Origin of the sequence: Roseibium sp., from assembly GCF_965229775.1 — a bacterium.
GTDB lineage: Bacteria > Pseudomonadota > Alphaproteobacteria > Rhizobiales > Stappiaceae > Roseibium.
The window spans coordinates 1,532,804-1,758,326 of the sequence record NZ_OZ245929.1; the positions used below are offsets into that span (position 1 = coordinate 1,532,804).

The window sequence follows — 225,523 nt, forward strand, 5'->3', positions numbered from 1 at the left end:
GGGCCAGCCCTTCTCTGCGGCCAATTTCGTCGAACCCTACCTGCGTTTCCTTCTTTCCTTTCTTGGCATCCAGGACATCCGCTTCATCTCGGTCCAGGGAACCACCGGGGATACGGAGACCGTCACGGCACGTCTCAATGCAGCCAAGGATGAGTGCAGGATTGCGGCATGAGTTTGCCGTGAAGCGCGAGGACACGAAAAATCTGTCGCCGGGCGGGAAATCCGCCCCGCGACTTTCGACGCGTTCTGCCCCGAATCCGGTTGCAATCCGCCGAAACCTCCCATATAAGCGCCCGGTCCAGAGTCGTCCGGCTCGTCGTGGACTGGACTTCTGCATGCAAATGCAGGTCCTCCCGGCAGAAAAGGGCATGCCGTGTCGGCTCTGAATGCTCCAACAAAAAAGCACCCGCTCGATGCGGATGCGCCAAGGAAAGGATGCAAAATGCCCAAGCTGAAGACGAAATCCGGCGCCAAGAAGCGCTTCAAGGTGACCGCGACCGGCAAGGTGAAAACCGCGCAGGCCGGCAAGCGCCACGGCATGATCAAGCGCACGAACAAGTTCATCCGCAACGCACGTGGAACAACCACGCTCAGCGATCAGGATGCACGCATCGTGAAGCAGTTCCTGCCCTACGCATAAAGCCAGCCCCAAGGAGATCATCTAAATGTCACGCGTCAAAAGGGGCGTCACCGCCCACGCTCGCCACAAGAAAGTTCTGAAGGCCGCCAAGGGTTATTACGGCCGCCGCAAGAGCACCATCCGCGTTGCCAAGCAGGCCGTCGAGAAGGCAGGACAGTACGCCTACCGCGACCGCAAGGCCAAAAAGCGCACGTTCCGCTCGCTTTGGATCCAGCGCATCAACGCGGCAACCCGCCAGCACGGCATGACCTACGGCCGTTTCATTGACGGTCTGAACAAGGCCGGCGTTGAAGTCGACCGCAAGGTCCTGTCCGATCTCGCCATCAACCAGCCTGACGCGTTCAAGGTTCTGGTCGACAAGGCACAGGGCGCTCTGACCGCTTAAGCCATCAGACAAGAGAATTTACGAAAAGCGCGGCTGCATCGGCCGCGTTTTTTTTGTTGCGTCCCGGCGGCAAATTTCCACCGGGATTTCGGGACATGCACCGGACGCAACGGCGGTCTTCTTCTTCTCCGATCCGCTGATGGGCGTGCTGGCTGTCGTCAACTTGCTGGCACTCATGATGCTGTTCCCGACGGCGAAGCGGATCCTTGACGACTTCAAGGAGCAGATCCGTGCGGGTGTCGACCGGCCGGTGCTCAATCCGGACAAGTTCGCCGATCTGGATATCGACCGGACCGCGTGGACCGGCAAGGATCCGGAAGCAACCTGAACAGGCCCGGATTTTTCCGGGCCGCAACCGGTCGCAATCCAGCGCGCCGCTTCGTACTCGCTCCGAAATTCACCCGCAACGGTAAATGCAGTTGCGAGTGTAAGCAGGGTGACCGCCCCCCAACCGGTAGGCGTCAACCAGGCTGCGGGCGGGTCTGCTTTGCCCGGAATTGCGCGCTCCAGCACGCCGTGTCCATGGGCTCGTACGCCCCGCGATCACGCAAACTGTCTCCCAAAGCACCAAGCCGTTAACTTTTGTGACCTCGTTTTGGCCGGATTCCGCGGGCAAAAGGTTAACGGCATCTTATATTGGCATAAGGATTGCGGCGTTTCAGGCAGGAAGGCACTGAGCGTGCCATTTTGAAACAACGAGGCGTTTTTTAGTGCGAGTGAACCCGGTAAGTGCAACAGGCCGTTCCATTGTGAGGCGCCAGCGTCCCTCTTCGGGAGAGGCGCGGTCCGGGTCCGAGGGCGATTTTGCAGGTTACCTGCCGCCGCCGCCCGAGCCGGAGCACCGCAGCGAGCCTGAGACCTTCTTCCGGGACTATCACCCCAATTCGGTTTTCCTCGCCCACCTGCTCGCGTCAGGCGAGATCGAGCTTCAGGAGCGGCCGCGCCGCCGATCGGTTCCAGAGCTCTGCGCCGACGCCTATCGCGCCACCGCCGCGCTGCCGAGGCAGCGCGCAGCCGGGCATCTGATCCGGACCGACCGCTGACACTTTCTTGATTTCCAGAAGTACCACTGGAGTTCCTGGCCCGGAGCAATTTGCTCCGGGTCTTTTTTTCACGTGGCAGGCAAATCTGCGTCAAGTCGGCACATAAGTGATCTCCAGCACATTTGCCGGCTGATTCGATACCTATATTGAACCCAGATCCGGAAACACCGGACCTCCGACACGATGGCCACGGTCTGGCCCAACACGGAGTATGGAATATGATTGTCACACCTGTTCCCGCCGTCCATGCGATGCGTACGCGGCAGAAACCCCTTGATGCGCCGTTGACACAGATGGAAGACGCCCTGGCGGTTTCACGCCAGTTTTCCGATCTTCCGATGGTTCCCGTCCATGTCGCCTCCGCCGCGCTGCGCAACACCTATCACGGCGCGGACGCGGAATACGCAACGCAGTTGCTGGCCGGGCGCGAATTTCATCATGAAACACTGCTGGAACGCGAAGACCATGTCCGGCAATACGCCGCTGCGTCCGCCTACGAGGACGACGAGCGGACGCACACGGTGTCCCTCTCGGCCTGAGTCCGCTTCCCTCCCATTGATTCCAGCCGCCGATCTGCAAACAGGGACAAGCACCGCTGCGCTAGTAACCGGCGGCGTGCCCGTCCTTGCGCGGATCGGAGCCTGCGGTCAGGAGATGACGTGCCTTGTCGATCATGATCGCCTGGCTGCCGCCGATAGGACCGGACGCCGGAACGACCGTATGGCCGCGTGCCTTCAGGCCGTCGACGGTTGACGGAGGCACGAGCCGTTCCGCCTGGAGGTCGTGGGTGTCCAGATCGAAGAACATGCGCGGAAAGTCGATCGCGGCCTGCACGTCCATGCCGTAATCGATGATGTTCGTCAGCAGATGCGCGTGACCGCAGGCCTGATATTGTCCGCCCATCACCCCGAACGACAGAAACGGGGCACCATCCTTCAGCACCATGGCGGGAATGATCGTGTGCAGTGGCCGTTTGCCGCCATCGATCGAATTCGCGTGTCCCGGCGCGGCCCTGAACGACTTCCCGCGGCTATGCAGCAGCACGCCGCTTGCAGGGGCGACGATCCCCGAGCCGAAATCGCTGAACAGCGAATTGATGAAGGAAACCGAAAGGCCGTCCTTGTCGACGACGCTCAGGTAGACCGTGTCTGTCTGCGGCGAAAGGGAGGCCTCGGGAATCGGGAAGGTGCGGCTCTCCAGCGACACCAGGCTTGCGAGCTGGTCGATGTAGTCTGACCCGATCAGCCGCGTGTGGCACACATCCATGTAGTTCGGGTCGGTGACAAACTTGTCCCGGACCGCGTAGGCGATGCGCGAGGCCTCCATTTCCAGGTGAAACCGTTCCGGGCCGAGCGGGTCCATGTTTTCCAGATCGAACTTTTCGAGAATCCCGAGGATCACCAGTGCGATGACCCCCTGTCCGTTCGGCGGAAGTTCGGCGACCGAGTAGCCCTTGTAGTCGCGCATGACGGGGGCAACGGCGGTCGTGTGACATGCGGCAAGATCGTCTTCGGTCATCAGGCCGCCCTTGGCCTGGAGCGCTGACACGATGTCACGGGCGATGTCGCCGCTGTAGAAAGCGTCCGCGCCGCCTTCCGCGATCCGTTCGAGCGTGTCGGCCAGATGCGGGTATTTCAAGATGGTGCCGGTTTCCGGTGCCGCGCCGTTGATCAGGTAGCGCGCGGCCGAGATCTCATCCTCTGAAAGCTTGGCAACGTTCTGCGCCCAGTCGCGCGCAACTCTCGGAGCCACGGGGAACCCGTCGCGGGCATATTCGATGGCGCGCTTGAAGAGCTCCTTGAAGGATCGCGTGCCATGGGCCGACAGCAGCGTTTCCCACGCCCGGACGGCTCCGGGCACGGTGACGGCATGGGCAGACGTGTCGGTAATCTCCTTCACACCCAGTTCCGCGAGGCGTTCGGGCGACGCGGCCTTTGGCGCCGCACCGGACCCGTTGAAACCGGTGAGCCGGCCATCGGGCTCGGTCACGATCGCGAAGCAGTCACCGCCGATACCGGTCATGTGCGTTTCGACGACACATTGCACCGCGACCCCGGCGATTGCCGCATCGACGGCATTGCCGCCGTTTTGCAGAACTTCCAGAACGGCGCTTGTCGCCAGGGGGTGAGAGGTTGCAGCCGCCGCGTTACGCGCAAAGACCGGCGAGCGGCCCGGGGCCTGAAAATCACGCTTCACTGAATTCCTCCAACCCGAATTTCACATCACTTGTTCCGTTTCGCCGCAGAAGTTTCTCGGCGAAGCCACCTATTCGCCTGCGCTCTTGTCTGCTAGCAAGCCCTGATTGAGGGCAGCACCTTAAGGAGTGACCGGCAAATGCGCAAACATGCAAATGGGGCGCACACAGCTGAGCGCGGCTGGTGCCGTACGTAGCGCGACTTGAGAAAAGTGTTTGCCCCGCCCCGTTATGAACCTTCAAAAGGACGACATTCAATGGCAAATGGCATTTCACTTTCAACGGCAGAGACCATCACTTCCGCCGCATTTGCAAAAGCGGCCGAGCTGGGCCTGAAGCCGCTCACTGTTGTCGTTCTGGATGCGGGCGGTCATGTCGTGACCCTGAAGCGGCAGGACGGCTCGTCCAACCTGCGTCCCCAGATCGCGACCGGCAAGGCGAACGGCGCGCTTGCGGTCGGCACCGGAACCCGGTGGCTGAACGCCAACGCGGAAACGCGTCCTCATTTCGTCAATGCGCTCAACGGCGCCGCGGGCGGCAACATCATACCGGTGCCGGGCGGCGTTCTGGTCAGGAACGATGCAGGTGAAACACTCGGCGCTGTCGGCATCACCGGCGACACCTCCGAAAACGACGAAGCCTGCGCCGTGGCCGGGATCGAAACGGCCGGTCTGGTCGCCGATTGCGGCTGACGCTCAAATGTGAAAACAGCGCCCGGAAAAACAACGGCAGGAAGCGGCAACCCGCTTCCTGCCGTCATTCATTCTGATCGGCAACCTTGGCCGGATGTCAGGATTTGTCCGAAAGCTGGTTGATCTTCTTCTGCATTTCTTCCAGCTGCCGCTTCATGTCATCAAGCTCGCCGGGGCCGGATGCACTCTTCTTGGCATCGGCGGCGGGCGTTGATCCGGCGGTCGAGGAATTTCCCGATTCGCCGGTCGGGAACGGCATGAACATTTTCATGGCCCGCTCGAACATCTCGGTGTTCCGCTTCACCTGATCCTCGATCGCGTCGAATGCGGTCGCCCCGAATGCCTCGCTCATTTGCGAGCGCAGCTTTTCCTGTTCCTTGGTGAGCGATGTCATCGAATATTCGAGAAAGCTCGGAACCAGTCCCTGCATGCTGTCGCCGTAAAAGCGGATGAGCTGCCGCAGGAAGGTGACGGGCAGAAGGTTCTGGCCCTTGCCTTCCTGTTCGAAAATGATTTGCGTGAGCACCGACCGGGTGATGTCCTCTCCCGTTTTGGCGTCGTAGACCACAAAGTCTTCTTCTCCCTTCACCATCACCGCAAGATCCTCAAGCGTGACATAGGTGCTGGTGCCCGTGTTGTAGAGCCGCCGGTTGGCGTATTTCTTGATGATTGTAGGCTCGGTTGTCTTAGCCATTCGTCATTTCCGCCTGTCAGCCTTACGGCTAGTTTTCCATGTGGCGACAGTGCTTTCGCCGACGTGCCGCCTCCTCCGACTAAGAGACTAAGCCAATCGTATCGGATCGTGCCACTCTTTTTATGTGCGCTGACGAAAGGATTATGCCGCAAATGCGAAAAGACCCCCCGGATAAGGGCTGTTACGGTTGACACCGTATCCCGGGCAGTTTCTAGTCCTCCCATAATTGAGGATCGAAAAGTGCCCTCTAGGCACCGTCCGTCTACGGCCATTCGGCCATCAGTTCTGGAGAGTAGTATGAGCGCTTCCACAGATATCGTCATTGTCAGCGCGACCCGCACGCCTGTTGGATCTTTCAACGGTTCATTCGCCAACGTTCCGGCGCATGATCTGGGCACAATCGTCATGAAAGCCGCAATGGAGCAGGCGGGCGTCGAAGGCGGAGACATCGACGAAGTCGTGTTCGGTCAGGTCCTGACAGCCGCGCAGGGACAGAACCCGGCACGCCAGGCCGCGATCAATGCCGGCATTGCCGACAGTTCATCCGCCTGGACCCTGAACCAGGTTTGCGGATCCGGTTTGCGCACCGTTGCTATTGCAGCGCAGCAGATCCAGACCGGCGATGCCACGATCATGATGGCCGGCGGCCAGGAAAACATGTCGCTGTCGCCCCATGCTGCGCATATGCGCAATGGCTACAAGATGGGCGATTACAAAATGATCGACACGATGATCAAGGACGGTCTGTGGGACGCCTTCAATGGCTACCATATGGGCCAGACGGCGGAGAACGTTGCCGAGAAATGGCAGATCAACCGCGATCAGCAGGACGAATTCGCCGTCGCCTCCCAGAACAAGGCCGAGGCTGCCCAGAAAGCCGGCAAGTTCAAGGACGAGATCACGCCCGTGACCGTCAAGGAACGCCGGGCCGAGAAAGTGGTCGAGGACGACGAATACATCCGTCACGGCGCGACCCTTGAGAGCGTTGCCAAGCTGCGCCCGGCCTTCACCAAGGAAGGCTCCGTGACCGCCGCCAACGCGTCCGGCATCAATGACGGTGCCGCTGCGATCTTGGTCATGAGCGCTGCCGAAGCTGAAAAGCGCGGTCTGACGCCGCTCGCCCGGATTGCGTCCTGGGCAACCGCCGGCGTCGATCCGGCCATCATGGGCTCGGGCCCGATCCCCGCCTCCCGCAAGGCGCTGGAGAAAGCCGGCTGGGCCGCAGCCGATCTGGACCTCGTTGAAGCCAACGAAGCCTTTGCCGCACAGGCCTGTGCCGTCAACAAGGACATGGGCTGGAACCCCGACATCGTCAACGTGAACGGCGGCGCGATCGCCATTGGCCACCCGATCGGCGCATCGGGCGCGCGCATTCTGACGACCCTGCTGCACGAGATGAATCGCCGCGACGCCAAGAAGGGCCTCGCAACCCTGTGCATCGGCGGCGGCATGGGCGTTGCCATGTGCCTGGAGCGCTGATCGCGCGGATTTGACAAGGATCATGGCCGGCACCGTCCGGCCGTGGTCCAAGCACCGAAGTTTTAGACAAAACACTCTGTTGAAGAGCCGGGAGCCATAGCTCCAAGAGGCCAACTGGTAGTCAGGAGGAAGGGGAATGAGCAAGGTCGCACTGGTCACGGGCGGAACACGCGGCATCGGCGAGGCAATCTCGCGCGGGCTGAAGGACGCCGGCTACACCGTGGCAGCCACCTACGCGGGCAACACCGAAAAGGCGGAAGCCTTCAAGGCGGAAACCGGTATCCATGTCTATAAATGGGATGTCTCCGACCCCGAAGCCTGCGCTGCCGGAATTGCCCAGGTCGAAAGCGAACTCGGCCCGGTCGAGGTGCTGGTCAACAATGCCGGCATCACCCGTGACGGCATGTTCCACAAGATGGACTTCGACCAGTGGCGCGCCGTGCTGTCCACCAACCTGGATTCCATGTTCACGATGACCCATCCGGTCATCAACGGCATGCGCGGACGCGGCTCCGGCCGCATCATCAACATCTCGTCGATCAACGGCCAGAAAGGCCAGATGGGCCAGACGAACTACTCGGCAGCCAAGGCCGGCGTGATCGGCTTCACCAAGGCGCTGGCCCAGGAAAACGCCTTCAAGGGCATCACCGTGAACTGCGTCTGCCCGGGCTACATCAACACCGACATGGTTGCCGCCATGCCGGAAAAGGTGCTGGAGTCGATTGTCTCCAATATCCCGGTCGGCCGCCTCGGCCACCCGGAAGAAATCGCCCAGACCGTGGTCTACCTGGCCTCCGACGCCGCCGCCTTCATGACCGGCGCGGTCATGACCATCAACGGCGGCCAGTACGTCGCCAACGGCTGATTGGACGTCTGCGGACATCTACAAATCTGAAAAGAGCGCCCGCGAGGCGCTCTTTTTTTGCCAGTCATGCCGGAGTTGATTCCACTGCTGTCCGGGTGGGAAAGCGCTTTCGAATGTAAGTATATGAGAAAGCGGCATAGTTGCTTGAGGGGCCAAATCGGGATACGGAAACGCTTCCCCGATTTGTCATCAGATCATTTGAACACAATTGAGCGCGTCGTCGTAACGAGCCCAAGTGGACCGTCGTTGTCGGGCGTGACGTTCCCCAACTAGCATTCCAGACAAGTGAGGCGATGCCGAACGCTGATCTGGAACCTGTGCCCGGCTTGATCGGGTATCCAGAAATCTGCGTGAGCGAAGCGAACACTCTTGTCGATACGACCAGAACAAGCCGCGCCTTCGGTGCAAAATACATCCGGTTTCCGGATCGGCGCGCAGCGGGCGCTGCACTTGTCCGGAATGACGGGTTCTCCCAGCCATTTGCCATCCCGGCCTTCCGCTGCGCTTCAGCCGGAATGACAAGTTTATTGACTGCGGACCGCCTTACCAGATCAAGTCCGACCTAAACCGGACTGCGGCGGCAGCTCACAGCACCTTTGACCAGATCGGCCGGCCGAAGCCGCTGTCCTTTTGCGGGTCTTTCAAGATACCGTGGATCGAGTATTTGTCGCGTTGCACGATGGTGAGCGGCGCGAACGTGTCGTTGACCCGGAAATTGACGTTGCCCTCGATTGTCGTCAGCTCGTCGCCGTTGACCTTCACCACGAGGAAGTGGTGGTTTTCACCCGGTTTCTTCGTGACCGGGTCCTTGCCCCAGTTCGCAACCCCGTAGTCGCCGGGCTTCACGTCCGACGCCTTCATCACGGTCGTGAACAGCGTTTGCTTTCCTTGTTTTGGTGCTGCCGTGCTCACCATGGGCCAGGACCCGATCTTCAGCCCGGCAAGCTTGTAGACAGCAAAGACAAAGGCCCCGCACCACTTGCCGATATCCATCGGCGGCAGTGCGGCGGCATAGCGCTGGACGTCGGCGTCCGAAATATGAAGACATCGATGCGCCTGGATACCGGGGTTGCCGGTCAGCATGGCGATCTGCGCAAGGATGGCGCCGCCCTGGCGTTCCTTGGTGGTGCTGTCGGCCTGATAGTTCATCGCGATCCGCTGTCGGTCCGCCCCGAGCTGGTCGGAGAGCCGCCAGCCATGTCTTGCATGCATCTTGCGCGCAATGTCGACGATGCGGTCGCGCGCGGCCTGCTCATCGGCCGGCGGTGTCAGTGTCTTGATGTGGTTGAGAAAAGCCTCGATGAACTTGTCCAGCGCCCCTTTGGTCTTTTGTCCGACGATGCCGTCCTTGGCCAAACCGTTCTTGCCCTGGAACTCGACCACCCTGGCATGGGTCTTGCCACCGAAGATCCCGTCCGTCTCCAGCTCAGGGTAGATCGAGGCACCCGCGTGGTTCAGGCCGCCTTGCACCTGTTCCACGGCCTCGCCTTGCGAGCCGATTTTCAATAGCATCATGGCCGCTCTCCTCCGAAGCACACATCGCATCTTACCTTACGAGAGGCGCTGGAACACAATGCGTGTCCCAAGGCAGTCTGGCAACGGGGTGTAGATTTCGAAGACGCTTGGCTCGTCTCACCGGGACCGAGCGTCGGAAGGTGACGCCTTCATCGCGTCTGCGGAGGCTTGAAGTGGAGAAAAGACCTCTCCGCCGTGCCGGGTTCTTTCTGCGCACGCGGCACGACTGCCGTGACCTGCATGTCGAAGACGGCGATCATCTCCACCTGTCCGTCGATCAGGGTGATCTCCTGCCGGGTCGGCCTGATACTGAGCGTGCCGACAAGTTCGACCGGTTCGTAGAGGGAATCGGCCGTCCAATCCGTTGCTAGTGTGTAGCGGATCATCTGGTTCGGGTCCGGAGCGGGCGTGTGGGAACACATGCCCCGTTCCGGAACAAGATAACCGGTGGAGGATGCGTTCTCCGCGCCGAGAACGGGAATAACATAGCCGGCGATCGAGATGCGCCTGCCGTCAAGATCGGGATTTCCCGCCATCACCGCTTCCGCGCGCTTGCGGCCGATTTCCTGCCGGCGCGACAAAAGCCCGTCAGTGTCGACGCCGGACGCTGCCAGTTTCGCCTCTTCGCGATCGAGCCGATCCGCGGCATCCGCCCGCGAATTATTTTCAAGACCGGGATCTGCGAGCAGCTTGCGCAGCCGCAGAACCGTGCCGAGTGATCTCAGCTCGGCGAGACCGAGCGCGGCGAAGGGATCATCGAAATCGGCCGCGACCGGGTCGATCAGATCCTGCCAGTTCACCTGTTTCACCGCCCATGCCGGTTGCATGAGGCCAATCAGCAGGACCAGGCAAAGGATTGCGCGCATTTCGGGGACCCGTGTGTTCTTTTCAACTCGATTGCCTGATAGATAGCAGATTCCGGCCCGCAAGGCATATGACATCAGCGCAAGGACAACGCCATGACCTTTCTCGCAGACGGTTTCAGACGGGTGGACAATGCCGTCAACCTGGCAAAGCTGGAGACCTGCCTGTCATTGATGGAGCGCCTGCCGGACTTCCAGACCTACAAGAGAACCTCCTATGAGGCGCTGGTCCTTGGCCCGGACAGCAGGGTTGCCGACCTCGCCTGCGGCCTCGGCTTCGATCTGCCGCGGCTGAAGCAGCTGGTGCCTGGCGGCGGCGTCACCGGGTTCGATCTGAGCGACAGTTTCGTCAAGGCCGCACAGCGCCATGTCGCCGACGTACTTGGGGCCGCGGACCCGTCCATCACCGTGCGCCAGGGCGACATTCATGCGCTTGGATGCGATCCGGCTCTGTTCGACGCGGCGCGGATCGACCGGTCCCTCCAACACATCCCAGATCCCGCAACGGCGATCGGTGAAATGGCGCGGATCGTGCGCCCCGGCGGCATCGTCTGTGCCTCGGAACCTGACTGGAGCAGTTTCGTCATCGGGTCGGATCTCGCCGGGATTTCCCGCCATGCCGAGGACGCCTTCAGAAACGGATTTCTCAATCCGATGATCGGCCGGGAGCTTGTCGACCTCGTTGGCGGCCACCTCGCCATTACCCACCACAGCGTTCATCCCGTTCTGTTGAAAAGGCTTGCCGACGCCGAGATCATCTTCGATCTCACCGAAACCCTTCAGCGCTGTGTTGCGGAGGAGAGGATCCCGGCAGCCGAAGCCGGGACCTTCTACGCGGACCTGGAAGACCGCGACAAGAACCATCGCTTTTTTGCCTTGCTGAACATCCACGTGGTCGCCGGGCGGAAACGATAGACCCGGGACATTTTTGCGATTCTGTATTCCGCTGAGCCTTGACCTCGGTGCCCCCTTGCCCCTATTTCCCGGAAACACCTGATCTGGAGCATCGGCATTATGGAATTGGAACACGACCCGAACGATCCGACCCGCAAGGAGCTGTCGCCGCTCCTGAAGCTGGCGCTTGAACTGGGTCCGCTCGGCGTGTTCTTCCTGTTCAACTCGCGCGGCGAGCAGATTGCCAACGCGTTTCCGGTTCTGCAGGTCGTCGGCGAGCCGATTTTCCTGGCAACGGCGGCCTTCATGGTCGCCATCTCGATTTCCCTAACCGTCTCGCTGTGGCTGACGCGCCGCCTGCCGATCATGCCGCTGGTTTCCGGCGTCGTCGTCCTGGTCTTCGGCGCGCTGACGCTGTGGCTGCATGATGAACTCTTCATCAAGCTGAAACCGACCATCGTGAACTGCCTGTTCGGTTCCGTCCTGCTTGGCGGCCTCTTCTTCGGCAAGGCATTGCTCGGCTACGTCTTTGACAGCGCCTTCAAGCTGACGGACGAGGGCTGGCGCAAGCTGACCTTTCGCTGGGGTATCTTCTTCTTCGTGCTGGCAGCGATCAACGAGATCGTCTGGCGCAGTTTCTCGACGGATTTCTGGGTCAGCTTCAAGGTGTTCGGCATCATGCCGATCACGCTGGTGTTCACCCTGACCCAACTTCCCCTGATCCAGAAATACGCGATTACCGACGAGACCAAGGACGCCTGAGGCTAGAGTTCAAGCTTCAGCGTCAAAGATGCCCGTCACCGTGACCGAAGGAAACGTCGCGGCGCGCGCCGGTGATCGAGATCGAAAAGCCTGCGATCACGTCGATCAGCGATATCACCATCAGGATGAAAAACAGCGACGTGGCCGCCTGCGGCAGCACCAGAAACTCGACAAGGTAGGCGACGAAGACCAGAACCGAGAACATGTGGTCGAGCAGCGCCGTCGTGCCGATCCGCGTTGCCTTCAGGATTTCGATGAACAGAAAGAACAGGCCGAGCGTGATCAGGAGATCGCTCGCCAGGAGTTCGAACGTCGCGCCGGAAACCATCGCGATCGAGATCATCGGCTCCGACCAGAACAGCGGATTGCCGGCGCCCGTCGTGAAAGCAAGCGCGTTGTAGATCAGCAGCGAAAAGAGCGTGAAGGGAAGTGCGGAAAAAAGGCGCATGGCGCGGCTCCCGGTAGAGGCGGACACGGAGTGCGCCGACCTGACACGATCAAAGACACGATTTCAAGGCAAGATTTCAGGGCACCAATTCAGGACAAACGAAAAAGGCCGGCCTGTCGAAACAAGGCCAGCCTCAATCTGGTTTGCCAAGCGGCGATCCACCCTGCGGAAGAGCTTATGCGTCTTCTTTCGGGGAAAGGATCTGACGGCCCCGGTACATGCCGGTCTTCAGGTCAACGTGATGCGGGCGACGCAGTTCGCCTGAATCCTTGTCCTCGACGTAAGTCGGCTGCTTAAGGGCGTCCGTAGAACGGCGAAAACCGCGCTTCATACGCGAGGTTTTTCTCTTTGGAACTGCCATTTTGTTTTTCTCCGTGGTCCATAACCGCGCGGCCCGGACCGGGTCAGCCCGGGGCGTGGCGTCACGCAGCGTGTTGGAATGCGCGGCGTTATACAGGCAACGCCGGCGTTTTGCCACCCCAAACACAAAAAATTCTCGGTCATTTTCAGGCGCAACCGTTTGATCCGTCTTGTATCAGGGTTAATTCGCCAGAACACAGCCGAAAATCGGACCCGAAGACCGGACACGGGCGAGATTGGTCGCCGCCAGACGGCGGTGCCCGGCGGACGGATTGGCAGGGTTTCGACCGAGCGGATTGGGCAGTGCGGTGGCCAGACGCGCGGCTTCTGTCCGCGTCAGGTCCTTCGCCGGCTTGCCGAACCAGGCCTGCGCCGCGGCTTCCGCACCGAAGATGCCTTCGCCCCACTCCGCGATGTTGAGATAGATTTCCAGAACCCGCTTCTTGGTGAGGATTGCGTCCAGCATCAGCGCAAGCGGCAACTCGAGCGCCTTCCTGACATAGGAGCGTTCGGCCCAAAGAAACAGGTTCTTCGCGGTCTGCATGGTGATCGTGCTGGCCCCCCGGGGGCGTTCGCCCTCGCTGAGCGCCTCGACCTGGTCCTGGAGCGCCTCCCATTCCACGCCGTCATTGGTGCAGAACCCGCTGTCCTCGGAGGTGATGACCGATCTGACGAGGTTGGGAGAAATCTCCTCAAGGGGTACCCATTGCCGGTCGACCCAGAGGAACTGGACATAGCGGGCGAGCATCAGGGTGCTGACCGGAGGCACGACGGAATAGACAATCGTGAGAACGGGCGGCAACAGGATCACAACCAGCAGCAGCTGCAACAGCCGCCGCCGGACCCTTTGCCAGAAAGAACGCTTTTTGCGGGTGTCCCGGGAAGAGCCCTTGCCGCTCCCGGCTGCCGCCTTACGTCGTCCCATTCAACTTCCGTTCATTGTCCTGAATGAAATCGCGGATGATCGGTACGGCATCGCGTTCCTTCGACAGGAGCAGCTGGAAAACCATGTTCGAGCCGTGCAGAAACCCGAGTTCGACCGCGCACAAATAGAACTCCCACATCCGGCAGAAGGCATCGTCATAGAGCTCCGCTGCCACAGCGCGCTTCTCCTCGAAGCGGATGCGCCAGTCCCGGATCGTATAGTAGTAGTGCAACCGCAGGATCTCGTTGTCGCAGACCCATAACCCGAGGCGCTCGGTCGATGCAAAGACTTCGGACAGGGCCGGGACGTATCCGCCGGGGAAAATGTATTTCCTGATGAACGGCCCCGTCGTGCCCGGCGGCGTCATGCGCCCGATGGAATGGACCACGGCATAGCCGCGATCCGTCAGGCAATCCCGGATCTTGCCGAAATATTCATCCAGGTGGCCGATGCCGACATGTTCCATCATGCCGACCGAGATGATCCGGTCGAACTGCCCTTCGAATTCACGGTAGTCCTTGAGCACGAACCTGACCCGGTCCTCCACGCCCGCCGCCTTGACCCGTTCTTCCGCGATCTTGACCTGTTCCGGTGACACGTTCAGCGACGTGACGCACGCACCGGCCTCCGCCATCCTGATAGCCAGCGATCCCCAGCCGCCACCGATTTCCAGGACCTCCATGCCGTCTTCCAGGTCGAGCTTGGCCACCAGGTGCGTCAGCTTCGCGTCCTGCGCCGCCTCGAGGCTCACGTCCGGGTCGGTGTAGTAGGCACAGCTGTAGTTCAGGCCCTCGTCAAGAAACAGCCGGTAAAGGTCCGTCGACAGATCGTAGTGATGCCGGGCCTGCTTCTTTGCCCGTTCGACGCTGTTTTTTTGCTGATGCCGCCGGAATGCCTTCCACCCCTTGCGCAGGAGGCCCTGCACGGGATGCGCGCCAAGCGGTGCCCTGTTGATGGAGAACAGGAACATGAAATCGTAGCATGTCGACCCTTCTTCCATCGTCAGCGTGCCGTCCATGTAGGCTTCGCCTGCGGCCAGCTCCGGGTTCAGGAACAGCGCTGTGTAGAGCTTCTTGTCATGCAGGCGGATGGTCACCGTCGGACCATCCTCGCCGGAACCGAACGCGTGAACCTTTCCCGTCACGTCGATGACGCGCATGCGGCCCCGTTTGATGAAGGAACGCAACAGGTTCGACAGCAATTTCATGTGCGGGTCTCCAGGTGATGGCCCGATCCGGGCGCGGTATGTGGCTGGTCAAACTAGCCGGTTGATCTATTTTTTGAAATTCCGGTCTTGACGATACAAAGAATTGGTCTCAGGGAAAGCCGAACTTTGCAATTGCCGGAAATACGGTCTGGAGTACCTCGTGACGATTGAGCTGACGCAGCACCTGAGCGAACAGGGCGCCCGGATTGAAACCGTTCTGAAACACATTCTGGACCCGGCGGCGATTTCCGGTGAGATAGCACGGCCACCCCGTCTGGTCGACGCCATGCGTCACGGCGCGCTCAACGGCGGCAAACGCCTCAGACCCATCCTTGTCGTCGAGGCCGCCAGACTGTTCGGCCGCGATGATGACGGCGTCCTGCAGACGGCTTGCGCGCTGGAACTCATCCACTGCTATTCGCTCATCCATGACGATCTTCCCGCCATGGATGATGACGACCTGCGCCGCGGACAACCGACCGTGCACAAGGCCTTTGACGAGGCAACGGCGATCCTGGCGGGCGATGCCTTGCTGACGCTCGCATTTGATGTCGTCGGCAGCGAAACCGTTCACGACGATGCCGCCGTCCGGCTCCGGCTGTCGAGAGAACTGTCGCGGGCAGCCGGTGTCGGCGGCATGGCCGGCGGCCAGATGCTCGATCTTGAATCGGAGCACCGGGACCGTTCGGAAACCGAAATCCGTCTGCTCCAGTCCATGAAGACGGGCGCGCTCCTGCGCTATGCCTGCCGCTCGGGCGCCATCGTCGCCGACGCGTCCGATGACGACATCGACAGGCTGACACGGTTCGGCGAGGTGATCGGCCTGGCCTTCCAGCTGGCCGACGACCTTCTGGATGTCGAGGCCAGCCCGGAAGTCATGGGCAAGGCGACCGGCAAGGACGCCGAAGCGGGCAAGGCCACGCTTGTGGGCCTTTGGGGCGCGGAAAAGACCCATACCGAACTGAAGACGCTACTGCAGGAGTCCGAACAGCTGCTGGCACCCTACCGGGAAAACGCCCGCACTTTGTCGGCGCTGGCGGATTTCATCGTCAGTCGGTCGAACTGACCGGTGTCCCGGCCGCATGGCGGCCGAAGTCCGGCGCGTCCGTTTCCTGGCCCGCCTCGATGATCGAGCGCCGGATGCCCCGGGTGCGGGTAAACAGGTCGAACAGCATCTCGCCGTCACCCCAGCGGATGGCCCGCTGCATGGCGGACAGGTCTTCGGAGAACCGGGCCAGCATCTCCAGGATGGCTTCCTTGTTGTTCAGGCAGACGTCCCGCCACATGGTCGGGTCGGACGCGGCCAGGCGCGTGAAGTCGCGGAAGCCCGATGCGGAATACTTGATCACCTGCGATTTGGTCACGGTGGCCAGGTCGTCAGCGGTGCCCACGATGTTGTAGGCAATCAGGTGCGGCAGGTGGGAGACGATCGCCAGAACCAGGTCGTGATGCTTGGGCTCCATCAGATCGACATCGGATCCGCAGCCTTCCCAGAAGGCCTTGAGCCTGGCAAGCGCGTCCGGGTCCGTGTTTTCCGGCGGCGTGAGAATGCACCAGCGCTGGTCGAACAGGGTCGGGAAGCCGGCATCCGGACCCGAATGCTCCGTACCGGCGATCGGGTGTCCCGGGATGAAGTGCACACCGTCCGGAACATGCGGGCTCACCTGCTCCACCACCGATTCCTTGGTGGACCCCGCGTCGGTCAGGATCGCGCCTTTTTTCAGGGCCGGCGCAATCCATTTGGCAACGGCCTCGTTGGCGCCTACCGGCACACAGAGAATGACCAGATCCGCGCCTTCGACAGCCTCTGCGGCATCCAGCGCGTAGTGATCGCCAAGGCCGAGTTCTTCCGCGCGCTGCAGGGTCGCGGCCGAGCGGGTCGAAATGGCGATCTCGTTCACGAGGCCGCGTTGCCGCGCCACTTGCGCGAGCGAGGAGCCGATCAGGCCTATGCCGATCAGGGCCATCCGGTCGAATATGGGAGCGCCAGTCATGTCTTCTTGTTCTGCCTTCAGGCCTGTCCCAGGAATGTCTTCAGATGTTCGACGACCGTCCGGTTTGCTTCTTCCGAACCGACGGTCATGCGCAGGGCATTCGGCAGGCCGTAATTTGCGACCTGTCGCAGCACGCAGCCATGTTGCAGAAGATAGGCATCTGCATCTGCCGCCCGCTTGCCGTCTTCATCGGGAAAGTGGACGAGCACGAAATTGCCGACGCTCGGCGTCACCTTCAGGCCGAGCTTTTCCAGCTCCGCAGTCACCCAGGGCAGCCATTCGTCATTGTGTTCGACGGCCCGTGTCAGGAATTCGCGGTCCTGAACCGCGGCGATCCCGGCCGCGATGGCCATACCGGAAACGTTGAAGGGGCCGCGAATCCGGTTGAGCGCATCGATGATATGCGACGGACCGAAGCCCCAGCCGATGCGCAGATTGGCAAGCCCGTAGACCTTGGAGAAGGTCCGGGTCATGACGACATTGTCGGACGTCGCCGCGAGCTCGATCCCGCTTTCATAGTCGTTCTTGCGCACGTATTCGCCATAGGCCGCATCGAGAACCAGAAGCACGTGTGCAGGCAGACCCTCGTGCAGCCGTTTGACTTCCTCGAACGGCAGGTAGGTTCCGGTCGGATTGTTCGGATTGGCGATGAAAACCATCTTCGTCTTGTCGCTTACCCGGGCGAGGATGGCGTCGACGTCGGTTTTCAGATCCGTTTCCGGCGCAACGACCGGCGTGGCACCGGCCGCACGGATCGCGATGTCGTAGATCAGGAAACCATGTTCGGAATAGATCGCCTCGTCGCCGGCCCCAAGATAGGCGTAGGCGAGAAAGCTCAGGATTTCATCCGAACCGGCGCCGCAGATGATGCGGTCGGGGTGCAGCCCATAGGTCTCCGCGATGGCATCGCGCAGTTCGTTGGCGGCGCCGTCGGGATAAAGCTCAAGGTTATGCGCGACCGTTTCAATGGCGGCCTTCGCCTTCGGGCTCGCACCGAGCGGGGTCTCGTTGGACGACAGCTTGTGCAGCGTCTTGCCGTGCGTGCCCTTGGATTTGCCCGGAACATAGGCGGCAATTTCCATGACACCTGCGCGCGGTTGCGGGCGCTCGGATCTGGTCAAGTCTGCTTCACTCATCGTCATCTTCCCGCTCAGTCTTGCGGCTCTTCGCCGCCGAACTCGTCGTCGCCATCGGTTTCGCCGTCGATCGGCGCGGCATAGCCGCCGACCCGGCGCAGCACGTCCGGTCTGGCCCCGGCTGCAGTGCAGGCAGCCAGCGCATCTTCCTCGGTCAGTTCTCCCGATATCGCCAGCAATGCGTCAACACCGCTACCTGATCGGAAAAAGCTAAGAACTTCAATACCCTGATCCATAAGCTTGCCGGGCAGAACATCGGACCAGCGCGCGTCATAAACCGTAACGTCGGTGTTGTCGACCAGGTTGTCCGCCCGCGACAGAACCAGCGCCGGCAGATCGGCCGGGCGTTCATCGAGCATCACGAACGGCAAGCGCGCCCTCACGAGCGCGCCCGTCTCGCTGAGCCCCCGCCACCAGGGCAGGTCCGCCCGGTCGTTCAGGGCGACGAGACCGATTGCACTCCCGGATGAAAGACCCACCGCATCAACGACGTCCGAGGCGTCGCTGCAGGGGTCGAGCTCCGTCGAAAATCCGAAATAGAACCTGGCAAGGTCGAGCATGTCGATCAGCTCGGCGCCGCCGTCCAGGTAAATGACGGTTTCGGCTCCGTGCAGCGTGCAGGCACAGATAATGTCGCGCCAGATCTGTTCGACCGCGGCGATCGGCAGCGTGCCCCGGTGCCGTTCCAGCATCTGCCGGACACTGTCCGCATCCCGGTCAGGGCGGTAGGTGAGGGCCGCGACCGCGGTACCGCTGCCGGCATTCTGGAGCGCGGTTTCCACCTCCGCCCGCTCCATCAGGGCCTCGTGGATGCGCATGTCGATCTCGTCGACGCGAGTGCGCAGATCGACGGTTTTCATGCCATCGTCCGGTGATTGCGGCATCTGGGGTCCCAGCCTCGTTTCATGGTGCAGCGGCGCATAGTCATATTCATGTGATCGCCCAAACGCAAAAGAAATCATTGACTCATCGAGCCGCGCACGGCTAGGTCGCTCGTCTGGCTGATTTGCCGAACCCGAACCCTCGAACCGGATTTAGGGCACGCTCAGTCCTGTATAACATCATCACCCGAGGTTCCCCGGTTAATACAAGAAGAACGCCCGACCTGTCATGCCAACTGAGAGCAAAAATCCGGAAGCGCTTGACCATGTGAAAGCGAACGAAGCGGAGGCACCGTCGAGCAGGCTTGCGCGCTTTTCGGCGGATGAACCGCTTGAACTGGATTCGGGCGTCCAGCTGGCGCCGTGGCAGATTGCCTACGAGACCTATGGCACGCTTAACGCGGACAAGTCGAACGCGATCCTCGTCTGCCATGCGCTCACCGGCGACCAGTATGTTGCTTCGACCAACCCGGTGACCGGGAAGCCGGGCTGGTGGGAACTGATGGTCGGTCCGGGCAAACCGATCGACACCAACCACTATTTCGTTGTCTGTGCCAATGTTCTGGGCGGCTGCCTGGGCACCACGGGCCCGGCATCGATCAACGTGGAAACCGGTGCTCCCTACGGACTTGATCTGCCGGTGATCACCATCCGGGACATGGTCCGTGCACAGGCCCGGCTGGTTGATTTTCTCGGCATCGACACGCTCTTTACGGTTATCGGCGGATCCATGGGCGGCATGCAGGTGCTGCAATGGGCGGCGAGTTACCCGGAGCGCGTGTTCGCGGCCGTCCCCATCGCGGCCTCGGCGCGGCACACATCCCAGAACATCGCCTTTCACGAAGTCGGGCGCCAGGCGATCATGGCGGACCCGAACTGGTGCGGCGGCGGCTATATCGGAGAGGGCGTCCGGCCGACAAAAGGGCTCGCGGTCGCCCGAATGGCGGCGCACGTCACCTACATGTCGGACGAATCCCTGCACCAGAAATTCGGCCGGAACCTCCAGGACCGGGACAGGCTGACCTTCGGCTTCGACGCGGACTTTCAGATCGAAAGCTACCTGCGCCACCAGGGAATGACGTTCGTCGACCGGTTCGACGCCAATTCCTATCTCTACGTGACCCGGGCGATGGATTACTTCGACCTGGCGCATGAATTCGGCGGTTCGCTGCCGGCGGCCTTCGCCGGCACCAAGACCCGGTTCTGCGTCATGTCGTTCACGTCCGACTGGCTGTTTCCGACCTCCGAAAGCCGCAGCGTGGTCAAGGCGCTCAACGCGGCGGCCGCGAACGTGTCCTTCGTGGAGATCGAAAGCGACCGGGGGCACGATTCCTTCCTTCTGGATGTGCCGGAAATGTTCGAGACCATTCAGGGTTTCATGACCGGCGCGGCCCATGCGCGCGGAATACCAGCGCCGGGGGAGGCCGACTGACATGAACCTGGCTCCCAGACAGACCCGCGCCGGCGAGGTGCGCGGAGACCACAAGGTCGTCGCCTCGCTTGTTCCGCTCGGCGGGCGCGTGCTCGACATCGGCTCGGAAGATGGCGCGCTGCTCGACTATCTTGCGCGCGAACGCCAGGTTGACGGCCGCGGTGTGGAGCTGAGCCAGGCCGGTGTGAACCGGTGTGTCGCGCGTGGCCTGTCGGTCATTCAGGGCGATGCCGACAAGGACCTCGCCGACTATCCGGACGATGCTTTCGACGTGGTCATCCTCAGCCAGACGCTGCAGGCGACGCGCGAGCCGAAAAAGGTGATGAGCGAGCTTTTGCGCATCGGCAAGCAGGTGATCGTGTCGATCCCGAACTTCGCCCATTGGCGCAACCGTATGCAGCTCCTGTTCCGCGGGCGGATGCCGGTGACCAAATACCTGCCCTATGAGTGGTACGACACACCGAACATTCATTTCTGTTCGCTGCGCGACTTCGTGGAACTCTGTCACGAACTGGATGCGGATGTCGAAAAGGCGATCGCCCTGAGCGCACAGGGCAACAAGATCCCGGTCAATGCGCCCTGGTGGGTCTGGAACATCGTCGCCGAGCAGGCCGTTTTCCTGCTGAAAAGGTGATCCTGCGCCACATCACGAACCTTCCGGCACCTCACGTGACAGAATGGTCTTCTGGGACCGCACTGCCCTGACGGGCTTCAGACCCGTGGCAACGCCTTCGGGAATGAACACCGGGCGCAGGACCCGGAGACGGCTCTTCTTGCCGTCGGCAGGAAGGCTCTGAAAGACGACTTTTTCCGCTTCCACGACAAGCACGCCGCCGAAGACAGGCCAGATCCGCCGGCCGATCCCTTCCCAGGTGCGCGCGGCGCGCAGGATCGTGCGCGCCTTTGACGGCGGCATGAACAGCGCTTCCTTGTCGTCGACGACATTGAACTCGCAGCTCTTGAGCAGATCTTTCAGCTGGCCGCTCGAATAGGGGCGGCCGTAACCGAAGGGCGACAATTCGGATTGTGCCCAAAGGCCGCGCCGGTTTGGCACCACGGCAATCAGCCGTCCGCCGGGACTGAGCAGGCGCCAGGCTTCCTTCAGAACCGCCTCCGGTTCCGAGCAGTGATCCAGCGCATGCACCAGCATGATCCGGTCGAAGGAAATGTCCGGGAAGGGCAGGCTGGCGTCTTCGACAAGCGTGCAGGCACTGTCGCGCTCGCGCGGCCAGGACACGGCGCCCTGGGGCGCCGGCATTGCCGCGATCGCACGTTCCGCCGACTCGAGATAGGGGCGCATGAACGGTCCGGCATAACCCACGCCAAGGAGCCGCTGCCCGTTCAACTCGGGCCACATCTCGCGGATCGGCGCCCCGATCAGGCTGCGCAGCAGGCGCCCGAGCGGCAGATCGTAAAAGGCGCGCAAATGAACGACGTCGAGATACATTCAGGTCCGAACTGGCTAGGGTTCGGGCACCGACCGAAAGCGATCGCTTCCCGTCTTGCCCTCCGGCCTCCTGTTTGCCACTGTGGCAAACAACAAGTCAATCACTTCGGAAACCTTCGACATGGCCTTGAGCGACACAACCGAGATCCACCAGTTTCCCTGCCTTAACGACAATTTTGGCGTCCTGGTTCACGACAGCGAAAGCGGCACGACCATCGCCATCGATGTCCCCGAGGCCACCACATACGAAAAGGCGCTGTCGGAAAAGGGCTGGAACCTCACCCATATCCTGATCACCCACCATCACTGGGATCACGTTCAGGGGCTGGGCGATCTCAAGCAGGCAACCGAAGCAACCGTTTACGGCCCGGCGCGGTCGCGGCAGAAGATCGCGGAGCTGGACCGGACGGTGGAAGATGGCGATCACATCAAGTGCGGTCCGTACGAAATCAAGGCGATCGCAACCCCGGGACACACGCTCGATCAGATTTCCTGGTCTGTCCCGGAAATCAGAATGGCCCATACCGGAGACACGCTGTTCTCACTCGGTTGCGGCCGGGTCTTCGAGGGCGACAAGGAAATGATGTGGTCATCCCTCGAAAAACTCATTCACCAGCTTCCTGATGACACCAGCATCTATTGCGGCCACGAGTATACGGAGGCAAACGCGAAGTTTGCGCTTACCATCGAACCCGGCAATGCCGACCTGCAGGCGCGCGCCGAAGAGGTCGGCCGGATCCGTGCGAGCGGCGGGGCGACGCTTCCCACAACCATGTCTGCCGAAAAGGCGACGAACCCCTTCCTGCGCGCGGGCGAAGCTTCCGTCGCCGACGCGCTCGGCATGAGCGGAAAGTCTGCTGCGGAAATATTTGCAGAGATCAGGACACGAAAAGACAACGCCTGACGCGGTTTCTTTGCCGAGCGTTCAATAGGCAAAAATACGAGGCTCATTTCTTCGGCAAAAGCCTTATATCGCCGGTTTCCGTCCCCATATGCACCCAATCGTGATCATGTCGGGGCAGAAACCATGACACCAGCAAATGCCGGAACGTCCACCTCACGCACTGCCGAACAGCGCGCCAAGGACGTCGTGCACCGTATCCTGAGCCAGGCCGAGGCGATCCCCATGCACCATGGGGGCGGCCACAAGCTGGACATGCAGGTGCTTTACGAGGAAGTTGTCGCCGCTTTGCGGGAAACCATTGATGACCTCGCCTATTGTACGGATACAAACCCCTCATGAGCCGTGTTTGACCGCGTTCGGTCCTGAACGGTACACTCTTTGATTATGCAGGACTTTGCCACCATGACGGCGGACGTCGTCGTCAGCCTCCTCAACATGCAGCCGCATCCCGAGGGCGGCTACTATGTCGAAACGTTCCGTGACGAGGTCACCGACGAAACCGGCCGGGCTGCGTCCACGCTCATTTACTTTCTTCTGCCGGAAGGCATCGTCTCGCGCTGGCACAAAGTCGATGCCGTTGAAACCTGGCACTGGTATGCCGGAGCGCCGCTGGAGCTTTCCATCAGCGCCGACGGCAGGCAGAGGCAGGATCTCAGGCTGGGCAACAACCTTGGCGCTGGCGAGCGTCCGCAGGGAATCGTGCCGCGCGACGGCTGGCAACAGGCACGCTCGCTTGGTGCCTGGACACTTGTCGGCTGCACCGTTGCCCCCGGGTTTCAGTTCGAGGGTTTCGTAATGGCGCCGGACGGCTGGGAACCGGGTCGATGACTTGGTTGTTGCGGCTTGGTTCTGCAATTGAGTCAACGTCCAGATGGCCATGGTTCTTGCGAGTGGCCGCCGGCTACCTGTTTAGCGTACTAACATCGTGCAGCCTTCTTTTGATAGGCTGCGTTGCTTTTTCAATTGTTCGCTCAATTGATGGCTTATTTCGTTTAATCTTATTCGCATATACACTGATATTCGTTTATTCGATTCCGGTTTTTCTGATTTGCAGCTTATCATCAGAATATTATAAATTTCGAAGTATTGGCTACTACTTTTTCTTTGGCGCGGTGAATGGGATGTTGATGAGTTATTTGTTATTCCTGAGAGCCCGCCACGTTTTCGAAACGCCATACAACTTCAGTGATTTTTTGTTTTCTATTATGTCCGTTGTCGGCTGTATTTTCGGACTTGTCTCTGCGACCGCGTATTGGTTGGTTTCGGGCAGATTTGCGGGCTCTAGCCGGGACGGAGAGTTGCCCGACCCGCTCGACCGGAAGATTTTCTGATCGGCTCAATTCAATTTGGAACAACGCACAGCTCGCACCATCGTTGGGAGTGTTAGCAATCAGTCAATCTAGGCCGGTAGCGAACGCGGCAGGCAGTGGCCTTCTTGGCCACCGCCGTCGTCAGGAACGGTCCCCGGTCAGGCAGCTGCCCTTGCCTGTGCGATCGCCCGTTCCAGGTCATCAGCCGGTGTGGCCGTCAGAATGCTCGGCTGGTGCCGCGTCGTCAAAACCCTTTCGATCCCGACGAGCCCGAACCACCAGTTCATGTAGGCCGAGTGATAGTCCTCGCCGTATTTCCTGTCGGCCCCGGGCGCAAAAACGCCCGAACTGTAGAACACATGCGCCGCCTTGTTTTCCAGAAGCCCGAAATAGCCGCGTTCCGGTTCGAAGCCGAACAGAAGACCCGGCTGCGTGATCACATCGATATAGTGCTTGAGCTTGTACGGGATTCCGCCGTTCCACATGGGAATATTGAAGACATATTCGTCGGCGGCCATGAACCGCTGCGTGACCTCCACCACCTGGTCCCAGGCGGTCTTGCCGGCCGCATCCATCTCGCCGACGCCGAAGAAGGACAGTTTGGCGGCATTCTTGTCGCCGTCGAACTCCGGCAGGTCTTCCTCCCAGAGCGAAAGGGTATCGACGTCAACGGCCGGCTCCCTTTGTCTCCGCGTGTCGAGATAGGCGTTTGCCAGTTGGGCCGATTGCGACTTCGAACCGCGCGGCGAGGCATTGATATGCAGGATCTTGGTCATTCCGAAATCTCCTGGAAATGGGAAAGGATATCTTGCAACCTTCAAAATGCATATTTGACGGTTACATACAAGTTGAGCAACCTGCAAAATAACCGTTTGATGGTTTCAAAAACCCGTGAACGCGAAAAGGAAACCGAGTGACTGATCCGGCCGGAACGCCGCCCATCCTGATTGCCGATCATCCGGCGCTCGATTTCCTGAATTCGATAGGCGCGCCGCACGGAACCGAGATCGAGTGGATCGCGGACGGCCCCGCGTTGATCTCATGGATGACGGCCGCAGGTGTTCTGGGAGAGGCTCAGGCCGCGGACGTTGTTGCCCGTATCCCGGCGAAAGACCTGAATGAAGCGGCGGCGCAGGCGCGGGAGCTTCGCGAATGGTTTCGGGCGCTCGTCATCCGGCAGGACGGGGGCCCCGGCTGGCAGCTCACGGCGGAAGAACTGGAAGGGATCAACAACCTCATGTCCGCGGGAACCTACCGGTACCGGCTGCTGCCGGACGACACGGGCAGTGCAGGACTGCGGCTTCAGGGCGGCTATGAAATCAGAACCGCCGCGGATCTGCTCGTGCCGATCGCGCAGCAGATTTCGGAGCTTCTGACGGAGACGGATTGCCGGCTGACACGCAACTGCGCAGGGCCCAACTGCACATTCTGGTTCACGGACGTGACCAAAAACAGGAAACGCCGCTGGTGCGACATGAAGCTGTGCGGCAATCGCGCCAAGACAGCCGCCTTCAGAGAACGAAAAAGGAAAGCCTGAAGCGGCCCGAACCGTCAGGCGAGGCCGGCGATGGCGCTGGCAAAGTCCTTGGCCGAAAACGGCTCCAGGTCCTCGACACCCTCGCCGACGCCGATGAAATGCACCGGCAGACCGTGTTTGGCGGCAATCGCCACCAGGATGCCACCGCGCGCCGTGCCGTCGAGCTTGGTCATGACCAGCCCGGTCACGCCGGAAACCTTGCCGAAGATCTCGACCTGGTTGAGGGCGTTCTGGCCCGTGGTTGCATCGAGCGTCAGAAGAACCGTGTGCGGCGCGTCGGGATCGTGTTTCTTTATGACCCGGATGACCTTTTCCAGCTCATCCATCAGCTCGGCCTTGTTCTGGAGCCTGCCCGCCGTGTCGATCAGGAGCACATCGACCTGCTTCTCCTGCGCTTCCTTCATGGCGTCGAAGGCGAGCCCGGCGGCATCGGCCCCCGTATCCCGGGCGATCACCTCCGCACCGGTCCGTTCACCCCAGATCTTGAGCTGTTCGACGGCCGCCGCGCGGAAGGTATCGCCTGCGGCGAGCATCACTTTCTTGTTCTCGGACCGCAGTTTGCGGGAGAGTTTGCCGATGGTCGTCGTCTTGCCCGTCCCGTTCACGCCGACCATCAGGACAACGTGAGGTTTCTTGCCCGTATCGAGATCGAGCGGCTGTGCAACCGGCTCCAGAACTTTCTCGACTTCCTCGGCGAGGATTTCACGGACTTCTTCCGGGGAGATTTCCTTGTTGTAGCGCCCGTCCGACAGCCGCTCCGTGATGGCCATGGACGTGTCGACGCCGAGATCCGCCTGAATCAGAATGTCCTCCAACTCCTCCAGCATGGAGGCGTCCAGCTTGCGCTTGGTGAAGATCGACGTGATGCCTTCCGTCAGCGACGCGGACGATCTGGAGAGGCCTTTCTTCAGCCTTTGAAACCAGGTCTGCTTCGGCTCCTCGGGGGCAGGTTCCGGCTCGGCCACCGGTTCCGGTTCTTTCACGCTTTCCGTTGCCAATGCCTCTTCCGGTTCTTCGGCGAGATCTGTCGACAGGAGTTCTTCCGGACCGGCGGGAACCTGTGGCGGTGGCATGTCCGGGATCAGCTGCGGCTCCGACCCGATGCCGAAAGGCTCGGTGGGCGCACTCATCGAAGCGACCGGCTCGACATTCATTTCAACGGATGCCGTCACATCGACGGCATCTTCGTCGATCCGTTCCTGGACCTGTTCCGGAGTTGCCGTGGCTTCGGCAACAGCATCCGGCTCCGCGTCCGGCTTGTCCTTTCCGCCGAAGAGCCGGCCCAGAAATCCGCGTTTTTTCTCGCTCATGAATTTGCCCTAAAACTCGTCCGTCGCGCTCGCTGGCTGCCGGACTGACAGGTGACCCGATGTGAAACCGAATGCTGTCCGCAGGTCACGCGGCCTTCGAAAGGGCTTCGCCCAGCAGATGCCGTCCGGTATGACCGATAATTCGGGTTTCGACAATATCACCGGCCTGTCCGCCTGCGAGTTCCACCTGCGTGAACTGTTCGGTCCGGCCAAGGCCTTCCTTTTCGATCAGGACGGGACGCACCTTGCCGATTTCACTCTTCAGATGACAGAGCAGCACGTCTTCGCCCTTCGCCCGCAGACGCGCACCGCGCTCCTTGACGATGCTGCGATCGAGCTGCGGCATCCGCGCAGCCGGTGTGCCGGGCCTCGGTGAAAACGGGAAAACGTGCAGATGGGTGAGTCCGCACTCATCGACTATGCGGAGCGAATTTCCGAACATATCCTCGGTTTCGGTCGGGAAACCGGCGATGATGTCCGCGCCGAAGACCACGTCGGGCCGCATCCGCCTGACCTCTTCGCAAAAGCGGATCGTGTCGGCGCGAAGGTGCCGGCGCTTCATCCGCTTCAGGATGAGATCATCCCCGGCCTGCAGCGACAGATGAAAATGCGGCATCAGCCGGACGTCGTCCGCGATCACCTTCATCAGGTCCGCGTCCGCCTCGATGGAATCGATCGACGACAGGCGCAGGCGCTTCAGCTCCGGCACCATTTTCAGGATCTTGGCCGTCAGCGTCCCGAGTTTCGGCGCACCGGGCAGGTCCGCGCCGTAGGACGTGATGTCGACGCCGGTCAGAACGATTTCGTTGTAGCCGTTGTCGACAAGCCGCTTGATCTGGTCGACGACGACACCCATCGGCACCGAACGTGAGTTTCCGCGGCCATAGGGAATGATGCAGAAGGTGCAGCGATGATCGCAGCCGTTCTGGACCTGTACGAAGGCGCGGGCGCGCCCCGTCAGGCCGTCAATCAGGTGTCCGGCCGTTTCCTCGACGCTCATGATGTCGTTGACGCGGACTTTTTCGCTGTCCGAAATGCCGAAGGCAACTACGTCCTGGTAAGACTTGCGTTCAAGCTTTTCCGTGTTGCCGAGAACGAGGTCCACCTCTTCCATGGAGGAAAAGGTCTCGGTTTCCGTCTGCGCTGCGCAACCGGTCACGATCACCCTCGCGCCGGGATTGTCGCGCTTTGCCTTGCGCACGGCCTGGCGCGCCTGGCGAACGGCTTCATTGGTGACGGCGCAGGTATTGATCAGGATCGCGTCCTTGAGCCCGGCAGCCTCCGCCTCGCGCTTCATCACCTCCGACTCGTAGGAATTGAGCCGGCAGCCGAATGTCACCACATCGATGCTCATGAAGCCTCTCCGGCCTCGATTGCGTCCCCGGATCCGGTCTTGCGCCACTCGAGCGTGTCCAGATCGACCTCGCCCTCGAACTCCACCTCCGTCAATCCGGTCATGAGCACGTGATTATCGCTCTCGCGCCATTCGATGCCGATCGGACCGCCCGGAAGATGAACCGTCGTCTTGCGGCCGGTCTTGCTGTCGCGGGCCGCGGCGACACCGACCGCACAGGCAGCCGTCCCGCACGCCAGCGTCAGGCCGACACCGCGCTCCCACACTTTCAGGCGGATCTGGTTCTCATCGAACACATGCGCGAGTGAAATGTTGGCCCCTTCGGGAAAGATCGGGTGATGTTCGAGCAGGGGCCCGAACCGCTCAAGTTCGTAAGCTTCAACGTCATCGACCCAGAAGATCGCATGGGGATTGCCCATGTTGACGGCGGCTGGTGTATGCAGAACGGGATCGTCGATCGGTCCGATCTGCAATTCGATGGCACGCGTATCCGCAAACTCCTCGGCGAGCGGGATCTCTTCCCAGCCGAGCCGTGGCGCGCCCATGTCCACCGTCACGTTGCGCGGTCCCGGGCTGTCGAAGGCATGCAGAAGCCCGGCGCTCGTCTCGATGGTCACGAGATCCTTTCCGACCTCTTCCATCAAGAGGCGTCCGATGCAGCGGGTCGCGTTGCCGCAGGCCGAGACCTCACCACCATCCTGGTTATGGATGCGCATGAAGGCGTCGACACCGAGCGATGACCGTTCAACGGTGATCATCTGGTCGAATCCGATGCCGTTTTCCCGGTCACCGAGCCTGGCAATCACGTCGCCGGAAAGCCTCAACGGCTCCGCGCGCGCGTCCCAGACAACAAAGTCGTTGCCCAGGCCATTCATCTTCAAAAAGGGTCTGATCTCAGACGCCATACGAGGTGCACTTCTTTCAGGTTCTTGAAAAACGGATCGGTTTTTTGCGATCTGGCGCCTTATATGGCGGAAAACACGGCAAATTACCAGTGTGCGGCCGCTTCAGACCTGCCATGCGTCCGGCGCCGGGGTCGGCATCACTAAACGATTCTAAAGCTGCGCGGCCTTGAACGTGTCGCAGGCGTCGATCGCGCCGGCTTCGAATCCCTTCCTGAACCACCTTGCCCGTTGCTCGGAGGTGCCGTGGTTGAAGCTTTCCGGCACGACGTAACCCTGCGCCTCGAGTTGCAGGGTATCGTCGCCGATCCGGCTGGCCGCGTTGAGCGCCTCGTCAATGTCGCCTGCCTCCACAAAACCGCGCTGGCGCGCGGCATAGTGCGCCCAGATCCCGGCAAAGCAGTCCGCCTGCAATTCCACCCGGACCGACAGGGCGTTCGCCTCCGTCTTGCTGAGCGTGCGCCGGATCTTGTGAAACTCCGGCAGAATGCCGAGAACGTTCTGAATGTGATGGCCGACTTCATGCGCCAGCACATAAGCCTGCGCGAAATCGCCGGGTGCATTCAGCTGGTCGGCAAGCTGCTTGTAGAAGGACAGGTCGATATAGAGCTTGTCATCCGCCGCGCAGTAGAATGGCCCGGTCGCGGCGCTGGCATAGCCGCACGCGGACGAAACCGATCCGGAAAACAGAACCAGCGTCGGCTCCGGATAGTCACCACCGAGATCGGAGAAGATGGCACTCCACGTATCTTCCGTATCCGCGAGGATGACGGAAACGAACTGCGCGGTCTCGTCGTTCGCCGCCGATTGCGGCGCCTGCGACTGAAAATCGGGCGAATAGGATCCGCCGCCGTCGAGCTGGCTGAGCACGGTCAGCGGATTGATGCCCATGAGCCAGGCAACCCCGGCCACGATGATGAGCCCGGTCAGTCCGATGCCGCCGCCGGTGCGCGCGCGCCGTCCACGGGGCATGCGCAGGCGCGGGCCGCCGCTCCTGCCCCGCCTGTCATCGATATTGCTGCTACCGCGGCGGCCTTTCCAGCGCATGGCTTGCGTATCCGTCCGTTGTCCCTGCGTCATCAATAGCAGACCGGGCGTTCGTCCGGTACGCCAAAAAGACCCGGCGGCGTCCTGATTGTGATCCCAATTACAGCAATTTGGCGCTTTTCGTCGGAGAATGCGCGTCGTCAGGGCTGCAATTGAAGGACGTTTGAAATGCGCGATGTCACGGAACAGGAAGCCCAACGGCTCATCAGCTTCGCACGCGACCGCCTCGGGCGGCAGGAGGGCGACGGCCAATGCTGGACACTGGTCGACAATGGCTTCAGCGCGCTCGATTTTCACAAACCCTCGTCAACCTATGAATGGGGACGGGAAATCGAACAGCTGCATGGTGCCAGGCCGGGTGATGTCTTCCAGTTCACCAGCTTTCGTGTCGACGTCTCGGTCGATAATCCGGACGGCAGTGGTTACGACGAGTTCGCCGAACGCGGCACACCGAGACACACCGCGATCCTTGTCAGCATCGACGCCAACGGTCTCGCGACCTTCCTGGAATGCAATATCGGCGGCAGCTTCAGCGTACAGCAGCACGCGTTCCATGTCCGCACGGCCGACTGGACCAATGACGAGGGCCGGCGGACACGCGTTGTCACCCGCGGCTCGTTCACGGTGTACCGGCCGCAGACGGCGGCAGAGTGAACCCGAAGGAGCGCACGCGCCCCGGACCCTCTACCGCGTGATTGTCATGCACGACCCGGGCGCGGCGCGTTCGAGCAACAGGCGCATATGCGCGGGCGAGACCGCCACGCATCCTTCCGTGGGTGTGTAGCTCTCGCGCGCAATGTGAAAGAAGATCGCGCTGCCACGCCCCCTGACGGCCGGATACATGTTGCAGTCAAGCACCACGACGACATCGTAAAGCCGGTCGTCGCGCCACATTTTTTCGTGACTTGCCGCAAAGGGCAGTTTTACGGGACGGTTGTAGAGACGGTGCCCGGGATCGTCGCACCAGCCGGCATCAATTGTGATCGGCTCGACGGGCAGCACTGTTTTCGGCGGACGTCCCCTGTCGGGCCGGTAGAAGACATGCAGGAGCTCGAAGCAGCCCAGCGGCGTTGCACCGTCGCCTTCTTTCTTGCGGGCGATCACACCCGACCTCCCGAGGGCACACGGAACCGTGATCGGACCGAGCCGGATTATTCCCCTGGTCCGGTCACGCGCCAGGGGTCTGACTTCCAGTGTTTCCGCCGGTTTGCCCGAATTAAGCATGATCTGGGTTCCCGCCCCGCAAATGCCGATTGAAGATATTGATAAACCAGACCTAAACCCCGCGTGAAGAAGAATTGACGAATGCCTGCTTGTGCGGCGACTATTTCCCGCGCACATAGAGGCAGGAACACGCATGTGACGTTTGCACAAGTTGGCGTGATCAATTGAAGACACTTGGCGAGGACCGCACCCATGACCGCCCGCACGATCTTGATTGTCGATGATGATACCGAACTGCGCGAAGCGCTCGTCGAACAGCTCTCCCTCTACGATGAGTTCGAAACCATCCAGGCGGATTCGGCGACATCCGGTATCGGGCTTGCCAAGGACGAACATGTCGACCTGCTGCTGATGGATGTCGGTCTTCCGGACATTGATGGCCGGGAAGCCGTCAAGCTCCTGCGCAAGAACGGGTTCAAGGCACCCATCATCATGCTGACGGGTCATGACGGCGACAGCGACACTATTCTGGGTCTTGAAGCCGGCGCGAATGACTACGTCACCAAGCCTTTCAAGTTCGCGGTCCTGCTGGCCCGCGTGCGCGCCCATCTGCGTCAGCACGAGCAGAGTGAAGACGCGACCTTCGCGATCGGCCGCTACTCCTTCCGTCCGGCAGCAAAGGTGATGCAGGACGACGCCGGCAGCAAGGTGAGGCTGACCGAGAAGGAAACCTCAATTTTGAAGTTTCTCTATCGTGCCGGCGAAAAACCGGTCACCCGCGATGTCCTCCTGCATGAAGTGTGGGGATACAATTCCGGTGTCACGACACACACGCTGGAAACCCATATTTACCGCCTCAGGCAGAAAATCGAGCGGGATCCGTCGAATGCCGAGCTTCTGGTGACAGAAGCCGGTGGATATAAGCTTGTGCCCTGACCGCTATTCAGCGTAAATCTTGGGCATGAGCCTTGCCCAAGACATTGCGATTCTCAGACAAATCCCGATGCTCTCGGATTTCCAGGACGATCAGCTGCGCCTGCTCGCCTTCAGTGCCGAGAGCATGGATTATCACGACGGGCAGCGCCTCTTCGAAGAGAACGAGCGCGCTGACGGCGGGCTTGTGATCACAAGCGGAACGGTTGTTCTTCTGAAGAAGAAAGAAGACAGCTTCGAGGAAGTCGACAGGGTCAGCGCGGGCACGCTCATCGGCCAGACGGCGCTCCTGACGGAAAGCAGGCGGCCGTGCCGCGCCGATGCGGTCGGGACGGTCAGCATCATCCGCATCCGGCGCGCGCTCTTCAAGCGCATGATCCAGGAATATCCCGAACTCGCCCGCCGGCTCTTCGAACAGCATTCACTCAAGTACCGCGCCACGATTGCAGCCCTGCGCCCGATCGGCGACAAGATGGCGGAACTCGAACAGCTCAACGCCGAACGGCGCCTCAGGGATGATGCCAAGGGGGAGTGACCTCTCCTGATCCCAAGCTCCCGCGACGTTGCCAAAGTTTAAGGTTGCCGCCGGTTCGCCGCCACATTTCGTTCCCACCTCCTGATCAACCGCTCACGAAGAGCGTTTCCGATGAGAGAGGAGATGACTGAAATGATGAAATCCCTGCTTCCAGCTGCCGTCCTGGCAGGTGCATTGACTGCTGCCCCGGTGGCGTTCGCCGCAAACAACGACACCACTGCCATGGAGGGAACCTACCTTCTGGTGCAGCCCAATGAGAGCCAGCGGCTTCTCGCACTCAATCCCGGCGGCTCCGTCAGCCTCGTCAGCCAGGGCCAGCAGGTCCGCGGCTATACCTCCGGCCTCGGAACCTGGGAGATGACAGGTCCCGACAGCGCCCGCGCCGCGATTATCGACTTCAACGACCCTGCGCGCGAGAGCGACAGCAACGGCGCGACCCAGATGGTCTACGACATCAGTTTTTCCAGGGAGAAGGACGGCCGTTTTGAAAGCGTGTCCGGCAGCTTCACCGGCAAGGCCTATGCCAAGGGACAGAACCCGCTGGCGGACGATGCCGAGCCGAAGCGCAGATTCGCCAATCAGTTCGATGGAACGCGATTGACCGTGAACTGAAACCGGACCGGCAGTTCCACAAAGCCATACGCCTCTCCGCTTGCGCGCTTGTGGAGCTGCCGACGTCCGGACGAATCGCGTATTGATGACCATCAGTCGCGCTGCACCGGCCCGGCCTGTCACCTTCAGGGCCGACACGTTCCACCTGCAAATCCGGAGCTTCAGGAGAACCGCTGGATGCGTCCCAACCCGGCGTGTTCGGTTCCGGGATGCCAGAAGGCGCCCCCCGTTTCGGCCAGGCGTTGCTGCAGATCGTCCGCGCACATCGGTTTGCCGAAATGAAAGCCTTGCAGGTAGTCGCATCCCATGGCACTCGCGAACTGCGCGTGATTTTCCGTTTCGACGCCTTCGGCGACGATGCTCATTCCGAGGCTCTTGCCGATGCCGATGATGGACGCGACCAGAGCACGGGCGGTCTCGTCCTCAACGATCGGCTGGATGAACTGGCGGTCGATCTTCAGCACCGCGGGCTTGATTTTCAAAAGGCCCTGAACGGACGCATGGCCCGTTCCGAAATCGTCGAGCGCGATCGTCACGCCCAGCGCCCTGAGTTCGCCGAGCGTCCACTGAACGACATCGCCGATCCGTTCCAGGTAGACCGACTCCAGGATCTCGATGGTCAGTCTCTGCGGATCCATTCCGGAACTCTTGATGTCGTGAATGAAGGTCGGGTCCGCGAGCCGCCCGGCCGAAATGTTGATCGAAAGGCGTGGCAGCTCGACGCCTGCCTTGTCGAAGGAAGCCAGGATGTCCGGAAGCGCCGCAAAGGTGATTTCGTCGATCCGCTTCAGGATGCCCATGCTTGCCGCAGTCTCCAGAAACGCAGAGGGCGGCAGAAGACCGAGCCTGGGATGCGCCCACCTGACGAGCACTTCGGCGCTCGCGATCCTGCCGGTGGCAGCGTCGATCAGGGGTTGGAAATGCGGTACGAATTCACGTTTCTCGCATGCAACAAGGAGGTCCGACACGAGCCGCTTGGTCGCGATTGCCTCGGCATGCATTTCCTCGGTGAAGAAGGACCACCTGCCCTTGCCTTGCGACTTCGCGTGATAGAGCGCGATATCCGCGTCCGCGACAACCTGCTCCGGGATCTCCATTCTAGCATTCGCGATGGCAACCCCGACGCTTGCGCTGCAGAAGGTCGACTTTCCCTCGAATGCGAAGGGGGCGTGCATCTCCTGGACGATCGCGTCGGCCAGGCCGCTGATGTTGAGGGCACTGTCGCCAAGCGGTCTCAGGACGACGAATTCATCTCCGCCGAGACGTGCAACAAGATCCCTCCCGTCTGTCAGCCGGCGCAGCATGCCGGCAACCGAGATCAGCAACCGGTCTCCGGCATCATGGCCCAGGGTGTCGTTCACGGATTTGAAGCGATCCAGGTCGATGTAGAAGACGGCAAAATCCCGGCCACCCTGCTTGAGATCCGATATCCAGGACTTCAGCTCGATTTCAAAGTGCCGCCGGTTGGAGAGCCCGGTCAGCGCATCCTCGTTCGACTCCTTCGCGACGATCTTTGCAAGTTCGTGCAGCCGCGCATTTTCCTTTTCGAGCCGCTTGATCTTTTCGGCGAAGTCCGCGAATTGCGCCTGGTCCGGTTCCACCGCGGGATAGGGTCTGCGCCGCGCTGTTTCGCGAGGTTGGTCTTCCAGTTCCACCAGGGAGCAGAGCCACCAGCGATTGCCGGTTTGAGCGTCTGAAAGAGGCACCCAGCTCATCTTCTGCCAGTACTGTTCCCCGTTGCGTCGATTGTTGCGCACCTTCACGGAGAAATGCTCCCAGTTCATCAGCTTCTCGATGATGATCAGGTGATCGCCCTGGTCCATGCTCGACCCGATCAGGATCGTCCCGCGCTGGCCGACAATCTCATCGAACCCGTAGCCGGTGATCCGGGTGAAGGCGCTGTTGCACCATTGAAGCTCCATGATGGCGCCGTCTTCGTCGCAAGCCAGCGCAAGTGCCAGGCCTTCGGTGCACTTGTCGGTAATCTGGTCCAGTATTTGCGCAGGTATCACGTGTGGGCCTCGAATGAACACACAATCAATGGAGCACCAAGAGATTAGATAAGTGCTAACTTGGAATCATTTGAACGTCTTAAGCTTAGTTTGACCCATCGCATGATGCTAGTAAGCAATTTTCCCGGAATAGGATTCAGATAGGGCGACAAGGCAGAAAAAAATCAAGCATAAATCGGAACACTGCCCCATCGAGCTAAGTTGCATGCGACTTGCTCTATCGTTTTGCTTGCAGATTTCCGGCAAACGTTACGCAAATTTTTGCCCGACAACACCCCGTTACAGCGCACCACCCAGCACAGATCCCGTCGACCCGAGTCGCAGAAGCAGGTCAATTTGACGCAATCAGGTGCGGAAAAACACGTGGAATTGCGGACGGAACGGACAACCGCCGTGTGCTAGCGTGACCCTATCGAATGCAAGCAGATGGGGGCACGCGTGAACGTTCTGATTGCCTATGCAACCACTGAAGGACAAACCGACAAGATTGCCAGGTTCATGGCCGCGGCCTTGACCGAAGAAGGTCACGAGGTTCGGTTTCACAATGTGAGCGATCTGTCCGGAGGACTGACGGTCACCGACTACGACAAGGTGATTGCCGCAGGCTCCGTGCACTCGGGCAAACACCAGCCGGATCTCGAACTGTTTGCCTTTGCAAACAGGGAGCGGTTGAACCAGATGCCCGGCCTTCTTGTCTCCGTCAGCCTCGCGGCCGCATTTCCCGATACGCTCGACGAGGCCCGCGGATATGTCAGCACCTTTCTTGAGGCAACGCACTGGAAACCGGCCCAGACCATCCTGATCGCCGGGGCGGTGAAGCCCGGCAATTATGACTGGTTCCAGAAATCGGCCCTGCTGGAAGGCGACCTGGCGGGACATCTCAATGAAGACCTTCAGGAGATGCGCGAGTTCACCGACTGGGAAACCCTGAAACAGACGGTCACGGACTTCGCCGGCTCCTGAGGCGCGGTGTTTCGCGCGCACCGGTCATGACCCCAAGAAGTCAAACGCCTGCAAAAACGAAAAAGCCCTGCGCCCGGTGACGGGCAGCAGGGCTGTTTCGGTCTTGATCCGGTTGCCCGGGTCATTTCGGGGGCGTCAGCCGACGCGATGGGTTACACCCAGGGACGGCTTTCGCCCAACTTGCCTTCAAATGTGTCGATCTGTTCGGACTTCGCCATGGTCAGGCCGATATCGTCGAGACCGTTGATGAGGCAGTGTTTGCGGAAATGGTCGATCTTGAAGGCGATGTCGCCGCTTTCAAGGCCCCGGATTTCCTGGTTTTCCAGGTCGATCGTCAGGGTGAAGTTTGCGCCGCGCTCCGCCGCATGCAGCAGCGTCTCCAGCTCGTCTTCGGACACTTCGATCGGCAGAATGCCGTTCTTGAAGCAGTTGTTGTAGAAGATGTCGGCGAAGGACGTCGAGACGACGCAGCGGATGCCGAAATCCAGCAGGGCCCAGGGCGCATGTTCGCGCGACGAACCGCAGCCGAAATTGTCGCCGGCGATCAGGATCTTCGCGTCGCGATACGCCGCCTTGTTCAGAACGAAATCGACATTCTCGGAGCCGTCGTCATTGGTCCGCATTTCGTGAAACAGGGCGGTGCCGAGGCCGGTCCGCTTGATCGTTTTCAGGAACTGCTTCGGAATGATCATGTCGGTGTCGATGTTCACGATCGGCATGGGCGCCGCGACACCGGTCAGGGTTTCAAATTTTTCCAATGTTCTTTCTCCTGAAGAATCAGCCGGTCGCGGCCGCCGTGTTTCGGGCTCAGGCCGCGAGGCTTGTGGTCTGATCGACACCGAGCATCAAGTTGAGGTTCTGGACCGCCGCTCCGGACGCCCCTTTGCCGAGATTGTCGTAGACCGCGATAATGGCCGCCTGCGCGCGCGCATCGTTTGCAAAGACATGCAGACGCAGCAGATTGGTGTCGTTAACGGCCTGCGGATCCAGGAAATCGGCCCGCTCGAGTGCCTCCAGCGGGGCCACCTCGACAAACCCGTTGGCGGCGCCGGCGAAGTGATCGGCGAGCACGGCATGCAGCTCTGCCCCGGTCGGGATCCGGTCAAGACCGGCCAGGTTCAAGGGAACAACGGTCAGCATGCCCTTGTAATAGTTGCCGACCGCAGGCGTGAACAGCGGCGCCGAAGCGAGCAGCCCGTAGGCCGTCATTTCCGGCAGGTGCTTGTGATTGAAACCAAGACCGTAGGGCGCGTGGACATTCGCACTCGTGCCCTGTCCTTCATAGTCGGCAATCATTCCCTTGCCGCCGCCGGAATATCCCGAAACGCCATGGTAGGTCAGCGGAAAATCGGCCGGCAGCAGTTCCGCGGCAACAAGCGGGCGAACCGATGCAATCAGGCCCTGGGGCCAGCAGCCCGGATTGGTTACGCGCATGGCGCCGGCAATGACATCCGCCTGGCCTGGTTCCATCTCCGCAAACCCGTAGGCCCAGCCATCGGCAACCCGGTGTGCGCTGGACGCGTCGATCACGCGGGTCGTGTCGTTCTCGATCAGGGCAACGCTTTCGCGGGCAGCCGCATCCGGCAGGCACAGGATGGCAACATCCGCCTTGTTGAGGAAATCGGCGCGCGCCGCCGGGTCTTTGCGGCTCTCATCGGGAATTGAAATCAGCTCCAGATCGCGGCGCATGGCGAGGCGCTCGCGGATCTGCAGACCCGTCGTACCGGCTTCACCATCTATGAACACGCGCGCGGCCATGACCCGCTCCTCTCCTCGACTTCAGTAAAATCGAGAGCGTCATACACCCAATCGGCCGTCTTGTCACCGATTGTCGGCGCGACCAGATTTCAACGGGCCCTTGAGTGATACTCATCATTCGGCCGCATGTCGGTTGCCGCCGCGACCCGGTTGCTCATGTTGAAGAAGGCGGCCACGGACGCGATGTCCCAGATATCCCGGTCGCTGAAACCCGCATCTCGCAGGGCCTGCCGGTCGCTCTCCAGAATTTCGGCAGGCCGTTCGGTGAGTTTGACCGCAAAGTCGAGCATGGCGCGCTGCCGGTCGCTCAGATCGGCAACACGGTAGTTCATGACCATCAGCTCACCGAGCACCGGATCGCCGGACAGCTCGCGAACAGCCGCGCCATGAGCGGTCAGGCAATAGAAACAGCTGTTGACGGCGGATACCGCAACGGCAATCATCTCTCTCTCAAGTTTGGTGAGTCCACAATCCGCCAGCATGAGATCGTTGTACATGTCGGTGAAGGCGCGCAGTTTCGTGTCATCAAAGGAATAGGCCTTGAGCACATTGGGGATCAGTCCGAGCTTCTCCTCGCACAATTGGAAATAGGCCCTGGTTTTTTCGTTCAAAGGTTCGTTTGAATCGATTAGCAAGGCCGTGACTTTACTTGACAATTTGCCTCTCCCGTCATGAAAACTTTTATGTCGCAGCAATACAAAATCATATCATGCGGCAGAGCCACAACTAAGATCGCCTAGGGGGTATGAAATGCCGGACAAACATGACGTCGAGAAACAAAAACTCATCGACGCAGTTCATGCTGGTCTGAACCAGGAAAGTCCCGCCCTGGCGGAGTTTGCGGCCGCCTTCTATGACCGGGCCGCCGCCGAGGATCTGGTTGCCTACACCGCCGAGGAACTGAACGGCTTTGCCCGGAGCGCCTGGCAGGATTTTCAGGACCACGAGCTCGGCACCCATCGCGTCAGCATCACCAACCCCTCGACACAGAACAAGAATCCCAAGATCGACAGCCTGACGATCATCGAGATCGTCAACGACAACATGCCGTTCCTGGTTGATTCGGTCATGGACGAGCTGCAGAACAGCAAGCTCGACGTTCATCTTGTCCTCCACCCGATCTTCATTGTTGAGCGCGACGAAAGCGGAAAACTGCTGTCTTCGGTCGCCCGGAAGAAGCCGCCCAAGCGCAAGGATCGCCAGGAAAGTTTCATACATATCCACGTGACCCGGATCGATTCGGATGAAGCCCGCGACGCCTTGCTGGCGAGGCTCGACGCCGTGCTGACCTCCGTCAGGTCGGTTGTCGACGACTTCAAACCGATGCAGGAGCGCCTCGCCGAAGCGATCGACACGTTTAAGACCACGCAGATCCCCGGCAGCAGCGACGATCTCTGGGAAGCCATCCACTTTCTGGAGTGGATGGAGAAGAACAACTTCATTTTCCTCGGAATGCGGGAATACAAGTTCGAGGGCGGCGTCGACGAGGGCGAACTCTCCCCGTCCGAAGGCACCGGTCTCGGACTGCTGACGGATCCCGACGTCCGCGTTCTCAGGCGCGGCTCCGAATATGTCCAGATCACGCCCGAAATCCGCGAGTTCCTGAAGAACCCCGAACCGCTCATCATTGCCAAGGCCAATGTACGCAGCACGGTGCACCGGCGCGTGCACATGGACTATGTCGGCGCCAAGATCTATGACGATGACGGCCGGCTGACGGGGGAGCTGCGCATTGTCGGCCTGTTTGCCTCGACCGCCTATACCGAGCCGACCAGCACCATCCCCTTCCTGCGCCGCAAGGTTGCCAGCGTTCTGGCGCGCGCCGGCTATGGCTCTGAAAGTCACTCGGGGCGCGCACTCCGCAACGTGCTCGAAGCCTTTCCGCGCGACGAACTGTTCCAGATCGAACGCGAGCGCCTTTACGATTTCGCCATTGCCATCCTGCAGCTCGACGAGCGCCCGCGCATCCGTGTGCTGTCGCGTCCGGACAAGTTCGACCGCTACGTCTCGATCCTGGTGTTCGTCCCGCGCGACCGGTACTCGACCGAGGTCAGGATCAATATCGGAACCTATCTGGCATCCATCTACGAAGGCCGTCTGTCGGCCTGGTATGTCACCTACCTGGAAGGCCCGCTGGCACGGGTCCACTACATTATCGGCCGCGACACCGGCGAAACGCCGAAACCGGAACAGGAAGAACTGGAGACCGCCGTCGCCGATATGGTCCGCACCTGGTCGGACAACGTCAAGGACGCCCTGAACAAGGAATTTCCGCCGGTCCAGGCACGCCAGCTGGCCGAGCGTTACGCGCTGTCTTTCCACGGCGGCTACAAGGAGGTCTACAACGCCCAGTCCGCGCTTTCCGACATCGTGAAACTGGAAACGCTGAGCGAACTGGACGATACGACGATCACGTTCCACCGTCCGGCCGGATCGAGCGGCAACCGCCTGTCGCTGAAAGTGTACCACTGCGGTTCGCCGATCCCGCTTTCCGCCCGTGTGCCACTTCTGGAAAACATGGGCTTCAAGGTGATCAACGAGCGGACCTACCGGGTCACACCGGCCGACACGCCGATGTCGTACCTGCACGAAATGACCCTCGAGAGCCACTCCGGGGAAGACTTCGATCTTCCGGAGGAGCTCCAGACCCGGCTCGAAAGCATGTTCATGGCGATCTGGATGGGCCGCGCGGAAAACGACGGCTACAACCGTCTCGTCCTGACTGCGGACCTCGCCTGGCGGGACGTTGCCGTCGTTCGGGCGCTGTCGAAATACCTGCGACAGGCGGGCATCCCGTTTTCGGAAGACTACATGTGGAGCACCTTGAACAACTATCCGGCGATTACGGCGAAGCTGGTGGAACTGTTCCACCTCCGCTTCAATCCGGATGTGACCGAAAAGGACCGGGAACTTGGCTCCGATCGCCTTGCCGGCGAACTGGGCGAGGATCTGGAAGACGTTTCCAGCCTCGATGACGACCGCATCCTGCGCCGGTTCCAGAACGCCATCGGATCGGTCTTGCGGACCAACTTCTACCAGCTGGACACAGACGGCCAGCCCAAGCCGACATTCGCGTTCAAGATCGACAGCCGCCAGATCGACGATCTGCCGCAGCCGCGGCCCTTCCGCGAGATTTTCGTCTACAGCCCCCGCGTCGAGGGCGTCCACCTGCGCTTCGGCATGGTCGCGCGCGGCGGCCTGCGCTGGTCCGACCGTCCACAGGATTTCCGCACCGAGGTGCTGGGGCTGGTCAAGGCCCAGCAGGTCAAGAACGCGGTGATCGTTCCGGTCGGCGCCAAGGGCGGTTTCGTGCCAAAACAGCTCCCCTCGATCACCGATCGGGATGCCTGGTTCAAGGAGGGCACGGAAAGCTACAAGATCTTCATCAACGCCCTTCTGGATGTAACGGACAATCTGGATGAAGACAGGATCCTGCCGCCGGAACGGGTACAGCGTTTCGACGTCGACGATCCCTACCTGGTTGTCGCCGCCGACAAGGGAACCGCAACGTTCTCCGATACCGCGAACGGCATTTCGGAAGGCCGCCATTTCTGGCTCGGTGACGCCTTCGCCTCCGGCGGCTCCGCCGGCTATGACCACAAGAAAATGGGCATCACCGCGCGCGGTGCCTGGGAGGCCGTCAAGCGCCACTTCCGCGAGATGAACCGGGACATCCAGACCGAACCGTTCACGGCGGCCGGCGTCGGCGATATGTCCGGCGACGTGTTCGGCAACGGCATGCTCCTGTCCAAGGCGACCAAACTGGTTGCCGCGTTCGACCACCGGGACATCTTCATCGATCCGGACCCGGACCCGGCAAGGACCTGGGACGAACGCAAGCGCATGTTCGATCTCGGCCGGTCGTCCTGGAACGACTACAACACCGATCTGATTTCCAAGGGCGGCGGCATCTTCTCCCGTCAGCTGAAGTCGATCCCGTTGAGCCCTGAGATCCAGGCGCTGCTCGGCCTCGAAAAGGCCGCGGCGACCCCCCAGGAAGTCATGACGGCGATCCTGAAGATGAATGTCGACCTGCTGTGGTTCGGCGGCATCGGCACCTATATCCGTGCAACGACGGAGACCGACGCGGATGCCGGCGACAGGGCCAATGACCCGATCCGGATCACGGCGCCGGATGTCGGCGCGAAGGTCATCGGCGAGGGGGCGAACCTGGGCCTCACCCAACTGGCCCGCATCGAGTTCAACAAGAACGGCGGCCGGTGCAATTCCGACGCGATCGACAATTCCGCCGGGGTGAATTCCTCCGATATGGAAGTCAATATCAAGATCGCCCTCGGAGCAGCGGTGAAGTCGGGAAAACTGAACGTCGAGGAGCGGAACACGCTGCTCGCCGACATGACGGACGAAGTCGCCGACCTGGTTCTGCGGAACAACTACCTGCAGACACTTGCCATTTCGATGACGCAGCTGCGTGGCCTCGAGGATTTCGGCTTCCAGGTCCGCATGATGCGCCAGCTCGAACAGGCGGATCTGCTCGACCGCGTCGTCGAGCAGCTTCCCGACGAGGCCACCTTGCGCGAAATGCGAAAGGCCGGACAACTCCTCACGCGGGCCGAACTGGGCGTCCTTCTGGCCTATGCCAAGATCACCCTCTACGACGCGCTCCTGGACAGCTCCGTGCCCGATGACGCCTATCTCGCGCGGGAACTGTTCCGCTATTTTCCCGAGCAGATGGCAGCCGCCTACGAGGACGAGATCAACGGCCATCGCCTGCGCCGCGAGATCATTGCGACCATGCTGGCCAATTCCATGATCAACCGGGGCGGCGCAACCTTCCTCACCCGGCTGATGGATCAGACGGGCGCGACACCGACGGAAATCGCCCAGGGGTTTGTCGCGGTGCGCAACAGTTTCGACCTCACCGACCTCAATACGGAAATCGACGCGCTCGATACGAAGATCGACGGCGGCTTGCAGCTCGATCTTTACACCGAGGTTCAATCGTTGCTTCTGGAACGGGTGGTCTGGTTCAAGCGCAACGTCCATTTCGACAAGGGCCTGTCGGCGGTCGTCGACCGGTTCAGAAACGGCATCGCCGACCTGCGCGAGCGCCTGGAAAGCCTTCTGCCGGAGGAACCGGCAGAGCTTCTCAATGCGCGCGCTGCCGAATACGAGGAGAAGGGCGTTCCCGCCTCGCTCGCCCGGCGCATTGCCTGGCTGATCGCGGAACAGGCGATCCCCGACATCGTCATCGTGTCGGAGGAAACCGGCGCCGATCTCGAAACGGCGGCGGAGGCTTATTACCAGGTCGCGCATCACTTCAAGATCGGCAACATGCACGAACTGGCCAGCGGACTGGAAGTCCGCGACTACTATGACGGCCTTGCACTCGACCGGGCACGCGCGATCCTGTTCTCTGCCCATCGCGACCTTGCAAGCGCCGCCATCAGGGCCGGAAGTTTCGCCAACTGGCTGGCAGAGCATGCCGGTGAAGCGGAAAGCCGGCACGGCGCGGTCAACGAGATCCTGGATGGCGGCTTGAGCGTGTCCAAGTTCACGGTTGCGGCCGGCCTGCTGGCTGAAATCTGCGGGTCTGCATAACGGTCGGCAAGGTGACGTTGTAAACTCGGGGCCGGCAGTCTTTCTGCCGGTCTTTGCAATCGAAGAAGGACGTCACGTGACGGATGTTTCCACTGACTTTCCGGACAACACGGATCGCCGCGCCATCTGGTCCTGGGCGCTGTTCGACTGGGCGGCGCAACCGTTCTTCACCCTGATCACGACATTCGTCTTTTCCCCCTATTTCGCGTCCGTTCTGGCGGCGACACCCGAGGAAGGTCAATCGCTCTGGGGGTTTGCAACGGCAACGGCCGGTCTCGGCATCGCCTTGCTGGCACCGATCCTGGGGTCGGTGGCCGATGCGACCGGCCAGCGCAAACTCTGGATCTTCCTGTTTTCCATCCCCTTCGTCATCTGCTGCTGGATGTTCTGGTATGCCGCGCCGGGCGGAAGCAACAGCGTCGCCATAGCGCTCGTCGCCTTCGCGATCGGCACGCTCTGCATCGAGGTGGCCACCGTCTTCAACAACGCGATGATGCCGTCGCTCGTCCCCCATGAGAGGGTCGGCAGGCTGTCGAGCTTCGGCTGGGCCATGGGCTATGTCAGTGCGCTCATCACACTGGCAATCGCCCTGTTGCTGTTTTCCGCCAACGCGGAGACCGGCAAGACGCTGGCCGGCATCAGTCCCGTTCTCGGCCTTGATCCGGCAACACAGGAAGGCGACAGGGTCACCGGCCCCTTTTCCGCGCTGTGGTATGTCGTTTTCGTGGTGCCGATGTTCCTCTTCGTGCCGGACACGCCCGCACGGCGGAAAATCGCGACAGCCGTGCGCGAGGGCCTGTCGGAGCTCGCAGCCAGCCTCGCCCAGGCAAGGACAAACCGGAACATCTTCCAGTTCCTGATTGCCAACATGATTTTCAAGGACGGCCTGGTCGCCCTTTTCGCCTTTGGCGGGATCTATTCCGCCGGTCAGCTCGGCTGGGGTTCGATCGAAATCGGCGTCTTCGGCATCATCGTGATCATCACCGGGATCGCCGGTCTTCTGCTGGCCGGTCATCTCGATGACAGGTTCGGCGCGAAACCGGTGATCCTCGTTTCACTTGTCGTTCTGATGATCTGCGGACTGGGCATGATTTCCATCGACAGGACGACGGTCCTGTTTTTCATCAAGACCCAGGAGGCTCCGGCGGGCGCGCAATTCGCCTCCCTGCCGGAACAGATGTTCATCGGCCTCGGCGCGGTCATCGGCGCCGTGTCCGGTCCGCTGCAGGCCTCCTCGCGCAGCCTTCTGATCCGCCTCGCGCCGAAACAGCACATGACGCAGTATTTTGGTCTGTTGGCGCTGTCCGGAAAGGTCACCAGTTTCCTTGCGCCGCTTGCCGTCGGCATCGTCACGGCCCTTTCGGGCAGCCAGGCCGGCGGCATGTCGGTGGTGCTCGTGTTCTTCGCGGTCGGCTTTGCCTTGATGCTCAGCGTGCAGGAAAAACGCGCCGGATAAGTCTCCGGCGCGCGGCAACGGTCCATTTCAGGACGCGGCAGAGTGCTCTTGATCAGTGGCGGAAGTGACGCATACCCGTGAGCACCATCGCAAGTCCGGCCTCGTCCGCGGCCGCGATCACATCGTCGTCTCGCATGGAACCGCCAGGCTGGATGACGGCCGTCGCGCCCGCCTCGGCTGCGGACAAGAGGCCGTCCGCGAACGGGAAGAAGGCGTCGGACGCAACCACGCAGCCCTTGGTCAGCGGCTCGCTCGACCCTGCGGCCTCCGTCGCGTCCAGAGCCTTGCGCGCGGCGATGCGCGCTGAATCCACCCGGCTCATCTGACCGGCGCCGACGCCCACGGTGGCGCCGCCGCGGGCATAGACGATCGCGTTCGACTTCACGTGCTTGGCGACCCGGAAAGCGAATTTCAGGTCGGCAAGCTCCTGGTCGCTCGGTGCGCGCTTGGTCACCACCTTGAGATCCAGGTCGTCGACCACGCCGTTGTCGCGCGACTGCACCAGGAGACCGCCTGCGACCGACTTGACGAACAGGCCTTGCGCGCGCGCATCCGCCAGGCCGCCGGTCACCAGAAGCCGCAGGTTCTTCTTGGCGGCAATGATCTCCCGCGCAGCCTCGTCGGCATCGGGTGCGATGATCACCTCGGTAAACACCTTGACGATCTCTTCTGCTGCTTGTGCATCGAGTGTTTGGTTGAGCGCGACAATCCCGCCGAACGCGGACACGGGATCGCAGCGCAGCGCTTTTTCGTAAGCGTCCCTGAGGCTTGCGCCTTCCGCAACGCCGCACGGATTGGCATGCTTGATGATCGCAACCGCGCTCGTTCGTTCCGGATCGAACTCGCTGACCAGCTCGAACGCGGCGTCGGTGTCGTTGATGTTGTTGTAGGAAAGCGTCTTTCCCTGGATCTGTCGTGCAGTGGCAACGCCGGGCCGGTTTTCCCCGGTCTTGTAGAAGCCGGCCGTCTGGTGCGGGTTTTCACCGTAGCGCATGACCTCGGCAAGCGCCCCGCCGACCGCCCGATGCGCAGGCGTCGTTTCTCCGAGCTGGTCTGCCATCCAGTTGGAAACCGCCGCGTCGTAGGCCGCCGTGCGCGCAAACGCCTTGAGTGCGAGCCGCTTGCGCAGGCCGATCGGTGACTGCCCCTGATTGGCATCCAGTTCCGCGATCACGCCGTCATAGTCGGACGGGTCAGTCACCACGGTGACGTAGGCATGGTTCTTGGCGGCGGCGCGGGTCATGGCCGGCCCGCCGATATCGATGTTCTCGATCCCTGTGGCATAGTCCGCACCCGAGGCGACGACGTCTTCAAAGGGATAGAGATTGCCGCAGAAGAGATCGATCCCGACGATGCCGTGATCCGCCATCGCCGCCTGATGGTCCTGATCGTCCCGGATCGACAGCAGCCCGCCATGGACATTCGGATGCAGCGTCTTCACGCGCCCGTCCATGATTTCGGGAAAGCCGGTCACCTCGGAAATGTCCATGACCGCCAGTCCTGCATCCGCCAGGGCCTTGTAGGACCCGCCCGTCGAAACAAGCTCGACGCCACGTTCGCAAAGCGCGCGCGCGAACTCGACAAGACCGGTCTTGTCGAAAACGGACAGGAGGGCACGCTTGACGGGCACAAGCTCGGGAACGGGAACGGCTTTGGACACAATGGCCATGAATTTGCCTCGCAGAAGGGGACGATCGGGGGGTTCGACGACGCCCTAACATGTCTTCGGCAAAATCGGAAGGTCCGCAGGCGCTGCGAAGCGCGCTTATTCTTCCAGCGGCAACTCGTCCGGTTCGTCGAATTCGCTGGTGCCGCGGCGGCTCAGCTTGGCGGTCGCTGTTTTTCTGAATTGCCAGCCGACCGCCGGTTTTTCGAGCAGCGACCCTGTGACGACGATCTGGTCGGTCTTCCGGTGGCCGTAGACATCGGAAAGATAGATGCTTTCCTCCAGCGACAACTCGCTTCCCGGGGCTTCGAACTCCCAGGCCTCACCGTCCCGGCAGACCATGAGGACAGCGGAGCCGCCCCGCAACATGGAGGTCCTGAGCCCGGGATAGAGATGAAACCGCAGCGCGTAGCGGTGCTCGGCGTCGATCGACCCGAGCGCTCTCACGGTGTCGATGCCGTCAAGGACGGTCCCGTCTCCCGAAAGACGCAAATCGCGCTCGTGGAAGACGTTGAAATCCGATTCATAGCCGTCATGAGAGGCGGTGATGCGGCTTCCGGCCATGTCGTCTTCCCGCTCGAGGGGGACGTAGGACGGACCGGAGAGGATCGGAGAGCCGAGCATCTTTCCGAATGGCTTTTCCGACAGGAACCGGCAAGAGGAGGTGTCCTCGATGGTCAGGGTCGAGTGGGCCGCAGTCGACCGGCTGACCTTTCGCCAGAGCGGATTGGACCGAGGCGATACACCGCAATTCACCACGAGCCTGTTATTGCCCGAGGAAAACTCGAACGACAGGCACCCCGCATGTGCATCGCCGGAGACCGAGAGTGCGGGAACGGGTCCCGTGTCCATCAGAACGACCGAGCTGCCCCCGCTCAGCCTCTGGTAACCCGAGTGCGGCGCGTTCAGGGGCGGGGCACCGCGTGCATCGTCATAGGCAAGGATCGTCGCCACGAGATCGCTCGGCGTCGACCCCATGCCGTTGAAATGGCCCAGCGCACCGTCGCCGTGACGAAAGAAGCGGAGCATTGGCATCATGCGATCCACGGACTGAAGCATCGCCTGCGGCATCTCCAGCCCCTGTGCGACGAACGCCTGCCGAAGCGGCAGAAGATCCGCCAGAATGTCGATCAGCGCGCGCGGATTGCGCGAAACATGTCCGCCGTCGGGCAGGATCTGCCGCGTCAGCTCGTGATCGAGGCGCCGGAAGCTCTGGCGCGCAAACCGGCCCTGGCCCGCCATGGAGATACAGGCGGACGCGATGGCCATGGCAGCCCGCAGCCGGACCACCCCGTCCTCGGTCTCGTTAATCGTCTGACGCAGGTAACGCACCTGTCTTGCAAGCGATTTGACGAACCGCCGGTAAAACTCGTGATCACCATCCTGCAGAATGAAGGGCGAATGGGCCAGCCAGGAGATGATCCGCTGGGTCACGACCGGCGCCTCCCAACCGATCGGATGCCGCCGGCCGCTGTATTTCATCCAGTCTTCGACCAGGACACGCGCATTCTGCCGCGCGATCTGACTGTCGGCGGCCCTCAGGTCCCGCAGCCAGCCGAAACCGTGCAGCTCGCGTTGCCAATCCTCGTGAACGGCGTTCATCTCGAACGGAGACCGTCCCTGCGTTTCAACGAGATGCCCGGAAAACAGGAATCGGCCGCCGTAGATGTCGGCAGCGTTTGTCTCGTCCGCAGTGCGCAAATCCTGCGGAGCGATCAGCAGGCGCGAGGGCACAGACGAAAACGGCTGCAGGCGGAAGAAAGGTCCGCCATGCATCCATTTCAGGGTACGGTGCCAGATATGCAGGGCCACGAGCCGCCAGACGCGGCTTCTTTCGTTCAGGCTAGCTATATTCACCAAACCATCCCCGAGACTGATGGTTTACGCGCAACTATCGTGAATTCTCCGGTTTTCGAACCCTTCAGGGCTCTTCAGTTCTGAAACAGACAATTAAGGTTAGCATTTCATTTAAGGAAACAATGCAAGTGAACGGTTTAAGCTACGTTAAGAGCGCCTGAATCGGGCCGCAAAGAAACCGTCCATTCCGCGGATTTCCTCGCTCTCACCGGCCCTGTGCTGCGGAAGGCAGCGGAGATAACCCTCTTGGGTGATCAGGTGTTCCAGTCCGCCGGCTTCCGCCGCCTCCAAGGGCACAAGATCCACTTTGTCCCGATTGCGGGCTCTGAAATCATCGGCCTGAAGTTCTCCCTCCGCTTTTTCGAGCGAACAGGTGCAATAGACGATGAGGCCGCCCGGCTTGACCCAGTCGAGAACCCTGTCAAGCAACTCGCGCTGGATCTCACCGAGTTTCTCGATGTCATAGGGCTTCTTGATCCATGCCACATCCGGGTGCCGCCGGATCGTTCCGGTTGCGCTGCAGGGCGCATCCAGCAGGACGGCGTCGAACGGGCTCTCTGGCACGTAGGTCCGCAGATCAGAGACAACGGTCGTCACGTCGAGCCTGAGCCGCCGCATGTTGTCTTCAAGCCGCTTCAACCTGCCTTTCGAGATATCGACAGCCGTTACCTCCGCGCCGGCCGCTGCCAGTTGCGCGGTCTTGCCTCCGGGAGCCGCACAAAGATCCGCGACCTTCAGACCCTGGACGTCTCCCAGCAGACGCGCCGGCAGCGATGCGGCCGCATCCTGGACCCACCAGGCACCTTCCTCGTACCCCTCAAGCGCTTCGACCGCTCCTTTCCGGTCCAGTCTGACGCTACCGCCCACGACAATCCGGCCACCCAGCCGTTCGGCCCAGCCCGCCGCATCAGACTTGACGCTGAGGTCGAGCGCGGCCTCGCCCTGATGCGCGGTCGCAATCGCTCTGGCGGTCTCCTCGCCATACCCTTCCGTCCAGCTCTGCCACAACCAGTCCGGCGTGTTCAGCATCTGCGGATCGAGATCCGAAACAAGATCGGCCCGTTCGCGGCCAAGCCTGCGCAGAACCCCGTTTACGAGACCCTTGTAGGGGCGTGCCCTCCGGTCGAGCCCTGCATGATCGACAGCCAGGGAAACGGCGGCCCTGTCCGGCACATCCAGGAAAAGCATCTGCGCGATCGCGATATGCAGGATATCGATCACCCTGCCGGTTTTTTCCGGGATCGGCCGGTCGAGAAGCCGGTCCAGGATTTCGGAAATCTCACCGCGTCGGCGAAGCGAAGCCCCCACGATCGCCCTCACGAGCGCACGATCGTTGCCGGGCAGCGCACGAAACCCCGAATGTCCCGACGAGGCGTCAAGTTCTCCATCCAGCGGCCGCTTCTTGTGGACGACGTTGCCGAGGATGTCCGCCGCGACCTTTCGAGCCGCAAATCCGGGTCTGTCCGGTTGCTCGCTCTCTTTTTTGCCGGACGGACCCGGCCGCCTGTTGCCGCGATTGTTCAAGACGTGTTCCTGCTGAGTGTCGCATGTTCGCGACGAAATCGAAGCGCCGCAGACCGGATCTCCGGCTGCGGCGCGTGTGACAGATTTTACGGCGAATACCAAGGCCGGAAAAGAAAATTCTGAACCTCCGGCAGGCGCTTATCCCCACGGTCCTTTCGAACGCTCCGGCGAACTGTCTGCCGGCCGGCTGCCCATTCCCGACCAGGGACCCGACTGGGGGGCGTTGCCACCGGTCCGGAAAGCCGCATTACCGCCGGTTCCAAGGCCGGAATTCGCCAGCTTGCGCAATTCGTCGATCCGGTTCTGGGTGTTCGGGTGCGTTGAAAACAGATTGTCCATGCGCTCGCCGGACAACGGATTCATGATGAACATGTGCGCCGTCGCCGGGTTGGCTTCCGCATCCGGGTTATGAATGCGCTGTACACCGCCCGCGATCTTGCCGAGCGCGGAGGCCAGCCACATGGGTTCACCGCAAATCTGCGCGCCCATCCGGTCGGCGGCATATTCGCGCGTTCTGGAAATGGCCATCTGCACGACCATCGCCGCCATCGGCGCAACGATCATCATGAGCAGCATGCCGACGATGCCCAGAGGATTGTTCCGGTTGCCGCCGAAGAAAAACGCGAAGTTGGCCAGCATCGAAATCGCACCGGCAATCGTCGCCGTGATCGTCATGATCAGCGTGTCGTGGTTTTTCACATGTGCAAGTTCGTGCGCCATGACACCCGCCACTTCCTCGGGCGTCAGCATGTTCAGCAGGCCTGTCGTCGCGGCGACGGCCGCATTCTGCGGGTTCCGGCCCGTTGCGAACGCATTGGGCTGCGGATTGTTGATGATGTAGACCTTGGGCATCGGCAGGTCGGCGTTCTGCGCCAACTGCTTCACCATTCGGTAGAAATCGGGCATAGAGCGCTCATCGACTTCCTGCGCATGGTGCATGCGCAGCACCATCTTGTCCGCGTTCCAGTAGCTGAACAGGTTCATCGCCGCCGCAATCGCAAGAGCAATCATCATGCCCGCCTGACCGCCGATCATGAAGCCGATGCCCATGAAAAGCGCGGTCATGGCTGCCAGCAGCATGGCTGTGCGTACGTAGTTCATCGCGTGTGGTGTCCGTTTCCTGTTCCGTCTTGCCGGCATCGGCGGTGCCGCCGGCCTGTCAAAATTCCAGACTGAAGATGGGTATTGCCGGCAATCTTGGCAAGTTTGCCCTCTGCGCGCGCCGACATTTCGCTCTCCCGGGCGCATTCGGCACAGCACCGCCCACGCCATAAATTTTTTGAGAAATTGCGAGACGGAACAACGTTTTCGATCGGATTTGATGGTCGGGAAGACGGTTTGCAGGCAGGCGAATAGTGCACAACTTAATCTTGTGCAATCTAGAGTTTAACGGAATCTTCAATCATTGCTGCAACTTAAGGTTTTTACGATTTTCTTTTCACTCTCTTCCGCTGGGTCATCCAATTGTCGTCATCACGAAGCCTTTTGCCCTTCTGGGAATCGCGCGCCATCAAGACCGGTTTCGGCGGCCCGGTCTTCCTGTGGCTGCTCATCATCACCGCGTTCGGAACCCTGGTGTGCCTCTTCAACACAAGAGCTCCTCTCCTCTACCTTCCGTCATCGTTGAAAGACGCCCGGGTCGAGGATATGGCCGCATTCTACCGGGCCTCGGAGATGTCAAATTATGACGCTGTGTCATATGTTTATGACCCAGGCCTATTCCGAGACGGGTTGTCGGAGCGGCTTTCGGATCTGATCTTCCTCAATCCGCCGCACGCCATGCCGGTGTTTCATGTTTTTGCCTGGTTCGACTTCGCGACAGTCAAGATCGCCTTCATCTGCCTCACGCTGATCGCGCTTTTTGCGATCCCGCGCATGGCCGGGCAGACCTTCGCCCTTTCCGCCTTGTTCGCCGCCTCTGCGGCACCCGTTCAAATCCTGCTCAGATTGAACCTGTCCGTCTTCGTGATCGCGCTGATCGTGTTTGCAACCGTCCACGCCAAGTCACGGCCCGTTTTGTCCGGTCTCGCACTTTCGGTTGCAACGATCAAACCGCAATATGGCCTGCTGATCCCCTTCTTCCTGGCCGGCATCGGCGCGTGGCGATGCATTGCCTGGGCGACGCTCGGAACCCTGTTCATGGTTTTGCTGACGCTGATCATGTTCGGGCCCGGTCTCTTTGCAAGCTACCTCGCCTCGTTTTCGACCCCGCTGTATCAGGCTTACGCCTTGACGGCCCTGCAATGGGACACGTCCTTCCGGTCCTTTCTCGGCCGGCTGGATGTCGCGGCGGACCTCAGAACGGCGCTCGTTCTGGCAGCAATTCTTGCCGGCGCGATCTGCGCGTTCCGTCTTCCGAGGACGTGGCCATATGAATTACGGCTCGGCACGGTTCTGCTTCTCGGCGTACTCGTCGCGCCATCCTTCATGTATTACAGCTGGCCCTTGTTTGCGGCCGGTGTTCTGTTTATGGCCCGCGCGTTGCCCGACTGGCCCGTGGAGTTGCAGTTCCTGGCCGGCCTGACCTGGATGCAGCCCCTGATCTACATGCTGCTGCTGTCCCTCGTGCCACCGTCTCTCACCGCGCACGCGGCCGCGGTCTTCGTGTTGACGGCGCTGCTGGTTACGGGCTTCTTTCTGCTCATACGGCGAAGGGCGTCCGGACCCGTGCAACGGGACAGTGAGGTCCTGCAACGCGTGTGACGGTTCGATCAAGCCCGGGCGAGGGCCGCGCCTGGCTGCAATCAGCAAGCTGACGGCGCCCCGTTTCTTGATCGCATGAGGCACCATACCGCTGCAAAAGCTGCCAAGCTTGCCCTATATTGCGTCCGACAGCGCGTTTTCAGCGCATGAACCGAACCTGCCGCAGGCGATCATGACAGACGAACAAGACAATCCGACACACGCCTATCGCCAGAGCGATGTCCCGAGCCTCGCCACCGATATTGAAGACAGACCGAAAAAACGCTTCGAGGATCTGCCGCCCGCCGCCCAGCGCGCTCTGAAAGAGGCCGAGGCACGGCGCCGGGAGATCGACGCGAAACAGGACGCCCTGCCGGACGAAGTGAATGGCCGCGGCGGCCTTGAACCGACCCGTTACGATGACTGGGAAATCAAGGGACTGACCGTCGACTTCTGACGCCAGCAGTGCGGCCATCATGCGCGACGCGCTTGAACAACTCGTGTGCAATTGGGACGGCAAAACCACGTCCACGCTCAAGACCGCCTACGAGAGATTTCATCATCACCCGGATTTCGTCGATCACCTGATCAACCTCAGCGCTGATCGAAGCTGCGACCGCGGTGCAACCTGGCTTCTCAAACATGCGTTCTCGAATGGTGAGCCGAAGCTTTCCGGGGAACGCAGTGCGCGGCACCTCGCGGCCCTCGCCCATCTCAGCCACTGGGAAACCCGCCTTCACCTCCTGCAATATCTCGACCATCTGACAATACCCGGCGAGGCCGAACGTCTCCTTCACGGTTTCATTCTGGAAACACTTGAGGCAGAGAACAGGTTCCTGCGCGCCTGGGGGTATTATGCGCTCGCGCTGCACGCCGAACGGTTCCCGGCACATCAGAATGAGGCTTTGAACCGGCTGAACGAGGCAATGACGAGGGAAACGGCGGGTTCGGTAAAGGTGCGCATCCGCAAGGCCCTGGAGCGCATCAACCCCTGACATCACCCGTCGACAAGCGTCCGAACTTCGGATGCAATCACCCGGGCAAGCTCTGCCTGTGGCGCAGCCTCGAAATGCACCGCGTCCAGGGGACTCGGTGACATGATGCGCCCGACATCGAGAAATGCCGTTCCGTACTGCTCGGCAAGTCCGGCATAGACCCCGGCCAGCCGTCTCGACTGCACACCGCCATGGGCGTTCGAATAAAGGCCCTCATACTCGAGACCCGTGAAATCTCCGAGGGGCGGCGGGGCCATCAGCAGCACTTTCGGCGCACGGCCCTCGACATCGTCTGTCGCCTGGGTTGCCGCAAACAGCACTCTGCCCATCGCAAGGCCGATCGCGTTCGCGCTCATGTTGAAACGGTCCTGCAGATCATTCGATCCAAGCATGATGATCAGGACGTCGATGGGCATGTGGGTCTTGCGCACGGTCATCAGGTGCGCCAGCCCGTTCTTGTCGCCGCGTGTCGGGTCTTCAAAAACGGTGGTGCGGCCGTTCACGCCTTCCTCGATGACGAAGAAACCGGCGCCGAGTTCCTGCTGCAACCGGCGCGTCCAGCGGACATCATGGCCGTATCTGGACTTGTCCGTGGGATTGAACCCCCAGGTGAGCGAGTCTCCGAAGCAGACGACGGAAACGGGATCCTTTTTCAGCGCCATGAACAACCTTTTGCGATCACAATCGGATTTTCTCCCACGAGCTTAAAAAAGAACGGCACGGCAGGCAATCGGCCATCATGAAAGTCACCATTTGTTCCTTGGTTAATCAGAGATTTACCAAGAAGGCGATAGGGTCGGCTCAAAGTACTGCGTAACGACTGCCGGATATTGCATGACTGCCAGCTCTCAAGCCTATACGCGCGGCGCTGTTCTGCCGAGCTCCAATCCTTTTCAGCGCCTTGCCGAACTTCTTGACGGTAAGACCCCCGGACTTGACCCGATCATCATGACGATCGGCGAACCTCAGCACGCCATTCCAGGATTTACGGCAGAGGTTCTTGCCGAGAACATGGCCGATTTCAGGCGCTACCCGCCGATCAACGGCTCGGACGCCTTCCGGAGCGCGGTCGCCGGCTGGCTTGACCGGCGCTACAATCTGGATGGCGCGATCGATCCAAAGGACGGCGTTCTGCCTCTGAACGGATCCCGCGAAGGTCTCTCGTTCGGTGCGATTGCCGCCAGGGACCAGCTGGCCAAGGGTCTGGACCATCCGGTCGTGATCCTGCCGAATCCGTTCTACCAGACCTACGCGGCGGCGGCGCATGTCGCCGATGCGCGCGCCGTGCTTCTCGATGCCGTTCCGGGGAACAATTTCCTGCCGGACCTGGACGCTCTGGATCCGGACCTCCTTGAGGAAACCGTCGCGTTCTATGTCGCCTCGCCGACAAATCCGGAGGGCTTCCCGGCCGACCTCGATTTCTGGACCCGCCTGATCGGCCTTGCACGCAAACACCGGTTCTACATTTTCGCCGACGAATGCTATTCGGAGATCTACCGGAAGACACCGCCAACGGGCATCCTGGAGGCTGCCAGGGCGATGGGCGGCGGCTTCGCCAACATCATTGTCCTCAATTCGCTGTCCAAGCGCTCGAACCTCGCGGGCCTGCGCTGCGGCTTCGCCGCGGGCGATCCCGACTTTCTGCGGAAATGGGCGAAATTCAGGGGGTTGGCTGCGCCGCAGGTTCCGCTGCCGGCGCAAGCCGTGGCGGTCAGAGCCTATCAGGACGAAGACCACGTCATCGAAAACAGGCGGCTCTACAATCAGAAATTCGAGGCTGCCGAGCGGCATCTCGGCCCGATCATGGGCAACGTGACCGCCGAGGGCGGCTTCTTCCTCTGGCTTGACGTCAGCCGCTGGGGCGATGGCATTTCGCTCACCAGCCGGCTTTGGAGCGACTGCGGGGTCAAGGTGGTGCCAGGCGGATATCTCGCGTCCGATCAGTCGGACGGCACCAATCCGGGCCGCGATTTCATTCGCGTCGGACTGACCGCACCGCTCGAGCAAACGGAAATCGCACTTGAGCGGATGGCAAAATGGTTTGGAGAACAGGCATGAGACGCGCCAGCGCAATCCGCGGCAACGGCCGCCGGTCACCCGTCGACCTGTTGGACACCGAAAGCCCGATCAAGCGTTTCCTGAGGCGGAACCTCGTCGGCGCATCCGGGTTGGCCCTCATCGCGCTCGCGGCCATGCTCGCGGCCGCCCTGGCAACATGGTCGGTGAACGACCCGAGCCTCAATCACGCCACCGACGGCACGGTCCGCAATGCGCTCGGCACGCCCGGAGCTGTTGTCGCGGACATCCTCATGCAGACGATCGGGCTGGCGACCGCCGTTTTCCTTGTACCGCTGGTGCTGTGGGGCTGGCGGCTCATGGCGGGGCATGCGCTCGGCATCGGACGCAAGCGGCTGGTGTACTGGCTTGCCGGGTCGGGACTCTCAGCCGGCGCACTCGCGGCGCTGCCGGTCCCGGACAGTTGGCCTCTTCCGACCGGTCTGGGTGGCTTTTTCGGCGACTCCGTCCATCAGGTGCCCGCACTCATCACCGGGAACATGACCTCCGGCGCCGCGACCATCATCGGTGGTCTCGGGCTCGGCGTTCCAGCCATTTTCTTTCTCCTGTCGGCAGCCGGATGGCTGGGTGGCAAGGACAGCTACGATGCGGAAACGGATCCGGCGCATGGCACCCGCGCTGCAGCCGCAAAGGGACACGGCCGGTCGGTTGAAGAGGAACTGGGCCTTGATGACGACGACGCTGAATCAAGAATGTCCCTCTTTTTCAGCGCCATGGTTGGACAGGTCGAGCACTTGCGTCTTCAGGCAACCGCCAAACTCCGCCGTCTCACCGGTTTGAACCGCACCCGGCATGTCGACGAGGACGAAGACTGGGACGAAGACGGTTTCGATGAGGACGACGTCGGGATCGACAGCCACGGCCACGGCGACGGCCGGCGCGGCAGCAGGTTGTCCGCCTTGCGGCGCGCGTTGACAGGGCGGCTGATGCCGAACGACGACGACGGTCTGGACGAATTCTATGACCGCGGCCGCGACGCGGAAGATGAGGATCTGGACGATCCGCTGATAGACGCACCATTCGATGAGGACGGCGAAGGTTTCGAACCCGATGACCTCCTGATCGACAAGGGGCCGGTTGCGGGCCAGCAGGCGATGCCCGTCGGGATCGCGGCACCGAACCAGTCGCAGGCCGCTCCGGGACAGCCTGTTCCCCAGGTGCCTGCCGGCCGTGTTGTGCCGCCCGCTCCCAGGCCGAAACAGAGCAAGCGGGCGATCGAGGAAGCCCAGCCTTCCTTCCTGGGCGCTCCGGAGGAATACGAACTGCCGCCGTTGCGGCTGCTTTCCGAACCGAAGGCAAGCGGCAAGGTTCCCGGCCTGTCGGCCGATGCCCTGGAACAGAACGCGCGCATTCTGGAAGGCGTCCTTGAGGATTTCGGCGTACGCGGCGAGATCATCGAAGTGCGTCCCGGCCCGGTCGTGACCCTCTATGAACTGGAACCGGCTCCGGGCATCAAGTCCTCCCGCGTCATCGGTCTTGCCGATGACATCGCGCGGTCCATGAGCGCGATCTCAGCGCGTGTCGCCGTCATACCCGGGAAGAACGCGATCGGCATCGAGTTGCCGAATGCCCGGCGCGAGACGGTTTTGCTGCGCGAATTGATCGCCGCCCAGGATTTCGAAAAGTCCAAGGCCAAGCTGCCGCTTGCGCTCGGCAAGACGATCAACGGCGAAAGCGTCGTCGCCGATCTCGCACGCATGCCGCATCTGCTCGTTGCCGGGACGACCGGCTCGGGCAAGTCCGTGTCGATCAACACCATGATCCTGTCATTGCTGTACCGGCTGACGCCGGAACAGTGCAAACTGATCATGATCGACCCCAAGATGCTGGAACTGTCCATTTATGACGGCATTCCGCACCTCCTCACACCGGTCGTGACCGATCCGAAAAAAGCCGTCGTCGCCTTGAAGTGGACCGTCCGCGAGATGGAGGACCGCTACAAGAAGATGTCCAAGATGGGTGTCCGCAACATCGACGGATACAACACGCGCATCAAGCAGGCGCTTGAAAAGGGCGAGAGCTTCACCCGCACCGTGCAGACGGGATTTGACCGCGACACCGGCCAGCCGATCTACGAGGAAGAGGAACTGCCGCTCGAGAAGATGCCCTATATCGTCGTGATCGTCGACGAGATGGCCGATCTGATGATGGTCGCAGGCAAGGACATCGAGGGGGCGATCCAGCGCCTTGCCCAGATGGCACGCGCCGCCGGTATTCACCTGATCATGGCCACACAGCGCCCCTCGGTCGACGTGATCACCGGTACGATCAAGGCCAACTTCCCGACCAGGATTTCGTTCCAGGTAACCTCCAAGATCGACAGCCGGACGATCCTCGGTGAGATGGGCGCCGAACAGCTCCTCGGCATGGGCGACATGCTGTTCATGCTGGGCGGCGGGCGGATACAGCGCGTTCACGGCCCCTTCGTCTCCGACGACGAGGTCGAGGACATCGTCAAGCATCTGAAGGTCCAGGGCACGCCGCAATATCTTGAAGCCGTTACGGAAGAGGACGAAGAAGCCGAAAGCCCCTATGATGGCGGCGGCGGCGGCGGACTTGCCGGCGGCGGCGAGGGCAACGAGCTCTACGACAAGGCCGTCGCGATCGTGCTGCGCGACAAGAAGGCGTCGACATCCTATGTCCAGCGGCGGCTCTCGATCGGCTACAACCGGGCCGCATCGCTCATCGAGCGTATGGAGCAGGAGGGGCTGATCAGCTCGGCCAACCATGCCGGCAAGCGGGAAATTCTCGTGCAAAACGGTGTCGAGGAAGAGTTTTAGGCCGCAAATGCCAAAGCTTTGCCACACAGGCGCATTACCTGGGGTATAGTATTCGCGTCATTTAACGACTTAGGACATTGCATCATGCCGACACGCTTTGCCTCCCGTCTTGCCGAACACATTGGCCGCCTTTTTTTGGCGGCATGCCTGGTGCTCGCCTGTCTGCTGCCGGCGCACGCGCTGACACAACAGGAACAAAAGACGCTCAAGGAGCTGAGCAGCTTTTTCAACTCCGTGAAAACCATGCACGGCGACTTCATCCAGTTCGGTCCGGACGGCAGCCAGTCCGACGGCAAGTTCTACATGGCCCGCCCCGGCAAGGTCCGCTTCTACTACAACAAGCCGTCCGTTCTCGACATCGTCGCCGACGGCAAATCCGTTTCCGTCCGGGACCGCAAGCTCAACACGCAGGATATCTGGCCTCTGGGACAGACCCCGCTCCGTTTCCTGTTGTCCGATACCATAGATCTCGAGAAAGACACGAATGTCACCAACGTCCTTGTCGAAAAGGACCTGATCACCGTCACGATTTTCGACAAGACACGGTTCAATTCAGGGACGTTGACGCTGATCTTCGACACCGACAACTTCGCCCTGAAGCAATGGACCGTGACCGATCAGCAGGGCTACGACACATCCGTTGCCGTCTATAACGTCGTTTCCAACGCCCCGACCAACCCCGATCTCTTCAAGATCGACTATCTGGCCAATGCCAACCAGCGCAAAGGCCGGAATTGACCGGGACGGCGCGGCCGCAAGAACGGACACAGGCGGCCGGTCGCTCGTTTTCGAACTGCTTGAGCATTACTGCGCCGAACACGGTCTCCGCCTGACCGCCGGCGACAGCCGTGGCCATGCCGGCTGCGTTGAGGACGGACGCGGCAAGCGCTGGTTCTTCAAGGGGACACGCTTTGACATCAATTCGCTCGGCAGTGCCGAGATCGCGAATGACAAGGCCTATTCGCTTCGCTTCCTTGAACATGCAGGTGTTCGCGTCCCCGAAAGCCTGCTTGTCTTCGGCCCGGAAATCCGCACGGGCCGTCAGCTGCCCGCAGCCGTTTTGCAGTTCGTTGAAGACCACGGCTTTCCCCTCTTCCTGAAACCCAACATCGGCCAGGAAGGGCAGGATGTCTTGTGCATTCACGACATTGCGGAATTGCGCGACATGCTGCATCGGCTTTCAGATACGCACCCGCAGCTGCTTTTGCAGCCGGAAGTTTCCGGCCGGGATCTGCGCGTCATCATTCTTGACGGCGAAGTCCTGTGCGCCGTCGAACGCCGGGCAGCCCGGGTGACGGGCGATGGAAGACAAAGCATTGCCGCGCTGATCGGCACTCACCCCAGGATCGCGCCGTCCGACGGCAGGATCGATGCCGCACTTGCCCGCCAGGGGTTCACCCGCGATAGCATACCCGGCGCAGGCGACAGGGTGGCACTTCTGCCCGTGACCAATCTTTCCGCCGGCGGAACCGCCGACATCGTGACCGGCCAGCTTGCACCCGGGATCCTGGAGGCCGCGCGCAAGGCAGCTGCCGTGCTGGGTCTCAGATATGCGGGCGTCGACATGATCCTCACCGGGAGCGCTCCATACGCCGCTGAGGCTGTCATCCTGGAGGTCAACGCTGCCCCCGGGCTGAGCAATCTTTATCGGCAGGGCTCCAGCGAGGCGGCATGCGTCAGGGCCGTCTACGGCTCGCTTTTCAGTAGATTGTTTGAAAACTAATTCGAATTTGTCAGTATTAATCGTCGATTATAAATAATCTAAAATAGACTTTAGATCTAAATTCGTTGTTTCAAATTAAATTTTGCAAGATTTGATTGCAATTCTTCCCTTCAACAAAAAACAGCCATGTTTCGTGTTTCACTTCTCTAGATGCCGCTGATCGCCGGCTGTGAACGCTGCTCGACAGGAACAGATTTCTGACACTCGAAATCGGGCGGGCGTACCGAAGGTGATCAATGGCAGGTGGTTGGGGTATGGCGCGTTTCGTCGAACGGAAGAGTTCGGGTGGGAACCGCTCGATTAGGAGATCAAGAAGATGTCGAATGTATTGCCGCTCCGGGAGGACAGTTTCCAACTGCACAGGCAGTATCCTTCGCTTTATTTTCCCAGGGACGGGTACGTCTTTGTCGTGGCGTTCGGGCGGTCAGGATCGACGCTGACGCAGCATTTGCTGAATTCCATTCCTGGCTATTTCGTGCGTGGCGAAAACTGCAATGCGCTTGTCCATCTCTGCCGTTCGGTCACCGCTATTCGCGGCGAAGGGAATTTTCAGCAGCGGCAGGAACCGCAGCGGTCGATCATTTCCAGCGAACGGCCCTATTTCGGCAAGATGGTCGGTACGTCGCTCGATCCCTGGTACGGCATGGAGGACGTCAGTGTCGACGACTATGCGCTGAGCCTCTTCGATACCTTCGTCTCGAAGGTGCTCTGTCCGAAAGGGGATGCCCGCGTTCTCGGTTTCAAGGAGATCCGGTATCACAACGATCCGAAATATTTCCCGAAGTTTCTCGATACCATCCGAACCTATTTTCCGGGCAGCCGCTTCATTTTCCAGAACCGCGCCTTTGAAAATGTGGTCAAGTCGTCGTTCTGGAAAAACATGCAGCCCGCTGACGTCCGCCGGAAATGGAACAATTTCGAGGAACTGACCGCAGCCTATGCGGAGACGAATCCCGAGGTCTGCCACCGCCTGAGATACGAAGATTATCTGGAAGGCGCCGGCAAGCTCGAACCCTTGTTCGACTTCCTCAAGGAGCCGTTTGACGCGGTCAAGTTGACCGAGCTCCTCGAAACCCGGCTGAAACACTAGAGCAGTTTCCGACCAATTTGAATCATTTGATGCGGATATCCGGTTCACTCGGCCAGGCGGGTCACGAAGCGCGATGCGGTGCATCGTGCAAGTGGCACAACGCAGCCGATGGGCTGGATATCCTCACCCTTTGTGGAACGCATTCAAGCGACAAACATCAAGATTGGCCGGGCCCTTTTCCGCTCTGGCGTCGTTGGTTCACCCTTGTGGTGGGCAACACCACGGCGGGCGAACCGTCTCGCCAGCGCGAAAAAGGGCCTCGGTCAAATGATCCAAATTGGTCGGAAAATGCTCTAGGTTCTGGTCAGGATTTAACGAATAGGGATTCCCTTTTGGCAGCAAATCAGATTCAAGACTGATTTTTGGAGATCAGTCATGTCTGAGACGCGTTACGAGGATGAACTGACGGACGCTCAATGGGCTCGTCTTGCACCGTTGATGCCTGGAGGGTGCCGAGGCAAACGCGGTCCACGAACGGATAACCGGCGTTTTCTGAACGCAGTCTTGTGGATCGCACGCTCGGGAGCCAAGTGGCGTTATCTGCCTGAGCGCTATGGCCGTTACGGCACGGTCAAGCAACGCTACTACGACTGGATTTCAAGAGGCGTTTTTCAAAACATCTTCAAAGCGTTGAATGAGGACGCGGACTTTGAATGGCTCAGTGTCGATGCCACCGTTGTCCGGGTTCATCAACACGCCAGCGGCGCAAGTCGCAAAAAAGGGGCTCTGAAGCCCAGGGTATCGGGCGCTCCAAGGGAGGGCTGACAACCAAGCTGCACGGCGTATGTGACAGTTTAGGGCTGCCCTTGCGCTTTGTCTCCAGTCCAGGACACCGGGGCGAGGTTCTGTTCGGGGCTGAGCTGATCAAGGGCTACAAACCCGGCTATGTTATCGCGGATCGGGCATACGATGCGGAGCATTTCCACGACGCTATTCTTGATTTGGGAGCAACACCCGTCATTCCGCCACGCCACAATCGCCTGCGGCCCCATGCTTGTGACTGGACAATCTATAAAGAACGGAACGCCATAGAGCGTTTGTTCAATAAGCTCAAACACTTCAGACGCGTCGCCACTCGCTACGACAAACTCTTAGCCAACTTCATGGGCTTCGTGACGATTGCCGCAATTCATATCCTGATCAGGTAATCCTTAATTCCTGACCAGAACCTAGGTTTTTGACAGCAATCGGATGCTGCGGTTGCCGCCTTGGAAAACCGCAGCGGCCGCCTACTGCTCGCCGAGCTTCATGTCGGGTGAATATGTACCCTGGGCTTCCTTGACCACGGCTTGCCCGCAGATGGTGGTTCCCTTGGCCGAGTCGAACGAAACTGTCGGCGATCCGTGAAGGTCCCAGCCGTTGTTGAGCGCCTGGGTCACACGGTGGCAGAAAGCGCTGTCATCCGTGCCTGTGATCAGCCTGTAGAGTTTCATGCGTGTGTCCCGTCAACCGCGTGCGGCAATGGCATCGGCGATCGCGATAACCCTCTTGCCCATCTCTGCATGTAACCTTTCAACCATCTTCCCGTCTACCTGGATCGCGCCCTTGCCGGCATTTTCGGGCAGCTCGAACGCGTCGTTGATCCTGCGCGCCCATTGAATTTCCGCCTCTGACGGACTGAACGCGTCGTGGCACGGCGCGAGCTGCTTGGGATGGATCAGGGTCTTGCCGTCCATGCCCATGTCCGCACCCTGTGCGCACTCTGCGGCGAACCCTTCTTCGTCCTGAAAGGCATTGTAGACACCATCGAGAATGTCGATGCCGCCCGCACGCGCAGCAGCGACACATGTCATCAGCCACGGCATCATGGCTGCCCGGCCCGGTGACAGGCGCGCACGCGTTTCCTTGGCCAGGTCGTTGGTGCCCATGACGAAGCAGTCGAGCCTGACTTCCGGGTCCCGGCCGCAGGCACCGATGGCGCCGGCGTTCAGCATGGCTTCAGGCGTTTCCATCATCGCCCACAGCCGCAGGGCCGCAGGCGCCTTCTGGAGCGACAGCATGTGCGCAACCCGCTGCAGATCTGCGGCCGAGTTCACCTTGGGCACGAGGATTGCGTCCGGGCAGGCCTGGATGGCCGCCTGCAGATCGGTTTCGCCCCAGGGCGTGTCAAGCGCGTTGATCCGGATGACGACTTCCCGGTCACCGTACCCGCCGGCGGCGATCGCCTCGCTGATCTGCGTGCGTGCGAGATCTTTGGCATCGGGCGCGACCGCATCTTCGAGATCCAGAAGCAGGCAGTCGACGTCAAGGGTTTTCGCTTTCTCCAGCGCCCGGGCGTTGGAACCCGGCATGTAAAGGGCTGAGCGGCGTGGCCTGATCGTTGCGGTCATCGGGTCATCCTGTGGATTTGGACAAGTTGGCGCAGCCTAGAAGATTGTGCCGCGCTGCGAAATTCACCGAAGGGAGAAGAAAAGGCACATGTCAGACGCCGTTTCTCCCTCTGTTTGCCTTTGCGAAAATCATGTCCTTGGCGGCGATGACGGCGCCCAGCGTGATCGCGAGGCAGGCGATCAGGACCGAAAGCGTCAGCGCACCGAAGCCGAAGGCGATGAGCAGCAGCGTCGACAGCAAGGGTGCCGAATAGGCTGCGGCACCCAGAACCTGGATGTCGCCGCGCTTGACGCCGATGTCCCAGGTGAAGAAGGCGAGCCCGACCGGAAACAGCGCAAGCGCGGCAACGGAGGCCCATTCGCGCCCCTCATCCGGCCAGACCGTTTGTTCCAGCATCAGGTGACACAGAGCCGACAAGACAGCCGTCATCAGGCAGAACCCCGCGACGGCTTCCGTCGGCACCTTGCCGAGCCGTCTGGACAGAACCGAATAGCTTGACCAGAAAAGCGAGGACGCGACCGCCGCACCGTAACCGATGGCATGACTGCCTGAAAACCGGACACCGTCGCCACCGCTGATCAGAAGCGCCGCGCCGCCAAGGCCGAGCACCGTTCCGAGAAGATGGTGCGCCCGCAGCTTCTCGCCCGGGAGAAATGCCGAGAACAGGACGATCAGCAGCGGCCAGGTGTAGTTGATGAGGTTGGCTTCCACCGGCGGCGCATTCCGGATCGCCGTGAAGTAGAAGAAATGAAACCCGAACAGACCGACCGTCCCGAAAATCCAGACCCTGAGCGGTTGCCGGAGCAGCCCGAGGCGTCCTGAACAGGCCAGCCAGATCACCGCGAGCGAACCGGAAATGCCGAAACAGAGCGCATTCAGCAGAAAGGGCGGCACGGCTCCGGACCCGGCGCCGAAGACGCCAAGCGTTGCCCACATCAAGACGGCGCTCAAGCCGATTGCCGTCGCCCTTATGCGTCCGTTTTCCACCACACCCCCGCAGCTGCGCGTGTACCTTCCGCGCTCTTGGCATGAATCGACCAATATCGAAAGGGGAACCTGAACCCCCAGAAGAAATTCAATCAGGTCCTTGATCCCGGCTCCCGTTTCGGGACATGTTGGGACACCAATTTTGACCTGTGAATTCCGGGGACTTCATGACAACTGCGGAAATCAGAACGCTGGGGCAGGACGATGCTCACAAGCTTGCGCCACTTATCGCGGAAAACGCGCAGGCCCTGAAGCGCGGCGCACCGCGGCGACCCGACGACTACTACGCAGAACGCATCCTGTCGGACAGGAACGCGGAAGTGCTTGGCGCTTTTTCGGGCGAGGATCTGATCGGTTTCGGTGTCTATTTCGATCTGCCCGAGCTGATCACGGGTCTGCGCATCGGCCAGCTCGATGAAATCTATGTCCATCCTGAACACCGGAACCAGGGAACGGGCCGGAAGATCATCGAGGCTCTCGTGGCCGAAGGCAAAAACCGTGGCTGGCTTCACCTGCGCTGGATTGTGCCGGGCAAGAACGCTCCAGCTGTAGCGCTCTACGAGAAGATTGCGGAGCCCGACCATCGCAAGAGCTACGTGATCCCGATCGATCGTATCGCCGGCGACTGAGCAGCGCCCGGATCGCGGCCGGGTCATGTTCCCGCTGAAAACAGCGGCGGGATCCGGCCGAGCGTCAGGAAACCGATCCGTATCACACCTTGATCTATCGCGACGGGAAGCGTGATGGATGGCTGGCCGTCAACCTGCGTTTCCGCACCTTTCAGACTTTGAACGACGCTGCGGACAAGGGAGAAGCTGTTGTCCTGGGGTGGAAACATGGGCTGCACCAGGTCGAGCAATCCATCCGCGTTGCCGATGGTCAGATCAAGCTTGCCGGAGACCGTACCGTCACCGTTGATCGCCAGATCCCCGGCGGCATTGACACGGCTGTCGCCCAGCACGGTTTCGAAAAGCACCAGTTTCACCGGAAGGCGGCCTTCCCGCTGCCGGACCAGCAGCGCGAGATTGCTGCCTGCCAGAAGCGCCGCCCCGCCGGTGACCTGCACGTGCGCGCGCATGTCGATCGTCGCGCCGAATTCCGGCAGTGACTTGAGTTGCAGCGCATCGACGGACACGAACCCATCCACCGCATCGGCGGTCTCCGGAGTATTGCGCAGATGGAGTTCCGCCTTGTCTGCCGCAAACAGGCCTCGCGACAACGGGTTTTCAAAGGCTGCTTCGGGATTGCTCAAAACGGCATCGAACGCGCCAAGCGCCGAACTGGAGAACTTGACACTTGCGCGCGCCGTGTCCCAGCTCATCTCGCCAAGCAGACCGCTGAGGGGTTCGGCGATCGACGCCGGAGCCTTGGCTTCGAATATGATGTGCCAGGGGTTGTAGATCAGCGCGACCGCATTGAGCCCGCCGAGCGAGCCCTTGGTGCCGTAACGGTCATTCGATGCGAGATCCCGGCAATAGACTTCATAGCGGAACGGGTAGCCCGCAATGGCAAGGTCCGAGCAGGAAATATCCAGCCCGTTGATTTTCATCGCCTGCAACTGCGTATCCAGTTGATCGGCCAGGACCGACCGCCCGAAGAACCAGGCGCCGGACCATCCGGCAATGACCAGTCCGATCACGCACATAAGCAGTATGTACCGGCGTCGTGTCGGCTTGCTCGGTTTGGTCTCGTGTTCTGACACAGTATTCATCGCTTTCGGTTCGGGCGCTCTTGATCGGGTCGGCCTGCGTACTTCATTTGAAACATCGTGCGTGTATTGCTATCTCCCCCGGCGGCACAATGATAGACAGGACGATATGAGCAATTTTTGGGTATTTGGCTACGGGTCGCTGATGTGGAACCCGGGATTCGACCATATTCGATCCGAACCGGCCCTTTTGAGAGGCGCGCACCGGGCGCTGTGCGTCTACTCCTGGGTTCATCGCGGCACCCAGGAACGTCCCGGACTTGTGTTCGGGCTGGACAATGGCGGAGCCTGCCGCGGCATGGCCTATCAGGTGGCGGAAGACATCTGGCCGGACACTCTGGAATACCTGCGCGCGCGCGAGCAGACCACGATGGTCTACAAGGAGCACTGGCACAATATCGAGATCGGGAGCGGCGAGCAGGTGCACGCGCTTGTCTACATGGTCGACCACGGCCATCCGCAGTATGCGGGCGCACTGCCGCTCGAGGAGCAGCTGGAAATCGTGAACGGTGCAGTCGGAAAATCCGGGGAAAACCCGGAATATGTCATCAACACCGCCGCCCACCTGGAAGAAATGGGCATCGCCGACACAAACCTGGCCTGGCTCGCGGAACGGCTCAAATCACTGTGACGGCACCGCCTCGGCGGCGGTCTGCCTGGCCGTATCGACATCCTTGAGCACCGGAGACGGGTTCGGCGCGCTCCTGGCTTCCTCGATCAGCCTGTCGCTGGCCGTTTCAATCGTCTCCACCAGTTGTTCGTAAAAGACATCGTTCGAAAGCCCAGGCTCGATCGGCGGCAGGATCTCGACGATGACCGTCCCGGGGTAGACCTTCCAGGACGACCGCGGCCAGTAGAGCCCGGCATTGTGTGCAATCGGCACTACGGGGCATTTGAGATCCCGGTACAAGTGCGTGATACCGTATTTGTATTTCGGTTCCGCGCCGGCCGGACGGCGCGTCCCCTCCGGGAAGATCATGATCTGGCGCTCTTCGGCGATCGCTTCCTTGGCCGCTTCCATCATTGCTGCCAGCGCTTCCGAGCGTTTGCCCCTGTTGATCGGGATCTGCCTGTACTTGGCCGTGTACCAGCCGAAAATCGGTATCCAGCGCAATTCCCGCTTCAGGATGAAGGTCGGACTTGCAAAAAGCGGGATCAGCGCCACGGTTTCCCAGGCCGACTGGTGTTTCATCGCTGCGATGTAGCCCCCGTCCGGCAGGTTCTCCCGGCCCCTTATCTCCACCTTGAGGCCGGCAACCACGCGCATCAGCCAGATGAGCGTGCGTGACCAGAACGGCACGATGGGCCAGCCCCATTTTCTCGGCAACAGCATCACCGGTGAAAACAGGATCATTTCGATGAGGGTCACCGCGTAGAACAGCACCTGAAAAAGGGTAGATCGCAAAAGAAGCATGGCACCAGAAAACCAGAACAGAGCAGGATCGCCGCTGAGCCAGGTTCCGAGTGAGCTCAGTTCATGGCCCTGACGGTGTTGCGGAGTCTGGCGAGGATATACTTCACATATTCGCGCATGAGAAGCCGGATCGTCGCAGGCTTCGTGTACCAGGTGTCCAGTTCAAGACCCTTGGAGAAGACAGGATAGGCAATCAGATCGACGTCGGGCAACACGTCGGACAATTCCGCTTTCGCGCGTGGAATGTGATAGGCACTGGTCACAACCAGCAGCGAACCGAACCCGTTCTTCTGGACCCAGACGGCGGTTTCCGTTGCATTTCCGGCAGTATTGAGCGCGACCCTGTCGAGATCCACGCTCGCCTTCTCGAGCGGCATGGTCGACGACGTCACCGCTGCCAGCTGCTCGCGCGTCGTACCCGGGTGAACACCGGAAATCAGAAGCCGGTCGGCATGGCCTTCCTCCAGGAGGCGCAGCCCCTCGCTGACGCGCGCCTGTCCGCCCGTCAGCACGACGATCGCATCTGCGTTGACCGTGCTTGGCACCTTGGCTGTCGAGATCTGATGCGCGAAATAGAGGAATTGACCCAGAACCCCACCGGCAAGTGCCAGCAACACGGCGACAAAGGCGATACGCAGACCGAACCGTTTTTTCCGCACCGCACCGGACGCGGGCCGGGCTGTGTGCGCAGACACGTTTCCGCGGCCGGCGCCGCTTTCCTTGGCTGCACCGGTCTCCAGGCCATTCCCAGTGGCCGAATCAAGAGCCGTGTCTACACGCATCATCCAGCAAGTTTGGACTTCGATTGAGCCAATTTCGCGGCATTGACCAATAAATTCAATCCACTTTCGCCAAATGAGCCTTGACGGCGAGCCCGGATGTCAGGGCAGTCAGGATCGCAACAAGGAAAACAACGGCCAGCACGCCCAGGTAACCCGGCAGGCTCACGGAGACCGAGCCGAACAGGGCCGAAAGCTGGTCGGACCCGGCCTGCCCGGACGCCTGGCGGGTCAGAAGATCCACGATTACGAAACACAGGATTGCTGCAACGCCACCAGAAACGCCGCCCTTGAGACCGAGCAGCAGGAAGTGCCGTTGAAACTCCCGCGCAATGAAACCGTCCTCTGCGCCGACAAAATGCAGCACCGACACCACGTCCTTGTTGCCCGCCATGGCGGATTGCGTCGCGAACACCACGCTGAGCACCATGGATCCGAGAACGAGGATCATGATCGCGACCCCTCCGGCAACGACCGCGCCGGCCATGGCGGACAGGCGCGACGTCCAGATGGAATGATCGTCAACGCTCGCCCCCGTAACCTGCTGCGACACGGATGTGCGCAGCTGTTGCAGGTCGAGAAGTGCGGGGTCGCCGACAGAAATCTGGATCAACCTGGGGACCGGCAGCCCCTCGAGTTCAAGGCCTTCTCCGAGCCAGGGCTCCAGGAGGGATTTCGTTTCCGCATCCGAAAGCGCCCGGACGGAGCCAATGCCCGGAAACTCCTGCACCAGGGCGACGGCCTTGTCGATCTCCCGCAGCATGTCGACACCTTCGGTCGGCCGGATCTGGATCGTAATCTCCCGGACAAGGTCGTTCTGCCAGGCGTCGGCGGCGTCCCAGACGATGGACACTGCGCCGACCGTCAGGCAGGCGAGGAAGCTCATGATGGCGACCACGAGCGTCAGCGCCCGGCCGGCGACCGATTGCGGCGGCACGATTGCCGCGGATGGACGGAGCTTGGCATCGTCGCCCTGTTCCGGCTTTGCGGCTTTCGGCTTCGGCTTTTTCTTGGCCCGCTTGGGACGCCCCGGCCGGTCCGGCGGTTTGACCGCGACGACAGACGCCTGCTTGTCATCTTCTGATTCTGGTTGGGCCATTCTGTTGCCTGGTTGTCTGTCTGCAGCCGAACCCGTTGCCTTGACGGGGTTTGTTCAGTCGAAAATCGAAAGGCGTCCGTCCGCCAGCACCATCCGCCGCGCATCCACCTGTTCCAGCAAGGCAATGTCGTGCGTCGCAATCACCACGGACGTGCCGAGTTTGTTCAATTCTATGAAAAGACGCAACAGACGGCGCGCAAGGGGCGGATCGACGTTGCCCGTGGGCTCGTCGGCGAGAAGAACCTCGGGCCTGGTGATGAGAGCTCTTGCGATCGCCGCACGCTGCTTCTCGCCCCCCGACAGGACGGGCGGCAGCACATGCATCCTGTCTCCGAGCCCGACCCATTTCAGGAGGTCTATCACGTCCGCCCGGTAGTCGGATTCCTGCTTGCCGACAACGCGCAGCGGCAGGGCGACATTCTCGTAGGTCGTCAGATGGTCCAGCAGGCGAAAGTCCTGGAAGACGACACCGATCTTCCGGCGCAGCCGCGGCAGTTCCTGCTTGTCGATCACGCTCAGGTCGCGATTGAAAACCTTGATCAGTCCGCGCGTTGGCCGGAGCGACATGAACAGAAGCCGGATCAGGCTGGTCTTCCCGGCACCCGAAGGTCCGGTCAGGAACTGAAACGACTGCGGTTCGATCTGAAAGGTCAGATCACGCAGGATTTCCGGTCCCATGCCGTATCTCAATCCGACATTCTCAAAGCGGATCACGAATATGTCTCCTGTTGATGGAGCGACGCTATAGCCATGCCGTTAACGGTGCATTAATCATATAAAGGTCCATTAGAATCCGGAAAGCCCATCATTGGAATTGCTGGCATTTGTCCAACATTTCATGCCGGATTCCGCCCGATCGGTCACACGAGAACAGCACTTGAGCACGCCATGACGAAAGGTCTTCACAGATGAAGATCACATGTCCGGATTGCAGCACGTCCTACGAAATCAAGGCGGAAGCTGTAGGCCAGCAGGGGCGCAGCGTCAAATGCGCCAAGTGCGGCAACCGCTGGTTCGTGTCGGCGGATGAGGACGATACCGCCGAATTCAAGAACAAGGATGCCGGATCGGAACCCGGGCCGGACGATGACAGCGCCGGTCAGGACGAGGCGCAATGGGAAGCGGACGCGCAGGACGATGCCGGATCGTCGGCTGAAGACACCGGGGAAGACAGCGACGACACGTTCGAGCCCGCTGATGACGAAGCGGACTTTGCAGCGGACGACGACGAGGACGATTCGACCTCGAAAAAGGACGAGGACAAGTTTGCCGCGGACCTTGAAGACGACGAAGGCGGCGACGGCAACGAAGACATCGAGTCTCAGGCCAAGAGGCCGAAGATCATCGTCAACCCGGACAAGTTCCGGCGCAATCATATCGGTGCGGTCATCGGGTGGTTTGCGCGCCGCAACTTCCGGCGGATCGGCGGCGTCCTGATTTTCGGTGTCGCACTGGCCGCGGTGGCGTCTTTCGTGTTCCTGCGCGACAACATGGTCAAACAGTCCCCGGATCTTGCCAGTCTTTTCCAGATCATCGGTTTCGAAGTCAATTTGCGCGGTCTTGAATTCAGGAACCTGCGCACGTTTTCGGAGATCGAAGGCGGAAAACAGATCCTCGTCGTCGAGGGATCGATCAGAAACATCCTCGATGAAACCAATTCGGTTCCGGCCGTCAGATTGTCGATTCGCAATTCGGACGTCCAGGAAGTATACGCCTGGACCGTCGAACCCCGGACCAAGACACTGAACGGGCTCGACGAAACCCGGTTCAGGACAATACTGGCCGACCCTCCGCAGGAAGCCTCCGACATACAGGTCCGTTTCGTCGACCGCGGCCAACGCCAGATAGTACTTGAGTGACCATGACAACAAACATCCATACGCTTTTCGACGAAGATGCCATCGCCACGCGGGTCGCAGCGCTCGCGCAGGAAATTGCCGAAGGCCAGCCCCGGGATCTGCTTGTCGTCGCGGTTCTGAAGGGCAGCTTCATTTTTGCCGCCGACCTTGTCAGGGCCATGCATCGCGCCCAGCTTGAGCCTGAAATGGAATTCATCCACCTGTCGTCCTACGGCGCCGGTACGGAAGGTTCGGACAACATCCGCGTCCTGCGCGACGTGGAAAGCGACGTGACCAACCGCGACATCGTCCTGGTGGACGACATCCTGGAATCGGGCCGCACGCTGGCCTTCGCGCGTGAGCGGCTGATGGAGCGCGGTGCGCGGTCCGTCAAGATCGCGGCGCTGCTGGATAAACCCGAGCGCCGCAAAGCTGCCATATCTGCAGACTATGTCGGGTTTGCCTGTCCTGATAAGTTTGTCGTCGGATACGGTATGGATATGGGCCACGCGTGGCGGCAGTTGCCCTATATTGGATATGTTGCGCCTTCGGAAAACGAAGCGGCGGCTGACGGCAAGACAGGAGAGTGAGCATGGCTCGCATTCTTCTCACAGAAGACGATGACGCGGTAAGAAGCTTCGTGAAACGCGCGCTGGAGCTGGACGGACATACTGTCAGCGTCGCCGAGGATGGCGGCGAGGCCGTTGAAGTCCTGACGGACGAAAACGGCGGTTTCGACCTTCTTGTCTCCGATATCAAGATGCCCGTCATGGACGGCATCGCGCTTGCGCTGCACACCGCCCGCGACTTTCCCGACATGCCGATTCTGCTGATGACAGGTTTCGCCGATCAGCGCGAGCGGGCCAACGGACTGGACGCTCTGGTTCACGATGTCATCACAAAGCCATTCTCGCTGGCCGACATTCGCAAGGCCGTGCGCAACGCCATTTCCGGCGTTCTGCCGGAGGACACGCGCAGATACGCGTAATCAACGCGAAGTTTCCGGAGTGCCCAACGCGATTGGAAGAAGATCTGCCAATCGAAACCCCTGATACTTGCACCCAACAGACCTGCGCCAAGACCTCAACCTGGAGAAAGGACCCTGAAAGGCCTTTTCGCCACACAGCTGCTTTCCCCGACATGGCTGCTTTTCTCGATCTTGCAGTTCGTTTATCGTCAACTGAATAAATTTTATCTTCCTTGCGAAAAAGGAGCAGACGCATGCTTCAGGGTTCGAAGGCATTCAGGTTTTTTGGCTTATTCGCAACTATCGTTTCCCTGGCTTTGCTTGCCGGCCCGGCCAATTCCGAAACGCGCGTCGCACTTGTCGTCGGTGTCGGCGCGTACGACAATGCCACCTATCTGGAGAACCCGACCCGCGATGCATCCGCCATTGGGCGGGCATTGATAGCTGCCGGGTTTGATGTCGATATCAGTCTGAATGCCGATCAGGGCGGCCTGGGGCAGGCGCTTCTCAAATTCATCAAGAAAGCCGAAGGGGCTGATGCGGCCGTTTTCTATTTCGCCGGACACGGTATTCAGATCAACACCAAGAACTATCTTCTCTCGAAAACCGCAAAGGTGGAAAATCCGCTCCTGATAGATCAGGACGGTTTCGAACTCGGAAGAATTCTCGAGCTGATGACGCGAAATGCGAAAACAAGTATCGCGATCATCGACGCGTGCCGGAACAACCCGCTCGCCAATGCCTTGCAGGCTGCGACAGAACCAAGCGTGCGCAGCGCCTGGGGCATGTCCCGTGGATTGGCGCCGCTTCACAAGGCTTACGCCAACTCGTTCGTGGCCTTTGCGACGTCTCCGGGACGGGTAGCCTACGACGGCACCGAAGAACATTCGCCATTCACATCTGCGCTGCTGCGTCACATTTCGACGCCGGGCATTGAGATTTCAGCTCTCCTCAAACGGGTCACAGGTGACGTGCTGGACACGACTTCCGGGAGTCAGCGCCCCGAAATCGTGGCGTCGATGGCCAGAGAATTTTACTTCTATCAGCCGAACGTCACGATCGAAGGCGATGTGGTGGTCCAGCAGCCGGCCTCGAAGGAAACGACCGCTGTCGAATTGCTGCGCGCTGCGATGAACCTTCCTGCGGGCAGCAAGCGCAGTTCGTCGCTCCGGCTGATTGTTGAGCGCTTTGAGGGCACGGCCACGGCTGAAATTGCCAAGAACCTCTTGGATGCCGCATCCGAACAAACAGTCTCATCGAACGGGTCCCAAGAAAAATCCAACCCCGACGTGGTCGCAAAACTCGGGGACAGCGAGCCCGAAAAGGACCTGTCCAAAGCGCAGGACAAGCCCGTCGCGCTCACCCCGGAGCAGGCCGAGCGAGCCTTGAGCCTCGACACGGATCGCATTGCGGAAATCCAGAAAACCCTGAATCTCCTGGGGTATGACCTGGGGCGTGCCGATGGTGATTTCGGACAAAGATCCAGACGTGCACTCAGGAGCTTCCAGGTTGCCAATCGCGTTCCCCAGACAGGTTACCTGGATGCAAAGACCATCAATGCCTTGTCAAAGGCCATCGACGCCGCTCCGAAAACATATGAAGGCGAATGGCAACTGATTGTCTATCGGGAGTGGCTCATCGACGACAAGAATTGGGCGCCTAACAAGAAAGGGACGCGAGAGGTTCTGGTTTCCGCAAGGCTAAACGCGCGGGACAACAGGTTCTACATTCGCTCCTATCACTACCGGACGATTGAACCCTACGAACCCTTCTCCGATTTTGACGCAACCTATACAGATTCCGGCCGGGTTTCGCTGAGGGGCGGCATAAGCACCCATTTCAAGGACGCGCAGTTTGTCGTGCCGAACATGAAGCGTCTGTCCGCAACACTTCAGTTGCCCGAGATCGCACTTGTCAGAAAAAATATCGACGCCGGCGCCAACAGAATAGATCCGCACTTGAAGTTCCATGTCAGTCTGAGCCGCGTCAAATGAGGACTTGCAAATAGCGGTTGCCACGCGTTGATTGACGCGCTCGGCCGCATCTTCTAACACGCAGGCATGATCATTTTCGCGCTTGCGGTTTTTGCTCTCATCATCACACCCGGACCCGGCGTCCTGTCGGTGGCGGGCGTCGGTTCGGCCTTCGGCTTTGCCCCGGGCGCGCGCTATATCGGCGGATTGTTCGTCGGCACCAATCTGGTTGCGCTCGCGGTCGTGTCCGGCATGGCGGCGGTCATCCTCGCGAATGAGAACATCCGGGCCGTTCTCATGGTCGCGTCGATGGGATACCTGATCTATCTCGCCTACAAGATCGCGTTTGCAGGTTCGCGCATCGGCTTCAGCGAAGCGAAAAAGGCACCCGGCTTCTGGTCCGGCATCATTCTTCAAGCAGTGAATCCGAAGGCCTATGCGGTGAACACGTATTTCTTGACCGGGTTCCCATTCTGGCCAGAGAGCCTGTTTGTCGAACTGGTCCTGAAGTTCCTCATCATGAACATGATCTGGTTGCCGATCCATTTCATCTGGCTTTATGCGGGTATCGCGTTGCATCGTCTCGATCTGGACCCGCGCGTGCAGCGCCGCATAAACCTCGCGATGGCCGCGTCGCTCCTGGCCGCTGTCGCCCTGGCGTTTCTCGCGCAATCCTGATCCCGGTTGAAGCCGGCCATTGCGTAACATTCCTGGTCGGAACTGCGCGTTTCTGCGTCATCTTGAGGTGTTTCGGCCTCTTGTTATAGACTTCCCGAGGTGCAGGCGATCGCCCGGCATCCGGCGCTCCCGCGATCGATACGGGACCGGGAAGACCGGAAGAGGGCGGTTCGCGGACATGCACTAGTGACTGGGTGGGGTGATGCGTCGCGTTCTTCTGGGACTGTTCGTGTTGATGTTCCTGGCAACGGCCAAGGGTCTTGCCGCGGAAAAACGCGTTGCCCTGGTGATCGGCAACGCGACCTACGAACATGCCGGAGAGCTGGCCAATCCCCTGAACGATGCCGACGATATTGCCGGAAAACTCGAGACCCTCGGCTTCGAGGTCGTGAAGGGGACGGATCTGGACTTTACCGGCATGCGGCGCACGGTCCGGGATTTCGTGAACTCTCTGAAGGACGCGGATATCGCGCTTTTCTACTACGCCGGACACGGACTCCAGGTTCGGGGCAGGAATTACCTGGTCCCCGTCGACGCCCAGCTGCGCTCGGAAAACGATATCGATTTCGAAGCAATGCCGATTTCGCTGGTCATGTCCGCAATGGAGCGCTTGAGCAAGACCAACCTGATTTTCCTGGATGCCTGTAGGAACAACCCGCTGGCCCGCAACCTCGCCCGCTCGATGGGAACCCGGTCCGCCTCCGTCGGCAACGGCTTGGCCCGGATCGGCTCCGGGGTCGGTACACTTGTTTCCTTTTCAACCCAGCCGGGAAATGTCGCCCTGGACGGTGAAGGCCGCAACAGCCCGTTCACGGCGGCCCTCGTCGAGCATCTCGGGCATCCCGGAGAGGATATTTCGCAGAGCCTGGTGCGGGTCCGCGTCGATGTTCTTCAGGCAACGGGCGGCCAACAGATCCCCTGGGAAAACTCCTCCTTGACCGGAAAAGTCATCCTGAAGCAGGAAGAGACACAGGCGAGCGCAGAAACACCCGATCTTCAGATCGAACTGGCCTACTGGACCTCCATCAAGGACGCGACCGACGAGGATTATTTCGAGAGCTATCTGGCGCAATATCCGAACGGAAAATTTGCAGCAATCGCGCGTCTGAAACTGCAGGATCTGAAACGTTCCGGAACGAAGGCGAAAGAGCCTGCCGAAACACCGCAATCTGGAGACAGCACAAAGACCGAAGACCTTCAGGTCTCGGCGCTCCAGCGGCCCGAAGAAGCCCGTCGGGAACAGGCGCTGCCCGAACCAGGTAACGACAAAGCCCTCGTCCGGTCCCTGCAGGCCGAACTCAACCGTCTTGGCTGCAAGGCCGGAACGGCCGATGGTGTCTGGGGCCGCAAAAGCAGGCAAGCGCTGGAAAACTATGCCCGGCATTCGGGCCGCAACGTCGCGGCACTGGATGTGTCACCGGATCTTCTGGAGCGGCTCAAACGCGATCCGTCGCGCGTTTGCCCGGCTGCCAACGGACCAGGTCTGAACGGCACCTGGTTGCTTGTCAGAACCGCCAGGGCTTCATGTGGTTGGAAGAGCATGCGGTCACCTCTGCGGATACAGAACGGTGTGATCAGCGGCGGCAGTTCCTGGAAAGGCACGATCAGCGAATCCGGCCGCATCAGTCTCAAGCATTACTTTTTCTACGAGGGCACGAACCAGAGCAACACCCTGACCGGGACCATGGGTGAGGATGGCGGCAGCGGGACGTTTCGGCACGATCAGGGCAGCTGCCACGGCCGGTTCACGCTCACGCGTCCTTGATTGCGCTCCCGGGATTGCACACCCGGAACCTTCCCATTGTTACGAGAACCGCTTGCGAGGCCGCCGGAGATGCCCAGGCTGCCTCAAACCCGATTTGGCTGAGAACATCATTGCGGCAGATCCTCGGGTTTGAAGCCAGCCGACCGCAACAGATCGCCAAAGCCCGTCTCATCCCTCACCCGCACCCGTCCCGAAGGCTCGTTATCCGTCAGGAAGCCGAGCGCGTCGAACCAGGCCCCACGGGACGCTGCATCCGCGGCGTCTTGCGCCAATCGGCCCTCGCGCCGCTCGACAAGGCCTTTCACAGGGACGAAAAGTTCACCCGTTTTTTCATCGGCGATCATGACCCTGAACTCGTAAATCTGCCCCGGCGCCAACGGCCCGCCGGACGTGGCCAGATCCAGCGCGTAGAGGCCGGGGCCGAGATCTCCGCGCATTGTCCTTTCGGCAACGGGATCGCCGCCGCTCAGCGGCACGAGTTCGGCACGCATGACCCCCTGTTTCGGAGCGTTGAGTGACCACAGCAGCGCTGGAGAGGCCGCGAGGCTGACCCCGCCGCCTTCCGGTATCAGGATCTGGACAACCCCGGGCGCCGAGAGGATTTCCCGGGTTCCGGCCCCGATCCTGTCCGCAGGCGCACCGGCCGCAGGCGGCACGAAGACAATCTTTGTGGCAGGCAGGTCCTGATCCGGGGCACCGGTCGTCCAGAGGAACACAAGCGCACCCAAGCTCCCCACTGCTGTCGCAGCGAGCATCAATAAGAGGGTGCGCAAAACGCTTCTCACGGATATGCCCTGACGAACATGTCTATAATAGCCCCTTTATCAGCAGGATCCGGTGTTTTCTCCGCCCGTCGTCGTGCAACAACTCTCCAGCCGGTTCGAGCGCGGCAAAGCCATCCAGGAGCTCCGCAAATTCTTCCGAACAGCAGATCGTCACGCTCTCGCCGGCCCGGTCATTGACCGTCTTCCCGAAACTCTCGATCCGGGCGGCGGTATTCACCGTGTTTCCGATAAGATTGTATTTCATTGCGTGCGTTCCGCCAATCGCGCCGCCAAAGACCTCTCCGCAATGCAGGCCGATACGCAGGTGGTAAGGCCAGCTTGTTTTGCCTTGCGCATTCAGGCGGTTAATCGTGTCGCGCATCGCCAGCGCGCAACCGCAAGCGGCACGGGCATCGGCCCGTTCCGGGCAATCGACCTGGTTGGGCAGAGGCGCGCCGAACGCCACCAGAATGCCGTCTCCGGTATATTTCTCCACAAATCCGCGGTGATCTGCCGCATCTGCTCCCAGAGCGTCGAGTACCGTGCTCATCCAGTCCATGAAGTCCTCGGGCTCAGCCCCACCGCTCACGCGGGTCGACCCTGCGATATCCGCATAAAGCAGACTGACGGTCAGCCGGCGTGGAACGGGCTTCCCGCCAATCAGGATCTGCTCCCGCTGCAACCAGATTTCCTGCGAAAGTTCCGGTGACAGCTGGCTTTGAAACAGCTTTGACAGCGTGGTTCGCTGACGGCGCGCCACGATCGCGACGATTGAGAAGCACATCAGGAACGAAACCAGCCAGGCAAGCACGACAGGCACGGCGGGCAGCCAGGTTCCCAGGCTCAAGGCGCCCGACATCAGGATCAGAACCGACAGCGCACCGCCCAGACTTAGTGCGAAGGTCAGGGCGGCATTGCGCAGGAACAGGGCTATCGCAGCACCGATCAGGGCCGCGACGGCGACAAACAGGCTTTGAAGCGGTTTCGGAACATCCCTCAGCGGCTGCAAGTCTCCCGCAGCATGATCGAGAATTTGCTGAACGATCGTCGCGTGCAGTTGAAGGCCGTAGACGAACCTTGCCCCGGAGCGCCGGTTCACCGGTGTGACGAAGTGGTCCTTGATCGTGTCGCTGATCAGTCCGATCAGAACGGCCTTGCCCCGCAGCGCGCCGACCTCGATGGTTCCCTCAAGCAGATCGCGTGCGTCGACAACCGGTGACATCGGCAGCGTGTGCGGAAACCGTGTCATGACCTGGTAGCCCGTTGTATCCACCTCATCGTAGCTGCCGAACCCGGGGGTCAGGGGCGGGACAGGCATCTGGCCGAGGAGAATGACACGGTTGTCGGCCGGCGACGGCACCGGGTCCGTGCTGCCGAGCATGTTCATCGCGAGTTTCATCGCAAAGGACAGGTGCAGGGCTTCGCCATCCCTGACAAGCAGGAGGGATCGCCGCGTGACACCGTCGACATCAAGGGGCACATCGGAAAACCCGAAGGTGCCCGCCTGCTCCGACACGGACGGCGCCCGGATCAGGATGCTGCCGTCTTCCGCGAGCTTCGTGATCGTGACGACACGGCTGTCTTTCAGAACCGCATCAAGCGTTTCGGACCCGGGTTTGACCGGCCGGTCGCGGTAAATGTCAATGCCGACAGTGGCCGCATTCGCGTCAAGCGCCGCGACCGTGATCTCAGCCAGCTTGTCGTCCGAGAGCGGCCAGCCCCAGTCGCCGAGATCCGATTCATAGATCGCAACGACAACGACGTCCTCGGTCTGGCCGCTTTTGGCCAGGTAAGACGTCGTGAAATCATAGTGAGCCAGTTCGAGAGACTGCAGCAAACCCGCATGACGGAGCAAAATCACAGCGAGAAACACGAAGGCGGACACTGCAAGCCACAGCGCGATCGACATGTTTCGCGACAGAATCCACCCCGGCATATTCATCCCTGGTCAGCGTGTTTCCAGGGATCATATCCCGAGTCCGGATAAAAGCCACTGCCGCTGCATACAGGTACGAAAAGCGCCGATCGCTGACGCCCGATGCCTGATGCATCATTGTTTGTCTGTCGTGGAGAACGCCGCGATCCGGCCCGCCGCGCAAGGTGCCGGCTCACAGGTCGATCAATACCGCTTCAGAAGCCGTTCCAGATAGTCCAGTTCCAGTTGCGGCCGGGATGGGTCGGAGAAGCGCCTGCGCAATTCCTCCAGGATGCGGCGCGCCCGCTGCACGTCGATTTCATCCGGGATCTGGACGCGGTTGTTGAAATCAGGCCCTTCGGTGCGCCGCGGCCGTCCGAGCGGATCCTCGTCGAGCGGTGAGGGCCCGTTGGGGTTTCCGGCGCCTTCGCCCTGTCCCATCATCTGCTCGGTCATGCTCTGGGCACCGCGCCGCAGCGCATCCAGCGCATCGCCCTGTTGACCGAGAGCCTGCTGGCCCTGTCCCTGTCCGAGGGATTGCTGGGCATCCCCCATGGATTCGCCTGCCTGGCCGAGCGCCTCGTTCTGGCCCATGCCGTTTTGTCCGAGCTGGTCCATCAGCTGCTGCAACTGCTGCGCCAGGTCACCCTGGCCCTGCTGCAGCTGCTGAAGCATCTGTTCGAGCTGCTCCTGGGTCAGTTGCTGTCCCTGGCCCTGTTGCCCTTGTTGCTGCTGGCCCTGCTGCTGATTGCCGCGCTGACGCTGCTGGTCCTGGTTGAACCGGTGGGTTTCATCCATCAGTTGCTGCTGTTGCTGGATCATCTCACCAAGCTGGTTGAGCATCTCCATCATTTCGCTGTTCATGCCTTCCGGCATCATCTGCGGCCTGCCGGCCTGGAGATTTTCCAGCATTTGCTGCATCTGAGCCAGAAGCTCGCGCGCGGCATCGCGCGACCCCGTCCGGGCAAGTTCCTCGATCCGGTCCAGCATCTCGCTCAGATCCTGCTGATTGAGCGTTTGCTGGTTTCCGTCGAACGGCTGCATCGCCTGCGGGTTCTGGCGCATCTGTTCCGCCAGCGCCTGCATGTATTCGTTCAGTGCCTCGCGCAGCTCCTGCGTCAGCCTGGCGATTTCCTCGTCGCTCGCACCTTCTTCCAGGGCCTTGCGCAAGGCTTCCTGGGCATCTCTAAGTTTCCGTTCGGCTGCGGACAGGTCGCCATCCTCGATCGACAGCGCCAGATCCCATAGAAGCGGCAGCATCGCCTTCAGGTCTTCATCGGTTTCCGCGCTTGTCAGCTCGCCATAGGCAAACCGCATGCCCAGATAGTTGCGCGCCCTGAAATCGAACAGTTCGGGCGCAAGCATCAGGGCGTCCATGGCCGTGATCACCTGCGCGTGGTTCTGCGCGTCGAGGGCAAGGTTGCGGCGCTGTTCGACGATCGCCCGCGCCAGCGGCTTGGCGAAACGGCGTTGCGGCAGCGTGATGCGGTAAGGCGGTGACAGGCCTTCCTGCGAGGCCTGGTCGCGGGCAAGGAGGGTGAGGTCGACTTCGGACCCCGCCCAGGGGTGCGAGGTCAGATCGCGGATGGTCTCGGCCGTTTTGGCCGTTCCGGAACGCGGCGGCAGGGACAGCGGAAACTGGGGCGCCTCGACGAGCGGGCGCGGAACCCGGTCCTGATGATCAGGATTGGGTAGGGGCGTAATCCGCGCTTCGGCGGCGACGACGCCATAGTCGTCATTCACGAGATAGGAGAACTTGAGCGCGCCGCTCAGCTGCGCTTCAGGGTCATCGGTCAGACGGATTTCAGGCGCATCGTCCGGCTTGACCGCAAACACGAACCTCAGGAAGGGCTCCTCGGGTGCGTCCGTGTTGGAGAGTTCGACGACCCCGGTCGTTTCAAGTGTCAGCCGCCTTTCGACGGGCAGCAGCTTGGCAAGGTCGGCGTCGGTTTCATCGCCGGGGGCCTGGTCCGGCTCGATGACGGTCGGCTCGGCGTCATCCGGGCCGGCAAAGGTCATGCTGATTTCCTGCGACCCTTGCGAGCGCACCACCAGCACCGAGCCCTCGGGCACGTTGACCGGTGCGCCGGCATCGCGCAGCTGCGCACTCTCGCCGGTAAGGTAAACGGGCGGCTCGCTCGTATAGATCGGCGGCGTGACCCAGGCATCCAGACGGCTCGGTGGTTCGACGGTCTTGAACGGGTTCTGGAATGCGGATGTCAGGCGGCCCATATGGTCGCCCTTGGCAGCGGCAAATCCGATCACGAGCAAGCTGGCGGCCAGAACCCGCAGCGCCCAGGGGTCCCGCCGGAAAGCCTGCGGATCCGGTGCTTTCGAGCGGATCGACGCAACGGCCTCGGCGGTTCGCCGCTGGTGCAGGGCCCATATTGCCCTGCTTTCCGCGTTGTCGGAGCCAACCGAAAGATCGTCTTCGAGCGTCGTCAGCGGCCGGTGCTTGTAGCCTGAGGTTTTTTCGACACGCTGCAGCGCGTCGTCACGCGACGGCCATGTCAGGCGGAACAGGTCCTTCGACGCCCAAACCACCGCGCCGGCGAAGACCGCAATCCCGGCCAGCCCGATCCACACGGGCAACATCGTCCAAAGCCCCAGCCAGGACAAGCCGACATAAATGCCGACGACGACAAGCACGGGCAGCACCGCGCGCCACAAGAGTTCAACGAACAGGGAAACCCGGCTTTGGCCGATCAGTGTTTCAAGGCGTGACTGGATGAAGTCCCGCCAACCGGATGCCCCGGCATCTTTCGACCTGCCTGTATCCTGATCGCTCTCTATCCGGCTCAAAGGCACCTCCGGTTCGTATCCCGAAGCCGAGGCAACCGCGGTTACCGGCGTCAGGATTGGCCCACCACCCTATAAGGTGAGGCATAAGGAGCCATCCGGCAACCGGTCGGAGCAACTAATTGCGGACCGATTGCGTCACGAAGCCTTGAGCCAATCCGGCATTTGATCGAGTCCGAGCAGCTCGTCATAGGACGGACGCGGGCGCACGACCGCGAATTGATCTGCGTTTACGAGCACTTCCGGGACCAGAAGACGCGAATTATAGGTGCTGGACTGCACCGCGCCGTAGGCACCGGCGGAATAGATCGCCAGGATATCCCCAGCCTCCACTTTCGCCATGTCGCGATCCTGCGCGAGAAAATCCCCGGTTTCGCACACCGGCCCGACGATATCCGCCCTGATTCGGTCAAGATCGCCGAGATCTTCCTTCATCGGCCGTACCTCGTGATGGGCTTCATAGAGAGTTGGCCGGATCAGGTCATTCATGGCCCCATCAACAATGACGAAGGTCTTGTCGGCGCCGTCTTTCACATAGATCACGCGCGTCACCAGAATGCCGGCATTGCCGGCGATCAGCCGGCCCGGTTCGAACATGACGGTACAGTCGAGCTCACGGACGTGTTTCTTAACCACTTGTGCGTAGGCATCGGGATGCGGCGGCGGATCATTGTCGCTGACATAGGGAATGCCCAGACCGCCGCCCAGATCGACGTGATCGATCTTGTGGCCCTGACCACGAAGGTCGGATATCAGCTCTCCGAGACGCGCAAAGGCATCATCGAACGGTCCGAGTTCGGTGATCTGGGACCCGATATGCATGTCGATGCCGGTGACCTCGATGCCCGGAAGATTTGCCGCATGGGCGTAGACTTCACGGGCACGCTGCCACGGAATGCCGAACTTGTTTTCCGCCTTGCCGGTGGCGATCTTCGCATGGGTTTTCGCATCAACATCCGGGTTGATGCGCATGGAAACACGCGCGACGCGCCCCATCTCGCTCGCCACGCGGGAAAGCTGCTGCAGTTCCGGCTCCGACTCCACGTTGAAGCACAGAATATCCTCTTCCAGGGCATAGGCCTGTTCGGCCTCGGTCTTGCCGACACCGGAAAACACGATCTTGCTGGCGGGAACGTCTGCGGCCCTCGCCCGGCGCAACTCGCCTTCCGACACCACGTCCATGCCCGCACCGAGCTGTCCGAGTGTTTTCAGGACGGCCTGGTTCGAGTTCGCCTTCATCGCGTAGCAGACCAGCGACGGAATATCGTCGAAAGCGGACGCGAACACCTGGTAGTGCCGGGTCAGCGTGGCGGTCGAGTAGCAGTAAAAGGGCGTGCCGACCGCGCGCGCAATCTCCTCGATTGCGACGTCCTCGGCATGAAGCGCGCCGTTTTTGTAGTCGAAATGATGCAAGACTGCCTCGCTGAGCTGTCTGAAAACCTCGTGAAAACCGGGATGCCCCGCGGTCCTCGCTGTAGTTGGTGTCAGTTGATCAGGAAATCCAGAAAGAAGGACCTGTCGTCGGTTTCCGACTCAAGTTCCGGCGGTGCCGGCGCTGTCGCGGGATCAACCGGTTCCGACAGTGTGTTTTGCTGTTCCACCGGTGTCCCGGGAACATCCAGATCGCCCTTCCGGCCGCATGCGGCCAGGGTTGTGCTCAGGCACAGACAGACCACCGCCAGAGTTCTGATCCGGATCACCATGCGACACTTGCCCTTTTCGGAATTCACCTCGTTCGTTCTTCTCCTCGCACGGCGCGAGCCATTCGGCAAGACCATTGGCTTGAATGGGTGGTGCGCGAGGAGAGATTGCAGAGCTGCTAGAGCATTTTCCGACCAATTTGGATCATTTGACCGAGGCCCTTTTTCGCGCTGGCGAGACGGTTCGCCCGCCGTGGTGTTGCCCACCACAAGGGTGAACCAACGACGCCAGAGCGGAAAAGGGCCCGGCCAATCTTGATGTTTGTCGCTTGAATGCGTTCCACAAAGGGTGAGGATATCCAGCCCATCGGCTGCGTTGTGCCACTTGCACGATGCACCGCATCGCGCTTCGTGACCCGCCTGGCCGAGTGAACCGGATATCCGCATCAAATGATTCAAATTGGTCGGAAAATGCTCTAGTCCCTTGAAAGGTCCTTCAGCCAGCGGCGCGCCTGTTTGCGAACGTTGACCGGAGACGTGCCACCGTAACTTGTGCGGCTGCGGACCGACTTGTCCACCGACAGCACCGAGAACACTTCCGCGGTGATCTTCGGATCAACCTGCTGCATGTCCTCAAGCGGCACCTTGTGCAGCTCGACGCCCCTCTCCACCGCAAGACCGACAATGCGGCCGGTGACATGATGGGCATCGCGGAACGGCATGCCGAGCACGCGCACCAGCCAGTCGGCAAGGTCGGTCGCGGTGGAATAGCCTGATCCGGCCGCCTTCTTCATCGACTTGGTAACCGGTTCGAGATCGCGCACCATGCCGGTCATGGCGGCAAGAGCAAGCGAGACGCTCGCCAGACCGTCGAAGGCCTGTTCCTTGTCTTCCTGCATATCCTTGGAATAGGCCAGCGGCAGCCCCTTCATCATCACCAGCAGCGCCTGCAGCGACCCGTAGATGCGCCCTGTCTTGGCGCGCACGAGTTCGGCGGCATCCGGATTTTTCTTTTGCGGCATGATCGACGAGCCGGTCGAGAACTTGTCCGAGAGCTTGACGAAACCGAACTGGGCGGAACACCAGACGACGATTTCCTCGGCAAGACGCGACAGGTGCATTGCCGTCAGCGACGCCGCCGAAAGCGCCTCGATGACAAAATCCCGGTCGGACACCGCGTCCAGCGAATTGGCGGTCGGCCGGTCGAAGCCCAGCGCCTCGGCGGTCATCTTGCGGTCGATCGGAAAGGACGTTCCGGCAAGGGCGGCCGCCCCGAGCGGGCATTCGTTCATTCGCCTCCGGGCATCACGTACGCGGCCACGATCGCGGGAGAACATCTCCACATAGGCAAGCAGGTGATGCCCGAACGTGACTGGCTGTGCGGACTGCAGATGGGTAAAGCCGGGCATCACGTCGGCTGCATGCGTCTCCGCCTTAGCGGCCAGAGCCTGCATGATCTCACCGAGCTGCTGATCCAGCGTGTCGAGCGTATCGCGGACCCACAGACGGAAATCCGTTGCAACCTGATCGTTTCTGGAGCGCGCCGTATGCAGGCGTCCCGCCGCCGGGCCGATCAGTTCGGCAAGGCGCGCTTCCACATTCATGTGGATGTCTTCGAGCGCACGCGAGAACTTGAAATCGCCTTTTTCGATCTCTGACAGGATTGTGTCTAGACCCTCGACGATCTTGTCGGCATCGTCCTGCGTGACGATCTCTTTTTGAGCGAGCATGCGCACATGGGCTTTCGAGCCGTCGATGTCCTGCCTATATAGCTTCCGGTCGTAGTCGATAGAGGCATTGATCTCCTCCATGATGGCGTCCGGTCCTTCGGCGAACCGGCCGCCCCACATGCGATTGCTCATGTCCTGTCCTTTAAAGAGGCGCCCCTTGCGAGGTGTGAACGAATGAATAAGCCAACCGAACCCGTCAAGAGCCCGAAGCGCGGCGTGATCCTGGCCGGTCTCGCGGGTGCGGCAGCTGCTGTAGCGGCTCTATACGTGATCGCCGGTCCGAATGGCAACATCGCCAGTGCGCAAAGCTGCACTGCAGCCCTTTCGGCCGCCGCCGCGGCAAAGCCCCATGCAAAGGGGGAAGTGGCCGCATTCCTCCCGGCCAGCGAGCCGCTGGGGCTGAAAACGCTCGCTTTCAAGGGCCCGGACGGTGAGGACATGACCATGGAGGACTTCAAGGACAAGACAGTCCTGCTCAACCTCTGGGCCACCTGGTGCGCGCCCTGCCGCGAGGAAATGCCGGCGCTTGACCAGCTCCAGGCCGAACTCGGGGACGACAGCTTCGAGGTTGTGGCCGTGAGCCTCGACCGCGGAGGGCCGGAAAAGCCGAAGAAGTTTCTCGATGAAATCGGTGTCGAAAGCCTGACCTTCTACCAGGACAGTTCGAACGGCCTGTTGAAGGACTTGCGCAAGGTCAGCCGCGCCACCGGCCTGCCGACGACAATTCTGATCAATGAAGAGGGATGTGAAGTCGGCACGATGTACGGACCCGCCCATTGGGCGTCTGGCGAGGCAAAGACGCTGATCCGGTCAGCACTCGGGAAGGACGGCGCCTGACCGAGTGGACCGGTTTGATGCCATGAAATGGGTTTCTATCTATGAAGGTTGGTATCAGACCGTAACGTCGACAGCTTCGCCAAGACCGGGAATCTTCCGGTTTTCGCGGCGCTCTTCTTCCTGGGTTGCCTGGGCATCCTCGAGCCGGCTGGCGACCTGACGTTCCTGATCCGCCTGGTCCTTGACCGCATTGATCGCAAACTCGTTCCGGATCTTGGCAACGTCATAGGACGCCGAGGAGCTGTCTGAAACTGTCGTCATGCCTGCAGGGCCTCTTGTCTGGCGCGTGTTAGATCGAGATATCGAGCCTGTTGCCCAGTCCGTCCTCCGGACTGCGGTTCTGCGCCCGGTTTTCAAGCTTTTCCGCCTGATCGCTGAGAAACTCGGCACGGCTCGTGCTGAACTCGGCCTGTCTCTGAACGGTTTCGGCTGCCGCTTCGGACTGGCGCGCACTGAGCACCTTCACCTGCTCGGCGGTCTTCTCGATACGAGACGCGCTGAGCGACGGCTGAAATGCCTGCGTTGATGTGCTTGCGATTGCCTCAGACATCTTTGGTCCAAACACGGGGTTCAAGTTGAAGACCAGTTTGCACCATCTACCTGAATTAAAACGTAAAAATCAGGTTGTTCTTGAGGTCTTGCTCAAGATTTGCCTAAATATGCCGGAAGAATTAACTTAAAAGTTTACTATTTTGACGCCAAGTGCCTGAAACAAGGAACAGCTTTTACGCCGGGCATCTTGCAGCGCCGGACCAGGGCCCACACGCGTAGGGACGCGGCCGCACCGCTCGGGTGCAGTTTCCCGCCTGAAAACGCTGGTTCCTTTTAACGAATGGCAATGCCGGAAGGACTTCAGGCCGTCACATCGACCTGGGTGCCCAGTCCCGGGGGAGGGGCGCTCGCCGCCGTTTCGAGATTGGCAGCGCCTTCCTGCAGCAGGGCGACGAGATTTGCGTCCTGGTGCGCAGCGATCTTGAGCATCTCCGACTGCAGTGCCTGCTGCGTCTGCGCCTGAGACGTCGCGGCGTATGTGCTGGCAATGCCGACGCTGTCCATGAATGCTCTCTCTGCTGATGCCGTCAAGAACCGGAAGCCTAGCTGCACCGGCCTTAAGCCTGCGTTAACAAAGCTCTAAACGAAAACATAAGGTTTTAAGGTCAGGGCCCTAGCTGTCGGTGGTGAGTGCCTTGCGCCGGACCTTGCCTGTGCGGGTGCGCGGCAATTGCTGCAATGCCTTGTAGATCCTGGGCCGCTTGTAATCCGCAAGCGATGCGGCGGCGAAGGCAGCAAGGTCGTCTTCGTCGAACCGCTCCGGATCATGCGCGACGATGTAGGCGGCGATCAGGCGCACACCCGGCCGGACCTCCTGTTCCGCAACCGCGACTTCCTGCACATTCGGGTGCTCCAGCAGCAAACGCTCCACTTCTTCCGGGGCGACCCGGTAACCGAACGCGTTCATCAGGTCGTCGGCCCGGCCTTCATACCAGAAATAGCCATCGCCATCCCGGCGCATCCGGTCGCCGGTCACAAACCAGGGACCCTTGAAGGCCGCCCGGGTTTCCTCCGGTCTCTGCCAGTAGCCGAGCATCAGGCCCGGTTCGTCACGGTGAACACACAAGAGGCCTGTTTCGCCCGCTTTCGTCTCTGCCATGCGCGAGTCTGTTTCCTGCAGCAACGCGACCTTGCGTCCGGGCTGCGGTTTTCCGGTTGCGCCCGGTTTGACCGGGACGCCTGGTCCGCTGGACAGATATGTCGAGACTTCGCTCATCCCGAGCGCCTCGTAGAGCTCCCGCCCTGTCCGTACACGCCAGTGCCCATGAAGATCGGCCGACAGGCCCTCGCCGGCGGTAAGACCGTGGCGCAGGGCCGGAAACGCGGTCTTCGAGACGTCGCCATATTTCAGGATCCTGCGATAAAGGCTCGGAACCGCTGCAAACAGGGTTGCCCCACTGGCCTCGAGAATCCCGGGCCAGACCTCGGGTTCGCGCGGACCCCTGTAGATCACGCTTGTCGCCCCTTTGATCCAGGGATCCATCAGGCCGACGGTAAGCGTGTAACTCCAGTTGAACGCACCCGAATGAAGCAGACGGTCGGCGGCGGACAAGCCGATCCAGCCGACATGAGCCGCAAGCCGGGCGGTGGCGGAACGATGCGCGTGAAGGACACCCTTGGGTGTTCCGCTCGTCCCGGACGTGTAGATGAGAAAGGCGGGATCTTCGTCCTGCGTGACGGCGAATTCACTCGGTTCGGCCTTCTTGAGAGCATCGATCTCTGCGGGACCGGCAAGCAATCCCCCGATCGCCTCCGGGACGGCGCTCGAGCCGTCATGAAGAACAAGCGAGGCCCCGCTGTCCTTCAGAATGCCCGCAACCTCTCCTTCCGTGAGTTGATCCGAGGTCGGAACGGGAACGAATCCGCCGGCGATCGCACCGAAATACATCAGCGGGAAATCACTGCTGTGACCGATGCGCAAGAGAACCCGGTCGCCCGGTTTCAACCCGCGGGCCTTGAGCCCCGCAGCCACCGACAACACGGCGTCTCTAAGGTCACCGAATGTCCAGGTTTCCTCGATGGCGCCGCCCGGTCCGACGACCTCCAGCGCCGTCTTGGACGCATCGGCATTCGCTTGCGTCAGACAGAACTCGGCGAGATTCATGAAGTCTAGCGGGTCGGTACCGGCGTTTCCCCGCGATAGTCATAGAAGCCGCGCTGGGTCTTGCGCCCCAGCCATCCGGCCTCGACATACTTCACCAGAAGCGGGCAGGGCCGATACTTGGTGTCCGCGAGACCTTCATAGAGCACCTGCATGATGGAAAGGCAGGTATCGAGACCGATGAAGTCGGCGAGCTGCAGCGGTCCCATCGGGTGATTTGCGCCCAGCCGCATTGCCTTGTCGATCGATTCAACCGACCCGACGCCCTCGTAAAGCGTGTAGATCGCTTCGTTGATCATCGGCAGCAAAATGCGGTTGACCATGAAGGCCGGGAAATCCTCGGCCACGGCAATCTGTTTCCCGAGCCGCACACAAAACGCCTTCGAAGCTTCAAAGGTCTCGTCTTCCGTTGCAATGCCGCGAACCAGTTCGACGAGATCCATGATCGGAACCGGGTTCATGAAATGGATGCCGATAAACCGTTCCGGACGGTCCGTTGTCGCGGCAAGACGGGTAATGGAGATCGAGGACGTATTGGTTGCCAGGATCGCTTCCGGCTTCAGGATCGGACAGAGCTGCGCAAAGATCTTGCGTTTGACCTGTTCGTTCTCGATCGCGGATTCGATCACCAGATCCGCATCCGCGAGAAGGTCCAGTTCCTCGACCGCCTTGATCCGGTCGAGCGCGGCGGTCCGCTCGTCTTCCGCAATCAGCGACTTGCTGACCTGCCGAGCCATGTTGCCGTTGATCGAGGCCAGGCCCGATTCGATCCGCTCCATCGAGATGTCGCTCAAGCCAACGTCGAACCCGGCGAGCGCACATACATGCGCAATTCCGCTGCCCATCTGACCCGCGCCGATCACGCCGATTTTTTTGATTTCGACTGCCATCCTGAACTTCCGTCTGAGAGAAACACCCGGCGAACCGGTTTGCGGTTATTTTTGGCAAGTCTTGAGCCGAACAGCAAGAACCCCGGAGCGAAAACTCGCATTCGCCCCGGGGTTCGTGATCAATTTGCCGCAGGTGTTACTCGACGGCAGCCTTCAAATCCGGCAGTACGTCGAACAGATCGGCAACGAGGCCATAGTCCGCAACCTGGAAGATCGGAGCTTCCTCGTCCTTGTTGATCGCAACAATGACCTTGGAGTCCTTCATGCCCGCAAGGTGCTGGATTGCACCGGAAATTCCGCAGGCGATGTAGAGATCGGGGGCAACCACCTTGCCGGTCTGCCCGACCTGCCAGTCGTTCGGCGCATAGCCGGCGTCGACCGCGGCGCGCGACGCACCGACGGCAGCGCCCAGCGCATCGGCCACCGGCATGATGACTTCCTGGAATTTCTCTTCCGAACCGAGCGCGCGGCCCCCGGAGATGATGATCTTCGCGGATGTCAGCTCCGGACGGTCGGATTTGGAGAGTTCTTCACCCACGAATTCCGAAAGGCCCGTGCCGTCGGTCCCCGCAATGCTCTCGATCGCTGCCGATCCGCCCTCTTCCGCTGCCGCGAATGTGGACGTGCGCACTGTGATCACCTTTTTCGGATCGCCCGACTTCACGGTCTGGATCGCGTTGCCCGCATAGATCGGCCGTTCAAACGTTTCTGCGTCGATCACGGCGGTGATGTCGGAGATCTGCATCACGTCGAGAAGGGCCGCAACGCGCGGAAGCGTGTTTTTGCCGTTGGCGGTTGCCGGCGCGACGATCGCGTCATAGCCACCGGCCATGCCGACAATCAGGTCTGCTGTCGGCTCTGCGAGCTGATGCTCCAGTGCGTCGCTTTCGGCCACCAGGACCTTGGCGGCACCGGAAAGCTTGGCAGCTTCCTCGGCAACGCCCTGTACGCCTTTGCCGGCCACCAGGATATGCACATCCGATCCGAGCGCCGCTGCCGCGGTGAGGGCTTTGGCTGTTGCGTCGTTCAGTGCGCCACCGGCATGTTCTGCCACAAGAAGTGTTGTCATGAGTTTGTCCTCCTGCAGCGCGTCCTAAAGGACACCGGCTTCGTTTTTCAGTTTGTCGACGAGTTCGCTCACCGATGCGACCTTGATGCCCGCCTCGCGGCCGGCCGGCTCGGTGGTGGTCACGACGGTCAGCCGCGGCGTGATGTCCACGCCGAAATCTTCCGGTGTTTTCTCGTCGATCGGCTTTTTCTTGGCTTTCATGATGTTCGGCAGGGACGCATAGCGCGGCTCGTTGAGGCGCAGGTCCGTGGTCACGATCGCCGGCAGCTTCAGCTTGACCGTCTGCAGGCCGCCATCGACCTCACGCGTGACGTCGGCGGTTCCCTCGCCAAGATCGATATTGGAAGCGAAGGTGCCCTGGCTCCAGCCGAGCAACGCGGCAAGCATCTGGCCGGTCTGGTTGCAGTCATCGTCAATCGCCTGTTTTCCGACAATGACGAGGCCCGGCTCTTCCGCCTCGACGATCGCCTTCAGAATCTTGGCGACCGCAAGCGGTTCCGTGGTTTCGTCCGTCTTCACCAGGATGCCGCGATCGGCACCCATGGCAAGCCCCGTGCGGAGCGTTTCGGTGGCCTGCTGCGGTCCGACCGACACCACGATGACCTCGGTCGCCTTGCCTGCTTCCCTCAGACGAAGGGCTTCTTCAACGGAGATTTCGTCGAACGGGTTCATGGACATCTTGACGTTGGCAAGATCGACACCCGAACCGTCCGGTTTGACACGAACCTTAACATTGTAGTCGATGACCCGCTTCACGGGCACGAGGATTTTCATTTGCTCTCAACCTCTTTCAGGGCGGTTTTCACCGCTCCGCATTGCAAGGCCCGTCCGCCGATGTAACTCGAGGTCACAAACGGCGGAAACAAGCCAATCGTGGCGCATGGCGCGGGACGGTACTTACCAGCAGGTCGGCTGTCAATTGCGCTATAGGGCGCAAGGCCGAAAATTGCCGGGCTTGGAAAAACATGCGTCGTAATGATGATAGTTCGGACCGAAAAAAGGCGGCGGACGCACAGCCCACCGCCGTCATAATGCTGCCTGCCGCAAAAAGCGCTAGATGCCGGTATCGTCCCGCTGCGGCGTGAACTTGTCGGAAACCGGTTCTGCAAACACCGTTGTCCAGGTGCCGTTTTCATCCCGGCACGCCGTTCCCTGGATCGTCAGGTCGCGTCCACTGAACGTCGTCTGCCTGACATATTCACGGCACCAGTGACCGCTCTTGCTCTTATAGGTTTTGATCGGTGTCAGAACGTCCGTCCAGGACCCTTCCTGGCCGATATAGACCGGCTCGCCGCTGACCCGCGTTTCCAGGGCTTCCTGAACGGTTTGCGCCAGCAGGACGCGCTCCGTTTCCATGTGGGCCGCGAGCGATGCAACGGCATCATCCATGCGGGACTGCATCCAGAAGGCCGTGAACATAAACGTTCCGGCGACCAGCACCACGGCTGCGGCAACCTGCACCATCGGGCTTGACCAGAAAGGCTGCGCGCGTGCAAGCGGAACGCCATCCCGCTTGTCGAATTCGCTATCTATGACGCTCTGAAACCGCATCATCGCCTGGTCGGGCACGGGCGCAAACACCGCGCTCTGAAGCAGCGCATTGTCCGCCGCCATGTTGTGAAGAAGTTGATCGGCGTCTTCGACATTCGAGATGGCGTCCTTGAGCGCGGCGGCTTCCGCCTCGCTCAGCTCACCATCCAGAAGTTTGCCGATGTCTTCCGCCAGCAAAATCTGCTCGCGTTTCCTGTCAAATGTCATGACATACCCCCTGGCATGCTGCGCAGCGTCACCCCCGGCGCAGTATCCTTGGCCTCAAGAAATTCCCTGAGTTTCAGGCGCGCGCGGGCCAGCCGGCTCGTGACCGTTCCGATCGGAACCCCGAGCTCCTCCGCAACGTCCTTGTAGCTTTGCCCCTCGATTGCGATCTTCAAGAGAACCTCGCGATTGTCCGCATCCAGCTGTCCGATAAAGGACTGAACCTTCTGCAATTCCAGACTGCTCGCGGCAGCCTTGGCGCCGTCGTAGCTGTCTTCGAAATCCATCATCGCCAGATCGAACAGCCGCGCCCGATTGGCACCATCCCTCACAGAATTAAAGTAAAGGTTTTGCAATATTCTGAACATCCAGCTATCGAGACGCGTTGCGGGATCGAACTGATCCAGAGAGCGGATCGCACGTTCGCAGGTCGTCTGGACCAGATCGTCGGCCTGGTCCGGATTCCGGCATAGTCGCAGCGCAAAACTCCTCAACTTGGGGAGCAAACGGATCATCTCCGTTTTCAATGCTTCGTCAGACAAGAAGTTCTCCGCAAAACCGCTCTCAAGGGGACAACACGCGAACCCGCCTTTCAATCCCCACTTTTTTTGAATTATGTTGCGGAAGAAGAAAGGCCACCACGTGTTATGGGTGCGAGGGGAAAAAGTCCATTCCCGAATTTTGTCATCATAGCAAACCGCCGAAGAGCTGAAACCGAATGAAACGCACTCGCCAGAATTCATTGCAAGACCGCCTCTCTGCGATGTTCCGCATTCTGCCGAGTGTCGCGGCCTCGGCGTTGGTGTTCTCTCTTGTCTTCTTCAGCCCCTTGTTTGACCTGAAAGATACCATCGCCGCGGCTGCGCAATCCGGAGACGGCGGCAGCGGCAGTGGTGGCGGCGGCGGCGGAAAAGGTGGCGGCGGCGGCACCGGCGGCGGCGGGTCCGGCGGCGGTGGCGGGTCCAACGGAGGTGGCACCACATCCGGCGGCGGCGAGGACTTCGCGGACGAGACCCGCAAGAAGGCGCAAAAGCAAGCTCAACCGAATTCCCCGGGAAATTCGAACAAATCTGCCTCAGAAAAGTCTAGATCTGACGATCTCTTAGACCGTATCATCGGGCGTCGTCAGTTCCAGGGCGACAGTGAGCCTTCCGGCGGACCTTTGTCCAGGAATCAGGAAAGGGAGGCGATACAAAACGGCTGGCGCTAGATCCAAGAGGCAGGATCAAATTGGGAATGTACTTCAATCTGCAGCCTGCAAGGCTTGTGCTTGCGGTGACCTGTCTGGCAGCAGCACCTTCATGCACAATGATAACAGCCCAGGAGCAGACTGAGCCCCTCGTGCCTGCGGTCGCCTCTTCGCTTGAAATGTCGGACAAATCCCTGGCGAACAAACAGCTTCAGGCAGCCTTGGAAAAGTCGGTGTCAGGCCAGTCGACGCGCTGGCAAAACCCCGCAAGCGGTGCAAGCGGCACCGTTACGCCGCTCAAGACCTGGAAAACGGCCTCAGGCACCTATTGCCGCTCCTACAATGAGAAAATCGTTCTTGCCTCGGGCAAATCGCTGAATAGGCAAGGCGTTGCCTGCCGCGCATCCAATTCGAGATGGGAATCGGCGTAAGCGCCCGCTCAGCCCAGATCCCGGTCGAAAAGCTGCACACCGGGCCGGCGCATGAACAGCACCAGGACCGCCCCCGCCGCAAGCCCCCCGACATGCGCGATCCAGGCAACCTGGCTTTCCTCCGCAAACACGAGATTGCCGATCTGGAACAGCACCCACGCACCCAGAAGCCATTGCGCCGTCAGGCGCAGCGGAATCCGGCCGAACACCAGAACCCATACCTTGACGCGCGGATGCAGCATCAGATAGGCGACAACGACACCTGAAACAGCACCGGATGCACCGATCAGGGGCGTGTCGGAATTCAGGTCCAGAAGCGCATAGGCCAATCCCGAGAGGATTGCGCAAGCCAGATAGAAGATCAGATATCTGGAGTGCCCCAGCGCATCTTCGACGTTGTCGCCGAAAACCCACAGGAAAAGCATGTTCCCGATCAGATGCGTGAAATTCCCGTGCAGGAAGGCGTAGGTGACCAGCGACATCCAGTCCGGCAGCACCTGAAATTGCGGCGCCAGGTCCCGGATGTCGAAAAGGACGACCGGGATGAGGCCGTGCGAGACGGAAGATGCGTTGATCGCCCTGTATTCACCGGCGTCCTGAAGCACCAGAAAGACCAGAACATTCACCGCGATCAGCGTCAGATTGACGTAGGGCCTTGCCACATGGTCAAGGCTGTTCTGATCGTGAAGCGGGATAAACACGTGTCAATCAGGCCCCGGTTTTCGGCAAGCTCACGGCGTCAGCGGTTCTGACCGGGAACCCAGAGAACATCTTTTTCTCCCTTGTCGTTCAGATAGCGAGAAGCGACAAAGAAGTAGTCCGACAACCGGTTCATGTAGCGCACCGCGGCGGGATTTATCGTCTCTACCGCCGCAAGCTCGACCATGAGCCGTTCGGCACGCCTTGAGACGGTCCGGGCCAGATGCAGATAGGCCGATGCTTGACTTCCACCCGGCAATACGAAGGAGCGCAACGGTGAAAGATCAGCGTTCAGTTCATCGATCGCCGCCTCGATGGCGCTCACCTGGCTTTCGGAGATGCGCAGCGGTTCGTAGCCGAGATCCTGGTCCGTCTCCGGGGTCGCCAGATCCGCCCCGAGGTCGAAAAGATCGTTCTGGATACGGCCGAGAACATCATCCACAACTTTTTCGTCCGGGCCGGCATGAAGTCTGACGAGGCCCACGACGGCATTGGTTTCGTCCACCGTTCCGTAGGCGTCGATCCTCAGATCGTTCTTGGGGCGGCGTTCTCCCGTTCCCAGCGCGGTCGTGCCGTCGTCACCCGTCTTCGTGTAAATCTTGTTCAGAACAACCATTTCTTCTTTCTCCCGGAAACAGCTTCAAATCCGCGACATCAGCCGGAACCGAAGAAATAGAGCCCACTCATTACGAGAACAACCACCAGAAACTGCAATCCGACCCGCCAGCGCATCAGCATCTGCGACCGGTTCGAGGGGCCGTTCCGGAACATGTTCCATATCCCGAGAAGCAGGACGATCGCCACCGCGGCCATGCCGATCGGGACAAGTATGTTGAAAATCTCCGCCATATTTTTCCTCGCGAGGCTCAAGCCTCTGTTCTGGAACAGTATTTATTCTTCGGCATCGGCCGCCCTGATGCAAACCTTGTCCAGCAGACGTGTCGGAAGCAAGCGCTTTGCGACCGACATGAGGGACGTCGGCACCGTGACATGATAGCGCGCTTTCGGCCGTCTCGCTTCCAGCGCATGAATGAGTTTCCGGACAACCGCACTTGCCGGAAGCTTGAACGGCCCGGGCTCCCCGGATTCCATGCGAACGCGCCGTTTCTCGTAGGTTTCCCGAAACACGGACGATTCCAGTCCTCGCGCACCGATCCACCGGTCGAAATTGGCGAGCGTATTCTGTGTGAACCTGGTGTCGATCGGCCCCGGTTCGATTAGGCAGACATGCAATCCGCTTCCATGGAGCTCCTGCCGCAGCGTGTCAGTATACGCCTCGACCGCGAACTTGGATGCGGTATAGGCCCCGCGAAACTTGAGCGCGACAAATCCGAGCACGGAGGAACACTGCACGATCCGTCCGGATCCGTTGGCGCGCATGGACGGAACCAGTTGTCGCGTCAGATCGTGCCAGCCGATGAAATTCGCCTCGAACAGGGCCCGCATCGCCTCTGTCGGAATATCCTCGAGCGCGCCTGGAACCGCGTAAGCGCCGTTGTTGAACAGCGCATCCAGTTTTCCGTCGGTCAGATCGAGAACGGCATCGGCGGTCGCGCGAATGCTGCCGGCATCCTCGTAGTCCAAGTAAAAGGCCTCGAACCCCTGTGCCGACAGACGGTCCAGGTCTTCCTGTTTCCGGGCTGTCGGAAAGACACGCCAGTTCCGCCCACGCAGGATATGCGCCGCCTCCGCACCGATACCGGACGAGCATCCCGTAATCAGGATCGAGCGAGGCTTGCTGTAACCCTCTGGCGTATCAATCATGCAGGGCTGGTCCAATCACGTCGAATGCAGGAATCAGGCCGACGCAGCGGCAATTACTGAAGTCCTATCAGATTGGCTCCCCGGAAAGCAATTTCGGAACCGGTCCGGCAAATCCGGCCGCTTCCTTGATGAACATGCTCTTGAGCCCCGGCATGCGATCCACAAGACCAAGGCCGAAGTCACGAACCGCCCGCAACGCATCGTTGTCATTCGAAAACAACCTGTTGAGCACGTCGGTGACGACACCCATCTGGAACGTGTCGAACCGCCGCCAGCGCTGGTACCTTTCAAGAACGTCGAACGCACCGACGTCCTGCCCGAGGCGGCGCGCATCTACAAGGACCTCGGCCAGTGCCGCGACATCCTTGAACCCGAGGTTCAACCCCTGGCCGGCGATCGGGTGGATGCCATGGGCGGCATCGCCGATCAACGCGAACCTGGGTTGCACGTAATCGCGGGCAAGCTTCAGACCCAGCGGATAGGCGCGCCGCGGTCCGTCGACCTCAAGTTTGCCCAGATGGTGTCCGAACCGCCGCTCCAGCTCGATTTCGAATGTGAATTCGTCCGAGCGCACCAGCCGGTCTGCATCCGCGGTCTTCTCCGTCCAGACCAGTGACGAGCGATTGTCGGGCAGCGGCAGGATGGCAAACGGTCCGGCAGGCAGAAAGTGCTCTTCGGCGCGCCCGTTGTGCGGACGTTCATGTTTCACCGTGGTCACGATGCCCGACTGGCCATAGTCCCAGTTCACGGTCCTTATGCCGGCCAGCTCCCGCAGTCTTGAACGGACACCGTCGGCAGCCACCAGCAGCCGGCTCTTCAGCAGCTTGCCGTCTTCCAGCTCGATTTCGCTGTGATCCGCAAGCGTCCGGAACGTGTCCACCGTGGACGGTGCGAAGAACACGACCCCGAGCGATTTGGCGGCCTTGAAAAGCGCCGGCATCATGACCCCGTTGGGCATCATGTGGGCGAACGGTTCTCCTTCCGTCGCCTCGCCGTCAAATGTCAGAAACACCGGGCGCACGGCATCGCGCAGCTTGCTGTCCGTGACGATCATTTCCGCGATCGGCTGGGATTTTTTCTCGATCCGGGTCCAGATCCCGAGTTGCGTCAGCATGCGGGAGGCCGCCGCGGCAATGGCCGATGCTCTCGGATCCATGTGCAGCTGGTCCATGGGTTTCGGATCGACGACGGCGCAGTTCAGGCTCGGATCTCCCTGCTTCAGCGCCACCGCAAGTGACAGGCCGACATATCCGCCGCCGGCGATCACGACGTCGAACATGTCCGTCGATTTTGGTTTCTTGGCCACTTGAATACTCCCTGCCCCGAGCTTCCCCAAAGGCATCTTGACTTTAACGTCATCTCCCGTCCAAGAGTGCTGGCCGGGCAAAACGATTTCAACAGCGACATGGCTGGTCCACGCAAAGGAATACACCGATGAACACGGCCATTGACAACCTTCTGCAGATACTTGACCTGGAAGCGCTGGAAAGCAATCTGTTCCGTGGTCGCAGCCCGCAGGTTGGCTGGCAGCGGGTTTTCGGCGGTCAGGTCATCGGCCAGGCGCTGGTCGCGGCCTCCCGGACGGTCGTCGAAGATCGTCATGTCCATTCCCTGCACGGCTATTTCCTGCGCCCCGGTGACCCGCAGGTTCCGATCATCTACGAGGTCGACCGGATCAGGGACGGCGGCAGCTTCACAACGAGACGGGTCGTTGCCATTCAGCACGGCGAGGCGATCTTTTCCATGTCCGCGTCTTTCCAGCTGCACGAAGACGGGCTGGAGCACCAGTTCGACATGCCCGATGTGCCGAAACCGGACGAATTGCCGAGTGACCGGGAACTGAAGGAAAAGTTCCTGGCGGTCGCACCGGAGAACGTCCGGCGCTACTGGGAGCGCGAGCGGCCGATTGAAATGCGCCCGGTCGAATTGACCCACTATTTCAGCAAGAAACCCTTGCCGCCCCGTCAGTATGTCTGGGTGAGAGCAACGGGAAAATTGCCTGACGAAGAACGCATTCACCAGTGCGTCCTCGCCTATGCGTCCGACATGACGCTTCTCGACACCTCCCTTTTTCCCCATGGCACGTCGGTTTTCAGTCCGAAGATCCAGGCGGCCAGCCTGGATCATGCCATGTGGTTTCATCACCCTTTTCGCGCGGACGAATGGCTTCTCTACGCAACCGACAGCGTGTCATCATCCGGTTCCCGCGGCCTGAACAGGGGCTCCTTTTTCACAATGGACGGGAAACTGGTTGCCTCGACGGCCCAGGAGGGACTGATCAGGCTGCGCAGGAAAGACAAGTAAACACCATCGGCACCCGGGAACGCTGCGAAACGGCGTCCTGGCGCGGACCTCTTGCAGGCCTGCCGGCTTTTAAGCGCAAGTCACCTGAATCTGGCGTTCGCTTCAGAGACTGCTGGAACAATGATGCGAACTTCAAATTCACCGCACTAGCGCACGGGGCTGGTGAATCCGGAGACGGCGAGCGGATTGTCCGTCAGCGCCTTGTGATCCGGCGTGTCGGGACGCAGCGCGCCGGAAAAAGCCTCGAACATCTTCCGCACGAACCCTTCGGGCAGATCCTTGGTGATGAAAACCATGCGTGTGCGCCTGTCGTCATCCGGCCACGCTTCGAGCGTCGCGGGCGGATGGAACACATGCTGGACACCGTGGATGACCACCGGCCGGTCGGGATCTTCGGCGAGCTGCACGATCCCCTTGACCCGCAGGAGCTTGGGGCCGTGCGCCGAACGAAGCAGATCGAGAAACATCTCCAGGGCCGATGCCGGCACCGGCCGGTCGGTTGCGAGCGTGAAGGCCCGGATGGCGTCGCTGTGCCGGTTGATGTCATGCGCATGGCCATGTTCGTGATCGTGGTCATGTCCATGCGCATGGTGGTGGTGGCCGTGCCCGCTCTCCGCATAGGCTTCCTCGTTCAGCCAGGCGGCGACATCCGGTATCTTGCTTTTCGGATCATAGAGACCTGCATTGAACAGCTTGTCCGGTGCGGCGTCACCGGACTGGGCATCAAGCCGCAACGCGCCCGGATTCAGGGCCTGAAGGCGATGCGTCAGTGCATCGAATGCCGTGTTCCCGGTTTCCGCAGTCAGGAGATCGGTTTTCGTGAACACGATCCTGTCCGCAACGGCGGCCTGCTTGCCGGCTTCTTCGTGTTCATCCAGTGTCGAAAGACCATTGACTGCGTCTAACAGCGTGATCACGCTGTCGAGCCGGTAACGCATGACCAGGTAGGGATGCAGCATCACGGTGTGCAGAATGGGCGCAGGGTCGGCGAGACCGGTGGTCTCGATGATCACCCGGCTGAGCCGATCCGTACGTCCGTTGTCCACGTGCCGCAACAGGTTTTCCAGCGTCGTGACGAGATCGCCCCGGATCGTGCAGCACAGGCAGCCGGAAGACAGCTCGATAATGCCTTCTCCAGCCTGGTCGACGAAGAGATGATCAAGGCCAATTTCGCCGAACTCGTTGATGATGACCGCCGTATCGGCCATCGCGGGATCCTTGAGAATTCGATTGAGGAGGGTGGTCTTTCCAGCTCCCAGAAACCCAGTCAGCACAGAAAGCGGGATGGGAGGTTTCGGCCCCTTTTTCGGAGCGGATCCGGACGGTTCGTGGGAAGCCATGCAACGCGACTCCAGTTGTGATACCGGAAGCCCGTCGCATCACGCGCTGGAACATGGCGCATCGACAGACCCGGCTTCGGGACAGGCCGAACCGCTAGCATCCTTTCCGGGAAGACGTCAAAGGGAAATGTAACTTTGTAACTGCTCTAGCTGGCGTTGAGAACCGTCTCTTCCGGCTCGCTTTCTTCCGCGTCGGCGCTTTCGTCCACACCTTCCGCGCCAAGATCCATCGGCGTCAGGTCCTGGACGATATCCATGTCCGTAAACGCAAAGGTCGAATCGCCCTGTTCTTCCGAATCGATCACGTGCCGCACCGCTTCCGCGGCCTTTCGAAGAGTGGCAATCACTTCCTCGACCGATGTGCCGTCTTCCAACTGATCTGCCGACAGCTCTGCCAGGCTGGCAAGCGCCCTGATTGTTGCTGTGGATCTCGGTTCAATCATCATGCGAATTCTCGATCTGGTTAAGGACCGGCATTCCAATGCCTGACGGAGTGCACGTCCGGTGCCCGGCGCTTTGACGGCGTCGCACGCATCGACAGCAGACTTCTTACCGCAGTGTTAAGGAACTCGGTAAACAAAGTGTTAACTGTCCGGAACGGCCATTCCCGGATGCAGCCGCAAACCGGGTCTACTTGCGCGGACTGGGCGCTGGCACGGGCACGGTGAAATCGAGCCCTTTCCGGAAAATTGAGCCAGGCGCGGCCTGCGCAGTTTCACCGGCTCCCTCCGCGCTTGCCGATGCGGCCTGCGTGATGCCGCCCGCTGCGCTGCCTTGCGCCGTATTCTGGAGTTTCGCCCGGATCTCGATCTCGGCCCGGCGCAGGGGATTCGCTGAGGGGACGGGAACGTCTGCAGCCGGTATCGGCGATCCGGCGATATTTGCGGCCGGTTTCGGCGTTCCGCTCGGTTTTCCGAGACTGATCTGCAGCGGCTTGTAGGCGATGCGGCGCGGACCGAGCGTCCGGTCCAGTATCTTGGCCCAGTCGGGTTTTCCGTTCGCGAGCGTGAACCCGCTTTCATCAACCTGCTTCAGCTGCTTGTCGCTCGCGCTCCGGAAGAAGAGGAAACCGCCCGATGGCTCGTTCTTCATGTCGAACCGCGCCATGTAGGCCTTCGCGCCGGGGCTTCGGTTGCGCCGGCAATACCCGTTCGCCGGTGGATTTCCCGAGGATCCGGTCATGCTGGCGACTTTTTTGCCGCCACCGCCGCGCTTCCTGAACCCCTTGTCGAAAAGCTGGCGCGCAAACGCGGTCCTCTCCAGTCCGGAGCCTGCGCCCAGGATAATGGCGATCAGGGTCCGTCCGCGGCGCGTCACGGAAGCCGCGACGTTATAGCCGGAATTGCAGATGTAACCGGTTTTCATCCCGTTCGCGCCGGGAACGCGCAACAGGAATTCACGGTTCGCCGAACGCAGCGTCTTCTTGCCGAAGCGCAGTCCCGGATGATTGTAGAATTTTTTCGATTCCGGGAAATCCCGCCGCAGCGCCATGGCGAGAATGGCCATGTCCCGTGCCGTCGTGACCTGCCCGTTGTCCGGCAGCCCATGCGGATTGGTGAAGCGCGTATTGTTCATTCCCAGACGCCGGGCTTCCGCGTTCATGGCCGCAAGGAAAGCCGATTCAGATCCGGAGACGGCTTCTCCGAGCGCCACGGCAACATCATTGGCCGACTTGACCAGGATGATCTTCAGGGCCGTATCGATCGTGAACCGCGTGCCCACCTTGAAGCCCATTTTGCTCGGCGGTTCGGACAATGAATTCTTGGACTGCACGACCGCCGAATTCAGTGTCGCGCGGCCCTCCCGTATCGCCTTGAAGGTGACGTAGGCCGTCATCATCTTTGTCAGCGAGGCCGGGTACCACTTCCGGGTGGCATTTTTTTCTTCCAGAACCTTGCCCGTCTTGGCGTCGACAAGGATGAACGCACCGATATCGGCACGCGCGGACCCGCCGCTCAGGACCGCAGCACCAAGGAAAAGGGTCAGTAAAAAGACTGTCAGGCGGCCAATTGGGCTTGAGAACACGTGTATCCCTCGCTGGTCACACCGCTATATGAACGCACACTGGTTAAAGACTGTTTTCCGTCTTGCCGTTCTTATTAAAAACCGGATCATGTCACGCAGGGCAACCCCCCGGCCGAAATCAGGGCCTGATTGTACTTTGTGCAATCGCCTAACTTTTATGCAGACAAGCCTTGCAGCAGCGCTGCCACCTGCGCATTTCCGCAACCGCGTGCCCGGATTCCGGCGCTCCGGGCAAATCGAACTTTTTTGGCCCGGCCCTTGCTAATATGCTCGCAACCGGAACCGGGGAACGTCGCCGACATTCCCGGCCAGAATTCGGAAGAAAGGCGCCGGCATCAGCCGGACCGGCAAGATCCAGGGGCGGAGAAAGCATGTATGATGCTGCAATGGCATCAGTTTCAGGCCTGCAAGAAGAAACTCTGCAGCGAGTTTCCGGCACGGCGCGTATCCGCTTCGCGAACACCGGGGAACGCACGCGTCTGGCGGACCTCTACCAGCAGGGCTCCGCGAAGATCAGATTGCCAAGGGTTTATGACGCCACTGCCACCGCGGTCCTGATCAACACCGCCGGCGGCCTCACCGGCGGCGACAGACTTTCCTACGATATCGCGATCGACGAGAACGCACACGCGATTGTGACCAGCCAGACCGCCGAGCGCGCTTACCGCAGAAACACCGGCTCGGCAAAAGTGACAGGCTCGCTGCGGGTGGGTGCAGGCGCGACGCTGGAATGGCTTCCCCAGGAAACGATCCTGTTCGACCGGTCCGGACTGACACGCGCGCTGAACGCCGATCTAGCCGCAAACGCCCGGCTGATGCTGCTGGAAACGATCGTCGTTGGCCGCACGGCCATGGGTGAAACCGTGAGGCAGGTCGACTTCAGGGACCGCTGGCGGATCCGGCGCGAAAACAGGCTCGTTTTCGCAGACGACGTCCGCTACCAGGGCGACCCGGCGGACTTCCTGAGCGGTCCCGCGACCGCGCACGGCGGTCACGTGGTCTCGACCTTCGTGGATTGCGCGGTCGATGCCGAAGAGCGTTTGCCGCTCGCGCGCTCGTGCCTTGAAAGACTTCCGGCGACATCGACACATGGGGCGGCGACTGCCTGGGACGGCTTGCTGACGGCGCGTTTTGTGTCTGATGATAGCCGTAACCTGCGCAACGCGCTCATTTCGTTTTTGACCGGTTACCGCTCGGCCGATCTGCCGCGCGTCTGGTATTGCTAGTTTGGAGGATATGACGTGAACCTTACTCCGCGCGAGAAGGACAAACTGCTCGTTTCAATGGCGGCAATGGTTGCCCGCCGCAGACTGGAGCGGGGGGTCAAGCTCAATCATCCCGAGGCCGTCGCACTGATAACCGATTTCGTTGTCGAGGGCGCAAGAGACGGGCGCTCCGTCGCCGATCTCATGGCCGCAGGGGCAACCGTGATCACCCGCGGCCAGGTCATGGAAGGCGTGGCCGAGATGATTCACGACGTTCAGGTGGAAGCGACCTTTCCCGACGGAACGAAACTCGTGACCGTCCACGAGCCGATCCGCTGAACCTTTCTCTCTTCCAGGATTTCAGGAGTTTGCAAATGATCCCGGGCGAAATCTTTCCGGCCGAAGGTGAAATCGAGCTGAACGTGGGGCTTGAAACCGTCGAACTCGACGTCTCCAATACCGGGGACCGGCCTGTCCAGGTGGGCAGCCACTATCACTTCGCGGAAACCAACAGCGGCCTTTCCTTCGATCGTGAAAAGGCCAGGGGCATGCGCCTCGACATTCCGGCTGGCACCGCCGTCCGGTTCGAACCCGGTCAGACGAGATCCGTGACCCTTGTGCCGTATCGCGGCAACCGGACCGTCTACGGTTTCAATCAGAAGGTCATGGGCGCGCTATGACCGTCCCGGCCAAGGCGCTTCCTGTCCTTATCGGCCCGGGTCCGGATCAGCGCCGGCGAACTGGAAGAGCCTGCGGGGGTCTTGGGATCTGATGCGCCTCTTGTTCGCCGCCATCTTCTGTATCTGCCTGACCCCTGGCGTGGTCGCGCAGGAGAACATCGATTGCGGCTATCCGCTCAACAACAACGAGCGCACCTACTGCGCCGAAAAAGCACTTACGGACGCCAACGCCAATCTTGACACCGTTTACCGGGACCTCCTCGCGAAGACCGTTCAGATGGATGACGCCTTGCCGGACCACCTGAAAGGCGCGCCGGCAGCACTTGAAGAGGCTCAGGCCGCCTGGGTCTCCTATCGCGAACTCGACTGCAGGGCCTACAGCTTTCCCTTCAAGGGAGGCACCCGGGGCAATGACCTTTACCGGAACTGCATGATCGTCATGACGATGCAGCGCATCGACGATCTGACCGCAACACTTGAAGACTACGGCAACTGATCGCCGACAGGAGCAAACATGGCCTACAAAATGCCACGTGCCGCCTACGCGGACATGTTCGGACCGACAACCGGCGACCGGATGCGCCTTGCCGATACCGAGCTGATCATCGAGGTGGAGAAGGATTTCACCACCTACGGCGAGGAAGTGAAATTCGGCGGCGGCAAGGTGATCCGGGACGGCATGGGCCAGTCGCAGGCGCCCCGCTCGGCAGGGGCCGTCGACACGGTCATCACCAATGCCCTGATCGTCGATCACTGGGGCATCGTGAAGGCAGATGTCGGCCTGAAGGACGGCCGCATCGTCGGCATCGGCAAGGCGGGCAACCCGGACGTCCAGCCGGGTGTCGACATCATCGTCGGACCCGGGACCGAAGCAATCGCAGGCGAGGGCAAGATCCTGACCGCTGGAGCGCTCGACGTACACATCCATTTCATCTGTCCCCAGCAGATTGAAGAAGCCCTGATGTCCGGTGTCACGACGATGCTTGGCGGCGGCACCGGACCGGCCACCGGCACCAATGCGACGACCTGCACGCCCGGGCCCTGGCACATCACGCGCATGCTTCAGTCGGCCGACAGCTTTCCGATGAACCTGGCCTTTGCCGGCAAGGGCAACGCCTCTTTGCCGGCGGCGCTGGAAGAGCAGATCATGGCCGGGGCGTCGGCCCTGAAACTCCACGAGGACTGGGGCACGACACCGGCGGCAATCGACACCTGCCTGTCCGTCGCCGACGAGTACGACGTCCAGGTCATGATCCACACCGACACGCTGAACGAGTCCGGTTTCGTTGAAAACACGACGGCCTCTTTCAAGGACCGGACGATCCATGCCTTCCATACCGAAGGTGCGGGCGGCGGGCACGCGCCGGACATCATCAAGGTTTGCGGCGAGCTGAACGTGCTGCCGTCCTCGACCAACCCGACGCGGCCCTACACGGTCAACACACTGGAAGAGCACCTGGACATGCTGATGGTGTGCCATCACCTGGACAGCTCGATCCCGGAAGATGTCGCCTTCGCCGAAAGCCGCATCCGCAAGGAAACCATTGCCGCGGAGGACATTCTCCATGACATGGGCGCGTTTTCGATCATCGCCTCCGACAGCCAGGCCATGGGCCGCGTCGGCGAAGTCGTGATCAGAACGCTGCAGACGGCTCACAAGATGAAGGTCCAGCGCGGCCGTCTCGCGGAAGAAACCGGCGAAAACGACAATTTCCGCGTCAAGCGTTACATGGCCAAGATGACCATCAATCCGGCCATCGCCCACGGACTTGACCAGCATGTCGGGTCCGTCGAGATCGGCAAGCTGGCGGATCTGGTGCTCTGGGATCCGAAATTCTTCGGCGTCAAACCCGACATGGTGCTGAAACTCGGCACGATCGCGGCCGCGCCGATGGGAGATCCGAACGCGTCGATCCCGACCCCGCAACCGGTCCACTACCGTCCGATGTTCGGCGCCTTCGGCAAGGCCATGACGGAAAGCCGGGTGACCTTCGTCTCCCAGGCGGCCTATGACACGAATATCGGTGAGAAAGCCGGGCTAGACAGTCTCGTGCTGCCGGTGAAGAACGTCCGCGGCGGTATCTCCAAGAAATCCATGGTTCTCAACGATGCGACCCCGGACATCGAGGTACACCCGGAAACATACGAAGTGCGCGCCGACGGTGAACTTCTGACCTGCGAACCGGCGGAGGTTCTGCCCATGGCCCAGCGGTACTTCCTGTTTTAAGGTCCGACCGAATACGCGTTTGGGAGAGGACAATGTACAAGATCGTCGGATTTCCGAGGACCCGGGCCATGCGGGTGATGTGGCTCCTGGAAGAACTTGGAGAGCCCTATCAGATCGATCCTGCCTTGCCGCAGTCGGGAGACGCCCGCAGCTTCAATCCGAGCGGCAAGGTGCCGATCCTGATCGACGGCGAAGCGGCCATCACGGACTCCGTCGCCATCTGCACATACCTGGCCGACAAGCACGGCCGCTTCACTTTTCCGGCGGGAACCATTCAGCGCGCGCTGCAGGACAGCTTCACCCAGTTCGGCGTTGACGTTCTGGAAGGCGCGCTTTGGACCGCGTCCAAGAACACGTTCATTCATCCCGAAGACATGCGTGTCCCGGAGATCAGGAAGGTCTGCAACATGGAATTCCAGACCGGGTTGGAAACTCTGGAAAAGCGCATTGGTGCAGGCCCCTATGCAATGGGAGAAACCTTCACGATCGCCGATATCATCATCGGACACTGTTCAGGCTGGGCGGTTGCCGCAAAGTTCGACCTGCCGAAGGACGGGCCTGTCTACGACTATTTCAAGCGCCTGCGGCAGCGCCCGGCGTTCAAGGCCATGAAGGCGAAGGTCGACGCAGCATAATGATACGTGTCCAGAAAATTCATCCCGCCGGTAGTTGGCAGGGCGGCCCGGCAGACCGGATTTCACTCGATCTCGATGACCGCTATCGCCGCCGGGCGGTCCTGAGCGGAGAGGGAGGACTGACCTTCCTGCTCGATGAACCGAGCGCGGTGCATCTGCGGCATGCAGATGGTCTTGAGCTGGAGGATGGCCGGATTGTTGAAGTGGTGGCGGAACCGGAGGATCTTGTCGAAATCGAAGCCGACGGCACGGCGCATCTCATCAGGATCGCCTGGCATCTGGGCAACCGGCACCTGCCGACGCAGCTGATGGGCGAAACGCTCAGGATACGCCGCGATCACGTCATCGAGGACATGGTGGCAAAGCTCGGCGGACGCTTGACACCGCTGCAGGCACCTTTCGATCCGGAAGGGGGCGCCTACGGACACGGCCGCACCCACGGTCACGATCACGGGCACAGTCATGATCACGGGCATGATCACCATCATGGCCACGGGCACGGCCATGACTGAACAGATCTCGCCCGCCGCGCTGTACCGATTGATGACCTTTCTCTCCCCGGCCTTCCCGGTCGGCGCCTTCACCTACAGCCACGGACTGGAGCAGGTGATCGAACAGGGCGTGGTGACGGATCGCGTTGAACTCGAACGATGGCTGCAGGATGTCCTGCGCCACGGGGCAGGGCGCACCGACGCGATCCTGCTTGCCGAAACCTGTCGCAAGTTTCTGGCAAACGACAAAGACGGCGTTCAGGATCTTCGCGAGCTCGGCCTCGCGTTGCAGCCCTCGCGGGAGAGACGTCTGGAGACCGCCGCTCAGGGCACGGCTTTCATTCGGACTGTGCAAAAAAGCTGGAGACCGCAAGGCGTCGGGTCGGCCGCCCACTTTCACGAACTTGTCGACGCCGATCAGGACGACTGGCCCTATCCGGTCGCGGTCGGTCTTGTCTGTGCGGCACATGGAATCCCGGCCGGGACGGCGGTCACGTCCTTTCTCCAGGCGTTTGCCGCCAACCTTGTTTCCGCTGCAATCCGGGCTGTTCCACTTGGTCAGAATGACGGGCAGCTTGTCGTCGCCAACCTGGAGGCGGTCATATTTGGCGTCTCCGAAGAAGCGCTCCGGTCGGGGCTCGACGATCTCGGCAGCTCTGCCTTCCTCGCGGACATCGCCTCAATGGCGCATGAAACACAGTATTCGAGGCTTTTTCGCTCATGACATCACAGAACGGTCCCTTGCGCGTCGGTATCGGCGGCCCTGTCGGTTCCGGCAAGACAACCCTGACCGACCGGCTTTGCAAGGCGATGCGCGACACCTTTTCGATCGCCGTCATCACCAACGACATCTACACAAGCGAAGACGCCGAAGCCCTGATGCGGTCCCAGGCCCTGTCCAGCGACCGGATACGCGGCGTGGAAACCGGCGGCTGCCCGCACACGGCCATCCGCGAAGACGCCTCGATCAACCTTGCGGCCATTGATGATCTGACACGATCCATTCCCGATCTCGATCTGGTGCTGATCGAATCGGGCGGTGACAATCTGGCCGCCACCTTTTCCCCCGAACTTGCCGATCTCACCATCTATGTCATCGACGTCGCCGCAGGGGAGGAAATTCCCAGAAAGGGTGGCCCGGGCATCACCAGATCGGACCTGCTCATCATCAACAAGACCGACCTTGCGCCTTACGTCGGGGCTGACCTTGATGTGATGGACCGGGACGCAACGCGGATGCGCAAGTCACGTCCCTTTGTCTTCGCCAACACCAAGGCGGGAGACGGGCTTGACCGTGTCGTCGATTTCATCATCCAAAAGGGTGGGCTCGCCGCCTGACCGGCCTCGGACCGGATGCGCGCAGAACAACATCACGCTTGATCTTTCAACCGTTTCCACTCACCCTGCATCCTCAAAAATGCGGAGGGCGGAACCATGATGTTTGACGGTATCAATCTCTTGGCTGTGGCGGTTGCCGGCGTGGCATCGTTCATATTCGGTTCGATCTGGTACGGCGTTCTGGGCAAGGCCTGGATGGCGGCAGCCGGCCTGACCGAGGAGCAGACCAAACCGGATCCGGTGACGCTCGGCCTGACTTTCGTCTGCCAGCTGGTGATGGCTTTCGTGTTCGCCGGCGTGATCTACCACACCGGTCAGACATCGATCCGCGCCGGACTGATTTCCGCGCTGATGATCTGGGTCGGCATTGTCATGACGACACAGATCATCAACCACCGCTTTCAGGGCAAACCCTGGAGCCTTACGCTGATCGACGGCGGTCACTGGCTCGGTGTGCTGATTGTCCAGGGTGTGGTGATCGGCTGGTTCGGCTCCTGAAACCGCACGCGTACGGAGCAGGGCAAACTCCGGGTCAACCACAAGACTTACACCTAAATCACTACGTATTTGAACGCATTAGACCAAGGACTCGGCGACTAAAGGACTAAAGTTTGGTTCTGGACGCCTACGGGGGCGATCAGCATAATGGCCCCCGGCAAACAAACTGGCAGCGGGGAGGATGATGTGTGCCCGCGCCGGTTCATATTGTTTCGGGAGGTTCTCATATGTCAGACTCTGTTTTCCCCGTTCCGGCGGAGGTTGCCGCACGGGCGCATGTCGACAACGCGAAATACCTGGAGATGTACCAGCGCTCCGTGGAAGACCCCGACGGGTTCTGGGGTGAACACGGCAAACGGGTCGACTGGATCAAGCCTTACACGAAGGTCAAGAATACCTCCTACGACTACCACAACGTCTCGATCAAGTGGTTCGAGGACGGCACGCTCAACGTTGCGGCCAACTGTGTCGACCGGCATCTGGCAACGCGCGGCGACCAGCCCGCCATCATCTGGGAAGGCGATGATCCGAGCGAGCACAAGGTCATCACCTACAACGAGCTTTCCCGGGAAGTGAACAAATTCGCCAACGTCCTGCACGGTCAGGGCGTGAAGAAGGGGGACCGGGTCACCATCTACCTCCCGATGATCCCGGAAGCCGCCTACGCTATGCTGGCCTGTGCCCGCATCGGCGCGATCCACTCCATCGTTTTCGGCGGCTTTTCGCCCGACAGTCTTGCCCAACGCATCGAAGGCTGTAAGTCCGAATGCGTCATCACCGCGGATGAAGGCCTGCGCGGCGGCCGCAAGGTGCCGCTGAAGGCCAATGTCGACAAGGCAGCGGAAAAGGCGCCGGTCAGATCCGTCATCGTGGTCAGGCGCACCGGCGGCGATATCAGCATGACGGACGGGCGGGACGTCTGGTATCACGACGAAGCCGGGCGTGTTTCCGACCAGTGCGACCCGGTCGAGATGAACGCCGAGGATCCGCTGTTCATCCTGTACACTTCCGGCTCGACCGGACAGCCCAAAGGCGTGCTGCACACGACGGGCGGCTACCTCGTCTATGCGTCCATGACCCATGAATACGTGTTCGATTACCACGAGGGCGATATCTACTGGTGCACGGCGGATGTCGGTTGGGTCACCGGTCACAGCTACATCGTCTATGGCCCGCTTGCGAACGGTGCCACCACGTTGATGTTCGAGGGTGTCCCGACTTATCCGGGCCCGGGCCGCTTCTGGGAAGTCTGCGACAAGCACAACGTCAACATCTTCTACACCGCGCCGACCGCGATCCGCGCGCTGATGGGCGCAGGCGACGAGTACGTCACGAAGACATCCCGCCAGTCCCTGCGCCTGCTCGGTTCGGTCGGCGAGCCGATCAACCCGGAGGCCTGGACCTGGTATCACAACGTGGTCGGTGACGGCCGCTGCCCGATCGTCGACACCTGGTGGCAGACCGAGACCGGAGGCATCCTGATTACCCCGCTTCCGGGCGCAACGGATCTGAAACCGGGCTCAGCGACACGGCCGTTCTTTGGCGTCCAGCCCGCTGTCGTTGACGCGGAGGGCAAGTTCCTGGAAGGCGCGACAGAAGGCAATCTTGTCATCAAGGACAGCTGGCCGGGACAGATGCGTACGGTCTACGGCGATCATGAACGTTTCGTGCAGACCTACTTCGCGACCTACAAGGGGCTTTACTTTACCGGTGACGGCTGCCGGCGCGACGAGGACGGCTACTACTGGATCACCGGCCGCGTCGACGACGTGATCAACGTATCCGGACACCGCATGGGGACGGCGGAAGTCGAAAGCGCCCTGGTGGCGCACCCGCAGGTGTCCGAGGCGGCGGTCGTCGGCTACCCGCACGACATCAAGGGGCAGGGCATCTATGCCTATGTCACGCTGATGGAAGGCGAGGAACCGACGGACGAGTTGAAGAAGGAACTGGTCAAGCACGTGCGTGCGGAGATCGGTCCGATCGCCTCGCCTGATCTCATCCAGTTCGCCCCCGGACTGCCGAAGACGCGTTCGGGCAAGATCATGCGCCGCATCCTGCGCAAGATTGCCGAGGACAGCTTCGATAACCTGGGAGACACATCGACGCTGGCCGATCCGGCGGTGGTCGACGATCTGATCGACAACCGCCAGAACCGCGGATGAGACCCGGACGCTGACAACGGAAAAAGCCCGCCGATCCGGCGGGCTTTTTTTAAACGTCGGTTCCAGGTTATTGCGACAGGAAGACCTGCTGGATCTTCTTGGCAATGTTGGAGAAGGCCGCGATCAGATCGTCGGACGACGTCGCGACGTAGTATTTGCCCTCATCGGCGCATTCTTCCATGACGCGTGCCTGGCTCGAAGACGTGGCGGTTCCGAAATAGACCGTATAGATCGTGATCCCGGCATCCTTCATCGCCGAACACAGCCGCAGGGCGCGCTGCGAGGGCTGACCGGAATAGCCGCTCCCGGCCTTCTCAATCCAGTAGTCATTCGTTCCGCTGTAGCACGGCCCGTAATACCGCCTGAAATTGTCACACTCGGAGTAGGTCAGGGTGTGCTTGTCATAGTAGGTGTTGAACGCACCATCGGTCATGATCAGTGCGAATTTCAGCACTTCACTGTTCGAATAGGCTGCAGGCTCGGAGTCGGTCGGCCAAAGGTCTTTCCAGTTGGGAGACAGCGTGTACCAGCCGATGCCGATCCCTGTCTGGGCGGCGGTGTATCCTTCGGTCTCAAGGTTGTCGATCGCCGTCAGGAGGGTGTCCCGGTTGTCCGTCAGCGGCTCCAGAACCGAGTCCGAGCAATCCTGGCTCCGGCGCGTACCCGAGCCATCTCCGGCCGGTTCGACCGTGTAGCTGGCATCGGTGTATTTTTCGTCGCCATCACGCTCGGTCACGCATCTTGTGCTGATACCCCCGGTCGCTGCCGACGCGTAGGTGTCCATGTTCACGCCGACGCTGTACGGCACCAGCGAAATCTTGACCTTGCTTTCCTCTCCGTCTGCGGGAATGAGGATGTTGACCACGGATTCAGCCGCGTCCTTCAAATCGTTAAGCGCCCAGCCCATCGAACCGGTCACGTCGACGACCATCGCCATTTCAACGTCGAAGCGCGAATAGGTCACCTGCGAATTCGTTCCGAATGTGAAGGTTTCCGGACCGAATGCCGTCTGGCCGTAGCCGCCGAAGTCGATGAAGAGATTGTCCATCGTGGCGGCGGAACTGACGGTGATCAGGCCGTTGTCGGCATCGACAGTGAAGGAAAGATTTTCGATCGCTTCATCAAGGAACTCGGCGTCTGCAAGGTTGGCGTTGAACGAATCCGTGATGACGTCCTTGATCTGGTCGTTCGTCATTTCCTGCGTCGACAGGTCGGTGGCCGCGGCAAGGGCCGCCGCATCAAGCGCGTAGGAAAGTTTCTCGCGCGCGTTCACGACCCGGGACACGTCTACCGCGGCACCGGCCATCACCACGATGATGATGAGCATGATACCGAAGAGGGGAATAATCGCGCCGTCCCGATCTTTTCGGAACCGTTGGATCAAATTGTAAAAGTACGGAATTTGTTGCTTGCTCATGACTGCCTCACAGCTCTCATGAGACAGTTATTACAGAAAAGTACCTAAATTCTTAAATGAACCTTCGAAAAGAAGTAAAGGATCTCTTAATTCGAACGGCAAAATGCAAACAATCAAGACATGACTTGATCGAACACAGGCGCGAACTCTGCGTATGTTACGGTTCCAGCTCTGTATCCCAATAAAGAAAATCCATCCAGCTTTCGTGGAGATAGTTTGGCGGAAACCCACGCCCGTTGTTGTGAAGATCCTGGATCGTCGGCTGAAACGGCATGTGCATCGGCCACATGTTGAGCTGTTTGCACGATTTGTTCGATTTGCGCAGGTTACAGGGTGAACAGGCCGTAATCACGTTTTCCCAGGTGGTCAGGCCACCCTTTGATCTCGGAATGAGATGATCGAATGTGAGCTCGTCTTTCGAACCGCAATATTGGCACTGAAATTTGTCACGAAGGAAGACGTTGAAGCGGGTGAAGGCGGGATATCTGCTGGGTTTCACAAAGGTCTTGAGGGAGACAACGCTCGGCAATCGGAATTCGAAGCTCGGACTTCGGACCGCGGCATCATATTCGGCAACGATGTTCACCCGATCAAGAAAGACCGCCTTGATCGTGTCCTGCCAGGACCACAAAGACAAGGGATAGTAACTCAAAGGCCGGTAATCCGCATTGAGTACCAACGCCGGATGGGCTCCCGGCGAAACCGCAATCGTCACCTTCCGCTCCTCACACCTGCTCAGTTCTTCCGGTGTCCGGTCAATCGGACAGCGGAATATGTCCTTTTGTGACGGGAGTATTGTAGTGCCGAGGTGACAGTCTTGTGAAGCCCGTGAAATTCATTTCTGAAGGCTGTTGCCGAAACGTGTTTTGCGACTCGTGATTTTTCTTAAAACTATGAATCAGTTAGACAAATCTCGCATATCCGGGGAAAATTATTTGACTTTGGCGAAAAACAACAAGGGCGCCAGCGGCGCCCTTGGAACATGATTTGCGAACCTTGCGGCAATTCGAATCAATTCGAGGTCCATTCGCGAATATCGACGAAATGACCTGCAATCGCTGCTGCTGCCGCCATGGCGGGAGAGACAAGATGCGTGCGGCCCTTGTGTCCCTGGCGCCCCTCGAAGTTGCGGTTCGAGGTCGAGGCACAACGCTCACCCGGCTTCAGCTTGTCGGCATTCATCGCAAGACACATGGAGCATCCCGGCTCACGCCAGTCGAAGCCCGCTTCCTTGAAGATCAGGTCGAGACCTTCCTCTTCGGCCTGCTCCTTGACCAGACCGGAGCCCGGAACCACCATCGCGTCGACATGGGACGCCACCTTGTGATTTCCGATCACCGCGGCCGCGGCGCGCAAGTCCTCGATGCGGCCATTGGTGCAGGATCCGATGAAGGCGCGGTCAATCTTGATGTCTGTGATCTTGGTGCCCGGCTCGAGCCCCATGTAGTCCAGAGCGCGTTTCTTGGATTCGCGGCGGTTCTCGTCGTCAATCTCTTCCGGATCGGGAACAACCCCTTCAACCGAAACCACATCTTCGGGCGATGAGCCCCAGGACACGATCGGAGGCAGGTTGGCGGCATCCAGCTCGACAACCTTGTCGAAATCGGCGTCCGCGTCGGAATGCAGCGTATGCCAGTAGGCCATTGCCATGTCCCAGGCTTCACCCTTCGGCGCCTTGGGGCGATCCTTGACGTAGGCGAATGTGGTCTCGTCCGGAGCAATCAACCCGGCCCGCGCGCCTGCTTCGATCGACATGTTGCAGACGGTCATCCGGCCTTCCATCGACAGTGACCGAATGGCGTCGCCGGCATATTCGATGACATAGCCCGTTCCGCCGGCGGTTCCGATCTTGCCGATGATCGCAAGAACAATGTCCTTCGCGGTCACACCGTCCGGTATCTGGCCGTTGACCTTGACCAGCATGTTCTTCGCCTTCTTCTGGATCAGCGTCTGCGTGGCCAGAACATGCTCCACTTCCGAGGTTCCGATCCCGTGTGCCAGGGACCCGAACGCGCCGTGGGTCGAGGTATGGCTGTCGCCGCAAACGATCGTCATGCCGGGCAGCGTAAAGCCCTGTTCGGGTCCGACAATGTGAACCACGCCCTGGCGCATATCCAGTTCGGAGTAATACTCGACGCCGAATTCGCTTGCGTTTTTGGCAAGTGTCTCGACCTGGAGAGCGGATTCGGGATCATCGATGCCGTGGCGCCGATCGCTTGTCGGCACGTTGTGATCGACAACGGCAAGGGTTTTTTCCGGGCTGCGAACCTTGCGGCCATGCATGCGCAGACCTTCGAAGGCCTGAGGGCTGGTCACCTCGTGGACAAGGTGCCGGTCGATATAGAGCAGCCCGGTTCCGTCCGGCTGCATGTCGACAACGTGATCGTCCCAGATCTTGTCATAAAGCGTGCGCGCTTTCGCCATCGATCTCTCCTCGTCTGTTTCCAGTGCGGTTCCGCCTGCGTCGGGGCGTCCGCCTTCGGTCTTCTTGCCGGGCAACACGCCCGGCTTCAAGCGTTTCGTAAAAATCTGGCTAGTCATCTGGATCTGAAGTTCGTCTCATTGTGCAGCCTGCTCGGTGCGAACTTCAGATGCAAAAAGATGACTAGCAAGTTTATGTTTCTAGTGTGGTTTTCAAATTTGAAATACGCTCCGGCGTCTGCTGTGAAAATGAGGCGCATTTCAAATTCACCACACTAGTGAATGGCCCAGGCGGGCAAAAACGTCAAGCGTCACCGGGTTGAGCTGAATTCAACTGAGATTGACCGGCGGTCCGGCAAATGAAAAAGGCGGCCCTGAGGACCGCCCTTTCAAATCTCGTTCGATGCGCCGGATTACTCCGCGGCGTCTTCTGCAGCTGCCTGCTCGGCCTTCTTGGCTTCCGCCTTTGCAGCCTTGGCGGCAGCGGCTTCGGCGCGGGCTTCTTCGTTGAGGCGCTTGGAGCGGACGTTGGTGTTTTCTGTGATGCGGGCGGATTTGCCGCGACGGTCGCGCAGGTAGTAAAGTTTCGCGCGGCGGACCTTGCCGCGGCGGACAACTTCAACGCCTTCCAGCATCGGGGAATATATCGGGAAGACACGCTCGACGCCTTCGCCATAGGAAATCTTGCGGACCGTGAAGCTCTCGTTGATGCCGCCGCCGGAGCGGGCGATGCACACGCCTTCATAGGCCTGGGTACGGGTACGGTTGCCTTCGGTGACCTTCACGTTAACGCGAACCGTGTCACCTGGCGAAAATTCCGGAAGCTTGCGTTGCGCTTCGATCTTCGCCATTTCTTCAGCGTTGAGCTGCTCGATGATATTCATGGCATTTTTCCCTTTTCAATTACAAAGCGGCCAGAGCGTTTCCCTGTGACCAGGAAACGGAATTCGCCGACTTTGGGCCATGTTGCATATCAGCCGGTTTGCCTTGGAGACCGGATAAAACACCGGACCTTCAGGCCCTGACGTCGTATATCAGGAGAAAACGTCACCAGCTTTCGCGGGCGTATACAGCAAAAGACGGGCGATGTCATGTGGTTTTTGTGGGTGCCTGGTCCGGGACAAGCGCGGCCCCGTCAAGCAATTCGGAACACCCGGTAAAGATCATTACCGTTTATCACTGTCCAAAAGTGCAATAGTACAGGCGGGCGTTAAATGCTCGTATTGAAAAGAAAAGCAGCGGCACAAGTGCCGCCGCTGATGCTCAGCATTGCCTAAAGTAATTATTGTCGTGTTTCTTCAGCTTTTTACAACTGAAGAGACAACTTTGGTTGCAATGGTCTTCGTATAGCACATTCTTAAAAAAATGTCACGCTGGTATTTACTAATTTAATGTTTTAGGTTTGCTCATTACGGTAAAGTAAGGCGCCCTTACCTTTAGGAAATGTCAATCGATGAGGGATCACTCCGGTTTACTACATAAACTCTATAGTGGTGCTTTGCTCGAGGGCGGACTTACTGGTGTGCTTTCGGATCTTGCAACCCTTTATCCCGATCTGCCGATCTCCTACCAGGCCCAATGCGTTTACGAGAACAGGCACTATGACTGCGCGATGTTCAATCATGGCGAGGGCGCCGAATTCGAACTGAGCCGCGCGGTCTCAGCCAATCCGTTTCCGCCGATCGCGCTGCAATGCGATCCCTCGGATGTGGTCTACACGGGCGATTTCATCTCCACGTCGGATGTCGAAAATACGGATTTCTATCATGAGTTCCTGAAAGACCATGGCGAGATCAACCGGGCTTTCGGTGTCATTTTGCATCGTCATGGCAAGGACTCCGCCTTTGTCGCGGCCAACCTGCCCAGAACGATGAAGCTCCGTGAAGAAGACCATATCCGTCACCTGTTCTCATTTCTGCGGCCGCATCTACAAAACGCATTCAGCCTGTTGCTCGAACTGGCAAAACGCGACTGTGTCCCGGCCAACACCGGCTTCTGGCTGAACCAGATCCCGACGGCGGCCCTCCTGGTTCTGCCGGATGGCAAGGTCACGCATTTCAATGGACAGGCGGAAACATTCCTGCGGACCAGTCAACTGATCTACACGGATCGCACGGTTCGCCTCGCCGCACGAACGCAGGGGCTGCAGAACCAGCTGCACTCCGCGCTGAAAAGGGCGTCTGCCACATCACTTCCCGTCGGTCCGATACCGATGCAGGCGACAGGCAATGGCGGACCGTTCTTCTTTGTCATGCCTGTCCGGCACAAGGATCAGGTACATCCCGGCCTGTCCCCTTTTCTGACGCCGGCCATGCCGCTGCTTGTCACCCTGTTCGACCCCGCAGATGCGCCAAGGCCCTCGGAAAAGATACTGTCCGCCGCGTTCGGCCTGACCGAACGGGAGTGCCTCGTCATTCAGCAGCTGATTTTGGGATTTTCGCTGAAAGAGGCGGCGGACACGTTGCAGATCTCCTACAACACCGCGAGAAATCATCTGGCCAGCGCGACGTCCAAAACCGGAGCACGCTCCCAGGCGGACATTGTCCGCCGCGGGACGCAGCTGCTTGCCAAGCTCGGTGACGGTCCGTCGTAGGGTACGGCCTCTAGTCGACGTCGTCTTCGTCCGCCATGTAGGCGTCCCAGAGATCCGGCCGGCGCTCCCGTGTCAGGCGCTCTGCCTCGGCCATGCGCCAGTCATGGATTTTGCGGTGGTTTCCGGACGTCAGGACATCAGGGATCGCCGACCCTTCGAAATCGGCAGGGCGGGTATAGTGCGGATGCTCCAGCAGCCCTGTTTCGAAGCTCTCCGTTTCCGCGCTTTCCATGTTCCCCATGACCCCGGGAATGAGACGGATGATAGCGTCCAGCATCGTGAGCGCCGCGATTTCACCACCCGAGAGGATGTAGTCGCCAACGGAGACTTCCTCGAGCTGCCGGCTGTCGATGACCCTCTGGTCGACGCCTTCGAACCTGCCGCAGATAATGATCGCGCCGGGCCCGGAGGCCAGTTCATGTGCACGCTCCTGGTTGAACGGACGCCCGCGGGGGCTCATCAGGAGCCGCGGCCGCGGATCGTCCTCGGGGGCTGCGGCATCGATTGCCTTCGCGAGAATGTCCGCACGCAGCACCATTCCGGCGCCGCCGCCTGCCGGCGTGTCGTCGACGCTGCGATGCCTGTCTGTCGCGAAGTCACGGATCTGGCTGGTCTCGACCTGCCACAAGCCCTTGGCAAGAGCGCGTCCCGACAGGCTGTGGCCCAGCGGGCCGGGAAACATGTCCGGATAGAGCGTCAGGATCGTGGTCTTAAAGGGCATCAAGACAACATTAACCTAGAAGATCGAAAATTGCGCCCGCCCGGCGGACAAAAACGTCATGGAAAGAACTGATTAAGCCTGAGAGCGCATGCTGGCAAGAGCGTTTCAATCAGGTCCATTATCGTGTTCCAGTTTCCCGTTCTGCGTTTGAGAATACCCGCCTTTATCCAGAACAAGGTCGATCAGCATTATCTCGACATTTCGGTCAGCCGTGTCGTGCCGCTCGCCGCACTGATAACGTTTGGCGTCCTGGTCGGGCTGGTGTTCGAGACCGGCGTGGGACACCCCTATGACAAGGTCATCCATATCGGCTTTTTCGCCCTTCTGACACTGTCCATACACGCGCTTTTCTGCTGCCGTCTCAGGATCTCGGCCGTGGTCGCATTTGGCATGGGGATCGCCGGGGAGCTCGTACAGGGTTTCCTGCCGCATCATGCAATGTCATTGCCCGACCTGGTGGCAAACGGAATTGGCGTGGCACTGGTCGTTGCACTCATCGCACTGATTCGCTCGGAGGTCACGCAGGCCGTCAAGGATCCCGAGGAGGATCTGAACCTCGGCCGCATGGGATTGCAGCCAATGCCGGTGCGCTACTTGTCCGGCGAAGCTGTCTCCGAGGAATCCGAACTGTCATCGGAAAAGTAATCCTCGGGAAGGTGAGCCGTCACCTGTCCCCGTGACAGGGACACCTCCGGAACAAAGTCCTTCGTGAACGGAATATAGAAGGTGCGCCCGCGCGTCGGGCGGATTTCCAGAAGATCACCGGCGCCGAAGTCCTGCACGGCGATGATTTTGCCAAGATCGTTGCCGTCCCGGTCCAAGACACTGAGCCCGTTGAGATCCGAGTAGTAGAACTCGTCTTCTTCGGGCTCCGGAAGCTGATCCCGCCGGACATAGAGCTCCACGCCATTCAGGTCTTCGGCCTGGTTGCGGTTGTTCACGTTCCGGAATTTGGTGACGACCACCGTTTTCTGAACCCGCGCCCTCTCCACCTCGAACGACGTCACGCCGTCCTTGCTGGTCAGAACGCCGTAGTCGGCAAAGGAAAGCGGGTCATCACCGAATGGTTTGACCCGCACTTCGCCGCGAATGCCGTGCGCGGCGCCGATCTTGGCCATCAGGACCTTCTGACCGTCATCTGAAGTCATGTCAGCAAGCCCTTTCCGGAATAGTCAGCGCCACCCGGATCCCGGAATTACTCGGCTGCTGCTTCTTCCGCAGCACCTTCGCTCGCGGCTTCCGAAGCTTCTGCAGCAGCTGCAGCGGCGTCTTCTTCGGCCTGGCGCTTGGCTTCAAGACGTTCCTTGGCCTTCGCGCCGAGTTCTGCCTTCTTCGGGTTGTTGCGCGGCTCGCGCTTCAGCAGGCCGGCTGCATCGAGAAAACGGTGCACGCGGTCGGTCGGCTTTGCACCGTTGCCGAGCCAGTACTGGATGCGCTCGACGTCGAGCTTGACGCGATCTTCGGAATCCTTCGGCAGCATCGGATCATAGCTGCCGACTTTTTCGATGAAGCGGCCATCGCGCGGCGAGCGGATGTCGGCAACAACGATACGGTAGTACGGGCGTTTTTTGGAACCGCCTCGAGCAAGGCGAATTTTCGTAGCCATTTTGGGTCTCCAGTTTCTTCAGTTGCCGGCTTCTGCGGCAATGGCTTCATGGTGCCGGATCACTTCGCGAACGATGAAGTTCAGGAATTTCTCGGCAAAATCAGGATCGAGATTGGCTTCTGCGGCAAGCCGCCGGAGCCGCTCGATCTGAATCTTTTCCCGCGCCGGATCAGCCGGCGGCAGGTCGTTGGTGGCCTTCAGAACACCCACTTTCTGGGTGCACTTGAACCGTTCGGCGAGCATGTTGATCAATGCCGCGTCGATATTGTCGATGGAGGATCTGAGAGCCTTCAGCTCGTTGACCGCTTCGCTCTGGCCCAGCTGGGCTTCGGCGTTGCTCATCGCTTCTTGCCTTTCCCCATGCCCGGCAGACCGGGAAGTTTCGGACCGCCTAGGCCCGGAAGACCCGGCATTCCAGGTGGCAGACCGGGGCCGCCCAGACCGCCCGGCATGCCACCGGGCAATCCTTTCGGCAGATCCATGCCGCCCGGAAGCTGGCCGGACTTGGCCATTTCCTCGAGTTGCTTCGGATCGACATCCGGCATTCCGCCGCCGAGACCCCCCATCAGCTTGCCGAGCATGCCCTTGCCCTTGCCCATCTTTTTCATCATGTCCGCCATCTGGCGGTGCATCTTCAAAAGCTTGTTGACCTCGGCAACCTGAACACCGGAGCCGGCTGCAATCCGTTTCTTGCGGCTTGCTTTCAGAAGATCGGGTTTCTGCCGCTCGGACGGTGTCATCGACTGAATGATGGCGATCTGGCGCTTGAACATCTTGTCATCGACATTCGCCGCCTCGATCTGTTTCTTCATCTTGCCGACGCCGGGCAGCATGCCCATCATGCCGGACATGCCGCCCAGCTTTTCCATCTGTTTCAATTGTTCGGCGAGATCTTCCAGGTCGAAATGACCTTTCTGCATCTTTTTCGCCATCTTCGCGGCCTGTTCCGCATCGATGGCTTCCGCCGCTTTCTCGACGAGCGACACGATATCGCCCATGCCGAGGATCCGGTCGGCGATCCGCTTCGGATGGAAGTCCTCCAGCGCATCGGATTTTTCACCGGTACCGATGAGCTTGACCGGTTTGCCGGTCACCGCCTGCATGGACAGCGCCGCACCGCCGCGGCCATCCCCGTCCATTCTCGTCAGGACAATGCCGCTGATCCCGACACGCTCGTCGAAGCTCTGCGCCAGATTGACGGCGTCCTGACCGGTCAGGCTGTCGGCGACGAGCAGGATCTCGTGCGGCTGTGCGGCCGCCTTGACGTCCGCCATCTCGATCATGAGAGGTTCGTCGATGTGAATGCGTCCGGCAGTATCCAGCAGGACCAGGTCATAACCGCCGAGCTTGGCCGCGGACATGGCACGATTGGCAATCTCGACCGGGCCCTGTCCCTCGATGATCGGCAGGGTGTCGACGTCGTTCTGCTCACCGAGAACCTTGAGCTGTTCCTGCGCTGCCGGCCGGCGCGTGTCGAGCGAGGCCATCAGCACCTTGCGCTTGTCGCGCTGGGTGAAGCGGCGGGCGATCTTGGCGGTGGTGGTGGTCTTGCCGGACCCCTGCAGGCCGACCATCATGACCGCCACCGGCGCGGGCGCATTCAGGTCGATCGGCTGCGCTTCCGCGCCGAGCATTTCCACCAGCTGGTCATGAACGATCTTGACGACCATCTGGCCCGGCGTGACCGATTTGACGACTTCGGCGCCGACCGCCCGGCTCCGCACCTTGTCCGTGAAGGAGCGCACGATCGGCAGGGCGACGTCGGCTTCGATCAATGCACGGCGAATTTCGCGCATTGCTTCGTTGACGTCGTTTTCCGACAGCGCACCACGGCCGGTGAGCTTGTCGAAAATTCCGCTTAGTCGATCGGACAGGCTTTCAAACATCAAAGGGTCCTTAGGTCATCGGTTTCGGGATGTCTCCCGAACCATATGGTCAACCGGAACCCAGATCCAACTGCAACGCAGCTCGCAAAGCAGTTTCGCACCCGAGGGCGCATCGCGCTGTCGGGTGTTAACCTCCGGGATCTCTTTACACCTTTTCGGGTCCCGGTCGGCGGTTCTGATTTTCGGTCACTCATATGGAGTTCGCGGGTCTATGCCTTAACGAGTGGCAAGAGTCAAGTTTTGCGCCGCGTGCCGGGACGGCGGATCGCGTCAATCCCGTTTCGAGGTCTCGTAGCGCGACGAGGTTTCGTAGTAGTCGTTGAAGCCGATGCGGTCCCTGAGTTCGGTGAAATCCATCATCAGGGGCGTTCGGTCGGTATCCGTTTTCAGCCTCGAAAGGGTTTCCGTCATGGCCTGCATCGCGCTCGCCATGAGCGTCAGCGGATAGGCGGCGATCGCGAACCCGATATCCGCAAGCTCCTTGTGAGACAGTTCGGGTGTCTCCCCGCCTTCGACGATATTCGCCATTTTCGGCCCCGGCAGCTCCCGGCAGACCGTCTCCATTTCGGCGACGGTTTTCGGGGCTTCGACGAAGAGGATGTCGGCTCCCAGCTCCTTGAACCGCGCGGCGCGTTCGATGGCTTCACTCAAGCCGTGCTCGTGGCGCGCATCCGTGCGCGCCAGGATGAGGATATCCGCGCCGTCTTCCCTGGCGTCGTTGGCTGCCCGGATGCGGTCGAAGGCCTCATCGCGCGAAACGACGGCTTTTCCAGGTGTGTGGCCGCAGCGTTTGGGAGACAGCTGGTCTTCGATCATGATGGCGGCGGCCCCCGCCTTGGCGAACCCGGCAACCGTCCGGCGCACATTCATGGCGTTGCCGTATCCCGTATCGCCGTCGGCGATGACCGGGAAATCGACCGCATGGGTGATGTTGCCGACATGATCGAGAACCTCGCCATAAGACATCAGCCCGAGATCCGGCTGTCCGATCCGGGACGCTGACGCGGCAAAGCCCGACATGAAGGTGAGGTCGAAATCCGCCTGCTCGATCAGCTTCGCCGACAGCGCATCGAAGCAGCAGGGCATGACATGCAATCTGTCCGTTGCAAGCAGGTGTCTGAGTTTGTCGGCCTGGGACGGCATTCTGACCTCGTGAAGGCAATTCAGAGTTTGAACGGAATATAAAGCGCAAGATCGGTCCACATATAGAGGATCACGACGGAGAGCAACATGAGCGCGAGAAACGGCAGCACCCCGCGCGACACGTCGGAAAGACTGGATTTCGCCACCGACTGGATCACGTAGAGATTGAGCCCCACCGGCGGCGTGATCAGGGCGCACTCCACCATCACCACCATGTAGACACCGAACCAGATCGGGTCGAAACCGAGCGCCATGGCTGCCGGCAGCAGGACCGGCGTCATGATCAGCACCATGGAGAGCGCCTCGAACACAAGCCCCATGATCAGGAGAACCACCGAGACGACAAGGATGAATGCCAGCGGTGTGTCGATGTTCTGACCGATGAACATCGAGATTTCCTGAGGGATCCGGTAAAGCGTGATCGCCTTTCCGAACACTTTCGCTCCGGCAACGATCAGAAGGATCGCGACCGTCGTGACCATGGAATCATAGGCGGCTTCCTTGAACCCCTGCCATGTCAGCGTCCTCAGAACGAGACCGGTGATCACGAGCGCAACCGCAAAACCGATGGCGGCCGCCTCCGTCGGCGTGGCGATCCCGGTATAGATGACCCCGATGACGAACGCTGCCAGCACCACCGAAGGCAGGGCCCGGAGCGAACTCCAGAACCGCTCTTCCGCGCTCGCCGCCGTTTCGGCCGTGTGCCCGCCGAACCATCGCGCGTGGATCATCGCGAAGGCAATGAAGAAAACCACAAGGAGAATGCCGGGGCCAATCCCGGCGAGAAACAGCGAAATGACCGACTGCTCGGTGACGAAGCCGTAGACGATCATCGGGATTGACGGCGGGATCAGGATCCCGAGCGTGCCGCCGGCGGCGAGCAGACCATAGACGAAGCGCCGCTCATAACCGCGGCTGATCATTTCCGGGATCGCCACCGTTCCGATCGTTGCGGCCGTCGCGACGGAAGAGCCGGAAATGGCGGCAAAAATCCCGCAGGAAATGATCGTTGCGACGGCGAGACCTCCGGGCCAGTGGCCGACCCAGGCATGCACGGCGGCAAAAAGGTCCTTTCCGACCCCGCCCTTCAGGAGGATGTTCGACATCAGCAGGAAAAGCGGCACGGCGAGAAGGATGAACCCGTCCAGCGTGGAAAGGATCGCCTGCGGCGCCATCAACGGCGAGAACCCGCCGAAAAGCAGCAGGGCCAGCCCGAGGCCTCCCAGCGTGAAGGCGACCGGCACCCGAATGAGCAGAAGCGCGAACAGCGCAATCAGGATCAGCACCGTGGTCATGAGGCGTGTCCGCCCTGCGGCGCGGCGCCTGCGACCGCCTTGCCAAGTTCGATCACCGCCTGGATGAACAGCAGCGCGAAGCCGACCGGAATGGCAAGTTCCGAGACCCATGTCGGCAGATCCAGCATCGATCCGGTGGTCCGGCCGCGTTCGAAGGAATCGTAGAAGATGCCGCCCCCCTTCCAGGCGACAACCGCACTGAACAAAGCGATGGCGGTCATGGCCAGGACACGGCAGACCCGCTGGGCCACTGCGCCGAGCCGCTCAGTCACTGCGTCGACCGCGATGTGCTGATTGGTTTTCAGCAGCCAGGGCATCCCGATCATGCTGCCCCAGATAAGACACAGCTGGGAGAGTTCCGCCGCCCAGATCGTCGGCGCGACGAACAGGTAGCGGGCGCTGACCTCATAGGTCAGCATGCACCCGGCGAGAATGAACAGGAACGCTGCGGTTCCCGCAAGCATCCGCAGGACAGCGTGGAACGCTTTCATGGCTTGAAATGCAATCTTTGCTTTCGGGAAGGGTCAGGCGGAATTCGGAATGTCGCGGCCACACCGCCTCGCGAGAAGACGGCGTGGCCGAACCCGGTTGATTTTAAAGGCCCTTTGCCGCGTCCATCACGGTTTGGCCCAGCGCGCCCGCCTTTTCGGAATACGTGTCATAGACCGGCTGGCTGACGGCCTTCCACGCCGCGATCTCGTCCGCTGTCGGCCTGTAGACGGTCATGCCGTTTTCCTCGGCCGCGGCATAGGCCGCCGCCTCGATTTCGGCCATGCGGTTGCGCACATCGTTCTCGGCCTTGAGCGCTGCCGCCTGGATCACGGCCTTCTGCTCTTCCGGCAGCCCGTTCCAGAAATCGGTGTTTACGACGACAATGAATTCGATATCCGCGTGGTTGGTCACGGAGATCGTGTCCATCACCTCCCAGAGCTTTCTCGATTTGACGCCGGAAACGCCGGTCATGCCGATATCGACCGTGCCGCGCTGGTAGGCAAGATACTGTTCGGAACCGGAAATCAGCGTCGGCGCACCGCCGGCTGACGTCACGAAGTCGCCGAGTGTCTTGCCGAACACGCGGACCTTCTTGCCCTTCATGTCTTCCGGCGTCTTCAGCGGTCCGCCCTGGGACAGCATGATCGCACCGCCATAGGCCTGCCACCACAAAACGGTCGATCCGGTGTCCTTGATGGCCTCGTCGAGCGGCGCACGCACGGGCGATCCCGGCGCGACCGCGGCCCGCACCTTGTCTTCCGTGTCGAACAGGAACGGCTGGTAGAAGATATCGACGGCGGGGATGTCGCCGACATAGCGCGTGAGGGAGGCGACGCCCATCTCGATCGCGCCGGATCCGACCGCCGCAGGAACTTCCTTGTCTTTGTAGAGCTGCGCCGAATCATAGATTTCAACGGCGATGTCGCCATTCGCGTTCTTTTCAACCTCTTCCTTGAACAGGAGAAGGTTCTGGCCGAGGTGGCTCTTCAGCGGCAACTGCAGGGAAATACGCAACGTCGTGTCTGCCGCAAAGGCAGCACCGGTCGAAAGGCCAAGCGCAACGGCTGCGCCAAGGGCCCAGGCAAGTGATTTCATGATGTCCTCCCATTCTTATGCGCGCAGTCTTGCAAACGACCCGATGGAGGTCAACAAGGCAACACACGGGAAGGGATGACGAAAACTCACCAATGGATTGAGCTGGACCGGCCCGGATCACCGGACAAACGGAAGACCGCCTACAACGGCCTGCAGAATGACGAAAACCACTGCCGGTGTGACCGTACCGGCAGTGGTCTTTATCAGGCAACCCCGCTGCAAGTGCAGCTTACGGGGGGAGGATCGCCCGAAGCCGGATTACGGCTGAACCGCTGCGAATTCAGCCGGATCGAGCAGGTTGTCCTGATTCGCATCCGCAGCCTTGAAAACGTCTTCCGACATATCCGGAACGACTGCCGTGACTTCATCGAAGCTCACGAAACCGTCCTGGTTGCTGTCGATTGTCTCAAATGACACGCCCTGTGCAAGCGCTGCTGTAGAGGCCGTGAAGGCACCGATGAGAAGAGCAGCGGTAAGACGTTTGGACATGTTTAAACCTCCAAGTGTTGGTTCTCGCCGGATTGCCCGTCCCCTGTCTTGGGGAAGTCGGTGCATCCGGCTTGTGTTCCGTCCATCCGCCAGGCCCCTGCGACCTGCCGAACCGGAACAGGAAGAACTCTGATCCGCGATCACGACCGGCAAAGGGCTGCTCTTGGGAACATTCGCGGCATTGTTGTGGCCGGGAAGCGTATTCAGCCATAGGTCAGTCATATTGAAGACAACATTCAAAGTTTTCGGCAAGAACTTGGCTTCTAACAAGAAATAAACTATCGAATAATATTTACAATTTCGAATAAAAATACTTTGTTTTTGTGTAGTTGATCAAGCGCCGCTATGACTTGCCGTCATCGCGGACACCGATACCGGCGCGTTCATAGCCGTTTTTTTCCAGCCTGGAGTAGATGTCAGCCGCATAGTCCTTTTGGGCAAACATCTTGTCGAGTACGAACGGAACCGGAAAATCCGGCCAGGTTTTGCGCAAGTCACGTACTGCGTTGGCCGCGGCTCTTGTGTTGCCAAGGTGGTCATGCGCTGCAGCGAGAAAAATGAGCGAGGGAGCTGAGACCGGCGCTCCGGCTGCCGGAGCAGTCTCGAAGGCATCAATCACAGTGTCGTAGTTTCCCAGCATGTAATTCGCCACACCCCAGATGTTCGGTGCGCCAAACCGCCCTTCTCCAAGACGCAGGCGCTCCGGATCGGACGCCTTTGCGGCCCGAGCCCCATCTCCAGCCATTATCGCAACGACCCCGTCTATATCGAGAATATATCCATCATCGGGCATCAGACCGACGGCAATGTTCGCATGTTTGCGGGCTGTCTCGTTTCCACCGGACATGCTTGCGATCCATGCCGTTGCTCCGTGCGCACGCGCGTTGGTCGGCCCGAGTTCCCTGGCCTTGGATGCCAGCGAGGCTGCCTGCTGCATCAGGTCGGTGCTCTGCATATCGTCCTTGGCAAGGAAGGCCAGTGTGGCAAGGGCCTGAGCCTTGCCGGCATACCCATCGGGCAAACTCGGGTCTAGCGCAATTGCGCGGTCAAAGAGACTTATCGCGAGACGTTGGCGCTCCGCGTCGAACACGGGAAAAAGCAGTCCACGCGCCTGCGCTGCCAGGTTCATCGACTGTACCGACACCGGGGACTTTTCCATCAGAGCGGAGCGCACGGCGACCTGCGGATCCGTAACCGGCGCTGGGACGACCGGCGAAACCGCGCTCTGCTGGAACAGAAAGACGCCACCTGCGACCAGCGCAACGACAACACCCGCGACTGTCGCAAATCTCAATGGAGGTGCTGAGCGCACGAACACGGAGGTTGTGTTCTCCGTAACAGACGTGGCTTCTTTTCCGGCGTTGGCGGCCGCGTTGGTATCCTCGCGCAGTTCGAACCGGGGAACATAGGTTCCCGCATCAACGTGGATACGAATGTTCTCATCTCGGCCGCTGCCTTCGTAGAACTGATCCAGAACGCGTCTCAGGCGGCGCGCTTCCACGCGCACGATGTTGTCCGACGCATTGCGTCCGTCAAGCGCACGGCCATACACATCGGCTGCAATGGTCTTGCCCCTGATCTGGTCGCCCCGTCCGGCCAACCGCTCTTCGACGATGTAGCTCAAGATCTGTTTCAGACGCGGTGAGGACGCGAGCTCTTCACTTGAGATGACCGCGTGGAGCGCATCGCGAACAGCCTTCGGATCGCAATCGGCCGATTGCTCAGATCCTGTGCTTTTGCCCTTCGCTGGCATTGCCGTCTCACCCACGTTTCACGGTGAGTCACTTGGCCCGGAGCCGGGGCCGAATTCTACTCAGCGTGTTGCCGATCAGCGTAGCGCAACGGAGCACATCGTCAATGAAGTTCGTCCACCGAGACCTGCCTGAGCAGGCGACAGCGATAAAAAAACGCCTTCAGACAGATGTGCACCTGACGGAGGCTTGTAAAGACTACGAATGTCTGTGTTCGCGACTTGCATGTGGCACCATCGACAGCACGGAAGCCTCCCAGATCAACGAAATACTTGTGGAGCTGCGCGCGGAGATCCTCCGCCGGGTTTCACGGCCCCAGAGACCGGAGGAAAGGTTCACGAAATGAGTGATCACACCAACAACGACCACCGCAAAACCGACAATGAGACGGAAGAGAACCAGGTTGAAAATCCGAGCAGGCGCAGTGTCCTGAAAGGGATGGCAACCGGTGCGGCGGTAACCGGTGCGGCAACGGTCGCCTCTGAAGGAGCACAGGCCCACTCGGGCGATGGACCGCTGGGGGAGGCTCTCAAAAACCCCTATGGCGGCCGCCCGGCAGGTGGCATTTCGCTTCCAGAGTACTTCCGACCGACAAAATACATGACTGGTTCCAATGCCAATTACTTTCCCTTGTCCGAAGAACTCGGCCCGGACGAAATGCGCATATCCTTTTGCGGGTCCACGCCCTACCCGCCGAGAGAAGACCAAGCCGGAACATGCATCATGGTCGAGCTTGGAAATGGCAAGAGGTTCTTTTTCGACTTTGGCTCCGGATGCGTACGCAACATTATTGGCATGCAGGTTCCCGGCCAGCTGATTAACGACATTTTCATTACGCACCTTCATGTCGACCACTACGCCGACATTCCTTACATCTATCCCTTCCGCGCCTGGTCCGGCGGCTATACGCCTTTGCGTATTCACGGACCCTCCGGCCGCACGCCCGAACTTGGCACCCAGGGCATGGTCAACGGCATGCAGCAGATGATGAAATGGCACCTCGAAGCCTTCGATGTGTTTCCGATCGGCGACGGATATGAAATCGAGGTCAATGAGTTCGACTATCGCGAGGAAGGCGGCATTGTTTATGATCAGGACGGCGTTGTCATTCGGAGCTGGCCACGCAGCCACGCAAAGGATGGTGCCGTCGGCTACCGCCTCGACTGGAATGGCCTGAGTTTCGTTTGGACCGGCGACGGCCGCCCGGACGAACTTTCACGCAAGTACGGTGAAGGCGTCGATGTGTTCGTTACAGAAATGTCCGGCCAGGACATCGGTCAGCTCATGACGTACAAGTATGGTCTGCCGCAGGAACTCTTCAACTACACCATCGATACACACCACACATCGCATTACGCGGTCGGAAAACTCTTCGCCGACACGCGCCCGCGCCTGGGCATGGTGACGCACTATACCCAGGATGAAGATATCGATGCAGAAATGCTGGCCGGCATCCGCGCCCACTATGATGGCTTGTTCCAATGGGGGCTGGATGTCGCGGTCGTCAATGTTACCAAGGAAGCTATCTGGTACCGGAAGGCTACACTTCCCGGAAAGTCAGGGACAGTTCCGCCGTTCCGCGAACTTGCAGCAGCTGAAGAAGCTGGACGTATTTCGCTGCCCGACGAAGTCGTACTGCCTGAACCTCGCTCGTCTAGGGCCGAGCAACAGGATCAGAAATACCGCGACATGGAGATCGATCCCAAGGAATACTATCCGGCAGATGTTTTCCGTGAGCCCGGAACCCAATGGCCGTCTGGTTTTTCAATCAATGTCGATGACGTTATCCCCAACCGGAAGAAACCGGAGTAGGGCCATGATCGAGTTTGGAGAAAAATCTGCGGTGCCGGTGACAATCCTGACCGGCTTCCTGGGGTCCGGAAAGACGACCCTGCTCAACCGGATCCTGACAGGCCATCATGGACTGCGCGTTGCCGTCCTCGTGAACGATTTCGGATCCATTAACATCGATGCCGACCTAGTCGTCGGCATCGAGGACGATGTCATGAGCCTTGCCAACGGGTGCGTGTGCTGCTCCATCAGGGATGACCTGATTGAAACTGTCGAACAGGTTCTGGCGCGAGACGAGAGACCGGAATACATCATCCTGGAGGCCAGCGGCGTCTCGGACCCGTCCTCGATCGCTATGACATTCACGGATCAGAAGTTTCGCAACCTGATCCGCCTGGACAGCATCGTATGTCTGGTCGACGCGGAACAGATTTTTGCTGCTCCGGAACAGATGGAACTGAAGCTCCGTCAAATCGCATTCTCGGACATGGTCATCCTGAACAAGGTCGACCTGGTCGACAGTGAAACAGTGGCCGAAGTTCATAAGTGGCTCGGTTCGCGCTTCAAACGCTACCGGCTCGTGGAAGCGGTCAACGCGCAAGTCCCGCTCGATATTCTTCTGTCGGTCGGGCGGTTCGCGGAGAGCCAGCTTAAAGATGCGGATCACCATGTTCATGGACCGGGGTGCGGATGTCCTGAGCACCAAAACGAGGACATCGAAGAACACCCGCACGCGGCGCAGTTTGCAACCACGATGGTGCGATCGGACAGACCGCTGCGATTGTCAGCCCTCAAAAGCGCCGTCAAACAATTGCCGGGGGGTGTTTACCGGATGAAGGGATTTGTCTTCAGCGAAGAAGATCCCGATCATCGCATTATTGTCCAGGTCGTGGGCAAGCGGATCGACATCGCCCGGGACGAGGCGTGGGGGGCGCGACAACCGGAAAGCCGTTTGGTGGCGATTGGCGCGCCGGGCAGCGTTAGCGAGGACACTTTACGGTCCATGATTGTTGAGGCTGCATAAGTCAGTGTCTGTTCCGAAAAATTCACTTGTGCCTGGAAACGTCCGGTAACGCGCAGAAGCAATCAGGCAGACACGAAATCTGTTGCGTGAGCTGCCCTGGATGACTCTTCCTTGTCCCTCTGGTCTCGTTTGCGCCGCGCAACCGCATACCGTCCGCGCGGATGCGGTTCGCTGTGCACAGTGTCGGTGAAACGATCCCAGGGGAACATGGCCGCCACGCTCTCGGCCTGCTCGATATAGGCCACCCGTTTTTGGTCTTGCTTGTAAAGCTGTCGCGGGACGAGTTGTATTTGTGCAAGCGGCACGTTGAAGGGCAGTCGAATCTCGCGGCCGGTTTCCGTAATGCGGATGTTCACGAAAATCGGGCATGGATTGAACTCGTCGGTCTCGACAATGCCTTCGTATACCTGGAAAGGTCCGCGCGGGACATTGGCGGGTGCACGCACCAGGACACTCCATCCCGGCGCAGTTTCAACAAAGTGACCGGTAAATATCTGGAGGGTGCCAGGCAACGGAATGGGCCTGAGGAACGCCGGGAAATGGCGCTTGAGAGTGCCCGGTGCGAGGTTTTCCCATTCCTTCTTGAAGCCGTCATTCAGGTACTCACTCTTCACAAGTACCCATTCGCCATCAAGATACGCATAGACGATATCCTCGCTGACCGTCAGCGTCAGCGTTCTGGGCGGATAGACATACCAACCAAACGAAGAGGCGGTGCGCATGGCCTCGCAATAGCGAAACGCATCCGTGGGCATGCTGCCATAGGCAGACGGATCGGCAGGTATGATGGCCGGAACCTTTTCGAATATCTTGTAAAACGTGATCAGAGGTTCGGACATTTGGATCTCACATAAATAGGGGGCACTCGTGTCGGAGGCACGCGGCAAGACTTTGAAAAGCGGCCCTGCCGCGCGCATTCCGGTCCGCAGTCCAAAACGCCGACACGGCCGTGGCGCGTATTTGATTGCGCCGCACGGCCGTTCGACTATCGCGGATCAGAAACAGTCCCGCATGATCCTGCGTCCGGCTGGCGTTTGCACCACGCGCGGCATCAGATTGTAGGACGCACCGACGGCGGTTGGTGCCGCCTCTCGAACCGTCGGCATTTTTTTGATTGTGTTTGCTTCCTTTTTCACCGGCTTCTCCTTCGGGTGACGGGCCCGTCGAACGAATTCGACACGGGCCAGCAAAAGTTTCAGAAATCGATTGGGCTGATGCACACGCCTCTCCCGGTATTGGTAACCTCGGAAACAGGCTTGAATCCCGTCCGTATTGTCTCGGAAATTCTCGATGCGCGGCAGCTGCTGAGTGTCAGCAATTCCAACCCGTCGGGCATGCCAGGGCCTGCGACGTGCCAATTATATCGGGCACCTCCAAGATTAATCCTGAGACGGCTATAGCTATTGCCAAGATACCAAGAATATAAACAGCATTCTTTTTTATAATTATTCATCGTCCTCCCAATTCGTTTGCTTCAGTCTGCAGGCAATTTGAATGCTGACGGTTTTTATTTGGGAGGGTAAGTTTAATAATACAAATTAACGTTTCTTAATCGATCTTCGCGCTTCGAGAAGGCCCACTCTTTCGGAAAAATCTCACACGAATTCACTGGCAACAGGAAGTCCAGGATTGAGAAACCCTCAACCGCGCGCGCCGAAGATCGCCGAACCGACGCGGACGTAGGTTGCGCCGAAGCCGATAGCCACTCCGTAGTCGGAGGACATGCCCATGGAGAGCTGCTCAAGGCCGGCGCGTTTCGCCAGCTTTTCCAGGAGCGCGAAATGTTCGCCCGGCGCTTCGTCGATCGGCGGGATGCACATCAGCCCGATAATATTCAGTCCGATCGTATCACGGCACTCGGTGAGGAACGCCTCGACATCCTTTGGGGGTATGCCGGCTTTTTGTGGTTCTTCACCCGTGTTCACCTGAATGAAGCAGGGAAGGTTTTTGCCCTGCCGGTCCATTTCCGACTTGAGGGCCTTGGCGATTTTCGGGCGGTCGACAGTGTGAATGACATCAAATGTCGCCACGGCCTCGCGGGCCTTGTTGGACTGAAGCGGACCGATCAGATGCAGCTCGATATCGGAATAGGCTTCGCGCAATCCGGGCCACTTGCCCATGGCTTCCTGAACGCGGTTCTCGCCGAAGACGCGCTGACCGGCTTCCAGCACAGGCAAAATATCTTCGGCGGCAAATGTCTTGGAAACGGCGATCAGCCGGACCGCGTTTTCCGGTCTGCCGTATTCCGTCTCCGCGCCGCGAATGTCGGACTGAACCTGTGAAAGACGATCTGTGGCGGAGGACATCATTTTTCCCTGTGCAACCGGATTGGCGGACCACCCACTCTTAAGCCCTGAACGGCGCTCGCCTCAAGTGCCGGTTTGACACATTCTTGCGCCGAAGCGGCCAGCGATCGCTTTACGAATGCGGCATTGCGAAATAAACAGGCTTCACAGGGCTCTTTTTTGAGTCACATGTTGACCCGGGGCCGGATATCTGGTGACAGTCCGGCAATCGATCTTTCAGGAATTCCGCCGGATCCGGCGGCAAGAACAAACGGCACAATTGATGGCAACGGAACGGTACAACGCGCGCGAAGTGGAAGCGCGCTGGCAGAAGGTCTGGAACGACAAGGACGTTTTCGTCACCCACAACGACGATCCCCGCGAAAAATACTATGTCCTTGAGATGTTCCCCTACCCGTCCGGCCGCATTCACATGGGTCACGTCCGCAACTACGCGATGGGCGATGTCGTTGCCCGCTACAAGCGTGCGAAAGGCTTCAACGTTCTCCATCCGATGGGCTGGGACGCGTTCGGCATGCCGGCTGAAAACGCAGCCATGCAGAACAAGGTTCACCCAAAGGACTGGACCTACGAAAACATCGCCGCCATGCGCGAACAGCTCAAGATCATGGGCCTGTCCCTCGACTGGAGCCGTGAGTTCGCGACCTGCGATGTTGCCTATTACACGCAGCAGCAGCGCCTGTTCCTGAGATTTCTCGAGGCCGGGCTGGTCTACCGCAAGAATGCGAAAGTGAACTGGGACCCGGTCGACATGACCGTCCTGGCGAACGAGCAGGTGATCGACGGGCGCGGCTGGCGGTCCGGCGCGCTGGTTGAGCAGCGCGAATTGACCCAGTGGTTCTTCAAGATCTCCGACTTTTCCGAAGACCTGCTGGACGCGATCGAAACGCTCGACCGCTGGCCCGACAAGGTGCGCCTGATGCAGAAGAACTGGATCGGGCGGTCGGAGGGTTTGCGCGTCCGTTTTGAATTCACCAGCCCTGCCCCCACCGGCGACACGTCACTGGAAATCTTCACGACCCGTCCGGACACCCTGTTCGGCGCATCCTTCATGGGCCTGTCTCCCGATCATCCGATCTCGGCGAAACTCTCTGAGGACAATCCCGAGTTGAAGGCGTTCATCGACGAATGCAAGCGGGTCGGAACATCGGAAGAAGCCATCGAAAAGGCCGAGAAAAAGGGCATCGATACGGGCCTGCGCGTCCGCCATCCGCTCGACAGCACGCTGGAACTGCCGGTCTATGTCGCCAACTTCATCCTAATGGACTACGGCACCGGCGCGATCTTCGCCTGCCCGGCGCATGACCAGCGCGACCTCGATTTCGCCCGTAAATACGGGCTGCCGGTCAAGCCGGTCGTGCTGCCGAAGGACGCCGACCCGGCCACCTTCGAAATCGGCACGGAGGCCTTTACCGAAGACGGCACCATCTTCAATTCGGATTTCATGAATGGCATGTCCATTCCCGACGCCAAGGAAGCGATCGCGCAGAAGCTGGAATCGATCACCGTTGACGGTGCCCCGCAGGGCGAACGCCAGATCAACTACCGCCTGCGCGACTGGGGCATATCGCGCCAACGCTATTGGGGATGTCCGATCCCGGTCATTCACTGCGACACGTGCGGCGTTGTTCCCGAAAACGACGGAAACCTGCCGGTCCAGCTGCCGGACGACATCAATTTCGACAAGCCCGGCAATCCGCTCGACCGGCATCCGACCTGGCGTGAGACCACCTGCCCGAAATGCGGCAAGCCGGCGACGCGCGAAACCGACACGATGGACACTTTCGTCGATTCCTCCTGGTACTTCGCCCGCTTCACGGCCCCGGACTGCGATCAGCCTACGGACCCGGAGGCGGCAAATGGCTGGTTGCCGGTCGATCAGTATATCGGCGGCATCGAACATGCGATCCTGCACCTGCTCTATTCGCGGTTCTTCACACGCGCGATGCAGAAGGTTGGTGCACTCGACCTGAAGGAACCGTTCAAGGGACTGTTCACGCAGGGCATGGTTACGCATGAAACCTACCGGCTGGGAGAAGGCGCAAACGGCGCCTGGATCTCGCCGGCGGAAATCCGGATCGAGGATGTTGACGGAAAACGGCGCGCCACGCTGCTGGATACGGGCGAGGAAGTCGCGATCGGCTCGATCGAGAAGATGTCGAAGTCGAAACGAAACACCGTCGATCCGACCGATATCATCGACACTTACGGCGCCGATACCGCGCGCTGGTTCATGCTGTCCGACAGCCCACCCGAGCGCGACGTGATCTGGACGGAAGACGGCGTTCAGGGTGCCTGGCGCTTCGTACAGCGGGTGTGGCGTCTGATCGGCGAGATTTCCGACAGGTGCGAGCCGCGAAACGGCGCAGCGCCCGAGGTCTCGGGCAAGGCGCTCGAGCTGCGCCGTGCCAGCCACAAGACGCTTCACGCGGTTTCCGGCGACCTGGAAGCGCTTGGCTTCAACAGGGCGGTCGCGCGTCTGTATGAACTGGTCAACACGATCAGCAAGACGATCAGCGACGGCATTGCCGACAACCAGACGGAATACGCCGTGCGGGAAGCAGCCGACTATCTCGTTCAGATGATGGCGCCGATGATGCCGCACCTTGCCGAGGAGTGCTGGTCCGCCCTCGGACACGACAATCTCATTTCGGAAACCAGGTGGCCCGTCGCCGACCCCGCCCTGTTAGCGGAAGATTCAGTTACTTATCCTATTCAGATCAACGGAAAACGCCGGGGCGAGCTGGAAATTGCAAAAGAGGCTTCCAAAGAGGAGGTCGAAGCAGCTACCTTGGCGCTGGACTTCGTTCGCAAGGCGTTGAACGGAAATCAGCCGAAGAAACTTATCGTGGTGCCGCAAAGGATTGTGAATGTCGTTGTTTAGCAGCATCTTCAAGGGGGAGTTCCTCCTTCGGCGGGTCGCTCTTTTCAGCGCCTTTGCGGCAGCGATAGTTCTGAGCGGGTGCCAGATCCGCCCGCTCTACGGCACCAGCACCACGGGTGATTTCGGTGCACAGTCTTCCACGGTCGCGGCTGAATTGGCCGCCATCGACCTTGATTCGATCTCTGCCCAGTTCGCCCAGGAAGAGGCAACGAGGGTTCTTTACAACGAACTCACGTTCAAGCTGGAACGCGGCGCAGGTTCGGCCGGAAAGAAGTACCGGCTTGAGGTTCTGGTGGATGTGAACACGGCGGCAGTCGCGATCGAACAGTTCGCGGACGTGCCCTCGGCGTTCACGATCACCATGAATTCCACATTCGTGATGAGCGACATCCAGACGGACGAAACCCTCACGACCGGGCGCACGTTCCGGTCAGCCTCCTTTGACTTCTCGGACCAGCGTTTTGCCAACCAGCGCGCGCTCCGCGATGCCCAGGAACGGGTTGCCAAGGCCGTCGCCGACGACATCGCCACCCGCCTGGCCGGCTATTTCGCCAGCCAATCCTGAGTTTCCCGCTGAAAGTCCGCGGCAGTGACAGTCCTGAAAGCAGCCGAAACGGACCGATTTGTTGCGAACCCGCCTGATGGCGGTGCACTGGTGCTCGTATTCGGACCGGACACCGGTCTTGTCTCCGAGCGCGCCACGCGCCTCGCCGCGAAGGCGTCGGAAGGCGAAAGCGATCCTTTCAACCTGGTGAAAATCGACGCCGCCGAGATTGCCGGTGACCCGAACCGGCTGATCGACGAGGTGCTCACGATACCGCTGTTCGGAGGCCGCAGGATCGTCTGGGTCAAGGATGCAAGCGGCAAGAACCTGGTACCCGCCGTCGAACCCGTCCTGAAGCTGGACGATCTGCAGACATTCGTCATCCTGGAGGCCGGTGACATCAAGAAGGGTGCGGGCCTCAGGAAGCTGATCGAACCCAGCAAGCGGGCCTTCGCGATCCCGTGCTACGCGGACAATGACCGCGGCATCGACCAACTCATCGACGAGGAAACCCGGGAAGCCGGCCTCACCATAACCCGCGAAGCGCGCGCACTGCTGCACGGGTTGCTAGGTGGCGACCGGATGGCCAGCCGCGGAGAACTCAAGAAACTCTGCCTGTTTGCACTCGGCAAGGGCCGTATCGAGAGCGAGGACATTGAAGCCATCATCGGCGATGCCTCCGAATTCGAGATGTCCGAACTTATCGACGCCGCCGGCACCGGCGACATCGCCACCCTGGACCACGGTCTCCAGCGGCTCTCCGATGCCGGGTCAAAGGCCTCGATCATCGCGAACCAGGCCCTCAAGCACTTTCAGAATTTGCATCGGATGCGAATCGACATTGATAAGGGCAAGAGTGTTCAGGCCGTGATCGACCAGCAGCGCCCGCCGGTGTTCTTCAGCCGCAAACCCGGGATGTCGCGGCAACTGCAGATCTGGTCATTGTCCGATCTGGAGCGCGCAATGGAAATCCTCGCCGAGGCAACGAAAATCTCACGCCTCAACGATCCGCTCGGCGTGCCAGTCCTCTCCGAGGCCCTTCTGACCCTGGGAAGGGTCGCAAGAGCCCGCGGACAGCGGCGCTGAACAAGAGGCTGAAAGACCCAAATGAACAGGGCTGATCCGGTTTGCGGATGATACTTTTCTTTTTACTATCAGTAGCTTAGCGCGTCTCGACGCCCAGCTTCCTGCACAATTCATCGAGTTGCTCGAGCGAGGTATATTTGATCTTGAGATCACCGGATTCCTTGCCGGGCTTGTGCCCGACAACCACCTTAAGACCCAGCGTATCGGTTAGCCGCTTTTCCAGCGCCTTGGTATCGGCATCCTTCTGCGATTTCTCCACAGCAGCCTTGCCGCCCTTGAGCTTGGCAAGCGCGTCCGGATCCTGGGAAATCTTCTCCGCGTCGCGGACCGTCAGGCCCTTCTCGACAATCAGTTCTGCAAGCGCCGCGGGATCTTCAACCGTAATGAGCGCACGGGCATGCCCTGCCGTCAGCAGGCCTTCCGCAAGGTAGTCCTTGACCGAATTCGGCAGTTTCAGAAGACGCATGGTATTGGCAACGTGGCTCCGACTCTTGCCAATGACCTTGGCCAACTCGCCCTGGCTGTACTCGAATTCGGCCGTGAGCTGATCGTAACCCATTGCTTCTTCGATCGGGTTCAGGTCCGCGCGTTGCACATTCTCGATGATCGCGAGTTCCAGTGCCTCCTGGTCGGTCACGTCGCGGATGATGATCGGCGCTTCGTGAAGGCCAACCCGCTGCGCTGCGCGCCAGCGCCGCTCCCCTGCAATGATTTCAAACCGGTTGACCTTGCCGGCCGCCGGACGCACGAGGATCGGTTGAACGATACCTTTCGCCTTGAGAGACTCTGCCAGATCGGCAAGATCCTTTTCGGTGAAGGTCTTGCGCGGGTTGCGTGGATTGGGTTCAAGATGCTCGATCGGAACACGTCTGCTGTCCCTGATGACCTTTTCAGGCGGAGCCGCCGCTTCCGGGGCTGAATCTCCGATCAAGGCAGCCAACCCTCGGCCCAAACGCTTGTTCTTGCCGTCTTTCTCAGCCATGATCCACCTTTTTCTTCTTATAATTCAATAAGTTATTTTGCTATCGCAGCAGTGCTCTTCGGCGGTTGGTCCCTTCGGTTCGGTTCCGAATCCAACCAGGACCTATGCCGCAACCCGCCGCAATTGCCGTTCCCGCTGAATGATCTCCGATGCCAGGCGAAGATAGGCCTGGCTGCCCGCACATTTCAGATCGTATAGCAGCGCCGGTTTGCCGTAGGACGGCGCTTCGGAAACCCGGACGTTCCTCGGGATAATCGTTTCGTAAACCGCGTCGCCCATGGTCTCGCGCACATCGGCGACGACCTGGCTGGAGAGGTTGTTCCGGCTGTCATACATGGTCAGGACAATGCCGTGGATGCTCAACTCGGCATTCAGCGCACCCTTTACCTGTTCCACAGTGCTCAACAACTGGCTGAGACCTTCGAGGGCGAAAAACTCGCACTGGAGCGGAACCAGGATGGAATGCGATGCCGACAGGGCGTTGATCGTCAGAAGATTGAGCGACGGCGGACAGTCGATCAGGACATAGGTGAACCCGACTTCCTGGAACAGCCGCGAGTGTGTCAGATGCTCGATGGCGTTGCGCAGGCGAAACGCCCGGTCGCTGGTCGAGGCGATCTCCAGCTCCAGCCCGAGCAGGTCCATGGTCGACGGCGCAACCCACAGCCGTTGAACGGCCGTTTCACGAACCGCCTCGGCCATGGAGCAATCCCCGCTGAGGATTTCATAGGTCGAAAGACCGCGGTCGCGGTGCTCGATACCCAAACCGGTCGAAGCATTGCCCTGGGGGTCAAGGTCGATGACGAGGACCTTTTCGCCGATCGCGGCCAGTGCTGTACCCAGATTGATCGCGGTTGTGGTTTTGCCAACGCCGCCCTTCTGGTTCGCAAGCGCAAGAACGCGCGGTTTCTCGGGAAGCATGCTCATTGCCACCCACCTTCCTTGGCTATTCGGACCGGGCTGATATATCAGAGAAAAGAAGCATCCGGCTCGTGGGATCTACAACACTCATCTTTTCTACCAGATCGAAGTTCCAAGAGTCAGCGGCTTCATCAACTTCTCTTTGAAAATCCTGACCTTTGTGGAAAACAGCCTTCGCGCCGCCATCTGTGAAGGGCTTTGCCAGTTGAAAAAGAAGATCCAGGGAAGCCAGGGCGCGTGCCGAAACCGCATCTACTGGCCCGTGTGACCATTCTTTCGCAACCGATTCGATCCGGCCCGGATGAACGGTTCCTTTCGAGCCCGTCTCACGCAATGCCGTGCGCAGGAATGCCGCCTTGCGCTGATTGCTCTCGATCAGATGAACATGGGACTCTGGCATGTCGGCAAGAAGAATTGCCGTCACGATGCCGGGAAAGCCTCCCCCGCTGCCGATATCCACCCAGGTTGCGGCCTCTGGATAAGTCCACTGTGTCTGCAGGCTGTCGACCACGTGACGCATCCAGATATCGGGGATCGTCGACGGTGCAACAAGATTTTGTGCCGGCTGCCACTTCAAGACGAGATCGACAAAGACCTGGAGCCTGTCCAACGTTTCACGTGAAACATCCCCAAACTTGTAAACAACTTTTCCAGTGTCTTTCAACACGATGGCGCGGCCCATCAGGCCGCTCCGCGCTGGCTCTGCCGCTTGAGATGCGACAGAATGAGTGTCAGCGCTGCCGGCGTAATTCCGTCCATGCGGGACGCCTGACCCAGCGTTGCCGGGCGTATGTCGACCAGCTTCTGTTTGACTTCGTTGGACAGACCCACAATCGCTTCGTAGTCGAAACCATCGGGGATTTTCAACGCTTCATCGCGCTTCAACGCGTCGATATCCGCCAACTGCCTGTCGAGATAAACGGCATAAAGCGCATCCGTCGCGACCTGCTCCGTCACGGCGGGATCAAGCTCTAACAGTTCAGGCCAGACCTTCGTCAGCATCTCGTAGGTCACGTTCGGATAGGACAGGAGATCGAATGCAGAGCGGCGAATACCGTCCTGATTCACCGGAAGTCCTTTCTTCTGCGCTTCCGACGGTGTTACGGACAGCGTTTTCAAAAGATCCCGCGCCGCCGATATGCGGGCCATCTTCGCCGAAAAAGCGGTGCTCCGGTGCTCCGAAACAACACCGCGTTCAATACCGAGCGGAGTCAGCCTCTGGTCGGCATTGTCCGCGCGCAGCGACAACCGGTATTCGGCTCTTGATGTAAACATCCGATAGGGTTCGGTGATGCCGCGCGTCACGAGATCATCAATCATGACACCGATATAGCCTTGCGACCGGTCCACGACGAAAGGCTCTTTCCCGGCCGATTTGAATGCCGCGTTAAGGCCGGCGATCAGCCCCTGCGCACCCGCCTCCTCGTAACCGGTCGTCCCGTTGATCTGTCCAGCCAGGTAGAGACCTTCGCACCGCTTCGCCTCAAGGGTCGGGCGGAGTTCCCGCGGGTCCACATGATCATATTCGATCGCATACCCGGGCTGGATGACTTCGACATCCTCCAGACCGGGTATCGTTTTCAAAAAAGCGAGCTGCACGTCTTCCGGAAGCGAGGTTGAAATCCCGTTCGGATAGACCGTGTGATCATCCAGGCCTTCGGGTTCCAGGAAAACCTGGTGCCCGTCGCGTTCGCCAAAGCGCACGATCTTGTCTTCGATCGAGGGACAATAGCGCGGTCCACGGCCCTTGATCTCGCCCGAATACATGGCCGAACGAGAGAGATTGTCCTGTATGATCTTGTGGGTCTCTGGAGTCGTTCGCGTGATGTGGCAAGGGATCTGCGGTGTTTCGATCTTGTCCGTGAGCGTGGAAAACGGCACGGGCTCATCGTCTCCCGGCTGCTCGTCCAGCCTGTCCCAGTGGATCGTCCGGCCATCGAGGCGCGCCGGCGTCCCGGTCTTCAGCCGTCCGAGTTCGAAGCCGATTTCTTCCAGGGAAACCGACAGACCCATGGCCGGGGCTTCTCCGGAACGGCCCGCAGCAATCTTCTTGTCTCCGATATGGATGAGTCCCCTCAGGAAGGTGCCGCTGGTCAGAACGACGGCGTCGCACGCCACGATGCGTCCGTCAGCAAGAACCAGGCCCGCAACGCTCTTCTTCGCACCTTCGCTGCGGAAGCGGATCCGGTCGGCCTCGCCTTCGACAATGGTCAAGCCGTCCACCGCCGCTATTTCCCGCTGCATCGCTTCGCGGTAAAGCTTCCGGTCCGCTTGCGCACGAGGCCCGCGCACCGCCGGACCCTTGCGGCGATTGAGCATTCTGAACTGGATACCACCCTGATCTGCGACCCGGCCCATCAGGCCATCCAGAGCATCTATCTCGCGGACGAGATGCCCCTTCCCCAATCCGCCGATTGCCGGATTGCAGGACATCACGCCAATGGTTTCGAACTTATGCGTGACAAGCGCGGTCCTGGCACCGGCCCGCGCCGACGCAGATGCGGCTTCACATCCGGCGTGGCCGCCGCCAATAACAACAACGTCGAAGATCAGGTCCTGGTCGCTCATCGTTTCACCGTGCACACAGGTCTCTTGAAAGCACCCGGTAACTTTTCAACTTTTCAGGGGTCTATTGCCGGCATCCTGTCCGGCTTGAAGCCGCTCATGGCAGCCAGTCTCAGCGGTTCTTATAGAGCGGGAGACTATCAGGGTCAAAGCCGAAATCGATGCCGCAAACATCCAGGCGAAACCAGCGCCTGACAGATCAGGAGAAGTTCGGCAGATGACGCTTACAATGATTCACGTGAAACATGTTCCGGAACAGAACCGAACCAGCGATTCGCTTGATTCACGTGAAACATCACTTGCCGATACAGAAGTCTCGAAAAATCACATCAAGGAGGTCTTCGACATCAATGCGGCCGGTAATGCGCCCGAGCGCGTCTGCCGCCCTTCGCAAGTCCTCGGCCCGCAATTCGGATGGCAGGTGCGTCGACTCGACAGCCGGTGCCAGGCCCTTCAGGCACTCGGACAGATAGACACGGTGCCTTTCGCGCGTCGCCAGCGGAGCCTCTCCGAACGAAATCGTTTCTTCTGCAAAATTAGCAAGGGCCTCAAACAGGGATCGCGTTCCCGCTTCGTTTTGGTTGGAACAGGAGATTTGCTTGATTGTTCCGGAAGAGTCTTGTTTCGGAAGAGTCTCAAGATCGGCCTTGGTATGAACCACCCAATGTGGAACGCCGTCCCGCAATTCAGCCGGCAATCCTGCCACCGGATCATCGGCACCGATGCCACCCGGCTCCACCGCCCACAAGACAAGATCCGCCTCTTGCGCCCGCGCCTTTGCCCTTCGGATACCTTCCTTTTCGATGCGTCCGTCCGTGTCACGGATCCCTGCCGTGTCGACAAGCGTCAGCGGATACCCGCCCAGGTCCAGGTGAACTTCGATAGCATCCCGCGTTGTTCCGGCTTCTTCCGTCACGATCGCCACATCCCGGCCGGCGATGGCGTTCAGCAAGCTGGATTTGCCGGCGTTCGGCGCTCCCATGAGAACCACCTGAAGGCCCGATCGCAACCGTTCGCCACTTCTGGATCTTTGCAGATGCGCCGAAATCTCGTCATGCAGCGCCGCCGCATCAGACCAGACCTCATCCGCCACACTGCCCGGTACATCCTCTTCATCGGCGAAATCGAAGTCGGCCTCGATCATCGCACGCATGTGAATGAGCCGTTTGCGCCAGTCCTCGTAGAGCTTGCCCAGGGCACCGCCCATCTGCCGCACTGCCTGCTTCCGCTGGATCTCCGTTTCTGCAGCAATGAGATCCGCCAAACCTTCGACCTCTGTTAGGTCCATTCGTCCGTGGTCGAAAGCCCGCCTGGTGAACTCGCCCGGCTCCGCAGGACGCGTGTTTTCGAACGAACCCAGGACCTCCAGCAGCTTTCCGACAACCGCCCGGCCCCCGTGGCATTGCAGCTCCGCGACATCTTCGCCGGTGAAACTGCGAGGTCCCTTGAAGAAAAGGATCAGGCCTTCGTCCAGCACCTCCCCGAGCTCCGGGTGCCTTATCTTCGACAACACGGCCAGGCGCTCACGCGGCACACGCCCGCACAGGGCCGTAATGATCTTGCTTGTCTGTGGACCAGACAGGCGGACAACGGCCACCCCTGAAGGCACGGCTCCACTGGAAAGAGCAAAGATCGTTGAAGCCATGTTTTCTTACCAGCCAGCTGTCAAAAGGAAAACGGAACGGAGAATGCGCGCGTGCGCCTCTGTAGCAAACCGGCATTCGATCGCAAAGAGCTTTGGATGGCATCACGGGAAAGCATGGGGTTTGATTGTCCCAGAGCAAGGTGGACATCAGATCCGGAGCACGTCGCCGCACCGTTCCGCAAGCGAATCGGGGCGGAATGCGTTCTAACCCGGATTCACGTGAAACATGACGTGGATGTTTCACGTGAATCAATCGGATATCCAAACCTTGGTCTGGAGTGCAGCTCAAACCCGAAATGCGGGCTGTCGTCGCGACCGCCGGACCTGTTACGATGCGCCCTCCACCAATTTCGCCCATCTGTGTCTTATACCGACCTAAGCACGATCGGATCGGTTCGATGCCGAATCGACATGGCACGGCGGATTCACGTGAAACACCCACAAGCGAAACGGTGTTTCACGTGAATCGTCACACTACGCCGTTCTCCCGCTTATCCCAGTCGGACCTGCTCAGACGGTAGAGAACATGGAGCGCGACCGGGTGATCTTCAGGCAAGGACGGGTGAAGAAAGTCCCCTTCGGGGTCACGGCGCATACCGATCCGCTGCATCACCCTCTGCGACGGTTCGTTCGCGGGGATCGTGAAGGCAACAATTTCGTCAAGTCCAACGGTTTCAAAACCGAATCGAAGCCAGGCATTCGCCGCCTCGCTTGCATAACCCTTCCCCCAGGACGACTGTTTCAAACGCCATCCGATCTCCACACATGGCTCGAATGGAAGCGGTGCAGCATAGGTCGGCGTATTCAAACCGACGAAACCAAGGAACTCACCTGTCGACTTGACCTCGACAGGAGCCATGCAGAACCCGTCCTTTTCCTGTTTCTCGATACATCTGGAAACAAGCTGCTCGGTCTTTTCCCGGGTCATAACATCTGGAAAATAACGCATCACCACCGGATCAGCGCACATCTCCGCAAACGGGGCAATGTCCTTGTCCTGCCACGTCCGTAGAAAGAGGCGCTCCGTTTCCATGAGGATGTTTTCATTCATCAGATCGGTTCCGATTCAAAATGCATTGGTGCGTCGGGAAGGTCTTAACAAAAAGTAAAGGCGCAAACCCTGCGGTTCGCGCCTCCTGCAAGTGCAGCGATCCCTCCGGATCACGTATTCATGCTGTCGAAGAATTCGTCGTTGGACTTTGTCTGCTTCAGCTTGTCGAGAAGGAATTCGATCGCGTCGACGGTCCCCATCGGATTGAGAATACGGCGCAGAACAAATGTCTTTTTGAGACGCTCGTGCGGAACAAGCAGTTCTTCCTTCCGCGTTCCGGAACGCTGGATATCGATGGACGGATAAACGCGCTTGTCCGAGATCTTGCGATCAAGGATGATTTCTGAGTTACCCGTGCCCTTGAATTCCTCGAAGATGACTTCGTCCATACGGCTGCCCGTATCGATGAGCGCCGTCGCGATGATCGTGAGCGACCCCCCCTCTTCGATGTTACGCGCCGCGCCGAAGAACCGCTTCGGCCGTTGCAGGGCATTCGCGTCGACACCGCCGGTCAGGACCTTGCCGGAAGAAGGTACCACCGTGTTGTAGGCCCGGCCCAGACGGGTAATCGAGTCAAGCAGGATCACAACATCGCGGCCGTGCTCGGTAAGGCGCTTGGCCTTCTCGATGACCATTTCCGCCACCTGCACGTGACGCGATGCCGGCTCGTCGAATGTCGAGGAGACAACTTCGCCGTTCACGGTGCGCTGCATGTCCGTCACTTCTTCCGGACGTTCGTCGATGAGAAGAACGATCAGATAGCATTCCGGATGGTTGTTGGTAATCGACTTGGCGATGTTCTGCAGAAAGACGGTCTTACCGGTCCGCGGCGGTGCAGTGATAAGCGCGCGCTGACCTTTTCCGAGGGGTGCCACGAGATCGATGACCCGAGACGACAGGTCCTTGATCGTCGGATCCTCGATCTCCATGCGGAAACGTTCGTCGGGATAAAGAGGCGTCAGGTTGTCGAAATGAACCTTGTGCCTTGCTTTTTCCGGATCCTCGAAGTTGATCGTGTTGACCTTGAGGAGAGCAAAATACCGCTCCCCTTCCTTCGGGCTTCGGATCTGGCCCTCGACAGTGTCGCCTGTCCGGAGCGAGAAGCGTCTTATCTGTGACGGCGAAACATAAATGTCATCCGGGCCGGGCAGGTAGTTCGCATCGGGAGATCTCAGAAAGCCGAAGCCGTCCTGCAGGACTTCAACGACGCCTTCACCGATGATCTCGACATCCTGGGCGGCCAGATTTTTCAAAATAGCGAACATCAGCTCCTGCTTGCGCATGGTGCTGGCGTTTTCGACTTCGAGCTCTTCGGCAAATTGCAGCAGCTCGGTCGGTGTTTTTTCTTTTAGATCTTTGAGTTTCATTTCCCGCATCGAGTTGGGGTCTGGGTTGTTATTGAGATTTCATTTGGAAGGTCGGTCTGTGCCGGAGATGATGGGTCGGCCAGACAGTATCTGAGAGACGTCTAGATGTATCCAGATTGTTCGGCGAAGCGTTACAGCTTGAAACTACATGCGCCGATTTGAAGTGGCGCGAAGATAATGTGTTTTTGGTCAAACCGCAAGACCGGAAATCTGCCGATTTTTCAGGCTTCGCCCGGACTCGATCAGCCAAAAAATGGGCAGCTGATTTTCAGCAGCTACCCGTAAGGTCACGTCAAAAGGGTTTGACGATGACCAGTATGACGATCACAACCATCAGAACGGTCGGAACCTCATTCAAAATCCGGTAGAAGCGCTGCGATCGTGTATTGCGATCCGCCGCAAACGCCTTCACGCACCGGCTGAGATATCCGTGCACGCCGGACATGATCAGCACAAGTGTAAGCTTGGCATGAAACCACCCGTCCTGCCACGCGGACAATTCGTAGGCTGCCCACAATCCGAATATCCAGGCGGCAATCATCGATGGATTGATGATCGCCTTCAAAAGACGCCGTTCCATGACCTTGAAGGTTTCGGACTGGACCGAGCCAATTTCCGCGTCGGCGTGGTAGACGAACAGCCGCGGCAGGTACAGCATTCCGGCCATCCACGCGATGATCGAGATGACGTGGAGCGACTTGACCCACAAAAACAGATCCATGGATCAGCCCTTCCGCACCTGTTCGACCATTTTCGCGACATTTTCCGGATTCGCGTCCGGGGTAACACCATGACCGAGATTGAAGACCAGTGGTCCCTGGTTGAAGGTGCGGAGAATATGCGCGATGCCCTCTTCAAGAGCCGGCCCGCCGGCGACAAGCCGCATCGGATCTAGGTTCCCCTGGATAGGAAGTTTCCGCTGAATTTCCAGCGCCAGCTGATCCGGAGCCGTCCAGTCGAAACCGACCGCATCCACACCGGTGCCTTCGACGAAGGACAGCACCCGGGCCGAAGAGGCTTTGGGAAAGCCGATGATCTTCGCATCCGGCCGCTGAGCGCGGACACCTTCGACGATCCGTCGTGTCGGTTCGATGGACCAGCGTTTGAAACCGGCCTCGTCCAGAACCCCCGCCCAGGTATCGAATATTTGAACGGCGTCCGCACCCGCATCCAGCTGCCGCACAAGGTACCGGATCGAGGCGGTCACCAGCTGGTCGACAAAACGCTGCATCAGGTCCGGATCGCGATAGGCGCCAACACGGGCCGCAACCTGATCCTGCGTGGTGTGACCTGCCACCGAATAGCACGCAACGGTCCAGGGAGCGCCGCAGAAGCCCAGGAGGGTGGTTTCCGCAGGAAGTTCCGCACGAAGCCGGCCGACCGTCTCTATGACCGGTTTGAGATGATCCTCGGCGCGTTCCTGTTCAAGACGATCTATGAGATCGGAGGACAGCGGTTCAAGTACGGGACCACGGCCTTCTTCAAAACGAACCGGATAACCGATTGCGTCCGGCACGACGAAAATGTCGGAAAAGAGAATGCTTGCATCAAAACCGTAACGGCGGATCGGCTGGAGCGTGACCTCTGTTGCCAGGTCCGGGTTGTAGCAGAAATCCAGAAAGTTCCGAGCCTTGGCTCTGACTTCCCGGTATTCGGGAAGATAGCGTCCCGCCTGGCGCATCATCCATATGGGAGGCGGCCAGATCTTCTCTCCTGAGAGAACCCGCATCACGGCTCTGTCTTGAGATTTCATAAGGCTGTACCTTTCCCACATTTCAAACCAAACAAGATTCTATATTTGAATCTGTTTTTTCTTATTGTCAGTGGATTACCGGGATCAATTTCTATCCACAATGCGTTTGCACAAATTTCCGTGCGGGAAAATTTTCGGGAAAATGAAAGATAAATTGCTCCCCAAAAGTCGATAACCCGATTCATGATTTATTTACAGATAGTTGGCAGCATGTTTACCTTTCGTTAAGAAATTGGGCGCAGGTGGATAGTCTGTCGAAATGTCACAGACGAATTGTGAATCCACACCCATGCACAATCGTTTCGGATACAGTTTCCGCGCGTTAGAGCTTTGTTAACAAATATTGATGATCGGGCACAAACTTCGTACACCCCACCCGGGCGCCGAGAAGACTCCCAATCCGTCAACAGCCCTGGGGATGATATCGTGAACAAGTCACGTCACTACTTTCACCTGCATCTCGTATCCGACTCGACCGGTGAAACGCTGATGACCGTGGCGCGTGCGGCAACCGTTCAATACGAGAATGTCCAGGAAATCGAACATGTCTATCCTCTGGTTCGTTCGTCTAAGCAACTGGATAGGGTGATTGCGGAGATCGAGAACGCACCGGGGATCGTCCTCTATACGCTTGTCGACGACGAGATAGCAAAGCGCCTGGAACAGAAATGCCGGGATCTCGGCCTGCCATTCGTCAACATCCTCGATCCCGTCTTCGCTGTGTTTCAGTCCTATCTGAATGTCACCCAGACACACCGCGTTGGCGGACAGCACGAACTCGATGCGGAATACTTCCGCCGGATGGAAGCGCTCAACTACACGATGATGCACGATGACGGTCAGGTCTGGGACGACCTTGAATCCGCCGATATCGTTCTCATAGGTATTTCCCGGACATCGAAGACACCGACGTGCATCTATCTTGCCAACCGGGGCATCAAGGCGGCCAATGTTCCGCTCGTGCCGGGCATCCCCTTGCCGGACCATGTCAAGTCACTGAAAGGTCCGATGATCGTCGGGCTCATCGCCTCGGTCGAACGGATCCAGCAGATTCGCCGGAATCGGGTTCTTTCTTTGAATTCAGACGGTTACAACGACACTTATGTCGACCGGAAGGAAATTTCGCAGGAAATCAACATGACACGCAGGCTCTGTTCCGAAAACGAGTGGCCGCTGATCGATGTCACGCGCCGGTCGGTGGAGGAAACCGCAGCCGAAATCATGACACTTTTCAAGGGCTTCAAGTCGGAAACGGACACGTCGGCCGGCGCCTGAGCCATCTGATGCACGGATAGGAATGAAACAACATGGCACTTGTACTCGCCAGCGGGAGCAGGATTCGCGCCGAATTGATGAAAAATGCGGGTCTGAATTTTGAGACGGACCCCTCGGATGTCGACGAAAGGGCCGTGGAACAACCGCTTCTGGAAGCGAATTTTCCGCCGGAAGATCTCGCAAGCGTCCTGGCCGAGGCAAAGGCCAACGATGTCAGCGGCCGCAGACCTGCCGATCTCGTGGTCGGCGCCGACCAGATCCTGGCGTTTGAAGGCGAGCGGCGCACCAAGCCCGAAGACATGGAAGCCGCGCGCCGCCAGTTGCTGGCATTTTCCGGCAAGGTCCATGAACTCCATTCATCCGTCGTGATATCCCGCAACGGCGAAGCGATATGGCGCAATGTGTCGACGGCACGGCTGAAAATGCGCGAGTTGAGCCCGGCCTATGTCGGCCACTACCTGGCGAATGCCGGGGACAGCGTTCTTTCGAGCGTCGGCGCCTATCAGCTCGAAGGCCTGGGCGTCCAGCTTTTCGAAAAGATCGACGGTGATTACTTCACCATCCTGGGCCTTCCCATGCTGCCGCTGCTCGCGGAATTGCGCACACTCGGGGTCATCGAAACATGAGCGGATTTGTAAGAAAGGCCGCCATAACAGGCCATCCGGTGTCGCATTCCAGATCGCCGCTGATACACGGATACTGGCTCGCGAAGCACGGGATCGAAGGCGAATACGGACGTGTGGACGTCCCGCCGGAGAACGCCGAACATTTTTATGAACATTTCGCCGATGCCGGACTGATCGGTGCCAACGTGACGGTTCCGTTCAAGGAAATCGCGGCAAGGGCTTGCGATTGGCTTGATGATGCGGCCCGCGCGATGGGCGCGGCAAACACGCTTTGGCTGGACGAGACAGGCAGGCTGTGCGGCGCCAATACCGACGGGCTCGGTTTTCTCGGCAACCTTGACCAGCTCGCTCCGAATTGGGACGAGACACCGGGGACCGCTGTCGTTCTTGGTGCCGGCGGGGCGGCCCGCGCAATCGTCTGGGCGCTGCTGTCACGAAACTGCACAGAAGTGCATATCGTCAACCGAACCAGGGAAAAAGCTGAGAAAATCGCCGAGGAATTTGGCACCGGAACGATTGCGCATGGCTGGGACAACCTGGGGACAACGCTTACACAGGCTGACGTGCTTGTGAACACGACATCTCTCGGCATGACCGGGAAACCACCGCTAGAAATCAACCTTGCGAACCTGCCGGAAAACGCTCTCGTCAACGACATCGTCTATTCCCCGCTTGAGACCGATCTCCTGAAACAGGCTGCTGCCCGGGGAAATCCGACAGTGGACGGCATCGGCATGCTGCTGCACCAGGCGGTGCCGGCATTCGAGCGCTGGTTCGGTGAGCGGCCCGTTGTGACGGATGAACTCAGAACGCTAGCACTGAGGGATCTGGGAGTGATCGTGTGATCAGGATTGGATTGACCGGGTCCATCGGCATGGGCAAGTCGACAACCGCCGCAATGTTCGCGGCAAGAGGCGTTCCGGTTCACGATGCCGACGCCTGCGTGCATGCCCTTTATGAAGGCCGCGCGGTCCCGTTGATCGGCGACGCGTTCCCCGGCACGATCGTGGACGGCAAGGTTGATCGCACGCGCCTCTCCAAACAGGTCCTCGGCAATCCGGAGGCGATGAAGCGTCTGGAGGAAATCGTGCATCCGCTGGTGCGGGAGGAAGAGCAGACCTTCCTGGATCTTGCGCGGCTTGATGGTCATTCGGTTGTGCTCATGGACATCCCGCTTCTGTTTGAAACCGGCGGGGAAGACCGGGTCGATGTCGTCGTCGTGGTAACGGCAGATGCGGACATCCAGCGCGAGCGTGTTCTGTCGCGCGACGGCATGAGCGAAGAGCGGTTTCAGGCGATCATGCAAAAACAGGTCCCGGATGCCGAAAAACGCAAGCGTGCCGACTTCCTGATCGATACCGGCCTGGGGATGGAGGCGGCGGACAAAAGGGTCGGCGACATCCTTGAGCAGATCCGGAACGGCCAGATGAAACGCTGATGCCCGGGGAAAACCGGCCGGCCCGCTTGCGTCGTCCGGCGGACGCGGCACACTGGGCATGGCAGTGAAAGGCGAACCATGCGTGAAATATCCTTTGATACGGAAACGACCGGCCTCAACCCGCGCGGTGGCGACCGCCTGGTGGAAATCGGCGGTGTCGAGCTGATCAATCACATTCCGACCGGAAATTCCTATCACGTCTATATCAACCCGGAGCGGGACATGCCCGAGGAGGCCTTTCGCGTTCACGGGCTTTCCGAGGAGTTTCTGTCCGATAAACCGCTTTTTGCAGCGGTCGCCGACGAGTTCCTGGCGTTCGTCGGCGACGCGACGCTCGTCATCCACAATGCAGCCTTCGATATGGGCTTCATCAACACGGAGCTTGAGCGCGCCGGACGGCGGATCATTCCGAACACCCAGGTACTGGACACACTGGAAATCGCACGCCGCAAGCACCCGACGGGCCCGAATTCGCTCGACGCTCTTTGCTCGCGCTACGGCATCGACAACTCCAGGCGCGTGAAGCACGGAGCGTTGCTCGATGCGGAAATCCTCGCGGAAGTCTATCTCGAGCTGATCGGGGGTCGACAGACGGCACTTGGATTGCTCCACGAAGAAGAAGTTTCAACCTCTTCAGGAGCGGCCGTGATTTCGGGTGAGCTCGGCACATTCAATGCCAGGAAAAGGCCTGCACCGCTCGCGTCCGGACTGACGGACGAAGAGTTTGCCGCGCACAAGGCCTTTGTCGAAGGCATGGGTGAGAGCGCTCTCTGGGGCAAATACCGCAGCGAGTAGGTGCCTTAGCCGAAGCGCATTTCCGTTTTAATGGGCCGGGTGCTCAGGAGCCGGCGGCTTGATCTGGCCGACTAGAGCATCGACGGCAGGACGCGGTCCGGCGGACGGTGCCCGTCCATGAAGGTCTTGATGTTGATGATGACCTTCTCGCCCATTTCGATGCGGCCTTCGATCGTGGCCGATCCCATATGCGGCAGCAGCACGACATTTTCCAGCTTGACGAGTTTCGGATTGACGGCCGGTTCGTGCTCGAAAACGTCGAGGCCCGCGCCGGCCAGGTCGCCAGCTTCAAGCATGCGGATCAGCGCATTTTCGTCGATTACCTCGCCACGTGCGGTGTTGACCACATAGGCGTCCTTTTTCAGGAGCTTCAGCCGGCGGGCGGACAGGAGATGGAACGTTGCCGGTGTGTGCGGACAGTGAATGGAGACAACATCCATGCGCGCCAGCATCTGGTCGAGGCTTTCCCAGTAGGTCGCCTCCAGCTCTTCTTCGATGTCGTCGGCGACCTTGCGGCGGTTGTGATAGTGGATGGACATGCCGAACGCCTTGGCGCGGCGCGCGACGGCCTGGCCGATGCGGCCCATGCCGATGATGCCGAGCCGCTTGCCCCAGATCCGGTGGCCGAGCATCCAGGTCGGCGACCAGCCTGCCCAGTCGCCCGCTTCCAGGGCGCTTATTCCTGTGGCAAGACGTCGCGGCACGGACAGCATCAGGGCCATGGTCATGTCGGCCGTGTCTTCCGTGAGAACACCCGGCGTGTTGGTGACGTTGATGCCGCGGTTGTTGGCGGTCACCACGTCGATATTGTCGACGCCATTGCCGAAGTTGGCGATGAGTTTCAGGTTTTCGCCTGCCTGTGACAGGACCGACGAATCGATGCGGTCGGTCACGGTCGGGACCAGCACATCCGCAGATCTGACAGCCTCGACCAGTTCGGCCTGGCTGAAGGGCCTGTCATTTTCATTGAGGCGTGTCTCGAACAGCTCACGCATCCGGGTTTCAACCACGTCCGGAAGCTTCCGGGTCACAACAACGACAGGCTTCTTTTTCGCCATACCAACTGCCTTTCGCGATTCATTGGGAGTTTGTTAACCCCAATGGATTCACCTTGATGCTGCGCGTTGCACGAGCGCACGAAATCGCACCCTTCTCCTTACCAGATGGTTCGGCAGAAACAAGAGATCGGTTTCATTCGCGGCGCATTGCCCACGTGCCTGAAACGGCAAGGTGGTTTTTACGCAGTTTTTTCGTTACAGATTTGACGCAACTCAAAGATCAAGAACAAGTTGGACAACTGGATAATATGACCCGTTCGTTTCCAGGCCGCCGCCAAATCCTGAGTGTGATAGCGATCCTCTTCGCGGTCAGCTGGTCCCTTGCGCCCGCGTGGTCGCAAGGCACGTCAACAGGGGCCTCCGGATTGCCGGTGCCGCGCTTTGTCAGCCTGAAATCCGATCGGGTCAATGTCCGGGTCGGCCCGTCGCGCGAACACGCCGTGGCCTGGACCTTCGTTCAGTCAGGCTTGCCGGTCGAAATCATTCAGGAGTTCGAAAACTGGCGCCGTATCCGCGATTGGGAAGGCAAGGTCGGCTGGGTGTTCCACTCCCTTCTGTCCGGCCGCCGCACCGCGCTCGTCACGCCCTGGGAAAAGACCAACCGGACCCCGCTGCGCGCGCGCTCCAAATCCGACGCCGATATCGTCGCCGAACTCGAGCCGTTCGTGCTGACATCGGTGACCGAATGCGCCGGCGGCTGGTGCCGCGTCAACGGCACCGAATACGAAGGCTGGCTCGATCAGACCCGCCTCTTCGGCGTCTATCCGGACGAAATTCTGGAAGACTGAGCCGCGCTGGAGCGCACTGGCCCATCCTTCGAGACAGGCCTTTGGCCTGCCTCAGGATGAGGCTGCGTGCTTGGCGAGGTACGTCTATCCGACAACTTGCACAGGCCCCCGCCTCTGTCATCCCCGACTTGATCGGGGATCTACTCACTTCCAGAGCGACTATGAATTTTCCGGTGCGTTTGACGAGAACACTCAAGCCGGCTGCTGCATCAATCGAAAGCCATTGGATCCCCGATCAAGTCGGGGATGACCACAGTGGGGTGGCGGTCGGTTGATTGCCCTGAAGAGAAATGTCCATCTCAGCCTTGTCAGGCACGCAGCCTCATCCTGAGGAAGCGCAACGCGCTGTCTCGAAGGATGGTGGCCACGCAAGAAACGGGCTGCAAAAACAGAAAAAGGCGGCCATGGGCCGCCTTTGAACCGTTGATAGGGGTGTCGAACCCTAATCCGCCTGGTTTTCCTGTGCCTTCAGTTCGTCGAGGCGCGGCATCGACATGATGTTGTAGCCGCTGTCGACGAAGTGGACCTCGCCCGTGACGCCACCGGAAAGATCTGACAGCAGGTAAAGCCCGGTCCCGCCGATTTCGTCGAGCGAAACGGTGCGGCAAAGCGGCGAATTCCGTTTCTGGAAATTGAACATGAGGCGCGCGTCGGAAACACCCGATCCGGCCAGCGTCCGGACGGGTCCCGCGGAAATGGCATTCACGCGGATATTCTGTTCGCCGTAGTCGACAGCAAGATACCTGACGGAAGATTCGAGCGCGGCCTTGGCGACACCCATGACGTTGTAGTTCGGCATGACCTTGGTGGACCCGCCATAGGTCAGGGTGATGATCGAGCCGCCATCCGGCATGATGTCCGCGGCGCGCTTGGCAATCTCCGTGAACGAAAAGCAGGAAATCAGCATCGTCCGGGAGAAGTTTTCGCGGGTCGTGTCGGCATATTTGCCGCGCAGTTCCGACTTGTCGGAAAAGGCAATGGCGTGAACCAGGAAGTCGATGCTGCCCCAGCGTTCCTTTAGGGCACTGAAAACGGCATCGACGGAATCGATGTCTTCCACGTCACACGGCAGCAGGATGTCGCTGCCGACGGATTCGGCCAGCGGTTTGGTGCGGCGGCCGAACGCCTCGCCCTGGTAGGTGAAGGCAAGCTCGGCGCCGTGCTCGGACAGGGTCTTGGCAATGCCCCACGCGATGGAATGGTCGTTGGCAACGCCCATGATCAGGCCGCGTTTGCCCTTCATCAGATCAGACATGTGGGCCTCCTCAGCCGTGGTAGCGTGACAGCGCGAGGGAGGCGTTTGTGCCGCCGAAACCGAAGCTGTTGGAAAGGACGGTGTCCAGACCGGCATTGTCGACGCGTTCCGTCACGATTTCGTCCTTGCTCAGGGCCGGGTCGAGCTCCGTGATGTTGGCCGAGGCCGTCATGAAATCGTTCTGGAGCATCAAGAGGCAGTAGATCGCTTCCTGGACGCCCGTCGCACCGAGGCTGTGGCCGGTCAGCGACTTTGTCGACGAAGCCGGCGGCTGATCGTCGCCGAAGACGCGCCGGATCGCTTCGATCTCGCCGATATCACCGACTGGTGTCGATGTGCCGTGCGTGTTGATGTAATCGACCTTGCGCTCACCGAGGGTTTCAATGGCAAGACGCATGCAGCGTTCGCCGCCCTCGCCGGACGGTGCCACCATGTCATAGCCGTCGGAGTTGGCCGCATAACCAGTGACTTCCGCATAGATCTTCGCGCCGCGTGCCTTGGCGCGCTCCAGTTCTTCAAGAACGACAACACCGCCGCCGCCGGCGATGACGAAGCCGTCGCGCGTGGAATCATAGGCCCGGGAGGCCGTCTGGGGCGTGTCGTTGTATTTGGAGGACATGGCACCCATGGCGTCGAAAAGGCAGGACAGCGTCCAGTCGAGTTCTTCACCGCCGCCTGCGAACATCACGTCCTGCTTGCCGAACTGGATCTGCTCGGTCGCCGCGCCGATGCAGTGGGCTGAGGTCGAGCAGGCGGATGTGATCGAATAGTTGATGCCCTTGATCTTGAAGGGCGTTGCCAGGCAGGCCGAGTTTGTCGAACTCATCCCGCGCGTGACCATGAACGGGCCCATGCGCTTCGGCGCGCCTTTTTCCAGAACGATCTGGTGCGCCTGAAACAGGTTCTTGGTGGACGGGCCGCCGGAGCCCATGATCAGGCCGGTGCGCGTGTTGGAAACATCGCTCTCTTCCAGCCCGCTGTCGGCGATTGCCTGCTGCATCGAGATGTAGTTATAGGCCGCGCCGTCGCCCATGAAGCGCAATTGCCGCTTGTCGATCAGCGACGGGATATCGACATCCGGCATGCCGTGAACCTGGCTGCGGAAGCCGTGTTCCGCGTAGTCCGGGGCAAATTGAATTCCGGACTTGCCTTCCCGAAGGCTGGCCAGCACTTCCTGGGCATTCGATCCGATGGACGATACGATTCCGATACCGGTGACGACAACGCGTCTCATTGCGGTCTCCTAATGTTTCCGGGGCGCGAGCCTCGGTCCGCTGTTTGGCTCTTTCGCCTTACATAATGCACAAACCGGCGCGCCCAAGACAAAGGACCGCCGGTCTGATGCTGTCTTTGGATCTGGCCTCAGGTTTTTGCCAGGCCGACGCGCAGATCCGTTGCCTTGTAGATCTGTTCGCCGTCGGCCTTCAGCCAACCGTCGGCAATGCCGAGAACCAGGCGGCCCTTCATGATGCGTTTGAAGTCGACACCGTATTCGACCAGCTTGACGTCCGGAGTGACCATGCCCTTGAACTTGATCTCGCCGGTGGATAGCGCCATGCCCTTTCCTTCCAGCCCGAGCCAGCCGAGCACGAAACCTGTCAGCTGCCACAGGGCGTCCAGTCCGAGACACCCCGGCATGACCGGATTTCCCTGGAAGTGGCACGGGAAAAACCAGAGGTCGGGCTTGATGTCGAATTCGGCGCGCGCGTAGCCCTTGTCGAATTCACCCCCTGTTTCGGAGATGTCCGTGATACGGTCGAACATCAGCATCGGCGGGAGCGGCAATTGGGCGTTGCCCGGGCCGAAAAGCTCGCCGCGGCCGCAGGCGAGCAGATCTTCGTAGTCGTAGCTGGAGCGGCGCTCGGTCATTCAGGATCCGTTTTCTTGCTTCCTACCCACTATCCCTGGTCGGAACGGGTTTGTTTTTGGTTCTGTTTGCGGCGCCTTCCTAACACAGGGGAACCATGTTCGAAAGATGTCAGTTGAGTGAAATTACAGGGATTCTGAGGCCATTTGGCAAGTTTTGAGCAAAAGTAGAGATTAAATATAACCGGCGCGTTTCATGGAGCCGTGCGGTTAAAACTTGCATTTCAGGCACAAGAAATGGCAGATATAGGCGAACAATTTGTGCAGCAGACCCTTGGCAAACTTGATCCGTTCCGTAAATGGCAAGTTGAAACAAGGACTTAGATTTGGAACAATCTGGAATGACGACGCACGCGGCAACGCAATCGACCGGCAAGGATGTGACCAACATACTGCGAACGGCAGGTTTGCGGCCGACTCGTCAGCGCGTTTCCCTGGCTGAGTTGCTGTATTCCAAGGGTGACCGCCACATCTCGGCGGAGCTTCTTCACGAAGAAGCGGTTGCCGCGGACGTGCCCGTTTCCCTTGCAACGGTTTACAACACGCTGCACCAGTTCACTGAAGCCGGCCTGCTTCGCGAAGTCGCCATCGACGGCAACAAGACCTATTTCGACACGAACGTGTCCGATCACCACCACTTCTTCATCGAAGGCGAGAACCGGGTGATCGACATACCGGGCGAAGGCGTCGGGATCGATGCGATCCCGGAAGCCCCGGAAGGCATGGAGATCGTGCGCGTCGACGTGGTCGTCAGGGTACGCGAAAAGCGCTAGGGTCCTGACCCTGGTCCCATCGCACGGTCAACTTAGTCACGGCCCCGGTCGAATTCATACTCGAAATAATCCGATGTGTCGTCGTAGGCCGCGAGGTAGCGCTGACCTTTTGCGGCAAATCCGAGCTTCGCCAGCAAGCTGGCCGACCGCTCGTTTTCCGTATGCGTGATCGCGCAGATCATCGGCAGATCCGTCTTTTCCCTGACGAAGTCCAGCACGGCTCCGGCCGCTTCCCTTGCATAGCCTTTGCCGCGGGCATCCTTCAGGAACGCATAACCGAGATCCGGGGCGTCGAGATCGTCGCGGACCACCAGGCCGCATGCACCGATCGGGGTACCGGTTTCTCTCAGTTCGACAAGCCAGAGACCGACCTTGTGCTCTGTAAAATGCGCCAGGGTCTTTGTCTCAATGAAGGCTGCAGCGTCCGCGTCCGACCGGATACCGCGATCTGCGATGAAGCGGTGATAATCCGGTTCGTTCATGAGCGTGTTGTAGAAGGACGCGTCCTCCGCTTTTGGCAGCCGGAAAGTCAGCCGGCTGCATTCCGGAACGGGTCCGCTGGACAAACTCAAGCGACATCACCCCTTTCGATCAGCGCCTTCGTGCGAACGGCAATCTCCGGAACTGCATCGAACGGTTCTTTTTCGGGGCTTCTGCACAGGTCATAGATGACACAGCGCCTGCATTCGGGTTTGCGCGCCTTGCAGATGTAGCGGCCGTGAAGGATCAGCCAGTGATGCGCATGGAGCGAATACTCCTTCGGGACCGCCCTTTCCATGGCCTTTTCGACATCGAGTGGCGTCTTGCCCGGTGCAATGCCGATCCTGTTGCCGAGACGGAAGAGATGCGTATCGACGGCAATCGTCGGATGGCCGAAATAGATGTTGAGCACCACGTTGGCGGTTTTCCGGCCGACGCCCGGCAATTTTTCAAGCGCCTCCCTGTCTTCGGGCACGGTGCCGCCGTGATCGCGGATCAGCTGCTCGGAAAGGAGGACGACGTTTTTTGCCTTGTTCTTGTAGAGGCCGATCGTCTTGATTTCCTCCCGGACCCTGTCTTCGCCGAGTGCGAGCATTTTCTCCGGCGTGTCGGCGATCTGGAAAAGGGTCTTTGTCGCCCGGTTCACGCCGACATCGGTTGCCTGTGCCGACAGGACCACGGCGACCAGCAGCGTAAAGGCGTTGACGTAGTCGAGTTCACCCTCCGGTTCGGGGTTGTCCGCGTGGAACCTTTGAAAGATCGCATAGGCCTCGGCCTTGTTGTAGCGCGAGCGCTTGAGCACCTTGCCGGGGTTGTCCACCGAAGGGGCCGTCTTTTTGGCCTGTTTCGGCTTGGCAGGCCGTTTTTGGGATTTGCGGGCGGCGGGGCTCTTTGCTTGGGTCATGAACCCTCTATAATCAGACCTCATGAGCGAGAACAATCCGAATTCCGAGAATTATGACCGGACTGATGATCTGGACCGGCCTTTTTTCACGGCTGTGCTGACGCCCTACCGGTCGCTGGGGCCGAACGGGTTCATGATCCTGATGCTGTGTTTCGGCGCGGTCAGCTTTGTCGCCGGCATCTTGTTCTGGAGCATTGGCGCCTGGCCGGTCTTCGGGTTTTTCGGCCTCGACATCGCGCTGCTCTGGTTCGCGTTCCGAATGAACTACAAGTCCGCACGCACCCATGAGGAAGTGATTGTCTCCCGCAACGAACTGATCATCCGAAAGGTTGGACCGGGCAAACGCTATCAGGAGTTCCGCTTCAACCCCTTCTGGGTACGCCTCTCGATCGACCGGATTGAGGACGAGGGCGTCGTCAAGATCACGCTGACGAGCCGCGGCGAGAGCGTTGATCTGGGCAACTTCCTCAACCCGGACGACAGGACGACCTTTGCCGGCGCCATGGCCAACGCTCTTTCGGTCGCGAAAGCCGGGGGCGTTCAGGCGACGTCCTGAGCAGGTGCGGGTCTCATCCGGAACGTTGCCATCAAGATCAGCAGAGCCACCACCGAGGATCCGGCGGCAACGTAGAGCACGGTCTTGAAATCCGTTGCACTGGCGATGATGCCCATCGAGATGCTGCCGATCATGCCGCCCAGGAACAGGCTGTTCATGTAAACGGCGGTCGCGCGTCCGGGCCGGTCGGGCGCAAAGCTCTGCACGTAGCTGATCGAAACACCTGCAAAAAGCCCGTAATACGCGCCCTCGACCACCGATGCGGCCATCACATGCCAGAATGCGCTGACCTGTGCGAACAGGATCATGCTGGTTGGCGCCAATATGGCCGCGATCATCAGAACCTGCCGGATACCGATGCGTTCGGCCAGCCGGACGGACCAGAAGATCATGAACACCTCGACCACGCACTTGACGGACAGGGACAGCCCGGGCGTCGACCCTGGAAGGCCGATCTCCTTCACGAAAAACAGCGGCATTGCGGAGACAAACAGCGTGTTCGTGATGATGAAGCCGAAGCAGGTCAGTCCCGCAATCAGCAAGCCCCAATTGATCGGGTCCTTGCCGGCATCGTCTTTTTTCCTGCGTTCGGATCTGAAGCCGGCGGGCACCGTGGTCCACGCAAGAACCAGGAAACAGACACCGACAGCACAGGCGCTCAGGAACGTGGGCCCGAAGCCGAACAGGGAAACCAGGGTAAAGGACGCCGCCGGCCCGATCATCCAGGCAAGAGACACCATCATCCGGAGCCAGGAATTGATCCGCGCGACGTCCAGTCCGTTCTGTTCTGCGTGGAGGCGCGCGTAGGTGAAAATCGTGCCCGACCCCATATTGGCGAGGCTCATCAGGGGCGCGACCAGAAGAACCAGCATCATCAGACCGGAAACCTGGGTCAGCAGCGACGTCGCCACGATGAAGGCCGCGATCGAAATCAGAAGCAGGCGTTTGACCGGAAAGCCGTGATCGAGCCGCTCTCCCGCCCATCGGTTGGCGACCAGGGTCAGCGGCATCACCAGACCCGTGTAGAACCCCACCTGCCATGGACTGGACCCGAGACCTTCAACGATGAAAAAGCTCATCAGGGGGATGAGCGCGGATGCACCAAGGCTCTTGATGAACTGCAAGAGCATGATAAGCAACACCTGTCGGGGGAGTTGCGTTAAGGAATACATTGTCGGAATCGCCGCACATGGAGGGGTCAGGCAGGTACGGGTAGCCTAGTCGGACTTGCGGGCCGGGTCACGCAAAAAGAGCAGTCACTCCTTGTTGCACGTTTGCAGTGTCTTCAGCCTGTAGAGCGCCTCGAGCGCTTCTCTCGGGGTCATGTCGTCCGGATCGATGTCTTCCAGCGCCGTCACGACCGGATCGGGTTCGTTTGCCGGGCTCACGGCGCTGGGCGGCACTGCCGCGACGCTGGCAAAGAGCGGCAACTCATCGATCAGGCTCTCCGCCGGTGACCGCCGGTCCAGCTCTTCCAGCTGGCCCAGCACCTGTTTTGACCGTTCGACGACCTTTGCCGGCAATCCGGCAAGTTTCGCGACCTGGATGCCATACGAACGGTCGGCAGCGCCGGGAACGATTTCGTGCAGGAAGATGACCTCGCCGTTCCATTCCTTGACGGAGACGGTCGCATTTGACAGCCGGTCAAGCTTGGCCGAGAGCGCGGTCAGTTCGTGATAGTGGGTTGCGAACAGCGCCCGGGACCTGTTGACCTCGTGCAGGTGCTCGATCGTTGCCCAGGCGATCGACAGGCCGTCGAAGGTGGCGGTTCCACGCCCGATCTCATCGAGGATCACCAGCGACCGGTCGCCTGCCTGATTGAGGATGGCGGCCGTTTCCACCATCTCGACCATGAAGGTAGACCGGCCCCGCGCGAGATCGTCTGCCGCACCCACACGCGAAAACAGCCGGTCGACAATGCCGATATGAGCCTCGCTTGCCGGAACGAAGGATCCCATCTGGGCGAGGACCGCGATCAGGGCGTTCTGGCGCAGGAAGGTCGATTTACCGGCCATGTTCGGACCGGTAATCAGCCAGATATGGCCGGTTTCCTCCGGCGCATCGGGACCGAGATTGGCGTCGTTGGCGACAAAGCTGTCACCGCCCGATGACCGGAGCGCGCGTTCCACGACCGGGTGGCGGCCGTCCCTGATGTCGAAGGCGCGGCTGTCATCGACAACGGGCCTGGCATAGTTTTCGTCCTGGGCGAGCTTTGCCAGCGCAGCGGAAACGTCCAGCACGCTGAGACCCTGCGCAGCGGCCTTGATTGCGCCGCCTGCAGCGATGATCGCCTGCGCCAGCTGCTCGAAGATCTCCAGCTCGATGGCAAGCGCCCGCTCGCCCGCGCTGGCAATCTTCGATTCCAGGTCCGCCAGCTCGGTGGTGGTGAAGCGCATCGCGCCGGCCATGGTCTGCCGGTGAATGAAGCGCGTCGGATCGGCGGTCAGTTTTTCCGTCTGCGCGGTCGGGGCTTCGATGAACCAGCCGAGCACGTTGTTGTGCTTGATCTTCAGGGAGCGTAGGCCGAGTTCCTCGGAATAGTCTGCCTGCAGCTTGGCGATGACCTTGCGGCTTTCGTCGCGCAGCGCGCGCAACTCATCAAGATCGGAACTGTAACCCGTGGCGATGAACCCGCCGTCCCGTTTCAGGAGCGGCGGCTCTTCCCTGATCGCTGAAACGAGCTGATCGCCGAGAGCGTGCGGCGCGTGCTCAAGGCTTTGCCGGGCCTCGGTGATTTCTTCGGGAATGTCCCCGATCCGGGTCTGATCGAGAACCGCGCGGGCGGCGGCGAGGCCCTGTGCAACGCTCAGGATATCGCGAGGCCCGCCGCGATTGAGCGCGATCCTGGAAAGAGCCCGGGCCATGTCCGGCGCTCCTTTCAGCGTCTGGCGCAGGCCTTCCCGCATGATCTCGTTGGTGAGGAAGTAGGCAACCGAATCGTGCCGCTCCGTTATGGCGCCGACATTGACCAGCGGCCCGGCAAGGCGGCTGGCCAGCAAACGCGAGCCGCCTCCGGTGACCGTTCTGTCGATGGTGGCGAGCAGCGACCCCTGCTTCTCTCCGGACAGCGTGCGCGCGAGCTCCAGATTGGCCCGTGTCGCCGGGTCGATCAGCATGCGGCCCGCCCCTGCCTCGCGCACGGGCGGGTCGAGCGGCGGGCGTTCGCCAAGCTGCGTGCGTTCGATATAGGACAGGATGCCGGCGGCGGCCGAAAGTTCCGCCCGGCTGAAGGTTCCGTAGCCGTCGAGGGTCTTCACGCCGAAATACTGACCCAGCCTGTCGCTGGCCGTCGAGCTGTCAAAGAAGGCGCGCGGGACCGGTGAGAGGGCGCTTCCCGATTGTTCCGCGACAAGGCGAAGGTCGCTCTCCTGCAAGAGCGTATCGGCAAGGATCAGTTCGCGCGGCGACACCTGCGCCAGGTCGGCGGCAAGGCGCTGCTGGTCCGTCTCCGAAACCTGGAACGACCCGGTCGACATGTCGATCCACGCGAGACCGAAAACGGCGTCATTGCCCAGGGACCCGCCTTTCAGACGGGTCAGCGCCATCAGATAATTGCTTGTGCCCGCGTCCAGCAGGCGTTCCTCGGTGAGTGTCCCTGGCGTGACCAGGCGCACCACATCCCGGCGCACCACGGATTTCGAGCCGCGTTTCTTCGCCTCGGCCGGATCCTCTGTCTGTTCGCAGACGGAAACCCTGTGTCCCTTGGCGATGAGCTTCTGCAGGTAGTCGTCGGCGGCATGAACCGGCACGCCGCACATCGGGATGTCGGCACCCTGATGCTTGCCGCGCTTGGTGAGCGTGATGCCGAGGGCCTGCGAGGCAACTTCCGCGTCGTCGAAGAAGAGTTCGTAGAAATCGCCCATCCGGTAGAACAGCAGGCTGTCCGGATTGGCGGACTTGATTTCCAAAAACTGGGCCATCATCGGCGTGACCTTCTGGTCTGCCGGGGCGATTTTCTGCGCGCTCTGTTCACTCATGTGAAATACGTAGCAAACCTTGGCCGTCATTCCACAAAAGGGGTATGCCATCTTGGCTTGAGGCTTCATTTTCCAGGGGATAAGGTCAGGTCCCCGCCTCATCAAGAAGTGCGACGAAGAGGAAACGCCCGCGCCATGTCCACCGATAAGTCTTCGCCGAAAACAAGCATCAGTTTTACCGACCAGGAAGCACTGCAGTTTCACCAGGAGGGCCGCCCCGGAAAACTGGAAGTCACACCGACCAAACCGATGGCGACGCAGCGCGACCTGTCGCTCGCCTATTCGCCGGGCGTGGCGGTGCCGGTACTGGCGATCGCGGAAGATCCGAGCCGGGCCTATGACTACACGACGAAGGGAAACCTCGTCGCCGTGATTTCCAATGGCTCCGCCATCCTCGGTCTCGGCAATCTCGGTGCACTTGCCTCCAAACCGGTCATGGAGGGCAAGTCGGTCCTGTTCAAGCGGTTTGCCGACGTCGATTCCATCGATCTGGAAGTCGAAACCCAGGACGTGGAGGAATTCATCAATTCCGTCCGTTATCTCGGCCCCTCCTTCGGCGGGATCAACCTGGAGGACATCAAGGCGCCAGACTGTTTCATCATCGAGCAGCGCCTGCGCGAACTGATGGACATCCCCGTGTTCCATGACGACCAGCATGGCACGGCGATCATCGCCGCCGCCGGGCTCTTCAACGCCCTGCACCTGACCGGCCGCGACATGAAAACGACCAAGGTCGTCTGCAACGGTGCCGGTGCCGCGGGCATCGCCTGCATCGAACTCGTCAAGGCGATGGGCATCCCGCACGACAACATCACGCTCTGCGACACCAAGGGCGTGATCTACAAGGGCCGAACCGAAGGCATGAACCAGTGGAAGTCCGCGCATGCCATCGAAACCTCCGACCGCTCGCTCTATGATGCGATGAAGGGGGCGGACGTCTTCTTCGGGGTTTCGGTCAAGGGTGCCCTGACGCCGGACATGCTGCGTGTCATGGCACCGAACCCGATCATCTTTGCCATGGCGAACCCCGACCCGGAGATCACGCCGGAAGAGGCCGCCGCTGTCCGCGACGACGCCATTGTCGCGACAGGCCGGTCGGATTATCCGAACCAGGTCAACAACGTACTCGGCTTTCCCTATATTTTCCGCGGCGCGCTCGACGTCCACGCGACCACGATCAACGACGACATGAAGGTTGCCTGTGCTCAGGCGCTTGCACAGCTCGCCCGCGAGGAAGTGCCCGACGAGGTCGCGGCCGCCTATCGGGGCAACCGGCCGAAATTCGGCCCCGAATACATCATTCCCGTGCCGTTCGATCCGCGGCTGATCAGCGCCATCCCGCCCGCCGTTGCGCAGGCGGCGATGGATTCGGGCGTTGCCAAGCGTCCGATCGTCGACATGGAAGCCTACAAGCTCCAGCTGTCCGCCCGGCGTGACCCGATTGCCGGCACGCTGCAGCGGATTTTCAGCAAGGTACGCCAGCAGCCGAAACGTGTGGTCTTTGCAGAAGGCGAGGAAGAGCCGGTGATCCGCGCGGCGGCGGCGTTTGTCGCGCAGGGCCTTGGCGAGGCGATCCTGATCGGCCGGGAAGACGAGATCACCAACATGGCGCACCAGGCGGGTGTCGATATCGACCGTCCCGGCATTTCCATTCAAAACGCGCGCCTGTCCGACCGCAATGCCGACTATGCGCAATACCTTTATGGCCGCCTGCAGCGGCGCGGCTACCTGCTGCGTGACTGCCAGCGCATGGTCAACAACGACCGGAACTACTGGGGCGCGATCATGGTTGCCCGCGGAGACGCGGATGCCATGGTCACCGGTCTGACCCGGAATTATTCCGTGGCGCTGGACACGGTGAAAGCAACCATCGACCCGAAGCCCGGTCACAGGGTGATCGGCGTCTCCCTTGCCCTCGTGCGCGGCCGCAACGTCGTGATTGCCGACACCGCCGTGATCGACATGCCCAATTCGGAAGAACTGGCCGATATTGCCGAGGAGGCCGCCCATGTCGCGCGCAAGCTCGGCTATGAGCCGCGGGTTGCGATGCTGGCTTATTCCACATTTGGCCATCCGCGCGGCGAGCGCTCCGAGAAAGTCATCGAGGCGGTCAAGATCCTCGATCGCCGCCGGGTGGACTTCGAATATGACGGCGACATGGCCGCGGACGTTGCCCTGAACATGGACCGGATGGCGGCCTATCCGTTCTGCCGGCTCTCCGGCCCCGCCAACGTCCTGGTCATGCCCGCCTTCCACTCCGCGTCGATCTCCACCAAGATGCTGCAGGAACTCGGCGGCGCCACCGTCATCGGCCCGCTCCTGACCGGCTTCGACAAGTCCATCCAGATCCTTCCCATCGGCGCCAAGGACAGCGACATCGTCAACATGGCCGCCATCGCCGCCTACAACGTGTCGTGAGGGTTTGCACTTTTCAGGCTTTCGTGGCTCCCCGATCCCGGATCTTCGCTCCGCTGCGTCCGGGATGACGAAATTTGTCTAACCTTACCCTAGTCATCCCGGACGACTGAAAGGAGATCCGGGATCGGAGAGCCACAGAAGAAAGGCAACGGATCACTGAAGTGACAGCCTGGGTCTATATCCTCGCGTCGCGGCCCTATGAAACGCTGTACACCGGTGTCACAACGGATTTGGCTCGAAGAGTTTACGAGCATCGCGAGGGTCTTATCGAAGGGTTCTCAGAGAAATACGGTACGAAAACACTGGTCTGGTACGAGAGCCACATCGAAATTGCTGCTGCCATAACAAGAGAAAAACAAATCAAGCGATGGCGGCGGCGCTGGAAATTCGAGCTGATCGAAAAGCTGAATCCCGATTGGCGCGATCTCTATCTCACGTTGAACCAGTGAGGACCAATTCACGGGAACGGACGTATTTTTGACAAGACCGCAATCGCTCTTATGCGCCGCGCGCGGTTACTTTTCTCGAACAGCACTGGCTCCCCGATCCCGGATCTTCGCTGCGCTGCGTCCGGGATGACGAAATTGAGTCTAACCTCACCGGAGTCATCCCGGACGACTGAAAGGAGATCCGGGATCGGAGAGCCGGGGTGTTGGCCCGGTTTGCCGCAACAGCGGCAAGATCCGGAACCGGTAATCCGGACAGCTGGAGAAAGATAAAGAAGGCGAAACAAAGGGTTACAAGGTCCCTGCCTTGGCAGGGATGACCAGGAAAAAGGACCGGCCGGCGCGATCGATCCAAACGTCAAGCATCGGCCACAGCGTTGAGACCTTCCGGCAAGGGCTCCTGCAGAAACCAGGCGCGCAGGGTTTGCGCGAAGAGGTCCGGTTCGGTCGCGATCCAGCCATGGCCCAGCCCGGGGATGATGCGGGCGGTGCAATGCGGCATTCCGGACTGAAAGGCCGGCAAGGCCGACAGGATGGACGGATGTTCGGTCTCACCGGCAAGGACGAGCGTAGGCGTTTCGATGCTTTGAAGGTCGGCGGCGACATCGAAATCCAGCGCCAGCGAGCTGATCTTCCGCATGGTCTTTGACGAGGCATTGGGGCGGCCGCCCCTCTGGCTGACAAGGCTCGGGTCGTTGACGCCGATAGACCGGGCCATCTTTTCCCGGTTCTTGCGGGAATTCATCATGAAGGACGAGGCAGTCATCAACGCGCGCATGATCCCGGAAACCTCGATCGGCACATGCTGAAAACCGCTGAAGACGGCGCTTTCGACAAGATGCGGGTACCGGGCCAGCAGCCGGAAGCCGATATAGGATCCCATGGAAAGGCCGGCAAGGCACACCGGGCCCTTGCCGACACGGTCGATCAGCTCCGCGACAGCATCGCTCGCAGCGTCGAAATCCGTGACCGGCACGGTCTTGGACTGGCCATGACCGGGCAGGTCGGGGCAGACGCAATGGAAATCGGTGAGCTGTTCCGCGGCCTGTTTCCAGATACGGCCGTCGAAACCGGCCGCATGAAGAAAGACGATCGTTTTCTGCTGGTCTGCCCAAGAGTGACGGTAGTGAAGCATTCAATCTGCCTGCATGCTCTGAAACGCGGAAACGAAGCCGGAAACCGGGTCATTCGGATTGCCTTGGCCATTTTTGAAGCCAGGGCGACGCAATAAGCGCAAAATCCCCTTTTGACAAACGGTTCTGCAGCGGCGATACCTCGATCCCATGTCCGATGTGAAAGTCAAAATCTGCGGCCTTTCGACCGAGGAAACCATGGAAGCGGCGCTGGACGCAGGCGCCGACATGGTCGGTCTGATGTTCTTTCCCAAGAGCCCGCGCCACGTGTCGCTCAGCAAGGCGTGCAAGCTTGCCGACATGGCGCGCGGTAAATCCCAGATTGTCGCGGTGACCGTCGACATGGACCCGGACGGATTGTCGCGGATCCGGGAGCTGGTCAATCCGGATATCTTCCAGTTTCATGGCTCGGAAGCGCCGGAAGCCCTGGCAGCAGCCAAGGTCATGCAGGGCACGAAGGTCATGAAGGCCCTGTCCGTTGCCGACCGCGAAGATCTGGAACGCGCGCATTACTACTCTATTGTAGCGGACTGGATCCTGTTCGATGCCAAGCCGCCCAAGGGGTCCGAGTTGCCCGGCGGAAACGGTGTATCCTATGACTGGACCCTTTTGAAGGATCTGGACCTGAACAAACCTTTCCTTCTGTCAGGGGGATTGGACCCGGCCAATGTCGCCGATGCAATTCGGCAAAGCGGCGTGTCGGCCGTTGATGTCTCTTCCGGCGTCGAGCGGGAGAAGGGCGTCAAGGACAGCGAATTAATTCGCGCTTTCATGGCGGCGGCCAGAAGCGCATGATTTCCGGCCTCGCCCGGGTGAAGGAGTAAACGCGTGAACGATATGGCGAACAGCATCCGGACAGGTCCGGACGATCGGGGACATTTCGGCATTTTCGGCGGTCGCTATGTCGCTGAAACCCTGATGCCGCTGATCCTCGATCTGGAACAGCACTACAAGGACGCCAAGAACGATCCCGAGTTCCATGCGGAGATCGAGACGCTCAACAAGCATTATACCGGCCGGCCCTCGCCGCTCTATTTCGCCGAGCGCCTGACCCGGGAGCTTGGCGGCGCGAAGATCTATTTCAAGCGCGACGAGCTGAACCACACCGGGTCGCACAAGATCAACAACTGTCTCGGCCAGATCCTGCTGGCCAAGCGCATGGGCAAGACGCGTATCATCGCCGAGACAGGTGCGGGCCAGCATGGCGTTGCAACCGCAACCGTCTGCGCGCGCTTCGGCCTGCCCTGTGTTGTCTACATGGGCGCAACCGATGTCGAGCGCCAGAAGCCGAACGTCTTCCGCATGAAGCTTCTCGGCGCGGAGATCGTCCCGGTGACGGCGGGCGCCGGCACGCTCAAGGACGCCATGAACGAAGCCCTGCGTGACTGGGTGACGAACGTCGAGGATACCTACTACCTGATCGGAACCGCTGCCGGTCCCCATCCCTATCCGGAGATGGTGCGTGACTTCCAGTCGGTGATCGGCAAGGAGCTGCGCGAGCAGATGCTCGAGGCCGAGGGCCGTCTTCCGGACGCGCTCGTGGCGGCCGTTGGCGGCGGGTCCAACGCAATCGGCCTGTTTCATCCGTTCCTCGACGACAAGGACGTCAGGATCTACGGCGTGGAAGCGGGCGGACGCGGCCTCGTCGGCGAGGAGCACTGCGCGTCCCTGACCGCCGGCAAGCCCGGCGTGCTGCACGGCAACCGGACCTATCTTCTCCAGGACGACGACGGCCAGATTTTCGAAGGCCACTCGATCTCAGCCGGTCTCGACTATCCGGGTATCGGTCCGGAGCATTCCTGGCTCAAGGAAATCGGCCGCGTGGAATACGTGCCGATCATGGACACCGAGGCTCTGGATGCCTTCCAGATGCTGACGCGCGTCGAAGGCATCATCCCGGCCCTGGAACCCGCGCATGCCCTGGCCCAGGTCGTCAAGCTCGCGCCGCAGATGGACAAGGACCAGATCCTTGTCATGAACCTGTGTGGCCGCGGCGACAAGGACGTCTTTGCCGTCGGGCAGATGCTGGGTTTTGAGATGTAACCGGATTGCCGGACTAATACCAACCTTCATAGATAGTTGGTATAAACAGGCCGCGTACCCAACGGTGCGCGGCCGTTTTATTTTCCGATCGGCTTTGAAATCAGGACGTTTTCCAGAAGCTCCAGCCGGCCGCGCGCATCCAGGCGCGCTGCCTGCCGGAGCAATGCCGGGTCGGTTCCTTTCACGGTTTCCGTCGACCGGGGATCGCGCGAAGGAGCGCTGAAATTGAGATCTCTGACACGCCGCCAGATTTTCTCGTGCAGGGGCGGTGGGGCCGGCTCGAACAGGGAATGGGCCATTTTCGGCTCCTTGTGTTGTTTCCTCTGGCACGGACAATAAGTGCACTTTGTGCACATTTGAACCGGTATTTTCTGCAGAGCCGATAAGCCAGCTATGCAAATTGCTCAGGTGTCGGCGCCATTTGGCTGTTCAGCCATTCGAAAGTGGCAGTGCTGCAATGCAATCTTGTCTGTTGTGTGCGCTGCAGCAAAGCCTATGTTGATTGGCGGACAGGGACGGGAGAACGACACCGTCCGACCAGAACGAAGGGAACACGAAATGAAATTCGATCTTCTGACAGGTTTTGTCCGTGACATCCGCTCTGCTCATCGCGCCGCGACCGAGTTTGAACGCCTGAACCGGATGAACACCAGCGAACTCGCGCAGCTTGGCCTGGACCGCACCGAAATCTCCAGCTACGCCTTCAACAAGCACTTCAAGCGTTGAACCGATGCGCCTGGCCATCCGGCCAGGCCTTTGCCGTTTTGTTCCAGGTCTGACGGGCATCTTGCCCCATAGCGACGATCTTCATTGACATCCGCTTGTCTGCTCCCCTACATCGCACTCAGTTCAAATTGAGAAACAAAGCCGCGTGACCTGCGGCAGGGGTTTAGCTGCATGACGGAAACGCGTATCGATCGCCGCTACAAGGCTTGTGCGGAAGCAGGCCGGCCGGCACTGGTGACCTTCATCACCGCAGGCGACCCGGACCTGGCGACTTCGCAGGCGGTCCTGAACGCGCTCCCCGAAGCCGGCGCCGACATCATCGAGCTCGGCATGCCCTTTTCCGATCCGATGGCCGAAGGTATTCCGATCCAGCTCGGCAACCAGCGGGCGCTTGCCGCCGGGCAAACCATGGACAAGACACTGGACATGGTGCGCAAATTCCGAGAGCAGGACGACGATACGCCCATCATCCTGATGGGTTACTACAATCCCATTTATGTGCGCGATCCGAAGCAATTCGTTCATGTCGCCAAGGAAGCCGGTGTCGACGGATTCATCATCGTTGATCTTCCGGCCGAGGCCGACGACGAATTCTGCCTGCCGGCGCTTGATGCCGGGCTCAACTTCATCCGCCTGGCAACCCCCACGACCGACGACAAGCGCCTTCCCGCCGTTCTGGCAAACACATCCGGTTTCGTCTATTACGTCTCGGTGACGGGTATCACCGGCGCCAACATTGCCGACACCGGCCGGGTGACGGCGGCTGTCAACCGGATCAAGAAGCACACGGATCTGCCGGTCGCGGTCGGATTCGGCGTGAAAACCGCCGACCAGGCAGCCGTGATCGGCAAGGATGCGGATGGTGTGGTTGTCGGCTCGGTTCTGGTGAATGCCATTCGCGACAGCCTGGACGAGGCGGGAAAGGCGACCGACAGCACTGTCAAGGCTGTCGCAGACGTTGTCGCCGACCTGGCGTCCGGCTGCGCGCGGGCGCGCTCGGCCTGATCGGGCGGTCCGATTGAAGGAATTGCGGCGAACCCCATATCTTCGCCTGGAGCATCGTGCGTTTGAAGGAACATGCAGCGACGCTCGATCAAGTTGGAAACGGTCAACTCCTGGATGTTCAGTCGCTCCCGATGGCACATCCGTTGATCTGGTCATTACTCGAGGAAACGGACGCGCCTGACGTGAACTGGATCAACTCTATCGTACGCCCCAAGATTCGCGACCTCTGGAAAAAGCGCGAAGTCCCGGAAAATCTCTGGATCAAGGATCCCGAGACCGGTGAAATGGTGTTTCATCGGGACCTGGAAGCCAATCTCTGGGTCGTGCCGAATTCCGGTCATCACATGCGCATGCCGGCCCGCAAGCGCGTCGAGGCGTTTTTTGACGACGGAACCTATACGGATGTCGACACGCCGGATGTTCAGGCCGATCCGCACAAGTTCCGCGACTCCAAGCGCTATACGGATCGCCTGAAGGAAGCGCGGTCGAAATCCGGCGAAGACGAGGCAATTCTGGTCGCGCAGGGCAAGGTCAACGGCATGGACATGACCATTGCCGTCCAGAATTTTGATTTCATCGCCGGCTCCCTCGGCATGGCGGCAGGTGAAGCCATACTGGCCGGAATGATGAAGGCGGTTGAAGACAAGACCCCGTTCGTCATGTTCGCGGCCTCCGGCGGCGCCCGTATGCAGGAGGGCATCCTGTCGCTGATGCAGATGCCGCGCACGACCGTCGGCGTCCAGATGCTGCGGGAAGCCGGGCTTCCCTATATCGTCGTGCTGACGAACCCGACCACCGGCGGCGTTTCGGCCTCCTACGCCATGCTCGGCGACGTTCACATTGCCGAACCGGGAGCCCAGATCGGCTTTGCCGGCCGGCGTGTGATCGAACAGACCGTCCGCGAGAAACTTCCGGAAGACTTCCAGACGGCCGAGTATCTGCTCGACCACGGCATGATCGACATGGTCGTGCCGCGCCAGGAGATGAAGGAAACGATCTCCCGCATCTGCGGCATCTTGCTGAAACGCGAGGTGGAGCTGCCGAAGATCGAGGAACCTGCCGTTGAGGAGACGGTCGAGGAAGCTGCGGCCGAGACCCCACCGGTAGAGGCGGCGAGCGATGAAACCGACGGCGGCGACACCGAGCAGAAGAGCTCGTAGCACCGCCGCATTTCAGCGAAACTTTCCCAAAAATGTCGCGGAAGCGGCACAAAAGGACAAATTCGCCAGGTCCGCTTGTCAAGCTGCCGGCAATCTCCTAAAGCCGTTTGAGAGCGAAACACGGGACAGAGGACCCTTCGGAGGGCGCCTTGGATCAAGTTACGAAAATCCTGGACAGACTGCTGGCCCTGCATCCCAAGGAGATTGACCTGTCTCTCGGCCGGATGCACCGCCTGCTCGATGCCCTCGGCAATCCGGAGCGAAAACTGCCGCCGGTGATTCATATCGCCGGGACAAACGGCAAGGGCTCCGTCACCGCGACCATGCGCGCGATCCTGGAAGCCTCGGGAAAGCGCTGCCATGTCTACACGTCGCCGCACCTGGTGGCGTTCAATGAACGGATCCGTGTCGGGACGGATGGCGGCTTCGTGTCCGATCCCGTTCTCTACGACGCCCTGCAGCGCTGCGAGGATGCCAATGCGGGCGGCGCAATCACGTTCTTCGAAATCACCACGGCTGCGGCCTTCCTGATCTTTGCCGAAAATCCGGCCGACATTCTTCTGTTGGAAGTCGGTCTCGGCGGCCGGCTCGATGCGACCAACGTGATCGACCATCCGGCGGCAACCGTGATCACGCCGGTTTCGATGGATCACGAGAAATTTCTCGGTGATGATCTGGCCGACATTGCCGTCGAAAAGGCCGGGATCATCAAGCCGGGGGTTCCGGTTGTGTCCGCGTCCCAGCCCGAAGAGGCGTTTCCGGCGATCGTCCGCCAGGCGGCGCGCAACCGGGCACCTCTCAAGATCCTGGGACAGGATTTTACCGCGCATCCCGATCAGGGCCGGATGGCCTTTCAGGATGATGACGGCCTGATCGACCTGCCGCTGCCCGTTCTGGGCGGAAGCCATCAGCTTGCCAATGCCGGGGTCGCGATCGCCACCCTGAAGGCAGCCGGGATGCTGCCCGACGAGCCGACGATCGAACAGGGCCTCAAATCGGTCAACTGGCCGGGCCGTCTCCAGCCGATCACGCACGGGCATTTGCTTGAGATGTGCCCCGGCGGGGCCGAAGTCTGGGTCGATGGCGGTCACAACCCGGGTGCCGGGGTTTCCGTGGCCGAGTTCATGGGCGAGCTTGAGGAGAGGTCTCCGCGCCCGCTCTATGTCGTCTCCGGGATGCTGACGACCAAGGACCCCGTCGGGTTTTTCCGTCCCTTCCACGGCCTGGTGCGCCATGTCGGCACGGTTCCGATCGTTTCGACCACCACGGCCAGGACACCGGAAGAGTTGGCGGACCTTGCCCGGTGCGCCGGATTGGAGGCAACGCCGTTCCAGTCACTGGACGCGGCGCTGGCAGATGTGGCAGCTTGTGCCGAAAAGGACGGCGAGCCGCCCAGGATCCTGATTTGCGGTTCGCTTTACCTGGCCGGCGAAGCTTTGGCGCGGAACGGGACAGCCCCGGACTGACGCATCGCCGGACCTGTGACGGAGACCGGTTCGATGCAAACGTTTTTCAGGCTCTCAACGGCCGCCACCGCTCTGCTGCTCAGCGTGACGCTTTCGCTGGCACCGGCGCTTTCTCTCTCGGAACAATATGAAACGCCGCCCGAACAGGATCCCTCCGTCGTCCTCAAGGGCAAGGAAAACGGTCCGGGCTACGCGGTCCTGTCACCGGTGCGCAGTGACGGGTTCCTGCGGATCTACCAGTTGCAGACGGATCTGGGTGTCGAGCAGATCGAGGGCGATGGCCTCCTGAAACTCCGGCTCGGGGAGATCAAGGTCCTGATTGCGCTGGAAGGCCTGAAGAACGACGCCAGTTTTCTCGACGGCCTGAAGGAAGCGGCCAAGAAACCCGTCGATTTCGTGGAAAGCACCGTCACCGATCCGGTCGGGACCGCCAAGAGCACTGTCTCCGGTGTTGGCCGGATGTTCGGCAGGCTGACCAAGGGTGTCGGCGACGCCGTATCGGGGAAAGGCGGGTCTCCTGCCGACATCGCAAAGGCTATCACGGGACAGGCACAGGCGGAACGCGAACTTGCGGTTCAGCTCGGCGTCGACCCCTATACGTTCTACAAGCCGCTGTCGGACAAGCTGAACGAAACGGCAAGCGTCACGACCGCCGGCAGCTGGACGGTCACCGCGATTACGGCACTCTTGCCGGGCGGCATGATTGTCTCTGCCGCACGCCAGGCCGACAATTTCAGAAACCTGATCGTCGACAGCACGCCGGCGGAACTGGCGGAACGCACGGCGGCAACCTTCCGGGCCGCAGGTGTTTCCGAAGACATCATCTCGCGCATCGCGGCCAACCCGTTTTACACCGCAACCGAAAGAGCGATCATCGCCTATCAGCTGCAGGCCATGCCGACCGTCCAGGATCTCGATCTGATCGCGGCCAAGGCGGCAGACGCGGAAAGCCGGGACATCGCCTATTTCCAGCTCCGCCGGGTCGTGCTTCTGGAAACCTATAACCGGGTGATTTCCGGCCTTGGCCAGATCAGGCAGGTGAACGGTATTCCGGTCGCCATCCGCAAGGACGGCCTCGCCGCCGTTGTGCTGCCGCTCGACATGGTCGCCTGGACCCAGACGGTCGCGCAGACCTTCTCGTCGATCCACGAGGGCCTCGCCGGGTTGCCGTTTCCGCCCACCGGCGTCGATTTCCTCATCACCGGCGACCTGACCCCCGTCGCCGCCGAACGCATTGCGTCCTTCGGCTGGGAAATCACCGGAAACTACCCGATGCCGGAAGGGCCGGTGCATTAGGTGCGGTCGGCGTGGCACCGACCCGGATCAGCGAACAAACGAGGGCTCTTGCAAAAGCCCTGCGACAGGATCAGACGAAGGGCGAGAAAGTGCTTTGGCGTGCGCTCCGAGAACTCAAGGCCGAAGGGGTGCGGGTTCGTAGACAGGCGCCGGTTGGCGCCTACATTGTCGACTTTGTTGTTTTCGCGAAGAAAATCATCATCGAAATTGACGGCGATGTGCATGCGTCGAGACAGCAGATGGCGCATGACAAGCGGCGGGATACCTGGCTCAGTTCTCAGGGCTTTCAAGTTATCCGCTATTCGTCTCTCGACGTGTCCGAGAACCTCGAAGGGGTTGTGCTCGATATCAGACGGCGTCTTGCTCTCGACTGATCGATACCCCCACCCCTAACCCCTCCCCACAAGGGGGAGGGGAACCAGGCTTCACCAGGAAATCGGCGGTTCAGGGAAACCCTCACCGTTTGGTTGGTCTGATTGTTTTAGGCAGTGCGCAATCCCCCTCCCCCTTGTGGGGAGGGGTTAGGGGTGGGGGTATCATTCTCGTTTCCTATTCGTGCACTCAAACACACTCCAGCACCGGTCCCGACAGCCCGGTTTCCCAGCCGAGGATGGCGCGTTTACGGGTGAGGCCCCAGTGGTAGCCGCCGATCTTGCCGCCCTTGGCCAGCACCCTGTGGCACGGCACCACGAAGGAGATCGGATTGCGCCCGACCGCGGATCCGACGGCGCGCGAGGCCTTTGGCTTTCCGATCGAGGCCGCCACGTCGGCATAGGTTGCCGCCTGTCCCATCGGGATCTTGAGGAGGGTCTGCCAGACCCGGATTTCGAAATCCGTTCCGATCATCACCACGTTGAGCGGCTGATCCTCCTGCCATTGTCCCGGATCGAAGACGCGCGCGGCATAAGAGCCGGTCGCGTCCTGGTCGTGGACATAGTTTGCCGCCGGCCAGCGGCCGCACATGTCCTCCAGCGCGCTTTCTTCTTCGCCCGGGTCCGCGAACCCGAGACCGGCCAGACCCTTGTCTGTGACCATGATCAGGACCTGTCCGAAGGGGGATGGATGAAATCCGTAGGCGATCGTGAGGCCTGCGCCGCGGGCCCGGTAGTCGCCCGGTGTCATGGCTTCATGCGTGATGAAGAGGTCATGCAGGCGGGACGAACCGGAGAGGCCGACCTCGTAGGAGGCGTCGAGGACGCTTGCGGAGTCGCGCAGGAGTGCCTTCGCGTGGTCCAGCGTGATCGCCTGCAGGAACTGCTTGGGCGTCAGGCCCGCCCAGCGCGAAAACACGCGCTGCAGCTGGATCGGCTGCAATCCGGCTTCCTTTGCAAGCATTTCCAGCGTTGGCTGTTCACGCCAGTCCAGCGTGATCCTTTTCAGGGTCTGCCGGACGACTGCATAGTTTTCTGCCGCCTCTTTGCCCACCGAGATCGGCTCCGGTCCCGGGGCAAGACTGGAAAGGTCGATTGCCTTGGTCATTTTGAACTCGTCATCTGATCAACTCTGAAGCCAATGTAAGCGTCGTTTCACCCGCACGCGACCCGTTTTGCGAGGCGGAGCTTTCTCAGTTCGGAAGAACGGCAGGGCCCTTGCGCGTGTTGAGCAGGATATTGGTCTCCGAGGCGGCAATGCCCTCGATCAGGCGGATCCGGTTGAGCGCGTCGTCGAAGGCGGCAAGGTCCCGTGTGGCGATATCCAGCACAAGATCCCATTTGCCGTTGGTGGAATGGATGGCCCGCACTTCCGTCATCGCGCTCAAGGACCGGATCACCGGATCCGTGTTGTGCCCGTCGACCACCAGCAGCGTGACCGCCCGGATCGGCAGATCCCGCCAGTCGTCGCGCAGAACAGCCGTAAATCCGAGAATCTCTCCACTGGCCTGCAATTTCTCCATGCGCGCGCGGACCGTTGCCCGCGACACCTTGAGATCGCTTGCCAGATCGGACACCGATCGGCGTCCATCATGGCGTAGAAGCGTGATTAATCTCAGATCCAGATCATCCATAAGACCATTTTGAACAGTTTTACCTTCCAAAATGATAAATTTAACTATTCATTTGTTCAAGAGACTGGATTTACTCCGCCACCGGATTTCCGCACATTTCAAGGCGAAGGTTCGGTTGGAGGCTGATTTGAACGTGACTGCAAAACAGATTGCGCTGGTTGGCGCACCCGTTGACGATGGCGCAGGTCAAAGGGGCTGCCTGATGGGTCCCGATGCCTTCCGTACGGCGGGTCTTGTCGAACAGCTGAAGGCGCTGGGCCACACGGTGAGCGATCACGGCAATCTCTATCCGGCCGAGGTCGGTGACCTGTCTTCGCCGAACCCGGTTCTGAGGAATTTCCGGTCTTATGCAGGCTGGACGCGCGCGCTCCACGCCAAGGCCGCCGATCTCGGGCGGCAGGCTGTCGTCCCGATCTATCTCGGCGGCGATCATGCCATGGCGGCGGGGACCTTGTCCGGTCAGGCACGGGCCGCCGCAGAACGCGGCCGTCCGCTTTTCGTGCTCTGGCTGGACGCCCATTCCGATTTCCACACGCTCGACAGCACGGACAGCGGCAATCTGCACGGAACACCACTGGCCTTCGCCTGCGGTCTTCCCGGGTTCGACGATCTGCTGGGGGAACCCCTGTACCATCCGGTCGACCCGGCGAATGTCGAAATCCTCGGCGTCAGGTCCATCGATGCGGCTGAGCGCGACATGCTGCTCAGTCACGGTGTCGGTGTCAGCGACATGCGCCGGATTGACGAGGAAGGCATTGCCGGCCTCATGCGCCCGTTCCTGGACCGGGTCCGGGCTCAGAACGGACTTCTCCACGTCAGCCTCGACGTCGATTTTCTCGACCCGGAAATCGCGCCCGCGGTGGGAACGACGGTTCCCGGCGGTGCGACGTTTCGCGAAGCGCACCTTGTCATGGAACTGCTGCACGACAGCGGCCTCGTGACTTCGCTCGATCTCGTCGAACTCAATCCTTTCCTGGACGAACGCGGAAAAACCGCGCGCCTCATGGTCGACCTCACCGGCAGTCTTTTCGGGCGCCGCGTCTTCGACCGTCCGACCCGCAGCTTCTAGAGGGCTTTTCAATGATACGTCACAATCACAATCCGAAACCGTCCGAACTCGCCTTTGTTCCTTTCGTGAGCGTGGATGACATGATGCGCAACATCCGCACGATCGGCGTTGAAAAGGCAATCAGAGGCATTGCCGATTACATCGAGCAGGACTTCCTGCGCTGGGAGAGCTTCGACAAGAAGCCGCGCATTCCGGCCCATGCGCCGCAGGGCGTGATCGAGCTGATGCCGACCAGCGACGGGGAGACTTTTGGCTTCAAATACGTCAACGGCCACCCTCAGAATGTGCGCGAGGGCCTGCAGACGGTGACAGGGTTCGGCGTGCTGTCCGAACTGTCGACCGGATACCCGGTTCTTTTCACCGAAATGACCATCCTGACGGCGCTGCGGACAGCGGCCACCTCGGCTCTGGCGGCGAAGTATCTGGCGCCGAAGGGATCGACCACGATGGCGATCATCGGCAACGGCGCCCAGTCGGATTTTCAGTGCCTGGCGTTCAAGGAAATGCTCGGGATCACGGATATCCGAGCCTACGACATCGATGTGAAGGCAAGCCTGCGCCTGGAGCGGAACCTCGCCTATTCCGGCCTGAACGTAACCATCTGCAAGACCCCGGAAGATGCTATCGAGGGCGCACAGATCATCACGACGGTCACCGCTGACAAGAAATACGCAACGATCCTGACCGACAACATGGTCGGCTCAGGCGTGCATATCAACGCGATCGGCGGCGACTGTCCCGGCAAGACGGAGCTGCACAAGGATATTCTTCTGCGCTCCGACATCTTTGTCGAACTGCCCGAGCAGACACGGATCGAGGGTGAACTGCAGCAGCTTCCCGAGGATCATACGGTCACTGAACTCTGGCGGGTCTATGCCGGCAAGGCGGCGGGACGCACATCGGAGGATCAGATCACCCTGTTCGATAGTGTCGGCTTTGCCATCGAGGACTTTGCGGCCCTGCGTTACATCCGTGATCTTCTGCCGACCACGGGCCATTTCGAGAAGCTCGACCTTCTCGCGGACCCGGACGATCCGCGCGACCTCTACGGCATGGTGCTGCGGTCGGCGGCTGTCGGCGACAATCAGGCGGCATAACTCAAAAAAGACCGCCGTCTTTCAACTGGCCACCGTGAAAGCGGTGGCCGTTTCCTTTTGCATCCGGGGAATGATTCGCACTCAGCGCAGCGCGGTTTCGATTTCCGCAACCACGGCATCGGCAGCAGCACCGGGGTCGTCCGCCTTGGAGATCGGCCGTCCGACAACGAGATAGTCGCTCCCGGCCCGGATCGCGTCTTCCGGTGTCATCACCCGGCGCTGATCGCCGGCGGCGCTGCCTTTCGGCCGGATCCCGGGCGTGACGATCACCAGTTCGTCCTGAAGGATCGCGCGCAGTTTCTGCGCTTCCGTCGCCGCGCAGACGATGCCGCCCATCCCTGCGTCCCTGGCGTCCTTGGCGCGCGACGCCACCACATCGGCGACGGGGCCGCGATACCCGGCGGCGACCAGATCGTCTTCGTCCATCGACGTCAGAACGGTAACGCCGAGCAGGCACAGGGCCGGATTGCCCTCGTCCGCGAGACCCCTGACGGCCGCCCGCATCGTCTTCGGATAGCCATGCAAGGTGACGAAGGTCATGCCCATCCTGGCGACGTTGCGGATCGCGTGGGTGATCGTGTTGTCGATGTCATGCAGTTTCACGTCGAGAAAGATTTTCTTGCCGTCAGCGGCAAGTTCGCGCGCAAATTCCAGCCCGCCGGCAAATTGCAGCTCCATGCCGATCTTGTAGACCCCGACCCTGCCTTCGGTCCGGCTGACCAGTGCTTCGGCGTCCTTTATGGTCGGGACGTCAACGGGCAGCATCAGGCGGTCTAGCGCGGTCTTGGGGGCGAACGGGCTGGTCGGCATGGAGCGGGCTCCTTTCAGGGCGGCGGGACGACGCCCTGTCCTTATCACTGCGGTTGCCGTGTGACCAGCCTACGACTTTCCCGTTTTCTCGAATTCCGCAAATGCGTCCTTGAAATCCGCATGCCAGCGGGAGAGCGGCGGCCTGTTTTTGATGATGTCGCCGATGGCCCATTCGGCCCGGCGCCGATCGCGGGTCGCGTCAACGTCATTGTCCGGACAAAGAATATAGAAGTCGCCTTCCGACATTCGTTCGAGAAAATAGTCGACGGTCTGCTCGCTGGTCCAGGCCGATGCCGGCTTTTCCTTGAAGAAGGCCGACGTCATGCCGGTATAGGTAAAACCGGGAACGAAGAGATGGACCGAAATCGGCGCGCCGGCCTCGCGCAACTCGTGGGCAAGCTGCTCACTGAGCACCTTCACGGCCGCCTTCGTGGCGTTGTAGCCGGGGTTTCCGGGCGGCGTGGTGATGCCCTGCTTGGACCCGGTGTTGACGATGACCGCAGGGCGGCCCGCCTCGATCATGCGCGGCGTGAAGGCCTGAACACCCCGAAGAACGCCAAAGAAATTGACGTCCATCATGCGTTCCCAGGCGTCAAACGCCTCCCAGGTTTTCGAGGACATGCCGATCCCGGCATTGTTCATGAGGACGGCGACCGGGCCGGCCTCAAACGCGGCGTTGGCGAGACTTTCCACTTGAGCCATGTCTGAAACGTCCGTCGGCACGCCGAGGACGGGCTTGCTGCCCGCGATCTTTTGGATCTCCTGCGTCGCCGCATCAAGGCGCTCTCCGGGCAGATCCGCCAGAACCACCCCGAGACCGGCTTCGGCGAACCGTTGTGCTGCGACAAAACCAACCCCGCTCGCGGCTCCGGTCACCACCGCAAGCCCGCCTTCCGACACGGATTCCTTGAACATGAAACTGTCTCCTGAAACGTTCGTTCGGCGGATCATGGCACAGGAACGCGAAAGAGTCGGCACACATTCAATGGGGCCGCCGGGCCGACTGCGATCGACGTGCACGATATGGTTTCTTTACTCGGCTCTCCCTGCTACAACACCGCCGGTTCCTAACCACAGCAAGGACAGCAGCTTATGCGCACGGCGAGTGTATCGCGCGACACCAAGGAGACCCGTATTTCCGTCGAAATCAATCTCGACGGGACGGGAACCTATGACGTTCAGACCGGTGTCGGTTTTTTTGATCACATGCTGGAACAACTGTCGCGCCATTCGCTCATCGACATGAAGGTGCGCGCCGAGGGCGACACCCATATCGATTTTCACCACACCGTCGAAGACACCGGCATCGCGCTCGGTCAGGCGATTTCGACCGCGCTGGGCGACATGGCCGGGATTACCCGTTATGCCGACACCCACCTGGCGATGGACGAGGCACTCACGCGCTGCGCGCTCGACGTGTCCGGCCGTCCGTTCCTCGTCTGGGACGTGACTTTCGACCGGGACAAGGTGGGTGATTTTGACACCGAACTTTTCGAGGAGTTCTTCCGGGCCTTTGCCATGAATGCCGGCATCACCCTTCATGTCGCCAATCTTTATGGCTCCAATTGCCACCATATCGCGGAAACCTGTTTCAAGGCGGTTGCGCGCACGCTGCGCAAGGCAGCCGAGATCGACCCGCGCCAGGCGGATCGCATTCCGACCACCAAAGGCCAATTGGGCGGCTGAAGGACGACCGGCTTATGAGTACCTATGTTGTCATGGCCCCGCCGGAGTTTCAGGACCTGGCGGGCGACCCACGTGAGAGCGACCGGCTCTTGTTCGTTCCCGACCGGTTTTCCGTGCTGGCTTTCGTGTTTTCCTTCATCTGGATGCTCGTGCATCGCATGTGGCTGGTTTTGCTGGGATATCTGGCTCTAACGCTGATCATGGAAATCGTGGCGCTGTCGCTCGGCAATGAGGCAACGGGCATCGTCGCCCTGACGATTTCGCTCTTGTTCGGCTTCGAGGCGCAGGCGCTGCGCCGCTGGTCGCTGGAACGCAAGGGCTGGCGTGTCGTCGGTATTGTCGACGGTACAAATCCAGCAGAAGCCGAACTGCGCTTCCTGAACAAGGAAGCCGTCCGGATGGCGCCGGAGCCTGCACAACCCGAACCGCCTGCGCGTCCTGTCCGGGCGCCGATTGTTCCAAGGGTCGGCAGCGAACGGGTCGTGGGCCTGACACTCGGTCCGGAGGCACGGCAATGACGGTCGCCATCATCGACTACGGTTCGGGCAACCTGCGCTCGGCGGAAAAGGCTTTCGAGCGGGCCGCGCGCGCGCATGCGCACATGCCCGATGTCATCGTTACCGCCGATCCCGACCGGGTGCGCAAGGCGGACCGGATCGTGTTGCCGGGCGTCGGTGCTTTCGCGGATTGCAAGCGCGGCCTCTGGGCCGTCGACGGAATGCCGGAAGCCCTCCGGGAGGCGGTTCGCGACCAGGGCAAACCCTTTTTCGGTATTTGCGTCGGCATGCAGCTGATGGCCGAGCGGGGCCTTGAATTCGAAACCGTCGAGGGCCTCGGATGGGTTTCAGGCGATGTTTCCGAAATGAAACCGTCGGATCCAGGTCTCAAGATCCCGCATATGGGCTGGAACACCATTGATGTCCACGCGAATGGTCATGCGGTGTTCAAGGGCCTGGAAACCGGGCCGAAGGGATTGCATGCCTATTTCGTGCACTCCTACCATTTCGCCTGCACCGACGACGGCGACCGTCTGGCGACGTTCGACTATGCGGGCACCTTCACGGCGATGGTTGCGCGGGACAACATGATCGGCACCCAGTTCCACCCGGAAAAAAGCCAGCGGCTGGGCCTCGGTCTGATCGCCAATTTCCTCGACTGGACACCGTGATCGCGCGGAGGCTCACATGAAAAACGGCTACTGGATCGTCCATGTCGACGTGACGGACCCGGACAACTATCCGAAATATCTCGCTGCGGATGCGATCGCCTTTGAAAAGTTCGACGCCCGTTTCCTTGTGCGCGGCGGTGACATGACTGGCCCGGAAGGACCCGTGCGCACACGTCATGTCGTGATTGAATTCGAGAGCTACCGGAAGGCGCTGGACTGCTACAATTCACCGGAATATCAGGCGGCAGCGAAGTTGAGACAGCAATATTCCGACAGTGACATCGTCATTGTCGAAGGCACATGAGAAAACGGGAGAAGACACGTGAGCAAGGGTTACTGGATTGCACGGGTGGATGTTCGCGACCCGGACAACTACCCGAAATATGTGGAAACGGCCAAACCTGCCTTTGAACGGTTTGGTGCCAATTTCCTTGCACGCGGCGGCAAGGCCGACCTGATCGAGGGTCCTGGCCGGGCGCGCAATGTCGTGATCGAATTTCCGAGCTTTCAACATGCGGTCGATTGCTATAACTCCCCGGAATATCAGGAAGCGGTGAAAATCCGCCAGAAAGTTGCCGATGGCGAAATCGTCATCGTGGAAGGAATTTGACGAGAATGATCCTATTTCCCGCCATCGACCTGAAGGATGGCCAATGCGTGCGTCTGAAGCTTGGCGACATGGACCAGGCGACCGTTTTCAACGACGATCCGGGTGCCCAGGCAAAGGCATTTGAGACCCAGGGTTTCGAGTGGCTGCACGTGGTTGACCTCAACGGGGCCTTTGCCGGTGAAAGCGTTAACGGCGCGGCCGTCGACGCGATCCTGGCATCGACGCGCAACCCGGTTCAGCTGGGCGGCGGGATCAGGACGCTCGATCATATCGAGACCTGGCTTTCAAAGGGCATCACGCGCGTCATTCTCGGCACCGTCGCCGTACGCGATCCGGATCTGGTAAAGGAAGCCTGCCGCAGGTTTCCTGGCAAGATTGCCGTCGGCATCGACGCCAAGGGCGGTTATGTCGCCGTCGAGGGCTGGGCGGAAACATCCGAACTCACCGCGGTGGATCTGGCGAAACAGTTCGAGGATGCCGGCGTGTCGGCGATCATCTACACCGACATCGACCGCGACGGCGTCCTGAAAGGGCTCAACATCCCGTCGACGCTGGAACTGGCCCGGTCCGTCTCCATTCCCGTCATCGCTTCTGGCGGCCTCGCGTCGATCGACGACATCCATCGTCTGCTGGAGCCTGATTGCGCCATTCTGGAAGGCGCGATTTCCGGCCGGGCCCTTTATGACGGGCGCCTCGATCCGAAAGAGGCAATGGACCTGATCCTGACTGCGCGGAGGAAAGCATCGTGACCCTCAAGGCCCGTGTCATTCCCTGTCTCGACGTCAAGGACGGCCGTGTCGTCAAGGGCGTCAATTTTGTCGATCTGGTCGATGCCGGCGATCCGGTGGAGGCCGCCAAGGCCTATGATGCCGCCGGTGCCGACGAACTCTGCTTTCTGGACATCACCGCCAGCCACGAGGGCCGGGACACCATCTACGATGTCGTCCGGCGCACGGCGGAAGCCTGTTTCATGCCGGTCACCGTTGGCGGCGGCGTCAGGACGGTCGAAGACATCCGCAAGCTTCTGATTGCCGGGGCCGACAAGGTGTCGATCAACACGGCCGCCGTCAAGAACCCGGACTTCGTCCGCGAGGCGGCGGAAAAATTCGGCGCGCAATGCATTGTCGTTTCCATTGATGCCAAGCAGGTGAATGCGCCTGGTGAGCCGGAAAAGTTCGAGATCTTTACCCATGGCGGGCGCAATCCGACCGGCATCGACGCAGTCGAATTCGCCAAAAAGGTCGTCGCACTCGGCGCGGGCGAGCTTCTGGTAACGTCCATGGACCGGGACGGCACCAAGGCGGGCTACAATATCGCGCTCACGCGTGCGATTGCCGATGCCGTGCCTGTGCCGGTGATCGCGTCCGGCGGCGTCGGCACGCTCGATCACATGGTCGAGGGTGTGCGCGACGGCCATGCGACGGCCGTGCTTGCGGCCTCGATCTTCCATTTCGGCGAGTACACCATCCAGGAAACCAAGGCCTACATGAACGATGCCGGCGTGCCGATGCGCCTGGACCCCTAGCCTTTGAAACGAGCTCTAGCCAAATGACCAAGTTCACACTGGACGATCTGGATGCCATAGTCGCAGCGCGCGCGCAGAGCGACGATGAAAACTCCTATACGCGCAAACTGGTGAACAAGGGCGTTGCGAAATGCGCCCAGAAACTTGGAGAAGAGGCGGTCGAGGCGGCGATTGCGGCCGTGCAGCAGGATCGGGAAGAACTGACGGCGGAAGCCGCGGATGTGCTTTATCATTTGTTGGTGGTTCTGAATGTATCCAATGTCCCGTTGAGCGATGTCATGGCGGAATTGGCAAAGCGGACGGGACAGACGGGGCTTGAAGAAAAGGCTTCCCGGCCCCAAGACTAGGCACCGGCCGCAAGGCAAGCGCAGCGGGAACTGCGAGACGATGGACCAGAAAGTCGCAACCGCACTGGACATGGATTTGTCCCCCTACCGGGTGTTCACCGAGCGCCAGTGGTCGCGGTTGCGTGCCGACCACCCGATGACGCTTGACGAGCATGAAGTCGAGCAGCTTCAAGGCCTCAATGCACCGGTTTCCATGCAGCAGGTCGAGACGATCTACCTGCCGCTCTCTCGTCTGCTGGCCTTTTATGCCGAGGCAAAAATCGGCATTCACCAGGCCTCCCAGAATTTCCTCGGCTATCACGAGGGCAAGACGCCTTTCATCATCGGTGTCGCGGGCTCGGTCTCCGTCGGCAAGTCAACGACGTCACGTGTCCTGCGCGAGCTCCTCGAAAGATGGCCCGCCAGTCCGAAGGTCGACCTGATCACGACGGACGGGTTCCTCTATCCCAACGCGATCCTCGAGGCCGAAGGGCTGATGAGCAAGAAGGGCTTCCCGGAAAGCTTCGACCGTCCCCGGCTTCTGAAATTCCTGTCCGATATCAAGGCGGGACAGCGCCATGTCCGGGCGCCCGTCTATTCCCACTTCTACTACGATGTCATGCCGGGCCATGCGGTTACGGTCGACAAGCCTGACATCCTGATCGTCGAAGGCTTGAACGTGCTGCAGACCCGGGAGCTTCCGAAGGACGGGCGCGCGGTGCCATTCGTTTCCGATTTCTTTGATTTTTCGGTCTATATCGACGCGGACGAGGACCTGCTGCGCACGTGGTATGTCGACCGCTTCATGCGCCTGAGGGAGACCGCATTCCGCGATCCGGGCTCCTACTTTCACAAGTATTCGCGCATCAACGATGAAGAGGCTGTCGAGACCGCGACGCGGATCTGGAACGACATCAACCTGATCAACCTGCGGGAGAACATCCTGCCGACACGTCCGCGCGCCGACCTCATCCTGACCAAGAATGCCAGCCACCGGATTTCAAAGGTCGCGCTGCGCAAGGTTTGAATTCAAGAATTCCGGAAAATCTGCGTCGGCGACAAATTCGGACATGCAAATGCCCTCTCCGCACGGAAGAGGGCATTCGTGTTTCTGGCCAGCCTTATTAGGCGACGGAGCGCCTGCGGACTTCTTCCAGGAATGTGGCAACCTGGTTGCGCAGCTGGCCGGCATTTCCCTGGAGCTCCTGGGCTGACAGGTCGACCTTTTCAGCCGTGTCCCGCGTGTTTTCGGCCGCGGTCGCAACGCTTTCGATGTTGGTGGTCACGTCGACGGTGCTTCGGGAAGCCTCCGTTGCGTTCGTCGCGATTTCCTGCGTGGCGACGCCCTGTTCGTCGACGGAGGCGGCGATCGAGGACGCGATTTCGTTCATGTTGTTGATGATTTCGGTGACCGAGGAAATCGCGCTGGCCGCGTGACCGGTTTCTTCCTGGATTGCCGAAATCTGGCTCGAGATCTCTTCCGTTGCCTTGGAGGTCTGGTTTGCCAGTTCCTTGACCTCGGCGGCGACGACGGCAAAGCCCTTGCCGGCCTCACCTGCGCGGGCTGCCTCGATCGTCGCGTTCAGCGCCAGAAGGTTGGTCTGTTCGGCGATCGCCTGAATGAGCGTGACCACCTCACCGATCCGGCTTGCGGATTCAGACAGCCCGTTCATGCGCTGGTTGGTGGATTCGGCTTCACCGGCGGCCCGGGCCGCGATTTCGCTGGAGGACTGAACCTGCCGGCGGATTTCGTTGACCGAGGCGGACAGTTCCTCTGCCGCCGCAGCCACTGTCTCGACGTTGTGCGAGGCCTGCGACGACGCATTGGAGACAAGACCGCTCTGCTCGGTCGTCTGCGCCGCGACATCGGTCATGGTCGAGGAGGCGGACTGCAGGTTCTGGACCGATCCGTCGATCACGTTCAGCATGTCCATGATCTGGCGGTCGAATTCGCCGCTGAGATGCTGGATCTCGGTTCCCTTGCGGGCCGCATCCTCCTGCGCTTCGTTTTGTTGTTCTTCCAGTGCGCGGCGCTCGGTCTCGTTGTGAACGAACACTTCCATGGCAGAGGCCATCTTGCCGATTTCGTCACCGCGGTCGGTTCCGTCGATCCGGATATCGGTGTTGCCGTCCGCCAGCGTTGCCATGTTGGCCGTCAGGGACCTGAGCGGGCCGACAAGGCTGCGGATCGCGAAGAGAGCGATCGTGCCGGCGATGACCGCGCCAATGGCAGCGAGGACGATGATCAGGACAGCCTGGTTCCAGTAGGCAGCTTCAAGGTCATCGATATAGACCCCCGTGCCGAGCATCCAGCCCCAGTCCTGAAGGCCGACGGCATAGCCCCACTTTTCAATCGGGATGTCGCTTCCGGCGCGCGGCCACAGATACTGAAGGCTGCCGCCGCCTGCCTGCGCGCGCTTTACCAGCTCGGGAATGATCCGGACGCCGTTCGCATCCTTGAGGCCGGATAGATCTTTTCCGATCAGTTTCGTGTTCACGTGGGAAAGCGTGACGGAGTTATTGTCGAAAACGAAAATGTAGTTTGTGCCGTCCTCGAAACGCATGGCCGCAATCGCTTCCAGAGCGCGCTTCTGTGCTTCTTCTGTTGTCAGTGACCCGTCTTCTGCCATTTTGTGGTAACTCGCCGCGATCGTTCTCGCCGTATGCGAGATGTCTTCGATCTTGACGAGACGCTCCTGCATCATCGCGTCTTTCAGCGAGACGAGCGAAAACGCCGCAAGGGCGACGGTGAAGATGGCGATTACGAAAACCGGTGTGCAGATTTTCCAGGCCAGAGGCCAACGTGTGAATGACATGCCGTGCTACCCAAAGTTAAACTTTGAATAAGCTTAGTCGCCAAGTGTTAAGGAATGCTGCACTGCACTTGTACTTTGGTACAAAAAATTCGGGAGAATGCTTACGTGGTTTTTACAATATATTCTTCTTAAGAGGGAGAGATTAAATCTTGCATCTTTGGGTGGAGAGACGTGATTTTCAGCTCTGCCGCCAATGTCACCTGCGCGCGCAGAACACATCGCGCAAACCCGGGCGTGACCATGTCGCGTTCTGCAGCTGGCCCTTCAGGGTGTGGCCCTGCCCCTCATAATGGAAGGTATTCGGGCTGCCGAGCCGCTGCAGCGTCACCGCGCCATATCCCATTTCGGCAACGGTTGCCGACTGGCCATCCGGTGAGAACACCACATTCAGGTCGATGCCGGCCGTGCACAGATAGTCAGCGACATTGGTTCGGGCCGCCTGTTGCTGGAAATCGCCCTGGTTGCCTCCGCCGATCGTGCCGGGGGGAACCGGACCGCCGCCATTGTTGACAAAGGGGTCATTCTGAAAACCGTCCTGGTTCCCGAACCCGCCGGCACCATTGTTGCCGAACCCGCCTGCGCCGCTGCCGCCGAACCCGGCCTGGCCGCCGATGACGACTTCCCGGTAGGGAGCCTGCGTGACGTAGATGCCCCGGCATTCACCCGTCGCGCCGCGCACGGTCCAGGCGTGGGAAACGTAAGTCTGCTGTTCCAGCACCTGACCGGGCTCAAGCCGGGCATAAGGACGCTCGCCGCCACGATAGTCTACCCAGCTGACCTCGATGGCATCCCGGCCGGAATTGCGGAACACGATTTGCCCCGGGCGGACTGCTTCGACGGACCGCACGCGGCCCAGTTCGTTGCAAGAAAGGTCCGCACCCGGATCCTGGCCGCCGTCAGCGACGATCTGCTGCGGAAGCGCGCAGGTCGCCACGAACAGCCGGACCGGATTTGCGCTGCCTTTCAGGGAAACCTGATAGGCTGGCAGTCCTTCGATCGAGATCGACAGTTCCGACTGCTTGATCATCGCTTCCCAGAGCGGATCCGTCATCTCGATATTGACTTCCGGCAGGGAAACGCCTTGGGAATTCGCGTTGGACGATCCGAAGGCGTTGAAGCTGCCCAGATAGTCTCCCGCGGAAATGCGGATCGCCTGCGGCATGCCTTCCTGCAGTCCGGCGGGCGCCTGCTGGAACGTGATCTTCGCAAACCCGGCTTGCGTCGTGCAGTCGGCCCTGAAGTCCCGGTCGTCGGTCTGCGGCACCGTGTGCTCGATGACCGACGGCGACCCGGGCTGACCGCCGGGATCGGTGGCCCATTGCCGGGCCTCGTTTGGTGTGACGACGACCGCCTGCGCGTTCGCACCGCCGGACAGGCTGTCGCGGATTGTCGTCTCGAAGTCGCCCGGTGAGGTCGACGCGACGGTGTCGCCGTTCGGATCGCCGCTGGAAATCGGCGTTTCGACCTGCTCGAGCGGCGGCAGTCCGCCAGTGTCCGCGGGAGGTGTGACCTCCACGATGGATGTTTCGGTTCCCTGGCTCGCCGGCGCTGTGGAAGACGTTTGTGTCTGGCTCTGACCCGCCGCAGCGGGCGCATTGGCGACGGGACCCGCGGCAACCCCGGACGACGTGCCGACGACCCGGGCGGTCGCACCCGGTTTTCCGTCGCTGGTCACGTCGACGACGAGCGTGCTTCCGCTGCAAAGATCGGCATCGCGATGCAGGACACGGCTGTTTTCGAGTGTGACTTCCAGTTTGACGTCACAGCCGGGCAAGGTGTTGTCGCTGCCCATCGTATCGATCACCACGCCCTTGTCGTCGCGGCTGATGATGGGCCGGTATTTCTTGTCGACCGTGATGGAGCGTATGCCTGGTTCCGCCGGCTCCACGTTGATCCGCACGGTCTCCGGGACGGATTGTGCAAACGCGCTGGCACTGTAGGTCAGAAGACAGAAGCTGCAGGCCGCCAGCAGACGGGATTTGATGACAGGCTTGTTTGAACGGCTGGCAGCAAGACGCCGCATGGACGATCTCCGTCGGAGCGCAAGAAATTCGTTATGTGAATACTTAGGCAAAGTGGCGCTGAAAGGGCAACCCTGCAATCGGTTTCAACACAGGCCTTTGTTAGCGCGGCGCTCTTTTCGCAAGAATACGCTGCAACGTTCTGCGGTGCATGTTCAGGCGGCGTGCCGTCTCCGACACATTGCGATCGCACAATTCGTAGACACGCTGGATGTGTTCCCAGCGGACACGGTCGGCAGACATGGGGTTTTCCGGTGGCTGCGCCTTGTCCTCGGGCTTGCGCGCAAGCGCTGCGACGATATCGTCCGGATCTGCAGGCTTGGCGAGATAATCGATCGCACCGAGTTTGACCGCGGTCACGGCGGTGGCGATGTTGCCGTAGCCTGTCAGGATGATCGCGCGCGCATCCGGGCGCTTCTGCCGGATTTTCTCTATGACATCCAGACCGTTGCCGTCTTCAAGGCGCATGTCGACGATTGCATAGGCTGGCGCGATACGCAGGATCTTGGCAGCTGCGTCCTGAACGCCGTCGGCGGTTTCCGTCGCAAAGCCGCGTTTTTCCATCGCACGCGCCAGGCGCTGCTGAAAGGGTTTGTCGTCGTCGACGATCAGAAGACTCATGTCTCCCGATCCATTGAATGAAGTCATCTGGTCCGTCATGGCTCGTTACCGTCTATTCTTACGTCTTCTTGCGCAGAATGGATGGTCTTCCGGAAAGAGACCTGCCACAAAATCTGCTTTTGTTGTCGTTATGGGGCTAAAACGGCGTTTCGTCCACTCCAACAGGACTTTCGAAGACCGGGCGCGGCCAGCTGACGCGGATGTGGGCGCCGCTCTCGGGCGGTGCCTTGTTCTCGAGCTGCAGCTTGGCGCCGGTGCGCTCAAGAAGGGTTTTCGCGATGAAGATCCCCAGCCCGAGCCCGCCACCCTTGCCGTTCTGATGGGACCTGCTGCCGCGCACGGACACGTAGGGATCCCCGATCTTGCCGAGGATATCCATGGAAAAGCCGGGTCCGTCGTCACGGATCGAGATTGACAGCGTGTTATCGTCCCAATGTGCCGAGACATCGACACGCGATTTTGCGAAATCCACAGCGTTTTCAACGAGGTTGCCCAGGCCGTAGCGAATTGCCGCATTCCGTGTTCCGACAGGTTCCGGCCCCTCGCCGTCATGTGTCGAGTGAATGGCAACCCCGGTCCCGCGGTGCGGATCGATGACGTCTTCAAGGAGCTGGGCGACCGGCATGCGCTGGTAGGTCTGGTCTTCCTCACTGGAAAGACTGGTTAGTTTCTGAAGGATCTCGCGGCACCTTTCGGCCTGGGACCGGATCAGCGCGACATCCTCGCCGCGATGGTCCTGGGCTTCGAATTCGTCGGTCAGTTCCTTGGCGACAAGATAAATCGTCGCAAGTGGCGTCCCGAGTTCATGGGCCGCGGCCGTTGCCAGTCCGTCCAGCGCGTTGAGGTGCTGCTCGCGCGCAAGCACGAGTTCAGTTGCGGTCAAGGCATCGGCAAGCTGGCGCGCCTCTTCCGCCACCCGGAACGCATAGACCGCCATGAAGCCGAGCGTGAGCACCAGCGCGATCCAGATTCCGACCGAATAGATCACGGGCAGCTTGAAAACTTCCGTGTCGGGCCAGGGCAGCGGGTAGTGAAACACGGCCAGAAAGCTGGCGCAGACCGTTGCCAGGACCCCGAGCATGAAGGTGTAACGCGCGGACAGGCCCGCAGCAGACACCATCACCGGCGCCATCAGCAGGAACGCAAACGGATTGCCCAGCCCTCCCGTCAGGAACAGCAGGCCGCTCATTTGCACGATGTCGTAGCCAAGCTGCAGGATGGCCGCGCGTTCGGAAAGACGCATGGCCGACGGCCAGCGGATCTTCAGGAAAATGTTCAGCCAGGCGGAGAGCGCGACCATGGCGAAGGCGGGCCCGGCGGGGAGCTCGTAGCCAAGGCCCACATGGACGACAAGCAGGGCTGCGGTCTGTCCGCCGACCGCGAGCCAGCGCAGGCGCACCAGCGTGTCCAGCTTCAGGCGCCTTTGCGTCAATGTTATGTTGGACGCGCTTTCATCCGTCATAAACCCCTTTTGAATCGGAATCCGGGTCCTGACAAGGCCATTGCACTTGTGCGCGCCGTTTTGAGATGTTAGCCAGCCGCTGAAAAGGTTGTTCGGACTACGCGGGCCGGCGGCCATATTGAGGGATACCGGTATTCTTCATCACAGATCAGCACCGCGAAACGGAATGAAACAACATGACCGATACGAATGACGGCGGCGCACAGCCGCAGACGGAAGGCGCTGCTGCTGCACCCGGCATGCATATCCTGGGTCAGTACATCAAGGACTTGTCTTTCGAGAACCCGAACGCGCCACGTGCCCTGACCCAGGGCGAGCAGCCCAAGCTCGACATCAATGTCAACGTCGGTGCCCAGCAGATGGGCGATGACCAGTTCGAGGTTGTCCTGACGCTGACGGCAAAGGCCGAACGTCCCGACATGGTCATGTTCAATGTTGAACTGGTCTATGCGGGCCTCTTCAAGCTGACCGGCGTTCCGTCCGAACACATGCATCCTTTCGTCATGATCGAATGCCCGCGGATGATCTTCCCGTTCGCACGCAACATTCTCGCCGAAGCGACCCGCAACGGCGGCTTCCCGCCGCTGATGCTCGATCCGATCGATTTTGCCCAGCTGTACCGTCAGAACATGGCGCAGCAACAGGCCACCGGACAGGGCGAAGGCGCGGCGAAGCCGAACTAATCGGCACAATCCGATTTACTCAGGACCCGCGTGGAGCTTGGCTCCGCGCGGGTTTTTTTGACCGGTTGTTGTCACGGTGCTGTCAGCGGACCTCGAACTCCGGGTCGACTGGCACCTGCAGTGACGTGACCAGCGTGTTGGTCATGGCGGCCAGCCCGATGATCTGCAGCAGTTCACCGTGTTCGTCATCGCTCATGCCCTTCGCGCGGGCCGCCGCGGTATGAGAGTGAACGCAGTAGCTGCATCCGTTTGCAGCTGAAACCGCGATATAGATCATCTCGCGTGTCTTCTGGTCGAGGGCGCCGGGCGCCGCCATCACCGATTTGACATGCGCCCAGGTGCGCGCAAGGCCCGGCGGGTCCTGTGCCAGCGCGCGCCAGACATTGTTGATGAAATCGGACCCGCGGGTCGCGCGGATGTCGTCAAACACGGCTTTGACTTCGGGGATCGCTTCCGCTTCCGCATCCGTCATCAGTTTTACAGTCGCCATGGCTTCCTTCTCCGAATTGTCGTGCCGATTACCTGACCGCTGACCCTCAGGCCTCTTCCAGGAGCGCCGCCCAGCTTTTCGGGTCGGACCCGTTGAGCGGGTTTTTCGCGGAGCGTTTGTAGGAAATGGTTTCCATCCGGAAGCTCCTTGCATCGAACATGATCATGCGCCCGACCAGGCCTTCGCCCGTTCCCGTGATCTCCTTGATCACTTCCATCGCCTGCATGGTGCCGATGATGCCGGTCAGCGCACCCAGCACGCCCGCCTCCGCGCAGGTCGGCAGCAGCCCGTCGCGCGGTTTACGCGGGAACAGGCACCTGTAAGTCGGGTTGGCCTCGCCCTGGGTATTCTGCTCAAAGGGCTTGAGCGTGGTGATCGACCCGTCGAACTGGCCGACGGCCGCCGTCACCAGAGGCTTTCGGGCAAAGAAGCAGGCATCGGAGACAAGGTAGCGCGTGTCGAAATTGTCCGACCCGTCCACGACGAGGTCATAGTCCGACACCAGGGCGAGCGCATTGTGGCCACCGAACCGTGTGGGATGCGGCTCCACGTTGACATTCGGATTGAGGCGGGCAATCGCTTCGGCCGCGCTCGCGACCTTGGGCTCGCCCAGCTGGTCGGTGCCGTGAATGACCTGGCGCTGAAGATTGGACAGTGACACGGTGTCGTCGTCGACGATGCCGAGCGTTCCGACACCGGCAGCGGCGAGATATTGCAGGACCGGGGCTCCGAGCCCGCCCGCCCCGATCACGAGCACGCGCGCCTTCTTGAGCTTCTGCTGCCCGCCGCCGCCGATTTCCTGCATGACGATATGACGGGCGTAACGTTCAAGTTCTGCGGGCGAAAGCATGCTGAAGTCCTGCGAAGTCGGGGTCGAACAGATTTGTTTGTGGTGCCTACTTGAGGATCCGGCTGACCAGGCGCGCGGTGTAGTCGACCATCGGAATGACCCGCGCGTAGTTGAGCCGCGTCGGGCCGATGACGCCGAGAACACCGACGATGCGCTGATTGCTGTCCCTGTACGGCGAGACCACGAGCGACGAGCCTGAAAGCGAGAACAGGTTGTTCTCCGAGCCGATGAAGATGCGCACACCGTCACCGGTTTCGGCGAGACCCAGAAGCTGGATCAGATCTTTCTTGTTCTCCAGGTCGTCGAACAGAAGGCGGATGCGTTCCAGGTCTTCGACCGCGTCCAGGTCGGTGAGCAGGTTCGAGCGTCCGCGCACGATCAGTGTCGCAGGGTCGTTGGCTGTCTCGCCGCCCCAAACGGCGAGCCCGGCATTGATGACCTTCTGGCTGAGCTGGTCGAGTTCTGCCTGATCCGCGTCGCGGACCTTTTCCAGCTCCCCCTTGATGTCGGAGAGCGTGCGCCCCTGGATCTGCGCGTTCAGATAGTTGGTCGCTTCAACGAGGGCGGACGCAGGCAAATTCGCCGGCAAGTCGATGATCCGGTTTTCGACTGACCCGTCCTCGCTCACCAGAATGGCGAGCGCTTTCAACGGTTCGATCCGGACGAACTCGATATGCTTCAGGCGCATGTCGCTCTTGTGCGTCATGACCACACCGGCACCCATGGACAGCCCGGACAGCATCTGGCTGGCTTCGGTCAGCACCTGTTCCGTCGAGTTCGCCTCGCTCGAGGCGCGGACCTGAACGTCGATCTGCTGGCGTTCGTCTTCGGTGAGGTCACCGACCTCAAGCAGGGCGTCGACGAAGAAGCGCAGGCCGATCTCTGTCGGCAGGCGGCCGGCGCTCGTGTGCGGCGAATGCAGCAGGCCCAGGTGTTCCAGGTCCGACATCACGTTGCGCACCGATGCCGGCGACAGCGACATGGACAGGTTGCGCGACACGTTGCGGGAGCCGACGGGCTCTCCGGTTTCCAGATAGGTTTCCACGATCGAGCGGAATATCTCGCGGGATCTCTTGTCGAGGTCGCTGAGGCTCAAGGTGTCTTCTCCAAATGCACACTGCGATTGTTGGACGTTTTTCGTCTTACACCCAAGATATAGGCGCAAAATGGGCCCGACGGGAAGCTGGCCCTTTACCTCAGGCGAATTTGAGGTCTACAAGGCGCAGGAGATCAGCAGGAAACGGTCGTTTCCAGGCGAAGGTAATCCGCTAGGGAAAGTCGAAAGGAAATTTCATGCGTCCGTCAAAACGCGCAGCCGATGAGCTCCGGGCGGTGACTTTGGAGCGCAGCGTTTCAAAGCATGCGGAAGGGTCTTGCCTCGTCAAGTTTGGCGATACGCATGTGCTGTGCACCGCCAGCCTCGAAGAGCGCATACCGCCCTGGTTGCGTGGCCAGAACCGGGGCTGGGTCACGGCCGAATACGGCATGCTGCCGCGTGCGACCGGCGATCGTATGCGCCGCGAAGCGAGCGCCGGCAAGCAGTCCGGCAGAACCCAGGAGATCCAGCGCCTGATCGGACGCTCGCTGCGCGCCGTCGTCGATCTCGAAGCACTCGGTGAAGTCCAGATTTCGGTGGACTGCGACGTCATTCAGGCGGATGGCGGCACCCGGACCGCGTCGATCACGGGCGCCTGGGTGGCGCTCCGCGACTGTATCGAATGGATGCGCGCGCGCGACATGGTGTCCGGTGACGTGCTGAAGGATCACATTGCCGCGATTTCCTGCGGGATCTACGCGGGCGCACCCGTGCTCGATCTGGACTACGCGGAGGACAGCACCGCAGAAACGGACGCGAACTTCGTGATGACCGGATCCGGCGGGATCGTCGAGATCCAGGGAACCGCCGAGGGTGCACCGTTCTCGGAGGATGAGTTCACCCAGCTGCTCGGTCTTGCGAAGGCGGGCATTGGCCGCCTTGTGGACCTGCAGAAGATGGCGATTCTGTAAGGGGCCATGCTGATGAGCCATCGCAAACTCGAACCCGGCCGCCTTGTCGTCGCAAGCCACAACAAGGGCAAGATTAGAGAAATCAACGAGTTGCTTGCGCCATACGGCTTCGACGTCGTCTCGGCAGGCGAGCTCGACCTGCCGGAGCCCGAGGAAACCGGAACCACGTTCGAAGCAAACGCGGCCCTTAAGGCGGTCGCGGCCGCCGAAGGCTCCGGACTGCCGTCCCTGGCGGATGACAGCGGTTTTTGCGTCGCCGCCCTGGGGGGCGATCCCGGCATTTATTCCGCGCGCTGGGCGGGTCCCGACAAGGATTTTGCAATGGCGATGCGGACGATTGAGGAAAAGCTTCAGACCGTTTCGTCCGGACAGGAAACCAACCGCCGCGGGTCCTTTGTCGCCGTTTTGTGCCTTGCCTGGCCGGATGGTCACACGGAGTTTTTCCGGGGCGAGGTGGAGGGCGATGTCGTCTGGCCGCCGCGTGGCACGGAGGGCTTCGGCTACGATCCGATGTTCCGCCCGGACGGGCACGACCGCACCTTCGGCGAAATGTCTCCGGAAGAAAAACACGGTCTGTCGGACGACCGGGAGCCGTTGTCGCACCGCGCCCGTGCGTTCACGCTGTTTGCCGAAGGCTGCCTGAAGGGATAGCCGACGTGACAGCGCAAAAGGCAAACGAAGCTGGATTCGGGATCTATATTCACTGGCCGTTCTGCGCGGCCAAGTGCCCGTATTGCGACTTCAATTCGCATGTGCGCCATCAGCCCGTCGACCAGGCCCGTTTCGCTGCCGCGTTCGAACGGGAGCTGTCCCATTTTGCCGAACTCACCAGCGGAAAGAGCGTCCAATCGATCTTTTTGGGCGGCGGAACGCCATCGCTGATGGAGCCGGCAACGGTCGAGCGTCTCCTAGAGGCAGTTGCGGACCGCTGGACCCTTGAGGACGGTGTCGAGATCACGCTGGAGGCCAACCCGTCTTCTGTTGAGGCAGAGCGCTTCAGGGGCTATCGCGCGGCGGGCGTCAACCGCGTCTCGCTTGGTGTCCAGTCCCTGCAGGACAGGGATCTGAAACTGCTTGGACGGCTGCACGATGCCGACACGGCCCGCGCAGCTGTGGAGACTGCCCGCGCGACATTTCCGCGGCTCTCCTTCGATCTCATCTACGCCCGCCCCGGTCAGGCATTGGCCGGCTGGAAGACGGAGTTGCAGGAGGCGATTTCTCTTGCCGCCGATCACCTGTCGCTCTACCAGCTGACGATCGAGCACGGCACGCCGTTTTACGCGCTACATCAGGCGGGCAAGCTGGACATGCCGGAACCCGATCTGGCGGCCGAATTTTTCGAGTTGACCCAGGAGGTGACGGCCGAAGCCGGTTTGCCCGCCTACGAAGTCTCCAATCATGCCCGTCCCGGCGCAGAGTGCCGCCACAATCTGGTCTACTGGCGGTATGGCGACTATGTCGGCGTCGGACCGGGCGCGCACGGGCGCGTCACCGCCGGCGCAACCCGCCTGGCGACGTCGACCGAACGTCATCCGGAGACCTGGCTGGAAAATGTCGAGCGCGCGGGTCACGGACTGATCGAAAACGCCGGTCTCAACGAAGAGGAGCAGGGCGACGAATTCCTGCTCATGGGTTTGCGCCTCAAGGAAGGCATCGACCTCGGCCGCTACGAGACGTTCTCGCACCGGTCCGTCGATCCGCGCCGTCTGAAGGCGCTTCTGGAGCATGGAATGGTGGAAGAAATCGGGGAAAACCGGGTGCGGGCGACGCGTGAAGGCTTTTTCGTGCTCGATGCGGTTGTCGCGGACCTTGCTGCCTGACGCCGGTGCGCTCGGGCCGTCCTTAATTCTACCAAATTGATTTAAATGAGCTATCTGGCTTTCGCAGCGCAAATATGTTCGGCGCCGAAACGAGTTCTCCAATGCATTGATTGGCTTAGCTCCCGTTTAACATAGCAAATAGCAGTATTGCAGGCGGTTGCCCGGCTGGCTATCCTGTTGCGATGCAATAGATGGTGCCATAACAAGCGGGCCGCGAAAGAATGTATACAAATTTCGTCAAGGGGGCGGGCGGCGGCTTCGTAAACCAGGGAGACGCGTCATTGCCGTTTTATCATCTTTATGAGCTGAATCATGCAGCAATGGCGCCGTACCGGGCGGTTGCCGACATGATGCGGCTTTATTTTCAAAATCCTTTGAATCCCTGGACCCATACGAGTTTTGGCCGTCAGATCGCTGCCGGCTGCGAAGTTCTGGAGCGCACGACGCGCCGGTATGGCAAGCCGGAATTCGGCCTGAAGGAAACCACCGTCGGCGGCGTTCGGGTTCCGGTGCGCGAGAGTGTTGTCTGGAGCCGTCCCTTTTGCGACTTGATCCGTTTCGAACGCGGTGTCACGTCGCACCGCAACGATCCGAAAGTCCTGATCGTTGCGCCGATGTCCGGGCACTACGCGACCCTGCTGCGCGGCACGGTGGACGCCCTGATGCCCAACGCCGACGTTTACATCACCGACTGGATCGATGCGCGCATGGTGCCGATCCAGGAAGGCAAGTTCGACCTGGACGACTACATCGACTACATCATTTCCATGCTGCATTTCCTGGGACCGGACGCGCATGTGCTCGGTGTCTGCCAGCCATCCGTTCCGGTGCTGGCAGCCGTCGCTGTCATGGAAGATCGCGAGGATCCCTACGTTCCGTCCACGATGACGCTGATGGGGGGACCCATCGACACCCGCGTCGCGCCGACCGCCGTGAACGACCTTGCGGTGTCCAAGGGCATCGACTGGTTCAAGAACAACGTCGTCATGAAGGTTCCGTTCCCGCATCCCGGCTTCATGCGCGATGTCTATCCGGGCTTTCTCCAGCTGTCCGGGTTCATGAGCATGAACCTTGACCGTCACATGACCGCGCACCGCGAGTTTTTCCAGCATCTGGTTGAAGGCGACGGCGACAACGCGGAAAAACACCGCGAGTTCTACGACGAATATCTCGCGGTCATGGATCTGACCGCCGAGTTCTATCTGCAGACCGTTGAAACGGTCTTCATCAAGCATTCCCTGCCCGAGGGAACGATGGAACACAATGGCCGGATCGTTGACTGCACCAAGATCAGGCGCACCGCGCTTTTGACCGTCGAAGGCGAGAAGGACGACATTACCGGCCGGGGGCAGACACGCGCCGCACACGATCTGTGTACAAGCCTGCCGGACGACATGAAAGCGCATTACGAGCAGCCGAATGTCGGGCACTACGGTGTCTTCAACGGGTCGCGCTGGCGGTCTGAAATCGCGCCGCGCGTGATGGATTTTATCCGTTCGAACCGCGCCGGCATGCCGAAGAAACCAGCCGTCAAAGCGCCGGAAAAGGCCGAGGCCCCGGTCAAGGCAGCGGCAGCGCCGAAAGCGCCGGCGAAGGCAAAGCCCAAAAGCACCGCCAAACCCAAGGCGAAAAAGGCGCCCGCACCCCGGCCGCTCGAGGATATCCTGCTCGCGAAGCCTGATGGGGCGGCGGACAATCTCAAGGAAATCAGCGGCGTCGGGCCGAAGCTCGAATCGACGCTCAACGAAGCCGGCATTTTCCATTTCTGGCAGATCGCCGGGCTGACCGCTGAGCAGATCGAAGCGTTGGACGGCAAACTCGATTTCCGGGGCCGGATCGAGCGCGACAAGTGGATCGAGCAGGCTCGAAAGCTTTCCGAAAGGGTCAGCTGAGCGGATTTGAAAAAGGCGCCCTCGCGGCGCCTTTTTTTGATGTGTACGCATGGGAACGAGCGCAGCACCAGAAAATCTCGTATCTTGGGAACGGCCCTTGGGCGCTTTCCATAAATCGCCTTAATCCATAACAAATACAGAGACTTAACGGCGCTTTTCATGTGTGCGGCGATATTGTTTCGAAGCCGATTCTTTTTGTGACGATCATCACAAATCCTTGAAGCTGGCCTCCGCAATGCCCACCTGAAGTGCGTGGATGTCTTAAATGGATAGGATGATGACGACGACCAAGAGTTGCATGATTAAACCTGCCTGGACGCCTGTGACCATCGGCCTGATGGTGCTTGGGTTTGTGGTGTTTTGGCCGCTCGGCCTCGCCATGCTGGCCTATATTCTGTGGGGCGACCGTTTCGAGGGCATGGCGCGCGACGCCAGGGACCAATGGCGCGGAAGCCAGCTGAAGGGAGCATTCGAACAGATGTCAAACACCACTGCCTATGCCCGGACCGGCAATGTCGCGTTTGATGATTACCGCGAGCGTGAACTGAAACGCCTCGAGGAAGAGCGCGCAAAACTGGATGCGATGCGGGCCGATTTCGACGATTTCCTGCGTGAATTGCGCCGGGCGCGCGACCAGGAAGAATTCGATCGTTTCATGGCCAACCGTGGCCGGTCGAGTGGCGGAAGCGAAGCAGCGCCTTCCTGAACCACTCCTCCTCCCAGATCCGTCACGGGACGGCCTGACCGGAAGCGGCGCTTGAAAAGCGCCGCTTTCGTCATTTTTCAGAAAGCCAAAAAGCTCTAGACTCGTCGACAAGTGATTCGACCGGACTGCGCGATATGCTCCTGCGACGCGGCAAGAAAGACTTGCCGGACCACATCGACATCGAAACGGACACGAGCGCGGTCCGGATCCGTCTGCGCGCGAACCCGCGCGCGCAGCGCTATCTGCTGCGTCTTCCGGCAGACAGTTCCGGTCCCGTCCTGACGGTGCCCAGGGGCGGGGATCTGAGGCGCGCGGAGCACTTTGCCCGTCAGCACATCGGCTGGCTTGTCGAACGGCTGCAGGACCGCCCGCAGCATGTCAGCCTCGCGCCGGGCGACGTCTTTCCCCTTCGCGGTGTCGACCATCGCATCCTGCCGACCGGAACCTTGCGCGGCCTCGTGTCGGCGGGTGTCGGCGAGGACGGTGCGCCGGCCCTGTTCGTCCCAGGTGCCGATGATCATGTTCCGCGCAAGGCAACGAACTGGCTCAAGTCCGAAGCCCGGAAGGATCTGGTTGTCCGGGCGCAGTTTCACGCCGCCAGGATTGGCAGGAAGATCACCGCAATCAGCGTTCGCGATACCAGGAGCCGTTGGGGTTCCTGTGCGTCTAACGGCAAGCTTTCGTTTTCCTGGCGCCTCATCCTGGCACCCCCCGAAATCCTGGACTACGTGGCCGCGCATGAAGTCGCGCATCTGAAGGAAATGAACCATTCGGCCCGGTTCTGGCGCCTGTGTGAGGAACTGGCTCCCCAGACGCCGACGGCGCGCGTCTGGCTCAAGGAAAACGGCACCTGCCTTCATGGATTCGGTTGACGCCGGCAGGGCGTCGCTGTTCGAATGGCTGTGCATCTTCGCAAAGGTATGCTTCCCTTGCGTCACGATGTTCAGGAGCCCGTCATGCAAATCTTCTCAAGAGCAATGAAAACCGTTTCCGGCGCAGCCTTGCTGTCGGCTTTGCTGGTGCCGGTGAGCGGCCCGGCGCTGGCGGACAGCTGCTGGAACCACAATGGCTCCATCATGAGGCTCCAGGCGCAGGGAAATCAGCGATGGCTCTCTTATGAAATTCCGCGCGACGTTCTCAGGGCCGCCGGAGTGCAGCGCGGCACGCTGCTATTCAACGGCGTCAAGAACGGCAACTGGTATTCGGGGACTGCCCGCGTCTTTTCAAAATATTGCCCCGGCTCGCCCCTGGAATATTATGTCGAAGGGCCGGTCAGGGGTGACCAGCTGCAGGTGACCGTGACCGGAACACGGGAAGTCTACAACCAATGCCGCCCGACCGGCCGGGTCAAGACGGACACGCTCGTTTTCACCTTCAGCCACGACTGCTGATCCGCTTCCGTATCGATAGGCCTATGATCATTGTCTTGAACGGATATCCCGGCGTCGGGAAACTAGAGCATTTTCCGACCAATTTGGATCATTTGACCGAGGCCCTTTTTCGCGCTGGCGAGACGGTTCGCCCGCCGTGGTGTTGCCCACCACAAGGGTGAACCAACGACGCCAGAGCGGAAAAGGGCCCGGCCAATCTTGATGTTTGTCGCTTGAATGCGTTCCACAAAGGGTGAGGATATCCAGCCCATCGGCTGCGTTGTGCCACTTGCACGATGCACCGCATCGCGCTTCGTGACCCGCCTGGCCGAGTGAACCGGATATCCGCATCAAATGATTCAAATTGGTCGGAAAATGCTCTGACGATCGGCCGCGCGCTTGCTGACATCCTTGGCGGCAAACTTCTTGATATTCACTCGGTTTACAACATCGCGTTCGCGCTGACGGAATTCAAGACGCCCGCGTTTCGCGAAGCTGTTGAACGCGTAGAGGAAATCGCGCACGACCTGGTGCTGAAACTTCCCGATGAAACACCGGTCGTGTTCACGACGGTGATCGCAGGCGACAGCGACTGGGGAGAGGCCGAGTGGTGTAAACTGCAGAAACTCGGGAAGGCACGGCCGCCGTTCTGCGTCGTGCATCTTTCTTGCGATCTGGAAGAGAACATCCGCCGTATCGGTGACCCGAGCCGTGACGGGATGCGCAAACCGCGCGATCCAGACATGGCCCGCCGAAACCAGCAACAGGCAAAGCCGCTGGCCGGAAGTGACGCCCGGTATCTGCTGAAGCTGGAGACGACCGGGATGTCTGGGCAAGAGTCCGCGCGGCGCATTTATGACTGGACCGCGCGCATCGAACCGGGTCCGGTAACCGCGTAGGGACTAACCACCGCCGAAGATGTTACGCAGCAGACCGAGCGGGCCCCGCCGTTCGCCGTTGCCGCCGCTTGCCTCGCCATCCCCTCCGCCGATGGAGCCGGGAGGAATCGGATGTCGCCCGGAGCTGACCGCGTTTTGCGGCTGGCCCTGTTCCTGCGGCTTGCGCGGTGCAGCCATGCTGACGGGCAGGTTCGGCACGCCCGGAAGATCGGCGACGGGCAGGCCCTGATGCGCCACATCCATCACCGCTTTCCAGGTTGCCGCGGGCAGGCTGCCCCCGGTCGCTTTCTTCGTGGGTGAGTTGTCGTCGTTTCCGTACCAGACGGCAGTGGTCAGGTTGCCGGTATAGCCGATGAACCAGGCGTCTCGGAAATCCTGGCTCGTCCCGGTTTTGCCGCCGGCCGGGCGCCCGCTGTCGAGCCGCGCCTTGCGCCCGGTTCCCGTCAGCAGCGTTTCGGACATCATCAGGTTCATGTTGCCGACATCGCGCCGCTGAACCACGCGCCCGCGTCCGTCGCCGGACCTTGAGTAGAGCGTTTTTCCGTCGACAGTCTTGATCCGCCGGATGATGTGCGGAAGGACACCGTAGCCGCCATTGGAAAACGGTACATAGGCGGACGCGATCTCGAGCGGTGTGACCTCCGATGTCCCGAGCGCGAGCGAAAGGTTTTTGTTGAGATCGGACGTGACGCCCAGTCGCTTCGCCGTACTCGCGACCGTTCCCGCGCCGACTTCATGGGCCAGCCGCGCCGCAACGGTGTTGATCGACAGGCTCAGCGATCTGGTCAGCGTGACCGGGCCGTAGTGTTCCTTGGTGTAGTTCTTGGGGGACCAGCCGCCGATGGTGATCGGCTGATCCTGCCGTACGGTTTGCGGCGTCATGCCGTTTTCAAGTGCTGCGAGATAGACGAAGGGCTTGAATGCCGATCCGGGCTGGCGCTTCGCGTAGGCTGCCCGGTTGAATTGGCTCTTTGCATAATCCGCTCCGCCGACCATTGCCTTGATCGCACCCGCGGTGTCGAGGGTCACGATCGCGCCCTGGGTGACGCCGAGCTTCTGACGGTTTTCGGCAAGTGCGGCCCGCAGCGCGCCTTCGGCGGCCTGCTGCATGGAGGCATCGATCGTCGTGTCGACAATGATGTCGCCTTCGATCGAGCCGACAAAATGCGGCAGCACATCCATGACATAGTCGGCGACGTAGTTTTCGCTCGCGGTGGTGTGCCGCCGGATCGCCTTGGCGGGTGCGGCGATGGCCGTCTTGGCCTCGTTCGAGCTGATGAAGCCTTCCTCGTGCATCGCCGCCAACACCAGCTGCGCACGGTCCTCGGCAAGATCCGGATTGCGGGCGGGCGAATACCGTGACGGGGCTTTCAGCAGGCCGGCGATGGTTGCCGCCTCGGCTACCGTCATCAGCCGTGCGGACTTACCGAAATAGCGGCGCGCCGCCGCATCGACGCCATAGGCGCCCGAGCCGAGATAGACCCGGTTCAGGTACATCTCCAGGATTTCGTCTTTCGAGTATTCCGCTTCCAGCCAGAAGGCGAGCACCAGCTCCTGGATTTTCCGCTTTATCGTCCGGTCGGGTTCCAGAAACAGGTTTTTCGCGAGCTGCTGTGTCAGCGTCGATCCGCCCTGGGAGACACGGCCCGACGTGAAGTTGGTATAGGCCGCGCGCGCGAGGCCGATCGGATCTATCCCGAAATGCGAGCGGAACCGCCGGTCTTCAATGGCAATGACGGCATTGGGGAGATAGGGCGGCAGTTGTTCCAGGCGCACGGCTTCACCGCCCGTATCGCCGCGATTGGCCAGAAGGTCGCCGTTAAGCGCAACGATCTTGACGTTGGGCGGCCGCGCCGGCACTTGCCATTCCGAGGTTGGCGGCAGGTAGGCTGCGTAGTATCCGATCACGCAGACCGCCGCGATGACGCACCAGATCCCGGCAACGGCGCTCCAGTAGACCCCCCGCTTGAAAATCCTGCCGACGAAAGCGGGGATCCGGATCCTCGACTTGCGTTTCCGGCTGCGCCGCTTCGCGCCGGATCTGCCGCCGCGACGGTTGCCTGTGCTGCTCCGGGATTTGCCGCTCTGCGACTTCGCGGACTTTTTGGGTCCGGTCTTCTTCCGGCTCGTGGAACCTGCCTTGCGGCTTTTCGGTTTGGAGCCGGATTTCGACGCAGGCGCAGCGGTTCTGTCCTGCGGCCCGAGGCGCAGGTCGAGCAGGCTGCTGCTGTCTTCCCCGAATGTCGGTTCAATCCTTGGCTGGCGTTTCGCCCGCGATGCCATTGATCATCCGTCCCGTCGTCAATTCCGGCCTGTGCCGGGTTCCCCGAGATGATCTTAAATTGCGGCAATTTAAGGGGGCGTTAAGGCTTGACGCCAACAGGCGAATGCCGTGCCCGGCGAAGGACCGCTCTATTGGAACATGGGATCAAGCGCCATACCGGCTGGCATCTGCGCCGTAGTAGTTCACGTAGCGCGTATTGAGATGCGTCACGGGCACGATGATGAGCACGTCCGTGGTACCGAACTGCTGATCGACCACCGCGCCATCGCCGATGAACGCACCAAGACGCAGATAACCCTTCACCAGTGGCGGAAGCGCGCGCAGTGCCGCCCGCGCATCGACGGCGTCAGCGTGCATGCGGTTCATTTCAACATAGCGGTCCGGCACCGCCCGGACGCGCCATTCTTCCGGCGCGCGGGCATTGTGGTGCAGAAAGGAGAGCCGTTCGGCCAGCGCATCGGGATCGGTGCCAGCAATGGAGGCACAGCCGAGCAGGACGTCGATCTTGTGGCGCAGGACATAGGACCATATTCCATGCCAGAGCAGTTCGACCGTCTTCTTGTTGCGATACGGTTTGAGCACGCAGGAACGCCCCAGTTCCAGAAAGCGTTTGTCCGGATTGGCGTCGACAAGTTTCTGTATGTCGTACTCACCCGCCGTGTAGAAACCGCTGTGCTGATCGGCGACTTCCTGGCGCAGGAGACGGTAGGTTCCGACGATTTCCGGCTTCAGCCGGCCGAGTTTGTTGCGCTTCAGGGAGGCGTGGTCGACGACAAGCAGATGGTCGCAATAGGCGTCGAAGGGATCCGTATCGCGGCGGGTTGCCAGCGTATGCGCGTCCGCGATCGCCGACATTTCCTCGTAAAAGACGTCATAGCGCAGCCGCTGCGCCTTTCGGACCTCCTTGAAGTTCCGGGCCAGCCGGACTTCGAGCGATCCGATGCGCCCGAGCGTGTCCCCGGTTTTGACGGGGGTCCGCTGCGGATGAGAAGGGCGGGCGGCACCTGCCGCCGGTGACCCGGTCCGAAATCCGGGCGTGAACCTGCGTACAAGCTTCCTCGGAGAAAACAGTCCCTGCCGCATGATCGACGTTCCACCCTCTTGCATTCCGTTCTGGCACTCTAACGAGAATTCACAGGTTAAGGCCTGTCTTTTATGTGTGGTTTTCTTCGCCGGAGTACAAACCCCGTCGCTGTTCAGCGCGCGTTGACCGTGCCGTAGAACACACTATTCCGACAACCGCATGACACCCGGGTTTTTCCGGCAAACCTGCCGCATCCAGCTTAACTTAATCCCGGAATTTTGTGAAATTCGACACGGGACACCAGCGAATCGCTCCCGGCCTCAACCATTGTTCACCCGCTCGGTGTCATTCCATCAGTCGCGGTTTAACGCGATCAGTGCCTCGGAGATCGATTCCACCGTAAGCGGCTTGGTGAGATATCCGGCGGCACCGACCTTTGCGGCCTTGTCGCGGGCGTCCTGCATCACGTCGGCGGTGACCATCAGGACAGGAACCGGCTTTTGACCGAGGTCCTGTTCGCTCGCCCGGATTTGCCGAATGGCTTCGAAACCGTCCAGACCCGGCATGTGCAAATCCATAAGGATGGCATCGAACCGCTCCCTGGCCGCCTCCTCGACGGCTTTTTCGCCGTCGACGACCATGACCGGAATATGCCCGAGTTTGCGCAGCAGGGCTTCGCTCAGAAGGCGGTTGATATCGTTGTCTTCGGCAACGAGAAGCCGGAGCGGGCGCGCTGGAGCATTGAAGCTCTGTATCATCGTGTGGTCGTCGGCCGGTTCTGCGCTTGCATCCCAGGCAAAATCATCCGTCTGGTCGGCAAGCAAACCTGAAAAGATCTGGATCAGTGTCTCTATGCGCACGGGTCGGATCAGATAGGCGGCGTAACCGGCCGAGCGCAACTGCACCAGCCTGTCGCGTTCAGGGGGCGAAATCAGCACGATTGCCGGCGCGTCACACCCTGTCAGGCGCGCAGATGCCAGCCAGCCGCCCGCGTCCGAAACCGCCGCGTTGTCGACAACGATCAGGTCCGCATCTGCAAGCGTATTGTCCAGGTCGACGCTCCCCGGGACTTCGATGGAGACGTCTGCCGCGTGAAACTCGAGCCGCTTCGCCAGCAGCGGACACTCGATGCGGCTGTCGCTGACAAAGACAATCTTCTTGTTTCTGAAGCTGTCGAACCTGGGATCCGTTTCGCTGCCAAGCGCCTCGGGAATCGGCAGCGACACCTTGAAGTGTCCACCGCCCCAACCGGACGGACGTGCCGTGATCGCGCCGCCCATCAGACCTGCGAGCCGCTGCGCGATCGCGAGCCCAAGTCCGGTCCCGCCGAATTTCCGCGCCGGACCGTGGTCCACCTGTTCGAATTCCTGGAAGATGCGGTCCGCCTCGGCGGCATCGAAACCGATGCCGGTGTCATGCACATCGATATCCAGATAGGTGCTGCCGGACGGGTCGCTTCGCCCTGTCACTTCGACGGAGATGCCGCCCTCATCGGTGAACTTGATGCCGTTTCCGATCAGGTTGTACAGGATCTGACGGACCCTCGTCGCGTCGAGGGTCACGGTTGCCGGCAGGCGCGGATCGAGCATCGTGCCGATTTCAAGGCCCTTGGCATGGGCTTTCGGAGCCAGCAGTTCAACAACGCTTTCCGAGAGCGTCCCGACCTTGACCGGGGCGTTCTGGATTTCGAGTTTCCCGGCCTCGACCTTTGAAAAATCAAGAACTTCGTCGATCAGGAGAAGCAGCGTTTCGCCGGATGTTTCCAGGGCCTCGATATAGGCGGCCTGCTCTTTCGTGAGACGCGTGTCCCTGAGCAGTGATGCCATGCCGAGAATGCCGTTGAGCGGCGTGCGGATTTCGTGGCTGACGGTCGCCAGAAAGCGGGACTTGGCCTCGTTCGAGTTTTCCGCCGAGTGGCGTGCGGCCAGCAGCTCTTCCTCGATAAGCCGCCGCTCGGTGACGTCGCGCAGCACGGTCTGCACCAGTTGCCTGTCGGTGGCCGTGTCCCGGACGGGAATGTCGATGCGCGAGAACCAGCGCGGCCCCTGGGCGGTTTGAATATGGAGATCCTGAAAGGTCGTTCGTCCCGACAGGGTCACGTCGGACGGGGCCTGTTCGCGGACGCCGTCAGCGTCGATCAGCGGCAATTTCATGGCGGTGCCGGGGACAAGCTCGTGCAGGTCTCCGAACACGTCCTCTGCGGCGGAATTGACATACTGGATGATGCCCTCCGCGTCCCGCCGCACGACCACGTCCCCGAGCGTGGCAAGAATGCTTGCATGCCGTTCGTCGGATTCCCCCAGTTCCCAGGCCTTGTCCTCAAGTTCCTCGATCCGCGCCATAAGGCGTCTGATCTTGGCGTCCTTCGACTGGACCGCGGCAGTGGACCGGTGCATGTCGTCTGCGAACAGGCGCCAGAGAGCCAGCCCGCCGGCAAAAAAGGCAAGGCCGATCCCAAGAAAGCGCGTGAGCCCATCTCCGGCAACCAGGAAAAGTGACGCCCCGAGGCCCAGGACAAGACCGGCGACGGCCAGGTGTTGAAGGGCCTTGGCCGGCGCAGAGACGGGCCGGTCGGTCGCGCGGCGGCCCGGTCCCGCATCAGGTCCGGTTATCTCCTCCTCCTGGGAGGTGTCGGCCGCGCTCAGGTCCGGCGTGGCTTCGCCGCGAAGCACGCTGTGGTTGCCGGAAATGCGCGATGTCTGCTCTGTTTCCAGGGGGGCGGTTTCAGCGCTTTCGGTCCGGTTGCCGGTCTGACGTGCCAAGGGACGGTCTCTCCAAATGGGTCAATCCCGGGAGAGTGCAGCTTAAACTTTTAGAAACCGTTTCACTGCGCGCATGCGGCGCGGAATTCCGGCATGCGGCGAAAGCGCCTCGGCTCGGACCGGCAAGTGGCCTGAAAGGCTCTGCCTGGGCGGGAAACATGCCTTGCCCCGCCGGCTCATGCGGGGCAAGGCGTTGTCTTATCGCACGTCCAGAAAGCCGATGATCTTGCGAACGTCTTTCAGCACCGGCTCAGCAATGGCGGATGCCTTTTCCGCGCCGGTCTTCAGGACCGAATCGATCTGGGCCTTGTCATCCATCAGCCGCCGCATTTCGTCCGTCATCGGCGACAGCTTGCCGACGGCGAGGTCCGACAGCGCCGGTTTGAAGGTCGAGAACTGCTGTCCGCCGAAATCCTTCAGAACGTCTTCCTTTGAAGAACCGTTCAGCGCCGCAAAGATCCCGACAAGGTTGTCGGCTTCCGGGCGGTTCTCCAGGCCATCGACCTCGCTCGGCAGAGCGTCCGGATCCGTCTTCGCCTTGCGGACCTTGCGGGCGATCGTATCGGCATCGTCGGTCAGGTTGATGCGCGACAGGTCCGAGGGATCCGACTTGGACATCTTCTTGGTGCCGTCACGCAGGGACATGATCCTTGTTGCGGGTCCGGCGATCATCGGTTCCGTCAGCGGGAAGTAAAGCTGTTCGGGCAACTCGGGAGACGGTGTCGGATTGGGCACACCGATACCGAGATCCTTGATCCGGTCGCCGAAGTCGTTGTTGAACTTCGCGGCAATGTCCCGTGTCAGTTCGAGGTGCTGCTTCTGATCGTCGCCGACCGGAACATGCGTTGCACGGTAGGCGAGGATGTCGGCAGCCATCAGGTTCGGATAGGCAAACAGTCCGACGGACGCGTTTTCCTTGTTCTTCCCGGCCTTTTCCTTGAACTGGGTCATCCGGTTGAGCCAGCCGATCCGCGCGACGCAGTTGAAGATCCAGGCAAGTTCGGCGTGTTCGCGCACCTGCGACTGGTTGAAGATGATCGACTTGTCCGGATCGATACCAGCGGCCATGTAGGCGGCGGTCACTTCGCGCGTTGCATTGCTGAGTTCTTCCGGATCCGGGAACCCGGCCGTGATGGCATGGGAATCGACGACGCAGAAAATCGTCGGCATCTGGTCCTGCAGCGGAACCCAGCGGGACACCGCTCCAAGGTAGTTGCCGAGGTGGAGATTGCCGGTTGGCTGGACGCCGGAAAAGACACGGGGCTGGAACGCCGTCATTCTGAATCCCTTTATTGGTGCGGCCGGTTGGAAGGGCGCTGTGAAACTTTGGGCGCGCCGGGTGTAAGCCTGCCGGGCCAAGGATGCAAGCGGTATTGAGCGATAATCGTTGTTTGCCTGTCAGGTGTTGCGCCGTGTCAACGTCCGGAACATGCCGATGAGATCCGCCCCGCCGCTGACCTGGGCGAAAATCGCGAAGGTCACCACACCGGTTAGCACGAGCAGGCCAAGGCTTGCCGCGCGGACGATCAGCCAGGACCCGCGGAGCGACGGTTCGAGCACGACGGCTGCGAAGTGAATGGCCACGCCCATCAAGAGGCTCGCGACCAGCACCAGGACCAGCCGCCGCAAAAGCGCGTAATCGGGGACGAAATGGCCGCGTCTGTAGAGAACGATGATCAGCAGCCCCGTGTTGACCCAGCCCGCGATCGTCGTCGCAAGGGCGATGCCGACGTGCTTGAAGACCGGAAACAGGGCAAGGGACAGGCAGACATTCACGGCCATGCCGACAGCAGCGAACTTCATCGGCGTTTTCGTGTCTTCGCGCGCGAAATAGCCGGGTGAGAAAACCTTGTTGAGCACGAAGGCCGGCAAGCCGAAGGAAAACGCCATCAACGCGGCGGCGGTCCCGTCGACGGCAGCGGCGTCGAACCGAACCCGCTGGAACAGAACGGACACGATCTCATGGGGAACCACGGCCAGCGCGACGGCGGCCGGCAGCGTCAGAACCAGGGAGATTTCAAGCGCGCGGTTGAGGCTCACCTGGTAGGCGCTGACCTCGCCGGCCCGCAACTGGCGGGTCAGGCTGGGTAAAAGGACGACGCCGATACCGATGCCGATCACGCCAAGGGGCAACTGGTAGAGCCGGTCGGCGAAATAGAGCATCGCGTTCGCACCGTCCTGCAGCGAGGCGATGATCGTGCCGACCGCGATATTCAGCTGGGTGACGCCGCCTGCAATGATCCCGGGTATCCCGAGAACGAGTAGGCGTTTTGCGGATTTCGTGTAGCGCGGCCGGAAAACCGGGATCCTGAAGCCGAGCCGTTTCAGGTCCGCGACAACCACCAGCAGCTGAACGATCCCGCCGAAAGTCACGCCCGCGCTCAGAATGATCCCGAGCTCCGTGTTGTCCTCCACGCCTGCGACCAGGACGCTGCCGAGAACGATGCTCATGACCACGTTCAGCATGACCGGCGCGAAGGCGGCGGCGGCAAAGCGCTGATAGGTGTTTAGGATCCCGGCCAGGAAGGCAAGGAGCGACATGAAAATCAGGTAGGGAAAGGCGATCCGCGCCATCAGGACCGTCAGGTCGAACTTGGCGCTGTCGGCGCTGAATCCTGGTGCCAGCCCAAGGACGACGAAGGGCATGAAGATCTGCGCGACCGCCGTCAGGGCCAGCAGACAGAACAGCAGTGCCGAACCGATTTCCCCGGCAAAGCGCCGCGCGCCTTCGTCGCCTTCCTCCTCCACCGCCCGGCCGAACAGGGGAATGAAGGCGGAGTTGAAGGCGCCTTCGGCAAACAGCCGACGAAACAGGTTCGGCAGGCGGAAGGCGACGGCAAAGGCATCCGCAACCGGCCCGGTCCCGACCGCCGCGGCGAGCAGTACGTCCCGCACGAACCCGAGCACGCGGCTCAGCATGGTCGCACCGCCGACCGTGGTGAAGTTGCGGACAAGGCTCATTCAGGCAGCGCTCCCGGGAAGAAATCCGCCATCTAAGAAGCCTGACGCTGAACTTTACGGGAGACAGGCGCGGCCGGATCGAGTTCCAGACGGCCCTTGACCGCATCGGTAAGGCGTTCGCGGATGATTTCCTGCCGCCCGATATTGGAGATTTTCTGCCCCGTCAGGTCGGTCACGTAAAAAACATCGACGGCCTTTTCGCCGAAGGTCGAGATGTGGGCGGAGCCGATGTTGAGATTGAGCGTCGCGATGGAGCGCGTCAGGTCATACAGCAGTCCGGGCCTGTCGAGGCCGGAGATCTCCAGAACCGTGTATTCGTCCGAAAGCGCGTTGTTGACCAGGATTTCTGTTGCCACCTTGAAGGCCTTCACACGGCTTTTCATCGTGTTTTTCTTGGTCACCGGTTCCGGAAGACGTTCATCGCCCCTGAGAGTCGTGCGGATCAGCCGGGTGATCCGCTCGCCCCGGCGGCGTTCGTCATCGTCGTCGGGCAGTTCGCGCCCGATGAAGATCGTATCAAGCGCGAACCCGTCCGTGGTCGTGTCGATTTGCGCGTCGACGATATTGGCGCCCGTCGAGAAGCAGGCGCCCGCGATGATGGACAGGAGGCGCGGGTGGTCGGGCGCCATGATGTTGAGCTCGGTCACGCCCTCGAAGGCACGCGGAATGACGTCGAAAGCCAGCCGCTTGCCGTCCTTGTCCGCCTTGCGCAGCAGTTCGGCGTGTGTCAGCAGCCGCTCCGGTTCGGTCCTCAGCCAGTAGGCCGGGTAATGCCGCTTGAGATAGGCGGTCCTGTCCTTCTTGCTCCAGTGATCCAGTTTGGCCACGAGGTCGTTCTTGGCCGATTCGACGGCCTCCTTGTGCGACATCTTCGAATGCCCGCCGGAAAGGTGCGGCTCCGTTGCGTAGAACAGCGTTCTCAGAAGCTGTCCCTTCCAGCCGTTGAAGACACCTGGGCCGACGGCGCGAATGTCTGCGACGGTCAGGATCAGAAGCATCTTCAGCCGTTCGAGTGACTGGACGGTCTGGGCGAAATCGGTGATGGTCTTGCGGTCGTTCAGGTCACGCGACTGCGCGATCGTGCTCATGTCGAGATGATGCTCGATCAGCCATGCCACCGTTTCGGTTTCCGCCTCGTTCAATCCGAAACGCGGACAGACCTTGCGGGCAACCCGTGCACCGGCGACGGAATGGTCCTCCGGGCGGCCTTTCGCGATATCGTGCAGGAACATCGCCACGTAAAGCACCTTGCGGTTCTGCAGCGTCAGGATCAGGTCCGTCGACAACGGGTGATCTTCACCGGAATTCCCCCGCTCGATTTCCGCCAGCACCCCGATGGACCGGATCAGATGCTCGTCGACGGTGTAGTGGTGATACATGTTGAACTGCATCATCGCGACGACCTTGCCGAAATCGGGCACGAACCTGCCCAGGACCCCGGTCTCGTTCATCTTGCGCAGGATCGTTTCCGGCTTGTTGCGCGACGTCAGGATCGACAGGAACAGCCGGTTGGCCTCCGGATCGTTCCTGAGGCTGCTATCGACCAGCTTGAGCGAATGCCGGATCAGCCGGGTCAGCTTGGGGTGCAGGTTGTAGTCATGCTTTTCCGCGAGCTGAAACACCCGGAGGAGGTTGGCGGGAGCGGTTTCGAAGATCTTGTCGTTGGTGACGTTCAGCCGGTTGTTTTCGACGATGAAGCCGGGGGCGCCCTTGACCGGTTTGACGGAATCGGTGACGCGTCCGCTGCGCAGGCGGCGCATCATGCCGGAAAAACCTTTCCCGCGCGGTTCCTTGACGTGCTCTTCCTCCAGCGCCGCGCAAATGATGCGGGTCAGGTCGCCAACATCCTTGGCGACAAGGAAGTAGTGCTTCATGAAGCGTTCCACGTCGCGCATGCCCGGATGCTGCGTGTAGCCGAGCCGGATCGCGATTTCGCGCTGGAACTCGAACGCCAGCCTTTCCTCGGGACGTCCGGTCAGGAAATGCAGATGGCAGCGCACGGCCCAGAGAAAGTCCTCCGACTTTGCGAACCGGGCGTATTCGGAGCGTGTCAGGACACCTTTCTTGACCAGCTCCGACTGCTTGTCGACGCGGTAGTGATACTTGGCGATCCAGAAAAGCGTGTTGAGGTCGCGAAGCCCGCCTTTTCCTTCCTTGATGTTGGGTTCAACGAGATAGCGTGACGTTCCCTGCCGCCGGTGCCGTTCGTCGCGTTCAAGCAGTTTCGCCGCGATAAACTCGGAGCTAGTTCCGTTCACGACATCCGTGCCGAACCGCTTGATCAGATCTTCGAAGAGGGGCGCGTCGCCCCAGATGTGCCGGGCTTCGAGGACCGCCGTGCGGATCGTCATGTCCGATCTGCTGAGCCGGATGCACTCATCGATGTTCCGGGTCGCGTGGCCGACCTTGAAGCCCAGGTCCCAGAGCATGTAGAGGATGTACTCGACAACCTGCTCACCCCACGGCGTCTGCTTGTAGGGCAGGATGAAAAGAAGATCGATATCCGACCCCGGAGCGAGTGTTCCGCGGCCGTATCCGCCGACGGCGGCCACGGACATCCGCTCGGCTGCGGACGGGTTCTTGACCCGGTAGACATGCGAAACGGCGAAGTCGTAGATCACCCGTATCAGCTCGTCCTGAACGTGGGAGAGGCGGGCCGCGCACAGCAGGCCGCCGCCGTCTTCGTTCAGTTTTTCCTGGACGCGGTCACGCGCCGTCTTCACCTCGGACTTCAGAAGGCTCAGGACGGCCGATCTGACCTTGCTGTCCGATCCGTCGCCGTCGTGATCGCTCGTGAGTGCCGTCAGGCGGGATCGAAGGTCGTCCGCGTCGATCAGTCCGGCGAGTTCTTCCTGGCTGGCATGCATTGTCTTTTCGGCAATCCGTTCGGCAAATCAGAAGGTCAGGTTGGTTTACGAGTGCTGGTTATATAGGGATCGCACCATAAGGACACGTAAATCTGAAGAGACGGCTTCCGCATGGGAAAACTCGGCGGCCGCGGTGGTACCCGACCGTGTTACGGAGCAGACTGCAACCGCCATCCGCGGCAGGAGAGCTCTCCCATCCGGTTCAAACGTCGTCTTTCGCCGCCGCCACCCTGAGCTGGTGCAGGAGACCGGCGAGCGAGTCTTCCGACAAGACGTTGATCTTCAGGGCGAGCTGGTTGGCAAGTTCCGTGGCCTTGGGATGCATGCCGGCCGTATCGATCGTGATCCGCGGGTCCGACAGTTCCGCCAGCCGCTGGATTTCTTCCGCTTCGTCCCAGATGACGTTGAAATAGGTGATGATCCGTTGCACCAGAAACCAGGTCGGTTTGCCTCTCTTGCCGTGCTCGAGCGCGGAAAGATAAGCGCTGGAGACGGAAAGTGCTGCCGCCATTTCCTTCAGGGAGACGCCCCGCTTCGCCCTGAGTTCCCGAATTTTTGCCCCTAGCGGTGTCACGGTCCTACCTTCTTTTTCGTATCCGGACGTAGAGCGCCCCTGCTCCACCGTGGCTCGCATGGGCCTCCTCATAGCCCAGGACAACCGAACGCATATCCGGCATGGCAAGCCACTGGGGTACCATTCTGCGTAAAATCCCGCGTTCGTCCATATAGGCCTGTCCCGGCCCCCCGCCTTTGCCGGTAATGACCAACACAACTTTGTGACTGCGGGCCTGCGCCTGGTAGAGAAATCCGCGCAGCCGGTCATGGGCCTGGAACTGCGTCAGGCCGTGAAGGTCGATCCGGGCGTCGATGGCCCGGACGCCCCGGACGATCTTCCGGCGGTACCGGGTCTCCAACTGGTGAAGAGGCAGCAGGTCGGGCGCTTTTTTTTCCGGCGCGGGAGCCTTGATGGCCGTTGATGTGCGGGGTGTTTTCACCGCAGCGCGCGGCTTGTCTTCCTTCGCGCTATCAATTTCATCCTGAAGGATCCTGACCCGCTCCGGATCAAGCGGTGTGAGCGTCTTGGCGACCTTGCCCCAGAGTTCCCGGTCTTCAGGTGACAGGCTGCCCTTTTTCCCCCGCTTCGTCATCGCTCAGTCCGTGACCGCGTCTGTGCCGGGACGAACCGGATCTGGAACGAGAATGGTGAAGGTCGCCCTGTGACGAATATCCCCGGCAATCCTGCCCGCGATGTCACCGGAGCCTGCAAAGATATCGCCGCGCACGCGTCCCCTGATGGCCGAGCCGGTATCGTCGGCGATCATCAGCCGCGCAAAGGTTCTGCCGTCCTTGTCCGGATCCTTGAAGCCGGCTTCGACGAAGACAAATGCGCCGTAGGGAAGATGCGCCGGATCGATCGCCAGGCTGCGGCCGGCAACCAGCGGCAGGCCCGCCGCGCCGACAGGGCCGTCGTCCGGTCCGGTCTCCAGAACCTCGCGAAAGAAGATATACGACCGGTTCTCGCCGAAGAGCGCGTCGCGTCTCTCCGGATTGCGTGTCAGCCAGGATCTGAGGCCGGCCATCGTGAAGTCCTCGGGCGTCCCCTCGCCGCGTGCGACCAGGAGCTTTCCGATGCCGGTATAGGGATGGCCCGTTTTACCGGCATAGCCGACGCGCATCACGCTGCCGTCCGTCAGGCGCAATCGCGCCGACCCCTGCACGTGAATGAAATAGGCGTCGACCGGGTCGGCGAGCCAGACCAGTTCCAGGTTTTCAGTATCCAGTGCGCCCGCCATGATCGAGGCCCTGTCCGGCATTTCCGAAAAGCCCTGGTCCGTGCGGCGCCCGTGGCTGAGGTCCGGCGGCCAGTCCGCCGGCCTGTTCTCCGCCGTGACCGCCTCAAGGCCGTCCGGTTTGCGGTGAAGCGGGACGGAAAAGTCGTCCGTGCGGATGCGGGACGCGGTGACTTCCGGTTCGAAATACCCGGTCACGAAACCCGGTTCGGTGATCCGGTAGGCGGTAAAACGGGTCTCGAAAAACTGCCGTGCACCGGCTGGCGTTGCCATGTCCGATCCCGCAACCACGTCGCAGAGCGCGCTCAAGTTCGCAGGATTATGGCCGGGAAGGCCCGTTGCGCCGAAGGAAACGGAATTGCTGCAAAACCGCTGGAACGCGGCGAGTGCCGTGTGCTGGTCATCGTCTTCCCAGCCCGCCAGATCACGGAAATCGACTTTCTCGAAATGATCGGGCAGCCCCGGGCTTTGCGGCGTTGCCATGGCGGCTCCTGCAAAGAAAAGCGGCGCGGCCAGAGCCGCGCCTCTCAAAAAGATGGAAAACTGGAAGGGAACGCTGATTCCCGCCCGCCGGACCGTTCGCGTCATTGTCACTCGGCGGATTCGGTCGCAACCAGTTTCCAGTTGGGATCGCGGGAATTGGTGTCGCGTGCGAATGTCCAGATATCCACCACTTCGGTGACCTTGGCCGGATCGCCGTCCACCACTTCGCCTGCCTTGTCGCGCGTCGCGGAAATCAGCTGGCTGTGGATCTTCACCGTCACCTGGGCCACCGAGCCCTTCAGGGCCGCCTCGACGATTTCCGCCTTGTCGATGCCGACAAAGGTCGATTCGATCGTCTCGCCGCGTTTTTCCCGGTCATCGATCGCGCTCACGAAACCGTCGAAGACTTCAGGGGACAGGAGGTTCTTCAGGGCTTTCTTGTCGCCGTCTGCGAAAGCCATCACGATCATCTCGTAGGCCGCGCGGGCACCGCCCAGGAACTCGACGGGTTCGAAGCTGCGGTCGACCGAAAGGATCTGCTTCAGCGCGCTGTTGAGCGCCGAGCCTTCCGGAGCGACCTTGTCGATCACCACATCGCCGCCTTGGGGCTGCTGCTCCGCCATCATGTCGGCGGGCTGGTCACCCTGGTTCGGCAGGGGAATGACATTGTCCTGGCCGTTTGGCTGATCGTTCGTCTGTTCCGGCTTGGAATACGGGTCGAATGGCGGCCGCTCATTGCCGGTGCGTTTGCCGAGAACGGATCTCAGTCTGAACAGAATAAAAACCGCAAGTCCCATGAGGACGAGATTGAGTGGGTCGAAAATTTCATTCATCTTACGTTCCGGCTACCCTTTGGAGGCATTTGAAGCCGCCTCTTGCATGTTCAGCTGAAAGCCGCCTGCTCTCGATATCTGTTACCACCTTATTTAGGGGGCTCTTGAACCAGCATCCAGACCCGAGGGCAAGACTGAAAATTCCGCAATGGTTATCTTTCCTGCGCGCGGCTGCTCGCATTTCTGTGATCGAATGTCTAGATTGCCTTAAAATAACTTATCAGACGATGGAGGTCCCGTGGGACTTTATATCATTGCCGCGCTCATTTTGCTGCCCCTGATTGAAATTGCGGTTTTCATCTGGGTCGGCGGACTGATCGGCGTGCTGCCGACCATTCTCCTGACGGTCATAACGGCCATGGCAGGCACGATCATGTTGCGCCAGCAGGGCCTTTCGCTGCTCATGCGCATGCAGAGCGAACTGGATGCCGGACGCGCACCGGGCAACGAGGTGATGCAGGGCGCGATGATCGTTTTGGCGAGCATTCTCCTGCTGATTCCCGGGTTCGTGACCGATGCGATCGGACTTCTCCTGTTCATACCTCCCGTTCGCTCGGCGCTGGCAAACTTCATTGTGTCCCGGTCCAACGTGGTGATCGTGCAGAGCGGCGCGGCTCAGGGCCGGCGCGACGAGCATGTTGTCGATCTTGACCAGGGTGATTGGTCGGAGAAGGAAGAGCCCGGCTCTGACGCAACGTCCGGCAACGGCCAGCCGAAAATCAGCCCGTGGCGCGAGGGACCGGACGACGCAAAGTCCTGACGCGGAAACGCCTGGCTCACCAAAAGCCGGGTCACTAAAACGTGACACAGGCTGTATGCGTAATATTTACCAGTTGAGGTTACGCCTGACCTTCTGTTTGCGGTGACAACCGCCTGGAACGGAAGGTGCAAACCATGAGATCCGCGCGCGTCGACTGGGTCGATACGGCCAAGGGCATCTGCATCATCTTCGTCGTGATGATGCATTCGGTACTCGGCGTGGAAGCCGCCGCCGGTGAAAACGGCTGGATGCACGCCGTCGTCGCCTTTGCGGCTCCTTTCCGCATGCCGGACTTCTTCCTGATATCGGGCCTTTTCCTCGCGAACGTGATCACGCGCGACTGGAAACTCTATCTGGACCGCAAGGTCGTCCACTTCGCTTACTTCTACGTGCTCTGGATGACGATCCAGTTTGCCGTGAAGGCCCCGGTTTTCGTGGGCGACATGGGCACGGCGGGGGCGCTGGAATTCTATTTTCTGAGTTTCATCCAGCCCTTCGGAACCCTGTGGTTCATCTACATGCTGCCGGTCTTCTTCGTCGTCTGCAAACTCGCGCATGACTATCGTGTGCCCTGGCAGCTGATGCTTGGCATTGGTGCGCTCCTGCAGATCGCACCGATCCATACCGGGCTGCTGCTGGTCGACGAATTCGCCTCCCGCTTCGTCTATTTCTATGCCGGGTACATCTTCGCGCCGCAGATCTTCCAGCTGGCCGACTGGGCGCGCGAGCGCATCGGCGTGAGCGCCGGCTATCTCATCGGCTGGGGCATCGTGAATGGCGGCCTGGTTTATCTCGGCTGGGCGCATCTGCCGCTGATTGCGCTGGCACTGGGGGCTGCGGGCGCCGGCGCCATCATCCTGACCAGCGCGCTGATCGTGAAGATGGGCCGCCTGACCTTCCTGCGCCACTTCGGCGAGAATTCCATTGTCATCTATCTGGCGTTCTTCTTCCCGATGGGCGTAACCCGCGTCATCCTCCTGAAGCTCGGCATCCTCGACATCGGCACGGCCTCGCTTGTCGTCACCATCATCGCCTGCGTCAGCCCGATGATCCTCTACTGGATGATCCGCAAGACAAATCTCGGCTGGTTCCTGTTCAAGCGCCCGGAATGGGCCTATCTCGGTGGCACCTTCGGCCGGAAGCGCGCGCCGCAAGCGGCGGAGTGAGCGGAGTTCTACCGAATTTGATCAGGCGATCCAAGGCTACGAAGCGTTGCGGGTCATTTGAAGGGCCAGTGGGAAAGAGAGTGGATGAAACCATTTAAAACAAATCGGTTTACACGGGAAAAAAATACCCCTAAAAATTGTAAAAAATGACAATGCGGGGGTAGGCATGATCAAAGGAAAGATTGTATTCACAGGTAATTTTTGGGAATTCTTTTTCATTGCAATAGGATTACTTGTCCTCTCTGTAGTTACTTTCGGCCTGTTTTTACCTTATTTTGTTTATTGGCAATTCAAGTATTTTTTCAACAACATGGAAATCGAGATGTACGACAATCGCGTTGGAAATCTTGGTCAGCCATGAAATTCAAATGGAACCTTCTGGGCGTCCTGATTGGCATCGTGTTTCCGATCACGTCGGCTGGCGCATGGGATGATATGCAGAGAATAAGAACAGCTCAGGCTCTGGGCAGTGTTCTGGGTTCTGAACAGGCCTGCAATCTCCGGTATAACCAAAGTGCGATCCAGCAATTCATTGCCGATCATATTCCGGCTTCGGACATGCAGTTTGCTGGTCAACTCATGATAATGACGCAAGGCAGCGAATACGAACTTCAGAACATGTCAACCTCGGTCCGGACGGCTCACTGCACGCAAACTGCGCGCGTTGCTAAAAGCTACGGATTTATAGACTGACATCCTTCTGCGAATGTGCGCCAATTCAGTCGGGCAGGTCGGTTTTCCTCTTCCCTCGCTGACTTACTCCGGGCATGATCCGCGCCATGTCGACGCAAGATTCTGCCCCCGCCCTCACCGCTGACGACCATCTCATCCTGGTCGACGGCTCCACCTTCATCTTTCGCGCCTATCACGCGCTGCCGCCGCTGACGCGCAAGCCCGACGGCCTGCCGGTCGGCGCGGTCTCGGGCTTCTGCAACATGCTCTGGAAGCTGCTGCAGGAGGGACTGACGCCGGAAGAAGGCGACGAGCCGACCCATTTCGCGGTGATTTTCGACCATTCGTCGAAGACGTTCCGCAATTCCATCTATCCCGAATACAAGGCGAACCGGCCGGAGCCGCCGGAAGACCTGGTGCCGCAATTCGGTCTGATCCGCGAGGCGACCCGCGCCTTTTCCGTGCCCTGCGTGGAACAGGAAGGCTTCGAGGCCGACGACCTGATCGCAACCTATGCCCGCCAGGCCGCCGACATGGGGGCTCAGGTGACCATCGTCTCCGGCGACAAGGACCTGATGCAGCTGATCGGTCCCAGGGTCGGCATGATCGACACGATGAAGAACAAGGTCTTCGGCGAGCCGGAGGTGTTCGAAAAATTCGGCGTCGGGCCGGACAAGGTGATCGAGGTGCAGTCGCTTGCCGGTGACAGCGTCGACAATGTTCCGGGCGTTCCGGGCATCGGACTGAAAACGGCGGCGCTTCTGATCAACGAATTCGGCGATCTGGAGACACTGCTGGCCGGCGCACACACGATCAAGCAGAACAAGCGCCGGGAAAATCTGATCGAATTCGCCGATCAGGCGCGGGTTTCCAAGGAGCTGGTGACGCTGAAGCAGGACGTGCCGGTCGAGGTGCCGGTTGCGCATCTGACGGTCACCGATGTCGACGGTCCCAAGGCGGTCGGATTTCTGAAGGCCATGGGCTTCAGCACGCTGACCAAGCGGGTGGCGGAGGAAACCGGAGCCGATCTCGCCAATGTCGAGCCGGCCGAGTTCCAGGTTCCCGGCTGGGACGTTCCCGACCAGAAGGGCCGCATGGTCGAGCGCGAGGAAGCAAGCACCGCTGGCGCGGCCGCTGCAGGCGACGCGACCGGCCCGGACGGCATGATGGTGCCGCAGACGGTTGCCGATGCGCGCGCGGAATCCGTGAAGGTGATTCCGATCGATTCCAGCGCCTACGAAACCGTAACGACCGTCGAACGGCTGCAGGAATGGTGCGACGCGGCCTATGAAAAAGGCTATGTCGCCTTCGACACCGAGACCACGTCCCTCGATGCCATGCAGGCGGAGCTTGTCGGTCTGTCGCTGTCCTGCGAACCGGGCAAGGCCTGCTACGTGCCGCTTGCCCATGTTGACGGCGAGGGCGATCTTCTGGGCGGTGGTGGCCTGCTGCCCGATCAGATCCCGCTGAAGGAGGCGCTTGATGTGCTCAAGCCGATGCTGGAGGACAGGTCTGTTCTCAAGATCGCACAGAACCTCAAGTACGACTGGCTGGTGATGACCCGCTACGGCATCGATATCAGCCCCTGGGACGACACCATGCAGCTCTCCTACACTGTCGATGCCGGCAAGGGCGGCAACGGCATGGACGAGCTGTCTGAACGCTGGCTCGCTCACAAGCCGATCCCGTTCAAGGAGGTCTGCGGCTCCGGCAAGTCCATGATCACCTTCGACAAGGTCCCGATCGACAAGGCGACCGCCTATGCGGCCGAGGATGCGGACGTGACCCTGCGCCTCTGGATGATCCTGAAGCCGCGTCTTGCCAGCGACCGCATGGCGACCGTCTATGAAATGCTGGAACGCCCGATGGTGCCGGTCCTGGCGCGCATGGAAAAGCGCGGCATTTCCGTTGACCGGCAGATGCTGTCGCGGCTGTCCGGCGATTTTGCGCAGGGAATGGCCGGGCTGGAATCGGAGATCTACGAGCTTGCGGGCGAAAATTTCAACATCGGCTCGCCCAAGCAGTTGGGTGACATTCTCTTCGGCAAGATGGGTCTTCCCGGCGGCAAGAAAACCAAGACCGGTGCGTGGTCGACCTCGGCGCAGGTGCTGGAGGATCTGGCCGCCGAAGGCCACGAACTGCCGTCGAAGATCGTCGCCTGGCGTCAGCTTTCCAAACTGAAATCCACCTATTCCGACGCCCTGCCCGGTTACATCAACCCGGACACCGGCCGCGTGCACACGTCCTACGCGCTGGCGGCGACCACGACGGGCCGCCTGTCCTCGTCCGAGCCGAACCTGCAGAACATCCCGGTGAGGACGGAAGCCGGGCGCAAGATCCGCCAGGCCTTCATCTCCACCAAGGGGCACAAGCTGGTCTCTGCCGACTACAGCCAGATCGAATTGCGCGTGCTGGCGCATATCGCCGACATTCCGCAGCTGAAAAAGGCGTTCGAGGACGGGCTCGACATTCACGCCATGACCGCAAGTGAAATGTTCGGAACGCCGATCGAAGGCATGGATCCCATGGTGCGCCGTCAGGCCAAGGCGATCAATTTCGGCATCATCTACGGCATTTCCGCCTTCGGTCTTGCCAACCAGCTCGGCATCTCGCGCGGCGAGGCCGGCGACTATATCAAGACCTATTTCGAGCGCTTCCCCGGCATTCGCGACTATATGGAAGCCACCAAGAAGCAGGTGCATGCGGACGGGTACGTCAACACCATCTTCGGCCGCAAGGCGCATTATCCGGAGGTGAACACCAAGAACCCGAACATGCGCTCCTTCTACGAGCGTGCGGCCATCAACGCACCGATCCAGGGCTCCGCCGCCGACATCCTGCGCCGCGCCATGGTGCGCATGGAAGACCGGTTGGCAGATGCGAGGCTCGACGCGCAGATGCTGCTGCAGGTGCATGACGAACTGATCTTCGAGGTTCCAGACACCCAGGTCGAAGACGCCCTGCCGGTCATCCGCGACGTCATGGAAAACGCCTGCGAACCGGTGCTGAAGTTGTCTGTCCCCCTGAAAGTCGACGCCCGTGCGGCGGACAACTGGGACGAAGCGCACTAGCGAACGCGGCGCGTAGCCGCAAGCGCCGCCCCGGACCCGATCCGGGGCCAGGCGTACCTGGCGATCCAACGATCTGGAAAGCTGTCATCAACTCATATCAACACGATTGAGCTTGTCATCGGAATGAGCCCAAGTGAGCCGTTGTCGGGCGTGATCCGCTGTTGTTCAGCCCAGGATCTCACGGTGTTCGCATGGGGTGGCCACGGAGGGTGTGACGTTCCCCTACCGTCATTCCAGACAAGTGAGGCGATGCCGAACGCTGATCTGGAACCTGTGCCCGGCTTGATCGGGTATCCAGAAATCGGCGTGAGCGAAGCAGACACTCTTGTCGATACCACCAAAAGAAGCCGCGCCTTCGGCGCGAAATACATCTGGTTTCCGGATCGGCGCGCAGCTTGCGCTGCACTTGTCCGGA

At 60.4% G+C, this 225,523-nt stretch carries 223 protein-coding genes (2 of these 223 cut by a window edge); 106 read left to right on the forward strand and 117 right to left on the reverse strand.

All coding sequences use genetic code 11. The features are described 5' to 3' along the window. The 6 genes from ACO07N_RS06865 to ACO07N_RS06890 all read left to right on the forward strand — a co-directional run. Positions 1-172, forward strand: partial view of an FMN-dependent NADH-azoreductase gene (locus ACO07N_RS06865; protein ID WP_421980308.1) — the 3' end only. 443 nt of this gene lie to the left of the window's left edge; only the last 172 of its 615 coding nucleotides appear in the window; its start codon lies beyond the left edge, outside the window; its stop codon occupies positions 170-172. 270 nt (positions 173-442) lie between these two features. Continuing rightward, entirely contained in the window at positions 443-640 is a 198-nt protein-coding gene (rpmI, locus tag ACO07N_RS06870) for a 50S ribosomal protein L35 (protein ID WP_145345317.1), read from the forward strand. A gap of 25 nt (positions 641-665) precedes the next feature. After that, positions 666-1,025, forward strand: a complete 360-nt coding sequence (gene rplT / locus ACO07N_RS06875; RefSeq protein ID WP_306142195.1) for a 50S ribosomal protein L20 — start codon at positions 666-668, stop codon at positions 1,023-1,025. An 85-nt stretch (positions 1,026-1,110) separates the two neighbouring features. Then, positions 1,111-1,353 carry an alanine:cation symporter family protein gene (locus ACO07N_RS06880; protein ID WP_421984390.1) on the forward strand — a complete coding sequence of 81 codons (243 nt, stop codon included), beginning with the start codon at positions 1,111-1,113 and terminating at the stop codon, positions 1,351-1,353. Between the two features lie 421 nt (positions 1,354-1,774). Then, positions 1,775-2,068 carry a hypothetical protein gene (locus tag ACO07N_RS06885; protein WP_421980309.1) on the forward strand — a complete coding sequence of 98 codons (294 nt, stop codon included), beginning with the start codon at positions 1,775-1,777 and terminating at the stop codon, positions 2,066-2,068. A gap of 218 nt (positions 2,069-2,286) precedes the next feature. After that, on the forward strand, positions 2,287-2,607 hold the full coding sequence (locus ACO07N_RS06890) for a hypothetical protein (protein ID WP_421980310.1): 321 nt from the start codon (positions 2,287-2,289) through the stop codon (positions 2,605-2,607). A 61-nt stretch (positions 2,608-2,668) separates the two neighbouring features. On the opposite strand, the gene ggt is transcribed toward ACO07N_RS06890, so the two are convergent. Continuing rightward, entirely contained in the window at positions 2,669-4,264 is a 1,596-nt protein-coding gene (gene ggt / locus ACO07N_RS06895; RefSeq protein WP_421980311.1) for a gamma-glutamyltransferase, read from the reverse strand. Positions 4,265-4,519: 255 nt separating this feature from the next. Between ggt and ACO07N_RS06900 the strand changes: the two genes are divergently transcribed. Further along, complete coding sequence (locus ACO07N_RS06900) at positions 4,520-4,954, forward strand: GlcG/HbpS family heme-binding protein (protein WP_421980312.1); 435 nt, start codon at positions 4,520-4,522, stop codon at positions 4,952-4,954. A 97-nt stretch (positions 4,955-5,051) separates the two neighbouring features. On the opposite strand, the gene phaR is transcribed toward ACO07N_RS06900, so the two are convergent. Continuing rightward, positions 5,052-5,648, reverse strand: a complete 597-nt coding sequence (phaR, locus tag ACO07N_RS06905) for a polyhydroxyalkanoate synthesis repressor PhaR (RefSeq protein WP_421980313.1) — start codon at positions 5,646-5,648, stop codon at positions 5,052-5,054. 297 nt (positions 5,649-5,945) lie between these two features. On the opposite strand from phaR, the gene ACO07N_RS06910 reads away from it, so the two are divergent. Continuing rightward, positions 5,946-7,127, forward strand: a complete 1,182-nt coding sequence (locus tag ACO07N_RS06910; RefSeq protein ID WP_306142204.1) for an acetyl-CoA C-acetyltransferase — start codon at positions 5,946-5,948, stop codon at positions 7,125-7,127. A gap of 136 nt (positions 7,128-7,263) precedes the next feature. Beyond that, entirely contained in the window at positions 7,264-7,992 is a 729-nt protein-coding gene (gene phbB, locus ACO07N_RS06915; protein WP_421980314.1) for an acetoacetyl-CoA reductase, read from the forward strand. A 585-nt stretch (positions 7,993-8,577) separates the two neighbouring features. Here phbB and ACO07N_RS06920 read toward each other — a convergent pair. After that, complete coding sequence (locus ACO07N_RS06920) at positions 8,578-9,507, reverse strand: peptidoglycan-binding domain-containing protein (RefSeq protein ID WP_421980315.1); 930 nt, start codon at positions 9,505-9,507, stop codon at positions 8,578-8,580. Between the two features lie 149 nt (positions 9,508-9,656). Then, positions 9,657-10,373, reverse strand: a complete 717-nt coding sequence (locus ACO07N_RS06925) for a DUF3299 domain-containing protein (protein WP_421980316.1) — start codon at positions 10,371-10,373, stop codon at positions 9,657-9,659. A gap of 93 nt (positions 10,374-10,466) precedes the next feature. Here ACO07N_RS06925 and ACO07N_RS06930 point away from each other — a divergent pair, with 93 nt between their 5' ends. Beyond that, a complete protein-coding gene (locus ACO07N_RS06930) occupies positions 10,467-11,285 on the forward strand; it encodes a methyltransferase domain-containing protein (RefSeq protein WP_421980317.1) in 819 nt (272 codons plus the stop codon). Between the two features lie 105 nt (positions 11,286-11,390). Further along, a complete protein-coding gene (locus ACO07N_RS06935) occupies positions 11,391-12,026 on the forward strand; it encodes a septation protein A (protein WP_421984391.1) in 636 nt (211 codons plus the stop codon). A gap of 22 nt (positions 12,027-12,048) precedes the next feature. Here the strand turns inward: ACO07N_RS06935 and ACO07N_RS06940 are convergent, their stop codons facing one another. The 4 genes from ACO07N_RS06940 to ACO07N_RS06955 form a co-directional block, all read right to left on the reverse strand. After that, entirely contained in the window at positions 12,049-12,474 is a 426-nt protein-coding gene (locus tag ACO07N_RS06940; RefSeq protein WP_421980318.1) for a hypothetical protein, read from the reverse strand. 175 nt (positions 12,475-12,649) lie between these two features. Further along, positions 12,650-12,835, reverse strand: coding sequence for a 50S ribosomal protein L32 (gene rpmF / locus ACO07N_RS06945; RefSeq protein ID WP_306142215.1), 186 nt, complete (start codon positions 12,833-12,835; stop codon positions 12,650-12,652). 180 nt (positions 12,836-13,015) lie between these two features. After that, positions 13,016-13,759, reverse strand: a complete 744-nt coding sequence (mtgA, locus tag ACO07N_RS06950) for a monofunctional biosynthetic peptidoglycan transglycosylase (RefSeq protein ID WP_421980319.1) — start codon at positions 13,757-13,759, stop codon at positions 13,016-13,018. After that, entirely contained in the window at positions 13,746-14,966 is a 1,221-nt protein-coding gene (locus ACO07N_RS06955) for a class I SAM-dependent methyltransferase (protein ID WP_421980320.1), read from the reverse strand. Before ACO07N_RS06955 ends, mtgA begins: the two co-directional genes overlap by 14 nt. A gap of 160 nt (positions 14,967-15,126) precedes the next feature. Here ACO07N_RS06955 and ACO07N_RS06960 point away from each other — a divergent pair, with 160 nt between their 5' ends. Beyond that, complete coding sequence (locus ACO07N_RS06960) at positions 15,127-16,032, forward strand: polyprenyl synthetase family protein (protein WP_421980321.1); 906 nt, start codon at positions 15,127-15,129, stop codon at positions 16,030-16,032. Here the strand turns inward: ACO07N_RS06960 and ACO07N_RS06965 are convergent. Genes ACO07N_RS06965 through ACO07N_RS06975 form a run of 3 tightly spaced genes read right to left on the reverse strand, consistent with a single transcriptional unit; the run spans position 16,016 to position 18,956 of the window. Next, positions 16,016-16,960 (reverse strand): prephenate/arogenate dehydrogenase family protein, encoded by a 945-nt coding sequence (locus tag ACO07N_RS06965; RefSeq protein WP_421980322.1) that lies wholly within the window; start codon positions 16,958-16,960, stop codon positions 16,016-16,018. The two genes, ACO07N_RS06960 and ACO07N_RS06965, sit on opposite strands and share 17 nt — an antisense overlap. A gap of 17 nt (positions 16,961-16,977) precedes the next feature. Beyond that, on the reverse strand, positions 16,978-18,096 hold the full coding sequence (gene hisC / locus ACO07N_RS06970; protein ID WP_421980323.1) for a histidinol-phosphate transaminase: 1,119 nt from the start codon (positions 18,094-18,096) through the stop codon (positions 16,978-16,980). Between the two features lie 14 nt (positions 18,097-18,110). Further along, the gene (locus ACO07N_RS06975; RefSeq protein WP_421980324.1) at positions 18,111-18,956 is read right to left on the reverse strand and encodes a chorismate mutase; all 846 of its coding nucleotides are present in this window, start codon (positions 18,954-18,956) and stop codon (positions 18,111-18,113) included. Between the two features lie 250 nt (positions 18,957-19,206). On the opposite strand from ACO07N_RS06975, the gene metX reads away from it, so the two are divergent. Beyond that, positions 19,207-20,409, forward strand: a complete 1,203-nt coding sequence (metX, locus tag ACO07N_RS06980; RefSeq protein ID WP_421980325.1) for a homoserine O-acetyltransferase MetX — start codon at positions 19,207-19,209, stop codon at positions 20,407-20,409. A gap of 1 nt (position 20,410) precedes the next feature. After that, complete coding sequence (metW, locus tag ACO07N_RS06985) at positions 20,411-21,043, forward strand: methionine biosynthesis protein MetW (RefSeq protein WP_421980326.1); 633 nt, start codon at positions 20,411-20,413, stop codon at positions 21,041-21,043. Positions 21,044-21,055: 12 nt separating this feature from the next. Here the strand turns inward: metW and ACO07N_RS06990 are convergent, their stop codons facing one another. Next, positions 21,056-21,856 (reverse strand): class I SAM-dependent methyltransferase, encoded by an 801-nt coding sequence (locus ACO07N_RS06990; RefSeq protein WP_421980327.1) that lies wholly within the window; start codon positions 21,854-21,856, stop codon positions 21,056-21,058. A gap of 121 nt (positions 21,857-21,977) precedes the next feature. Between ACO07N_RS06990 and gloB the strand changes: the two genes are divergently transcribed. From gloB to ACO07N_RS07005, 3 genes are all read left to right on the forward strand, one after another. Continuing rightward, positions 21,978-22,760: a hydroxyacylglutathione hydrolase gene (gene gloB, locus ACO07N_RS06995; RefSeq protein WP_421980328.1), complete on the forward strand. Its 783-nt coding sequence runs from the start codon at positions 21,978-21,980 to the stop codon at positions 22,758-22,760. A gap of 123 nt (positions 22,761-22,883) precedes the next feature. Next, complete coding sequence (locus ACO07N_RS07000) at positions 22,884-23,099, forward strand: hypothetical protein (RefSeq protein ID WP_421980329.1); 216 nt, start codon at positions 22,884-22,886, stop codon at positions 23,097-23,099. 63 nt (positions 23,100-23,162) lie between these two features. Beyond that, positions 23,163-23,588 (forward strand): cupin domain-containing protein, encoded by a 426-nt coding sequence (locus ACO07N_RS07005; protein WP_421980330.1) that lies wholly within the window; start codon positions 23,163-23,165, stop codon positions 23,586-23,588. A gap of 640 nt (positions 23,589-24,228) precedes the next feature. On the opposite strand, the gene ACO07N_RS07010 is transcribed toward ACO07N_RS07005, so the two are convergent. Then, complete coding sequence (locus ACO07N_RS07010) at positions 24,229-24,846, reverse strand: FMN-dependent NADH-azoreductase (RefSeq protein WP_421980331.1); 618 nt, start codon at positions 24,844-24,846, stop codon at positions 24,229-24,231. 137 nt (positions 24,847-24,983) lie between these two features. Between ACO07N_RS07010 and ACO07N_RS07015 the strand changes: the two genes are divergently transcribed. Then, entirely contained in the window at positions 24,984-25,607 is a 624-nt protein-coding gene (locus ACO07N_RS07015) for a CGNR zinc finger domain-containing protein (protein WP_421980332.1), read from the forward strand. 14 nt (positions 25,608-25,621) lie between these two features. Here the strand turns inward: ACO07N_RS07015 and ftsY are convergent, their stop codons facing one another. The 4 genes from ftsY to ACO07N_RS07035 form a co-directional block, all read right to left on the reverse strand. Next, positions 25,622-26,917: a signal recognition particle-docking protein FtsY gene (gene ftsY / locus ACO07N_RS07020; protein WP_421980333.1), complete on the reverse strand. Its 1,296-nt coding sequence runs from the start codon at positions 26,915-26,917 to the stop codon at positions 25,622-25,624. 85 nt (positions 26,918-27,002) lie between these two features. After that, on the reverse strand, positions 27,003-28,271 hold the full coding sequence (mtaB, locus tag ACO07N_RS07025) for a tRNA (N(6)-L-threonylcarbamoyladenosine(37)-C(2))-methylthiotransferase MtaB (protein WP_421980334.1): 1,269 nt from the start codon (positions 28,269-28,271) through the stop codon (positions 27,003-27,005). Continuing rightward, positions 28,268-29,176 (reverse strand): diaminopimelate epimerase, encoded by a 909-nt coding sequence (dapF, locus tag ACO07N_RS07030; protein WP_421980335.1) that lies wholly within the window; start codon positions 29,174-29,176, stop codon positions 28,268-28,270. Before dapF ends, mtaB begins: the two co-directional genes overlap by 4 nt. Positions 29,177-29,326: 150 nt before the next feature. Beyond that, entirely contained in the window at positions 29,327-30,220 is an 894-nt protein-coding gene (locus ACO07N_RS07035; RefSeq protein WP_421980336.1) for a neutral zinc metallopeptidase, read from the reverse strand. Between the two features lie 168 nt (positions 30,221-30,388). Between ACO07N_RS07035 and ACO07N_RS07040 the strand changes: the two genes are divergently transcribed. Continuing rightward, positions 30,389-30,874, forward strand: coding sequence for a hypothetical protein (locus ACO07N_RS07040; RefSeq protein WP_421980337.1), 486 nt, complete (start codon positions 30,389-30,391; stop codon positions 30,872-30,874). Positions 30,875-30,904: 30 nt separating this feature from the next. Here ACO07N_RS07040 and ACO07N_RS07045 read toward each other — a convergent pair whose 3' ends face one another. After that, complete coding sequence (locus tag ACO07N_RS07045; RefSeq protein ID WP_421980338.1) at positions 30,905-31,444, reverse strand: L,D-transpeptidase family protein; 540 nt, start codon at positions 31,442-31,444, stop codon at positions 30,905-30,907. A gap of 192 nt (positions 31,445-31,636) precedes the next feature. Here ACO07N_RS07045 and ACO07N_RS07050 point away from each other — a divergent pair, with 192 nt between their 5' ends. From ACO07N_RS07050 to ACO07N_RS07060, 3 genes are all read left to right on the forward strand, one after another. Beyond that, positions 31,637-32,320 carry a response regulator transcription factor gene (locus ACO07N_RS07050; RefSeq protein WP_299477884.1) on the forward strand — a complete coding sequence of 228 codons (684 nt, stop codon included), beginning with the start codon at positions 31,637-31,639 and terminating at the stop codon, positions 32,318-32,320. A 25-nt stretch (positions 32,321-32,345) separates the two neighbouring features. Further along, positions 32,346-32,852, forward strand: coding sequence for a Crp/Fnr family transcriptional regulator (locus ACO07N_RS07055; RefSeq protein ID WP_421980339.1), 507 nt, complete (start codon positions 32,346-32,348; stop codon positions 32,850-32,852). 132 nt (positions 32,853-32,984) lie between these two features. Continuing rightward, a complete protein-coding gene (locus tag ACO07N_RS07060; protein WP_421980340.1) occupies positions 32,985-33,464 on the forward strand; it encodes a hypothetical protein in 480 nt (159 codons plus the stop codon). Between the two features lie 161 nt (positions 33,465-33,625). Here the strand turns inward: ACO07N_RS07060 and ACO07N_RS07065 are convergent, their stop codons facing one another. Beyond that, positions 33,626-35,476 carry an EAL domain-containing protein gene (locus ACO07N_RS07065; RefSeq protein WP_421980341.1) on the reverse strand — a complete coding sequence of 617 codons (1,851 nt, stop codon included), beginning with the start codon at positions 35,474-35,476 and terminating at the stop codon, positions 33,626-33,628. Between the two features lie 438 nt (positions 35,477-35,914). Between ACO07N_RS07065 and ACO07N_RS07070 the strand changes: the two genes are divergently transcribed. Next, on the forward strand, positions 35,915-36,439 hold the full coding sequence (locus ACO07N_RS07070; RefSeq protein WP_421980342.1) for a flavodoxin domain-containing protein: 525 nt from the start codon (positions 35,915-35,917) through the stop codon (positions 36,437-36,439). Between the two features lie 152 nt (positions 36,440-36,591). Here ACO07N_RS07070 and leuD read toward each other — a convergent pair whose 3' ends face one another. The 3 genes from leuD to ACO07N_RS07085 form a co-directional block, all read right to left on the reverse strand. Next, positions 36,592-37,197, reverse strand: a complete 606-nt coding sequence (gene leuD, locus ACO07N_RS07075; RefSeq protein WP_421980343.1) for a 3-isopropylmalate dehydratase small subunit — start codon at positions 37,195-37,197, stop codon at positions 36,592-36,594. Between the two features lie 49 nt (positions 37,198-37,246). Continuing rightward, positions 37,247-38,197: an N-acetyl-gamma-glutamyl-phosphate reductase gene (gene argC / locus ACO07N_RS07080; RefSeq protein ID WP_421980344.1), complete on the reverse strand. Its 951-nt coding sequence runs from the start codon at positions 38,195-38,197 to the stop codon at positions 37,247-37,249. 89 nt (positions 38,198-38,286) lie between these two features. After that, complete coding sequence (locus tag ACO07N_RS07085; protein ID WP_421980345.1) at positions 38,287-38,853, reverse strand: peroxidase-related enzyme; 567 nt, start codon at positions 38,851-38,853, stop codon at positions 38,287-38,289. Between the two features lie 94 nt (positions 38,854-38,947). Between ACO07N_RS07085 and ACO07N_RS07090 the strand changes: the two genes are divergently transcribed. Further along, positions 38,948-43,759 (forward strand): NAD-glutamate dehydrogenase, encoded by a 4,812-nt coding sequence (locus ACO07N_RS07090; RefSeq protein ID WP_421980346.1) that lies wholly within the window; start codon positions 38,948-38,950, stop codon positions 43,757-43,759. 76 nt (positions 43,760-43,835) lie between these two features. Beyond that, on the forward strand, positions 43,836-45,215 hold the full coding sequence (locus ACO07N_RS07095; RefSeq protein ID WP_421980347.1) for an MFS transporter: 1,380 nt from the start codon (positions 43,836-43,838) through the stop codon (positions 45,213-45,215). A gap of 52 nt (positions 45,216-45,267) precedes the next feature. Here ACO07N_RS07095 and purH read toward each other — a convergent pair whose 3' ends face one another. The 4 genes from purH to htpX form a co-directional block, all read right to left on the reverse strand. Then, the gene (purH, locus tag ACO07N_RS07100; protein ID WP_421980348.1) at positions 45,268-46,884 is read right to left on the reverse strand and encodes a bifunctional phosphoribosylaminoimidazolecarboxamide formyltransferase/IMP cyclohydrolase; all 1,617 of its coding nucleotides are present in this window, start codon (positions 46,882-46,884) and stop codon (positions 45,268-45,270) included. 96 nt (positions 46,885-46,980) lie between these two features. Further along, positions 46,981-48,657, reverse strand: a complete 1,677-nt coding sequence (locus ACO07N_RS07105) for a heparinase II/III family protein (RefSeq protein WP_421984392.1) — start codon at positions 48,655-48,657, stop codon at positions 46,981-46,983. Between the two features lie 228 nt (positions 48,658-48,885). Next, positions 48,886-50,262, reverse strand: a complete 1,377-nt coding sequence (locus ACO07N_RS07110; protein WP_421980349.1) for an RsmB/NOP family class I SAM-dependent RNA methyltransferase — start codon at positions 50,260-50,262, stop codon at positions 48,886-48,888. Between the two features lie 138 nt (positions 50,263-50,400). Then, positions 50,401-51,363 carry a zinc metalloprotease HtpX gene (gene htpX / locus ACO07N_RS07115; RefSeq protein WP_421980350.1) on the reverse strand — a complete coding sequence of 321 codons (963 nt, stop codon included), beginning with the start codon at positions 51,361-51,363 and terminating at the stop codon, positions 50,401-50,403. Between the two features lie 384 nt (positions 51,364-51,747). Between htpX and ACO07N_RS07120 the strand changes: the two genes are divergently transcribed. From ACO07N_RS07120 to ACO07N_RS07130, 3 genes are all read left to right on the forward strand, one after another. Continuing rightward, the gene (locus tag ACO07N_RS07120; RefSeq protein WP_421980351.1) at positions 51,748-52,965 is read left to right on the forward strand and encodes a glycosyltransferase family 87 protein; all 1,218 of its coding nucleotides are present in this window, start codon (positions 51,748-51,750) and stop codon (positions 52,963-52,965) included. Between the two features lie 172 nt (positions 52,966-53,137). Then, positions 53,138-53,401 carry a DUF1674 domain-containing protein gene (locus ACO07N_RS07125; protein ID WP_421980352.1) on the forward strand — a complete coding sequence of 88 codons (264 nt, stop codon included), beginning with the start codon at positions 53,138-53,140 and terminating at the stop codon, positions 53,399-53,401. A gap of 19 nt (positions 53,402-53,420) precedes the next feature. Further along, the gene (locus ACO07N_RS07130) at positions 53,421-53,939 is read left to right on the forward strand and encodes a hypothetical protein (RefSeq protein WP_421980353.1); all 519 of its coding nucleotides are present in this window, start codon (positions 53,421-53,423) and stop codon (positions 53,937-53,939) included. A 2-nt stretch (positions 53,940-53,941) separates the two neighbouring features. Here ACO07N_RS07130 and ACO07N_RS07135 read toward each other — a convergent pair whose 3' ends face one another. Next, complete coding sequence (locus ACO07N_RS07135) at positions 53,942-54,601, reverse strand: SGNH/GDSL hydrolase family protein (RefSeq protein ID WP_421980354.1); 660 nt, start codon at positions 54,599-54,601, stop codon at positions 53,942-53,944. 172 nt (positions 54,602-54,773) lie between these two features. On the opposite strand from ACO07N_RS07135, the gene ACO07N_RS07140 reads away from it, so the two are divergent. From ACO07N_RS07140 to ACO07N_RS07165, 6 genes are all read left to right on the forward strand, one after another. Further along, positions 54,774-55,997: an aminotransferase class I/II-fold pyridoxal phosphate-dependent enzyme gene (locus ACO07N_RS07140; protein ID WP_421980355.1), complete on the forward strand. Its 1,224-nt coding sequence runs from the start codon at positions 54,774-54,776 to the stop codon at positions 55,995-55,997. Next, positions 55,994-58,795 (forward strand): DNA translocase FtsK 4TM domain-containing protein, encoded by a 2,802-nt coding sequence (locus ACO07N_RS07145; RefSeq protein WP_421980356.1) that lies wholly within the window; start codon positions 55,994-55,996, stop codon positions 58,793-58,795. The genes ACO07N_RS07140 and ACO07N_RS07145 overlap by 4 nt, the downstream gene beginning before the upstream one ends. Before the next feature lie 84 nt (positions 58,796-58,879). Continuing rightward, positions 58,880-59,533, forward strand: a complete 654-nt coding sequence (locus ACO07N_RS07150; RefSeq protein ID WP_421980357.1) for a LolA family protein — start codon at positions 58,880-58,882, stop codon at positions 59,531-59,533. Continuing rightward, positions 59,505-60,518, forward strand: a complete 1,014-nt coding sequence (locus ACO07N_RS07155; RefSeq protein ID WP_421980358.1) for an ATP-grasp domain-containing protein — start codon at positions 59,505-59,507, stop codon at positions 60,516-60,518. The genes ACO07N_RS07150 and ACO07N_RS07155 overlap by 29 nt, the downstream gene beginning before the upstream one ends. 316 nt (positions 60,519-60,834) lie before the next feature. After that, positions 60,835-61,608 (forward strand): sulfotransferase, encoded by a 774-nt coding sequence (locus ACO07N_RS07160; protein WP_421980359.1) that lies wholly within the window; start codon positions 60,835-60,837, stop codon positions 61,606-61,608. A gap of 375 nt (positions 61,609-61,983) precedes the next feature. Next, positions 61,984-62,756, forward strand: a protein-coding gene (locus tag ACO07N_RS07165; protein WP_421980360.1) for an IS5 family transposase whose coding sequence is annotated in 2 segments (ribosomal slippage) — positions 61,984-62,320 and positions 62,320-62,756 — 774 coding nt in all. Because the reading frame shifts where the segments join, the coding sequence is not laid out codon by codon here. Between the two features lie 81 nt (positions 62,757-62,837). Here the strand turns inward: ACO07N_RS07165 and ACO07N_RS07170 are convergent. The 3 genes from ACO07N_RS07170 to ACO07N_RS07180 all read right to left on the reverse strand — a co-directional run bounded on the left by ACO07N_RS07170 (position 62,838) and on the right by ACO07N_RS07180 (position 64,926). Next, positions 62,838-63,041 carry a DUF1737 domain-containing protein gene (locus ACO07N_RS07170; RefSeq protein WP_421980361.1) on the reverse strand — a complete coding sequence of 68 codons (204 nt, stop codon included), beginning with the start codon at positions 63,039-63,041 and terminating at the stop codon, positions 62,838-62,840. A 12-nt stretch (positions 63,042-63,053) separates the two neighbouring features. Continuing rightward, entirely contained in the window at positions 63,054-63,938 is an 885-nt protein-coding gene (locus tag ACO07N_RS07175) for an HpcH/HpaI aldolase/citrate lyase family protein (RefSeq protein WP_421980362.1), read from the reverse strand. Positions 63,939-64,029: 91 nt separating this feature from the next. After that, positions 64,030-64,926 (reverse strand): DMT family transporter, encoded by an 897-nt coding sequence (locus ACO07N_RS07180; protein ID WP_421980363.1) that lies wholly within the window; start codon positions 64,924-64,926, stop codon positions 64,030-64,032. Between the two features lie 167 nt (positions 64,927-65,093). Here ACO07N_RS07180 and ACO07N_RS07185 point away from each other — a divergent pair, with 167 nt between their 5' ends. Beyond that, entirely contained in the window at positions 65,094-65,555 is a 462-nt protein-coding gene (locus ACO07N_RS07185) for a GNAT family N-acetyltransferase (RefSeq protein WP_421980364.1), read from the forward strand. 23 nt (positions 65,556-65,578) lie between these two features. Here the strand turns inward: ACO07N_RS07185 and ACO07N_RS07190 are convergent, their stop codons facing one another. Further along, on the reverse strand, positions 65,579-66,637 hold the full coding sequence (locus ACO07N_RS07190) for a DUF2125 domain-containing protein (protein ID WP_421980365.1): 1,059 nt from the start codon (positions 66,635-66,637) through the stop codon (positions 65,579-65,581). Between the two features lie 106 nt (positions 66,638-66,743). On the opposite strand from ACO07N_RS07190, the gene ACO07N_RS07195 reads away from it, so the two are divergent. Further along, positions 66,744-67,265, forward strand: coding sequence for a gamma-glutamylcyclotransferase (locus ACO07N_RS07195; RefSeq protein WP_421980366.1), 522 nt, complete (start codon positions 66,744-66,746; stop codon positions 67,263-67,265). On the opposite strand, the gene ACO07N_RS07200 is transcribed toward ACO07N_RS07195, so the two are convergent. The 4 genes from ACO07N_RS07200 to ftsE all read right to left on the reverse strand — a co-directional run bounded on the left by ACO07N_RS07200 (position 67,257) and on the right by ftsE (position 70,640). Further along, positions 67,257-68,048: a lysophospholipid acyltransferase family protein gene (locus ACO07N_RS07200; RefSeq protein ID WP_421980367.1), complete on the reverse strand. Its 792-nt coding sequence runs from the start codon at positions 68,046-68,048 to the stop codon at positions 67,257-67,259. The genes ACO07N_RS07195 and ACO07N_RS07200 overlap by 9 nt on opposite strands. 56 nt (positions 68,049-68,104) lie before the next feature. After that, a complete protein-coding gene (locus ACO07N_RS07205) occupies positions 68,105-68,743 on the reverse strand; it encodes a YdcF family protein (protein WP_421980368.1) in 639 nt (212 codons plus the stop codon). A gap of 142 nt (positions 68,744-68,885) precedes the next feature. After that, entirely contained in the window at positions 68,886-69,926 is a 1,041-nt protein-coding gene (locus tag ACO07N_RS07210; protein ID WP_421980369.1) for a cell division protein FtsX, read from the reverse strand. Positions 69,927-69,980: 54 nt separating this feature from the next. Then, positions 69,981-70,640, reverse strand: coding sequence for a cell division ATP-binding protein FtsE (gene ftsE, locus ACO07N_RS07215; protein WP_421980370.1), 660 nt, complete (start codon positions 70,638-70,640; stop codon positions 69,981-69,983). 194 nt (positions 70,641-70,834) lie between these two features. Between ftsE and ACO07N_RS07220 the strand changes: the two genes are divergently transcribed. The 6 genes from ACO07N_RS07220 (at position 70,835) to ACO07N_RS07245 (ending at position 77,147) form a co-directional block, all read left to right on the forward strand. Continuing rightward, positions 70,835-71,785, forward strand: a complete 951-nt coding sequence (locus tag ACO07N_RS07220) for a zinc-ribbon domain-containing protein (RefSeq protein ID WP_421980371.1) — start codon at positions 70,835-70,837, stop codon at positions 71,783-71,785. Between the two features lie 2 nt (positions 71,786-71,787). Further along, entirely contained in the window at positions 71,788-72,354 is a 567-nt protein-coding gene (hpt, locus tag ACO07N_RS07225) for a hypoxanthine phosphoribosyltransferase (RefSeq protein WP_421980372.1), read from the forward strand. A gap of 2 nt (positions 72,355-72,356) precedes the next feature. Beyond that, the gene (locus ACO07N_RS07230) at positions 72,357-72,752 is read left to right on the forward strand and encodes a response regulator (protein WP_421980373.1); all 396 of its coding nucleotides are present in this window, start codon (positions 72,357-72,359) and stop codon (positions 72,750-72,752) included. 233 nt (positions 72,753-72,985) lie between these two features. Then, a complete protein-coding gene (locus ACO07N_RS07235) occupies positions 72,986-74,725 on the forward strand; it encodes a caspase family protein (protein WP_421980374.1) in 1,740 nt (579 codons plus the stop codon). Positions 74,726-74,791: 66 nt separating this feature from the next. Further along, entirely contained in the window at positions 74,792-75,382 is a 591-nt protein-coding gene (locus ACO07N_RS07240; RefSeq protein WP_421980375.1) for a LysE family translocator, read from the forward strand. 202 nt (positions 75,383-75,584) lie between these two features. Further along, positions 75,585-77,147: a caspase family protein gene (locus tag ACO07N_RS07245; RefSeq protein WP_421980376.1), complete on the forward strand. Its 1,563-nt coding sequence runs from the start codon at positions 75,585-75,587 to the stop codon at positions 77,145-77,147. Between the two features lie 107 nt (positions 77,148-77,254). On the opposite strand, the gene ACO07N_RS07250 is transcribed toward ACO07N_RS07245, so the two are convergent. From ACO07N_RS07250 to argH, 6 genes are all read right to left on the reverse strand, one after another. After that, entirely contained in the window at positions 77,255-77,875 is a 621-nt protein-coding gene (locus ACO07N_RS07250) for a hypothetical protein (protein WP_421980377.1), read from the reverse strand. Between the two features lie 79 nt (positions 77,876-77,954). Then, positions 77,955-79,847 carry a CHASE2 domain-containing protein gene (locus ACO07N_RS07255; protein WP_421980378.1) on the reverse strand — a complete coding sequence of 631 codons (1,893 nt, stop codon included), beginning with the start codon at positions 79,845-79,847 and terminating at the stop codon, positions 77,955-77,957. 183 nt (positions 79,848-80,030) lie between these two features. After that, positions 80,031-82,628, reverse strand: coding sequence for a TIGR02302 family protein (locus tag ACO07N_RS07260; RefSeq protein ID WP_421980379.1), 2,598 nt, complete (start codon positions 82,626-82,628; stop codon positions 80,031-80,033). A 135-nt stretch (positions 82,629-82,763) separates the two neighbouring features. Then, a complete protein-coding gene (gene lysA, locus ACO07N_RS07265; protein ID WP_421980380.1) occupies positions 82,764-84,038 on the reverse strand; it encodes a diaminopimelate decarboxylase in 1,275 nt (424 codons plus the stop codon). 71 nt (positions 84,039-84,109) lie between these two features. Continuing rightward, positions 84,110-84,328 carry an LPS translocon maturation chaperone LptM gene (gene lptM, locus ACO07N_RS07270; RefSeq protein WP_421980381.1) on the reverse strand — a complete coding sequence of 73 codons (219 nt, stop codon included), beginning with the start codon at positions 84,326-84,328 and terminating at the stop codon, positions 84,110-84,112. Positions 84,329-84,741: 413 nt separating this feature from the next. Beyond that, a complete protein-coding gene (argH, locus tag ACO07N_RS07275) occupies positions 84,742-86,127 on the reverse strand; it encodes an argininosuccinate lyase (RefSeq protein WP_421980382.1) in 1,386 nt (461 codons plus the stop codon). A gap of 42 nt (positions 86,128-86,169) precedes the next feature. Between argH and tlpA the strand changes: the two genes are divergently transcribed. Further along, positions 86,170-86,832, forward strand: a complete 663-nt coding sequence (gene tlpA / locus ACO07N_RS07280; RefSeq protein ID WP_421980383.1) for a thiol:disulfide interchange protein TlpA — start codon at positions 86,170-86,172, stop codon at positions 86,830-86,832. Between the two features lie 54 nt (positions 86,833-86,886). Here the strand turns inward: tlpA and ACO07N_RS07285 are convergent, their stop codons facing one another. From ACO07N_RS07285 to ACO07N_RS07325, 9 genes are all read right to left on the reverse strand, one after another. Continuing rightward, positions 86,887-87,093 (reverse strand): hypothetical protein, encoded by a 207-nt coding sequence (locus tag ACO07N_RS07285; RefSeq protein ID WP_421980384.1) that lies wholly within the window; start codon positions 87,091-87,093, stop codon positions 86,887-86,889. A 28-nt stretch (positions 87,094-87,121) separates the two neighbouring features. Next, positions 87,122-87,382, reverse strand: coding sequence for a hypothetical protein (locus ACO07N_RS07290; RefSeq protein WP_421980385.1), 261 nt, complete (start codon positions 87,380-87,382; stop codon positions 87,122-87,124). A gap of 302 nt (positions 87,383-87,684) precedes the next feature. After that, a complete protein-coding gene (locus ACO07N_RS07295) occupies positions 87,685-87,888 on the reverse strand; it encodes a hypothetical protein (RefSeq protein ID WP_421980386.1) in 204 nt (67 codons plus the stop codon). 109 nt (positions 87,889-87,997) lie between these two features. Next, positions 87,998-89,488 carry a class I adenylate-forming enzyme family protein gene (locus ACO07N_RS07300; RefSeq protein ID WP_421980387.1) on the reverse strand — a complete coding sequence of 497 codons (1,491 nt, stop codon included), beginning with the start codon at positions 89,486-89,488 and terminating at the stop codon, positions 87,998-88,000. A gap of 5 nt (positions 89,489-89,493) precedes the next feature. After that, a complete protein-coding gene (locus tag ACO07N_RS07305; protein WP_421980388.1) occupies positions 89,494-90,375 on the reverse strand; it encodes a 3-hydroxybutyryl-CoA dehydrogenase in 882 nt (293 codons plus the stop codon). 136 nt (positions 90,376-90,511) lie between these two features. After that, complete coding sequence (locus ACO07N_RS07310) at positions 90,512-91,444, reverse strand: electron transfer flavoprotein subunit alpha/FixB family protein (RefSeq protein WP_421980389.1); 933 nt, start codon at positions 91,442-91,444, stop codon at positions 90,512-90,514. A 24-nt stretch (positions 91,445-91,468) separates the two neighbouring features. Next, positions 91,469-92,218 (reverse strand): electron transfer flavoprotein subunit beta/FixA family protein, encoded by a 750-nt coding sequence (locus ACO07N_RS07315; RefSeq protein WP_421980390.1) that lies wholly within the window; start codon positions 92,216-92,218, stop codon positions 91,469-91,471. A gap of 279 nt (positions 92,219-92,497) precedes the next feature. Next, a complete protein-coding gene (locus tag ACO07N_RS07320) occupies positions 92,498-93,202 on the reverse strand; it encodes a hypothetical protein (protein ID WP_421980391.1) in 705 nt (234 codons plus the stop codon). Continuing rightward, positions 93,199-93,942 carry an RNA polymerase sigma factor gene (locus ACO07N_RS07325; RefSeq protein ID WP_421980392.1) on the reverse strand — a complete coding sequence of 248 codons (744 nt, stop codon included), beginning with the start codon at positions 93,940-93,942 and terminating at the stop codon, positions 93,199-93,201. Before ACO07N_RS07325 ends, ACO07N_RS07320 begins: the two co-directional genes overlap by 4 nt. Before the next feature lie 20 nt (positions 93,943-93,962). Here ACO07N_RS07325 and ACO07N_RS07330 point away from each other — a divergent pair, with 20 nt between their 5' ends. Together ACO07N_RS07330 and ACO07N_RS07335 are read left to right on the forward strand one after the other, a co-directional pair. Beyond that, positions 93,963-94,409 (forward strand): hypothetical protein, encoded by a 447-nt coding sequence (locus ACO07N_RS07330; RefSeq protein ID WP_421980393.1) that lies wholly within the window; start codon positions 93,963-93,965, stop codon positions 94,407-94,409. 158 nt (positions 94,410-94,567) lie between these two features. Next, positions 94,568-94,819: an RT0821/Lpp0805 family surface protein gene (locus ACO07N_RS07335; protein ID WP_421984393.1), complete on the forward strand. Its 252-nt coding sequence runs from the start codon at positions 94,568-94,570 to the stop codon at positions 94,817-94,819. 8 nt (positions 94,820-94,827) lie between these two features. Here ACO07N_RS07335 and ACO07N_RS07340 read toward each other — a convergent pair whose 3' ends face one another. From ACO07N_RS07340 to ACO07N_RS07360, 5 genes are all read right to left on the reverse strand, one after another. After that, the gene (locus tag ACO07N_RS07340) at positions 94,828-95,520 is read right to left on the reverse strand and encodes a rhomboid family intramembrane serine protease (protein WP_421980394.1); all 693 of its coding nucleotides are present in this window, start codon (positions 95,518-95,520) and stop codon (positions 94,828-94,830) included. Positions 95,521-95,558: 38 nt separating this feature from the next. Beyond that, positions 95,559-96,134: a cob(I)yrinic acid a,c-diamide adenosyltransferase gene (locus tag ACO07N_RS07345; RefSeq protein WP_421980395.1), complete on the reverse strand. Its 576-nt coding sequence runs from the start codon at positions 96,132-96,134 to the stop codon at positions 95,559-95,561. 38 nt (positions 96,135-96,172) lie between these two features. Further along, entirely contained in the window at positions 96,173-96,367 is a 195-nt protein-coding gene (locus ACO07N_RS07350; RefSeq protein ID WP_306142292.1) for a twin transmembrane helix small protein, read from the reverse strand. A 42-nt stretch (positions 96,368-96,409) separates the two neighbouring features. Further along, on the reverse strand, positions 96,410-97,282 hold the full coding sequence (locus ACO07N_RS07355) for an SDR family oxidoreductase (protein ID WP_421980396.1): 873 nt from the start codon (positions 97,280-97,282) through the stop codon (positions 96,410-96,412). Between the two features lie 67 nt (positions 97,283-97,349). Continuing rightward, complete coding sequence (locus ACO07N_RS07360; protein ID WP_421984394.1) at positions 97,350-98,561, reverse strand: ubiquinone biosynthesis hydroxylase; 1,212 nt, start codon at positions 98,559-98,561, stop codon at positions 97,350-97,352. A gap of 155 nt (positions 98,562-98,716) precedes the next feature. Here ACO07N_RS07360 and tesB point away from each other — a divergent pair, with 155 nt between their 5' ends. Next, entirely contained in the window at positions 98,717-99,586 is an 870-nt protein-coding gene (gene tesB / locus ACO07N_RS07365) for an acyl-CoA thioesterase II (RefSeq protein ID WP_421980397.1), read from the forward strand. Positions 99,587-99,732: 146 nt separating this feature from the next. Here the strand turns inward: tesB and ACO07N_RS07370 are convergent, their stop codons facing one another. The 3 genes from ACO07N_RS07370 to ACO07N_RS07380 all read right to left on the reverse strand — a co-directional run bounded on the left by ACO07N_RS07370 (position 99,733) and on the right by ACO07N_RS07380 (position 102,951). Beyond that, complete coding sequence (locus ACO07N_RS07370; RefSeq protein ID WP_421980398.1) at positions 99,733-100,926, reverse strand: CobW family GTP-binding protein; 1,194 nt, start codon at positions 100,924-100,926, stop codon at positions 99,733-99,735. A gap of 146 nt (positions 100,927-101,072) precedes the next feature. Then, positions 101,073-101,372, reverse strand: a complete 300-nt coding sequence (locus ACO07N_RS07375) for a hypothetical protein (RefSeq protein WP_421980399.1) — start codon at positions 101,370-101,372, stop codon at positions 101,073-101,075. Between the two features lie 184 nt (positions 101,373-101,556). Next, complete coding sequence (locus ACO07N_RS07380; RefSeq protein WP_421980400.1) at positions 101,557-102,951, reverse strand: D-alanyl-D-alanine carboxypeptidase family protein; 1,395 nt, start codon at positions 102,949-102,951, stop codon at positions 101,557-101,559. Positions 102,952-103,322: 371 nt separating this feature from the next. On the opposite strand from ACO07N_RS07380, the gene ACO07N_RS07385 reads away from it, so the two are divergent. The 11 genes from ACO07N_RS07385 (at position 103,323) to acs (ending at position 112,190) form a co-directional block, all read left to right on the forward strand. Next, entirely contained in the window at positions 103,323-104,177 is an 855-nt protein-coding gene (locus ACO07N_RS07385) for an urease accessory protein UreD (RefSeq protein WP_421980401.1), read from the forward strand. 15 nt (positions 104,178-104,192) lie between these two features. Next, positions 104,193-104,495, forward strand: a complete 303-nt coding sequence (locus ACO07N_RS07390) for an urease subunit gamma (protein WP_421980402.1) — start codon at positions 104,193-104,195, stop codon at positions 104,493-104,495. A gap of 35 nt (positions 104,496-104,530) precedes the next feature. Continuing rightward, positions 104,531-104,836, forward strand: coding sequence for an urease subunit beta (locus tag ACO07N_RS07395; RefSeq protein ID WP_421980403.1), 306 nt, complete (start codon positions 104,531-104,533; stop codon positions 104,834-104,836). Between the two features lie 91 nt (positions 104,837-104,927). Further along, on the forward strand, positions 104,928-105,332 hold the full coding sequence (locus ACO07N_RS07400) for a lysozyme inhibitor LprI family protein (RefSeq protein WP_421980404.1): 405 nt from the start codon (positions 104,928-104,930) through the stop codon (positions 105,330-105,332). Positions 105,333-105,350: 18 nt separating this feature from the next. Continuing rightward, complete coding sequence (gene ureC, locus ACO07N_RS07405; protein ID WP_421980405.1) at positions 105,351-107,063, forward strand: urease subunit alpha; 1,713 nt, start codon at positions 105,351-105,353, stop codon at positions 107,061-107,063. A 32-nt stretch (positions 107,064-107,095) separates the two neighbouring features. Further along, positions 107,096-107,698: a glutathione S-transferase family protein gene (locus tag ACO07N_RS07410; protein ID WP_421980406.1), complete on the forward strand. Its 603-nt coding sequence runs from the start codon at positions 107,096-107,098 to the stop codon at positions 107,696-107,698. Beyond that, positions 107,698-108,210 (forward strand): urease accessory protein UreE, encoded by a 513-nt coding sequence (locus ACO07N_RS07415; protein WP_421980407.1) that lies wholly within the window; start codon positions 107,698-107,700, stop codon positions 108,208-108,210. Before ACO07N_RS07410 ends, ACO07N_RS07415 begins: the two co-directional genes overlap by 1 nt. Further along, a complete protein-coding gene (locus ACO07N_RS07420; RefSeq protein ID WP_421980408.1) occupies positions 108,161-108,913 on the forward strand; it encodes an urease accessory protein UreF in 753 nt (250 codons plus the stop codon). Before ACO07N_RS07415 ends, ACO07N_RS07420 begins: the two co-directional genes overlap by 50 nt. Then, positions 108,910-109,527: an urease accessory protein UreG gene (ureG, locus tag ACO07N_RS07425; RefSeq protein ID WP_421980409.1), complete on the forward strand. Its 618-nt coding sequence runs from the start codon at positions 108,910-108,912 to the stop codon at positions 109,525-109,527. Before ACO07N_RS07420 ends, ureG begins: the two co-directional genes overlap by 4 nt. A 96-nt stretch (positions 109,528-109,623) precedes the next feature. Then, a complete protein-coding gene (locus ACO07N_RS07430; protein WP_421980410.1) occupies positions 109,624-110,025 on the forward strand; it encodes a DUF1761 domain-containing protein in 402 nt (133 codons plus the stop codon). A 227-nt stretch (positions 110,026-110,252) separates the two neighbouring features. Then, entirely contained in the window at positions 110,253-112,190 is a 1,938-nt protein-coding gene (acs, locus tag ACO07N_RS07435) for an acetate--CoA ligase (RefSeq protein WP_421980411.1), read from the forward strand. 67 nt (positions 112,191-112,257) lie between these two features. Here acs and ACO07N_RS07440 read toward each other — a convergent pair whose 3' ends face one another. The 4 genes from ACO07N_RS07440 to rplS all read right to left on the reverse strand — a co-directional run bounded on the left by ACO07N_RS07440 (position 112,258) and on the right by rplS (position 116,912). Continuing rightward, positions 112,258-113,607 (reverse strand): pilus assembly protein TadG-related protein, encoded by a 1,350-nt coding sequence (locus ACO07N_RS07440; protein ID WP_421980412.1) that lies wholly within the window; start codon positions 113,605-113,607, stop codon positions 112,258-112,260. Between the two features lie 157 nt (positions 113,608-113,764). After that, positions 113,765-114,322: an HNH endonuclease gene (locus ACO07N_RS07445; RefSeq protein WP_319384805.1), complete on the reverse strand. Its 558-nt coding sequence runs from the start codon at positions 114,320-114,322 to the stop codon at positions 113,765-113,767. 296 nt (positions 114,323-114,618) lie between these two features. Further along, positions 114,619-116,031 (reverse strand): 3-isopropylmalate dehydratase large subunit, encoded by a 1,413-nt coding sequence (gene leuC, locus ACO07N_RS07450; RefSeq protein WP_421984395.1) that lies wholly within the window; start codon positions 116,029-116,031, stop codon positions 114,619-114,621. Between the two features lie 410 nt (positions 116,032-116,441). Then, positions 116,442-116,912 carry a 50S ribosomal protein L19 gene (gene rplS, locus ACO07N_RS07455; protein WP_421980413.1) on the reverse strand — a complete coding sequence of 157 codons (471 nt, stop codon included), beginning with the start codon at positions 116,910-116,912 and terminating at the stop codon, positions 116,442-116,444. Positions 116,913-117,550: 638 nt separating this feature from the next. Between rplS and ACO07N_RS07460 the strand changes: the two genes are divergently transcribed. Then, positions 117,551-118,621, forward strand: a complete 1,071-nt coding sequence (locus tag ACO07N_RS07460) for a helix-turn-helix transcriptional regulator (RefSeq protein ID WP_421980414.1) — start codon at positions 117,551-117,553, stop codon at positions 118,619-118,621. Between the two features lie 10 nt (positions 118,622-118,631). Here ACO07N_RS07460 and trmD read toward each other — a convergent pair whose 3' ends face one another. Continuing rightward, positions 118,632-119,342, reverse strand: a complete 711-nt coding sequence (gene trmD / locus ACO07N_RS07465) for a tRNA (guanosine(37)-N1)-methyltransferase TrmD (RefSeq protein ID WP_421980415.1) — start codon at positions 119,340-119,342, stop codon at positions 118,632-118,634. 123 nt (positions 119,343-119,465) lie between these two features. Here trmD and ACO07N_RS07470 point away from each other — a divergent pair, with 123 nt between their 5' ends. Beyond that, positions 119,466-119,987 carry an antibiotic resistance protein VanZ gene (locus ACO07N_RS07470; RefSeq protein ID WP_421980416.1) on the forward strand — a complete coding sequence of 174 codons (522 nt, stop codon included), beginning with the start codon at positions 119,466-119,468 and terminating at the stop codon, positions 119,985-119,987. On the opposite strand, the gene rimM is transcribed toward ACO07N_RS07470, so the two are convergent. The 10 genes from rimM to ACO07N_RS07520 all read right to left on the reverse strand — a co-directional run bounded on the left by rimM (position 119,933) and on the right by ACO07N_RS07520 (position 129,101). Beyond that, positions 119,933-120,490 (reverse strand): ribosome maturation factor RimM, encoded by a 558-nt coding sequence (gene rimM, locus ACO07N_RS07475; RefSeq protein ID WP_421980417.1) that lies wholly within the window; start codon positions 120,488-120,490, stop codon positions 119,933-119,935. The genes ACO07N_RS07470 and rimM overlap by 55 nt on opposite strands. Positions 120,491-120,537: 47 nt before the next feature. After that, positions 120,538-120,948 carry a 30S ribosomal protein S16 gene (gene rpsP, locus ACO07N_RS07480; RefSeq protein WP_421980418.1) on the reverse strand — a complete coding sequence of 137 codons (411 nt, stop codon included), beginning with the start codon at positions 120,946-120,948 and terminating at the stop codon, positions 120,538-120,540. Positions 120,949-120,966: 18 nt separating this feature from the next. Then, positions 120,967-121,290: a chorismate mutase gene (locus tag ACO07N_RS07485; protein WP_421980419.1), complete on the reverse strand. Its 324-nt coding sequence runs from the start codon at positions 121,288-121,290 to the stop codon at positions 120,967-120,969. After that, a complete protein-coding gene (gene ffh, locus ACO07N_RS07490) occupies positions 121,287-122,834 on the reverse strand; it encodes a signal recognition particle protein (protein WP_421980420.1) in 1,548 nt (515 codons plus the stop codon). Before ffh ends, ACO07N_RS07485 begins: the two co-directional genes overlap by 4 nt. Positions 122,835-123,104: 270 nt before the next feature. After that, complete coding sequence (locus tag ACO07N_RS07495; RefSeq protein WP_421980421.1) at positions 123,105-123,977, reverse strand: isocitrate lyase/PEP mutase family protein; 873 nt, start codon at positions 123,975-123,977, stop codon at positions 123,105-123,107. Between the two features lie 20 nt (positions 123,978-123,997). Continuing rightward, positions 123,998-125,272, reverse strand: a complete 1,275-nt coding sequence (locus tag ACO07N_RS07500; RefSeq protein ID WP_421980422.1) for a TRAP transporter large permease — start codon at positions 125,270-125,272, stop codon at positions 123,998-124,000. Continuing rightward, positions 125,269-125,763 carry a TRAP transporter small permease gene (locus tag ACO07N_RS07505; RefSeq protein ID WP_421980423.1) on the reverse strand — a complete coding sequence of 165 codons (495 nt, stop codon included), beginning with the start codon at positions 125,761-125,763 and terminating at the stop codon, positions 125,269-125,271. Before ACO07N_RS07505 ends, ACO07N_RS07500 begins: the two co-directional genes overlap by 4 nt. Positions 125,764-125,866: 103 nt before the next feature. Next, a complete protein-coding gene (gene dctP, locus ACO07N_RS07510; RefSeq protein ID WP_421980424.1) occupies positions 125,867-126,859 on the reverse strand; it encodes a TRAP transporter substrate-binding protein DctP in 993 nt (330 codons plus the stop codon). 258 nt (positions 126,860-127,117) lie between these two features. Next, a complete protein-coding gene (locus ACO07N_RS07515) occupies positions 127,118-127,348 on the reverse strand; it encodes a hypothetical protein (protein WP_306142332.1) in 231 nt (76 codons plus the stop codon). A 343-nt stretch (positions 127,349-127,691) separates the two neighbouring features. Beyond that, positions 127,692-129,101, reverse strand: coding sequence for a tetratricopeptide repeat protein (locus ACO07N_RS07520; RefSeq protein ID WP_421980425.1), 1,410 nt, complete (start codon positions 129,099-129,101; stop codon positions 127,692-127,694). Positions 129,102-129,303: 202 nt separating this feature from the next. Between ACO07N_RS07520 and gntH the strand changes: the two genes are divergently transcribed. Both gntH and ACO07N_RS07530 read left to right on the forward strand, forming a co-directional pair. Next, positions 129,304-130,911, forward strand: coding sequence for a guanitoxin biosynthesis MBL fold metallo-hydrolase GntH (gntH, locus tag ACO07N_RS07525; protein ID WP_421980426.1), 1,608 nt, complete (start codon positions 129,304-129,306; stop codon positions 130,909-130,911). 4 nt (positions 130,912-130,915) lie between these two features. Continuing rightward, positions 130,916-131,914 (forward strand): CobW family GTP-binding protein, encoded by a 999-nt coding sequence (locus tag ACO07N_RS07530; protein WP_421980427.1) that lies wholly within the window; start codon positions 130,916-130,918, stop codon positions 131,912-131,914. A gap of 62 nt (positions 131,915-131,976) precedes the next feature. On the opposite strand, the gene ACO07N_RS07535 is transcribed toward ACO07N_RS07530, so the two are convergent. The 3 genes from ACO07N_RS07535 to ACO07N_RS07545 all read right to left on the reverse strand — a co-directional run bounded on the left by ACO07N_RS07535 (position 131,977) and on the right by ACO07N_RS07545 (position 134,223). After that, on the reverse strand, positions 131,977-132,753 hold the full coding sequence (locus tag ACO07N_RS07535; RefSeq protein ID WP_421980428.1) for a DUF6065 family protein: 777 nt from the start codon (positions 132,751-132,753) through the stop codon (positions 131,977-131,979). Between the two features lie 156 nt (positions 132,754-132,909). Further along, positions 132,910-133,050 (reverse strand): hypothetical protein, encoded by a 141-nt coding sequence (locus tag ACO07N_RS07540; RefSeq protein WP_421980429.1) that lies wholly within the window; start codon positions 133,048-133,050, stop codon positions 132,910-132,912. Between the two features lie 504 nt (positions 133,051-133,554). After that, positions 133,555-134,223, reverse strand: a complete 669-nt coding sequence (locus ACO07N_RS07545) for a YggS family pyridoxal phosphate-dependent enzyme (protein ID WP_421980430.1) — start codon at positions 134,221-134,223, stop codon at positions 133,555-133,557. A 259-nt stretch (positions 134,224-134,482) separates the two neighbouring features. Between ACO07N_RS07545 and leuS the strand changes: the two genes are divergently transcribed. From leuS to holA, 3 genes are read left to right on the forward strand one after another with little or no spacing between them, the layout of a single operon-like run. Continuing rightward, positions 134,483-137,104, forward strand: coding sequence for a leucine--tRNA ligase (gene leuS / locus ACO07N_RS07550; RefSeq protein WP_421980431.1), 2,622 nt, complete (start codon positions 134,483-134,485; stop codon positions 137,102-137,104). Then, the gene (locus ACO07N_RS07555) at positions 137,091-137,669 is read left to right on the forward strand and encodes a hypothetical protein (RefSeq protein WP_421980432.1); all 579 of its coding nucleotides are present in this window, start codon (positions 137,091-137,093) and stop codon (positions 137,667-137,669) included. The genes leuS and ACO07N_RS07555 overlap by 14 nt, the downstream gene beginning before the upstream one ends. 24 nt (positions 137,670-137,693) lie before the next feature. Beyond that, positions 137,694-138,734 (forward strand): DNA polymerase III subunit delta, encoded by a 1,041-nt coding sequence (gene holA / locus ACO07N_RS07560; RefSeq protein WP_421980433.1) that lies wholly within the window; start codon positions 137,694-137,696, stop codon positions 138,732-138,734. Between the two features lie 76 nt (positions 138,735-138,810). Here the strand turns inward: holA and ACO07N_RS07565 are convergent, their stop codons facing one another. From ACO07N_RS07565 to hemE, 9 genes are all read right to left on the reverse strand, one after another. Beyond that, a complete protein-coding gene (locus tag ACO07N_RS07565) occupies positions 138,811-139,716 on the reverse strand; it encodes a ParB/RepB/Spo0J family partition protein (RefSeq protein WP_421980434.1) in 906 nt (301 codons plus the stop codon). A gap of 102 nt (positions 139,717-139,818) precedes the next feature. Then, positions 139,819-140,643: a ParA family protein gene (locus ACO07N_RS07570; RefSeq protein ID WP_421980435.1), complete on the reverse strand. Its 825-nt coding sequence runs from the start codon at positions 140,641-140,643 to the stop codon at positions 139,819-139,821. A gap of 19 nt (positions 140,644-140,662) precedes the next feature. After that, positions 140,663-141,319, reverse strand: coding sequence for a 16S rRNA (guanine(527)-N(7))-methyltransferase RsmG (gene rsmG, locus ACO07N_RS07575; RefSeq protein WP_421980436.1), 657 nt, complete (start codon positions 141,317-141,319; stop codon positions 140,663-140,665). Continuing rightward, entirely contained in the window at positions 141,319-143,205 is a 1,887-nt protein-coding gene (mnmG, locus tag ACO07N_RS07580) for a tRNA uridine-5-carboxymethylaminomethyl(34) synthesis enzyme MnmG (RefSeq protein WP_421980437.1), read from the reverse strand. Before mnmG ends, rsmG begins: the two co-directional genes overlap by 1 nt. Before the next feature lie 292 nt (positions 143,206-143,497). Beyond that, positions 143,498-144,847, reverse strand: a complete 1,350-nt coding sequence (mnmE, locus tag ACO07N_RS07585; protein ID WP_421980438.1) for a tRNA uridine-5-carboxymethylaminomethyl(34) synthesis GTPase MnmE — start codon at positions 144,845-144,847, stop codon at positions 143,498-143,500. A gap of 469 nt (positions 144,848-145,316) precedes the next feature. Next, on the reverse strand, positions 145,317-145,898 hold the full coding sequence (locus ACO07N_RS07590) for a GNAT family N-acetyltransferase (RefSeq protein WP_421980439.1): 582 nt from the start codon (positions 145,896-145,898) through the stop codon (positions 145,317-145,319). A gap of 110 nt (positions 145,899-146,008) precedes the next feature. After that, a complete protein-coding gene (rho, locus tag ACO07N_RS07595; RefSeq protein WP_152499163.1) occupies positions 146,009-147,274 on the reverse strand; it encodes a transcription termination factor Rho in 1,266 nt (421 codons plus the stop codon). Between the two features lie 283 nt (positions 147,275-147,557). Then, complete coding sequence (gene hemJ, locus ACO07N_RS07600) at positions 147,558-147,986, reverse strand: protoporphyrinogen oxidase HemJ (RefSeq protein WP_421980440.1); 429 nt, start codon at positions 147,984-147,986, stop codon at positions 147,558-147,560. A 3-nt stretch (positions 147,987-147,989) separates the two neighbouring features. After that, complete coding sequence (gene hemE, locus ACO07N_RS07605; protein WP_421980441.1) at positions 147,990-149,018, reverse strand: uroporphyrinogen decarboxylase; 1,029 nt, start codon at positions 149,016-149,018, stop codon at positions 147,990-147,992. Between the two features lie 426 nt (positions 149,019-149,444). Here hemE and ACO07N_RS07610 point away from each other — a divergent pair, with 426 nt between their 5' ends. The 5 genes from ACO07N_RS07610 (at position 149,445) to dnaQ (ending at position 153,152) form a co-directional block, all read left to right on the forward strand. Further along, a complete protein-coding gene (locus ACO07N_RS07610) occupies positions 149,445-150,293 on the forward strand; it encodes a pyruvate, water dikinase regulatory protein (protein WP_421980442.1) in 849 nt (282 codons plus the stop codon). Positions 150,294-150,325: 32 nt separating this feature from the next. Then, positions 150,326-150,919, forward strand: a complete 594-nt coding sequence (locus ACO07N_RS07615) for a Maf family protein (protein WP_421980443.1) — start codon at positions 150,326-150,328, stop codon at positions 150,917-150,919. Then, positions 150,916-151,764 carry a shikimate dehydrogenase gene (locus ACO07N_RS07620; protein WP_421980444.1) on the forward strand — a complete coding sequence of 283 codons (849 nt, stop codon included), beginning with the start codon at positions 150,916-150,918 and terminating at the stop codon, positions 151,762-151,764. Before ACO07N_RS07615 ends, ACO07N_RS07620 begins: the two co-directional genes overlap by 4 nt. After that, positions 151,761-152,357 carry a dephospho-CoA kinase gene (gene coaE, locus ACO07N_RS07625; protein ID WP_421980445.1) on the forward strand — a complete coding sequence of 199 codons (597 nt, stop codon included), beginning with the start codon at positions 151,761-151,763 and terminating at the stop codon, positions 152,355-152,357. Before ACO07N_RS07620 ends, coaE begins: the two co-directional genes overlap by 4 nt. Before the next feature lie 78 nt (positions 152,358-152,435). After that, complete coding sequence (gene dnaQ / locus ACO07N_RS07630) at positions 152,436-153,152, forward strand: DNA polymerase III subunit epsilon (RefSeq protein ID WP_421980446.1); 717 nt, start codon at positions 152,436-152,438, stop codon at positions 153,150-153,152. A gap of 71 nt (positions 153,153-153,223) precedes the next feature. Here dnaQ and ACO07N_RS07635 read toward each other — a convergent pair whose 3' ends face one another. Next, the gene (locus ACO07N_RS07635; RefSeq protein ID WP_421980447.1) at positions 153,224-154,210 is read right to left on the reverse strand and encodes a 2-hydroxyacid dehydrogenase; all 987 of its coding nucleotides are present in this window, start codon (positions 154,208-154,210) and stop codon (positions 153,224-153,226) included. Between the two features lie 248 nt (positions 154,211-154,458). Between ACO07N_RS07635 and ACO07N_RS07640 the strand changes: the two genes are divergently transcribed. Continuing rightward, positions 154,459-154,998, forward strand: a complete 540-nt coding sequence (locus ACO07N_RS07640; protein ID WP_421984396.1) for an SH3 domain-containing protein — start codon at positions 154,459-154,461, stop codon at positions 154,996-154,998. 442 nt (positions 154,999-155,440) lie between these two features. On the opposite strand, the gene fabI is transcribed toward ACO07N_RS07640, so the two are convergent. The 3 genes from fabI to fabA form a co-directional block, all read right to left on the reverse strand. Further along, positions 155,441-156,253: an enoyl-ACP reductase FabI gene (gene fabI / locus ACO07N_RS07645; RefSeq protein ID WP_421980448.1), complete on the reverse strand. Its 813-nt coding sequence runs from the start codon at positions 156,251-156,253 to the stop codon at positions 155,441-155,443. Between the two features lie 10 nt (positions 156,254-156,263). Next, entirely contained in the window at positions 156,264-157,487 is a 1,224-nt protein-coding gene (gene fabB, locus ACO07N_RS07650; RefSeq protein ID WP_421980449.1) for a beta-ketoacyl-ACP synthase I, read from the reverse strand. Between the two features lie 128 nt (positions 157,488-157,615). Continuing rightward, the gene (gene fabA, locus ACO07N_RS07655) at positions 157,616-158,122 is read right to left on the reverse strand and encodes a 3-hydroxyacyl-[acyl-carrier-protein] dehydratase FabA (RefSeq protein ID WP_421980450.1); all 507 of its coding nucleotides are present in this window, start codon (positions 158,120-158,122) and stop codon (positions 157,616-157,618) included. A gap of 338 nt (positions 158,123-158,460) precedes the next feature. Here fabA and irrA point away from each other — a divergent pair, with 338 nt between their 5' ends. Next, positions 158,461-158,892: an iron response transcriptional regulator IrrA gene (gene irrA, locus ACO07N_RS07660; RefSeq protein WP_421980451.1), complete on the forward strand. Its 432-nt coding sequence runs from the start codon at positions 158,461-158,463 to the stop codon at positions 158,890-158,892. A 32-nt stretch (positions 158,893-158,924) separates the two neighbouring features. On the opposite strand, the gene ACO07N_RS07665 is transcribed toward irrA, so the two are convergent. Together ACO07N_RS07665 and nth are read right to left on the reverse strand one after the other, a co-directional pair. After that, a complete protein-coding gene (locus tag ACO07N_RS07665; RefSeq protein WP_421980452.1) occupies positions 158,925-159,464 on the reverse strand; it encodes a GNAT family N-acetyltransferase in 540 nt (179 codons plus the stop codon). Continuing rightward, entirely contained in the window at positions 159,461-160,276 is an 816-nt protein-coding gene (gene nth, locus ACO07N_RS07670) for an endonuclease III (protein WP_421980453.1), read from the reverse strand. Before nth ends, ACO07N_RS07665 begins: the two co-directional genes overlap by 4 nt. A gap of 22 nt (positions 160,277-160,298) precedes the next feature. Between nth and ACO07N_RS07675 the strand changes: the two genes are divergently transcribed. Continuing rightward, complete coding sequence (locus tag ACO07N_RS07675; protein ID WP_421980454.1) at positions 160,299-160,832, forward strand: DUF2244 domain-containing protein; 534 nt, start codon at positions 160,299-160,301, stop codon at positions 160,830-160,832. On the opposite strand, the gene ACO07N_RS07680 is transcribed toward ACO07N_RS07675, so the two are convergent. Next, positions 160,817-161,962, reverse strand: coding sequence for an MFS transporter (locus ACO07N_RS07680; protein WP_421980455.1), 1,146 nt, complete (start codon positions 161,960-161,962; stop codon positions 160,817-160,819). The genes ACO07N_RS07675 and ACO07N_RS07680 overlap by 16 nt on opposite strands. Before the next feature lie 126 nt (positions 161,963-162,088). After that, positions 162,089-164,809 carry a DNA mismatch repair protein MutS gene (gene mutS, locus ACO07N_RS07685; RefSeq protein ID WP_421980456.1) on the reverse strand — a complete coding sequence of 907 codons (2,721 nt, stop codon included), beginning with the start codon at positions 164,807-164,809 and terminating at the stop codon, positions 162,089-162,091. Positions 164,810-164,944: 135 nt separating this feature from the next. Between mutS and ACO07N_RS07690 the strand changes: the two genes are divergently transcribed. Further along, the gene (locus ACO07N_RS07690) at positions 164,945-167,227 is read left to right on the forward strand and encodes an NADP-dependent malic enzyme (RefSeq protein ID WP_421980457.1); all 2,283 of its coding nucleotides are present in this window, start codon (positions 164,945-164,947) and stop codon (positions 167,225-167,227) included. Between the two features lie 161 nt (positions 167,228-167,388). Further along, a complete protein-coding gene (locus tag ACO07N_RS07695) occupies positions 167,389-167,676 on the forward strand; it encodes a GIY-YIG nuclease family protein (RefSeq protein ID WP_421980458.1) in 288 nt (95 codons plus the stop codon). Positions 167,677-168,031: 355 nt separating this feature from the next. On the opposite strand, the gene ACO07N_RS07700 is transcribed toward ACO07N_RS07695, so the two are convergent. After that, the gene (locus ACO07N_RS07700) at positions 168,032-168,808 is read right to left on the reverse strand and encodes an alpha/beta fold hydrolase (protein WP_421980459.1); all 777 of its coding nucleotides are present in this window, start codon (positions 168,806-168,808) and stop codon (positions 168,032-168,034) included. Between the two features lie 148 nt (positions 168,809-168,956). Between ACO07N_RS07700 and ACO07N_RS07705 the strand changes: the two genes are divergently transcribed. Together ACO07N_RS07705 and trpB are read left to right on the forward strand one after the other, a co-directional pair. Beyond that, positions 168,957-169,601: a phosphoribosylanthranilate isomerase gene (locus ACO07N_RS07705; protein WP_421980460.1), complete on the forward strand. Its 645-nt coding sequence runs from the start codon at positions 168,957-168,959 to the stop codon at positions 169,599-169,601. Between the two features lie 42 nt (positions 169,602-169,643). Then, positions 169,644-170,849: a tryptophan synthase subunit beta gene (gene trpB, locus ACO07N_RS07710; protein ID WP_421984397.1), complete on the forward strand. Its 1,206-nt coding sequence runs from the start codon at positions 169,644-169,646 to the stop codon at positions 170,847-170,849. 77 nt (positions 170,850-170,926) lie between these two features. On the opposite strand, the gene ACO07N_RS07715 is transcribed toward trpB, so the two are convergent. Further along, positions 170,927-171,148: a hypothetical protein gene (locus ACO07N_RS07715; RefSeq protein WP_421980461.1), complete on the reverse strand. Its 222-nt coding sequence runs from the start codon at positions 171,146-171,148 to the stop codon at positions 170,927-170,929. Between the two features lie 259 nt (positions 171,149-171,407). Between ACO07N_RS07715 and ACO07N_RS07720 the strand changes: the two genes are divergently transcribed. From ACO07N_RS07720 to ACO07N_RS07745, 6 genes are all read left to right on the forward strand, one after another. After that, positions 171,408-171,575 (forward strand): hypothetical protein, encoded by a 168-nt coding sequence (locus ACO07N_RS07720; RefSeq protein ID WP_306142371.1) that lies wholly within the window; start codon positions 171,408-171,410, stop codon positions 171,573-171,575. 171 nt (positions 171,576-171,746) lie between these two features. Next, complete coding sequence (trpA, locus tag ACO07N_RS07725) at positions 171,747-172,580, forward strand: tryptophan synthase subunit alpha (RefSeq protein ID WP_421980462.1); 834 nt, start codon at positions 171,747-171,749, stop codon at positions 172,578-172,580. 182 nt (positions 172,581-172,762) lie between these two features. Then, a complete protein-coding gene (gene accD, locus ACO07N_RS07730; protein ID WP_421984398.1) occupies positions 172,763-173,740 on the forward strand; it encodes an acetyl-CoA carboxylase, carboxyltransferase subunit beta in 978 nt (325 codons plus the stop codon). A 149-nt stretch (positions 173,741-173,889) separates the two neighbouring features. Then, positions 173,890-175,206, forward strand: a complete 1,317-nt coding sequence (locus ACO07N_RS07735) for a bifunctional folylpolyglutamate synthase/dihydrofolate synthase (protein ID WP_421980463.1) — start codon at positions 173,890-173,892, stop codon at positions 175,204-175,206. Positions 175,207-175,239: 33 nt separating this feature from the next. Next, positions 175,240-176,502, forward strand: a complete 1,263-nt coding sequence (locus tag ACO07N_RS07740; RefSeq protein ID WP_421980464.1) for a hypothetical protein — start codon at positions 175,240-175,242, stop codon at positions 176,500-176,502. A gap of 11 nt (positions 176,503-176,513) precedes the next feature. Further along, on the forward strand, positions 176,514-176,876 hold the full coding sequence (locus tag ACO07N_RS07745; protein WP_421980465.1) for an endonuclease domain-containing protein: 363 nt from the start codon (positions 176,514-176,516) through the stop codon (positions 176,874-176,876). 187 nt (positions 176,877-177,063) lie between these two features. Here ACO07N_RS07745 and ACO07N_RS07750 read toward each other — a convergent pair whose 3' ends face one another. Together ACO07N_RS07750 and ACO07N_RS07755 are read right to left on the reverse strand one after the other, a co-directional pair. Beyond that, complete coding sequence (locus tag ACO07N_RS07750; protein ID WP_421980466.1) at positions 177,064-177,981, reverse strand: methylated-DNA--[protein]-cysteine S-methyltransferase; 918 nt, start codon at positions 177,979-177,981, stop codon at positions 177,064-177,066. 85 nt (positions 177,982-178,066) lie between these two features. Continuing rightward, positions 178,067-178,507, reverse strand: a complete 441-nt coding sequence (locus ACO07N_RS07755) for an Lrp/AsnC family transcriptional regulator (RefSeq protein ID WP_421980467.1) — start codon at positions 178,505-178,507, stop codon at positions 178,067-178,069. A gap of 127 nt (positions 178,508-178,634) precedes the next feature. Here ACO07N_RS07755 and rocF point away from each other — a divergent pair, with 127 nt between their 5' ends. Further along, positions 178,635-179,576: an arginase gene (gene rocF, locus ACO07N_RS07760; protein ID WP_421980468.1), complete on the forward strand. Its 942-nt coding sequence runs from the start codon at positions 178,635-178,637 to the stop codon at positions 179,574-179,576. An 11-nt stretch (positions 179,577-179,587) separates the two neighbouring features. Continuing rightward, complete coding sequence (locus ACO07N_RS07765; protein WP_421980469.1) at positions 179,588-180,673, forward strand: ornithine cyclodeaminase; 1,086 nt, start codon at positions 179,588-179,590, stop codon at positions 180,671-180,673. An 81-nt stretch (positions 180,674-180,754) separates the two neighbouring features. Here ACO07N_RS07765 and pyrF read toward each other — a convergent pair whose 3' ends face one another. Continuing rightward, positions 180,755-181,483, reverse strand: coding sequence for an orotidine-5'-phosphate decarboxylase (gene pyrF / locus ACO07N_RS07770; protein ID WP_421980470.1), 729 nt, complete (start codon positions 181,481-181,483; stop codon positions 180,755-180,757). A gap of 69 nt (positions 181,484-181,552) precedes the next feature. Further along, positions 181,553-182,398: an SDR family NAD(P)-dependent oxidoreductase gene (locus tag ACO07N_RS07775; protein ID WP_421980471.1), complete on the reverse strand. Its 846-nt coding sequence runs from the start codon at positions 182,396-182,398 to the stop codon at positions 181,553-181,555. Between the two features lie 177 nt (positions 182,399-182,575). On the opposite strand from ACO07N_RS07775, the gene hisB reads away from it, so the two are divergent. The 9 genes from hisB to coaA are packed head-to-tail and all read left to right on the forward strand — an operon-like array spanning position 182,576 to position 187,825. Then, positions 182,576-183,169, forward strand: a complete 594-nt coding sequence (hisB, locus tag ACO07N_RS07780; protein ID WP_421980472.1) for an imidazoleglycerol-phosphate dehydratase HisB — start codon at positions 182,576-182,578, stop codon at positions 183,167-183,169. A gap of 14 nt (positions 183,170-183,183) precedes the next feature. Next, on the forward strand, positions 183,184-183,687 hold the full coding sequence (locus ACO07N_RS07785; RefSeq protein ID WP_421980473.1) for a DUF2628 domain-containing protein: 504 nt from the start codon (positions 183,184-183,186) through the stop codon (positions 183,685-183,687). After that, the gene (gene hisH / locus ACO07N_RS07790; protein ID WP_421980474.1) at positions 183,684-184,337 is read left to right on the forward strand and encodes an imidazole glycerol phosphate synthase subunit HisH; all 654 of its coding nucleotides are present in this window, start codon (positions 183,684-183,686) and stop codon (positions 184,335-184,337) included. Before ACO07N_RS07785 ends, hisH begins: the two co-directional genes overlap by 4 nt. Before the next feature lie 16 nt (positions 184,338-184,353). Then, positions 184,354-184,641, forward strand: a complete 288-nt coding sequence (locus tag ACO07N_RS07795) for a DUF1330 domain-containing protein (RefSeq protein ID WP_421980475.1) — start codon at positions 184,354-184,356, stop codon at positions 184,639-184,641. Positions 184,642-184,659: 18 nt separating this feature from the next. Continuing rightward, positions 184,660-184,947 (forward strand): DUF1330 domain-containing protein, encoded by a 288-nt coding sequence (locus ACO07N_RS07800; RefSeq protein ID WP_421980476.1) that lies wholly within the window; start codon positions 184,660-184,662, stop codon positions 184,945-184,947. Positions 184,948-184,952: 5 nt separating this feature from the next. Then, a complete protein-coding gene (gene hisA / locus ACO07N_RS07805) occupies positions 184,953-185,696 on the forward strand; it encodes a 1-(5-phosphoribosyl)-5-[(5-phosphoribosylamino)methylideneamino]imidazole-4-carboxamide isomerase (protein ID WP_421980477.1) in 744 nt (247 codons plus the stop codon). Continuing rightward, positions 185,693-186,472, forward strand: coding sequence for an imidazole glycerol phosphate synthase subunit HisF (hisF, locus tag ACO07N_RS07810; RefSeq protein ID WP_421980478.1), 780 nt, complete (start codon positions 185,693-185,695; stop codon positions 186,470-186,472). Before hisA ends, hisF begins: the two co-directional genes overlap by 4 nt. A 23-nt stretch (positions 186,473-186,495) precedes the next feature. Further along, positions 186,496-186,819, forward strand: coding sequence for a phosphoribosyl-ATP diphosphatase (locus tag ACO07N_RS07815; protein WP_421980479.1), 324 nt, complete (start codon positions 186,496-186,498; stop codon positions 186,817-186,819). Positions 186,820-186,859: 40 nt separating this feature from the next. Next, complete coding sequence (gene coaA, locus ACO07N_RS07820) at positions 186,860-187,825, forward strand: type I pantothenate kinase (RefSeq protein ID WP_421980480.1); 966 nt, start codon at positions 186,860-186,862, stop codon at positions 187,823-187,825. A 97-nt stretch (positions 187,826-187,922) separates the two neighbouring features. Here the strand turns inward: coaA and ACO07N_RS07825 are convergent, their stop codons facing one another. The 4 genes from ACO07N_RS07825 to ACO07N_RS07840 all read right to left on the reverse strand — a co-directional run bounded on the left by ACO07N_RS07825 (position 187,923) and on the right by ACO07N_RS07840 (position 193,718). Beyond that, positions 187,923-189,614 (reverse strand): methyl-accepting chemotaxis protein, encoded by a 1,692-nt coding sequence (locus tag ACO07N_RS07825; protein WP_421980481.1) that lies wholly within the window; start codon positions 189,612-189,614, stop codon positions 187,923-187,925. A gap of 196 nt (positions 189,615-189,810) precedes the next feature. Beyond that, positions 189,811-191,637, reverse strand: coding sequence for a hypothetical protein (locus tag ACO07N_RS07830; protein WP_421980482.1), 1,827 nt, complete (start codon positions 191,635-191,637; stop codon positions 189,811-189,813). Between the two features lie 100 nt (positions 191,638-191,737). After that, positions 191,738-192,295 (reverse strand): ActR/PrrA/RegA family redox response regulator transcription factor, encoded by a 558-nt coding sequence (locus tag ACO07N_RS07835; RefSeq protein WP_306145850.1) that lies wholly within the window; start codon positions 192,293-192,295, stop codon positions 191,738-191,740. A 97-nt stretch (positions 192,296-192,392) separates the two neighbouring features. Continuing rightward, a complete protein-coding gene (locus ACO07N_RS07840) occupies positions 192,393-193,718 on the reverse strand; it encodes an ActS/PrrB/RegB family redox-sensitive histidine kinase (RefSeq protein WP_421980483.1) in 1,326 nt (441 codons plus the stop codon). A gap of 176 nt (positions 193,719-193,894) precedes the next feature. On the opposite strand from ACO07N_RS07840, the gene secB reads away from it, so the two are divergent. Then, positions 193,895-194,401 carry a protein-export chaperone SecB gene (secB, locus tag ACO07N_RS07845; RefSeq protein ID WP_421980484.1) on the forward strand — a complete coding sequence of 169 codons (507 nt, stop codon included), beginning with the start codon at positions 193,895-193,897 and terminating at the stop codon, positions 194,399-194,401. A gap of 82 nt (positions 194,402-194,483) precedes the next feature. Here secB and ACO07N_RS07850 read toward each other — a convergent pair whose 3' ends face one another. The 3 genes from ACO07N_RS07850 to hrcA are packed head-to-tail and all read right to left on the reverse strand — an operon-like array spanning position 194,484 to position 196,837. Continuing rightward, positions 194,484-194,891: a carboxymuconolactone decarboxylase family protein gene (locus tag ACO07N_RS07850; protein ID WP_421980485.1), complete on the reverse strand. Its 408-nt coding sequence runs from the start codon at positions 194,889-194,891 to the stop codon at positions 194,484-194,486. Between the two features lie 46 nt (positions 194,892-194,937). Continuing rightward, on the reverse strand, positions 194,938-195,741 hold the full coding sequence (locus ACO07N_RS07855; protein ID WP_421980486.1) for a HesA/MoeB/ThiF family protein: 804 nt from the start codon (positions 195,739-195,741) through the stop codon (positions 194,938-194,940). A gap of 46 nt (positions 195,742-195,787) precedes the next feature. Continuing rightward, entirely contained in the window at positions 195,788-196,837 is a 1,050-nt protein-coding gene (gene hrcA, locus ACO07N_RS07860) for a heat-inducible transcriptional repressor HrcA (protein ID WP_421980487.1), read from the reverse strand. Between the two features lie 197 nt (positions 196,838-197,034). Here hrcA and rph point away from each other — a divergent pair, with 197 nt between their 5' ends. The 8 genes from rph (at position 197,035) to ACO07N_RS07900 (ending at position 204,435) form a co-directional block, all read left to right on the forward strand. Further along, positions 197,035-197,748 carry a ribonuclease PH gene (gene rph / locus ACO07N_RS07865; RefSeq protein ID WP_421980488.1) on the forward strand — a complete coding sequence of 238 codons (714 nt, stop codon included), beginning with the start codon at positions 197,035-197,037 and terminating at the stop codon, positions 197,746-197,748. A 12-nt stretch (positions 197,749-197,760) separates the two neighbouring features. Further along, positions 197,761-198,399, forward strand: coding sequence for an RdgB/HAM1 family non-canonical purine NTP pyrophosphatase (rdgB, locus tag ACO07N_RS07870; RefSeq protein WP_421980489.1), 639 nt, complete (start codon positions 197,761-197,763; stop codon positions 198,397-198,399). A gap of 5 nt (positions 198,400-198,404) precedes the next feature. Further along, on the forward strand, positions 198,405-199,568 hold the full coding sequence (gene hemW, locus ACO07N_RS07875) for a radical SAM family heme chaperone HemW (RefSeq protein ID WP_421980490.1): 1,164 nt from the start codon (positions 198,405-198,407) through the stop codon (positions 199,566-199,568). 221 nt (positions 199,569-199,789) lie between these two features. Next, complete coding sequence (phaZ, locus tag ACO07N_RS07880) at positions 199,790-201,460, forward strand: polyhydroxyalkanoate depolymerase (protein ID WP_421980491.1); 1,671 nt, start codon at positions 199,790-199,792, stop codon at positions 201,458-201,460. Positions 201,461-201,725: 265 nt separating this feature from the next. After that, positions 201,726-202,166 carry a DUF2852 domain-containing protein gene (locus ACO07N_RS07885; RefSeq protein WP_421980492.1) on the forward strand — a complete coding sequence of 147 codons (441 nt, stop codon included), beginning with the start codon at positions 201,726-201,728 and terminating at the stop codon, positions 202,164-202,166. 134 nt (positions 202,167-202,300) lie between these two features. Next, positions 202,301-203,038, forward strand: coding sequence for a M48 family metallopeptidase (locus tag ACO07N_RS07890; protein ID WP_421980493.1), 738 nt, complete (start codon positions 202,301-202,303; stop codon positions 203,036-203,038). An 84-nt stretch (positions 203,039-203,122) separates the two neighbouring features. Beyond that, positions 203,123-203,557: a hypothetical protein gene (locus tag ACO07N_RS07895; RefSeq protein ID WP_421980494.1), complete on the forward strand. Its 435-nt coding sequence runs from the start codon at positions 203,123-203,125 to the stop codon at positions 203,555-203,557. A gap of 311 nt (positions 203,558-203,868) precedes the next feature. After that, a complete protein-coding gene (locus ACO07N_RS07900) occupies positions 203,869-204,435 on the forward strand; it encodes a hypothetical protein (RefSeq protein ID WP_421980495.1) in 567 nt (188 codons plus the stop codon). 3 nt (positions 204,436-204,438) lie between these two features. On the opposite strand, the gene ACO07N_RS07905 is transcribed toward ACO07N_RS07900, so the two are convergent. The 10 genes from ACO07N_RS07905 to ACO07N_RS07950 form a co-directional block, all read right to left on the reverse strand. Beyond that, on the reverse strand, positions 204,439-206,718 hold the full coding sequence (locus tag ACO07N_RS07905) for a transglycosylase domain-containing protein (protein WP_421980496.1): 2,280 nt from the start codon (positions 206,716-206,718) through the stop codon (positions 204,439-204,441). Positions 206,719-206,863: 145 nt separating this feature from the next. After that, on the reverse strand, positions 206,864-207,802 hold the full coding sequence (locus ACO07N_RS07910) for a GNAT family N-acetyltransferase (protein ID WP_421980497.1): 939 nt from the start codon (positions 207,800-207,802) through the stop codon (positions 206,864-206,866). A 294-nt stretch (positions 207,803-208,096) separates the two neighbouring features. Further along, positions 208,097-210,505, reverse strand: a complete 2,409-nt coding sequence (locus tag ACO07N_RS07915; protein ID WP_421980498.1) for a response regulator — start codon at positions 210,503-210,505, stop codon at positions 208,097-208,099. 198 nt (positions 210,506-210,703) lie between these two features. Then, complete coding sequence (trpS, locus tag ACO07N_RS07920) at positions 210,704-211,783, reverse strand: tryptophan--tRNA ligase (RefSeq protein WP_306145867.1); 1,080 nt, start codon at positions 211,781-211,783, stop codon at positions 210,704-210,706. A gap of 120 nt (positions 211,784-211,903) precedes the next feature. Next, a complete protein-coding gene (gene murJ / locus ACO07N_RS07925) occupies positions 211,904-213,466 on the reverse strand; it encodes a murein biosynthesis integral membrane protein MurJ (RefSeq protein WP_421980499.1) in 1,563 nt (520 codons plus the stop codon). Positions 213,467-213,498: 32 nt separating this feature from the next. Continuing rightward, positions 213,499-216,333, reverse strand: a complete 2,835-nt coding sequence (locus tag ACO07N_RS07930) for a [protein-PII] uridylyltransferase (protein WP_421980500.1) — start codon at positions 216,331-216,333, stop codon at positions 213,499-213,501. Between the two features lie 202 nt (positions 216,334-216,535). Further along, positions 216,536-216,907 (reverse strand): helix-turn-helix transcriptional regulator, encoded by a 372-nt coding sequence (locus tag ACO07N_RS07935; RefSeq protein ID WP_319384897.1) that lies wholly within the window; start codon positions 216,905-216,907, stop codon positions 216,536-216,538. A gap of 4 nt (positions 216,908-216,911) precedes the next feature. Next, positions 216,912-217,481 carry a Smr/MutS family protein gene (locus tag ACO07N_RS07940; RefSeq protein WP_421980501.1) on the reverse strand — a complete coding sequence of 190 codons (570 nt, stop codon included), beginning with the start codon at positions 217,479-217,481 and terminating at the stop codon, positions 216,912-216,914. A 3-nt stretch (positions 217,482-217,484) separates the two neighbouring features. Further along, on the reverse strand, positions 217,485-218,606 hold the full coding sequence (locus ACO07N_RS07945) for a murein transglycosylase A (protein ID WP_421980502.1): 1,122 nt from the start codon (positions 218,604-218,606) through the stop codon (positions 217,485-217,487). 107 nt (positions 218,607-218,713) lie between these two features. Continuing rightward, entirely contained in the window at positions 218,714-219,439 is a 726-nt protein-coding gene (locus ACO07N_RS07950) for a Tim44/TimA family putative adaptor protein (RefSeq protein ID WP_421980503.1), read from the reverse strand. A gap of 238 nt (positions 219,440-219,677) precedes the next feature. Between ACO07N_RS07950 and ACO07N_RS07955 the strand changes: the two genes are divergently transcribed. The 4 genes from ACO07N_RS07955 to polA all read left to right on the forward strand — a co-directional run bounded on the left by ACO07N_RS07955 (position 219,678) and on the right by polA (position 225,108). Continuing rightward, positions 219,678-220,199, forward strand: a complete 522-nt coding sequence (locus ACO07N_RS07955) for an FxsA family protein (protein WP_421980504.1) — start codon at positions 219,678-219,680, stop codon at positions 220,197-220,199. A 134-nt stretch (positions 220,200-220,333) separates the two neighbouring features. Continuing rightward, on the forward strand, positions 220,334-221,365 hold the full coding sequence (locus tag ACO07N_RS07960; RefSeq protein ID WP_421980505.1) for an acyltransferase family protein: 1,032 nt from the start codon (positions 220,334-220,336) through the stop codon (positions 221,363-221,365). Positions 221,366-221,722: 357 nt separating this feature from the next. After that, entirely contained in the window at positions 221,723-222,058 is a 336-nt protein-coding gene (locus tag ACO07N_RS07965) for a signal recognition particle (protein ID WP_421980506.1), read from the forward strand. 74 nt (positions 222,059-222,132) lie between these two features. Next, on the forward strand, positions 222,133-225,108 hold the full coding sequence (polA, locus tag ACO07N_RS07970) for a DNA polymerase I (protein WP_421980507.1): 2,976 nt from the start codon (positions 222,133-222,135) through the stop codon (positions 225,106-225,108). Between the two features lie 228 nt (positions 225,109-225,336). Here polA and ACO07N_RS07975 read toward each other — a convergent pair whose 3' ends face one another. Next, on the reverse strand, positions 225,337-225,523 hold the 3' portion of the coding sequence (locus ACO07N_RS07975) for a hypothetical protein (RefSeq protein ID WP_421980508.1). The gene runs 29 nt beyond the window's last position; 187 of the gene's 216 nt are visible here — the last part of the coding sequence; its start codon lies beyond the right edge, outside the window — the gene reads right to left on this strand; the stop codon is at positions 225,337-225,339.

What these genes read in the sequence shown, in the direction of transcription:
- rpmI (WP_145345317.1), top strand. Translation starts at nt 443, where the DNA reads ATGCCCAAGCTGAAGACGAAATCCGGCGCCAAGAAGCGCTTCAAGGTG.
- rplT (WP_306142195.1), top strand. Translation starts at nt 666, where the DNA reads ATGTCACGCGTCAAAAGGGGCGTCACCGCCCACGCTCGCCACAAGAAA.
- ACO07N_RS06890 (WP_421980310.1), top strand. Translation starts at nt 2,287, where the DNA reads ATGATTGTCACACCTGTTCCCGCCGTCCATGCGATGCGTACGCGGCAG.
- ACO07N_RS06900 (WP_421980312.1), top strand. Translation starts at nt 4,520, where the DNA reads ATGGCAAATGGCATTTCACTTTCAACGGCAGAGACCATCACTTCCGCC.
- phaR (WP_421980313.1), bottom strand. Translation starts at nt 5,648, where the DNA reads ATGGCTAAGACAACCGAGCCTACAATCATCAAGAAATACGCCAACCGG.
- ACO07N_RS06910 (WP_306142204.1), top strand. Translation starts at nt 5,946, where the DNA reads ATGAGCGCTTCCACAGATATCGTCATTGTCAGCGCGACCCGCACGCCT.
- phbB (WP_421980314.1), top strand. Translation starts at nt 7,264, where the DNA reads ATGAGCAAGGTCGCACTGGTCACGGGCGGAACACGCGGCATCGGCGAG.
- ACO07N_RS06920 (WP_421980315.1), bottom strand. Translation starts at nt 9,507, where the DNA reads ATGATGCTATTGAAAATCGGCTCGCAAGGCGAGGCCGTGGAACAGGTG.
- ACO07N_RS06925 (WP_421980316.1), bottom strand. Translation starts at nt 10,373, where the DNA reads ATGCGCGCAATCCTTTGCCTGGTCCTGCTGATTGGCCTCATGCAACCG.
- ACO07N_RS06930 (WP_421980317.1), top strand. Translation starts at nt 10,467, where the DNA reads ATGACCTTTCTCGCAGACGGTTTCAGACGGGTGGACAATGCCGTCAAC.
- ACO07N_RS06940 (WP_421980318.1), bottom strand. Translation starts at nt 12,474, where the DNA reads ATGCGCCTTTTTTCCGCACTTCCCTTCACGCTCTTTTCGCTGCTGATC.
- rpmF (WP_306142215.1), bottom strand. Translation starts at nt 12,835, where the DNA reads ATGGCAGTTCCAAAGAGAAAAACCTCGCGTATGAAGCGCGGTTTTCGC.
- mtgA (WP_421980319.1), bottom strand. Translation starts at nt 13,759, where the DNA reads ATGGGACGACGTAAGGCGGCAGCCGGGAGCGGCAAGGGCTCTTCCCGG.
- ACO07N_RS06955 (WP_421980320.1), bottom strand. Translation starts at nt 14,966, where the DNA reads ATGAAATTGCTGTCGAACCTGTTGCGTTCCTTCATCAAACGGGGCCGC.
- ACO07N_RS06965 (WP_421980322.1), bottom strand. Translation starts at nt 16,960, where the DNA reads ATGACTGGCGCTCCCATATTCGACCGGATGGCCCTGATCGGCATAGGC.
- hisC (WP_421980323.1), bottom strand. Translation starts at nt 18,096, where the DNA reads ATGAGTGAAGCAGACTTGACCAGATCCGAGCGCCCGCAACCGCGCGCA.
- ACO07N_RS06975 (WP_421980324.1), bottom strand. Translation starts at nt 18,956, where the DNA reads ATGAAAACCGTCGATCTGCGCACTCGCGTCGACGAGATCGACATGCGC.
- metX (WP_421980325.1), top strand. Translation starts at nt 19,207, where the DNA reads ATGCCAACTGAGAGCAAAAATCCGGAAGCGCTTGACCATGTGAAAGCG.
- metW (WP_421980326.1), top strand. Translation starts at nt 20,411, where the DNA reads ATGAACCTGGCTCCCAGACAGACCCGCGCCGGCGAGGTGCGCGGAGAC.
- ACO07N_RS06990 (WP_421980327.1), bottom strand. Translation starts at nt 21,856, where the DNA reads ATGTATCTCGACGTCGTTCATTTGCGCGCCTTTTACGATCTGCCGCTC.
- gloB (WP_421980328.1), top strand. Translation starts at nt 21,978, where the DNA reads ATGGCCTTGAGCGACACAACCGAGATCCACCAGTTTCCCTGCCTTAAC.
- ACO07N_RS07000 (WP_421980329.1), top strand. Translation starts at nt 22,884, where the DNA reads ATGACACCAGCAAATGCCGGAACGTCCACCTCACGCACTGCCGAACAG.
- ACO07N_RS07005 (WP_421980330.1), top strand. Translation starts at nt 23,163, where the DNA reads ATGACGGCGGACGTCGTCGTCAGCCTCCTCAACATGCAGCCGCATCCC.
- ACO07N_RS07010 (WP_421980331.1), bottom strand. Translation starts at nt 24,846, where the DNA reads ATGACCAAGATCCTGCATATCAATGCCTCGCCGCGCGGTTCGAAGTCG.
- ftsY (WP_421980333.1), bottom strand. Translation starts at nt 26,917, where the DNA reads ATGAGCGAGAAAAAACGCGGATTTCTGGGCCGGCTCTTCGGCGGAAAG.
- mtaB (WP_421980334.1), bottom strand. Translation starts at nt 28,271, where the DNA reads ATGAGCATCGATGTGGTGACATTCGGCTGCCGGCTCAATTCCTACGAG.
- dapF (WP_421980335.1), bottom strand. Translation starts at nt 29,176, where the DNA reads ATGGCGTCTGAGATCAGACCCTTTTTGAAGATGAATGGCCTGGGCAAC.
- ACO07N_RS07035 (WP_421980336.1), bottom strand. Translation starts at nt 30,220, where the DNA reads ATGCGCTGGAAAGGCCGCCGCGGTAGCAGCAATATCGATGACAGGCGG.
- ACO07N_RS07040 (WP_421980337.1), top strand. Translation starts at nt 30,389, where the DNA reads ATGCGCGATGTCACGGAACAGGAAGCCCAACGGCTCATCAGCTTCGCA.
- ACO07N_RS07045 (WP_421980338.1), bottom strand. Translation starts at nt 31,444, where the DNA reads ATGCTTAATTCGGGCAAACCGGCGGAAACACTGGAAGTCAGACCCCTG.
- ACO07N_RS07050 (WP_299477884.1), top strand. Translation starts at nt 31,637, where the DNA reads ATGACCGCCCGCACGATCTTGATTGTCGATGATGATACCGAACTGCGC.
- ACO07N_RS07055 (WP_421980339.1), top strand. Translation starts at nt 32,346, where the DNA reads ATGAGCCTTGCCCAAGACATTGCGATTCTCAGACAAATCCCGATGCTC.
- ACO07N_RS07060 (WP_421980340.1), top strand. Translation starts at nt 32,985, where the DNA reads ATGATGAAATCCCTGCTTCCAGCTGCCGTCCTGGCAGGTGCATTGACT.
- argC (WP_421980344.1), bottom strand. Translation starts at nt 38,197, where the DNA reads ATGGCCGCGCGCGTGTTCATAGATGGTGAAGCCGGTACGACGGGTCTG.
- ACO07N_RS07090 (WP_421980346.1), top strand. Translation starts at nt 38,948, where the DNA reads ATGCCGGACAAACATGACGTCGAGAAACAAAAACTCATCGACGCAGTT.
- purH (WP_421980348.1), bottom strand. Translation starts at nt 46,884, where the DNA reads ATGGCCATTGTGTCCAAAGCCGTTCCCGTTCCCGAGCTTGTGCCCGTC.
- ACO07N_RS07105 (WP_421984392.1), bottom strand. Translation starts at nt 48,657, where the DNA reads ATGCATGGCGGACCTTTCTTCCGCCTGCAGCCGTTTTCGTCTGTGCCC.
- htpX (WP_421980350.1), bottom strand. Translation starts at nt 51,363, where the DNA reads ATGAACTACGTACGCACAGCCATGCTGCTGGCAGCCATGACCGCGCTT.
- ACO07N_RS07125 (WP_421980352.1), top strand. Translation starts at nt 53,138, where the DNA reads ATGACAGACGAACAAGACAATCCGACACACGCCTATCGCCAGAGCGAT.
- ACO07N_RS07130 (WP_421980353.1), top strand. Translation starts at nt 53,421, where the DNA reads ATGCGCGACGCGCTTGAACAACTCGTGTGCAATTGGGACGGCAAAACC.
- ACO07N_RS07135 (WP_421980354.1), bottom strand. Translation starts at nt 54,601, where the DNA reads ATGGCGCTGAAAAAGGATCCCGTTTCCGTCGTCTGCTTCGGAGACTCG.
- ACO07N_RS07140 (WP_421980355.1), top strand. Translation starts at nt 54,774, where the DNA reads ATGACTGCCAGCTCTCAAGCCTATACGCGCGGCGCTGTTCTGCCGAGC.
- ACO07N_RS07145 (WP_421980356.1), top strand. Translation starts at nt 55,994, where the DNA reads ATGAGACGCGCCAGCGCAATCCGCGGCAACGGCCGCCGGTCACCCGTC.
- ACO07N_RS07150 (WP_421980357.1), top strand. Translation starts at nt 58,880, where the DNA reads ATGCCGACACGCTTTGCCTCCCGTCTTGCCGAACACATTGGCCGCCTT.
- ACO07N_RS07155 (WP_421980358.1), top strand. Translation starts at nt 59,505, where the DNA reads ATGCCAACCAGCGCAAAGGCCGGAATTGACCGGGACGGCGCGGCCGCA.
- ACO07N_RS07160 (WP_421980359.1), top strand. Translation starts at nt 60,835, where the DNA reads ATGTCGAATGTATTGCCGCTCCGGGAGGACAGTTTCCAACTGCACAGG.
- ACO07N_RS07170 (WP_421980361.1), bottom strand. Translation starts at nt 63,041, where the DNA reads ATGAAACTCTACAGGCTGATCACAGGCACGGATGACAGCGCTTTCTGC.
- ACO07N_RS07175 (WP_421980362.1), bottom strand. Translation starts at nt 63,938, where the DNA reads ATGACCGCAACGATCAGGCCACGCCGCTCAGCCCTTTACATGCCGGGT.
- ACO07N_RS07185 (WP_421980364.1), top strand. Translation starts at nt 65,094, where the DNA reads ATGACAACTGCGGAAATCAGAACGCTGGGGCAGGACGATGCTCACAAG.
- ACO07N_RS07190 (WP_421980365.1), bottom strand. Translation starts at nt 66,637, where the DNA reads ATGAATACTGTGTCAGAACACGAGACCAAACCGAGCAAGCCGACACGA.
- ACO07N_RS07195 (WP_421980366.1), top strand. Translation starts at nt 66,744, where the DNA reads ATGAGCAATTTTTGGGTATTTGGCTACGGGTCGCTGATGTGGAACCCG.
- ACO07N_RS07200 (WP_421980367.1), bottom strand. Translation starts at nt 68,048, where the DNA reads ATGCTTCTTTTGCGATCTACCCTTTTTCAGGTGCTGTTCTACGCGGTG.
- ACO07N_RS07210 (WP_421980369.1), bottom strand. Translation starts at nt 69,926, where the DNA reads ATGGCCCAACCAGAATCAGAAGATGACAAGCAGGCGTCTGTCGTCGCG.
- ACO07N_RS07220 (WP_421980371.1), top strand. Translation starts at nt 70,835, where the DNA reads ATGAAGATCACATGTCCGGATTGCAGCACGTCCTACGAAATCAAGGCG.
- hpt (WP_421980372.1), top strand. Translation starts at nt 71,788, where the DNA reads ATGACAACAAACATCCATACGCTTTTCGACGAAGATGCCATCGCCACG.
- ACO07N_RS07230 (WP_421980373.1), top strand. Translation starts at nt 72,357, where the DNA reads ATGGCTCGCATTCTTCTCACAGAAGACGATGACGCGGTAAGAAGCTTC.
- ACO07N_RS07235 (WP_421980374.1), top strand. Translation starts at nt 72,986, where the DNA reads ATGCTTCAGGGTTCGAAGGCATTCAGGTTTTTTGGCTTATTCGCAACT.
- ACO07N_RS07240 (WP_421980375.1), top strand. Translation starts at nt 74,792, where the DNA reads ATGATCATTTTCGCGCTTGCGGTTTTTGCTCTCATCATCACACCCGGA.
- ACO07N_RS07245 (WP_421980376.1), top strand. Translation starts at nt 75,585, where the DNA reads ATGCGTCGCGTTCTTCTGGGACTGTTCGTGTTGATGTTCCTGGCAACG.
- ACO07N_RS07255 (WP_421980378.1), bottom strand. Translation starts at nt 79,847, where the DNA reads ATGCCGGGGTGGATTCTGTCGCGAAACATGTCGATCGCGCTGTGGCTT.
- lptM (WP_421980381.1), bottom strand. Translation starts at nt 84,328, where the DNA reads ATGGTGATCCGGATCAGAACTCTGGCGGTGGTCTGTCTGTGCCTGAGC.
- argH (WP_421980382.1), bottom strand. Translation starts at nt 86,127, where the DNA reads ATGAGCAATCGCATGTGGGGCGGCCGGTTCGCCGAAGGACCGGACGCC.
- tlpA (WP_421980383.1), top strand. Translation starts at nt 86,170, where the DNA reads ATGAATAAGCCAACCGAACCCGTCAAGAGCCCGAAGCGCGGCGTGATC.
- ACO07N_RS07285 (WP_421980384.1), bottom strand. Translation starts at nt 87,093, where the DNA reads ATGACGACAGTTTCAGACAGCTCCTCGGCGTCCTATGACGTTGCCAAG.
- ACO07N_RS07290 (WP_421980385.1), bottom strand. Translation starts at nt 87,382, where the DNA reads ATGTCTGAGGCAATCGCAAGCACATCAACGCAGGCATTTCAGCCGTCG.
- ACO07N_RS07295 (WP_421980386.1), bottom strand. Translation starts at nt 87,888, where the DNA reads ATGGACAGCGTCGGCATTGCCAGCACATACGCCGCGACGTCTCAGGCG.
- ACO07N_RS07300 (WP_421980387.1), bottom strand. Translation starts at nt 89,488, where the DNA reads ATGAATCTCGCCGAGTTCTGTCTGACGCAAGCGAATGCCGATGCGTCC.
- ACO07N_RS07305 (WP_421980388.1), bottom strand. Translation starts at nt 90,375, where the DNA reads ATGGCAGTCGAAATCAAAAAAATCGGCGTGATCGGCGCGGGTCAGATG.
- ACO07N_RS07310 (WP_421980389.1), bottom strand. Translation starts at nt 91,444, where the DNA reads ATGACAACACTTCTTGTGGCAGAACATGCCGGTGGCGCACTGAACGAC.
- ACO07N_RS07315 (WP_421980390.1), bottom strand. Translation starts at nt 92,218, where the DNA reads ATGAAAATCCTCGTGCCCGTGAAGCGGGTCATCGACTACAATGTTAAG.
- ACO07N_RS07320 (WP_421980391.1), bottom strand. Translation starts at nt 93,202, where the DNA reads ATGACATTTGACAGGAAACGCGAGCAGATTTTGCTGGCGGAAGACATC.
- ACO07N_RS07325 (WP_421980392.1), bottom strand. Translation starts at nt 93,942, where the DNA reads ATGAATTCTGGCGAGTGCGTTTCATTCGGTTTCAGCTCTTCGGCGGTT.
- ACO07N_RS07330 (WP_421980393.1), top strand. Translation starts at nt 93,963, where the DNA reads ATGTTCCGCATTCTGCCGAGTGTCGCGGCCTCGGCGTTGGTGTTCTCT.
- ACO07N_RS07335 (WP_421984393.1), top strand. Translation starts at nt 94,568, where the DNA reads ATGTCGGACAAATCCCTGGCGAACAAACAGCTTCAGGCAGCCTTGGAA.
- ACO07N_RS07345 (WP_421980395.1), bottom strand. Translation starts at nt 96,134, where the DNA reads ATGGTTGTTCTGAACAAGATTTACACGAAGACGGGTGACGACGGCACG.
- ACO07N_RS07350 (WP_306142292.1), bottom strand. Translation starts at nt 96,367, where the DNA reads ATGGCGGAGATTTTCAACATACTTGTCCCGATCGGCATGGCCGCGGTG.
- ACO07N_RS07355 (WP_421980396.1), bottom strand. Translation starts at nt 97,282, where the DNA reads ATGATTGATACGCCAGAGGGTTACAGCAAGCCTCGCTCGATCCTGATT.
- ACO07N_RS07360 (WP_421984394.1), bottom strand. Translation starts at nt 98,561, where the DNA reads ATGTTCGACGTCGTGATCGCCGGCGGCGGATATGTCGGCCTGTCACTT.
- tesB (WP_421980397.1), top strand. Translation starts at nt 98,717, where the DNA reads ATGAACACGGCCATTGACAACCTTCTGCAGATACTTGACCTGGAAGCG.
- ACO07N_RS07370 (WP_421980398.1), bottom strand. Translation starts at nt 100,926, where the DNA reads ATGGCTTCCCACGAACCGTCCGGATCCGCTCCGAAAAAGGGGCCGAAA.
- ACO07N_RS07375 (WP_421980399.1), bottom strand. Translation starts at nt 101,372, where the DNA reads ATGATGATTGAACCGAGATCCACAGCAACAATCAGGGCGCTTGCCAGC.
- ACO07N_RS07385 (WP_421980401.1), top strand. Translation starts at nt 103,323, where the DNA reads ATGTATGATGCTGCAATGGCATCAGTTTCAGGCCTGCAAGAAGAAACT.
- ACO07N_RS07395 (WP_421980403.1), top strand. Translation starts at nt 104,531, where the DNA reads ATGATCCCGGGCGAAATCTTTCCGGCCGAAGGTGAAATCGAGCTGAAC.
- ACO07N_RS07400 (WP_421980404.1), top strand. Translation starts at nt 104,928, where the DNA reads ATGCGCCTCTTGTTCGCCGCCATCTTCTGTATCTGCCTGACCCCTGGC.
- ureC (WP_421980405.1), top strand. Translation starts at nt 105,351, where the DNA reads ATGGCCTACAAAATGCCACGTGCCGCCTACGCGGACATGTTCGGACCG.
- ACO07N_RS07410 (WP_421980406.1), top strand. Translation starts at nt 107,096, where the DNA reads ATGTACAAGATCGTCGGATTTCCGAGGACCCGGGCCATGCGGGTGATG.
- ACO07N_RS07415 (WP_421980407.1), top strand. Translation starts at nt 107,698, where the DNA reads ATGATACGTGTCCAGAAAATTCATCCCGCCGGTAGTTGGCAGGGCGGC.
- ACO07N_RS07420 (WP_421980408.1), top strand. Translation starts at nt 108,161, where the DNA reads ATGATCACGGGCATGATCACCATCATGGCCACGGGCACGGCCATGACT.
- ureG (WP_421980409.1), top strand. Translation starts at nt 108,910, where the DNA reads ATGACATCACAGAACGGTCCCTTGCGCGTCGGTATCGGCGGCCCTGTC.
- ACO07N_RS07430 (WP_421980410.1), top strand. Translation starts at nt 109,624, where the DNA reads ATGATGTTTGACGGTATCAATCTCTTGGCTGTGGCGGTTGCCGGCGTG.
- acs (WP_421980411.1), top strand. Translation starts at nt 110,253, where the DNA reads ATGTCAGACTCTGTTTTCCCCGTTCCGGCGGAGGTTGCCGCACGGGCG.
- ACO07N_RS07440 (WP_421980412.1), bottom strand. Translation starts at nt 113,607, where the DNA reads ATGAGCAAGCAACAAATTCCGTACTTTTACAATTTGATCCAACGGTTC.
- leuC (WP_421984395.1), bottom strand. Translation starts at nt 116,031, where the DNA reads ATGGCGAAAGCGCGCACGCTTTATGACAAGATCTGGGACGATCACGTT.
- rplS (WP_421980413.1), bottom strand. Translation starts at nt 116,912, where the DNA reads ATGAATATCATCGAGCAGCTCAACGCTGAAGAAATGGCGAAGATCGAA.
- trmD (WP_421980415.1), bottom strand. Translation starts at nt 119,342, where the DNA reads ATGCCCTTTAAGACCACGATCCTGACGCTCTATCCGGACATGTTTCCC.
- rimM (WP_421980417.1), bottom strand. Translation starts at nt 120,490, where the DNA reads ATGACTTCAGATGACGGTCAGAAGGTCCTGATGGCCAAGATCGGCGCC.
- rpsP (WP_421980418.1), bottom strand. Translation starts at nt 120,948, where the DNA reads ATGGCTACGAAAATTCGCCTTGCTCGAGGCGGTTCCAAAAAACGCCCG.
- ACO07N_RS07485 (WP_421980419.1), bottom strand. Translation starts at nt 121,290, where the DNA reads ATGAGCAACGCCGAAGCCCAGCTGGGCCAGAGCGAAGCGGTCAACGAG.
- ffh (WP_421980420.1), bottom strand. Translation starts at nt 122,834, where the DNA reads ATGTTTGAAAGCCTGTCCGATCGACTAAGCGGAATTTTCGACAAGCTC.
- ACO07N_RS07495 (WP_421980421.1), bottom strand. Translation starts at nt 123,977, where the DNA reads ATGCCGTCCCAGGCCGACAAACTCAGACACCTGCTTGCAACGGACAGA.
- ACO07N_RS07500 (WP_421980422.1), bottom strand. Translation starts at nt 125,272, where the DNA reads ATGACCACGGTGCTGATCCTGATTGCGCTGTTCGCGCTTCTGCTCATT.
- ACO07N_RS07505 (WP_421980423.1), bottom strand. Translation starts at nt 125,763, where the DNA reads ATGAAAGCGTTCCACGCTGTCCTGCGGATGCTTGCGGGAACCGCAGCG.
- dctP (WP_421980424.1), bottom strand. Translation starts at nt 126,859, where the DNA reads ATGAAATCACTTGCCTGGGCCCTTGGCGCAGCCGTTGCGCTTGGCCTT.
- ACO07N_RS07515 (WP_306142332.1), bottom strand. Translation starts at nt 127,348, where the DNA reads ATGTCCAAACGTCTTACCGCTGCTCTTCTCATCGGTGCCTTCACGGCC.
- ACO07N_RS07520 (WP_421980425.1), bottom strand. Translation starts at nt 129,101, where the DNA reads ATGCCAGCGAAGGGCAAAAGCACAGGATCTGAGCAATCGGCCGATTGC.
- gntH (WP_421980426.1), top strand. Translation starts at nt 129,304, where the DNA reads ATGTCTGTGTTCGCGACTTGCATGTGGCACCATCGACAGCACGGAAGC.
- ACO07N_RS07530 (WP_421980427.1), top strand. Translation starts at nt 130,916, where the DNA reads ATGATCGAGTTTGGAGAAAAATCTGCGGTGCCGGTGACAATCCTGACC.
- ACO07N_RS07535 (WP_421980428.1), bottom strand. Translation starts at nt 132,753, where the DNA reads ATGTCCGAACCTCTGATCACGTTTTACAAGATATTCGAAAAGGTTCCG.
- ACO07N_RS07545 (WP_421980430.1), bottom strand. Translation starts at nt 134,223, where the DNA reads ATGATGTCCTCCGCCACAGATCGTCTTTCACAGGTTCAGTCCGACATT.
- leuS (WP_421980431.1), top strand. Translation starts at nt 134,483, where the DNA reads ATGGCAACGGAACGGTACAACGCGCGCGAAGTGGAAGCGCGCTGGCAG.
- ACO07N_RS07555 (WP_421980432.1), top strand. Translation starts at nt 137,091, where the DNA reads ATGTCGTTGTTTAGCAGCATCTTCAAGGGGGAGTTCCTCCTTCGGCGG.
- ACO07N_RS07565 (WP_421980434.1), bottom strand. Translation starts at nt 139,716, where the DNA reads ATGGCTGAGAAAGACGGCAAGAACAAGCGTTTGGGCCGAGGGTTGGCT.
- ACO07N_RS07570 (WP_421980435.1), bottom strand. Translation starts at nt 140,643, where the DNA reads ATGAGCATGCTTCCCGAGAAACCGCGCGTTCTTGCGCTTGCGAACCAG.
- rsmG (WP_421980436.1), bottom strand. Translation starts at nt 141,319, where the DNA reads ATGGGCCGCGCCATCGTGTTGAAAGACACTGGAAAAGTTGTTTACAAG.
- mnmG (WP_421980437.1), bottom strand. Translation starts at nt 143,205, where the DNA reads ATGAGCGACCAGGACCTGATCTTCGACGTTGTTGTTATTGGCGGCGGC.
- mnmE (WP_421980438.1), bottom strand. Translation starts at nt 144,847, where the DNA reads ATGGCTTCAACGATCTTTGCTCTTTCCAGTGGAGCCGTGCCTTCAGGG.
- ACO07N_RS07590 (WP_421980439.1), bottom strand. Translation starts at nt 145,898, where the DNA reads ATGAATGAAAACATCCTCATGGAAACGGAGCGCCTCTTTCTACGGACG.
- rho (WP_152499163.1), bottom strand. Translation starts at nt 147,274, where the DNA reads ATGCGGGAAATGAAACTCAAAGATCTAAAAGAAAAAACACCGACCGAG.
- hemJ (WP_421980440.1), bottom strand. Translation starts at nt 147,986, where the DNA reads ATGGATCTGTTTTTGTGGGTCAAGTCGCTCCACGTCATCTCGATCATC.
- hemE (WP_421980441.1), bottom strand. Translation starts at nt 149,018, where the DNA reads ATGAAATCTCAAGACAGAGCCGTGATGCGGGTTCTCTCAGGAGAGAAG.
- ACO07N_RS07615 (WP_421980443.1), top strand. Translation starts at nt 150,326, where the DNA reads ATGGCACTTGTACTCGCCAGCGGGAGCAGGATTCGCGCCGAATTGATG.
- ACO07N_RS07620 (WP_421980444.1), top strand. Translation starts at nt 150,916, where the DNA reads ATGAGCGGATTTGTAAGAAAGGCCGCCATAACAGGCCATCCGGTGTCG.
- dnaQ (WP_421980446.1), top strand. Translation starts at nt 152,436, where the DNA reads ATGCGTGAAATATCCTTTGATACGGAAACGACCGGCCTCAACCCGCGC.
- ACO07N_RS07635 (WP_421980447.1), bottom strand. Translation starts at nt 154,210, where the DNA reads ATGGCGAAAAAGAAGCCTGTCGTTGTTGTGACCCGGAAGCTTCCGGAC.
- ACO07N_RS07640 (WP_421984396.1), top strand. Translation starts at nt 154,459, where the DNA reads ATGACCCGTTCGTTTCCAGGCCGCCGCCAAATCCTGAGTGTGATAGCG.
- fabI (WP_421980448.1), bottom strand. Translation starts at nt 156,253, where the DNA reads ATGTCTGATCTGATGAAGGGCAAACGCGGCCTGATCATGGGCGTTGCC.
- fabB (WP_421980449.1), bottom strand. Translation starts at nt 157,487, where the DNA reads ATGAGACGCGTTGTCGTCACCGGTATCGGAATCGTATCGTCCATCGGA.
- fabA (WP_421980450.1), bottom strand. Translation starts at nt 158,122, where the DNA reads ATGACCGAGCGCCGCTCCAGCTACGACTACGAAGATCTGCTCGCCTGC.
- irrA (WP_421980451.1), top strand. Translation starts at nt 158,461, where the DNA reads ATGACGACGCACGCGGCAACGCAATCGACCGGCAAGGATGTGACCAAC.
- nth (WP_421980453.1), bottom strand. Translation starts at nt 160,276, where the DNA reads ATGACCCAAGCAAAGAGCCCCGCCGCCCGCAAATCCCAAAAACGGCCT.
- ACO07N_RS07675 (WP_421980454.1), top strand. Translation starts at nt 160,299, where the DNA reads ATGAGCGAGAACAATCCGAATTCCGAGAATTATGACCGGACTGATGAT.
- ACO07N_RS07680 (WP_421980455.1), bottom strand. Translation starts at nt 161,962, where the DNA reads ATGCTCTTGCAGTTCATCAAGAGCCTTGGTGCATCCGCGCTCATCCCC.
- mutS (WP_421980456.1), bottom strand. Translation starts at nt 164,809, where the DNA reads ATGAGTGAACAGAGCGCGCAGAAAATCGCCCCGGCAGACCAGAAGGTC.
- ACO07N_RS07690 (WP_421980457.1), top strand. Translation starts at nt 164,945, where the DNA reads ATGTCCACCGATAAGTCTTCGCCGAAAACAAGCATCAGTTTTACCGAC.
- ACO07N_RS07700 (WP_421980459.1), bottom strand. Translation starts at nt 168,808, where the DNA reads ATGCTTCACTACCGTCACTCTTGGGCAGACCAGCAGAAAACGATCGTC.
- ACO07N_RS07705 (WP_421980460.1), top strand. Translation starts at nt 168,957, where the DNA reads ATGTCCGATGTGAAAGTCAAAATCTGCGGCCTTTCGACCGAGGAAACC.
- trpB (WP_421984397.1), top strand. Translation starts at nt 169,644, where the DNA reads ATGGCGAACAGCATCCGGACAGGTCCGGACGATCGGGGACATTTCGGC.
- ACO07N_RS07715 (WP_421980461.1), bottom strand. Translation starts at nt 171,148, where the DNA reads ATGGCCCATTCCCTGTTCGAGCCGGCCCCACCGCCCCTGCACGAGAAA.
- ACO07N_RS07720 (WP_306142371.1), top strand. Translation starts at nt 171,408, where the DNA reads ATGAAATTCGATCTTCTGACAGGTTTTGTCCGTGACATCCGCTCTGCT.
- trpA (WP_421980462.1), top strand. Translation starts at nt 171,747, where the DNA reads ATGACGGAAACGCGTATCGATCGCCGCTACAAGGCTTGTGCGGAAGCA.
- ACO07N_RS07740 (WP_421980464.1), top strand. Translation starts at nt 175,240, where the DNA reads ATGCAAACGTTTTTCAGGCTCTCAACGGCCGCCACCGCTCTGCTGCTC.
- ACO07N_RS07750 (WP_421980466.1), bottom strand. Translation starts at nt 177,981, where the DNA reads ATGACCAAGGCAATCGACCTTTCCAGTCTTGCCCCGGGACCGGAGCCG.
- ACO07N_RS07755 (WP_421980467.1), bottom strand. Translation starts at nt 178,507, where the DNA reads ATGGATGATCTGGATCTGAGATTAATCACGCTTCTACGCCATGATGGA.
- ACO07N_RS07765 (WP_421980469.1), top strand. Translation starts at nt 179,588, where the DNA reads ATGATACGTCACAATCACAATCCGAAACCGTCCGAACTCGCCTTTGTT.
- pyrF (WP_421980470.1), bottom strand. Translation starts at nt 181,483, where the DNA reads ATGCCGACCAGCCCGTTCGCCCCCAAGACCGCGCTAGACCGCCTGATG.
- ACO07N_RS07775 (WP_421980471.1), bottom strand. Translation starts at nt 182,398, where the DNA reads ATGTTCAAGGAATCCGTGTCGGAAGGCGGGCTTGCGGTGGTGACCGGA.
- hisB (WP_421980472.1), top strand. Translation starts at nt 182,576, where the DNA reads ATGCGCACGGCGAGTGTATCGCGCGACACCAAGGAGACCCGTATTTCC.
- ACO07N_RS07785 (WP_421980473.1), top strand. Translation starts at nt 183,184, where the DNA reads ATGAGTACCTATGTTGTCATGGCCCCGCCGGAGTTTCAGGACCTGGCG.
- hisH (WP_421980474.1), top strand. Translation starts at nt 183,684, where the DNA reads ATGACGGTCGCCATCATCGACTACGGTTCGGGCAACCTGCGCTCGGCG.
- ACO07N_RS07795 (WP_421980475.1), top strand. Translation starts at nt 184,354, where the DNA reads ATGAAAAACGGCTACTGGATCGTCCATGTCGACGTGACGGACCCGGAC.
- hisA (WP_421980477.1), top strand. Translation starts at nt 184,953, where the DNA reads ATGATCCTATTTCCCGCCATCGACCTGAAGGATGGCCAATGCGTGCGT.
- ACO07N_RS07815 (WP_421980479.1), top strand. Translation starts at nt 186,496, where the DNA reads ATGACCAAGTTCACACTGGACGATCTGGATGCCATAGTCGCAGCGCGC.
- coaA (WP_421980480.1), top strand. Translation starts at nt 186,860, where the DNA reads ATGGACCAGAAAGTCGCAACCGCACTGGACATGGATTTGTCCCCCTAC.
- ACO07N_RS07825 (WP_421980481.1), bottom strand. Translation starts at nt 189,614, where the DNA reads ATGTCATTCACACGTTGGCCTCTGGCCTGGAAAATCTGCACACCGGTT.
- ACO07N_RS07830 (WP_421980482.1), bottom strand. Translation starts at nt 191,637, where the DNA reads ATGCGGCGTCTTGCTGCCAGCCGTTCAAACAAGCCTGTCATCAAATCC.
- ACO07N_RS07835 (WP_306145850.1), bottom strand. Translation starts at nt 192,295, where the DNA reads ATGACGGACCAGATGACTTCATTCAATGGATCGGGAGACATGAGTCTT.
- ACO07N_RS07840 (WP_421980483.1), bottom strand. Translation starts at nt 193,718, where the DNA reads ATGACGGATGAAAGCGCGTCCAACATAACATTGACGCAAAGGCGCCTG.
- secB (WP_421980484.1), top strand. Translation starts at nt 193,895, where the DNA reads ATGACCGATACGAATGACGGCGGCGCACAGCCGCAGACGGAAGGCGCT.
- ACO07N_RS07850 (WP_421980485.1), bottom strand. Translation starts at nt 194,891, where the DNA reads ATGGCGACTGTAAAACTGATGACGGATGCGGAAGCGGAAGCGATCCCC.
- ACO07N_RS07855 (WP_421980486.1), bottom strand. Translation starts at nt 195,741, where the DNA reads ATGCTTTCGCCCGCAGAACTTGAACGTTACGCCCGTCATATCGTCATG.
- rph (WP_421980488.1), top strand. Translation starts at nt 197,035, where the DNA reads ATGCGTCCGTCAAAACGCGCAGCCGATGAGCTCCGGGCGGTGACTTTG.
- rdgB (WP_421980489.1), top strand. Translation starts at nt 197,761, where the DNA reads ATGAGCCATCGCAAACTCGAACCCGGCCGCCTTGTCGTCGCAAGCCAC.
- phaZ (WP_421980491.1), top strand. Translation starts at nt 199,790, where the DNA reads ATGTATACAAATTTCGTCAAGGGGGCGGGCGGCGGCTTCGTAAACCAG.
- ACO07N_RS07885 (WP_421980492.1), top strand. Translation starts at nt 201,726, where the DNA reads ATGGATAGGATGATGACGACGACCAAGAGTTGCATGATTAAACCTGCC.
- ACO07N_RS07890 (WP_421980493.1), top strand. Translation starts at nt 202,301, where the DNA reads ATGCTCCTGCGACGCGGCAAGAAAGACTTGCCGGACCACATCGACATC.
- ACO07N_RS07895 (WP_421980494.1), top strand. Translation starts at nt 203,123, where the DNA reads ATGCAAATCTTCTCAAGAGCAATGAAAACCGTTTCCGGCGCAGCCTTG.
- ACO07N_RS07905 (WP_421980496.1), bottom strand. Translation starts at nt 206,718, where the DNA reads ATGGCATCGCGGGCGAAACGCCAGCCAAGGATTGAACCGACATTCGGG.
- ACO07N_RS07910 (WP_421980497.1), bottom strand. Translation starts at nt 207,802, where the DNA reads ATGCGGCAGGGACTGTTTTCTCCGAGGAAGCTTGTACGCAGGTTCACG.
- trpS (WP_306145867.1), bottom strand. Translation starts at nt 211,783, where the DNA reads ATGACGGCGTTCCAGCCCCGTGTCTTTTCCGGCGTCCAGCCAACCGGC.
- murJ (WP_421980499.1), bottom strand. Translation starts at nt 213,466, where the DNA reads ATGAGCCTTGTCCGCAACTTCACCACGGTCGGCGGTGCGACCATGCTG.
- ACO07N_RS07930 (WP_421980500.1), bottom strand. Translation starts at nt 216,333, where the DNA reads ATGCATGCCAGCCAGGAAGAACTCGCCGGACTGATCGACGCGGACGAC.
- ACO07N_RS07940 (WP_421980501.1), bottom strand. Translation starts at nt 217,481, where the DNA reads ATGACGAAGCGGGGGAAAAAGGGCAGCCTGTCACCTGAAGACCGGGAA.
- ACO07N_RS07945 (WP_421980502.1), bottom strand. Translation starts at nt 218,606, where the DNA reads ATGGCAACGCCGCAAAGCCCGGGGCTGCCCGATCATTTCGAGAAAGTC.
- ACO07N_RS07950 (WP_421980503.1), bottom strand. Translation starts at nt 219,439, where the DNA reads ATGAATGAAATTTTCGACCCACTCAATCTCGTCCTCATGGGACTTGCG.
- ACO07N_RS07960 (WP_421980505.1), top strand. Translation starts at nt 220,334, where the DNA reads ATGAGATCCGCGCGCGTCGACTGGGTCGATACGGCCAAGGGCATCTGC.
- ACO07N_RS07965 (WP_421980506.1), top strand. Translation starts at nt 221,723, where the DNA reads ATGAAATTCAAATGGAACCTTCTGGGCGTCCTGATTGGCATCGTGTTT.
- polA (WP_421980507.1), top strand. Translation starts at nt 222,133, where the DNA reads ATGATCCGCGCCATGTCGACGCAAGATTCTGCCCCCGCCCTCACCGCT.